Source organism: Paenibacillus sp. JT31N17, assembly GCF_056269255.1.
Genome location: NZ_JBWDNP010000008.1, coordinates 57,672 through 288,357 on the forward strand (window position 1 = coordinate 57,672; position 230,686 = coordinate 288,357).

A 230,686-nucleotide genomic window follows, 5' to 3' on the forward strand; every position below is an offset into this window, starting at 1 on the left:
TTTTTGATCTCCAGGCCGATGTCAAACGGGACGGAAACATGGTTGTAGATATTAAAGGCACATTGAAGGGCGACTATGCCGATTCGGCAGTTGCGGTCTTTCAATTGATGGATCAGGATGAGAAGGCCCTGATGTCCAGCGCTGTGCCTGTGGACACCGGAAGCTTCGAGCTTTCGAATATTTTCAATGTCAATGCAAGCAAATATCAGGTGAATGTCTACCTGGTAGATGCGTACGACGGCAACATCTACAATTCGCTATGGTTGGCGGAGCCGATTGAATCGAAGCCGGAGCCGGTGACCGATCCGGATCCGAAGCCGCCGGGCGAAGAAGAACCGCTTCCGGAGCCGATTCCGCTGCCGACGGATGAACCGGACGTACCGGATGAGCCCGAAGAGCCCGGTGAGGATGGACTGACGATTCAGTTCGAAGGCAGCACGGATCGGTCGTCGGAGCTGAATCAATTTAACCAGGGTCCGTTAAAAACCGAACAAAACAATGGAGGCACGACTGTCAGCAACACGTTCACCGGAGCATGGCTCGCTTATGACAATGTCGATTTTGGAACCGAAGGTGCCAATCACATTACCGTTGAGTATGATGCTCCTTCGACGAAAGTACCTGCAGGCAGCACGCTTGATATCCGATTGGGAGCTAAAGATGGCGAACTGGTCGGAACGGTCAATCTGCCGAATACGGGCAGCGGCTGGGGAACCTACAAAACGACAGATGCGCAATTGAACAAAACGTTAACCGGCAAGCAGAATCTGTATATTGTCATGAATGGAAATACGACCCAATCGCTTCCTTACATCGGCAACTTCGACCGTTTTACGTTTGATTACGTGAAGATTAGAAACGACTTTGCCAAGCTGGAGCTGGAGACTTATGATGAATGGTCGACGGAACTTAATCCGGCTAAGAACAGTCCGCTGAAAACAGAAGGCGGAAAAAGCGGACAGCAGGTTGCGAATACCTTCAATGGAGCATGGCTGGCCTATAAGAAGATGGACTTCGGCAGCGAGGGAGTCAATCAGCTGTCCATCGAGTATTCAAGCAACAGCTTGAACTGCGCGCCCGACTCAGCTGTTGAAGTTCGTTTGGGCAGCAAAGAGGGCACATTAGTCGGTACCATCGCCGTACCTCCGACAGCTAGCGGCTGGGGTACCTACAAAACGGCAACAGGCGACTTGACCCAGACGCTTACCGGTCTTCAAGACGTTTATCTCGTACTTACCGGCACGACCGATGGCACTTATACGTACCTGGGCAATTTCGATAATGCCAGTTTTACGTTAAGTGCCGATGAACCGGATGAGCCAGGAGATGAACCTATTAGAACCGACTTTGCCCAGCTGGAATTGGAAAGCTATGACGAGTGGACAACGGCAACCAATACGTTCAACAACAACACGCCGCTGAAAACGGAAAATGGTAAAGGCGGACTGGGAAAGCAGGTCGCCAATACGTTCAATGGCGCATGGCTGGCCTACAAGCGAATGGATTTCGGCAGCGAGGGCGTCAATCAGTTGTCCATCGAGTATTCGGGCAACAGCGCAAGCTGCCCGACCGACGCGGCCGTTGAAATTCGTTTGGGTGGGCCCAACGGTACGTTAGTGGGCAAGATCGCAACACCTCCGACAGCGAACGGATGGGGCACATATCAGACCGTAACAGGCAAGCTGACCCAAAAGCTGAGCGGACTTCAAAATGTCTACCTTGTACTTACCGGTACGGGAAGTTCGACCTTTAAGTACATCGGAAATTTCGACAACGCCAGCTTTTCGTTGAGTACGCGAGCGGACTTTGCCCAGCTGGAGTTGGAGAGCTATGACGAGTGGACAACGGCAACCAATACGTTCAACAACAACACGCCGCTGAAAACGGAAAATGGTAAAGGCGGACTGGGAAAGCAGGTCGCCAATACGTTCAATGGCGCATGGCTGGCCTACAAGCGAATGGATTTCGGCAGCGAGGGCGTCAATCAGTTGTCCATCGAGTATTCGGGCAACAGTGCGAGCTGCCCGGCTGACGCGGCAGTTGAAGTTCGCTTGGGTGGACCCAACGGTACGTTAGTGGGCAAGATCGCAACACCTCCGACAGCGAACGGATGGGGCACGTATCAGACCGTAACAGGCAAGCTGACCCAAACGCTGAGCGGACTTCAAAATGTCTATCTTGTACTTACCGGTACGGGAAGTTCGACCTTTAAATACATCGGAAATTTCGATAATGCCAGTTTCACATTGAGTGAATAATTTTTGCACAAGTAAGTCCAGCGGTGCCGCGGAGAGTAAATAGTTGAGACAGGTGCTGCCATTTAAGAGATTAATTGAAGAAGCTGCCCGTAAGTCATTCATGACTTATGAGCAGCTTCTATTTTTCTTTCTTAAGATGTTCATCAAACTTCCGTCGGGGCCAGCCAATCGAATAGAGGGATATTCCTTAATATACCAAAAGCCACAGTTGCCGTAAGCATAACAGTCATTATTGTCTTGCATATCCGGGGCTTTTGTTTCTTGTTTGCGACCAAATAAGCCGCATACAGAGGCATAATGAAATAAATCAAGGGATTATATCTGAAAGACTGATTAAAGTCCAATTGCAGCAAGGATAGAGCACTCCTCGTTATTCCGCATCCCGGACAATACTGCCCCGTCAGCTCGTGAAATACGCACGGGACCCCGAGATTTGTCGCAGGCAGCCATATCTTCAGGTAGATAAATCCTCCGGCGCCAAGCAAGGCACCCCACGCAAGTTTGGGATACCTTGTCGGATTAAGCCCGATATGCCATTTTATTAACATCGGATTGCACCAATGCATAGACTACGATTCCCAAGCCGACAAATGTGAGAATCAGATAAATAAGCGAATTATCCGAAACCATCAAGCCGCGCTGCCGCTGCGCTTCTCCGACCTGCTTGCCTACCTGATAGGCCCAGACGAAGCTCCAAATTCCGCAAGTCACCAGGCTAAGAAGAAAATGCTTGCCCCCTGTAAATGAGGAATCTCCGCTTAGTTCGCCAGCTTCATTTGTCAAAACAATAAACCAGTAGATTGCATAGATCCCGCATGTGATCAATGACAAAATAACTGCCAATCCGACACTTCTCTGAGTAACCATTACACACCATCCTGATTATTTATTTATATTCAGGCGAAAAATCATGCCATGAAATCTCCGAACAAATTTGATGGGTGAAATGGATGTAACCATCAACTGCGACAAAATATGTCAAAAAACGACATTCTGATTATATGAAATTATGAACATAAATACAAGTTAAAAATGGATATCTAATAGATTAGTTACCGCCTCCATGTTTGCCCAAGGATGGCGGGCGGCTCTTCGATTTGTCATATTTTAGCCTAATATCGTATTTGGTGTTAGTTTTTATTACGCAGTAATTCATTAGACTCACTGATCGATGTCATTAAACATAACAAACAAACGAAATTTCTGTTGACACTTTCCTTGATTTGACTTTATACTGATGTCACCAGTTAGTTTTGTCATCGAACAAACAAACGAACTAACAAATAAAAGGGGATGCATATGGTAAGAAAAGGAAATCTAGAAATGATTAAACAGGTAAATAGCTCGCTTGTGCTCAATCTTATTCGTGAGAAGCAGCCGATTACCCGGGCGAAAATAGCACAGGTATTGAGCTTGAGCCGTTCCACCGTATCTCTGATCGTGGAGGAGCTGATACATAAGAAATTTGTCACGGAGCTTGGCTTAAGCAGCTCGACCAGCGAAGGCGGACGGCGGGGCATGAAGCTTGGATTTAATCCTAAATCGGCGTATGGGGTCGGGGTTGAGATTGGCGGCTCCAAGTGTCTCCTTCGCATAACGGATCTGGATGGGGAGATCGTCTTCAAAGAAGATCATCCGGTTCCGAAGCAGCTTCCGGAGATCGTCGCTCTCATTCAGGCGTGCATTGACAGATCGCATATCAACCAGGATGAAATTATCGGCATGGGCGTGGGTCTGCCGGGTACGATTGACGCCGAGAACGGAATTCTTATCAATGACTCGCCTGCGCTCGGATATAAGAATGTCAATTTGAAGCAGGTATTCCAGCCGCATTTTTCCTTCCCGCTATATTTCAACAATGATGTCAATTGCGCAGCGTTCGGAGAAAGCGCGTCAGGCTCCGGGGCCAATGAAAGCAATATCGTCTTCATCTCCATTGGAGACGGGCTCGGCAGCGCGATTATTGCCAATGGCACGATTATTACCGGACACCGGTTCTCGGCAGGTGAAATTGGCTATTTCATTACACCTGACGAAGTGAGAAGCGGTGTGATAAACGAAGCGGAGAAGTTCGGAACTTTGGAGCATAAAGTTTCCGGAACCGCACTTGCCAAGAGCGGATATGGCGTAGAGGAGATCTTCAGCCTGTATGCTAATGGCGATACACGGATAATTCCGATCGTGGATGATTTCATGGTGCATTTGTCTGCGGTCATTTCCAATATTGTAAGCTTCATGAATCCTGAGAAAGTCATCATTGGGGGAGAAATTTCTGAATGGTTAAGTCCTTTTTTGCCCGGTATCAAGAAAAGAGTGAGCAGCTCCACACCGATTGAGACCACGATAGAACTGGCTCTCCTGGGTAAGGAAGCCTGTGCGATGGGTGCGATCGCTTACGCTTTTCAACAAATACAAGGAAATGAATAGAGGAGGAAGTCAGATGAAGAGGAAGCTTGGTATCGTTTTATCCGCAATCATGTTGGGTGTGGGGATTTTAAGCGGATGCTCCAGCAGCGGCAACAACAAAGCAGACAATACGGCCGCCACTGGAACCAACAACACCAGCACCAATGCAGGCAGCAATGAGGGGAGTTCAGACAAACCAGTCACACTGAAGGCCATTTTCATGAAGCAAGCCGGATACAGCGAGGAGGCGACTCAGGAAGCGACGGATGAGTTCATGAAATTGAATCCGACGATCAAGGTAGAGCCAACCTTCGTTGCCTATGAATCTCTTGAGCAGAAAATCATTACCGGCGGTAGCAGCTATGATGTCGTCCTGATTGACGCTCCATGGACTGCGAAATTCGCGGAAGCGGGAATCATCAAGAACGTTTCGGACAAGCTTCCGGCTGAAGAACGGTCAGATATTTTCCAAGGGGCGCTAGACTCCGTAACCTACAATAATGAATTGTACGGAATGCCGTGGCTGAATGATACCCGCTACCTGTTCTATAACAAAGAAATGCTTCAGAAAGCAGGCTTCGATGCACCTCCTGCAACATGGGATGAATTATTGGCCCAGGCCAAAGTTCTGAAAGAGAAAGGGATCGTGGATTATCCGCTCGTCGCAACCTGGAAGCAATCCGAAGCGCTAGTGTGCGACGTGACTTCGATTACGGAATCGTTCGGCGGACATCTGGTAAAAGACGGAAATATTACGATTAACGATTCGGCCAATGTGGATGCTATTAATTTTATGGCGCAATCGATTAAAGACGGTTTGACGAATCCGAATTCGCTCGAATATTTGGAGGATGACGTAACAGGCGTGTTCTCAAGCGGCAAAGCAGCCTTTGCCTTGAACTGGACCTATATGTTTAACGCAGCGAACAATGATACGGAAAAATCGCAGGTTGTCGGCAAGGTTGGCATTGCGCTCAGCCCGGGAACTTCCAAAGCGGTAAGCGCGACGGTAAATGGCGGCATGGGGCTTGCGGTAACCAAAGGCAGTAAAAATGCCGATGCGGCCTGGAAGTACATTCAATTCCTCGCGGATAAGGACTTCCAGAAGAAATATGCCAAGGATGCACTGCCGATCTGGAAATCGCTCTATGATGATCAAGATGTCGTTGCAACCAATCCCGAGCTCGTTAATTTGGCAAAAACGCAATATAACTATCTGGTCAACCGTGCAATCGTACCTTGGTACGGCGAATTCTCCACAGAAGCCCAGGTTGCGGTGAGCGAGGCCTTGAACGGGTCGAAAACGGCACAAAGCGCATTGGATGAATTGCAGAAAAAAGCCACTGATATTTCTGAAGAGAGTTAATATTCGTCAAGAAAGGGCAATGTCATGAGAAGAATGAGTGATACAACCTACGTCTGGCTTAATATCACTCCCGCTGTTCTGGCGGTATTCGGTATTATTCTCTTCCCATTGATTTATACGTTCATCCTAAGCTTTCATGATATGTCGTTAAATGTTGAATCGATGGGCGATTATGTAGGATTGAAAAACTACTACGTGATTCTTACAGATAAGAGTTTCTGGGAATCCGCAGGCAGAACATTCTATTTCTCTTTCGTTTCGATCAGCTTTGAGATGGTGTTTGGAATGCTGATTGCGCTGCTCCTGAACGAGCCGATCCGGGGAATTGCTTTCCTGCGCACCATCATCATCCTGCCCTGGGCCGTGCCGACGATTGTGAACGGGGCGATGTGGAAATGGATTTATCAGCCGGAATACGGGGCGTTGAATGCTTTTCTGACGCAGCTGCACCTTATTCCGCATTATCAATCCTGGCTCAGCAAGCCCTGGCTTGCGATGAACATGGTCATTCTGGCCGATGTCTGGAAGATGACGCCGCTTGTCGTAATCTTTCTATTGGCATCGCTGCAAATGAGCAACAAATCCGTGTATGAGGCGGCAAGCGTGGATGGAGCGGGGCGGCTGCAGCGGTTTTTCGTTCTGACGCTTCCCCATCTGAAGCCGACTATACTTGTCCTGATCGTCATGAGGACGATGGAATCGTTCAAGGTGTTCGACCTGATCTATGCCTTGACTATGGGAGGACCTTCGGACGGAACCAAGGTACTCACCTATCAAGCCTATATCAAAGCATTCAACAACATGCATTTTTCACAAGGCGCGACGATCTCGTTCCTCATTGCATTGATTATTGGCAGTATCACCTTTGTCTACGTCAAGGTGCTGAAGGCAGAGGAGGAGTCGGCATGAGGAGCAGCAAACGATTCAGGCTGGTGCAGTATCTTTTTGGGATACTGGTTACTTTCTGCACGCTGGCTCCCTTTCTCTGGCTGTTTATCTCCAGCATCTCATATCAGGTCGATCTGACAGCGGTGCCGCTGCGTTGGATTCCAAGCCATGTCACGTTTCAGCGATATATCGATATCTTCGTAAATTCGGACAATGATATGGCGTACACGTTCCGGCTTTCCATGGGCAACAGTCTGATTGTCGCCTTATGCACAACGCTGCTCGCCTTGATTATCGGAGGACTGGCTGCGCACAGCTTTGCGAGATACCGGTTCAGATTCAAGCAGAAAATGCTGTACCTGTTCCTGTTCTCTTACATGATACCGTCCGTCGTTATCGTGATTCCGCTGTTTTCGATGCTGAATAAGTTCGGCATGATGGATTCCAGATGGACCTTGATTCTATTGGATTTAACCTTTGTCATTCCTTATGTCATTTGGGTTATGCAGAGTTATTTGAAATTTCTGTCGAATGATTTCTATGAAGCTGCGTATATGGACGGTTGCAGCCGGTTCCAGACCATCAGACTTATTATTTTCCCGATTATTCGTCCCGGCGTCCTGTCCACCTGCATATTCGCGTTTCTGCTGGCATGGGATGAATTTTTCTTTGCGCTGTTGTTTACGTCCAGTCTCGATGCCAAAACCGTGCCCGTGGCCATTGCTGAATTCAGCGGAAAAAATGGAGTGGACTATGGAATGATCGCAACCGGTGGGGTGCTGGCTTGCCTGCCGCCAATTCTGATCTCATTCATTTTCCAGAAGCATATCGTAACCGGGATGACGGCGGGCGGAGTGAAGGAATAATCCCGTATGCAGGCTTGGCATTCTTGCACGAACCATAATGAGGAGGAAGCAGGAAATGGTAAAAAGCAAATCATTCAAGCAGGCTTACCATATTGTAATGGCTGTATTGCTTATATTTACCGGCTTTAACAATCCGCTCAGCACGAAGGTTAATGCAGCACCAGTGATCGATAATGGCCCTTTGCCAGGCTCTTCGAGCAAAGCCGTCACGTTAAGCAATGTCTATCCGCTCAAAGACAACTGGAAAATTCAATCAGCCACCGAGGCGACCTACGGCCAATCCGTTGTGCAGGCAGCATACGGCGCCAACATCTCAACACCGGGCTACGATACAACAGGCTGGTACGACACTCAGGTACCGAGCACCGTACTGGGCGCCCTGATTAATGACGGTGATATTTCCGATCCCTACATCGGAGACGGAATGTCCAAAATCGATGAAAGCCGCTTTACAGTACCCTGGTGGTACCGCACCGAATTTACATTGCCCCAGTCGGAGCTGGGTAAAAGAATCATCGTAAACTTCCAGGGAATTGCGTACAAAGGGAATATCTGGGTCAATGGCCATCAGATTGCCGACTCCTCCGACATTGTCGGCAGCTTCCGGACGTATGAGCTGGATATTACCGATTATGTCACTGCCGACGGCGTGACGAAGAATACCATTGCCGTATCTGTAGAGCGATCCGACTACGGAAAGGATTTTTCGATCTACTGGGTGGACTGGGTGCCAAGACCGGCCGACAATAATATGGGCCTTTGGCGGGATGTTTTCATTACCACGACCGATTCGGTTGAGGTGCGCAATCCATATGTCGGTTCCAAGGTGAATAATGAGCTGAACATGGCGAGCCTCAACGCTTATGTCGATCTGAGCAACAAGACAAGCTCCGAGATCGAAGGAACATTATCCGCAACCATTACGGATCCCGGCGGCGCAGTGGTAGCGGCTGTTTCGCAGCCTGTTACGCTGAGCGCAGGGGTGCAGGATCAGGAGTTCAATTTTGGCTCTGATAAGTATGCCGAATTGAACATCGCAAATCCTCAGCTTTGGTGGCCGAAGGATATGGGCGGTCAGCCGATGTATTCCATTGAATTCAAATTCACTGCCAACAATGTTGTCACTGATGTGATCAAACAAAAATTCGGGATTCGTGAAATTGATACAGAAATGAATGTTTCACCTTCTGATGAAGACAGTCTTAAGGATATGGTGCAATTTTATGTCAATCATAAGCCCATTCTGATTAAAGCGGGAGGTTATTCCCCTACGGATCTGTTCCTCCGCCGCAATCAGGATACGAACGTTGCCATCATGCAGTATATTGATGATATGGGGCTGAACGCGATCCGCGATGAAGGCATGTTCTTCGATGACCGGCTGCTCGACCTTCTGGATGAGAAGGGGATTCTCTACATGACCGGCTGGGTATGCTGCAGCAGATGGCAGCAGCCGGCAGCCTACAGCGATGCAGAGCTCGATATTGTAAAAGATTCCTTGCAGGCGCAAATTCAAAACGCCCGCGTTCATCCGAGCATGATTGCCTGGCTGAACGGAAGCGACAATCCTCCTTCTTATGGGGACGATCTGCCGAATGGTGGAACGATCGAACGGGGCAAGCAGGTCGAACAGGCATTCCTGGATCTGGAGCATAAAATCCATTGGGATGACTATGGGGCCATTATTTCCAGCGGCTCTGCCAAGAAGGCGGAATTGACAGGTACGTACAGCGGCATGCATATGGATGCCACGTATGATTACGCTCCTCCAGCGATGTATTTCGAGGATATGAATGATGGCGGCGCATTCGGCTTTACTTCGGAAGCGGGTCCGGGTCCGAGTATTCCGGTGACCGAGACGATGAAGAAGATTTTGCCGGCGAATACGCTGTGGCCTTACAATGTGGGCGGCGATAATTTCGCCCAATGGAATTACCATACGGCCAGAGGAAGCTTCAAGGATCTGGCGAATTTCAACAGAGCTTTGGACAATCACTACGGGGAGTCCAACAGTCTTGAAGAATTCAATATCAAAGCCCAGGTTCAGCAGTACGATGCATTCCGGGCGCAGTATGAAGCGCTCCAGGTGAACAAGTACACCAATGCGTCCGGCTGGGTGCAGTGGATGCTTAACAATGCATGGCCGAGCCTGTACTGGAATATGTTCGACTACTACCTGAACCCGAACAGCTCTTATTTCGGAACAAAGATCGCCAACGAGCCGCTTCATATTCTATTCGATTACGGCACCAAGCAGGTCAAGATCGTCAACAGCACGCAAACCGCCTATTCCGGATTGAATGCGAAAGTGCAAATCTACAATATTGACAGCAAGAAAGTATACGACAGAACCTTCAACCAATTGGCGGTTACACCAGACGGGGCAGCACCAGCCGAGGGCGGCGCTCCGAAAACGGTCGGCTATCAGGATATTGACTTCGGAGGGAAGATCAACGAGGCTTATGGCATTACAACGGTTGATCAGATCGACGAGGCCAATTTCACCCTGTCACCGACTTACTTTATCCGCTTGGAACTGAGAGACGAAGCAGGAAATCTTGTAAGTGTGAACTCCTATGCGGAATCGCTGAAGAAGGATGTGGTTAAATACTCAAGCCACAACTGGAACGCAACCCCGCAAAATCAGTATGCGGATTATACGGATCTTCAGAAGCTGGGACCGGCTGAGCTGTCGATTGCAGGCACACCCGCTGCTGTAACTAACGGCGCTGAGGAGACGCTCACCTATACCATCAAGAATAATGGCAGCAACATCGCTTATTCGGTATTCGCCAAAATCAGAAAAGGCGAAGGCGGGGATCTGGTCGCTCCGGTTCGGATGGATGATAACTACTTCATGCTGCTGCCTGGAGAAGAGAGAACCCTTACCGCCCAATACAAGGTGTCGGACCTGGGGAATGCTGCTCCTGTCGTAGAGATCAACAGCTACAACAATATCGTTGTACCGCAGAAAGGGCTTCCGACTTCTACGAATCTTGTATTCAAAAAGACGACCGCAACAGCGTCCACTACACAAGGTTCGAATAACGCGAATAATGCGCTGGACAGCAGCTCATTGACTACCAAATGGCAGAGCTCCACGAATGCGACAACCGGAGCCGACCCGCAGTGGTACAAGGTTGATCTGGGAGCGCCCACAACCTTCAGCCGGGCAGTCATGAGATGGGATTATGCAAATTATGCGCAGAATTTGACTGTTGAAGTATCTGATGACAATACGAACTGGAAAAAGGTTCTTATCGCAACAAACAGCAATGGTTCAGCCATGAACGATTTGCAGTTTGCTCCCGTCACCAAGCGGTATATCCGCGTTACGATGGAAGGTAAACGTCCGGGCAGCCCTCAGATCGGTTCCGGAGGGACGGGTCAAGGCGTAACCGGCCTTGCAGCAACGAACCCGGCAACGAGCTTCAATCTTGCCGCATTCGAGCTGTATGGACCGGCAGCAACACTGACCGGAGATGCATCTGCAACAACCGGCAGCACGTATTCATTGGATCTTGGACTGCAGAACGTGACAAGCTCCGTATTCGGGGAAGATGTCAATGTCAACTACGACAGCACGAAGTTTGACTTCGTATCTGCCGTCTCTGCAGAGAAAACAGTGTCCGTATCGAAAGTGGACAAAAGCGTTCCTGGCACAGTTAAGTTGAAACTGGCGGCTTCGGGCCCGAGAACGAGCTTGAGCGATACGATTGTGAAGCTTCAATTCAAAGCCAAGGATGTTGCTTCAATTGACAACGGGAATGCTGAATTCACGCTGACTGGCGCGTCATTAAGCTTCCCGTCTCCAAGCCTTGTCTCAGCCCCTGAAGTTAAAAATCAGGCTGTGAAGCTGGTGCTCCGTGATTCTGCCGAGGTTCAAAATGCCAAAGCGGAATATGACGGCGAAGGAAAGCAATTGAAGGTGACCTGGAAGGATCCGGATGACATTGTATTCAGCAGAGTCAAGATCACAGTAGATACCCCGGCGAATATTGAACCGGTTATTGTGGACAAAGGCGTGCAATCCTTCGTTCTCGGCGGATTGAACTCCGGCGACAGCTATAGTCTCCGAATATCGGCGTTAAACGGGAATGGCTCCGCTTCAGAAGGTATTGTTCTGTCGAACAAAGCGGCTAGCCCGGTAACAGGCATCGTCATTAAGGCGGATGGAGATGGCACCTCGATTACGAGCTACCAAGGCACACTTCAGTTAACTGCCGAGGTAACGCCGTCATATGCGAGCGATCCTTCAGTAACCTGGTCGGTCTCTGGAATGGGCGGTTCGGCATCAATCAGCGAGACAGGGCTGCTCACGGCAGCCGGCGATGGCGATGTACTCGTGAAAGCAGCAGCAAATGACGGTTCAGGCGTCGTGGGAGAACTGAAGATCGCGATTAGCGGGCAGAATACTTCAATCCCTTACTATCCTGCACCTCCAGTTTCGACTCCTGGTACAGACGGGAAAGAATCACAGCAATCATTCAGCAAGGAAGAGCTGGCCCATGTACAGGACGGCAAAGTGAAACTGGAATTGAAAGACGGCAAAACGGAAGCCGTGCTCCCGATTAACGCAGGAGAGCTTCTGGCTGGAAATGCGTTGGAGGTTCAGGCATCCGGCGTAACGCTGACGATTCCGGCAGCAGTCATTCAGAAATTGGCCGGTCAGCTGGAGGGTCAATCCGATAAGGCTCAGATTATCGTAAGAATGAATCCGGAAGAGAAGGGTCAGGTTGACTCAGGCTACAAGCTTGGCGGATCGTCCTACAACCTGGAGCTCGTTCTGGTGGATCAAGACGGCAAAGAAAGCAAGCTTGCATCATTGACGGAACAGGCAGAGATCGTATTGTCTTATCCATCCGATCTTGATGAAGCCTTGCTGGGAGTTTATTCGTTCAATGAAACAACCGGCAAATGGGATTACGTCGGCGGCGATATCGATATAACGAACGATACCGCAACCGTGAAAGTATCTCATCTTGGTACCTATGCAGTGATGCAGTATGATAAAACGTTCATAGATGTCCCATCCAAGCATTGGGTTTACAGGTCACTGCAGATCCTATCGGCCAAGCATCTGATTAACGGAGTGTCCGATACGCAGTTCAAGCCGTCCGCTCTGACGACGCGCGCTGAATTTGCCGCATTATTGGTAAGAGCGATTGGTCTTGACGCGACTGGCAGCAGCACCGCTTTCGCGGATGTGAAGGCATCGGACTGGTTTGCAGCCGATGTGGCAGCAGCGTTCGATGCAGGCTTGATTCAAGGCCTGTCGGAAACGGAATTTGCGCCTAATGCGCCAATTACGCGGGAACAAATGGCTGTATTGATCGTTCGTGCTTATGAGTATAAGAACGGTAAGAAACAGATGGATGCCAGCAGTCTTGCAGACTTCAAAGATCATAATCAGGTATCGTCATGGGCAGAAGCAGACATTAGCAAAGCGCTTGAACTTGAGCTAATGCGCGGTCAATCGCCTGCAAACTTTGCTCCGAAATCAAACACTACCCGTGCGGAAGCCGCACAAGCATTGTTGAATCTGATCGATATTATGGTCGCAGAGTAATTCCGGATTGAAAATTTAAAAAAATATGCACAGTGAGGCCCCGGAGACCCGATCACGGGGCTGTCACTGTGAAATAAGGGAGGATGAAGTGAAGTTGGGGGATATAGTTGCTGATGGAGTAGGGGGAAGCTGACGGTTGCCCGGATAGTTTGAAGATTTGTAAGATTCGGTATGGAGGTATGACCATGAGTAGAACACAAGAGAGCGGATATACGGCAGGAATTGACGTTGGGGGAACGAAGGTATTTGTTTGTGTAGCCGACCCTCAAGGCAATCCGGTTATTAAAAGTAAACTTCGCACCCCAACAGAATCTGATCCCGAGAGTTTTTTTCGCTGGCTGTTCGAAGAGCTTGCTCTTTTGTTGGTTGAACGGGGTTTGCAAGTATATGATCTTTCCGGCATCGGAGTTGGATTTCCGGGAGTTATTGGAGATAACGCGGGCATTCTGACGAATGCGCCTGCCTTCAGATGGCCTGCCATTGACGTGAGGCCGATTATCCGCAAATATTATACAGGCTCTGTTTATTTGGACAATGACGTCAACATGGCGGCCTGGGGCGAGAATTGGATGGGCGCTGCCCAGGGCAAGCGACATGTGATGATGATAACGATCGGCACCGGAATCGGCAGCGCGTTTATTTTCAACGGGGAGCTGTATAAAGGAGCAAATAATGCAGCCGGCGAAATCGGGAATTGGGTGGTCGATTCCTGCTTGATCAACAATGATCATGGAAAAGGGGAGAAATTCGGCCCCTTCGAAGAGGCCACCTCCGGTACGGGAATCGGCATTGCGGCGCGCGATTATCTCAGTCAAGGCGGCCGCAAATCGAAGATCCTCGAAATGGCAGGCGGAATACTGGAACGGATCGAGGCCAAGCATGTTGTGACTGCAGCAGCAGAGGGCGATGAGACTGCGAAGAAAATTATGGACAGACCGCTCAATTATATGGCTGTAGGAATCGCAAATGCCGTTTCTTTGCTCAATCCCGAGGTTGTCGTACTCGGGGGCGGGGTGGTAGATTCCGGGGATTATTATGTGAACGAAGTAAGAGACAGAGCCTCCAAGCTGACGCCGCTGCCGGTGAATATCGTGCTGGCGACACTTGGGAATGAGGCCGGCGCTTACGGCGCTATAGCAGCGGCCAGACTAAAAGCAGAACTTCATCAAAAAAAGGAAAAAATCAACTTTTAAGATTAATAGTGAATGGCTCGGCTTAAAGCATAAAGCTGATGGAAGATCCCTTATTGGTCATGGGGAACCAGCGATCGCTTTATTCGATCATGAACGCCAATGCAGTACTTTGGCGTTCATGATCGAACAAGCTAACGCGAGAAACCTTGGAACTTGCCGAGCGGTTCGGCGGGTTTGATGCCCTGTTAAACTTTTAAATAAGGAAAGGGGCCATTTCAAAAGATGGTTTTCAGCCCTTGCCCTGTCATCATTTTATGAAAACCAAGGCATCTTCAGCCCCACTCAGTAGTGGTTCTGAAGGTGCTTTGTTTGTCTTTCTATTATGTTCAACTATTATTCACTTCAGGGGCAGCTGCAGTTGCCTATTAGTCAACTATTAACACACTGCCGGGCATGCAAGCCGGAAAAAGCTCGCTGCAGCGCCAATCGGTGCCGAGTCTACCAGAATGAAAACTCCAGTAAGGAAAACCCGGCTTGCACTCGTCCCAGCCCTAGCTGCCCGCCATGCAAGCCGGAAAAAGCTCGCTGCAGCGCCCATCCGGTGCCGAGTGCACCAGAATGAACGCTCTAGTAAGGAAAAATCGGCTTGCACTCGTCCCAGCCCTAGCTGCCGGCATGCAAGCCGGAAAAAACTCGCTGCAGCGCCCATCCGGTGCCGAGTGCACCTGTATGAACGCTCCAGTAAGGCAGTTACGAACCGACAGGCCGGCTCAAACATTCACAGAAGATAATTCCAACTAGTAATATGAAACATGAGCCGGATTACAGGATCAGATTTTCTAAGCTTTCCCTGCGAATAATAGTAATATATTTCTATAAAATATAGAATTTAGATGAAAATGAAAAAATATAAGCTCACAGGTATTCTGACAATAATTGAATAAATGCGAAGGCTTGACCGCATCGCACGGTCCGCTTGATCAGCAAAAAATAAGGAAAGTCCGTGCTTTCCGACTCTTCTTGGCTTTATAGCAATGAAATAGCATTACCCCTGCGTTTCCAACCCCACCTCTTTGCAAAGCTCTACCAATTGATGAACCCCATAGATTTGCCGGCGGTTGCGCTCATGGATGCTTAACAGGGCATCCTCTGTGACTCTTTTGGCTTTCTCCATGCTATGATGCTCCACGGCCTGAACAATTTCCCTCATATTATCCAGAAAATAGACGGTCCGCCTCAAGGTGCGGATGAGCAGAATTTGTCTGATATGCGTGGACGTAAACACCCGGTAACCGTTCTCGGGATCGCGGTCCGGCGTCAGCAGCCCTTCCTTCTCCCAGTGCCGGATAGCCGAGGCCTGCACATCGGTTAGAGCGGCAGCCTCGCCGATGTTCATCCTGTTTTTCAGCTTCTTGCCTGCCAGGATGGCGAGCTCGGAATCCTGCAGCAGCGCAAGCGTCTGGTCGGCTACTTCTTTTTCATGATGCAGACTTGCCTGCTCCTTGTTGACCAGCCAGAAGGCGGAGTCCATATCCGATTTCTGAATATGGCGCAGCACGTCACAGGTGACGGCAACGCCAAAGCCGGCGAACATGGTGCGGAGACAGCGGAAATAAGCCAGATGCACCGCCGTATAGAGCCGATAACCATTCGCGGCTCGTTCGGGGATTGGCACCACTCCCCAGGATTCATAATGGCGCAAAGCGCTCGTACTGATGTGAAGCTCTCTGGCAATCTCATGGGGCTTATAGTAGCGCATATCCCGTCCTCCCCCGTGGTATAGGTAGATTTAAACTTACCAAAACGGTTTGTTTTAGGCAAACCTTTTGGAACAAAATCCTATAGTAAAAAGGATAGCATTCCCCGAAAAAACTCTGCAGCACCCAAAGCCAAATAGAGAGCTTTTTCCTCAGACAGCTGCCATATGCGATTTCCTTGCCTGCTTTTTTCTCCAATCAAAACGATGGAAATCCAATCGTTGTGATATGGAACTGCTTACATTCAAACCCTATAATGAGTGCAAAGGGGTGACATAATGTTTGCGAGACTGACAAAATACCGCTGGCAGTACACGATGATTGTACCGGCCGTTGTCCTGCTGTTCTTGTTCAGCTATGTTCCGATGGTCGGCATTCAAGTAGCGTTCAAAGATTTTCATATCGGCCTTACAATGTGGAACAGTCCATGGGTCGGATTTGAAAACTTTTCTTTTTTGCAGGATGACCAGTTCTGGGTTGTGGTGGGCAATACGCTTTATATCGCCGTCCTCAAATTTGTTTTCGGTTTCCCTGCACCCATTATTCTTGCGCTCCTCATTAATGAGTTGAGACATACCGGCTTCAAGCGATTCGTCCAGTCGGTCAGCTATCTGCCCCACTTTTTCTCCTGGATCGTCGTCGCCTATATGCTGCAATCCCTGCTTACTCTGGACGGGGGGATCGTCAACCAGCTGATTGTCAATATGGGCGGCGAGCCGGTCTTCTTCCTTGGATCGACGGAATGGTTTCGTCCGATGATCGTGGCGAGCGGCTTGTGGAAGGAAGTCGGCTGGAATACGATTCTGTACCTGGCGGCCATCACCACGATCGATCCGCAGCTCTATGAAGCGGCCAAGGTAGAGGGAGCCGGCAAGCTGGCGCAGATGCGCAGCATTACCTTGCCCGGCATTTTGCCCACGATCTCCATCGTACTGATCCTGAGTATGCCAAGTCTCATAGCCGTCGGGATGGATCAGATCTATCCGCTTATGAATCCGGCCAATCAGCCGGTAGCGGATGTGCTGGACACGTACATTCTGCGCAGCGGCCTGCAGCAAGGTTATTTCGGTATGGCAACGGCGGTCGGGCTGCTTTCCTCCATCGTCAGCTTGATCCTGGTGCTCTGTACGAATCAGCTGTCACGGAAATTCAACGGGGAGGGGCTTTGGTAAGCAATGAAACGTTCAGCAAGCGACAAGATCAGTCAGATTATTATAATTGCGCTGATGCTTCTATTGTGTGCATCGGTCATCTATCCGTTCATGTCCATGCTTTCCATTGCTCTGAATGTGGGGAGCGATGCGGCCAAAGGCGGCGTTTATCTGTGGCCGCGGAAATTTACGCTCTATAACTTCGAGGTGGTTCTCGGCAATTCCGTCATCCAGCATGCGTATCTGATCACGATTGCCCGTACCATTATTGGAACGATTATTGGACTGCTCGTAACGATTCTGGTCGCGTTCGGCTTGTCCTACCGGCAGCTGCCGTTTCGGCAGGTTATTCTCAGCTATATCCTGATCACGATGCTGTTTAGCGGCGGATTGATCCCTTTATATATCCAGCTCAACGATTTGTCCTTGCTTAACTCGTTCTGGGTGTACATCATTCCATCCGCGTTCTCGGCGTGGAATATGTTCGTCATGATGAAATTCATTCAGGGCATTCCCGAAGCGCTGACCGAATCGGCGGAAATTGACGGCGCGAATCCCTTCCGGATTCTGCTTATCATTATTTTACCGCTCTCCAAGCCCATGCTGGCGGCACTCGGATTGTTCACCGCTGTCTGGCACTGGAATGACTGGTTTGCCGGAGCCTTCTACGTTTCGGACCAGAATCTCATCCCCGTCCAGACGTTTCTGCAGCAGCTTTTGTCTGCGCAGGACATATCGGCGGTTCTTGGCTCGAATAATAATCAGGAGGCGCTGGCCAGAGGCTCGATGATTTCCAATGTCACCTTAATGTCCATCAAAATGGCAACCGTCATGGTCAGCGCGCTTCCGATTCTTTGTGTCTATCCGTTTTTGCAGAAGTATTTTGTCAAAGGAGTCCTGATCGGCTCTGTGAAAGGGTAAGAGAAAAGCGGCGGGTATAAGGAAACATCAAATACCAAACGAGAAAACGGGAAGGGGAAGCAATTCATGATTATACGTAAAAAGAGAGCAAGATGGCTGGGGGCCATGACCCTTGCGCTGCTTATGTTTCTGGTGGCGGCATGCTCGAACGGCAGCGGAGGTTCGAATGGCAATGCAGACTCCGGCAGCGGCCCAGCCGCTGACGGCGGAACGAATGCCGCTGAGGGAGCCGGCGGGTCCAAAGCCTTCAAGCTGTGGCTCGGCTGGACGGCAACGATCAACAATGACAGTAAGGTACAGACTTACTGGAGAGAGAATGAGCCGGGCATCGACGTGCAGCTGGAGGCTACGCAAGGCGATGCCATGACAGCGCTTAATCTGAAGCTGAACACCGGAGGCTTTGAGGACGCGGCAATTTTTGCCCGCGGCGATGTGGTTACGTCCGCTATGATCCGGTCGAACACGGTTCTTCCGCTTGAGCAATATTTTGATATGCCTGACAAATATCCCGGACTCGCGGCGATCCCCAAGCTGTATCTGGACGCGATGAAGGATAAGGACGGCCATATCTGGTCGATACCGACATGGTTCGACCAGAATCCCGAAGATCCGTGGCCAGGCTGGGCTTCTCTCGGCTGGTTCGTCCGCTCCGACGTATTGGAGAAAACCGGTCTGACCGTAGACGATCTCAAAACGATCGGCGGCGTGGAGAAATATCTGGAACTCGCGGCGAAGCAGACGGATGAATCGGGCAAGCCGCTCATTCCGCTGAGCTTCCTCTCGGATGCGAATGACGAGAACGTGATTCTGAGTACGTTCGGGGTGTCGACCGCCACTGCGGGGGGCGTCATTCCGGTTCAGAAAAAGGGTGACGGCTACGAATTTATTTATGATAATCCCCAATATAAAGCCGCCTACCAATGGATGAACAAGATGTACCGTGCGAATCTTCTGGATCACGAGGCGATCACGGACAAGAGCGAGCGCTACAAGGAGAAAAACAAAACCGGACGCATCGCGATGAACGCCGGCGGATTCTTCAATATGGACGCGCATTTGTGGGAGGTTCTGGATGGACCGACGGAGCCGGCATGGTACTATGAGGCCGTTCCATACCCGCAGGTCGACGGGGTGAGCGCCATCGGCGCCAATCAAATCGTCAATCCGTATCCGGCCGATGATGTATTTATTAATAAAGACACGAAGAACCTGGAAGCCATTCTGAAATTCTTCGATTATACGCTGACGCAAAATCCCGAGCAGCAGCAGGTTGCCGCCGAAGGACCGGCCGGCGTGTTCTGGAACTGGGTGGATAAGCCGCTCGGACTATGGGTTTTCACCGATAAAAACTACCAGGAGCTGCACGATTCCGGGGACGCGGCGAAGATCGCGAGCACGAATCCCGGTCTGTATATGGCCTCTTCCTACAGCAATGAATGGTATCCGTGGTGGAACTACGGCGTAACCGAGCCGAAGGGCCGCCAGAAAACGATCGACTTCTCTGAGCAAATCGGCAAGATGGGCGGAATCCGCATCGCCGAGCCGCAGGATATGGTGAAGGCGAAGGCGGGCGGCTTATGGGAGAAATACCTGCCTGAGCTGGAAAATGTGCGCAAGGAGTTTAAAGCCAAGCTGATTATGGCCAAAGACGACGCCGCATTCGAGTCGGCCTGGAAGGATTTCCAGGCTGCCATCGAGAAGCGCGCGCACTGGAGCGAGCTCAAGGAAGAATGGAACCAGACGCTGCAGGAAACAGCAAAAGCCTAGCGCAAAAGGTCCGATTGAAATAAGGGAAGCAGTCTTGAAGGCTGCTTCCGATGAAGCTCTGACATCATTTTAGCTCATCAGGAAACGGGAACCGTCCAACAAGGATGGCTCCCGTTTATGCGTGCTTCACCATGCATATGATATGATTTGTGCGTGTGAAAGGAGTGCAGTGCTTTGAGATTGCGGTTGGAAAGAATGATCATCGGGTTCACCCGCGGGATGAACCTGCGCAGCAAAATATTAATCCTTTATGGCTTGATCCTGCTGCTGCCCACACTTGTCCTTGGCGGCGGCGCTATTTATTTGGTGATCCGCAGCTTTCATCACAGCTACCTGGTTACGCTCGACGAGACGGTACGGCAAACCGCCCGCAATGTCGATTTCGCCAAGCAAAGCTATGATTTGCTTGCCGTCCGGACGGCCACCGACAGCGAGCTGATCGCCCGGCTCGAACGGGAATATACGGATATGCCCGAGATTGTGGATACGGTTAATTATGTGGACCGGACGTTCCTGATTACGAGCAAATATTTGCCCGGCATCGCCGACTTCCGCATTTACCATACCAATGAAACGCTGGTCCAGGACGGGCAGCTGCTGTGGCGGCCGGAGGAGAGAATGCTGGCAGGCAGAGACGAGCGTTCATGGTACAACGCGGCCATGAAATCGTCGAGTCCGCTTCAATGGAGCAACGCGCGCGATAATCCGAAGCAGATCGTCATTACGCGCAAAATCATCAGCGCCTCCGGGAATGTGCTCGGGATGGTCTATATTCTGCTTAATTATGATACCGTTTTCGGCGAACTGCTCGACCATCCCTTCAATGGCGACGGGAGCCTTTACATCGTGGATGAATCCCGGAAGATCCTCGCAGCGTCGGACAAGGCAAGGATCGGCAGCCTCATGATCTCGAAAGAATGGCCGGACGCCGGAGGGGATGGGGATGAAGCGGGTGTTTATGATTTGACGCAGGTCAAGGAGCTGCTGATTACCAAGCCGCTCTCCTCCCGCTGGAACGTGGTGGCATTGGTTCATATGAAATATATGGGCAGTCAGAACAGGACGGTGCTGTATCTGATTGTCGGCATCACGCTCTTTTTCCTGCTGCTGTCGATCTTCCTCATGATGACCATTGTCAAAAACATCGTCCGGCGCATCCGCAAGCTGGGCAGCCGGATGAGCGATCTTTCCCGGGGCGAATTTGAGGTGAACGTCCGCAATCACGAGAAAGATGAGGTAGGCGAATTGGAGAATATGTTCAATTCCATGTCGGAGCGGCTCGGGAAGCTGGTGGAGGGCATCACGCGGGCCGGGCTGAAGGAGAAGGAGCAGGCCTTTAAGGCGCTGCAGGCGCAGGTCAATCCCCACTTCATCTACAATTCGCTCAGCCTGATCCGCTGGCGGGCGCTCGATGTGCAGGATTCCGAGCAAATTGTGATCATCGACGCGCTGACGACCTTTTACCGGCTGGCCTTGAATAACAAGATCAGCGTCATCCGGATCCGCGAAGAGCTGGAGCATGTCAAGGCTTACCTGGATATTCAGCAGCTCCGGTACCCGGACCGGATTCAGATCGAATGGGATATCGACAGCTCTGTGCTTGACTTCTATACGATCAAGACGGTGCTGCAGCCGATTGTGGAGAACTGTTATCTGCACGGGGCCATTACACGCAGGAAGAATGCGGTCATTCGAATTTCCGTTGCAAGAGAAGGCGCGAATATCCGGATGTCCGTCTATGATAACGGCCAGGGCATTCCCGGGGATACCCTGAGCGCGATTGAAGAGGGGACGCATGTAGGGAAGGGCAACGGGTTCGGGACGTCCAACATCAAGGAAAGGCTTGCTCTCTATTTCGGGGAAAACGGAACGTTCACTATGGAAAGCGCGGCAGGCGAGTGGACCTTGGTTTCTATCGTATTTCCGGTTTGCCCGGAGCAGCCGACCATCAGGAGGGAACAGTAAAATGCTCAAAGTGCTGATTGTCGATGATGAGCCTTCTAATATTACAGGGCTTATCCGCTATATCAAATGGCAGGAGCTGGGCTATGACGATCCCGTTTCGGCGGAATCGGGGGAAGAAGCGCTGGAGCTGATGGGCGAATCGTCCTTCGATGTGCTTATTTCCGATGTGTCGATGCCCGGTATGAACGGCATTGAGCTGGTAGCGAAGGCCAAGACGCTTTATCCGCAAATTCAGGTTCTGATGATCAGCGGCTATAACGAATTCGAATTTGTCCAGGATGCCATTCATGTCGGCGCGCAGGCGTATGTGTTGAAGCCGCTCAAGCTGGATGAAGTGTCAAGCCGGCTGACTGCGCTTAAGGTCACATTGGATAAGATGCGGAGTGTCGTCGAGCAGACCAGCGATCTGGAGAAAAAGGTATCGGGAAGTCTCCGGCTTGTGAAAGAGCGCTTCGTCAGCGATTTGATTGCGGAGATCCCCCAGACCGAAGAAATGCTCTCATCCTGGAGCAGCCTTATGGAGCTGCCGGGAAGCATCCGTGGTCTATGGATCATGGTTATCGGACTTGATCATTTTCTGTCTTCAGGCAAGGATGCCAGAGACAGAGTGCTTCTTGGAAGCGGCTTCAGAAAAACCGTAGACGTTGGCTTGTCCGATCTGGAGCAGCTCTACATGGCGCAGATTGCCCCGGATGAAATAGCCGTTCTGCATCTGAACCCGACACCCGGGGAGCGGGTGAGGGTCGAGAGGCAGTTGCAGTTCATCCAGAAGATGATGCTGGAGCAGTACAGCGCCACGGTAACCGTCGGCTGCAGCCGGATGGGGAGCCAGTGGAACGAAGTTCCTCTGTTCTACAAGGAAGTCAAGTTTATGATGGCGCAGGCTCGTCTTATTGAAGATGGACAGATTATCCGGCATGAGAACAGGGATTCGACAGAATTCAAGGACTTCCGCCTGCGCGAGGAGTTTATGCCGAGCGTCGTAAAGCTCATGGAGTCGGGCGACGTGAAGGCGGTCGGCGATTATATGAATCAGATCTTCGATCTGCTGCAGGCCCAGGAGACGTTTTCCTTCTCTTATGTGCAGGCGTTTGGCATGAATTTTCTCAGCGAACTCGTTCGAACCCTTAAGCCAACCAACGGATCCGACGGGGAATTGAATATCCTGATGTGGCGCCGGCTGCTGGACTGCAGCAGCACAGGGCAGATTATCGAGCTTCTGATCGAGCATGTGGACCGATATATGTTGATCGACAAGAAGGAGCACAGCAACCAGCAGCACAACCTGATCCGGAAGGTAGCCAGCTTTATCGGGGAACGGGTACAGGAGAATTGGACCGTCAAGCAGCTTGCCGAGCAATTCAATCTGAACGCCAGCTATCTCAGCGTATTGTTCAAAAAGGAAATGGGCAAGACCATCTCCGATTTTGTCCAGGAAACCCGCATCCAGCTTGCCAAGGAGCTGCTGCAGGATCCCAATATTAAGGTGTATGAGGTCACGGAAAGGGTCGGCATTCAAACCTCCGCCTATTTCATCTACTTGTTTAAAAAATGGGTCGGCTGCACGCCTCAGGAATACAGAGACTATCATTATTCAACCCGCGACTAGCTGCAGGCATTCTCAACGAAAGGTCCGACCCGAACTGAGCTGATCCGATAATTGGCTCTATCGAACAAACTCCGAAGCAAAAAGAGGAAGGCGCGGGGCCATCCTCTTTTTCTGCTGTTCAATGAATCCGCTAACGGGTAATGCCGACAGGAGTCGTGCAGCCAAGCCGGCGGGATACATCATCCGCTGCATGCTTCACCTTGAGGATCAGGGCGGGCAATTGCTCCTCCCCGAATCGTACATTAAGCCCCGCGATACTGATCGCCGCTACGATTTGATCGGAATGGTCGAAGATAGGCGCGCTCAGCTCTGCCGTATAGTTCTCAAGCTCGGAGCGGCTGAAGCTGTAGCCTGTCTGTCTGGACAGCTCCAGCGCCTCGCGCAGCTTCTCCTTGCTCAGGATGGTTCCCGAGCCGATCGGTTTCAGCTCGACCTCTTCCAGATACGCCTCTCTCTCATTCTCCGGCATAAAAGCTAGAAAAATCCGCGAGGACGCCCCCGCATACAGGGGAGCCTTCCTGCCAATTTTTGTGAACAGTCTGACGGGATGATCCGTATCCAGCTTCTCGATATAAATGGATTCATGGCCATCCTTCAGGATGAGGTGGACCGCTTCTTCGACATCGTCGCGCAGCTTCTGCATGACCGGCAGGGCAATATGCCTGATGTCCAGCCGTTCCGCGACCAGATTCCCGAACTGCAGAAACATAAGGCCAAGTGAGTATTGTCCGTTCTTATCTTTATGCAGAAATCCCATTTCTTCAAGCGATCCGATCATCCGGTGGACGGATGTTTTGGGCACGCCGGAGTGCTGCGAGATTTCATTAATGGTCAGTCTCGTATGGGTCAAAAAAAGATTAAGCAGATCCATGGACCGGATGATGGTTTTGTTTTTATTTAACACTTTTTCCTCCTGTGCTGCGCGCTGCTTATTCATTTCCATATTCAAAATATCGCCTATCCAGTATACACCAAAATGGCTGGGAGAATGAATCATGCCTGGTTGACATAACATAAATCGACAAAAAATTAATTTCCTCTTGATTTTTGCTGATTACCTACTATAATGATCGTATATATCGGGTTTCAAAATTCGGATATAACATACCGAAATTCGGAATTTAATTATATAATATGGCTACCCGAATGACAAAAGGCGGTGAATTGGAAGAGCGTTACGCTTATCTTTTTGCTTTCAATCTTCAGGAGGTTGTTCATGACATACAATACGAATCGTTATGAATCATTGAGATTATCACCGATGCTGCCGGGCAGGGTATTATTCCCCACCGGCAAGGATGGGTTTAATATGCGAAGAGGTGTCGTTCCGGCATGATGAACAGCGGACTGACCCCTTCAGGGGAAGTAAAGATCGTTCCGCTCGGCGATTCCGGGCTGATTGTTAAATTAGGGGATGTCATAAGTCTGGAGACCCACAAACGGGTCAGACAGCTATCCGACTATCTGGAGCGCCATCCTTTTAACGGGCTGATCGAATACGTGCCGGCGTTCACGTCGGTTGCCATCTATTACGAAGGCTTGACGCTGATGACGGAATATGCGGATGAGGTGGGGCAGGAAGACAGGGATTTCCCCTTTCAAATCGCTGCCGCATTAATGAATAACATTATTTTGCAGCTGAAGGATATTTCCGACGGGCCGGAGAGGATTGTCAATATACCGGTATGCTACGGCGGCGATCTTGGACCGGATCTGGATGCGGTGGCAGATCATAATGGATTATTGCCCGAAGAGGTGATAAGCATTCATACATCTTCGGATTATCTGGTATACATGCTCGGTTTTGCCCCGGGCTTTGCTTATCTGGGCGGCATGTCGGAGCGGATCGCAACCCCGCGCAGGCCAACCCCGCGACTGTCGATACCGGTTGGAACCGTAGGAATCGCGGGAGACCAGACAGGGGTCTATCCCATAGAAACGCCGGGAGGCTGGCAGCTGATCGGCAGAACCCCTACACGATTGTTTCTTCCGGAGCTTATGCCGCCAACCTTGTTAAAAGCGGGTGACATCGTCCGCTTTTATCCGATTCCGCGCATGGAGTTCGATCAATGGGAGGAACATAAGTCATGAGTCTGTTGATAAACAAACCCGGGCTGTTGACAACGGTTCAGGATTCCGGCAGATTCGGCGTTCAAAAATACGGCGTTGTCGTAGGCGGGGCCATGGATTCCTTCGCCCTGCGGGTGGCCAACCTGCTGGTGGGCAACGAGGAGACGGACGCGGGTCTGGAGATTACTATAATCGGTCCGGAAATCCGATTTGAAGGTCCGGCTCTGATCTCCATATGCGGAGGCGATATGTCCCCAACGCTGAATGGTACGCCCCTTCCCTTGTGGAGAACGATATACGCGCCGGAGGGAAGCCTTCTGAAGTTCGGCAGGATGAGCCGGGGCTGCCGCTCCTATCTCGCGGTTGGCGGAGGACTGGATGTGCCGCTTGAGATGAACAGCCGTTCGACTTATCTGCGGGCGGGAATAGGCGGCTTCCAGGGCCGCGCGCTTCGCCTTGGGGACGAGCTTCCCATCGGCAGCATGTCCGCCCGCAGTTTGAGCATGCTCGACCTGCTGGCGGCCAAAGCGGACGAATCCGGCGCTGTCAGCCACTGGTCGGTGACGCCGGATATCCTTCCGCCTTATTCCCCGGATCCGACGGTGCAGGTTATCGTCGGGGAGGAATACCAGTTGTTCACAGGAGAGAGCTTGTCCAATTTCTTCAGCGAGCCCTATGCGGTTCAGCCGCAATCCGACCGGATGGGCTACCGTTTTGCAGGAAGCAAGCTGGAGCTTAAGAATAAGGCGGAGATGATATCCGCAGCCGTAACGTTCGGAACGGTTCAGGTGCCGCCGGATGGGAATCCGATTGTGCTAATGGCCGATCGCCAAACGACCGGAGGTTATCCGAAGATCGCGCAGGTCATCTCTACAGATCTGCCGCTGCTGGCCCAGGTCAATCCTGGCGGCAGGGTGCGTTTTCAGGCGATTTCGCTAAGAGAAGCGCAGAAACAATACAGGCTTCGCGAGCTTGCTATCCAGACGCTGCGCAGCGGACTGGATCAACTGCAGTCCCATCAGGGACCGGCAAGGGTAGAGAAATCAGTAGGGGAGAAGGTCATCACGCATGGAGAACAGCAATCGTCCGAAACTTGAGATTCGGGATTTAAAGGTAGAATATTATACAAAAACTCAAACCACAGTTGCTTTGGAGAAGGTGCAGCTGTCGGTGGCGGACGGGGAATTCGTCTCGGTGGTAGGACCCAGCGGCTGCGGCAAATCAACGCTGCTCAAGGTTGTATCCGGCCTGCTCCAGCCGGCTGTGGGAGCGGCCTACATTGACGGTCAGATGGTTCAGGGTGTTCCCGATCAAGTGGGGATGGTGTTTCAGAACGACGCCCTGCTGCCATGGAAGACGGCTTTTGACAATGTCCGGCTTCCGCTTGAAATCAAAGGATTGCCAAGGGACGAGCAGATCAGGGAAGCGGAGCGCCTGCTTAAGATGGTCGGACTGGAAGGATTCCGGGACTATCATCCCAAGCAGCTATCGGGCGGTATGAGGAAGCGGGTGGCGCTGGCCCGCACCTTTGCTTATGATCCGGATATTTATTTGATGGACGAGCCGTTCGGCCCTCTGGATGCGCAGACGCGCGTCAAGATCGGGGAAGAATTTCTGAAGATATGGGAGAAGGTCGGCAAAAGCGTATTGTTCATTACCCATGATATTGAGGAAGCCATCGCATTATCCGACCGGGTCATCGTCATGTCTGCCCGTCCCGGACGCATCAAGGCCGAGTTCAAAATCAATCTGAAGCGCCCCCGCCCTTTTTACGATATCCGCTTCGATCCCGTATTCAAGGAGCTGCAGAGGGAAATCTGGAATCAAATGTCCAACGAAATATAAGCCTCGCTACCGGGAATGCAAGTCAAGCTACGTAAAATTTTTAGGAGGCTTTGAACATGTCATCAAAATCCAAAGTCGTTACTCCCGGACCCCGCTCGTCAAGGCGCGGCGAGGCTGGCAATACAGCCATTTGGCTGGGGAGAATCGCAGTATTCATCGTGACTGTGGGTCTATGGGAGCTTCTGTCAGGCAGAGCCTTCAATTCCTTCTGGGTCAGCAAGCCTTCGCTTATAATCAAGCGGATATATGATATGACGGTCGACGGTGATTTATGGTTCCATATGAGCGTCACGCTGCAGGAATCGATTGTCGGACTTCTGATCGGGATGGTTGGAGGAACGCTGCTCGGTATTCTAATTTCCTTCAGCGGTATTTTTCAAAAATGGATTTATCCATATGTTATGGCCTTATACAGCCTGCCCCGGGTGTCGCTTGCCCCGCTCTTCATCGTATGGTTCGGCATCGGCATGTCCTCCAAAATCCTGATGGTTGTCGCCATGGTCATCTTCGTGGCTTTCTATAACGCCTATGAAGGGGTAAGGAATATTGACAAGGACCTTCTGGACATGATGAGTACATTCAAGGGCAGATGGAACCACAAGCTCAAATGGGTGGTGTTTCCCTCCATTACCGTCTGGATATTGACCAGTTTAAGGCTGAATATCGGAATGGCCCTGATTGGTTCCGTTATTGCCGAGCTGGTAGGGGCAAACAGAGGTCTGGGCTTCTATATCTCCTACTCGTCCAACATGCTGGATACGACGGGGATATTCACCGGACTCGTGCTCATTATGATCATCGCGGTAGTGCTCGAGCAGATTATTATCCAGCTTGAGCGGCGGTTGCTGAAATACCGTTAGGCATCACGATCCAATCAAATCCTAGAGGACAGATTGGGGATTCAAATATAACTTAACCGTAAAGGGGAGGAAACAGCTGTGAGAAGATCCAGATTTGCAATACCCGCATTGCTCGTGCTGATCATGATCGTATTGAGCGCATGCGGCGGCAATAATGCGCCAGAGAATAATGCTCCGGCCAATAACGCTCCGGCCAATAATGCCGGTTCTGGAACAAACAACACAGGAAGCGAAGCCGGGAATACCGGCGCCAACGCTCCGCAGGAGGATGTCACGATCCGTCTGGGCCTTGTAGGCGGCGGGATGACTCCGATTATTACGCAAATCGGCATCAGCGACGGCTCTTTCGAGAAAGCGGGCATCCACATTGAAGAGAAGGATTTCACAGCTGGCGCCGATATGGTCCAAGCCCTGGTTGGAGGAAGCCTGGATATTACCCTGGGATCCTACGAGCATATTTTGAGACAGCAAAAGAACGGTCTGGGTGTTAAAGCCTACGGCGAGATTTTCAATGGCGTCGGCTACACCCTGATTGTGAAGAAGGATTCCAAGTATCAATCGCTGGAAGATTTGAAAGGCACGACGCTTGCCGTCACCAAGGTAGGCAGCTTGTCGGACACCGGACTTCGCGAAGGTCTGAAACAGGCCAATATCGATGCGGATAAAGACGTTCAAATCATTAACGGAGGCAGCGGGGCAACGATGCTTGCGGCAATCCAGAGCGGCAAGGTCGCCGGGGGAATGGTGTCGGAGCCGACGATATCCCAAATGCTCGCTACAGGCGAATACCGGGTCCTGTATGATCCGCCGTTCGAATACGCTGGCATTATCATTACAGCCAAGACGGATTGGGTAGAGAAGAACACGGAAACCATGAAGCGTTTCCTGGCAGTCAACAATGAAATTAATGAACGCGTGCAAAAAGATCCATCCATTGCTGTAGCGGCCATGCTGAAAACATTTGATCAAATACCGGAGGATGTCATGCAGTCCGCGGTCAAAAATCAATTGGCGAAGGTTCCCGCAGGCTTGAAGGTCTCCGAGGCGGGTGCGGAAATCGTACAGCAAACCCAGCTTGATCAAGGCATTCTTACCGAGAAGATTCCATTCGAACAAGCGGTGGATATGTCTTTGCTTCCAGCAACAACTCCTTAAGTCGCAAGTTTAATAAGTCCGAGCAGAAAGAAGGTAATCGCAATGGCTAAAGATTTACGAACATATCTGGGGCAGCTATCGGAATACGATTCCCAAAGCATTCGCGTAGTGGACAAGGAAGTGGACCCGAAATTCGGGATAACCGCGTATGCTGCGGCGCTGGCGGAGAAAGGCGACTATTCGGCCCTGCTGTTCGACCAGGTCAAGGGCTCCGGTCTGTCCTGCGTATCGAACCTGCTGACCTCTTATGAGCGCATCGCGCTGTACCTGGGCTGCGAGGTGCAGGATATTCCGCGCGTTTACGGCGAGAAGCTGCAAAAGCCGATTGACCCCGTCGAGATTGACCGTTCCCGGGCGAAGGTCAAAGAAACCATCATTTCCGAGCAGGAAGTGGATCTCTCCAAGCTTCCGATCCCTGTCCACAACGAGATGGATGGCGGACCGTACTTATCAGCGGGTGTCATGATTATTCGCGACCCGGACACCGGACTTATCAATGCGGGAATTTACCGCCATCAAATCTTCAATGAACGCGATATGGGCGTATGGTTCCTCGGCGCTCATCACGGCGGATTGATTTACAAGAAGTACAAGAAGCAGGGCAAGCCTGCTCCGATCGCGATTGCGATTGGCCATCATCCCGGCTTCGTCATGGGCTCCGTTTCCCGCGTACAAGGGATCGGCGGCGAATATGAAGCGGCTGGCGCGCTTATGGGCGAGGCTCTGGAGCTGGTTCAGGCCGAAACCTCTGACCTGCTTGTGCCTGCGCATGCGGAAATCATACTGGAAGGCGTCATTCTTCCGGATGAGGATCACAAAGAAGGACCGTTCGGCGAGTGGCCGGGCCACTATCTGGGCGGCGGTTCGGTGCCGACGATCCGCATTACGCGCATTACGCACCGGAAAAATGCGATTTTCCAGGATATCGTCGCGTCAAGCCGCGAGCATCTTGTCGTGGGCGGAGTGCCCCGCTCCGGAAGTATTTATCAGACGGTCAAAGAGGTCGTACCCAGCCTGAAAACCGTCAACGTACCGTTCTACAGCCGGATGAACTGCTATATCTCTTTACATAAAGAGAGGGATGCGGACGTGAAAAAGGCGGCGTTCGCCGCCCTGAATACCGAGCCGGAGAATCTGCGGCATATTGTCGTCGTGGACGAGGATATTGACGTCTTCAACGGCGAGGAAGTGGCCTGGGCCATCGGAACCCGTTTTGACGCGGAGCGCGACCTGCTGGTCATTCCCAAATGGAACGGCCCGGGCGGCCTGCTGCCGACGAACTGGGATTATAACGCGGAGGGCAAGAATACCCCGCGGATGTCCAGCGCGGTCATCGTCGATGCAACCAAACCGGCCCCGCCGGTCATATTCCCCAAACGGGCGGTTGTGCCGCGGGAGCAGGTGGAGCTTGCCGATCTGCAGGCTCTGCGCGAGCTGAACAAGGAAGAGAAGGACAAGTGGCTGTAAGGCATTCAGCTGCAATATAAGCTTTATCAAGCCTCAAACGACGCGGCGGACCGGCTGTTATCCGGTTCTGCCGAATGCGTTTGAGGCTGCCCTGTTTCATGCGGGCGGAATGCAAGCTGACAAAAGAACGGGAGGAAGAAACAATGAAGGTTGTGGATTTGAACTGCGATATGGGTGAGAGCTTCGGCGCATACAAGCTGGGAAGAGACGCCGAGGTGCTCAAATTTGTAACCTCGGCGAATATCGCCTGCGGATTTCATGCCGGCGATGCGGCTACCATGCGCCGCACGGTCAAGCTGTGTCTGGAGCATGGCGTAGCCATCGGCGCTCATCCGGGACTTCAGGACCTGATCGGCTTCGGACGCAGGGACATGGATATTTCGCCGGAAGAAGCCTATGATATCGTCGTTTACCAAATTGGCGCATTATGGGGCTTCGTGCGGGCGGAAGGCGCAAAGCTTCAGCATGTGAAGGCGCATGGCTCTTTATATAATATGGCGGTCCGCAATGCCGCGCTGGCGGAGGCGATTGCCGAAGCGGTATACAAAGTCGATCCTGAGCTTATTCTGTTCGGGCTTGCAGGCAGCGAGCTGATCACAGCCGGCCGCAAGGCGGGGCTGCAGACGGCGAGCGAGGTATTCTCGGACCGCACCTACCAGGCTGACGGCTCGCTGACCTCCAGAAGGCTTCCTGATTCGGTCATCACCGACGACGAGCGGTCGCTCAATCAGGTGATCCGGATGGTATCCGAGGGGAAGGTGCTTTCCCAGCAAAAGACCGATGTTGCCATACAGGCGGATACGATCTGCGTTCATGGGGATGGCATCCATGCTGTAGAATTTGCCGAGAAAATCAACCGTTCATTAACGGCAGCGGGCATAACCGTCCAGCCGCCGGGAGCAACGCCGAGCCGGTGAGCTTAAGCAGACAGAGAGGAGCAAATCGCAAGTGGAAACATTGCATTTACAAACGGATGTGCTGATTATCGGGGCCGGCGCAGCCGGCATGATGGCGGCAAGAGCGGCGGCAGATGAAGGCGCCGACGTCATTCTGACGGATAAAAGCCTGATCGGCCGGGGCGGTGCCACCATATTGGCCCAGATGACCGTAGCTGTTGCTTTGGGGGAAGCCGAGGAAGACAATCCTGAAGTTCATTTCGAGGATACGATGAAGGGCAGCCGTGGAATGGCTGACCCGGCGATCGTCCGCGCGATTGTGGACAGGGGGCCGGAGGTCATCCTGGAAGCGGAGCGTTATGGCGTGAAATGGGCCAGAACGCCGGATGGCAAGCATTCGCAGGCATTCGCTCCGGGCCATTCCAAAGCCCGCTGCGTCTATGTGGATATTCTCAATACGGGCGGAGCAACTTCTGCCGGATTGAAGAAAGCGATCTGGAAGGACGCGAAGATCAAACGGCTGAAGAACATTATGATTACGAAGATCGTCGTTGAAGAGGGACGCGCGGTCGGGGCGGTCGGTTTTGAAATGGAGAATTACCGTCCGGTAAGCATCGCAGCTTCATCCGTCATTCTGGCCACCGGCGGTCTGACGGAAGTGTATGAACGCAACAGCGCCTCCACCAATATGACCGGAGACGGGTATATTCTCGCCGTAGAGGCGGGAGCCGAAGCGCGTGATATGGAGATGGTGCAGTTCTTCCCGATTGCGCATCTGTTCCCGCCGCTTGTCGGAATCGATCCTATCATGTGGGATCCATTCCGCTACAAGCTGGGGGGACGGCTCCTGAACGGGAACGGCGAAGAGTTCATGGACAAGTACAACGGCGAGGTTGCCGGAAAATATACCGCCGCGCGCGATCAGACGACACTGGCGATTTTCCGGGAGGTTGAAGCGGGAAGGGGAACTCCGCATGGCGGAGCCTATCTTGATTTCCGCATGGTGCCCGAGGAAAAGCTGAGGGAAGCCTTCGGGCCGGTCATCGGCATTTTGGCGGATCAGGGTGTGGACTTGACCAAGGATATGGTTGAGGTGGCGCCGATGGCGCATTTCATGCTGGGCGGGATTCAGGTCGACGACAGCATGAGAACCCGCGTCCCGGGTCTTCTTGCCTCAGGCGAGCTGATTTACGGCATGCATGGCGCGAACCGTCTCTCGGGCAATGCCATCACGGAAGCGCTCGTCACAGGGCGCATCGCGGGAGAAACGGCAGCCCGTGAACGGGGCGGCGCGAATCCGGCCGCTGTCAGTCAGGCGTTGAATACGGAGCTTGTGCGTCTGGCGCAATTCTGGCATCCGCATCCGGTGGAGCGGGACACCGCTTCGCTGCAGGCTTTCAAGCGCAAGCTGCAGCAGGTGATGTGGAAGGGGGCAGGTCCGCTGCGTACGGAAAGCGGCTTGCTTGAAGCACTGGAGCAGGTCCGCGGGCTGCGCGCCGAGCTGCAGGCGATTTCGCTGGCCAAGCAGCAGACGTATGCCCTGACGCTGGTCGAGAAGCTGGAGGCTGCCAATTTGCTGAAAATCGGCGAGTCGATCATTATGGGCGCATTGGACAGAAAAGAATCCCGCGGCGCTCACGTCCGCCTGGATTTTGAAGATATGCTGGACGTTCCCTTCAGCTCCACCTTCACTTTGGATGGGGACGGGGAATGGGTAATCGGGCAAATTGAACTGCCTGTTAAAGCTTGAATAACATGAGAGGAGAAATCACATGTCGATTGTCAGTTTGAACGTGGTCCGGGGCGATGCCGCAACAGGGGCTTCCCTGGAGCATTTCGAGGTCCCTTATCGGGAGGGAATGAGCCTGCTGGATGCGATTTTCTGGATAAGGGAGCATAAGGATCCTTCCCTCTCCGTAAGGTACTCCTGCCGGTCCGCCAATGCCTGCAAGGAATGCTCGGCGATCGTGGGCGGCAAGGCGGGCTATCTCTGCAGCATCCGCGCGGTGCCGGGCAGCGAGGTCACAATTGAGCCCTTGGCTGCACTCCCGTGGATCAAGGATTTGGCTACTTCGCTGGAATAGCCGGACTCTTGCCGGGGTTTCCGGCGAGGCTGCCGTCAACCGTGCATTCATCATACGTTGAGGAGGAAAACTATGGCCTGGCTTCAGCCCCGCAGCTTGACCGAAGCGTTGGAGCAGCTTCAGGAGCGCAAGCCCCGTATCGCATGCGGGGGAACAGATCTGTTTGTTAACGGACAGAGAAGAGAGTCCGAGAGGACGGGCATGGATTGGCTGGATTTGCGGAACGTGGCCGAGCTGAGAGAGGTCAGCCGCCATGAGGACGGTCTTGAGATCGGCGCAGCCGTTACAGCTGCCGAGATATGGGGCAGCGAAACGTTCAGCATCGTTCCGGCATTGCAGCAGGCCGCACAGATCGTCGGCGGCTGGCAGATCCAGAACCGGGCCTCGCTGGCCGGCAATGTGGCTAATGCTTCACCGGCGGCCGACATGGTGGTGCCGCTGGTTGCATACCGGGCCGAGGTAAGGCTGGCTGGAGCTGACGGCTCCCGCAGCGTGCCGGTTGAGGAATTTATAACCGGACCGAAGCAGACCGGATTGCGCGAGGGAGAGATCATCACTTCCCTGTTCATTCCGGAGAGGATGCTGGGTATTCCGCAGATTTTTCTGCGCTATGATCAGCGTGCGGCGACCGATATCTCAATCGTCTCCGTCGCGCTGGTGCTTCAGGGCAGCGCAGGACAGGTCGAGTGGGCCACTGCCGCCATTGGCGCAGCAGCGCCCAAGCCGTTCACATTGAATGCCGAAGAAGAGCATTTGTGGAACGGAGAGCTGAATGAGGACAAGCTGGAGCAGCTTGGCGATTTGTATGCGCGCCGCAGCTCGCCGATTACGGATATAAGAGCAAGCGCGGAATACCGCCGCTCTTTGGTTGGAACGCATATTAAACGGGCTGCCCGTTTGCTGGCAGGGAACCTGTAGATATAGGTGGGAGGAGAAAAAGGATGACAGAGAACAAATTAACGATAGCGATGTCCGAGAGCGACCGTACCCTTAAGCTGCTGACCGGAGCCAAGCGCATACCTGGTTTTGACCTGGAGGTCAAGCAGGAAAGCATCGAGGATATATTCGTCAATCAGATATCCCGGGCTGTATACGATGTGTCCGAGCTTTCGCTGGCATCTTATCTGATTGCCAAGGGCGGAGGTGACACCCGGCTGACAGCCATTCCCGTATTTCTGTCGCGTTCATTCCGGCACAATGCGATTTATGTCCGTTCGGACAGCCCGTACAAGCATCCATCCGAGCTGAAAGGCCGCCGCTTCGGCTTCCCCGAATTTCAAATGACCGCCGCAGTTTGGGTCAGAGGCATGTTCAGACATGAGTGGGGCATCGGCAATGAGGATATCCAGTGGTTCACCTTCCGTCCGGAGCGTGTTCCTGTCGACATCCCGGCTGTATTGACGGAAGGGGATATTTTCGAGGCGCTGGCGGAAGGAAAGGTCGATGCGATTATGTCGGCCCGCCGTCCTCCCGCGAAGCTGTTTGCCGCTTCCGGAGAAGGGGGAGTTCTTCGCCGCCTGATCCCTGACGTATGGGATGTGGAGCGGGAGTATTACGGGCGCACCGGGATTTTTCCGATTATGCACCTGGTCTCGATGAAGGAGGAAACAAGCACCCGTCACCCTGAGCTGCCCCGGCAGCTGTACGAGCTGATGCAGGAAATCAAGAACGAGGGGATTGGCGGACTCCTGGAGACGATCAAGAACAATACATCGAATCCGTTTGTCTGGGAATCTGTTGAGCAATCCATGGAGCTTATGAACGGAGATATCTGGCCCTACGGTACGGACAAGAACTGGGGACAGATCCGGCAATTCATTACTTATTTGCAGGAAGACGGTCTTCTGAAGCGGGATCTGTCATTGGAAGAGGTTTTCCATGCATCCGTACTGGACACATAAGGATGGGAAGAGGTGCGCGTCAGAATGAATGGTGGAACCGATAGCCCGATTAAGTTGACGATTAACGAACAAGATACCGTCTGGCACGGAGAGGCGACAGATTCGCTTGCGGATGTGATCCGCGAAGGCCAGGGACTCACCGGAACCAAGATAGGCTGCCGCACCGGTGAATGCGGAGCCTGCACCGTTCTGCTGGACGGCCAGCCGGTCGTATCCTGCCTGATTCCCGCCGCTTCCGCCCAGGGGCAGAAGATCGAAACGATCGAAGGCTTGTCGCAGAAGAGTGAATTCCAGTCATTGGTGCAGTCCATGCAGGACAACGGCGGCGTCCAGTGCGGCTTTTGCACCCCGGGTGTTATGGTGACCTTATGGGCCTGGATGCAGAATCCCGGGCTGTTTGGCGGAGATGTGGGAGCCGCGCTGAAGAACAATTTATGCCGCTGTACCGGCTATCTTGGCATCATCAACGCAGCGGAGCAGGTCGTAGCAGCGAGAGGAGCGGCGCGATGAATACTGTCAAGCCAGCCATGAAGAAGTCTCCCGCCGATTTGAAATTGAAGCTTGAAGGACATACGAAATATGTGCATGATATGAATTTTCCCGGCCAGCTGTTCGGGGCCATCTACCGCAGCCCTTACCCTCACGCCCGGATTACCCGGATCAATGTGGACCGGGCAAGGGAAGTTGAGGGAGTCGTAGCGGTAATCACGGCTGATGATGTTCCCCATCATCAATACGGTCCGACCAAATTCAAGGACTGGAATATTCTTGCGAAGGACCGTGTGCTGTTTATCGGCGACGAGATTGCCGCGGTAGCCGCTGAGAGCAGGGAAGCTGCGCAGCGGGCGCTGGCTGCGATCGAGGTGGAATTCGAGCAGCTGCCCGGCGTGTTCGATCCCGAGGAAGCGATGAAAGCGGAGGCTCTTCTGCTGCATGACGATGTGGAATTCAACCGTCCCATGCAGATCGCACTGGAACGCGGAGATATAGAGGACGGGAAGCGGCGGGCTGCGGTCGTCAAAGGCGGCCGTTATCTGTCGAACCGCATTTATCAGGGGCATCTGGAGCCGATTGGCGTCCTTGCCAGCTGGTCGGAGGAGGAAGGCATCACGATCTGGGCGCCTTCTCATATTCCGTACCGGGCCAGAGAGACTTACGCGGCCGGATTCGGACTGCCTGAGGACAAGGTGCGCATCATTGTGCCGCCGATTGGCGGATCGTTCGGCTCCAAATACGTGCTCAAGGTGCATGTTATCGCAGCGGCGCTGGCGATGGCGGCCAATCGGCCCGTCAAGATTATTCTCGACCGTTACGAGGATATGATTACTGCGCATCCCCGCGTCCCGTTGACCTTTGATATCGAAATCGGGGCGGATGAGGAAGGCCATTTTGTATACAAAGACCTGACTGTATATGCCGATGCCGGGGCGAGGGTATACTGGAGTCCCAATGTGATCTCGACGGCGTGCACGCGGGCGGATAACATCTATCATTTTCAAAATGTGAAGTCGGCAGGGTATCTGTGCTATACCAACAACAGCCCGACGACCTGCATGCGGGGATTCGGCAATGCGGAGATGCTGTTCGCGGTGGAAAGCGTCATCGATGAAATCGCGCTGGAGCTGGGCATGGACCCCGCCGAGCTTCGCCTGAAAAATATCGTTCACGAAGGCGATACGACGATCCACGGCTACCGCCTCGATACATGCAAATTGGAGCAGTGCATCGAGAAGGTGAAGGAGATATCCGGCTGGAGCCGGCGCAGCGAGCTGCCGCCTTACCGGGGATTGGGGCTGGGGGTGGCGAACCATGTGTCCGGATTCCGCGCCATAGATCCCCGATTTGACGGCTCAACAGCCGTTGCACGCCTGAAGTCCGACGGTCAGGTGGAGATCGAGACCGGCGAGATTGAGCTTGGCCAGGGAATGTCGCTGTCCTATGCCCGGATTGCGAGCCGTACGCTGGGCATACCCGAGACGGAAATCCTGATCAAATCGGGGGATACGGGACGTTATCCGTTCGGCATTGGAACGCTTGCCTCCCGGAGCACCGTTATCGGCGGCAATGCCGTGAACAAGGCGGCCGAGTCCTTATTGAAGCAGATTGCCGACTTGGCAAGGACGGTTCTTGGAGAAGGAGCGGTATTCGAAGGCGGCTCTGTAATCCATGACGGGCGCATTTACCCGCTGAGCGAAATATCGGCCTGGTACCGCGCCCGCCACGCCGGCGAGGAAATGGCCGTCAGAGAAACCTATATCCCGGATACGGAGATGCCGGACGCCACTTATTACGGACATCCATCACCGAACTACCCTTTCGCCGCGCATGTCGCGGAGGTGGAAGTGGACCCTGATACCGGCCGGACCAAGGTTGTGGGTTATTGGGCTGTTCATGACTCCGGGACGATTATCCACGAGGTTATGGCCAAGGGGCAGGTGCTTGGGGCAGTAGCCCAGGGCATCGGCTGGGTGACGATGGAGGATCTGATTGTGAAGGAAGGCCGCGTGATGAATCCGTCGATGATGGATTACCGGATGCCGGGGGCTAAGGACATTCCGCAGATCGAGGTTGCTTTTATCGAGGATGCAGACCCACATGGACCGCTGGGCGCCAAATCGCTGGGCGAAGTGGCTCTGGATCCTGTGCCCGGGGCGATTGCCAACGCCATTGCCCATGCAACGGGCAAACGCGGTTATGCGCTGCCGTTATCGGCGGAACGGGTCTGGAGATCGCTGCATTCTTAGGTCGCGCTATCCTCTCCAGCCCTCGCGCACGCCGGGCAGCCGAAGAAGACAAGACAAGGGGCGGAGGTGACAACGGACATGGAGGAGATCCACCGTACTCTCCTGGAATATCAGGCGGAGGGCAGATCGTGCGTAGTGGCGACTGTGATTGATGTGGAAGGCTCCGCGTACCGCCGGGAAGGCGCAAGATGCCTGATCCTGGAGGACGGGGAAGTGACGGGCATTCTCAGCGGCGGCTGTATCGAGGAGGACCTGCGCGGCTATGCCGGCGAAGTCATGCGAACCGGCGGGTCGCGCAAGGTCTATTACGATTTCCGCGCGGGGGAAGACGATGTCTGGGGAACCGGCATCGGCTGCAACGGGGCCATAACCGTTTGGCTCGAATCATTCGATCCCATCCGTTATCCGGATGCAGCCCTCCATCTGCTGGAGGACCTGCAGAAGCGCGCGGAGACGCGCCTGCCTTATGAAGCCGTAACGGTTGTAACATCATCCGATCCGCAGCTCTGCCCTCCGGGCACACGCTGGACCCGTCCCGATGGAACGGGCGACAGTCCGCTGGGCGAAGGACGCAAGGCAGGGGTTGTGCCCGTATCACTGAATGGCATTCGGCTGGAGCTGCTGGTTGAAGCCATTACGCCGCGTCCGGAGCTGATCATTGTCGGGGTTGGCGACGATGCCCGGCTCCTGTGCAGCATGGCGGCGATGCTTCAATGGCGCGTCAGCATTCTGTACCACTTGACCGACAAAGCAAGCAAGGAGAGATTCCCGGAAGCGGATGACATCCGGATCATTCCGCGGCTGGGCTTTGAACAGGCGGATATCACAGGGAAATATGTCGTGGTCATGAGCCATAATCTTGAACTGGACCGCGAGGCGGTAAGGAAGCTGCTGACTGGGGATGTGGCCTATTTGGGGCTTGTGGGCTCCAAATACCGGCTGGAGCATATACTTGCGCATATACGGGCGCAGGATCAGAATTTTGACAGCGGGCTGCTCGACAAGCTGTATTCGCCGGTGGGCCTTGATATCGGGGCGGAGACGCCGCAGGAGATCGCCATGAGCATCATGGCAGAGGTTACGGCCTGCCGCAAAGGCCGATCCGGCGGATTCCTGCGAAGCAGCAAGGGGTTGGGGCTGTCCGCCGCTGCCCGTCATTTCCCGCCCATTCTTCCGGTAAAGGAGTCCCATCATGTCTGAGCAGATATGGGCATTGATTCTTGCCGCCGGCGCTTCGAGACGGATGGGCGAACCCAAGCTTCTTCTTCCGGCCGCTGAGGGCAGTCTGCTCAAGCAGGCCGTTCTTCGGGCGCTTGCAGCGGGAAACTGCCGGACAGCCGTCATTGCGGCGAAGAATGGTCCGGTGAAACGGGAGCATGCGGGGGATCTGCCTGTGGAATGGCTGGAGACCGACCGCTCGCATCTGGGTCTGGGCGCATCGCTTGCCGCCGGACTGGGGATTCTGGCAGCGAAGCATGCACCCAAGGGCCTTATCGTCCTGCTTGCCGACCAGCCTGACATGAATAGCGATATGATCAGAAGGGTCGCCGAGGTTTACCGGGAAAACGGCGGGTTGATTGTCCAGGCCCGTTACGGGAACCGGCCCGCACATCCCGTTCTGTTCGATGCGTCACTGTTCCCGGAGCTGCTAGCCCTCTCCGAGGATATCGGAGCCAAATTCCTGCTCCGCAAATACAAGGAGCAGGTGGTATATGTCGATACGCCAGAGGATGCGCCAGGGGATATCGATACCCCTGAGGAATACCGGCATTATCTTCGGACTGCCGGTTTGCAGCCATAAATCCCTTTTGACTCCCTCCATCTAAATGATGCATCCAAACATGCTTTACAACTGAAGCGATAGGGAATAAACTAGGCAAACAGGGGTTGCCGGTTTTTTCATCGCCCATGCGCGGCCCTGTTACATTCAATTTGGAAGCTTACGCACTCATTATAGAGGGAGATATCATGAGCCAAATATTTCATAAACAGATCGACAGTCTAGTTAAAGACATTGTTGCCAGTCATAGAGAGCACCCCCAGACCATTTCGCTTGATTCGGCTGATCTACCCAATAGAGACAGCATTATTGAGATTATCCACCTGCTCAGAGGCTTGTTGTTCCCGGGCTATTTTGGCAAGCAGAAGCTTAGCGACGCTACGATTGAATACCATATTGGCGATATGCTGATTAATATTCACGAGAAGCTTCATGAACAGCTAAGCTGCGTCCTTAAGCTGCAGGAGAGCCAGGATGGCGATTTGTGCCCGGATATCGGGAAAAAATCAGATGAGATCATCTATGCGTTCCTGAGCAAAATCCCGGAGCTGCGGACCGTACTGGCCACGGATGTCCAGGCAGCCTTCGACGGCGACCCTTCCGCCAAGGATACCAACGAAATCATTTTTTCTTATCCGGGGATTCTGGCTGTAAGCATCTACCGTATGGCCCATGAGCTATATTTGCTTTCCGTTCCGCTTCTGCCAAGAATCATGACGGAGTATGCGCACAGCGTAACCGGAATTGATATTCATGCGGGCGCCACGATCGGCAGTTATTTCTTCATCGATCACGGGACTGGCGTGGTTATCGGGGAAACGACAACGATCGGCAATCACGTGAAGATATATCAGGGGGTTACCCTCGGCGCTCTGTCAACCAGAGGCGGGCAGACCCTTCGCGGCGTCAAACGGCACCCTACGCTCGAGGATGAGGTAACGGTTTACTCCGGCGCTTCGATCCTGGGCGGAGAGACCGTAATCGGCAAAGGCGTCCTTATCGGCAGTAATGTATTCATTACCACATCGGTTCCGGTGGGGACCCGGGTAAGCGTGAAGAATCCGGAGCTGGTCTTTAAAGGCCATACACCTCGGGAATTTATTCAGGAATTCATCGCCGATTGGGTTATTTAACGGTTTGTTTTCCAGTGTTGGATGAAGAAGGATAAAAGATCAGGGGAAATCCTTGGTCTTTTTGTCTTTATGGGCGGATTCGGATAATCCGAATGAGGAAGAGGGGTGGAAAGCTTGGGCTGTGCCGGTGCGGTCATTCTCGAAACAGAGCGTTTGGTTCTTAGATGTTATCAGGATGAGGATCTGCCTGCACTGCATGATATCTTCGCGGAGCCGGGCATGATGAGCTTTTATCCGGCTCCTTTCACAAGCAGTCAGACCAAGAGCTGGATTGAACGCAATCAGACCCGGTATCTTAAGGATGGTTACGGGCTATGGGCGGTCTGCCTGAAGGAGACCAACGCCTGCATTGGCGACTGCGGGCTGGTTGCCCAGCAAATCGAGGGCAAACCTGAAGTGGAGATCGGCTATCATATAAAGCGGGAATTATGGTCGCAAGGGTATGCGACGGAGGCAGCCCTGGCTTGCCGGGATTACGGCTTTGGGCATTTGGGGCTTCCGCGGCTGATCAGCATTATTCACCCCCGTAATACGGCTTCGATCCGGGTTGCGGAGAAGCTTGGATTTGTCTGGCAGAAGGATGTCTATATATTCAATAATCAGCATTCGATTTATTCGGCAGCACGGGAGCGCACCACTCATCCATGTATCGTGGAAGTTGATCAGTCTGGTACTCCAGACTATTCTTCCACTAAGTAAATAATACCTTATTCCACATTAAAGCTGTTATCTTTGATCGGATATGCTTGCATTGTAGAAATAACCATAAAATTCCAAACGATATGTTTACTATATGTTACCCGTAACAAATGCGTATGGATATACGTCTATTTACAACCTGCTAACAGGAGGACCGGCATGCTCAAATCACTGTTTGCTATTGAAAACTACCGCCAGGATAAGCTGAATGATCCGGAGTCATATCCGTGGCTGCATTATATCGTCTCGGCCGAAGAGCGCATCGTCAATATGGAACGGATTGATTCGCTGGAGGAGCTGACGCATGCCAATCCCGTGCTGGATTATGTGGAGAGAAGCCTTCGCCTGCTGGACGCATCGGGAGTTTCCTTCTGGATGAAGGATGTGCTGGAGGAAGTCCTGATCTGGTCCGAGGCGGCCAAAGGGGGAACGTCCCGCGAGCGTATCCGCTGGCAGTCCGAGGGGATCAACTGCTACGTCCACAACATAGGCAGCGCGCAGCTGTATCTGCGGCACCACTCCGATTCCGACCCGGCCAATCCGGCCGACAGCAGAACCATTGTCATTCACCGGCTTATTGAGGGGCATGGGCTGATCGGCCAGCAAATAAGAGGCGAAGTGCCGGATTCCGAAAGCGTGCTGCTGTCCAGCCTTGTGAACGGGGAATGGGTTACAGGCGAGGAGCTGCAAAGCCTGCTGGTCACTTTGAATGCCTGCGTTATTGGCGCTGTTTCCCTGCCGCTCTGGAGAGAGGTGGAGGATGAGGTGAAGCAGCGCATCCATCAGGTGGCATACGATTATATGAACGGGGAAGCCGTCTTTGCCGACCGGCTCAGACGGATGAGGTCCTTATCCATCGGGCGCGGGGAAGACTTTGACACGGAATATGACAAGCTTGCGGGCTTGTATGATCTTGATGCGCTGTTCTCTCCTCTCTCCGGTACAACCTTCTGGTATGCGGAGCCAGCGCTACAGGATTTCTCGCTGGAGCAGTTTCTGAAAGTAATGGCGCTCACCTTGCCTGCGGGCAAGCATGGGGATGTGAAGCATATCAGCTTCGAGAAGCTGATGAATGCGATGTATTACGACTATAAAGGCGCCAAGAAAATCAATATCTACAAGAAGCGGATTATTGAGAAATACCTGGGCGAGCTGGAGTGGGCAGAGCTCCAAAGCGGACACTGCACCCTGGATAATCCTCATCTGGCGCATCATGCGGGGAGGAAGAAGGGGATACCGGATACGGTATTCTTCGAGTTCGTGTTCTCTCCTGCAGCCGGGAAGCTGATTGAATTTTGCATGGAGGCGGAGAAGTCGGCCATTTACGAGCAGGCTGTGCTGCTGTTGTTTGATCTGTTCGGGCTGCGCCGCGATGCGTATGACCGTTTTCATAATGAGGATGTTTATCTGAGCGATATGAATCGGACAGCCGGTTACAAAAGCGTGATTCTGGAGTATATCGTCGGAGAGCGGGTGCTGGATATTGGACCGGGCGGGGGTGTGCTGCTGGATCTGATAGAAGAGCGACTGCCGGACGTGAAGCCGGTCGGCATCGATATTTCCACGAATGTCGTAGAAGCCCTGAGCCGCAAGAAACAGCTTGAGAGCCGCCGCTGGGAGGTTATGCAGGGAGATGCGCTGAATCTCAAGGAATATGTGGAGCCGGGCACCATCGATACGGTTATTTTCTCCTCAATCCTCCACGAGCTGTATTCCTATATTCCGATAGGCGGCCGCAAATTTAACCGGGATACGATCGCAGCGGCCCTGCGCAGCGCATTCGATGTGCTGTCAGAGGGCGGGCGCATCATTATCAGGGACGGCATCATGACGGAGCCAGCGGAGCAGAAGCGGATCATCCGTTTTCTGACGGAAGACGGGATGCAGTGGCTCGAGCGGTACAGCAAGGATTTTGCGGGACGCCTGATCCAGTTCGAGAAGCTTGCCGGGGATAAGGCGCTTCTGCCGGTTAACGATGCGATGGAGTTTCTGTATACCTACACATGGGGAGAAGAGGCATATGTACATGAGATTCAGGAACAATTCGGTTATTTCACGCTATCTGAGTATACCGGATTTATTGCAGCGGAGCTGGGAGAAGAGGCGGTCATTCTGAAAAGCCGCAGTTACCTGCAGGAGGGATATACGGAGGCATTGGCGGGCAAAGTCGAGATTTCGGATGAGCAGGGCAATGCGGTTCCGCTGCCGGATAGTACATGCTTGATTGTGATTGAGAAAGCGGAGCGGCAATAGTTTTACTAGAAAGGGGAGTGCCTGGATAACAGGCATTCCCCTTATTTGTGTATGCCTTCACCCATACGATGAGCGAGGTTTGCAGTGAAGGATTCATGAGCGCAAGCCGCCGAATGAGGAGCAGGAACAAGTCAATCAGGTTTGTTTACGCTTTGCATCGCGACTGAGATCGTCTTCAGAAATATTTTGGACCGCTTTACAGTGGCAAAACAAACCGATGTTATAGTAACCAGTACAGGCATATTTTTCTTTTTGTTCACATCAATTTGAACAAATGTCCATTTTTCAAAGCTGATTCCGTGCAAATGCGACATTTTTTTAAATAATGGATAGCCCAAGAGAAATTCATCAGTAAAGGTGGGGATCTATGAAATAGAAGACTACAAATTAAAAACCGTCTATTCTATGGCTTTTGGCGAGGCGCATGAATAGACGGCTTGTTGTGCGATAACCTTATGACTGGGTTTATTTCCCATTTCATGAGATGGTCATCAGTTAACTTTAACAATTTTTCTATGGAAGAGCAATGAGGAACGAGAAAGTCTTAAGAATTGTATTTATGGAGGTATACTGCGTGCAAAAATGGTATGGAAAATATAAGAAATGGGTCAGTCTGGCCGTGGCTGCCGTCATCCTCATTACGCTGGTTGTCCCATCCGGCTTGATTGACAAAGCATATGCGGCTTCGCAGACCGTTGCCGGATGGTCTTTTACAGCAGGAGGGAGTACTTTCCCTGCAACGAGCGGCACTGCGGACAATCTAAGCAGCGCTAGTTTCACAATAAGCGGTAATCGGACATTGAGCTACACGGATACGAGCCATACGATCTGGACCAATGGCTGGGAGACTTCACCAGGTTATTGGCAAGCAGAGATAAATACTATAGGGTTCACCAATCTGCTGCTTTCCTCTAAAAACTATGGAACAGGAACTGGGCCAAGAGATTTTAAAATTCAATACAGTCTGGATGGGCAGAACTTCACGGATGTGCCCAATGGGACATTCGCTCAGACGACCTCGAATGCAACTATGGTTAATGGTCTTTCTTTGACAAGTGCAGTCGATAATCAGTCCGTTGTATATATTAGATGGCAAAACTATACTACGACGGCCATCAATGGTGGAACAATTGGCTCTACCGGAAATAGTAGAATATCCGAAATCGTTGTTACGGGCGACCCTATCGACGGCTCCACCGATCCCGATCCATCGGAAGGCAAGACCGCCACTCCAAATACGTCCGCAATCACCTTCAGCGACGATTACACAACAGTAACCGGAGCGGCCGGAGCAGTATCTGTCAGTGCGGCGGTATATGCCTATTACACAGACGGCACTTCGGCTGGTACGGTTAATGCAAATGAATTGGGCGCGTTCGGATTGAGCATCGACAACCCGAATCACGACACCAGCGTTCGGATTTCGGCTAAGGATGGGGAGAAAGAGGAGAGCGATAAGGTCACGGTCTCGATTCCGAAGAGCACCAAGCCGGATGCATCTAGAATCTCGTTCACCGATTACACGAAGGTAACGGGACTGCCGGGAGCGGCTCCCGCCAATTCGGCGGTTTACGCCTATTACAATGACGGCTCTGCTGCAGGCGCTACCGCGGCCGGAGCTGATGGGGCTTTTGAGCTGACGATATCCAATGCCGGCCATGATTCTCAAATCAGCGTTACCGATAAGCAAATGGGCAAACTGGAGAGCGACAAGACGATCGTTAATATGGCTGACGGCACCGTATACAATCCGGGCGACGTCATTTTCAGCCAGATTTATGTGAATGGAACTGCCTCCGCCATTTACAAGCAGAAGTTTTTTGAGCTGTACAATACAACCGATCATGATATTAACTTCGGCGGACAGTGGAGCCTGGCTTACAGTGCTGCGACTGCAACATCTTTTGCCAGCAATACGACTCCGCTGACGGGCGTTATCAAGGCGCATGGATATTATTTGATTTCAGGATCAACCACGGCAGCTGCTCCGCTTGATCTGCCTGTGCCCGCAGATCAGTCTTCATCTCTTGGACCAAGCGCGACCGCCGGGGGGCATCTTATTCTGGCCCACAAGACGACGGCAGTTACAAGCGATACGGATCCTGATTTGATAGATCTTGCCGTATTCGGAAACGGTACTTCAACGTTCAAGCTGGATACATCGCATTGGGGAACCCCGTTCTTCACATCATTGATCGCCAGCGGTTCAATGCTGCGCAAGACGGAAATCGGATCTGATCCGCGCGGAGCTCTGGGATTGAGTGACACTTACTTCACGAAGGATAATTCCAAGAACTTTGTCATGAACATTCCAGGCAATTCCAAAGATCCGAAAGAGATTATTATTAGAAACTCGAAGTATATGGCGCAGCCAGATTCCGCCAAAATCTCATTTGCGAATGCGGGCGGAACAGCGACCACAGCAGGAGTGGCAGGGTCCGTACCTGGATCGTCAAACGTTAAAGCTTATGTTGTTGATGATGGTGCCATCACATCTGCCGGAACAACGACTGCGTCTGCAGACGGTTCTTTTGCTCTGACCTTCAACGATGCCGGCAATCATTCATATGTCTATTTGACGCATACGGATGCCATAAGGGAAAGTGCTTATACCCGCGTGGATACAGCGCCTGACGCTAACGCGGTGACCACAATCGGCCAGCTTCGTTTGAACGACCAGAATGGCCTTCCCCTGAATATTGGCTTCAATACAACTATTGAAGGTGTAGCGACGAGCGATAATCAGGCGCTGGGAAAAGAAAATACGAATTTCTATCTCCAGGACGCAACTGGAGCCATTAACGTGATCGGCGGATTAACCGCCGCTGTACTTAAAGGCGAGAAATACAAGGTTACCGGACGTTTGGTGTTTACTGCTGGCACTTCACAGTTTGTTCCTTCTTCCATTACGGATGAAGGCGCAGATACGGCACCGGCGGCCATTCCTGTCACGTTGGACCAATTGTCGAATTATTCGTCTGCCGAGACGCTTGAAGGAAAGCTTGTAACCTTTAAAGCCCAGGTGACGAACATTCCGGTCAATGTTACCGATTATAACGTGACGGTGACGGACGGAACGAACTCTGCCATCGTGAGCATTTTGGCGCTTACAGGTATTGATGTCGCAGGCGGAGCCGTCAACCTTGGCGAGACTTACACATTCACTGGGATTGTAAGCCAGTCGAAAATGACCTCTCCCTATACGGCAGGTTATGTTGTGCTCCCGCGCAATACGGCGGATATAAGAGGCGAGCTTCAATTAAGCCATACTCCGCTTGTGAAGGCCTACATTCATACAGATGTCACTTTCAAAGCGACAGCCCAATATGCCGATTCGGTTACCTTGTATTATAGAGCCGAGTCCGACAATACGTATACTGCGGTGCCTTTGTTATCCGGAGACGGCCACAGCTACAATGGAGTGATCCTGAGTGCCGACGTTCCGGCGGACAAGTTCTATTATTACATTGAAGCAGTGGCTTTGGGCGATATCAAATCGCAAGGAACTGCGGCAAATCCGATTGAGGTTCCTCTGGTCGAGGATACCGACGGTCCGGAGGTTTACAATCTTGTCCCGGGTCAAAATGAAGAAATCGAAACGCAGCATCCAGTCATATCTCTGAACTGGGAGGATCCAAACGCAATCAATACGACGGCTTCAGCCGGCTTTAGTATCCAAATTGACGGAACAGATTTTACCTCCAAGGCGGAAGCTTCGGACAGCGCACTTAGTCTGACGCTAACGGCTGCAGATGATCTGAGCTTCGGAGAGCACACTGTCACCGTCAAGGTCAAGGATCTTCTGGACAATGAGACTACCCAGTCCTGGACCTTCAAGATTGCTGAGCGCTTTACCGGCGGCAATCACTATTACGGCACAACCCACAACCACACGAATATCTCGCACGATGCTGCGGGTACGCCGGTTGAGGCCGTACAGGCCGCTTTGGCGCATGACTACGACTTCTTTGCTTTCTCCGACCACTCTCATGATATTGATTCGGATCTCACGGGAACGGATTCTGTCGACCACAACGGGATGCCTGAACGAACAGGCGGCGCCGACTGGCAGGAAACGAAGGATGTAGCCAGCGAGTACACCAAGGACGGCAGCTTCGTCGTTTTCCCGGCATTTGAGATGACGTCTACAACATGGGGACACTCAAACGTATTCGGGACTGATAACTTTATCGATCGTATGCAGGATAATGGCAAATATCAGGATCTTCAGAGCTACTATGCCTGGATTATGACTTATGACAATATCGTAGCGCAATTCAATCATCCGAACGCGCCGACAACCTCATTCAACAACTTCATTCCATACGACAAAAATGTGGATAAGCTGTTTACGATGCTGGAGGTCGGCAATGGTTCAGGGAACTATTCCTATGCCAATTCACAGGATAAATTCTTCAGCGCACTTGATTTGGGATGGCATATCGCTCCGACTTATGGAGAAGACAACCACGATGCCACCTGGGGTCAAACGAAGCAGCGCACAGTCATTGTTTCGAAGGACCTTACTCAGGATTCGCTGCTGGATGCCATGCGCAAGATGAGAGTTTACTTGACTGAAGACCCGAATGCCAGGCTTGACGCTCTGGCGAGCGGATGGTATATGGGGTCGACAGTCGATACCAAAACCTTGTCGTTTGATATTACGGGGAGCGATTCCGTATGGGAAGAGAAAAGCGATCCGAAATACAGCTATTTAAAGACCGTAACCAATGATAATGTTGCCAAAGTTGAGTTGGTTACCAATGGCGGAACGGTTATCGATACGTTTACTCCTACTTCTGAATCCACTTCATTTCATTGGACTCCAACCGTAAACGTCGTTGGCGGGCAGCAGTGGTTTGTGGTTCGTGCAACCCAGGCGGACGGAGACCGGCTGTATTCCGCACCGTTCTGGTCGCCCGAAGAGCCGGTATCTGTAAGAGTCAGTAATTTGACAGCTGCAGACGGTGCAATTGTTGGCAACACACCAGCAACTCTGAATGCCGGATTAGCCAATATGGGAAGCGTTGATGTCACAAATGTCAAGGCTGCTTTCTACTACGATGATCTGACGCACCCGATCGGAGAGGTTGAAGTCGGATCCATTGCCTCCGGTCAGAATGCCACGGCAAGTGTCGTTTGGACATCGCCGCCAACTGGCAGCCATTCTATACTTGTGGTGTTAACCGCCGATCAGGATCTGGGCGAGAATAAGTACGTGCAGCAGTTCACGATCAAGACGCCACTGGGCAAAACAATCTTGATTGATGCTTCGAAGCATAACGAGAACAGTACGCTCGATACAGGAACGTACAAGGACAACTTGAAGTTGTTCACTACCCAGATGAGGCAGCAGGGGTATACGGTGGCAGAAAATCCATCGACACTGACTGATGCTGTCCTGAGCAATGTATCTGTGCTGTATATCTCTCATCCCGCTTCAGCTTACAGCACGGATGAAATCGCAGCGATCAAGAAATTTACAGATAATGGCGGTTCGCTGTGGCTCGCCGACAAGAGCAATTATGGAGGCGCCAATCAAGCGCTGAATCCGATTCTGGATGCTGTTGGCTCGACCATACTGGTCAATAACGACGGTATTGCGGATGAGACGGCATACGGAAACTTTTGGAGCACTCCGCTTACGTCGAATTATTCGGTTCGTTTGCATCCGGGGCTCCTGAGCAACTACCTGACCGACTTCGTGTCGACAATCGAGTATTACAGCGGAGCAAGTCTGGCCAAAAACGATGGAAGCGGCAATAAAGCGGCTCTCACGGACAGCGATTCCGTTACCATTCTGGCAAGAGGCAACGAATCGACGTTCCAGATTTCTGGAGGGCAGGTTAAACCCGATACTCAGCAGTATCTGGTGGTGCCGTCTCCGGCACCCGCTGATCTGACGGGCGGCTCCGTAATCCCTGCCATCGCATCTGAAACATTGAGCGGCGGCGGAAGAATTATCGTATCCGGAATGAATATTTTTAATGACAAACAGATGGACGAGTCCTTCGATCCGAAGGGGAATAATGAATTTGCTCTCAACTCCATGAACTGGTTATCCCATCTGGAGCCGAAGCTCATCAGCATCAGCGATGCGCGTCAAGGACCAGAAGATACGCCATTTGTCGTACAAGGAAAAGTAACGACGGCTGCCGGAGTATTCTTCGATGCGGTATATGTTCAAGACGATACCGGAGGAATTATGGCATATAACGAAATTCCGGAGGGCAGTCTCGCTCTGGGCGATGTGGTCCGAATCTACGGCCACAAGAAAATTTTCGAGAACAACACCGAGCTGGAGTTTGACAGATTCGCTAACAGCATCGTCAAGGTGAGCAGTGGAACACCGGTCGAACCAAAGACCGTGTCTACCAAGGACTCCATTTCCGATAGTTATCAGGGGCAATTGGTAAAAGTATCGGGTACCGTCCAAACCATCCCGGATAACAATTCCTTCATCATCAATGATGGAAGCGGGCCAGTTCTCGTATTTGTGGATGGATACATTGTCAATCAGAGTGGTCCAATTCCGACCATAAAGGTAGGCGATACGCTGGAAACTGTGGCTCTTTCCGGCAAGTACGCAGAAGGAGACAGGCTGCGTGTCAGAAATACAACCGAAATGAAAGTGTCCGCTGTGGATCTCACCGCTGCAGAAGTAGCGGCGGAGCTGACCAGCATCGACGCGCCTGCGAAGGATGCAACATTATTGACGCTGCCAAGCGTCCCGGCTGGCTTCACGGTAGCGATTAAGAGCTCAAGCAATACGAACGTAATCCAAACCGACGGCACAATTGTGCCACCGGCAGCGGAAACGAAAGTGAACGTGGTGCTGACGGTCACAAAGACCGCGGACAGCACGTGCGCGGATACGGTCACGATTGAAGTGACGGTACCGGCGAAAACAGCCGCCCCAAGTCCAACCGCGGCAGAAGTAGCAGCAGAGCTGACCAGCATTGACGCACCTGCGAAGGATGCGACGACCTTGACACTGCCAAGTGTTCCAAGCGGCTTCACGGTATCGATTAAAAGCTCAAGCAATACGGGCGTCATCGGAACCGACGGCACGATTATTCCTCCGGCAGCGGAGACGAAAGTGAACGTGGTACTGACGGTCACGAAGACCGCGGACAGCACGAGCGCCGACACCGTTACGATTGAAGTGACGGTTCCGGCGAAAACGGCCGCCCCAAGTCCAACCGCGGCAGAAGTAGCGGCGGAGCTGACCAGCATTGACGCGCCGGTGAAGGATGCGACGACCTTGACGCTGCCAAGCGTCCCGGCTGGCTTCACTGTAGCGATTAAGAGCTCAAGCAATACGGGCGTCATCGGAACGGACGGCACGATTGTCCCTCCGGCGACGGAGACGAAAGTGGACGTGGTGCTGACGGTCACGAAGACCGCGGACAGCACGAGCGCGGATACGGTCACGATTGAAGTGACGGTACCGGCGAAAACGGCCGCCCCAAGTCCAACCGCGGCAGAAATAGCGGCGGAGCTGACCAGCATTGACGCACCTGCGAAGGATGCGACGACCTTGACACTGCCAAGTGTTCCAAGCGGCTTCACGGTAGCGATTAAAAGCTCAAGCAATACGGTCGTCATCGGAACCGACGGCACAATTGTGCCACCGGCAGCGGAAACGAAAGTGAACGTGGTGCTGACGGTCACGAAGACCGCGGACAGCACGAGCGCGGATACGGTCACGATTGAAGTGACGGTACCGGCGAAAACAGCCGCCCCAAGTCCAACCGCGGCAGAAATAGCGGCGGAGCTGACCAGCATTGACGCACCTGCGAAGGTTGCGACGACCTTGACACTGCCAAGTGTTCCAAGCGGCTTCACGGTAGCGATTAAAAGCTCAAGCAATACGGGCGTCATCGGAACCGACGGCACGATTATTCCTCCGGCAGCGGAGACGAAAGTGAACGTGGTACTGACGGTCACGAAGACCGCGGACAGCACGAGCGCCGACACCGTTACGATTGAAGTGACGGTTCCGGCGAAAACGGCCGCCCCAAGTCCAACCGCGGCAGAAATAGCAGCGGAGCTGACCAGCATTGACGCACCTGCGAAGGATGCGCCGACCTTGACGCTGCCAAGCGTCCCGGCTGGCTTCACTGTAGCGATTAAGAGCTCAAGCAATACGGGCGTCATCGGAACGGACGGCACGATTGTCCCTCCGGCGACGGAGACGAAAGTGGACGTGGTGCTGACGGTCACGAAGACCGCGGACAGCACGAGCGCGGATACGGTCACGATTGAAGTGACGGTACCGGCGAAAACGGCCGCCCCAAGTCCAACCGCGGCAGAAATAGCAGCGGAGCTGACCAGCATTGACGCACCTGCGAAGGATGCGACGACCTTGACACTGCCAAGTGTTCCAAGCGGCTTCACGGTATCGATTAAAAGCTCAAGCAATACGGGCGTCATCGGAACCGACGGCACAATTGTGCCTCCGGCAGCGGAAACGAAAGTGAACGTGGTGCTGACGGTCACGAAGACCGCGGACAGCACGAGCGCGGATACGGTCACGATTGAAGTGACGGTACCGGCGAAAACCGATATTCCGTATCAATATCCGGGTCCGGGTACTCAGCTGCCATCAAGTACTGAGCCTGTGACTGAGAATGGAACCACGAAGACGGTGTCAATCGCCGAGCTGAAGGACAGCGGGACCGTGTCGGTTGCTCCGACGATAACCGAAGTCAAGCTGCCGTCCAATTCGGCAGAATTGCTGGGAGACAAGCCGCTGGAAATAGCATCTGATGAGATTGTGCTCAGCATTCCATCGGCCGTTATCAAGCAGCTTGAGGGCAAGCTCACCGCTTCGGAATTGCAGGACGGTTCAATATCGCTGACATTAAAACCGCTAAGCAGCGAAGAGGCGTCAGCTGTTCTCAAGCAAGGCGGAAACTCCAGCAGCTCCGTCGTCAAGCTGTCGGGACAAATATATGAATTGAGCTTGTCTATCACTTCAGCTGGCGGGAACACGGTCAAGCTGTCTCAATTCGATCAGCCGATTACCATCCGGTTGAAGGCTGATGCAGGCATTAATCCGAAATTGGCGGGAATATATTACATCTCCGACAGCGGAGCATTGGAATATATCGGTGGACAATATGCGAATGGCGAGTTTGCAGCCCAAATCAGCCACTTCAGTAAATACGCCGTTCTTGAAATCAGCAAATCATTTGTGGATCTGCCGCTTTCTCATTGGTCCTACAGCGTTGTGCAGGAACTCATCGCCAAGCAAATCATTAACGGCACGAGCGCTGCAACCTTCGAGCCTGGCCGAACAGTTACCCGTGCAGAGTTTACAACGATGCTTGTGAAAGCATTGAAACTCACGGAGAAAACGGACATTAGATTCACGGATGTGGCATCGGACGCTTGGTATGCCGATGCAGTCAGTGAGGCTTATAAGGCAGGTATCATAAAAGGCAGGAGCGAAACGGTCTTTGACCCGAATGGATCGATCACCCGGGAAGAGATGGTCGTTATGATGATGAAGGCTTACGAGCTGCTCCATAATGCCAAGCCGGACGCCACTGCAGAAACTGCGTTCAAAGATATGGGCAAGGTTTCTCCTTGGGCGGCCGATTATGTCAAGGCTGCAGCCAATCTTAAACTGATCAAAGGCCGCACATCAGGCGAGTTTGCTCCGAAGGGCGAGTCAACGCGCGCGGAGGCAGCACAAGTCATTTATAACGTAATAAAGGAATAAAGGGCGACGTAGTTTCAAGGGGATGCCATTCGAAAGAATGGTATCCTCCTTTTCTATCAAATCTACCCTCAACCCTGGAGGAAAATCATGCAAGTACGCCCAACCAGAGCTTTTCGAATCACATTGATCTTCCTGGCTGCTCTTGCCTTATCCGTGCTTCCTTTTAAAGAAGTGGCAAATGCCCATGCTTACAGTGCGGCCTATAACACCCTTAACTTAACCAAAGAACAAACGGAAATGACCTTTTCTCTCGATGAATTGTCTGTTATTGAGCTGGCTGCCGGCGACATTGACGACAATAAGATGCTGGATGAAGGGGAGTTCGATGCTGTAAAAAACAAGATGCTGGATATCCTTCAAAAAAACATTATGCTCAAAATTGGAGGCGAGCCGCAAGCCTGGTCTGAGATTGAAAGCTTCGTGCTGATCCGTCAGGGAGATGCTTCCAAGATGGCTCTCACTGTCATATATCCGCCTGTCACTGCTTCCCAGTCGATATCCTTAACGGATAATTTGTACAAGGAGGACAGTAAAACCAACTATGTGGATTTGCTGACCGTCAACTATGGAACGCAGAAAAGCACATCGGCCTTGTCGGCCAACATCCGCACTTGGGTGCTGCAGCTGATGGATGCGGAATATTCCGGTTTGCCGCAGAATCTAAGCGAGCAAGCGGATGCTGCGCCAGCTGATCCTGCTGCTGCATCGGAACAACCCGAAAACGGCGGCGGCGCCATGTCCGGATGGTTTTCCTTCTTTACGCTTGGGATGCGCCATATTCTCGGCGGCTACGACCACCTGTTGTTTCTATTCTCACTGCTGATCGCGCGGCAAACCTTCAAGCAATATGCAACGATGATTACGGCTTTCACGCTTGCGCACAGCCTGACACTAACCTTAACCGTTCTCGGAATTCTTCATGTATCTCCGAAGCTGGTTGAGCTTTGCATCGCCCTGAGCATCTGTTATGTCGCGCTCGACAATATCATCCGCCAAAACGTATCGCACCGCTGGGTGCTGACCTTTTTGTTCGGGCTCATTCATGGTATGGGCTTCGCTGATATTCTCAAGGAAATGGACATTCCCAAAAAAGAAATGGCGGTTGATCTGATCAGTTTTAATCTGGGAATCGAGGCGGTTCAAATTACCATTGTCGCGGTGCTGATTCCGTTATTGGTTCTGCTTCACCGTTATAAATATGCCAGACAATATGTTCTTGCAGGTTCCGGAGTGGCGCTTGTTCTAGGTGGAGTATGGCTGTTTGAACGGGCGTTCACAGGATAAGGCAGGAAGCGGCCCAGGAGGGGATACGATTGCACCAAGCTGCTGCTCAGACACAACCGCGCAAATCGAACGCAGGGTTGTTTGCAGTCTTGTTTCTTTCCGTAATCTGCGTTCTCTATTACTTCTCGAGCCATACACCGGGAGAAGTCTTGAGAGAGCCCAGATTGCAAATATTTAAAACCTTGTTTGTCAGCGTAATATTGGAGGCGTTGCCCTTTATCCTGATCGGCGTGCTTGTTTCCGCTTTTCTTCAGGTTTATGTTTCGGACGCATTCATCCGCAGACTGATTCCAAGAAATCCGCTGCTGGGCATACTTGTGGCGGGATTCATCGGGATCATTTTCCCCATTTGCGAGTGCGGAATGGTTCCGGCTGTAAGGAATTTGATCCGGAAAGGGATGCCCCTTCATGCAGCGTCAGCTTTTATTCTGGTTGGGCCGATCCTGAATCCCATCGTCTTCTGGTCTACCTGGACGGCTTTTCGCAGCCGCCCGGAAATGGTTTGGGCCCGGATGGGACTTGCTCTAGCCGTGGCGCTTGTCGTCGGGTTGATCGTATACCGCTATGTGCGTACGGACGTGCTGAGAGGAAGCGGATCGCAGAATCATCATCAGGATAACGACGACCATAGCGTTCATACCCATAATCATAATCACGCCCATCACGATCACCGCGATCACCGCGATCACCATGATCACCGCGATCACCATGATCATGTTCATAATCACGCCCATCACCATGCTCATTCCCCGGGACGGAGCAAGCTGGCAGATTTAATGGGGCATTCGGTAAGCGAGTTTTTTGACATGGGCAAGTATCTGATGTTTGGCGCGATGCTGGTAGCATTGCTTCAAACTTTCGTTGCGCAGAACAGCCTGCTCGCTTTAGGGCATGGCCAGGGCAGTTCCAACCTGTTCATGATGGGCTTGGGTTTTATCCTTTCGTTATGCTCGACTTCAGACGCGTTCGTTGCGCAATCCTTCATGACGACGTTCTCCAAAGGGGCGCTTGTCGCATTTATGGTATTCGGACCCATGTTAAATCTTAAAAGCCTGCTGATGATGCTGGCGGTATTCAAAACGAAGTTCGTCCTGCTGCTGGCTTCCCTCGTACTCGTATTTGTCTATGCGGGTTCATGGGCGCTTGAAGCCTGGGTGCTGAAGTGAGGGGGATCAGATGAAATACCAATGGAATTTGTTGCATCACGGTTTAAAGGCACTCATTATGACAGGGTTCTCGGCGTTGATTTTATATCTGGTGTTTACCGGGAATATCCTGCTCTATATTGCGCCCCATCTCATCATTTACGTGGATATAGCTTCGGGAGGGCTGTTGATTATGGCGGGCTTCCAATGGTATTTGGCCGTCATGTCCATTCGTAACCCTGCAGCCGCTTGCGACTGCGGGCATGAACATGATCATGACGGGCATACCCATGAGCCTCCGCGTTCTCTGCTCAAAAATGTGATAATCTACGGACTGTTTGTGCTTCCGCTTGTATTCGGCGGACTGCTGCCCAATACAGCGCTTGCGGGCTCGCTTGCCAAAAACAAGGGAATGAATCTCGGCGGCGGCAGCGCGGCGGCGGGTGGAGCTCCGGCAGAGCTGGTGGAGCTGGACGGCGATGCCGATCCTGTTTTAAAGCTATTGTTCAAAACAGACGTGTACAATAAAGATTATGCGAAGCTTGGAATCCTGCTGTATCAGCAGGATGTTATTGAGATGAAGGACGAGTGGTTTATCGAGAAGCTTCAGGCGATGAATACCTTTGTCGATAACTTCCAGGACAGGACGATAACGATCTCGGGTTTTGTATACCGTCAGAAGGGACTGGCCGGGAACCAGTTTATTGTCGGGAGAATGGCGATGACGCACTGCATAGCGGATATTTCTCCATATGGAATCATTGCGGAGTCTGCCGATGCGGCCAAGTACAAGGACGACAGCTGGATTTCCATCACGGGAACGATTGGCCAGACGGTCTTCGACGGTCTGAAGGTCATCAAGATTAATATCGATTCCATCAAGCCGGCTGCGGTTCCGGAAGTGCCGTACGTATATCCGGATTGGGATTTCGCAGCGAAAATCTAAGCGCATACGCTCTGGCAACCAGAGGAGGACAAATACATGGTGCTCAGTATTAGCAGCCTGGCGATCATTTGGCTGGCAGCAGGTTATCTATTGTTATTAATCAGGCGGCGCAGAGAGAGCATGCCTCAAGCTTCGGCGAAGCTGATCGCTGCGGTCCTGAACATTCTGGCAAGCGCGTCTGTTGGCATGGTCTCCATACAGGTTTTTGAATACAATCTGGCAATATCGATGGCCTTCTCCGTATGCTGCGCCTGGGTGCTCGGATATTTAAGCGGCATACGTTACGGATTGCTGTTCTCCGCACAGACGGCTCTGCTCGGAAGCATCGGGACGCTTGCTTCCGTAACATTGGGATTGCTGTTCTTCTCATCCGGCAAAGTCGTGTTTGCCGTCGATGTCGTATACATTATTTTGCTTGTACTGCTGCAAAAAGCGATGGATTGGCAAGCCGCCAAACCGCCGCGAATGAAGCTGCCGACTACTGAAGGCAATCAGGCGCGGAAGCTGCCGGTATGGACGACAGGACTGCTGGGCGCTGTCGTTGTCGTAATGGCAGTACTTATCCTTGTTAATCAGGACCGGATTTCGGTCGGACAACTGGGCCTCAAGAAATCGCAGCAGGCCGCATATGATGAAGACAATAACCTTCAGGTGGCGCAAATTACAGTAAACACGACCGGATTCAATCCTCAAAATACCAATTTTGCAACGGGCTCTATGATTAAAGCGGTGCTCCATGTCGAGTCTGGCGCCGGCAATAACCTCCGATTGATCTCGCAGGATTTGAACATCGACGCACCTTTAAAACAGGGCGACAATCTGTTTGTGTTCAACAAGCCCCTGCCCGGAGTCTACAATTTCGCGCTGAGCGACGGACGGTTCAAAGGTACGTTCACCGTCAAATAAGAGCTATTTAAGACCTCCTTTATGACGGTGGAGCCTTCGCGAACTTGTCCGTTACCGTACCGAAAGCAGTGGAATGGCTTTCTTGGCTTTTCCCACTCATTTTATAATAAGGGGGCGCTGTTCGTAAGTCATCTTATTCACTCTCTCCTGTTTCTTATCGATTGCGGGCATTCGCAGGAAAAACCCCGGAATCCGAAGATTCCGGGGTTTGCGCAAGAAGACTTGGCTTCAGCCTCCAAAGGGCGGCGGAGCTGATTCCTCCAGCCTTATTTCAGCACAGGCGGGATGCGGTAATGGGTAGCCTGCTCGAATGAATAGGCTACCTTGATCAAAGTCGGCTCGCTGTAAGCCATGCCGGCAAAGGTAACGGCAACCGGTTTGCCTTCCTTCGTGTAGCCTGCCGGAACAGTGATCGATGGATATCCGGCTTTTGCCGAAATGCCCGCATTCCGGGTATTCGGGAAGAGCAGCGCATCAAGGTTGTGCTTGTTCATGGTAAAGTCAATGCCCTCGGTCCGGGACAAACGCAAGTCCTTGAGACGATCCCGGATATACTGCGATTCCGTCAAGGTTCCGCTCGTAGCGTCGGAATCCGTCAGCAGCGTATGGCCGTATTTCAGGTTATCCACGGAATTCTTATTGTCAAACTCAATAATGTCCGTCAATGTCTTCATCGGAGAGTCTGCCCCCAGGCTGCTCAGGTAAGCGTTCATATCCCCCTTGAACTCATACATGAAGACGGATGAGCTGAACTGGGCCAATTCATTGGCTGAAGGGATATTCGCATAATCGACGATAACGGCGCCTTGTGCCTTCAAGTCTGATACCACTTTGTCAAATATGGCTTTCTCTTCATCCGTAATTCCGGATGTGTAGTAATATTCTCTCGGAATCCCGATGCGTGCGCCCTCCAGCCCGTCAATATCCAAAAATTGCGTGTAGTCCGAATAGGATTTATTCACGCTGGCGGAGGTGATTGGGTCCTTGTCATCCACGCCTGTCAGCGCCCCCAGGAGAACAGCGGCATCCGCCACAGTGCGGGCGATCGGGCCGGCCGTATCCTGACTATGGGCAAGCGGGACGATCCCGTCCCTGCTGACAAGACCAACTGTCGGTTTGATGCCGACAACCGAATTATTATAGGCGGGACTCAGAATGGAACCCGAGGTTTCGGTTCCGATCGCGATCGCGGTCAAATTGGAGGATACAGAAACACCTGATCCGGAGCTGGAGCCGCCGGTGCCGAAGACGCCCGGTTTGTACGGATTGAGCACCTGGCCTCCGCGGGAGCTGTATCCGCCCGGCATGCCTCTTGTCTTATAATTGGCGAATTCGGTCATATTGGCCTTGCCCAGAATGACGGCTCCGGCTTCGCGCAGCTGCTTGGCTACGAAGGAATCGTCGGAGGCGAACGAATGGGCGAGGGCCAGGGAACCGGCGCTTGTGTGCAGCTTGTCACCGGTATCAATATTGTCTTTGAGCAGAATCGGGATGCCATGAAGCGGTCCGCGTTGTCCCTTCGTGGCCCGTTCAACATCAAGCGCTTCCGCTATGGCCAGGGCATCCGGATTGATTTCGAGAACAGAGTTCAGCTTCGGGCCTTCTTTATCGTAGGCTGCGATGCGTTCCAAATACATGGAAACAAGCTCGACAGAGGTCAACTTTCCCGATGCCATTGCAGACTGCATGTCAGCGACAGTCGCCTCTTCAATCTTGAATGTCATGGCGGGAGCGGCAAATGAAACCGAGGATAGAGGCACGAGGGCAATCAAAATAATGGCAGTGAGCGTGAAAAGTTTTTTTTTCAATTTCATTCCTCCATGATATGTAGTTTTTCTTACATCGAAACAAATAAACGGGACCGACAAGGCCGGAACTGAACTCTTCACCTCCATAATATGAAATTTTGTTTTTATTATGTCAGATTATATGTCATCGAGTGTTATTATTATAGGAATAGAATCATCGAATTGACAAACCGAATAAAACTCGATGTAAGCGGATACAATACCATCGATCATTGTTTTGCTTGCAATTGGTAGGCCATGCCTCTTTTATTACAGATAATTCCTGAATTGACGCCCTGAATAACGTAATGGCAGAAACAACTGCCATCCTCAGGTCAAGCAATCTTCTTTACAAAATAACAAGATTTATTATACGTGATAAGGATTGACAGGCTAATTGCTTTGGTATATTGTTATAACCAGTTAAAGAGGGTATGTTGTTATAACCACCTAACGAGAACTACTAGAGGATATATACCTTGCCTGAAATCAAAATTTTATGGAGGAATGGTTGTGTTAGATGAATCATTGCCGGTGACTTTGCAATATCAGTTGCGCAGCAAACTGCACGAAAAAATCGAAAACAGATTCTGGTCCCCGGGCTCCCAAATTCCAAGCGAGCGGGAGCTGTGCGATGAATATGGAGTCAGCCGAATTACAGTGCGGGAAGTGCTCAAGGAATTGGTGCAGGAAGGCTATCTGGTCCGAAAGCAGGGCAAAGGTACCTTTGTATCATTGCCCAAATTCGTGAACGAGCTCTCGAGCAATTACAGCTTATCTCACGAAATTGAGAAGGAAGGACTGTCTTCCGATTTCCAGCTTCTCAGTTTCAGGAAGTGCAGCCCCACAAGTGCCTTGAAACAAATATTCGGCATATCCGACACCGATAGTGTATATGAAATTACGCGCCTGCGGTTAATCGGCAGCGAGCTGTTTGCCTGGGAAAGGGCGTATACACCTTGCTCCCTCATGGAGGGGGCGGATGAGAAGCAGCTGGAGAAGGAGGGTTTGTACTTCACGATTTTCCGTTGTTCGGGACTGATGGCGGAGGAGGCTGAGGTGGAGTCCGAAGCCGTTAATTGCCCGGCCGATATCGCAAAATTGCTTCAGCTTAAGAAAAACACGGCCGTCCTGCATCTTACGCGGGTGACGACAGCCCAGAACCGGCCCGTCGAATACTGTGAAAGCTATATCCGCAGTGATACGTACAAATACAAGTATAAGCAAACATTGAGAAAAAAAGCGCACTACGACGGCGCATATTCGGAGCATACGGACGGACGGTAGATCGAAGAAGACCGGTTTTCGGGGATGATAAAATCCAGGTCGTTCATAGAACGGCCGGATTTTTCTGAATATAACTTTGGAGAAACAAAGTGGAAGGGGGAGTTCTTTGCAGAAATATCATAGAGAACATAGATTGCAGGGGCAGTCCAATCGCGATATTAATAGGCATTAATATCAGAATATTGTGAAAATTTGTATAATTCAGACTCTAAAGTTGATCCGAGGAGTGCAAACCAATCTACTAGGAGGTATTTGCTTGAAAAAAGCTTTATCCAGCGTCATGGTTATCCTATTTCTGATTGTAGTTGCTTCGCTGACCGCCTGCAGCGAGAATGGCTCGTCTACGTCCGACGAAACGAATACGAGTACGAGTACGAATACACCCGCTTCCGGTTCAGGAACGGTCAATGCTAGCCCGCTGAATGAAACGGGGCTTCCGATCGTGAACAAGCCGATTACGCTGTCCGCTATGGTCTTGTTAAGCCCGGCACAGCCGACGGAATGGAATGACATCATGGTCTGGCAGGAATACGAGAAGATGACCGGCATCCATATCGACTGGGATGAAAATACGAGTGCGGATATAACGGAAAAAAGAAATTTGGCGCTCGCCAGTGATCAGCTTCCGGATATTTTCTTCCGAACGAAAATGCCGGACAATGATATCGACAAATACGGCGCAGACGGCTCCTTCCTCAAATTAAACGATCTAATCGACAAATATGCGCCGAATTTCAAAACGGTCATGGAGAAGTATCCGGATGTAAAAAAAGGAATTGCTACTGCGGACGGCAGTATCTACGCATTGCCAAACCTCACCGATTCTCCGAGCATCGAGATTACGAAAAAGCTGTTTCTCAATGAGAGCTGGCTGAAGAAGATCGGCAAGAAGATGCCGACGACGACGGACGAGCTGTACGACGTATTGAAGGCATTCCGCGACGGAGATCCGAACGGCAATGGGAAACAGGATGAAGTTCCGCTCACGGCCGATTCTATCGACGATATTATGCTGGTACTGCAGGGCGCCTTCGGGCTTGGCGACAAGGGCACGGGGAACAGCAGCTGGGATGTCGATCCCGATTCGGGCGAGCTTCGCTACTTCCCCGCCAGCCAAAGCTACAAGGAATTGCTGGCTTACCTGCATAAGCTGTATTCGGAACAATTGATCGACAAGGAGATTTTCACAAACAGCGGCACGAACGTGCTGGCGAAAAATGAGCAAAATCAAGTGGGGAGTTTCTCGTTCAGCAATGTCATTGCCCGGGCCAATACGAACGCGGACGACTTTGCCGGTCTTGACAAAGCGCTTGCCGGTCCGAATGGAGACCAGCTTTATACAAGCGCCCGCGGACATATCGGTGCCAGAGGCGCCTTCATGATCAGCAAAACGAACAAATACCCCGAAGCGTCCATGCGCTGGATCGATTACTTCTACAGCGACGAAGGCATCAGAATGCTGTACCTGGGACTGGAAGGCAAGACTTATCAGAAAAATGCCGACGGCAAATATGATTTCCTGCCGGAAATCGTCGGGAATATCCCCGAGGGCTCATCCTTCGATCAGGTCGTCTCCAAGTATGTTCCATACGCAGGCGGTTCCTTGCCTACCCTCATTCTCGAAGATTATTTCAAAGGCGGGGAGACCGAGCCTTCGGCCAAAGCTGCAGCGGAAAAACTGAGACCTTATTTACCTGACGGGCTGTGGGCGCCATTCAGCTTTACGGCTGAAGAATCGGCTGACAAGCTTACGCTGGAGTCGGATATTTATGGTCTGGTCAGCCAGCGCACCGCGGAATTTGTGCAAGGCAAAACATCCCTCGACGAATTCGATAAATATGTGGGCCAATTGAAGAAAATGGGTCTTGATGACCTGCAGAACATTTATAAAGCTGCATTCGACCGTTATACGAATAGCTGATTGCTGAAGGGGTGCTCACATGACATCAGGTTCGGAGGGAGGAGCTTCCAAGGTTTTAGTGCCTCGCTCTATTCGCAAGAATTGGGATTTATATTTGCTTGTGCTGCCGGTAGTCGTTTATTTTCTGCTCATCAAATATTTGCCGATGTACGGCATTCTGATTGCATTCAAGGATTTCTCCGCTTCGAAGGGGATTTGGGGCAGCGACTGGGTCGGAATGAAGCATTTCATTCGTTTCTTCCATAACTACCAGTTCTGGACGTTGATCAAAAATACCGTCGAGATCAGCTTCTTCCAAATCCTCGTCGGCTTTCCGATGCCGATCATTTTCGCTCTGCTTGTCAACGAGGTCCGCGGCAAATGGTTCAAAAAAAGCGTGCAGTCCATTACCTTCATGCCGCATTTCCTATCCACCGTGGTGCTGGCAGGTATGGTTATCGCTTTTCTCTCGCCTTCGACGGGCCTGGTGAACAATGTGATCCGCTTGTTCGGCGGAGAGCCGATTTATTTTATGACGGAGCCAGGGATGTTCAAGCCGATTTATGTGTTATCGGATATATGGCAGAACATGGGCTTCAGCTCCGTCCTGTATATTGCGGTACTGGCCGGCATTGACAAGCATCTGTACGAGGCGGCGATGATCGACGGCGCGAACAAGCTTCGGCGTCTGATCCATATTGCGATTCCCTGCTTGATCCCGACGGCTGTCATCATGCTGATTTTTCAGTTCGGTACGATCATGGATATCGGCTTCGAGAAGATATACCTGCTGCAGAACGAGCTGAACCACACCTCGTCCAGCGTGATTTCGACCTATGTATACGAGATGGGCCTGCTCGGCTCGCAGTTCAGCTTTTCCGCTGCGGTGGGGCTGTTCAATTCGGTGATTAATTTCGGACTGATTATTATTGTGAATCAATTGGCCAAGAGGGTTGGCGGCACCAGTTTGTGGTGAAGGGAGGAATCGAGCGATGGAATACGCAAAAACAGCAGGCCGGGGAGACCGCCTGTATGATATTACGATATATGCGATCCTTACGGTCATTATGCTGGTTACGTTATACCCGCTGCTGTATATTCTAAGCGCATCCCTCAGCGACCCTCTTTTCATCGTAAAGGGGGAGCTGTGGCTGCTGCCGAAGCATGTAACGCTGAACGCTTATGAGAAAGTATTTCAAAATCCCGATATTTTGATGGGCTATCGAAATTCCCTGATTTACCTTGTTCTTGGGACAAGCATCAATATCGTGATGACGACGATGGGCGCGTACCCGCTGTCCCGCAAAGATTTCAAAGGCCGCTATGTGCTTGTATTGATTTTCACATTCACGCTGCTCTTTAACGGCGGTCTGATTCCGACTTATCTGGTCTACAAAAATATGCTCGGATTGTACAACAACCTGTGGGTGATGGTCATTCCGAGCGCCGTCAGCGTATGGAATTTGATCATTATGCGGACTTATTTTCAAACCTCCATACCCTACGAATTGCAGGAAGCCGCCTTTATCGACGGCTGCGGCAATATTAAGACCCTTACGAGCGTCATTCTCCCGTTGTCCATGCCGATTATTGCCGTCATGACGATGTATTACGGCGTCGCTCACTGGAATTCGTATTTTCCGGCGTTAATTTATTTGGACGATCACTGGAGGATGCCGCTGCAGATGGTCATCCGAAGCATACTGATCCAGGAGGATATGGCTTCCATGACCGGAGGCGATGGTGAAAGTCTCGTTGAGCAGCAGCTGTTGGTCGAAGGAATGAAATACGCGGTAATCGTCGTGTCGAGCATTCCCATGCTGCTGCTCTACCCATTGGTCCAGAAGCATTTTGTAAAAGGCGTCATGATGGGAGCCGTTAAAGGCTAAGACAAAACTGTTGAATGGGTGAATAGCGATGAGCGAGATCAATGATCAAGAAAATTTCAAGCAGGCCGTGCTGCTCAGTGAAGGCAAAGCCGCTACTGCGGAGCACGAGATCGAAGGCTTCGAAGCGGGCAATGCAATCGACGGCAGGGACGATTCATTCTGGGCGGGAGAGCCTTATTACAAGTGGTGGAAGCTCGATCTGGGCAATTGCTGCGACATCGAACGGATCGCAATTTGCACGGCTGCCGGTCCGGACGGCTATACGCATTATTTTGTCGAATGCAGCCAGGACAATCTGAACTGGCAAACCGTAATCGAGAAGGAAGACAGTACGGTGTCCGATGAAAGAGGCGAGCGGTACGACGTATCCATAACGGCCCGTTATGTCAGGGTCACCGTTACATATTGCTCGACAGGGGAGACCGCGAGGATCCGCCATTTTGAATTGTACGGCCACGAATCGGCTATACGGCAAGCTGCGCCGAATAAAGTCTCGCCCGGGAAGTTTTCCGCGCTTGCCTTCGACAATGCATACGGATTCGCCGAAACGGAGGTTGAGGATATCGAACCCGGGCAGCGGGACCGTGTGCTGGCTGGCGGGGAAACCGCCAGCTATCTGGTTTACCGCAGCGTGGACTTTACGGAAGCCGGAGTGGATCAGCTGCGCGGACAATTCGGCTTTACGGACCTGGACAAATCGAAGCAAATCACTCTGGAAGCAAGAGTGGACGATCTTAACGGCCCCAAAATAGGTGAAATCGTTCTGTTTAAGCAATGGAAACGATGGTCCATCCTGGCCGGCCGCCTGGAGCATGACAATCCGCTGCTGCTTACGGGCGTACACGACATTTATCTCGTCATTACAGATGCAGCGCCGGGTCAGCAATTGATGATCGATTGGCTGGCGTTCGTCAAGAGGTCGCCCTTGCCTGCGCCGAAGCCCTGTCCGGACGCTTTGCCAGCCCCGGCCGACGCTGAATATGAAATCTATTTTGGCAATTTGCACAGCCATACCGGATTTTCGGACGGGATTGGAGTTCCGGAGCAGGCTTACGATTATGCGCGGTATACGGCCGGTCTTGATTTTCTGGCTGTAACGGAGCACAGCAATCTCTACGATCATTATCTGGACTGGGAAAAAAGCCGCAAATGGGTGGATATTCAGCGGATGGCCGACAAGAAAACCGAAGACGGCGCTTTCCTCGCCCTGTTCGGCGCGGAAACGACCTGGTACAACCAGTTCGGCCATATGAACACATACAATATGGACTTTTTTATAAACGCCTATGAAACCGACTACAACGACATTCCGACCTATTACGAAACCGTGAAGCAATATCCCGATTCGATCCAGCAATGGAATCATCCCTGGTCCTGCGGCAACCGCCATCTGGACGGATTTGCCCCCTACGATCCGAAGCTGGATGAAGTGCTGCATTTGCTCGAAATCAACACGATCGAATCGAAAGAGCTTGGCGGACTCTATTATTATGTGATGGCGCTGGACAAGGGATGGCATGTGGCTCCGGCAGGCAATCAGGATAATCATCACGGGCAATGGGGAACGGAAAATACGCTGCGGACGGCGGTTCTGGTCGACCGGTTGACAAGAGAGCATTTCTACGACGCCGTCCGGCATCAACGCGTTTATTTTACGTCAGCTCTTCATTTGAAGGTGTGGTTCAAGGTGAACGGCGCTATTATGGGATCACGCATCCCGCGCAGCGAGACGATTGATATCGATATCAAGGCGCTATTCGGCGTCGATACGGGCAGCCGCATCGTCAGGGCAGAGATCATCGGCGAGCATGGACAGGTGCTCCATACGATCGAGCATAACGGCAAGTCGCTGGCGTGCAAGGTTTTGCTGCCATGCAAGGATCGTTACTATTTTGCGAAGATTTATCAGGAGGACGGCGAATTCGCGGCTACCTCACCGGTTTGGCTGGATAAGGATTGAACCGGGTTCATTAGAAGACCAGGAGGAGATAGGATGAAAGGTTCAAAGAGAATAGCTCATTTGCTCTTATCCTTTATTTTGATCATGTATACGATTTCAGTCCTTCAATTTCCGCAAGCAGCAACCGCGGATGCCGTCATCTCTATCGATAGCCAGGCAGATCTGGAGCAAATCCGCAGCAACCCTTCCGGCGATTTTCAGCTGACAGCCGACATCGATTTAACCGGGGAGTTCCTTCCGATCGCTTCGTTCAGCGGTACATTGGACGGCAGCGGCCATATCATTTCAGACCTGACCATAACGTCGAATGCCAGTCAGCCCAAGGCGGCCTTCATTGTCGACAATGAGGGGGTTGTCGAGAGGATAGGGTTCACGGATGTGGACATTACCGGTCTTGATACGAATTCCGCTTATTGGGCCAGCGGCATCGTCGGGACGAATAACGGAACGATCCAGGAAAGCTTCGTTACGGGCTCTATTATCGGCGGCTATCGCAGCGCGGGCATCGCAATCACAAACCATCATATCGTCAGGAATGTTTATTCCGCAGCCACCGTCAGCGCCAAGGTGGAAGGCGGAGCGCTGGTAGCGGTGTCGGAAAGCGGCTCGATGCTGGAATCCTCTTATGCGGTACCCGCTGTCCATTCCGATACGAACAACACGGGGGGCATTGCCGCCTATGCCTATACGGGCGCCGTCATCCGAAACAACGCGCTGCTGGCGGGAACGATTGACAATGGCAGCAATAGCAATATTGCGCGGATTGCCGGACGGCTGAACGGGACCCCCACCCTTCAAAACAATATCGCCTCGTCCAGCGCGCTTGTCCAAGGCGCGGCTGTGACAGGCGGTACCTTAAGCAATAATCAGGGAGCGTCCGTGACCGACGCTGCGCTTGGCTTGCAGAACACCTATGAAGCTACCTTGGGCTGGGATTTCTACTCCGTATGGGAAATGAGTTCCGTCCTTGACCGGCCCATATTAAGAGAGGTGCAGGAGAGCAGGGATGTCGGGATTGCGACGGCAGCTGACCTGAACCTTCTCCGCAGCAACCCGAATGGAGATTACAGGCTGACAGAAGATATAAAGCTGACTGGTAATTTCGTTCCGATCACTTCTTTCAGCGGGACGTTGGACGGCAATGGCCATATCATTTCCGGTCTGACTGTCGCGGCGGACGCAAGTCATCCGAAAGCGGCGTTTATTTTGGTCAATAACGGCATCATCGAAAGGCTTGGGCTTCTTGATGCGGCCGTCGTCGGCAGCAGTGAGGATGCCAGCCACTGGGCGGGCGGAATAGCCGCCGAGAACCATGGGACGATACGGGAAAGCTTCGTTACCGGCGTCGTTGCCGGCGGTTACCGGAGCGCGGGCATCACCGTACATAATTACGGTATCGTCAAGAACTGCTACACCGATATCATTGCAAAAGCGAAGGTGGAAAGCGGAGCTCTGGTGGCTGTGTCGGAAAGCGGCTCGACATTGGAATCGTCTTACGCGAAGCCCAGCGTTTACTCCGAAGTGAACAATACCGGAGGCATTTCGGCCTACGCATACACGGGCGCAGTCATCCGGAACAATGCGCTGCTGGCGGGTACGATCAACAATGGCAGCGGCAGCACAATTTCAAGAATTGCGGGGCGTGTGAACGGAAGCCCGGTATTCCAGAACAATATCGCCTCGTCCAATGCGCTCGTCCAGGGCGCGGTTGTGACCGGCGGAACCTCCAGCAACAACAAAGGATTATCCGTGACCGACGCGGCGCTTGGCTTGCAGGCTGCGTATGAAACGACGTTAGGCTGGAATTTTGAGCGGATATGGGAAATGGACCCGGTGTCGGAACGCCCTGTTTTGCAATTTTTCGGCGCACTTCCCTCGCCGGAACCAAACCCGATCATTTACAGGGTGCTGAAAGACGAAACGGTTGAGCTCTCAACTGGCGTAGAGCATAGACAGATGGACTTTGTCGATGTCAATGGAAACGTTCAGAAAGCGAATATTATCGATGTCGATATCAGCTTGCCGCAAAATCATATTATCGTCGGCGTGAAAAATAATCAGATTCCACCGACGGACGCCAGTGGCAACTACATTCGCACGGTGGACGCCGAAGGCCACGATATCATCAAAGCAAATGTTGCCGTACAAGCGTCAACAACCGTCATACCGGGGGCAGAGGTCGTTGCCGGCGTCAACGGTGAGTTCTATACAGAACAAGGACCGGAAGGCTATATGATCAAGGACGGTTCTTCCATAATCAACGGGATCCGCGTCCCCGGGGCCGACGGTAAAGATTATCCGTTCCACGGATTTTTCGGAATCAAGGATGACGGAGCCGCGATGATTGGAAACTACGGAGCTGATTGGGAGAACAACAAGGATGATTTGTACGAAGCGTCCGGAGGACAATACTGGATGGTGAAGAACGGCGTAGCTCAGGACTTTAACGGACTTGTCATTTCGGACCCGGGCGATCCGAATTATGACGAGCAGACGTACTACCGGCACTCCGACCGCCATCCGAGAACGGCAGCAGGCATCCGCAGCGACGGCAGCGTATTCTTCGCGGTGGTCGATGGCCGTGGCGCCAACGGCTCCACCGGATTTTACATCGAGGAGTTGGGGCTTTATATGAAGGAGCTGGGTGCCTATCAGGCTTTGAATATGGATGGGGGAGGCTCATCTACGGCAGTGACGTTGAATGAGGGCGAATACGAAATCAAGAATACGCCAATCAACAAGGTGGATGGAGTCAATACACCTGGAGTTGCAAGAGACGTGTTTTCTTCCCTGCTGGTAGTGGTGGATCAACCGTAACGAGAAGCCATCATTTCGGACGAGGGAGACGATGTGGTTGGACAATATATACCATGGGGCCGAAGAATATATAATTCTTCATTTTACTCAACAATACGAAACCTACATTCGAATCATTCTTAGCGCTTTTCTCGGATTCATTATCGGATGGGATCGGGAATCCAAAAGCAAGCCTGCCGGCTTGAAAACCAATATGTATGTATGTGTTGCAAGCGCATTGATTACAATGATTTCCATATACAGCGTAGGGAGGTTCAGCGCCTCGTTTGAGCGCACGATGATGGATCCGATGCGTCTGGCTGCTCAAATCGTGTCGGGGCTGGGCTTTTTAGGTGCGGGCGTTATCCTTAAAGACGGCTTGAAGGTCAAGGGACTTACCTCGGCCGCCATGATTCTATTCGTTGGCGGAGTGGGCATAGGCATTGGCGCCGGTTTTTATAGTCTTGTTATATTCGCAGTCACGTTCTGTATGATTATGGCCAGAATAGCTAATTCAATCGAAAAGCAGAGATATAAAAAATTTCAACCGTTAAACACCCTTAGAAATTCGGATGCGCAGGAATTGACGGAATAGCCCGAAAGAAGAGATAACCTCAACGCGAGCGCGTCGGGGTTATCTCTTCTTGTTTTTCGAATTATGAATGAGGGATCGATATTTTATAATAATTCCTTGACATCTCATTTAATTATGTCATAATGACATTATCGAATTAAAAATACAGAACGGCGGTGATGAGGGTCTCTATGGCAGAAAATGAATCCAATTACGAAGCAAGCCGCTATCGGACACCGGACGGTGCGCCCACGGACATTGTTATTTTCACTATTGTTTCCACCGAAAAGGGTACGCTCAAAAAATCATTGCCGAAGCGGGATTTGCAGGTGCTGCTGATCCAGCGCAAAATCTGGCCTTACGAGGGGGCCTGGGCCCTTCCGGGAGGCTTCACGCTGGATACGGAAACCGTGTACGACTGCGCGAGGCGCGAGCTCAAGGAAGAAACCGGCGTGGACGATGTACATATCGAATACTTCAATGTATACAGCGAGCCGGGCCGCGACCCGAGAGGCTGGATCATCTCGCATGCTTTTCTAGCGCTGGTCAATGAGCGGGTGCTGCAAAGGCGCAGGGCTTCGGTCGATGCCGCAGATGTCCAGCTGTTTCCGGTAGAGGAAGCGCTGAAGATGGATCTGGCTTTTGACCACCGGCAGATTCTGGAGGACGCCTTGGGCGAGATCCGCCAGCAGATGCTCACGACGACGATTGCCCGGGAGCTGCTGCCGGAGGAATTTACGATCAGCGAGCTTTACCAGGTCATCCAGACCGTCGTGCCGGACTTTCAGGAGCAGAACTTTATCCGCAAGATCACATCCACCCAGAGCCGCCAAGGCATTATTGAGGAAGTCCGGGATGGGAATGGCGGGCTGAAGCAGTCCAATCTGTATTCCCAGCGCGCCGCACAGCTGTACCGGTTCACAGGTCTTGAGCCGAGGCTGTCAATATATGGTTAATAGTTGAATTTGCAGGCGGCGCCGGCGATTATGAATCAAGGAGCGTGACCCGAGATGATTCAGTTAAACGGAGTGGAACTGGCGTTCAGAACCTTCCCCAACGGCGAAACGCTGGTGGATGGCGAATCGATCAGCGCCAATATTCAGGATCTTAACGCCATATCGTTCAAATACGAGAATGACACTGATCTGATCAAGCTGATGTTTGTAAAGAGTGTGCTGGATGAACGGGATAAGCCGGCTTCCCTGCTGATTTATTACATGCCCTACAGTCGTATGGACCGTGTGGAGGGCGCATCGGTTTTTACGTTGAAACATGCAGCCAATCTGATAAACTCGCTTCAATTTAAGGATGTTACCGTAATCGAGCCCCACTCGGATGTGACGCTGGCGCTGTTGAACCGGAGCAAGGCGATGTACCCGACGGTCGAGCTGCTGGAACAGGTGGCGGCTGAGGTGGGCTTCGACCGGGATACGGATTATCTGTTCTTCCCCGATGCAGGCGCGCAGAAACGCTACAGCAAGGTGAAGGGCTACAAGCAGCTGGTCGGCTTCAAGTCGCGCGATTTCCAGACGGGGGAAATTCAGAGCCTGGATATCGTCGGGACAGTCCCGGCAGAGCCGTTCAAGGTTATTATCGTGGACGATCTCTGCTCCTATGGCGGGACATTCATCAGAAGCGCGGAGAAGCTGAGGGAGATCGGCGCATCCCCTGTCTATCTGCTTGTCGGCCACTGCGAGAAGTCGATCCACCAGGGCAAAGTCCTGACAACCGATCTGATAGATAAAGTATTCACTACCAACACGATACTCGATCAAGCCGGTCATGACAAAATTCAGCTATTTGAAATCGGAGGCTTCTAACATGACACAGCCATTCGTCTATCCAGCTACCCTGCTCTGCGATTTCTACAAGGTCAGTCACAAGAATCAATATCCCAAAGGAACGGAGCTGGTCTACTCTACCTGGACCGCTCGCACCAGCCGCCTGGAGACGGTCGACCGGGTTGTGGCCTTTGGTTTCCAGGCCTTCATCAAGGAATATCTGATCCACTATTTCAATGAGCATTTCTTCGCCCGTACCAAAGAGGAAGTGACGAATGAATACAAAAGAGTCATTCAATATGCACTGGGCACAGCCGAGCCCGATGCGTCGCATATTGAAGAGCTGCACGATCTGGGCTATCTGCCGATCAGGATCAAAGCGGTCAAGGAAGGGACGCTTGTGCCGGTCAAGGTGCCGATGCTGACGATCGAGAACACGAAACCGGCATTTTTCTGGCTGACGAATTATTTGGAAACCCTGATGTCCTGCCAGCTGTGGATGCCGACGACAAGCGCGACGCTTGCCTTCGAGTACCGCAAAATTCTGGAGCAGTTCGCTAAGGAAACCAATGGCGACACGTCGGGTGTTCCCTTCCAGGGCCATGACTTCTCGATGCGGGGCATGGGCTCGCTGGAGGCGGCCAAGGGCAGCGGCGCAGGGCATCTGATTTCCTTCACGGGGACCGATACGATTCCGTCGATCCTGTTCCTGGAGGATTACTATAATGCCAATATGGAGAAAGAACTGGTCGGCACCTCGATTCCGGCGACCGAGCACAGCGTGATGTGCGCGCATGGCACGGACGAAATGGCTTCCTACCGCTACCTGATCAAAGAAGTATATCCAAGCGGGTTTGTTTCCATCGTATCGGATACCTGGGATTTGTGGAGCGTTCTGGATGTGGTCATTCGCGGCTTGAAGGAGGATATTCTGAGCCGGGACGGCCGTGTGGTCATCCGCCCGGACAGCGGGGATCCTGTTAAAATCATCTGCGGCGATCCCGATTCCACGCATGAGTTCGAGCGCAAGGGTGTGATCGAGATTCTCTGGGATATTTTCGGCGGTACGGTGACGGGAAAAGGCTACAAGCAGCTCGACAGCCACATCGGCGCCATCTATGGCGATGCCATCACGATCGCGCGCTGCCGTGAAATATGCGGGAAGCTTGCGGCCAAAGGCTTCGCTTCGACCAACATGGTATTCGGAATCGGATCATACACGTATCAGTACAATACGCGGGACACGTTCGGGTTCGCGCTGAAATCCACCTTCACCATTGTGAATGGCGAAGAACGGAAGATTTACAAGGATCCGAAGACCGACAGCGGAGTCAAGAAATCGCAAACAGGTCTGGTGCTGGTCGAAGAAAAGGACAGCAATCTGACGTTCACCGACAATCTGAGCGTGGCGGAATATGCGGCGAAGCAGGCGGATGATATTCTTGAAGTCGTCTTCGAGGACGGGAAGCTGCTTGTTGATCACACCATTGCCGGTATCCGGGCGAACCTGCTGGCTCATTTGTAAGAGCGGACGACGCATAACCGTAAAAAACCATCGCCAAGCATTGGCGATGGTTTTTTAGGCATTTTAACTCTTATTGATCTATACTATTCAGTCTGACACATATCGATCAATATAGTCGCGTAATTGTTTGTTTTCGACTGGCTCGAAACTTCTGCTCAGCGTCCCCCGCGTTCCTGTTCCTCCAAATGCTTGCGGAGGCGGATGAGATAATCCGGCGCATCCAGCTGGTCAGTGATAATCAGCTCAATGATGCACAGTTGATTTATTTGCGCTTGCTCTGCCGCAGCAATCACCTCGTCCAGTTCACGGTTGGTGCGCACTTGAGCAGTGAACGCCTTTCCGCCAAAGGCTTCTGCCAGCTGCGTATAATGCCAGGCGGGAATTTGGTTGTATTTCTGATTCGAAGTCTTAACGTTCAAATATTTTTCGATCGTGTAGCCGCTGTTGTTGAGGATAAATAGAACCGGCCGGCAGCCGTTGCTCAGCATCGTGCTGATTTCTTGAACCGTCAGCTGCAGAGAGCCGTCTCCCGTAAACAGCAGTACACGCCTGTCCGGTGCCGCGATACATGCTCCTAACGCGGCAGGGGTTGCATAGCCGATGCTTTGCCAGCCCTGTTGGCAAATATAATCGGCTCCCGCCGGAAGCCGCACCTGTGACATTCCATACGCAAAGGTTCCAGTCTCAACCACGACAATATCTTTGTCCTTCATCATACTCTGTAAGCGGGGATAATACGTTGCCGCCCGGATTAATTGATCAGGCTCGCCAATTATTTCATCATACGGGAAGGAGATCTGAGGCAAAGGTCCGCTTCGGGTCCAGCCGCATGCATTCAAGGCAGCGATGAGATCCGCCGCCATAACCTGCTCGTACATTGATTCTCCGACCCGTACAAACTCCGGCTGGATGTCGACGAGGCGAAGGCGATCGAGCTTCGCCGTATTATTCGCCGAATTGATGTCGGTCCAGATCATTCCGACCGCAATCATGCAGTCTGCGCTTTCAACGATATTTCTTACCTGTTCGCTGCCGAAAGCTCCGCCGTATACCCCGATATAATTGGGATGCCGTTCGTCAAAGCTGCTCTTGCCAAGCAGGAGAGATGCGACTGGCAAGTTTAAGCGCAGCGCCAACTGCTGAACGGCATCTCTGAATCCGTAGCGGAGCGTCAGCATGTCCGAAAGCAGCACCACGTTGTTTGTTCCGTTCAACAGCCCGCGAATATGCTGAATCGCTGCTTCAAGAGCAGGCTTGCTTGTCGCGCTTTGCATCTCCTCCGGAATAGTTCGACGGACGATGGGCTTTGTAACCAAATCGATCGCAACCATGAGATAGACCGGCTTGCGGGTTCGCTTGGCTATGCGTATGGCCGCCGGGATCTCCTGCTCGGCGTTCTCCGGTGTCAAAATCGCCGTATAGGCGCATAGGTGCGTGTATATTTGCCGGAATACGTCGAAATCGCCGTTCAGCAGCGTATGGTGCATCAGCTTATGCGCCTCTTGATCCATTGATTTCGGAGCTCCGACGATATGCACTAACGGCACGTATTCGCTGTTCGCTCCCGCTACCGTATTGCAGGCACTCATCTCCCCAACGCCGAAGGTTGTAATTAGCGCCGACAAGCCTCGGAGCCGTCCGTAGCCGTCAGACGCATATCCAGCCCCCAGCTCGTTGCGTCCATTGATGAATCGGATTCCTTCATAGCCCTCCAATGTATCCAGAAGGCTGAAATTATAATCGCCAGGAATGCCGAAAATTTCGGTTATGCCTTCCGCTTTCAGACAATCGAAAAGATACTGGCCCAGTGTGGGCGAAGAAGTCGGCATGGGCGTCTGCATTTTATCCGGTTTGTTTTTAAGCATTGTCAAGTTAGACGTTCCTCCTCAGAGATCTCCGATGGAAAGCTTGTTTCATATGCACGGAGAGACACAGTGCTACCGCTCTAAATTCCCCCAATTACCGCCTTATCATTCCTGGCTCTTCTGCGGGCATCGCGAAGTGCATACGTACCTTAGTGAAAGAAATAGTTATCAAACTGTTATTTTTTATGAAAAGGTAGGAGCAGGCAATTCATCAATTTTCAGACGGAGTAAACTATAAGGTTTCTGTCGCAGGTCTTTTCCATAGTGATAGCTTGCCTGCCGATGTAATTGGTTCACAATAACATATAAGTATTGATCCGGACCAATCGAGAAAGTATCCGGCCATAAAATTCCCGGTTGATGTGCGATCGTCTCCATTAGGCCATTCGGGAATATCTTTCGAATGCTGTTGTTTTCATAGTCTCCGGCATAAACGATTCCCTTTGCATCGGTGACCATTCCGTCTGACGCACCTTTTTCTCCCCAATATTTCACATGATAACGCAAATCCATATCCGATATCGTTCTGTCTCTTATACGTTCTGTCGAGATCGAGTACAGATGACGACTGGACAGCGGACAAAAAAATAATAGCTTACCGTCAGGGGAAATCGCTATCCCATCAGAGGCTACTCTAAAGGGAGAAGTCGAGCCGTCCTTGTTTCGGTTCATCAAAATTTGACCTTCCACTTTCGGTATAAAGTAGGGATCGGGTGAAGTTGAATTTGCGCCATTCAACCGTCTAAACGCATTTCCATTTGCTAAATCTACGACAATAATCGCTCCTGGTCCTTTGGAAGATGAATCCGTTATATAGGCAAAACCTGCTTGACCAACACGGAAATCAAATCGGACATCATTCAGATAAGTTGTTGGCAGGACAACATCTTCTGTAAATATATATACCTTTCTTATTGTGTTTGTTTTTAAATCTACAGCGACTAATTTTGCGCCGCCTTTAATAGGTTCAGTAGAATTTGGTGCTGCTGTATCTAATACCCAAAGCGTTCCCCTACCATCAGCAAACACACTTTGGACACTGATGAAAGACATTGTGATATTCCATTGGTTTGCCAAATTGGTTTCTATACTGGGATAAGGCTGCAATCTATCCTCAACAATTTCCGCCACCGTAAAGGTAACATCGTCTCCCCATCTCGGAAAGCAAATGAAAATACGCCCGGTTTCTGAAACGCTAACACCTGTCGGCATAGCCCCATAAAATGAATAAACAAGTTCTAATTTACCGAAATAATGTTCAACAGGTAACATCGGTTTCATGATATCCTCCCCCACCAGATTCGCGCAGATAACACCTATATATGCGGGTTGGGGCTTTTTTATGGATGGAATCGCAGTCTTATCAAGGGAGCTTGGCAGCCTATTTGGCGAACGCCATGGGGGGAGAATTTTTGCTGCCATACGGAAAAGTCAGCAGTCCAGCTCCGGAAGCGGAGCCAATTTCACACAAGGATAGGTTTAGGATACAAAGTCTTTTTGGTTTTTTTCCAACTCGGGTTATAATGGCAAAAGATGGACCAGCCCGGATCACCGCCGTATCCTGCAAGGATACTCAAGCGGGGGAGAACGGGATTTGGTTATATAAGGAGGCCTACCCATGGATTATAAAGCTTATTTCGAGCAGCGGAGAGAACAGCATCTGAACGAGCTCAAGGAATGGATCTCCATTCCCAGTATTTCGGCGCTGTCCGAGCATAAGGAAGATGTGAACAGGGCGGCCAGCTGGCTGTCGGACACCCTGAAGAGGGCAGGTCTGGACAACGTCGAGATTCATCAAACAAAAGGGCATCCGATCCTTTATGCGGATCATCTGCATGCTCCCGGAAGGCCTACGGTTCTCGTCTATGGACACTACGATGTGCAGCCGGTGGACCCTCTGCATTTATGGGAGACGCCTCCCTTCGAGCCCGACATCCGGGACAACAAGCTGTATGCTAGAGGAGCGACGGACGACAAAGGCCAGCTGTTCCTGCATATTAAGGCCATCGAAGCCTTGATCCAGTCGGAAGAGCCGCTCCCGGTCAATATCAAGCTGATTATTGAAGGCGAAGAGGAAGTAACGAGCATCAATCTCCATCCTTTCATCCATACATACAAGGACAAGCTTGCGGCGGATGTGGTGCTCATCTCCGATACCGAGCTGCTTGCTCCGGGCAAGCCGGCGATCAGCACGGGCCTTCGCGGTCTCTGCTCGCTTGATGTGTCCGTACGAACAGCCAAGACCGACCTGCACTCCGGAACCTTCGGAGGCGGCGTTCCCAATGCGCTCCATGCCCTGGTTTCCTTGCTCGCTTCGCTTCATGACGATAAGGGACGCATTGCAGTCGATGGATTTTATGACGATGTGCCTGACCTTACGCCGGAAATGAGAGCCGAGCTTGCTAGGAAAGAGTTCGACGATGAGCAGCAAAAGATCACCCTCGATCTTGATGCGCTATACGGCGAGGAAGGTTACTCCTACGTTGAGAGGACCGGAGCGCGGCCCACGCTGGAGATCAACGGCATGTACGGCGGCTTCCAGGGTGAAGGCACGAAGACGGTCATTCCTTGCGAGGCTCACGCGAAAATCACCTGCCGCCTGGTAGGCAAGCAGGATCCCCAGGATATTCTGGACAAAATCGAACGCCACATCCGCAGCCATACGCCTGCAGGAGCGAGAGTAACTGTCGTGCAGCGGGAGAAAGGCAATCCGTATACCATCGATCCGTCCGTTCCCGTGCTGCAAAAGGCGGCCGACGCCTACGAGCGTGTATACGGCGTACGTCCCGTATTCACCAAAGACGGCGGCTCCATTCCGATTGTCGAAGCACTGGCCCGGGAGTTGTCCGTGCCGGTCGTGCTCATGGGCTTCGGGCTTCCCGATGAGAATCTCCATGCGCCCAACGAGCATTTCCATCTGGAGAATTTCGATAAAGGATTGCTGACCATCGTAGAGTTTCTGAAAATGGTCTGATTCTCTGATTGTTGGAGCCAACAGCGGTCCCCTGTTCAAGCCTTATATCTATTCAAGAATGGAAGCCGCTGTCCAAGAGGCTTCCATTTTCTTATCGTCATCTATTCGTTTATTTCTGGAATGTTGTAAATAATGCTCCCTGTCTGACAATTTCCTCGATCGAATAAACATCCAGAGTACTTTGAAACTGCTGCTCTGCTTTATCAATCAGCAAAGAAATAAACTGTTCAGTTCCTGTGCTTGGCACAGACCAATAAGGCGTGCTTTGCGATTTCCCAAGCACCCGGTAGACTTCGCCAACTGTAATTTCCCGCGGTGATTTCGCCAATGCATAACCGCCTTCGCGACCTCCATGGGCGGATACGATTTCAGCTTTCGATAGGGCCGCCAGGATCTTTCGCACGTAGCTTGGCTCCGCACCTAATTCGTTGGCTATATTTTGACTCTTCAACAATTTATCCGTTCTAGAAAGAAGAACAAGGGCGCGTAGAGCGACATGAAACCATGTCGGGCCCAGTTCCCCGGACTGAATTAGTATTTGCATGTTCTCCTCCAGTATCGCGTTATTATATCTTACTATATCATTTTCTCTGAGTTGACATCTATTATCGGTTCATGATAATTTTTAATTGTGATTAATAATTCACAATTAAATTGCAGGCCGATTGAATGATCTTGAGGAGGTTTAAGTTGTATGGATTTCATTAGCAGAGTCGTACCGGAGTTAAGACCGATTTTATCGTTATTGCCGCCTATGCATCTGCCTGGGGATTTAGCCATGATAAGACAAGCCCCTATACCTCCTGCCCAGGAATCCGAAGATGTTATTACGATTTCCCGCCATATTTCCGGAGCAGCCGGCCAGGAAATGCTGGTAAAGATTTATGAGCCGAGGAATCGAAATCAAGCTGCGCTTCCTGCTTTGTTATGGATCCATGGAGGGGGTTATGTTATTGGACACCCTAACATGGATGACGGTTTATGCCAAACCTTCGCTATAACCGCTAATTGTATCGTCGTGTCGGTCGATTACCGGTTGGCACCGGAGCATCCATATCCGGCGGCGATTGAGGATTGTTACGAGGCATTAAAGTGGATGTCTGACAATTCTGAAGAGCTGAATATCGATGTGACCCGTATAGCCATTGCCGGTGCGAGCGCTGGCGGAGGCTTGACGGCTGCTTTGGCTTTAATGGCCCGTGATAAAGGCGGACCGTCGATCGTTTTTCAAATGCCGCTATATCCAATGATCGATGATCGTAATACGACTCCTTCAAGCTACGAAATAACAGACGAAAGAGCAACCTGGAATCGATCCAAAAATACAGCTGCATGGAGCATGTATTTAGGAGAACATGCAAACGGGGAGATATCCCAATATGCAGCTCCTGCCCGCGCGCATAATTTGGCAGGCTTGCCCCCCACATACACTTGTGTGGGTCAATTAGATCCGTTTCGTGATGAAACCATTGAATATGTTGCACGGCTTGCCCAATCGGGAGTTGACGTGGAGTTCCAGTTGTACCCGGGATGTTTCCATGGCTTTGAAAGTGTCGTTCCTAATGCGAAAGTAAGCCAGCATGCCAGAAATGAGTACGTTAATGCATTAGCCGCAGCATTAAATTGAAGAGTCCTGCTTTAAACCAGGAGCACCTCTTGGAAGTTGAACAGGAACCATTTGTATGATTCCCATTCAATTCTGAAGGTGTTTTTGTTTTTCTTTATAAGATGCGGTAGTCGCGTAAAACGCGGCTATTTTTGTTTTATGGGATCAAGTTCTTGTTTGTCCCCATCTTCTTCAGAAAATATTCAGAATTTCCCCCACTTTATCCGCAGAATTTTTGGATAGGATAATAACTGTTGGATAAAGGAGGGTGATAACATGCAGGTTAATATAAGAACACGCATTCAGGATAACTTTCTGTTTCTGTCGAGGTTTCTAAGCTCGCCCGGAATCATCGGGAGCGTGACCCCAAGCTCTAAATTTCTGGCCAAACAAATGATAAATGCTGTCCCTTGGAATCAGGTATACCATGTTGCGGAACTTGGAGCCGGGACCGGCGCGATCACCAAATATATTCAGGAGGCCCGGCGGAAGGATACGAAGGTCATGCTGTTCGAGCAGGACCCGCGTCTGCGCCATAAGCTGCAAGCCCAATACGCAGGCTGCTCCTGCTATGAAGACTGCCGCGAGCTAGAAGCTGCTTTGCGCAGTGAAAACATCAAGCAGCTCGACTGTATCCTCAGCGGTCTGCCCTTCTTCAACTTCCCCCAGGAGGTGCGGGACAGGCTGGTCGGTCAAATCGTGGCCTCCTTGAGGCCGGGCGGCCTGTTTATTGCTTTTCAATATTCACAGCAGATGAAAAAGCAGCTGAGCGAGCATTTTGAGATTGAGCAGATCAAATTCGTTCCGCTTAATATTCCTCCGGCATTCGTATATATATGCCGCAAAAAAGGGTGAGACTGCCATGATGATCGCGGGAGCAAAACGGTATCTGCCGCTGCTGTGGATGCTGTCCATACCGGTGTTGAATGTATTTTATGAGATATTGAACCGCGCGGGCGCCCATGTCAGCAGCTTGGCGACGGGACTGGATGAACGGACTCCTTTTCTGCCAGCCTTTATTATCCCCTATCTGATCTGGTATCCCTTCATCATGGTCATGCTGATCGTATTGTTCATGAAGAGCAGAACGGTCTATTACCGGACGCTGCTGGCCTTGAACCTCGGCTTGATTGGATGCTATCTGACGTATTATTTTTATCAAACGACAATATCCCGTCCGACGATTACGGAGCATGGGCTTTTCTATTCGCTCGTAAATATGATTTATCATTCGGATGGTCCGTATAACTGCTTTCCGAGCATTCATGTTCTGACCAGCTACCTGATGCTCAAAGGCGTATCGAGCTGCACGAATCTTTCCAGAGCGGCACGATGGTTTGTTGTTGTCATGGGCTGGTCAATCATCGTTTCGACCGTATTTGTGAAGCAGCATGTGTGGCTGGATATGGCCGGTGCCATTTTGCTGGCGGAGATGATGTATTATGCGGCAGGGACATGGCTTCTTCCGCGGACTGCGGTTCAGAGGAGGCAGGTTGAATGAACGCGGATACGATGCTGGGGCTGATTCAGCATTTTGGCTATGCTGCGATGTTTTTCGTCTTATGTCTGGGCCTTATCAGCATTCCGGTTCCCAATGAGGTCATTGTTATGACAGCCGGAGCGGTGACGGTGAGCGGGAGCCTGCTTCCTTTGCCGGCGTTTCTGTGTACGTATCTGGGCGTCCTGTCGGGGCTAACGTTCGGGTATACGATGGGACGAAGGTACGGCAGACCGATTCTGAACAGATGGGAGCGGAAGGCGCGGATCGGGAAAGCTATGAAATTTGCGGAGAAGCTCATATCCAAATACGGAAAATCAGCCTTGTGTGTGAGCTATTTCTTTCCCCTTGTTCGCCATATTATGCCCTATCTTGCAGGGCTGAATCGGATGAGCTTCAAGCTGTTTGCATTTTTTTCGTATGCTGCAGGCTTAGTGTGGACGCTGATTTATTTTTTCCTCGGCCGTCTTGTCGGGAACCACGTGCAGGAGGTGGGTTATGTGATTTATAATTATGGCATGAAACTGCTGTGGCTGCCGATCGTACTGCTCGTTGTTCTGGGCATTATCAAATGGTCTGCCCGCCTGCGCAATGAGAGGAAGGGAACGCTGGGCCGATGAGTACGATTCTTGTCGTTGACGATGATCCGGAAATCCGCGATGTTCTTCATATCTACCTGCGCAATGAAGGCTATCATGTGCTGGAAGCGGAAGACGGGGTGCAGGCTCTTGATATTCTGAAGAGCGGGCAGATCCATCTGATCATACTGGATATTATGATGCCTAATCTGGACGGGATCAAAGCCTGTCTCCAAATCCGCGAGGAATCGCAAATCCCCATCATTATGCTGTCGGCCAAAGAGGAATATCTCGATAAAATCATGGGCTTGTCGACCGGAGCGGATGATTATGTGACCAAGCCCTTCAATCCGCTGGAGCTTATGGCCCGCGTGAAAGCGCAGCTTAGAAGACAGGGCTACTCCTCTTCCGCAAACCAGGACGCCGATGAGGGGGAGATCCGCATCGATGAGCTTGTCATCAATAAGGATGAACACACCGTCACGGTTCGCGGCGCACCGGTATCTCTTACTCCCATCGAATTCTCCATTCTGGAATTATTGGCGGGGAGCCGCGGGCATGTGTTTAATGTCGATCATATCTATCAGCGGGTCTGGAAGGATCAGACCGGATTCTTCTCGGAAAACACGGTGATGGTCCACATCCGGAATCTCCGGGAGAAAATCGAGCTGAAGCCGCGGGAGCCGCAGTATATCAAGACCGTCTGGGGAGTGGGATATAAGATTGATAAATAAAATCTGGGCCATACTGGGCGGCCGCAACAGTATCCGCGGTCAAATGCTCTGGACATTTGTCTTAAGCCTGCTGCTCGCTGTGCTCGGTAATTTGCTGGCCAATTTTTTTACGCCGGAATCTGCTGGCACTCTTGCCCTTTTTCTGAATCCCGTCTCTTTTTTTCTCTGCTTTTTTTTCTTCTTTTTTCTGTTTACCCGCCGCATCGTGCGGACCTTCAGGGCCATTACGGATGGCCTGAAGCTGATCGCAAGCGGGAATTTGAGCTGCAGGGTGCCTGCGACCCGGGAGGATGAGCTGGGGCTTGTGGGCCGGAGCATCAATCAGATGGCGGAGCAGCTTCAGCAGCAGATGGAACGGGAACGGCAGCTGGAGAAATCCAAGATGGAGCTGATTACGTACGTATCCCATGATTTGAGAACGCCGCTCACCAGCATCATAGGCTATCTGGATCTGCTCAAGACGCGGAAGTATCAGAATGAGCAGGAGCAGGAACGTTTTATTGATAATGCCTATAACAAGACGCAGCAGCTCAAGAAGCTGATTGACGATTTGTTCGAATATACCCGGCTGACCGGCGGCGACGTCCGGTTAGCCCTGCAGGAGGTGGATCTGAACAGCCTGCTGGAACAAATCATCACCGAGTTCGAACCGGTTGCCAGGGAGCAGGGAATTGTGGTGGTCAAAGAACAAAATCCGGGACCTGTCCGGGTGCGGATGGATGTGGAGAAAATCGTGCGGGCCATCGATAACCTGCTGACGAACGCGCTGAAATTCTCGGAGAGGCCGGGAGAGATCCGGATCGAATTGCTGCAGCTGGGAGACCGGGCGGTTCTGTCTATCGCCAATCGCGGCAAACCGGTTACGCCGGAGCAGGAGGAGCGGTTGTTCGAACGGTTCTACAAGATGGAGCCTTCCCGCAGTGACGAGAACATGCCGGCAGGCTCCGGACTGGGACTGTCGATCGCCCGTCATATCGTGGAGCTGCATGGCGGACGGATATGGCTGGAGCACCACGAAGGCCATTATAAGTTCTGGATGGAGTTTAGGGTATAGAAGGGCCATCATCTGCCGCTAACGAGGATCCTTTTCACTCATCTCCCCATAGCGTTCAAGCGCTTTTCGGGATGTTTCCAGCATCCGCCGCTTCATATGCTCCCCCTCAACGATCCGCACTCGCTTGCCGAGAAAACGCAGCTTCGAAAGCATGTATTCGCGCTCGTCCCGGGCAAAGCTCAAGCAGATCCGATAAAGCTGATTGTCCGCGTCATAGGTCACGTCCTTCTCGAAGCAGGAGAAGGCATACAGGATACGGGAGAGCTCCCGGTTAAACGTCGGCACAACCTCCACGACGGCTGTTTCTTTGGGTAATGCGAGCATGCGCTCCACCTGCTTAAGGGCATGCTCCTTGTGTCCGGGCATTAGTTCATAGCCGGTTGCGGCAGTGATTTTTTCCAGCCTGGTGCTCATGAAGGTACGGTGCCGGAAATGGTACCAGAGCAAATACCACTCCCGCTTCACCATGGAATATTCCAATTTGTACGGAAACCCCGTTTGCTCCGGACATACGCGCCCGCCTTTGAGGCTGTAAACGATGCGAATCCCCTTTTTCTGCAAAATATAACGGCGCAGCGGGCGCAGCAGAGGATGAATGACCTGCCGCTGCAGGCTCTGGGCCTTCTCCAGAAAATGCTCCTGCAGATCCATCGCTTCATCCGGCTCCAGAATCGCTTGCAGCTTCGCGAATGTCTCCTCCCGGAAGGCATCCCTGGCTGAAGGATGCAGGAGCATGCTCTTCAGCCATGAGTGCTCATGCGAAGTGGCCATGAAGGTGCCCGAGTCCTCCAGCCGGGAGATAATCTGATAATTAAAGATCTTCTCGAACAGGTTCATAATAGGCCGCTATCTCCTTCCATTCCGCAATCATTTCACGCCGCAGCCGGTTCGGCGCAAGCACCTCGCAGTTGGAGCCGAAGCTGCGCAGCCATGGCTTGATCTCCGTTATTCCGTTCACGAGGATCTCATAGATGAAGGACTGCTCATCCTCATCCGTGATGCTGCCCCATTGCCCCTGGAGCCGTACGCGTTCCTTGATGAAATTCGGCTGCGATGCTTCGGGATTGTAAAACCGTACCCGGACGGCTGCGGGCGCTCCCGTATCGATGAGCCAGCTGTGCGCCGTTTTATGCTCGTGCTCCAGCTCCTCCCTTTTCCCCTGGAAGAAGTCTTCGGTGATCTGCTCATCCTCTTCGAATTGGGTGATGCCCTCCAGACGGAGGAATGCGGCATGACCGGATACCAGGCACAAATTATGGAACAGCTGAGGCTGATCGAGCAGGAAGAAGACGTGAGAATCCTCTATGCATGCGAATCAGGCAGCCGGGCATGGGGATTTGCATCCAAAGACAGCGATTATGAAATGTTAGGTTCATCTATGTTCGTCATATAGATGATTATTTGTCCATATTCGACAGAAGAGATGTGATTGAGTGTCCGATCAGCGGGATGCTGGATATTAACGGTTGGGATATGAAAAAGGCACTGAATCTTTTCCGCAAATCCAACCCGCCGCTGCTGGAATGGCTGCAATCGCCAATGGCTTATATGGAGAACGGAGCGGCTGCGGAGCAGATCCGCCGCTTGTCTCCGCGAGCGTATCGCTTATTATGAGGGATTGGCGTCAAGTACGCCTGTTTCGGAGGGGGCGACGAACGGTCAACTGGATGAGTTGTTTCGAGCCGCACTGAGGGAAGCTTGGGAGTAACCTTGGCACAGGGGAAGAAGCATGCGCGGCTCGCGGCATGCTTCTTTTGGTTTTCTCTTACGGCTATGTATACTGCGCATCCCGATTCCGAACCGTATAAGATGGGTTATTCAAATGCTTTTATTTAAGATCCGGATATGAAATTTAAAATTTTGTCGGCTAAGCGACTGTTTTCGACAGGCTTTATTCATTATAATGTACATAATACTCATCTGATAACTATGAATTAAAATGGATATAGCATATAAATGAGGTGAATACGGTTGGAAGACTTTCAATCCGCCGAGGCACAGCGGGAAAGTGCGCTGCTGGCGCAGCTGTTTGAGGAGCATGGGCAGCTCCGGAGCTGCAAGAAGAACGAGTATATTTTCCGGGAAGAAGACAACAGCGATGAAATTTATTATGTCCGCAGCGGGCTTGTGAAGATTTCCCAATCGGCGCAGGAAGGGCAAAGCATCACTTTGTTTCTGCGCCATGTCGGAGAGGTTTTTGGAGCTGCGGAGGTATTGATCGGGGAGAAACGGCAGCGGGATGCCAGATGCATCGTAAGCAGCGAGGTGCTGACAATTGCGGCGCCGGTATTCAAAAATCTGCTGCAAAGCCGCACCGATGTCCTGTACGCGCTGACCTTGTCGAACGCAAGGCGGCTGCTGCAAACGCAGCGGTACGTCGAGATGCTGATTTCACGTCCTGCCGCCTGGAGACTGGCGCATTTTCTGCTGCAGCTGGGCAGACGCAAAGGCAACACGCTTCAGATCGCGCTGCAGCTGAGCCATGAGGAAATATCCTTTATAGTCGGGTGCAGCCGGCAGACCGTTACGGAAACACTCAACAAATGGCGGGAGCAGGGACTGATAAGCTACGAGAAGAAGAGCGTGTTCATCCATGATTCCGCACAGTTTCTGTCCGGTGTCTAGTCGAGATTTGGAGGTAAGCCATGATCAAGGTTGAAGGTGTAGGCAAGACATTCAAGCAGAGGGACGCCGCTATTTTTACCGCGATCGAGAACGTGTCGTTCATGGTGGAGAAAGGCGAATTCGTATCGATCGTCGGCCCGTCGGGTTGCGGCAAAACGACGCTGCTTAATTTGGTGGCGGGGCTGGAAAAAGCGGAGACCGGCTCGATCGAGGCGATTGGCCGCATGGTAACCGCTCCGGGTCCCGACCGGATTGTCGTATTTCAGGAGCATGCCTTGTTTCCATGGCTGACGGTGCTGGACAATGTAGCCTTCGGGCTGAAGCAGCGTGGACTTTCGAAACAAGAGCGGTACGATCTGGCCATGGAGCAGATCCGCATGGTGCATCTCGGCAAATTTGCCGACCGTTACCCGCATGAGCTGTCGGGAGGCATGAAGCAGCGGGTAGCCATTGCCCGGGCACTCGTCATGGACCCGGAAATCCTGCTGATGGACGAACCATTCGCCGCATTGGACGAACAGACGAGGCTGCTGCTCCATCAGGAGCTGGAATCGATCTGGATGAAGACGCGCAAGACGGTTCTGTTCATTACCCATAATATCCGCGAAGCGGTGCTGCTATCCGATCGGGTGCTGGTCATGTCCACCAGGCCGGGCAAGATCAAGAAAGAATTTGCCGTACAGGCGGCAAGACCGCGCAATTCGGGAGATTCCGTGATCCATCATATTGAAAGCCGTATTCTGGACGCGCTGGCAGACGAACTGGAGAAGGTGGTGAAGGAGGAATACGGCGATGATTACGATTTTCAAAAAGGCAGGTTTTCTAATTCTTCTGATTCTTATCTGGGAGGCAGCCTATAGAATATTTGGCTGGGGCTGGCGGTTTCCTTCCGCGTTGCAAACCTTTCATACCTTTAATGACGGACTGGTCAACGGCCAGCTGCTCGAAGCGGTATACAGCAGTCTGCGCCGGATTATTATAGCTTTCGCATTATCCTGCGTGATCGGAGTATCCCTGGGCGTGCTGTTTGCCCGCAACCGGTTCGTGGACGAGACGTTCGGCTTTCTGGTCGTCGCCCTGCAGACGGTTCCAAGCATCGCCTGGCTTCCTTTTGCCATCATCTGGTTTGGATTAAATGATTTCTCGGTCGTATTCATCACGACCATCGGCGCGACCTGGACGATGGCGATTTCCAGCCGCAGCGGCTTCCGGAACATTCCCTCCCTGTATCTGAAGGCGGCGGAGATGTTCGGAACCGGACGGGGCGTCAAGCTTTTTTTTCAAATCATGGTGCCGGCCGCTGTTCCCCATCTCATCACCGGCATGCGGATGGCCTGGGCGTTCGCCTGGCGCGCGCTTGTCTCCGGCGAGCTGATCGCCCGAGGTGTAGGGCTTGGGCAGATGCTGGAGGAAGGGCGAAACATCGGCGATACGTCCATTATGCTGTGCGTCGTTCTGCTCATTGCAGTAATCGGAACGATCTCCGATCATCTCGTGTTCAAACGGATTGAGGACCGGATCATGGTGCGCTACGGCCTTCATTCCGCCAAATCCTAGTCCGCTGCAAGGATTGGGCTGCGCATACGTAAAACGGCCTTTTGAATCTTGCAGGTGTTACCAGCAAGTTAAGTGCTCATCATTTGTTTTTTTATAATAGAGAGGGGAAAGTTTGAATGAAAAAACAATGGTTGCTGTCCATGGTGCTTATCCTGGTGCTCGCGGGGCTGCTGAGCGCCTGCGGCTCCAATAATGAAGGCAGCGCCGGCTCGGGCGGCGAGGCGGCCAAGCCGTCCACCGTCAAGATCGGGCTGCTGAAGAACGTCACCCACGCGCCGGCGTTTATCGCCCTCAAGAACGGATATTTTCAAAAGGCTTTTGGCGACGATGTGAAAATCGAGGTGCAGGCTTTCGATAACGGCTCCGATTTCTCGACGGCGATGGCGACCGGGCAGATCGATATCGGCTATGTCGGACCGGGCCCGGTTACGAATCAATATGTGCGCAGCAAAAATATTACGATCGTCTCCGGCGCCAATAACGGCGGTGCTGTGCTGGTAACGCGGAAAGGCGCGAATATTGCCGGCGTGAAGGGCCTTGCAGGCAAGACCGCTGCTATTCCGACCACAGGCAGCACGAATGAAATTTCCTTGCGTCTGCTGCTGCAGCAGAATGGACTCAGTGTAACCAAGGACGCCTCCGGCGTGCAGCTGATCACGATGGCGCCGGCCGATACGCTTGTGGCCATGAAGCAGAATCAAGTCGATGCCGCGCTGCTGCCAGAGCCGTGGGGCACGCAAATCGTCGAGCAGGGCATCGGGGATATTTTGGTCGATTGGGACAAAATTCCGCCCAATGACGGGAACTATCCGCTTACGATCCTGGTCGCTAACAATGATTTTCTGAAAAAATACCGCGGTACGGTGAAAGAGGCCATCCAGGCCAATATAGAGGCGATCGACTATATCAAATCGAACCCCGATGACGCCTACTCGCTTGTCAGCGACGAATTAAAGGAGCTATCGGGCAAAGGACTTGAGCTTAACCTGATCAAGGCGGCGCTGCTGCATTTGACCTTGACGACGGACATCGATCTGGATGTGCTGGAGCAGATGGCCCAGGTTGCCGTCGACGCGGGCTATATCAAGGATGTGGAAGGCAAACCGGACTTGAGCGGCCTGCTGGATCTGTCGATATTGGAGGAAGTGAAATCATGACCTTTATTCAACCTCAGCTCAATGTGCTTCCCGATTATCACGAGCATCTGAAGGTGGTTCTGCTCGGGACAGGATCGCCCCGGGCTTTCTATGGCAGGGCCAAGGCCGGCGTAGTTGTGCTGGCGGGGAATAAGACTTTCCTGGTCGACTGCGGCGGTGCGGCGGTCGATCAGATGATCAAGGCGGGCGTAATGCCGCAGCGGGTGTCGGATGTGCTTTTCACCCATCATCACTACGATCATAATGGGGGATTCTTCGATGTGTTCATTACCAGCTGGAGAACGCATGTGACTCCGGAGCGGGTATTCCGGGGGCGCTCGGCGCCGATGCAGGTGTATGGTCCGGACACGACCCGTGAAATTATCGGCAATATGCGCGAGTCCTTCGAATTTGACGTCAAGCTGCGTGTCAGCTACAATCTGTCGGACGAAGCCGGCTCGCAAATTCAGTATATTGAATGCAATGAGGGCATTATCTATGACAGAAATGGCATCCGCATTACCGCTTTTGAAGTGGACCATCGACCCGTTTATCCTGCCGTGGCCTACAAATTCGAGTACAACGGGAAGTCGGTCGTCATCTCCGGAGATACGATTCCGGTGCCCAATATGGTCAAATACAGTGATGGCGTTGACCTGCTCGTCCATGAAGCCTACAACAAGGAATGGCTTGATGCGCTGATCGTGACCTATCCGGAGCAGGCCCGGGCGCTGTCCAATCCGGCCAAATACCATACGACAACGCTGGAAGCGGCGGAGATCGCCCGTCAGGCGGGAGCCAAGCATCTCGTGCTGACGCATCATATCCCGGCTCCAACGCCCGACGCGGCGGCGGAAGAAGCCTATATGGCGGGAATGAAAGAGATCTACAGCGGCCCGATTACCATGGGCAGGGATTTGATGGTGTTTGACTTGGCGGAAGCATAACAGGCATGCCGGTAAGAAGAATTTGAACGAATGAGGAAGAATGCAACCTGGGCGTTATCGGGGCATTCTTCTTTTTTCTTACGCAAGGATTTTACAAGAATTTTAGCTTGATATACTGTTAATGGGATTGAACTCATCTATAATAATAACAGCAGCAGATGTTCAGTTACTGACAACCGGGCTGCGGCAAGCCTGCATCCAGCGGTTGCGGTAATATCCCGCGAGGTCACGGGCAGCCAAGATCATTTGACACTCGAATCGCTGACTTTTGAACGGGCAATACTGGCAGCATGGTGGTTGTATCCAGACTTGGAGGTAGAGATCATGAAGCATAGAGTTTTATATGAAGGCGCATTCGCGCTTCTTCAGGTGGAGATGGAGCAGGGAGAAAGTGTGAAGGCGGAGATGGGCGCAATGGTTTCCATGTCGCCAACGATTGACTTGAAGGGAACCGTCGACGGTGGAATTATGAGGGGACTCGGGCGGATGCTCAGCGGGGAGAAATTCTTCTTCCAGGAACTCGTCGCAGCACGCGGGCGGGCAGAGGCGCTGCTGGCTCCTTCCTCCATGGGGGATATTCAATCGATCGAGCTGGACGGTACATATAAGCTGTTGGTCCAAAAGGACGGTTTTCTCGCCGGTACATCCGGCATTGAAGTCAACACCAAAATGCAAAATCTGGCGCGCGGCTTCCTGTCCGGCGAAGGCTTCTTCATCATTGAGATCAGCGGAAGAGGTACGGTTTTCCTGTCCTCCTTTGGGGCCATTCATGCCATTAACCTCGCTCCCGGCGAGGAAATGATCATCGATAACGGACATCTGGTCGCTTGGCCGGATTATATGGAGTACAAGATCGAGAAGGCCTCCAAGGGCTGGTTCTCCAGCTTTACGAGCGGGGAAGCCATTGTCTGCCGTTTTCGGGGCGAGGGCGTTGTACTCATCCAAAGCCGCAATGCGGCCGGCTTCGGCAGCTGGATCAAACGGTTTATTCCAACAAGCGGCTAGCGCCTGGTTTTTTGTGTGATGCTTCTCCTTGGGAAAAGGCTGCCGGTGCAGCCTTTTTTCTATGAAAAGACAATTTAAAAGAAATACCTTGCAGACCCCTGAGGTGATCAGAGGTCTTTTTTGTTTGTTCCCACCGAAAATCAGCCGCGGACTGTGACAACTGCCATGTTATTGTCCCGTCATGACGTTAGCCGTTACGGTTCATAGATAAATCCATATATTGTTTATGCAACTGATACTAACTTAAGGAGAGGATAAAAGATGTCAAGACTCAAGAAATCAAAACATTGTTGTTACGATCCTAAACCCTTTTGTAAAACGCAAAAAGTAATCTGGGTATACAAGGTGCGCTATGACCCTAAAATCATTAAAAAATACTGCAAGCCCGTTAAAAAGCATAAAAAATGGTAATTAATATAACCAATTGGTTTTAAAAATCCATATAACTATGGATGGCATGAAGTAGATCTCTGAATCTTTCAGAGATCTATTTGTGCTGTGTCAGCATTATTGATCAGGGCATGTCACTGGATGATTGCCATACGTTACAGCAGACTTATTTACCCATGGAATCGCTTACCTCTGAGGTACACTTGTAAGGGATTGCCCGGAATTGCACATAAGTGGAGGACATCTTTGCATATTGAACAGTAGAAGGGTGAGATGAAGCAGATGAAGATTACAGAGGTAACAAGCTATCTGTCCAGCGACGGCGTGTTTGTCAAGGTGGAGACGGACGAAGGCATTACCGGTTATGGAGAAGGCACGAACTTCACGCCGAGGGCGGTTATCGGCATGATCGAAGAATTGAAGCCCTATCTCATCGGAGAGGATCCGCAGCGGATCGAGCATTTGTGGCAGTCATGCTTTCGCCGCCTGTTTGCCCGGGGCGGGCCTGTAACGGGCTCTGCGATTGCTGCCATTGATATTGCCCTGTGGGATATTAAAGGAAAAGCGCTTGGCGTTCCCATATATCAGCTGCTGGGCGGGTTAGCCCGCGACAAGGTGAGGGTATACGGACCGGTTGCCGGCAAATCGGCTGAAGAAATTGCCCGCAAGGCCAAGCTGCTGGCAGACCGGGGCGTTACGGCGATCCGTTACCGCGCTTTCCACGATTGGGACGATCTCAATTTGCATGATCATAAACGCGCCGTCATGCAGCAGATTGAATATACAGAGGCTATCCGTGCGGCAGTAGGCGACGAGGTGGATCTGATTATCGAATGCCATGGCCGTTATGATCCCGATTATGCGGTGATGCTGGCGAAGAATGTGGAGAAATTCCGCCCGCTGTACATTGAGGATCCCATCCGCCACGAGAATCCGCAGGCTTACCGCCGGCTCAGACCGTATACCAGCATCCCGCTGGCTACCGGGGAACGGGGACACAATAAATGGGATTACCGCGAATTGATCGAAGGCGGTCTTGTCGATTATTTGCGTCCGGATATTTGCTGGTGCGGAGGCATTACCGAAATGCGCAAAATCGCAGCGATTGCCGAGATGTATTATGTCAACCTGGTGCCGCATAACAACTGGGGCCCGATTGGAACGGCGGCCAGCATGCATGTATCGCTGGCATTCTCCAATGTGGCGCTGCTGGAGCTTCCCGCATCGGCCAGCAGCGCCGGGGATTTGGATACGACTGTAGCCTCGCCCTATCCGGTCGTGGAGAACGGGTATGCTTTTCCGCTGGATGGTCCGGGACTTGGCGTGACCTTCTCGGAGGAAGCGGCGGAGGCCCGTCCTGCGAAGCGGCTCGGCGTTGTTCCCAAGCTGAATGCGCTTGACGGATCGGTCCGGGACTGGTAGACCGCAAAGCGGCAGAAATCAGGGCAAGCAGAAGCGGGCGGACGGACCGGCCAGCCCAAGGCCAGCTTGCTCAACAGATTGGATAAGGAGGCTGCAGATCATGGAAGCAGATCAGAGAACGGCTGATCTTAAGAAGGTGGTTCTGATTAGGGAGGACATGGAGCAGGGGGGCAGCGGGACGCCCATCGGGTGGGCAGTCGAACAGCTGTCTGCAGCCTTGAAGGGACGTTCCATAACGCTCATTCCGCAAAGCGACGCGAATTCATCCGGTGCGGAAGCAGCTATCAGACTTGTAAAAGCCAGTGATGCCGTCGGAGAAGCCGGAAATGTTCCCGCTGCAGCGGAAGCGTTCATCATCGATCGGCAGACGGAACCGGCCCGCACAACAATTGTGATCTATTCATCCGGTGACAGAGGCTTCATCTATGCGCTGCTGGAGCTTGCAGACCGGATTCAATACGCTTCCGATCCTATGGCGGAGCTGCATGATTGGAAGCGAACGGAAGAGAAGCCGGCGAACAAAGTCAGGAGCCTCAGCAGGATGTTTGTCAGCGAGGAGGAGGACAAGCCCTGGTATTACGATAAGGCTTTCTGGAATGAATATTTGAACGAAATCGCCCGGCATCGCTTCAACCGTTTCAATCTTGCCCTCGGGATGGGCTATGACTACGGTCATGATCCGGATATCCGGGACAATTATATGTATTTTGCTTATCCCTTTCTGCTGGACGTCCCCGGATACGACGTCAGGGTTGAGGGATTGCCCGGTGGAGAAGCGGCCCGCAACCTGGACATGCTCCGCTATATCGGGGAGCAGGTAAGCCGCCGCGGTCTCGATTTTCATGTCGGCATCTGGACCAACGCCTACGATTTGCCGGACAGTCCCCATCCCCATTACCGGATCACGGGACTGACGAAGGACAATCACGCCGCTTACTGCCGGGATGCGCTCACCCTGCTGCTGCAGTCCTGCACCTCTATTGCCGGCCTGACCCTGCGGGTTCATTACGAAAGCGGCATTCCGGAGCCGGCTCAGGAATTCTGGAGAGCGGCGTTGTCCGGGATTGCCGCCATCGACCGGCCTGTCAGCGTCGATATCCATTCCAAAGGGGTGGAGGCGTCCATGATAGAAATGGTGCGGGAGAGTACAGGGAGGCAGGTAACGGTCTCGCCCAAGTTCTGGGCGGAGCATATGGGACTGCCCTATCATCCCGCGCATAACCGGGAGAGGGAAATGCCGGAGGCTAATTTCAAGGGCTCCCAGTATGCGGCTGTTACTGCGGGATCCCGCAAGGTAACCCGCTATGGATATGCGGATTTTCTGACGCGCAGCCGCAATTACGATATCCTGTACCGGGTATGGCCGGGGACGCAGCGCGTTCTGCTGTGGGGCGATCCCGTCATGGCGGCGGGAAGCAGCCGGGCGGCGTCGTTCGGCGGGGCTGCCGGCCTGGAGCTGTTCGAGCCGCTGTCCTTCAAGGGCCGCAAGACATCGGGCATCCCGGGCGGCAGGGAGCTGTATGCCGATGAGCCGCTCCGTCTGGAAGGCAAAGACTGGATCAAGTACGGTTACACCTACCGGCTGTGGGGAAGGCTGCTGTATAATCCGGATACGGATCCTGACGTATGGAGAAGATATTTGCGCCATGAATACGGGTCATCCGCAGGGGCTGCCGAGAAGGCGCTGGCCTTTGCCAGCCGGATTCTTCCTTTGATTACCGTCGCGCATCATCCATCCTCCGCGAATGTGGATTATTGGCCGGAGATGTATACGAATCTGGCGATCATCAAGACCAAGCCGTCCCAATACGACTACGACCTGCCGGAGCCGAAGACGTTCGGAGCAGCAAGCCCCCTTGATCCCGAAATGTTTTATTCCATCAATGCCTTTGCGGACGCTGTAATAAGCGGAACCCGCAGCGGCAAGGCAACTCCCCAGGAGGTAAGCTTCCGTCTTGACGAATGGGCGGGAGGAGCCATGAGCAGCTTGATGGAAGCCGAAACCTTGGCGGACAAGCCTCAGAATGCGTCCTTCCGACGATTGGCGGTGGATGTGCGGATTCTGGCGGGCCTGGGCCGTTTCTTCGCACGGAAATTCCAGGCGGGAACCGCTTATGCCTTGTTCGAGCGATCCAACGATGTGCGGTTTTTGTATTATGCCTTGAAGGAGTACCATCTGGCGAAGGAAGCATGGGAGCAGATTATAGCGGCAGCGGATGGCGTTTACCGCAGCGATATCGCGTTTGGCCATAAGCCTTATATGCGTGGGCATTGGGCTGACCGCCTCCCGGCGATAACGGAGGACCTGGAAGAGATGCACCGGATATACAGGCAGTGGCCGGCCGGTGCCGGAGCCGAGGGACCGGATGAGACGGGAATGGGGGAATATGCAAGACCGCTGCGGGGACCGTCCCCGTCGTATGAGCATATTCAGCCTGAGTCCTACAGTCCGGGAATGCCGGTCCAAATTGCGGCAACTGCTCCATCGGCCCCGCAGGAGCTGCGGATTTACCTGCATTACCGCCATGTCAATCAGGCCGAACGGTTCGCGGTAGCGGAGATGGAGAGGGACGGCGACCTGTATCGCGCCGTGATACCATCGTCCTATACGGATTCGGCTTATTCCCTGATGTATTATCTGGAACTGGATAACGGGACCGATGCCTGGATCGCTCCGGGCTTTGACACGGAGATGGCGGGCCCTCCTTATTATGTCCTGCATTCCACATTTGTCCTTCAGGGTGGAATAACGTCTTCTAATTAGGGGATATTCGTCCGATATGGGAATATTTACTATGATAAAAAAGCAGTTTCAAGAGCAAACAGAAGACAAAAGTGTATCACGCGGGATTGTCAAAGGGGTTATAATAAAAACAATTCGGTCTAACTTGGAGGTATCCTATGAACGTTTTTCCATTGCAGCAGCGGAATATCACCAGCAGCAGAATCGTTTACGGCACGACTGGCCTTGGGGGAAGCAACAACCGTGATCCCCTTACCGATGCGGACCTGTTGAAGGCGGAGCGTGCGGTCGATGCTGCGCTTGAGGCCGGCATTACGATGTTTGACCACGCCGATATCTATTCGGGAGGCAAGGCCGAGGCTGTTTTTGGAAGCGTTCTCGGGAAGAGGCCGGGCCTGCGCGAATCCATTGTGATTCAGTCCAAATGCGGCACCCGGTTCGCGGACGAGCATTCCCCGCAGCGGTATGATTTTTCCCGGGAGCATATATTACGCGCCGTTGACGGCAGCTTGAAGCGGCTGGGTACAGATTATCTGGATATTCTGCTCCTGCACCGTCCTGATCCTCTGTTCCAGGCTCAGGAAGTCGCCGAAGCGTTTCAGACGCTCAAGCAGGCAGGCAAAGTCAGACACTTTGGCGTTTCCAATATGAACGCGGGACAGATCAAGCTTCTGCAGGCCCAGCTGCCCGATCCGCTGGTGGCCAACCAGCTGGAGATGAGCCTGCTGGATTCAAGCTGGGTCGACCGGGGCGTACTGGTCAATCAGCGCGAGTCCGTCCATGTTGTTTTTCCGGAAGGGCTCCTGGAGCACTGCATGCTGGAGAACATCCAAATTCAGGCATGGTCTTCGCTTGCGAAAGGCATCTATACAGGACGCAGCATGGATCATGCTCCGGAAGAGGTTGTCCGTACCCGCGAGCTGGTTGCCGAGATGGCCCGGCGCAAAGAAACGACGGGCGAGTCGATTGTTCTGGGCTGGCTGATGCGCCATCCGGCGCTGATCCAGCCGGTGATCGGGTCGGCCAATCCGGAGCGCATTCTGAACTGCCGGGATGCCGCGAGGCAGGCCGGGCTTATGACACGCGAGGAATGGTATGCTCTCTATACATCGTCCAGAGGCAAATCCGTCACCTGACACAGCTGCCAGCGGGAGGCTTGACCTAAGCGCATCTGCGCTTTTCGGGTCAGCCTCCTTTCGTGCTTTATGATTTCCCGCTGAGGCTCGAACGGAAAATGTCTCTACTACCCGGCAGGAAGGGGACACACATGTGAAATCGCTTCTACAGATGCTGAAAGGTCCTCGTTCACTCAAAAGAAAGCTGATTGCCGTGCTGCTGTCCAGCACGCTGATTCCGCTTGCCCTTATCGGCGCGATTTCCTACTACACGATCTATTCCATACTGGACCATAAAATTGAAGACGGGGTCCGGAGCACTTTAAGCCAGAAGAAGCAATCGCTCGAAACCTCGCTTCATCATCTCCAATATGTGTCCCAGCAGCTCTCGCTCGATGGCAGCGTCGGCCAGAATTTGTCGGTTTACCTGACGACCTCCGACCTGTATGAAAAAAAACTGATGCGGGACGAAGTCATTAATGAAATCAATCTGATCAGCTTTTCCAACCCGAATCTCAGCATGGTCTGTTATTATATGCCCGGCCCCAAAAAAATCCTGTTCTCCAATTATTGCCCGGCATCCAATCTGGATATCCATAGTCTTCCCATGTTTGAGGATTACAGTGCGGACAGGGGCTTCACCTATTACGGGCCTTATGATTCACAAAACTATCAGAACAGAAGAATGGTCGTTTCAGTCGCCCGCAGTGTGCTGATGGAAGGCGAACCGATTTACATTTATATCGAGACCGAAGTGGAGGATATTTTCGACGGGGGCGATCCCAAGAACGGGGCGAGTTTGCTGATCGTGGATCACAGCGGCCGCATCGCCTACAGCAGCTCCGCGTCGTTCCAGGCCGGCAGCAGCTACGCCGCCAACAGCGGGCAGCAGGACGCCTACCTGTTCCAGGCCGCAAGCCAGCAGGGCTGGATGATTGTAAGCGTTATCCCGAAGAAGGAGTACGACCGGGAGATTAACGGGTGGCTGCTGAGGTTCTTCGTGCTTGGCGTTTCATCGATCGGGCTCAGCCTGCTGTTTGCCTGGGCTGTCTGGCGGACGGTCTATCGTCCGCTGCGAAGTCTCAACCGGGAAATTATGCTGATATCCAAGAGCAATTTCAAGTCCGCCGTTACATTCACGGATGTGAAGGAGTTCGATTTTCTGCTCCTGCGCTTTCAGGATATGCGTATCCGGATAAGGGAGCTGCTGCATGAGGTGAAGGAGAAGGAGGAACGCAAAGCGGCGCTGGAGGTGGAGAAGCTGATGCATCAGATCAATCCGCATTTTACCCATAATACGCTGGATACGATCCGCTGGCTGGCCCGGCTGCAGGGTCATGACGAGATCGACCGTCTTGTGTCGACGCTGAACAAGCTGCTTTACTACAATCTCGGAAAGGGCAAGACGGCTACGATTGCCGACGAAATCGGCGCGCTCCGGCATTATGTGGCCCTGCAGCAGATCCGTTATAATTTTCAGTTCGACGTGCGGATCGATACGGATCCGGCGATTGAGGATACGCTGATTCCGCGCTTCATTCTTCAGCCTCTTGTGGAAAATGCGCTGTACCACGGCGGGATGGCGGATGACGGGATTATCCGCGTGATCATTGCCGAGGAAGAAGAAGAGAGGATCGGCATCCGGGTTATTGATAACGGCATCGGCATGGATGAGGAGGCGGTCCGCCGGCTGCTGGAGCAGGATCATGCCCCGGATTCGGCGAATGGCTCTAACCACAAGACGGGAATGGGCATCGGCGTCAATTATGTGCGGCGGATGATTGAATTTCAATTCGGCGACAGGGCCGAATTCGGAATTCAGAGCGCAGCAGAGCAGGGAACGACAATCCTTATTCGGATTCCCATGAATGCAAAGGAGCGGGATGACAATGAACGTGCTGATCGTGGATGACGACCATCTGGTGCGCAAGGGAATTGTTTCCCTCATGCCATGGAGCGAATTCGGGTTTCAGGTTGTAGGCGAAGCGGAGAACGGAAAGAAAGCGCTTCAATTTCTGGAAAGCCATCCCGTTGATCTGATGATCACCGACATCGCCATGCCGTCCATGTCGGGGCTTGACCTGCTTCGGGAGGTCCGGGAGCATTATCCCGGCATCTGGATCGTGATGCTGACCTTTTATCAGGAGTTCGAGCATGTTCAGGAGGCTCTCCGGCTCGGGGCCATCGATTATATCGCCAAGGTGGAGCTGGAGAAGGACAATATGCGCGACATTCTCACCCGGATTCTCCGGCGGACCCGTGAGCAGAAACTGCCTGAAGCTCCGTCAGTCGTCGTCCGCACAGTCGGCGGCACAGTCGGCGAAAGCGCGGAGAGGGTGCTGCTGCTCGCCGCACTCTCGTCGGAAAGGCCGGATTTTCTCGATGAGCTGCTGCCGACGGAGCAGCAGGGCGTAAGAGAGATCAACCGGGATGTGTGGCTGCTGCCGGAGCTCTCTCCGGCGCGCGAGGATGAGATCGTCGGGAGAATCAGGGAGTGTGAGGAACTGTCGGGCAAGTGGGCGGTGATTCGCACGGTTGGGATCCGGGACCATAACCGGAAGCAGATCTGCAAGCTTCTGGTCGATTATGCTTCGCATGATTTTTTCTATGAATATGAGCCGGGCCGCAGCGTTTATGATGTGGATCTGGACTCTATTGAAAGAGAGGACCGGCAGATTTCCGAGAAGGTGCTGTACCAGCTGCGCGAGGAATGGTCGTCGCTTGAACTGGTGTACGATGAGGAGCGCTATCTCGCGCTTGTATCGGAGCTGGAGAAGATCCGTCCTTCGGCCGACAAGCTGGAGAGCATGTTCTATTGGATATTGGTGCAGTGGGAGAGATACGTGCCCCTCGATCTGACATCTGTATTTGACAGGGCGGAGCTGCGATGCTGGGCGGATTGGCTGCTGTGGCTGGAGAAGATGCGCAAGGATATCCGCAGCTCCTTCGTGGAAACCCATTATTCCGATGACATGATGGCTAGTGTGATCAAGGCTGTCGATTATATCAACCGCAATATCAGCCTGGATCTGAAGCTGACGGAGGTAGCGGAGGAGGTTCACATCAGCCGCAGCTATTTCAGCGAATGCTTCAAGAACATTACGGGGAAAACCTTCAACGAGTATATAAGGGATGCGCGAGTCGACTATGCCAAGTCGCTGCTCAGCCAGACGAACGAGCCGATTTACCGGATTTCCGAGAAATGCGGGTATCCCGACGAGAAATATTTCAGCAAGGTGTTCCGCAAGAAAGTCGGCGCTCTGCCAAGCGAATTCCGCAAGCGCGGGCAAGGGGCCAGCGTGCAGGAAAGACCATAAAACAAGGAAAACATGGAGGGGTATGAAGTGAAAATGAAAATTGGATTTGTCGGACTGGGAACAATGGGCTTGCCAATGGCAGTCAACCTGTTGAAAGCAGGCTTTGAGGTTTACGGGAAGAACAGAAGCTCCGGCCGGGAGCAGCAGTTTGCCTCGCAAGGGGGCCGTACGGGATTGTCGCTTGCCGAGCTGGCAGCTCAGATGGATGTCATTATAACCTGCCTTCCGCTGCCATCGGATGTTGAAGAGGTATATTCGGGTGATAGCGGTCTGATTCAGCATGCCCGGGAAGGACTCGTTCTGATCGATTGCAGTACTGTATCGCCGGAACTGAACCGCAAGCTCTATGCGCAGTCCGAAGCAGCCGGCGTGGAATTCCTTGACGCTCCCGTAAGCGGCGGCGAGACCGGAGCCATCGCCGGAACGCTGAGCGTGATGGTCGGAGGACAAGAAGAGACTTATAACCGTGTGCACAGCCTGTTCGAAGCGGTCGGCAGCAGGATCAGCTATGTTGGCGCATCGGGGAGCGGCTCTACGGTGAAGCTGATCAATCAGCTGATGGTAGGCATTCATTCCCAGGCAGTCAGCGAAGCCTACGCGCTGGGCTGCAAGGCCGGTCTCGATCCGGATCTGCTGTTTGATATTCTGAATCACAGCTTCGCCCAAAGCAGGATCATGGAGCGCCACTATACCCAATTTATTGCCAAGTCTTCATTCCAGCCGGGCTTTGCGCTGAAGCTGCTGGCCAAGGATATGAATCTGGCGGCTGATATGGGCGAGCAGTCCGGCGTTCAATTGAATGCCGGCAAGCGGGTGCAGGCCATTATCAACCAGGCGGTTGGAGATGGCTTCGGGAGTCTTGATATGGCGGCGCTGTATTCCTACCAGATGGCTGGCGACGACAAGCAGCGGGAAGCCGGGAGCAGAAAGTATTTTGCCGTATTTCTGCCTATGCTGGATGCGGATAAAAGCGTACAGTACCGCCCGGATCATCTGCAATTTCTGGATGATTGCCGGGCAGCGGGGAAACTGCATGCCAACGGGCGGTTTGTCGATGGGGCAGGGGGACTTGTCATCTACCGCGCAGGGAATTTTGAAGAAGTGGAGCAGTGGGTGAAGCAGGATCCGTACATCGTGAACGGGGCGCGCAGCTATGAGATTCATGAATGGGATATCGTCCTGGCTCCATAAACCAGGAGAGATGAGGACAGGGAGTAATCCGGCACGGAAAAAGGGGGAACTTCCCCCTTGCTTCCTCCTGGCAGGCAGTCAAGCGGAAGATGTTTATCTCCCAAACGGACGATGGATGGTACTACTTGGGCTGCTGGTTTCCGCCGTATAATGTTCCTATCTTCACCAAATCATGAATCGATAACAGGGAGGTTTACCATGAGAAAGAAGTGGTTTGTCGGAACGGCGTTATTCTTTCTTCTTTTTGCAACCGCTTGCAGCAGCAATACAGGCGGCAATGATGCGAATTCGCCATCAAATGCGCCCGCAAACACAGGGAACGCTGTAAGCGAGGGAGAAGGCGCAGCCCCCGCAGCGGGAGAGGCTGCAGATCCGTACGGGCCGGAGAAAGAGCTTGTCACGCTTAATATCGCACAGGTGCTGCCTCCGGGCGACGCCGGGCTGCCGGCAGGGCAAACCGTCGATAACAATGTGCTGACGAAGTTTTATGAAGACACGCTCAACATGAAGATCCATCGCGAGTGGAGCGCCGTTGATGGCGATCCGTATGATCAAAAGGTTATGCTGGCCATTGCCAGCCGTGAAATTCCCGACGCGATGCAGGTCAATGAAGAGCAGCTCCGCATGATGGTGAAAGCCGGACTGCTTGAGGACTTGACGAACGTCTTCGATCAATATGCTTCACCGAAGGTCAAGGAGCTGCAGGTCGATCTTGCCAAGGGCCAGGCGCTGGAATCCGCGACTTTCGACGGCAAGCTGTATGCCATTCCCAGCATTCAGATCAAGGGTGACGCATACACGGTGCTGTGGGTGCGCAAGGACTGGCTGGATAAGCTGAAGCTGCCGGAGCCCAAGACGATCGCCGATATTGAAGCAACAGCCAAAGCGTTTATAGACAACAAGATGGGCGGCGACAAGACGGTCGGCCTCACAGGGCCCAACAAATCCGAGCTTTCCAGCGACAAGGGGAACCGGGCGCATGGCTTTGACGCCATCTTCAGCTCCTTCCACTCCTTCCCGCGCAACTGGATCAAGGATAAGGACGGCAATGTAACCTACGGCTCCATTACGCCGGAGACGAAAGAAGCGCTGGGCCAGCTCCGAGACTGGTATGCCAAGGGTCTGATCGACAAGGAGTTCTTCCTGCGTGAAAATCCCAATGAGCTGTTCCTGAGCGGACAAAACGGGTTGTTCTTCGGTCCGTGGTGGATGGGCTGGGGCGATCTGACCCAATCCTTCGAGAAAAATCCGGATGCCCAGTGGAAAGCTTATGCGGCGCCGACCGATAAAGACGGCAAGCTGCTGACGCATTTGCAGCCGGTTTCACTCGATTATCTCGTTGTCCGCAAAGGCTACGAGCATCCTGAGCTGGTAATGAAGGGCGTCAACATGAGGATCGGCATGAACCGTCAGGCGGCTGATGTTCCAAAAGATCTCTTCGACCGCTGGACGAAGGAAGTCGCCACGACAGAAATCAGCGATACGCTGGATGTGTTCCGCGTCAACGCGGATGATATCGGAGCTGTCTCGAACCGCAGACATGCGATCCTCGATGCGGTGGACGGCAAGATTGATCCATCCACGCTGGAGCCTGAAGTCAAGGATGCTTATGAGCTGGCCAAGAAATATATGGATGACCCGACCGTAGTGAAAAATTATCCGCAGGCGGTCAAGGATGGGCTGACGCTGACCCAAACGGGTAGCTTCCAGGCTTATGTGGTGGGCGGCGCCCCGCTTGACAGCGATTATGAGGAAGTAAGCAGCCTGCTCTATTCGCCAACGGAAACCATGAAGACGCGTTGGGCCAATCTCACGAAGCTGGAGGACGAAACCTTCCTGAAGATCATCATCGGCGGAGCTCCGCTGGATTCCTTCGATACCTTCGTGAAGCAGTGGAAAAGCCAGGGCGGCGACAAAATCATCAAGGAAGTAGAAGAAGCAATCAAAGAATAGCGGAATTGGCGAAGGCGGCGCCGGAGGCGGGCAAAAGCCTCCGGCACCAGGGGCCGATTTTACAGGATTGGAGTTGATCGATTATGCGCGCTCTGAAGCCGCAAACGCATTATCTGCTCATGCTGCTCCCCGGCATTGCGCTGCTGCTGATTTTCGAGACAACGCCGCTTCTGGGATCTGTTGTGGCGTTTATGAACTATTTTCCCGGCGTGCCCTTCAAGGATCAGGAATGGGTCGGACTGGAAAATTTCCGCTATATGTTCCAAATGAACGACAGTCTCATCATTTTCCGCAACACCATTATTCTTGCCAGTTTAAAAATTATTTTCAATCTTGTTGTGCCTCTTGTGTTTGCACTTTTGCTCAATGAAGTAAAAAATATTTTGTTCAAGCGTTGGGTGCAGACGATCGTCTACATGCCCCATTTTCTGTCCTGGGTTATCCTGGCAGGCATTCTGAGTGAAATTTTATCCTTGAACGGCAGCATTAACGTCGTTCTTCAGTGGTTTGGCATCGATCCGGTCCTGTTTCTGGGCAGCAACACCTGGTTTCCGGTCATTGTAGTCGGCAGCGACGTCTGGAAGGAGCTCGGCTTCAATCTGGTTATCTATCTGGCTGCGCTGACGGGCATTAATCCGGCGCTTTACGAAGCGGCCGAGGTGGACGGGGCAACCCGGATGCAGAAGATCTGGAATATTACGGTGCCGGGCGTTTCAACTACGGTCATTCTGCTGGCGACTCTGGGCATCGGCAATGTGCTGAATGCCGGATTCGACCAAGTATTCAATTTGTATAATCCGGCCGTCTATCAGACGGGCGATATCATCGATACCTATGTGTACAGGGCAGGACTTCTTGAGATGCAGTATTCGCTGGCAACGGCGATCGGGCTGCTCAAATCGGCGCTCAGCTTCATCCTGATCGTCATCGCCTACACATTGGCCAACAAATTCAGCGATTACCGGATTTTCTGACGGAGCGGAGGTGTAGATGTGTCAAATGAAAAAGCTTTGAGTTCCGCTCTGGTCCGTGAGGGAATGGTACGCGACCGGTCCTTCAGCGGACGGCTGGGCGACGGTATCATCATTGCGGTGCTGGCCGTTGTCTCGCTGCTGAGTATTGCGCCGATCTGGCATGCGCTTGCCCTGTCTTTCAGCAGCAGCGCCGCATCGAACGCCGGCCTGGTCGGATTATGGCCGGTTGATTTCAATCTGAGCTCCTATTCGACGGTTGTCGATGACAAAGCCTTTTTCCTCGCCTTCTGGGTATCCCTGAAGCGGGTGTTTCTCGGCGGAGCCGTAAATTTCATCATGACGATCCTGATCGCCTATCCCTTGTCGCGTCCAAAAGCGGAATTTAAGCTCCGCAATGTGTTCATGTGGTTTCTGGTATTTACGATGCTGTTCAAGAGCGGTCTGATTCCCATTTATCTGACGGTGCAGAGTCTGGGCCTTGTCAACTCCATCTGGTCGCTGGTGCTTCCGGTTGCCGTTCCTGTGTTCAACGTTATTCTGCTCATGAATTTCTTCCGGAGCATACCGAGGGAGCTGGATCAGGCGGCGAAGATGGATGGGGCGGGTCCCTGGTATACGTTGTACAGCATTTATATCCCGCTGTCGGTGCCGGCGCTGGCCACGATCACGCTGTTCAGTCTCGTGATGCATTGGAACAGCTTTCTGGACGGTCTGATCTTCATGAGCAAGACGGAGAATTACCCGCTCCAGACCTATATTCAGCAGCTTGTCGTGCAGGTGAATCTGGAGAACATGTCCGCCGAGGAAGCCGTCCGTATTGCGACTGTTTCCGACAAGACGCTGAATGCGGCGAAAATCATTATCTCCATGCTGCCGATTATTGCGGTTTATCCGTTCATCCAGCGTTATTTCATCCATGGCATCATGATCGGTTCCGTTAAGGAATAACCGGAACAATGTGGAAAATCATCCGTCATGCAGGATGCAGACCAGAGGCATGGCAGGATGATTGTCGCCTTCTATTGCGACAGAATTGCTCTTAACTATCTCTACTTACGCTATACAATATAGCTGTAAGCAAGCTGTAATCGAAATCCATCCAGTCGAAAGGGGAAATTCGAATGACCATCCGGCTATCGGACGAAGAAAGACAAGCACAATCCATCGGCGAAGACAAGCTCGAGCTTGCCGCCGCTCTTCTCCACATCCGGGGCTATGTCGTGTTGGACAATATGTTTCAACCCGACCGCCTTCAGACGCTGCAGGAAGCTGTCGGGCAGGCAAGGAAACAAACCGGCGGCAATGATGACGGCAATCCGCTTTCTCTGCCGGCGGCGGCGCCGTTCATTGATCCGGATATTGCGGAGAATCCATTGATGCTTGGTGTAATTGACCAGATAATCGGCGCAGACTGCGTGCTGCGCGTTATCGGAGCGGATATCCGCAAGCCCGGGGCGGCTGTATCTTCCGAGCTTGCTATCGAGTCAAAACCGCTGTTTCCCGAGACGGAGCATGTCCGCCTGCCGGCGCATAAGCTCCATGTCACGATTCCGCTCACGGATCTAAACGAAGGCAGCGGCGCTCCTGAGCTTTGGCCGGGAAGCCATGCGCAGCCGGAGCATATTGCGCGGCATTACTCGGAGGCTGTTATCCGGAAGCTGGCGGAGGGATCCCCGTCCGTGAAGGTCAATGTGCCTGCAGGCGCGGTTCTGATCTGCGACAGCAAGCTGTGGCACAGGGAATGCGCCAACGAAAGTGCGGAAGAGCAGGTCAGCCTGACTTTGACTTATCAGCGGTGGTGGGATATTACCAGTCCACGGCTTGTGATATCCGAAGCCCTCTACAGCGGCGCATCGGCAAGATTGAAACGCTTGTTCCGCTTTGAAGCATTGCCAGTCCGCAAGAAAGCCGAAATGGGCTCCTAAGGGCAGCCCCATCCCGCAACCGGAAGGAGATTCAAGATGAAAATCCAATTGTCTGAAGAGGAACGCAAGAATGGTCGGTTTGATCCCGACAAGCTGGAATTCGCGACAGCGCTGCTGCGGGCGAATGGCGCCATCATTGTCGAGGATGTGCTGGGACCCGAACGGACGGATGTGATCAACGAGAAATTCAGCCAGATTCTGGCGGAATTCGAGAAGAATTACAGCTACGGCGACGGCGAGTTCAACGCGCAGGGACAAACGAAAAACATGCGCATGGACCTGCCGTTTATGGCTCCTTTTATTGAGGAGGACGTGGTTGCCAATCCCTTCTTTCTGGACATTGCCGAGCAGATTCTGGGCGAGGATCTGACGCTTCGCTATCTGGCGTCGAACAATTCGATGCCTGGCGGCACGAAGAAGCAGCCGGTGCATTCCGATACGGGGCCGCTTTTCCCGGAGACGTATAATTTCACCACGCCGACGCACAGTCTGGTGCTTCACATTCCGATGTGCAATTTCACGGAGCTGAACGGAGCAACGGAATTTTATCCGGGAGGCACTCATCTGAATCCCGATCATATATTCAAGAATCCGAAGCTTATCCAGAAGCTCGGCGAAGTGATGCATTTCGAGCAGGCGATCATGCCCAAAGGCTCCTTCCTGATCCGGGACAAAAAAGTATGGCATCGCGGCTGCCCGAACCGGTCGGATCAACCGCGGGGCCTGTTCACCTTCATCTATCAGCGCGCCTGGGATTCCACCAGCGGAAGAATGCCGATTCCTAAGGATGTCTATGATTCCATGACTCCCCGCGTTCAGCAGTTGTTCCGCATGGAAGACATTGCGGAAGAATACACGCCGATGGACAATGTATACGGCTTGTACCACATCAAGGGGTAATAGCTGCCGATACCAGGGAGAACGATGCGAGGAGAGCGACGTACCATGAGCGATATCGTTCTCGGCCCGCCCGAAGAGTTCGTGGCGCTGCCGGCTAATATCGAGCTTGAGGGTTATCCTTACTACCTGATCTGGGAGCGGAGCCGTTACCGGCTTCTGCCCCGCACTTGTCCAAGGGCGCTGCTTGCGCGGCGCAGCGGTGCTGGAACGTCTTTTCAATGGCTTCATCCGGAGGCGGAACCATTCGCCGTCCTTGTAGCAGACGGTATGCTGAAGGCGCGTCGGATGGGATAATAAATCAAGAAAGCAGGCGGCCGGTTCGGATGGGCCGTCTGCTTTTTGACTTTAAGCATCTATATGCTTCACTCTATGCAAATCGGTTTATTGTATGTGGGATTCCAGGAATAGAAAGGACTTGCGCCGTGATGGATACCGACAGAAACAGACCAACCCCACCAACCGGCAAACTATCCGCAGATGCGCGGCTGACGCTGCTGCTGCAGGGCTTGTTCACCTTTGCCTACGTCATGTCAGGAACGTTCCTGAATCTATATCTGTGGCGGCTGACGGAAGATCTTTGGGTGAACGGCTTTTATAATTTTATCGTCTTCATCTCGACGGCGGTCAGCTTCCTGATCAGCGGCGGCTTCGCCAAGCGGTTCGGGAAAATGCCCGTGTTCCGAATCGGAATCGGTCTTTATACCGTATTCTACCTGTTCGTTGTTGCTGCCGGCACCCAGGTTGTCACCTATTACGAGTTGTTTGCGGTTTTTTTCGGAATCGCCAGCGGCCTGTATTGGATCGGCTTCTGGACGCTGACGTATGAAGTGTCGAACGACGGGAACAGGCTGCGTTTCATTGGCCTTAATTCCGTCGTTTCCACTGCCGCCAATCTGACTGCACCGCTTGTTTCTGCCGGAATCTTCCTTGTCATGCCCGGCTTGCATGGTTATCTGGTCATTTTTGCGCTGGCCTTTCTGTTCTATCTGGCTACGGCATTAATCAGCCACCGGATCCGCCATAAGGTGCCCAGCGCGAGGGAGAAACGGTATTACATCCGGCATATGACCATCGTATTCCGACGGAATAAAGCATGGCGCAAGGCCGTATTCGGCAATTTGCTGTTCGGAGCCCGCCAGGGCGTGCAGCTGCTGCTGCCTGTTCTGCTGCTTTATCAGACGTTCGGGGAGGAGGATCGGATCGGCCTGCTGAACGCGGTGCTGTCATTCTTCTCGATTCTCGCAAGCTATCTGTTCTCCCGGTTTGCCAAAGAAGCCCATATCCGCACCTGTCTGGCAGGCGGAGCTGTATTGACGACGGCGGGGGCCTGCCTGCTGATGACAGGCTTGTCTCCTGTTACGGTGGTCGGTTTTATGCTGGCGGGCGCAATCGGAAATCCGGTCATCCAGTCTTCTCTGGACGGCTATAATTACAAGCTGATCGGGGGGCTTCCCCTGCGGGGAGAGATGCGGATCGAAGCGCTGGTGCTGCGCGAGGTATGCTGGAATATCGGGCGTGCCTGCGCCATGATGCTGATGGTGCTGATCGCTGACGATCTGAGCGGCTTCCGTCTGTCGGCCGTCGTCGTGTTCATTATGGCGGCACAGCTGCTGCTCGCTGTTTTTGTGGAGAAGCCTGCACGCAGCACGAAGGAGCCAGCGGCATCGGCAGCGGGCTAGCCGGATTGTACACAACACAAGGGGAAGCATCGGCTGTAGCCTTCAACTAATAGCAGGACCGTCGATTTACCGCTCGAGGCAGTAGGGAAACCCGGAGAGATAACCGATGGATCGACGCTGAAGCAAGGATTTTCCGGCTTAGAGGGCCGAAACGGAGGCTGAATGGGGTGTAAGCCGATTTTTCCTTGTTGGGGCAGCTGATAGAGTGTGAGGATAGCCGGATCGACGCTGCAGCAAGGATTTTCCGGCTTAGAGGGCCGATACGGAGGCTGAATGGGGTGTAATCCGATTTTTCCTTGTTGGGGCAGCTGATAGAGTGTGAGGACAGCCGGATCGACGCTGCAGCAAGGATTTTCCGGCTTAGAGGGCCGATACGGAGGCTGAATGGGGTGTAAGCCGATTTTTCCTTGTTGGGGCAGCTGATAGAGTGTGAGGATAGCCGGATCGACGCTGCAGCAAGGATTTTCCGGCTTAGAGGGCCGATACGGAGGCTGAATGGGGTGTAATCCGATTTTTCCTTGTTGGGGCAGCTGATAGAGTGTGAGGACAGCCGGATCGACGCTGCAGCAAGGATTTTCCGGCTTAGAAGGCCGATACGGAGGCTGAATGGGGTGTAAGCCGGTTTTTCCTTGCTGGAGTCCCGGGGCAGCCGTTAGAGCATGGCGGAATCGGATAGGTGCAGCAGGAGCAGGGATTTTCGGTTCAAAAACCCTCCATTCCTCAATTTTGTCTCAACGGATTCCGGATGCCCAGCCTATCGTCTATCCGGATTCCGGGTATGGAATTCTTTTTCAATATGCAGTTGGTTTAACAAGCATGTCTCCTTATTTCTCAAATAAAAGGACATTCCTTAATTGGATGACGAGGCTCTTGAACTCGTATTCCTTCTCCAGATAAGCCAGCAGCGCTTGAATGAGCGGAGCGTTGGGAGTATGCTTTCCTATCTCCGCTCTGAACAAGCCCAGAATCTCCTGAAGCTCCTGCCGGTATGCGTTTCCGGATGGCAGCTCGTTGATCAGCAGGCTGATATCTTCACAAATTTTTGCAATCATCTGCTCCTTATCCTCGATTTGGCCATCCATCCCGCGGTTCATATATTTCACAATCATCGTTTCTTTTAGCACCGGCTTTGGCTGGGCAAGCACGATATGTTCGACCAAAGCATCCAATCGATCGATGATCAATGAGGCTGTTTCCTCGACGGAAATCGGTATCCCGCTCTGAATAATCCAGTTCAAATATTCCTTCAGAATGGCCTTGTACAAGGTGACCAGATCCCAAATATGAGATTCAATGAGCTGTCCGTACGTATTCAACATGCGTTCTTTATGCCAATTCAGCAATCTCACTCGTACACGAAGACGCAGCGGGACGAATTTGGCGTTTTGCTGGATGGGCAGCTCTTTAAAATCAACGAGCACAAACTTGTGCTTCATAAAATATTGGAGTTGAAAAATGGTCTGGCGCAGCATCAGTTCTTTCGGAGAATGTCCGTAAACAAGCTTGAGCTCCTCTACCTGTTCAAAAAAGACTTGCTGGCATTGATCGAAGACATCATTAAATAGATCCTCCTTGGAAGGGAAATACTTATAGACGGAGCCTTTGGCAATTTGGCAATCATCCGCAATGTCCTGAATGGAGGTCGAAGGAAACCCGCGCTCCGAGAAAAGCCTTGAAGCCGAGCTGATAATTTCATGCTTGGTTACAATCATAATTACCATGTCCCCTCACTTGACAACTGTATGACCAATAGTACAAAATAATGAACATCGAGTCAACACGGTCTATGGTTCATAATCATTATTCGTAAGGAGTGAGCGGCAATGGAACCATTATTCAATTGGGAATCAACCGCGCTGATCGTCATCGATCTGCAGAAGGGTGTTGTAAGCGGCAATTATGCCCCGTACTCCGGGGAGCAGGTAGCTGAAAAGGCCAAAGCGCTGGTCGACGTTTTTCGGGAAAAAGGATCGTTCGTCGGTCTGGTGCGGGTATCCAGCCGGGATGGGAAAGACATGCTGAGCCCTAAGGTGGATGCGGCGCCGCCTCAAAGAGTCCGTGCGGAGGATTGGGATGAAATCATCCCCGAGATTGGTGTAACCGATACTGACCATGTGATTTCGAAGAAACAGTGGGGCGCATTTTATGGCACGGATCTTGATTTGCAGCTGCGCCGCCGCAGGCTGGATACAATCGTATTATGCGGCATTGCCTCCGGCATCGGGGTGGATACGACTGCCCGGGAAGCATTTCAGCATGGCTACCAGCTTATTTTTGCCAGTGATGCCATATCCGGTCTTACCCGGAACGAGCATGATTATGTCATGAGTGCGATCTTTCCGCGCATCGGACGGATTCGGACAACGGAAGAAATTGTGCAATCCGCCAATAGATGAAAAGACGAATGCCCCGAAGGCGCCTGAACCTTCCGGGCTTTTTTGAAATATAAGAAAGTATAAAATACCTCCATACTTTGCTTATATTTCTGTGGGAAGAAACTTGGCTGCGCCGCCAAAGGGACGGCGACAGCCGTTTCTTCTTGAAATATAAGAAAGTATAAAATACCTCCATACTTTGCTTATATTTCTGTGGGAAGAAACTTGGCTGCGCCGCCAAAGGGATGGCGACAGCCGTTTCTTCTCGGCCTTTTTACGAAGGAGACAATGGTTAATGAAAATATTTGAGCGCTTTCGTTCCGATGACTATTATCCCTGGCTGGTGCTGACTGTAACCAGTCTTGGCGTATTTCTTGTCATTATCAACATCGGCACGCTTAACGTCGCGTTACCGGAAGTAAGCAGGCATTTTCATGCGGACGCCTTCACCTCCAGCTGGATTCTGCTGTCCTATATGCTGGTCAATACGATTTTGATCTTGATCTTCGGGCAAATATCGGATATTTTCGGGCGAACGAAGCTGTATCTGACCGGTATGACCATATTTACCATATCCAGCTTTGCGATAGGGTTCTCTCCCAACGCAGGCATATTAATTATGTTCAGAGTGATTCAAGCGGTAGGCGGAGCCATCGTGATTACCAACACGACAGCGCTGATTACAGATGTATTTCCCAAAGCCAAGCTTGGAACGGGTCTCAGTATCAATATTTTGATAGCCTCTTCGGCGCAGTTGTTAGGACCGGTGCTGGGTGGAGTGGTTGCCGCAACGTGGGGGTGGCAGTGGGTATTCTGGTTCAATGTGCCGATCGGGCTGGTGGCGCTGGTTTGGGGAGCTTTTGTTCTACGCCGCACCCCGGTGGCGCGGTCGCAGGAAAAGATTGATTTGTGGGGCGGAGCCCTGGTTTTTGTGGCGCTGGGCGGTCTGGTTATCGCTTTGTCGGAAAGCTCCGAATTAGGCTGGGGAAGCGGAATCGTACTCGGAGGCATCATTCTGTTTGTTATATTCACGCCCTTGTTCATCTGGCATGAGAGGCGTACTGCTTGGCCCGTCCTTGATCTGGGATTGTTTAAGAATCGCGGTTTCGCAATGGCGAATGTGGCGACATTCCTCAATTCCTTTTCCCGTTCGGCTGTTGTTCTGTTATTTGCGCTGTTCTTTCAATTCGCCTATAGGCTCAATGCTTTCGAAGCGGGCTTGAGAGTGCTGCCGGTAACGGTGGGGATGTTTCTCATTTCCCCGGTTGCCGGAATGCTGACCCGCAGAGTCAGCGTCCGTGTGCTGGCCTCGTCGGGCATCATTTTATCGCTGATCGGGCTGTTGCTGCTGTTTGGCGTTCTGGAGGCTGGGCAGTCTTACCCGGTGCTGGCATGCGGCATGCTGCTTATTGGAATGGGGACCGGTTTGTTCATGACGCCCAATACGACGGTGATCATGTCCTCTGTTCCCGACAACAGGCGGGGCGTCGCCAACGGGCTCCGCTCGATGCTCAATAATATGGGACAGGTGCTGAGCACGGCCGTATCCTTGATGATTGTTGGTCTGGCATTGCCGCCAAGACTGAAGGATGTGCTGTATGCCGGCTCCGATGCCGTTCTGAACCGGACGGATCTGCAGCTCATTATCCGCGGCTATCAATGGGCGCTCATAGCTTTGGCGGCCGCTACAATACTTGCGCTGGCCGCTTCGCTGTTAAGGGAAGGCAGAGTGCAGCAGATTAAAGCGAATTGAAGAAAAATAGACTTCCGAAAAGAACCTCCGCCCCCACCAAGCAGTGGGTTCGGAGGTTCTTTTTTGGGAGATTATTGGGACTGACTCATCCGTACGAACATTATTGGGACAGCCCTATTAAAATATTTCATCCCCGTCATTATATATGCATGCGATGGGCAGCATTCCGCCGCTGAGTTGTCAGTCCCGCCGGCTCATGGCCTGAAACGGATGGCGGGTGACGCATTGCTCCAGCCACTGCGCATCCAGGCCGTTTGCTGCCGCAAAGGGGATAAATTCCGTCAACAAGCGGTGATAAGGATTTAACGTCCCGCCGCCCTCCTCTCCCACCGTGTACCAGCCCGTATCCTGAGACAACAAAATCCGATCTCCGGCGCCATGTTCGATCAGCTGCCGCAGAAGCCCGGCATGCTTCTCATATGTGCCCGGCAGGATCGAGTCGATGGAGATCCACATGCCTGCTTCCGCAAGCTTCCGATGGATGGTCAAATCGGTGCAGGTTTGGGCATGCACCCAGATGAACCGTTCCCGCTCAAAATCGGCCTGCTTCATGATTTCGTCCGCATGGAGGGCGGTGTCTCCGCCAATGGTATGGCATTGAATGGGCAGGCCGGTCTCCTGCGAAGTGCGAATGGCTGCGCGCAGGATCTTCTCCTGCGTGTCATTGATGGCTGTTCCGTCATTGAGCGCAATCTTGATAAAGCCGGGATATACGCCGCTGTCTCCGATGCCGTCCTTGGCCTCCCGTATCCAGAGAGCGGCCAATTCCCCTTCGTCCGCTTCATAAGCGTAAGCCGGCAAATAGGGGCTTTTGTATAAACCGGTGTTCGTTATGATGTGCATTCCCGATTGTTCCGCGAGTGCCTTCAGTATGTAAGGATCCCGCCCCAGATATTGAGGAGCGCAGTCCACAAAAGTGGAGCAGCCGCTTTCTTTGAGCTTCAGGAGGAGGGGGAGGATGCTTGCAATGACCTCCTCATTATCATAATCGGACGGCTTGAGCTTCCCGTCCCCGACAAATCCGACCATTACATGCTCATGCACGAGAATGCGACCTGCAGCTTGTTCATCGATGGAACCGGTTACCGTTTGAAGCATCGACAACACTCCTCCGCATCATTTGATACCTATGATTATACCCGATTATATTAACCGGAATATAGTATAATTGTAGCATGCTTGATAATGATTTGAGCAGAAGTTATGCGAAGGAGGCTTATGAATTGAACAGATTTCCTGGGATAAGAATGCGGATGACAGGGATCATGATTTTATGTCTCATGATGGTGTTGTTGTCCGCATGCGCGGTCAATACGCCCGGGAGCAGGCAGCAGGCGGCGAAGCCGGATCCCGGGATGCAGATAGAGCAGAAGGCGGAAGTGCCGCCGCCCGATCAGAAGAATCCTGCAAAATCTGCCCTGCCGGTTCACGAGGCAGAACCGGAGAAGAGTCCCGCAAGCGGAGCAGCCATCCAACCTGTTGCCCAAGAGACGCAAGCTGCGGACAAAAAGGATGCGGACAAGCAGCAGCCACCGGCGATTGCGAAGAAACGGAATTTGCCCAAAGGTTTTGTCTATCTGGATGAGGCGATCCCCTCCGCACAATTCGATATCCGCTATTATGGAGATTATAATTTTATCGGGAAACGAATCGACGGCTATAATGCGCCGTTTGCGATCATGTCGGCAGAGGCGGCCAATGCGCTGAAGGCGGTCGGCAAGGATTTGGCTGCCCAGGGCTATTTGCTCAAAATCTTCGACGCCTACCGGCCGCAGAAGGCCGTGAATTATTTTGCGAGCTGGTCCAAAGACACCAAGGACGTCAAGATGAAGAAGATTTTCTACCCGGAAGTGGAGAAAAAGGATCTGTTCAAAGGCTATCTGGCAAAAAAATCGGGCCATTCCCGGGGCAGCACCGTTGATTTGACGATCGTCAACGCGAAGACGGGAAAGGAAATCGACATGGGGAGCGGGTTTGATTTCCTGGGACCTGTCTCCACGCATGGGACGAAGAAGATCACGGCTGCGCAGACCCACAACCGCAATGTGCTGAAGAATGCGATGATCAAGGGGGGCTTCGAGCCTTACAGCAAGGAGTGGTGGCATTACACGCTGAAGAAAGAGCCTTATCCGAAGAAGTATTTTGATTTTGATGTGGAATAACGCCATCATACCTTACCCGAAAGGAGTGAATGCCGATGCAGCTGAAGTGGCTGGAATGGGCCAAGCAGATCCAGGCCATAAGCCAGGCTGGACTTGCTTATTCCAAGGATATTTATGATCTGGACCGGTTTGAGCAGTTGCGGACATTAAGCATCGAAATTCTCAATTCGTATACCGGCGTGGAGACAGAGAAGATAAGAGAGCTGTTCGCAAGCGAGACGGGATACGCCACTCCGAAGGTGGATATACGCGGCGTGATTTTTCGTGATGACAAGCTGTTATTCGTAAAAGAGCGCATAGACGGGGCATGGGCATTGCCGGGCGGATGGGCGGATATCGGCTTGTCGCCGAAGGAAGTGGCTGTCAAAGAAGCGAAGGAAGAATCCGGCTATGACGTGCTGCCCGTGCGGCTGCTGGGAATCGTGGACAAGAAATTTCACGATCATCCGCCATCACCTTCGCATGTATATAAGATTTTTATACAGTGCGAGATTATTGGCGGCGAAGCGCAGGCAAGCATGGAGACTCTGGATGTTGGATTCTTTGGGGAGCATGAGCTGCCGGAGTTATCCACGGACCGCAATACGGAGAAGCAAATCCGCAGGCTGTTCGAATTGTGTCGTACGGGAAGCGGGGAAATCATGTTCGATTAGGGAACCTGTTCCAGTTAATAAAGCTTTAAGAAAAGCCTGTCGGCCCTGGCAGGCTTTTTTGCGTCACCTCGGACGGTCATTTGCGTCATATTCATGTGACATATATGAAAGCGTTGTACCTCAATAAACAAATGAGATTTTGGATTTAAGGATGAGTTGAATAATCTGTTCTTCCACCAAAATTCGGATAAACTCAAACAATTTTATGTCATCTATGTTGACACGATTAAGATATTCTTTTATATTATTAATATCACTGGAGAATATAAAAGATTGATAGAGTCAATTTTCTTGATAACATCATAAAATTTTCTTGTTATACCCAAATTACAGTAATTTTTCTTTCTATTTAATCCAATGGAGAAAATAAAGAGGGGATCCAGCCTTGAAGAAACATGATCAGGATTTCATGAAACGGCAGAATCGGCTGACGGTTTTTGAAATTATCAAAAACCAGGCTCCCCTCTCACGGGCTGCCATTGCCAAACAAACCGGAATGAGCGCAACAACGGTAAGCCGCATTGTCGGAGAACTGGCCGATCAGGGATATATTCTGGAATCCGATCAGGTGTCGGTTGGGCTGGGCCGCAAATCAACGCTTCTCGGCATCGCAGACACCTCCGTCCTGTCGGTCGGCGTTGAGCTGGACAGCCATCAGATGAATATCGGCATTGTCGATATTCAAGGGAATATCGTATGCAGCAGCAAATACGCCCGTACCAGCGACGAGAAGCCGGATGTTACCCTCATGCGGATCAGTGAGGCCATCCATGATCTTATGGAACAACACGGAATTGATAAAACCCGCGCAGTCGGAATCGGAATGGGACTTCCCGGCATTGTCAACAACCAGACAGGGATCGTTGTTTTCTCGGTTCAGCTCGGCTGGAAGAACGTGCAGCTGGCAGAGCGCTTGAAGGAGCTCACCGGCTACGAAGTTGCGGTGGATAACGAACTGAAGGTCAAGGCGCTGGCCGAGCATCTGAAAGGAGCCGCCATCGGCTCCAGACGCACGGCGCTGCTCGGTTTTGGCAATGGCGTTGGCTCTGCGCTTATTCTTGAGGGCGAGATATACCGCGGGGAAACAAACAGCGCGGGTGAAATCGGCCATACGACCATTGACCCGAGCGGCATGATGTGCGAGTGCGGCAAAGCGGGCTGCCTGCAAACCTACATTAATATCAGCTCGCTTCTATCCGAAGCCAACAAAATCAGACCGATTGCGACGATTGAGGAGCTGTTCGCAGCGAGGCAGGCGGGCGAGGGATGGGCGAAATATTTGATAGAGCGGGCTTTGCAGTACATCGCCATTACGGTTAACAACGTCGTATGCATGTATAACCCGGACAGCGTCATCCTGAGCGGCGAGCTGGTGGACAAGTTTCCCGCCATCTACGAAGAGGTGGAGGAGCTGTGCACGAAGGAGATCGTATGGGAACCGCTTCGGGGATCATTCCGCATCTTCCGCTCCGAGCTGAATGAACGGGGTGTCATGATTGGCTCCGGGTTGCTCTCGCAGATGAAGTTCTTCAAGCTTGATTAGCGAAATCCGTCATTTTTCCTGCTTCAATCAAGAATATTCTTCAGACCTGCCATTCCTTGGCGCTGCACGGTGTGAAGCGATTCTATAGATCAAATATTTCTTTGGGGAGTTGGATAAACATGAGGTTTAAAGGTAAAAGTTGGTCTTTGATCATGCTGCTTATTATCGTTGCAGTTGTCGTGTCGGCTTGCGGAGGCAATAACAGCAATAACGGCGGTACAGAGAATACAGGGAATGCCGCGAATACGGGAAACACGGCTGCGGATACAGCAGAACAGCCGGCGGCCACGAAAGACGGCAATGATATTGTCATAGCGGTTAACGCCAACTTTATTACACTCGATCCCCATAATACGAGCGATACGCTGTCCATCAGCGGCTCGAGATCGATTTATGAAGGCTTGATGGGCTTTGACGAAAATATGGCCCTGGTCCCGGCCTTGGCCGACAGCTACAAAATAAGCGATGACGGTCTTACTTACACCTTCACGCTGCATGAGAATGTGAAGTTCCAGGATGGAACGGACTTCAACGCGGATGCGGTCAAGATTAATATTGAACGCATTCTGGATGAGAAGAACAACTTGAGAATGCGCAAAAGCTTCACGAAGGTTTCCAAAATTGAAACGCCTGATGCAAAAACAGTGGTCATCACACTGAGCGAGCCGTACAATGCCTTCTTGAACAAAATGGCGATGGCGCTGATGATCAGCCCTGCCGCGCTGGAGAAGTCCGGCGATAAAATCGGCCAAAATCCGGTTGGCACAGGTCCCTTCAAAATGAAAGAATGGGTGCAGGGCGACCGCCTGGTCGTAGAAAAGAATGCCGACTACTGGCAGGAAGGACTTCCTAAGGTAGACAGCATTACATTCAAGCCGGTACCGGAGAACGGTTCGCGTATCGCGATGCTCAAAACGGGTGAGGCCGATTTCATCTACCCGATGCCGACGGAGCAGGTCGCCGAGGTTGAAGGCAAAGATGGCATCGTAGTGGATAAAGCCGATTCCACGATTGTCCGCTATATTACATTAAACACGTTGAAAGCTCCCTATGATGACGTGAAGATACGTCAAGCCATTAACTATGCGATCGATAAGGATGCTTATATTAAAGTCGTCAAATCGGGTCTTGCCACAAAGCTGGATTCCACCATGTCATCCAAAACGCAATATTATGCACAGCAAACGGGCTATGACTACGATATCGAAAAAGCGAAGTCGCTGCTTGCGGATGCGGGTTATCCGGACGGCTTCGAAGCGGAAATCTGGGGCGAGAATGATTCCGAATCCGTAAAAGGCATGCAGTTCATTCAACAGCAGCTGGCGCTGGCAGGAATCAAGCTGGAAGTGAAGTCGCTGGAAGGCGCGACATTGTCCGACCAAATCAACTCCGCTGCAACGCCTGAGGACGCCAAAATTCAAATGTGGTACGTAAGCTGGTCGCCATCCTCCGGCGATGCCGACGGCGCGACAAGAGGTTTGTTCAGCAGTGATATGTTCCCTCCTGCAGGCTCGAACACGGCTTACTACAAAAACGACAACGTAGATAAATGGATTGAGGAAGCCAATAAGGCGACAGATCCGGAGAAGGCGAAAGCCATCTACGGCGACATCCAAAAAACGATCTGGGAAGATGCGCCTTGGGCGTTCCTGGGCGTCGATCAAACGATTACCGGCAAGAAATCCTATGTAGACGGCGTTAAGGTATATCCGGACGGCTCCATTAACGTGAAAAATGCCGAAATCAAAAAGTAATGCAACTTGGCTTTAAAAGTCTGGTGAGTAACTGGCGGAGCAGGCGGAAATAGTCTGGAGAAGCGTAAGCTGAAAGCTTTCGTAAGAAAGCTGCCTCGGAAGGATCTGCTTACGACCTTTGTACCCCGAATTTAACCGATACAGGTGACAATGCTTCCCACGGTGTTTATTGTGGGTAGCATTGCACCACAGGTATCCACAATAAAAAAATTCAGGGGTACAACAGCGATCGGAAGACGAGTCCGCATGCGCAGCCAGATTTTTTCACCGGACTTTTAATTGATCGAAGAATGGCTCGGGGCTGCTTCTGAATCCATATTCAGATAGCGCCCCTTCCTATTTTGAAGGAGGCTCGCGATTTGGGAAGATATACATTGCAGAGAATTATCGGAGTCATTCCGCTGCTGTTTGTCGTATCCGTGCTGGTGTTTATGTTTATTCATCTCATCCCCGGAGACCCGGCGCGGCTCGTGGCGGGAAAAGACGCTACGCTTGAAGAGATCAACGCCATCCGCGCCACGCTTGGTCTGGATCTTCCCTTATGGCAGCAGTATATCCACTATATGGGCGATTTATTGCAAGGGAATCTCGGAACCTCGCTCAAGACAGGTCTCCCTGTGACGGAAACGCTGCAAAGCCGCTTCATGCCGACGATTTGGCTGACGCTTGTCAGTATGGGCTGGGCGCTGATCGCCGGCGTGCTGATCGGAATTGTTTCTGCCATAAACCGCAACAAATGGCCGGATTACAGCGGGATGCTGGCAGCGATCTCCGGTATCTCGGTTCCGGGCTTCTGGCTCGGTCTCGTTCTGATTCAATTATTTTCGGTGGAGCTGGGCTGGTTCCCTACAGGCGGTATTGATTCCTGGAAAAGCTATGTGCTGCCATCCATTACACTCGGAGCCGGCATTATGTCCATGCTCGCGCGTTTTTCCCGTTCTTCCATGCTGGAGACGATGCGGGAGGATTATATCCGGACAGGCCGGGCTAAAGGCTTGCACGAATTCATTGTCGTCGGGCGGCATGCGCTGCGCAACTCGCTGATTCAGGTCGTTACCGTAGCGGGCCTCCAGTTCGGCTTCCTGCTCGGCGGATCGGTTATGGTAGAGACGGTATTCAGCATTCCCGGCCTTGGGAGACTGCTCGTCGACTCCATTTCATTCCGCGATTATACGGTTATTCAGGCGGAGCTGCTGCTGTTCGCCACCGAATTTATTCTGATCAATCTGATTGTTGATTTGCTGTACGGCGTATTGAATCCGAAAATACGTTATTCGTCGAACTAAACCAGCATCTACTTTTGCAAATCCTTAAGGGGGTATTACAATGAATCATACTCCGACGGTTAATGGAGCCGGGTCTTCCGCGCCGGTACAAGTGCTTGCGCCGGAACCCTCCGCTAGCCGCATCGCGGAGTTTTTCCGCAAATTCAGCAAACAGCGTTTATCGCTGGCGGCCGGGATTTTTATTGTCCTGCTTGTGATGGTCGGCATCTTTGGCCCTTATTTGACGCCTTATAATCCCGATCTGCCGAACTACGATGAACTGCTGTCGGGGCCTTCAGCGAAGCATTGGGCAGGGACGGATGAATATGGCCGGGATATTATGAGCCGCCTTATCGATGGAACAAGGCTGTCGCTCGCGGTCAGTCTCAGCGCGGTGCTGATTGCGGCTGTTGCCGGGACGTTCCTCGGTCTGCTTAGCGGTTATTACGGCGGGTGGACGGATAAGCTCATCATGCGCGGCAGCGACGTCATGTTCTCATTCCCTGATTTATTGCTCGCCATCGGAATCGTTGCTATTCTGGGCCCGGGTTTATCCAATGTCGTAATTGCGGTAGCCGTATTCGGCATTCCATCCTTTGCCCGTATTATCCGCAGCGTTACGCTGTCTGCCAAGGAAACGCTGTTTGTGGAAGCGGCCCGCTCGATGGGGGCGAAGAACGGCCGTATCATTTGGCGGCATATTTTTCCCGAGACGCTGCCAAGCGTTATTGTGAATTTGACAATGAAGATCGGAACGGCCATTCTTGCGGCGTCTTCCCTGAGCTTTCTCGGTATGGGAGCGAAGGCGACCGAGCCGGATTGGGGCGCCATGCTCAGCATGGGGCGCGATTATTTGAGCATTGCTCCGCATGTCGTTTATTTTCCCGGCATTGCGATCTTTTTGACTGTGCTGGCTTTTAACCTGGTGGGGGACGGCCTGCGCGACGCTCTTGATCCCAAGACGAAAAACTAAGGGGGGATAAGCTGTGACGCAAAAATTGCTGGAAGTGCAAGGCTTGAAAACGGAATTTAAACGCGGCAGCGGAAGTGTAATGGCGGTGGCCGGCGTTGATTTTCATATTAATAAAGGGGAAGTGCTCGGACTCGTAGGCGAATCCGGCTGCGGCAAGAGCGTGACCTCGCTGTCGATCATGAGACTGCTCAAGGATACGTCCGGACGTATCGCCAGCGGGTCTGTCCGTTTCGAGGGGAGTGATCTGACCCAAATCAAGGAGGCGGAGATGCGCCGCATTCGCGGTCAGGATCTGGCTATGATTTTTCAGGAGCCGATGACGTCGTTGAATCCGGTCCTCAAAATCGGAAAGCAGCTGATGGAGCCGATTATGCTGCATATGGGCTATGGCCGGAAGCAGGCCCGCGAGCATGCGGTTCATACACTGAAGCTTGTCGGCATTCCCCGTGCGGAGGAAGTGATGAACGATTATCAGCATCAGCTCTCCGGCGGGATGCGGCAGCGGGTCATGATTGCGATGGCGATGTCCTGCAATCCAAAGCTGCTCATTGCAGACGAACCGACAACCGCGCTGGATGTGACCATTCAGGCGCAAATTCTTGATCTGATGAAGCGGCTGAAAGAAGAACAAAACATGGGCATGCTGCTCATTACGCATGATTTGGGCGTTGTTGCCGAGATGTGCGACCGGGTTGTTGTGATGTATGCCGGGCGTGTAGTTGAAGAGGCATCTGTGAAAGATTTGTTCGATAATCCGCAGCATCCCTATACGAAGGGGCTTATTCATTCGGTGCCGAAGCTTCGCCAGAAGGTGCGCCGGCTCGACTCGATCCCGGGCAATGTTCCGGATCTGTCGCATATGCCGGCAGGCTGCAAATTTGCGCCGCGCTGCCCGTATGTGATGGAGCGCTGCCTGACGCAGGAGCCGGATCTGCTGCCGGTCGAGGGACTACAAGGTCGTAAAAGCCGCTGCTGGCTGTCGCAGCAGACGGATCAGGAAGGAGGCGAGAGCGCATGAAGGAGACTCCGCTTATTGAAGTCAAAGGACTCCGGAAGTCGTTTGCGGTCCAGAAGGGGTGGCTGGGCGCCAAAAGATATTTGAATGCGGTCGACGGCATTTCCTTTGCGATCCGCAAAGGAGAGACGTTCAGCCTTGTCGGGGAGAGCGGCTGCGGCAAGTCGACGACAGGCCGGCTCGTGACGCGGCTGCTTAAGCCGGGAGGCGGCGAAGTATACTTCAACGGCCAGGATATTACGGATTTGAACGATAATCAGATGCGGCCGATCCGCAAGGAAATGCAGATGGTGTTCCAGGATCCGTATGCCTCGCTCAACCCGCGGATGAAAGTGAAGGATATTGTAGCCGAGCCGCTGCTCATTCATACGAAGCTCAGCCCGAAGGAACGGGACAAGCTGGCTCGCGAGCTGCTGGAAACGGTGGGTCTGAGCGGCCTGCATGCCGAGCGCTTCGCCCATGAATTCAGCGGCGGTCAGCGGCAGCGGATCGGAATTGCGCGCGCGCTGTCCGTCCGTCCAAGCCTGATTGTGGCGGATGAGCCGGTCTCCGCGCTGGATGTGTCGATCCAATCCCAGGTGCTTAATCTGCTGCAGGACCTCCAGGAGCAGTACGGGCTCACGTATTTATTTATTTCCCATGACCTGAGCGTAGTGGAGCATATCAGCGACCGGATCGGGGTCATGTATCTGGGTTGTCTGGTGGAAACGGCAGATAAGGACAGTCTGTATGATCGTCCTCTGCACCCGTATACGCAGGCGCTCCTGTCATCTGTGCCTGTTCCCGATCCGAGCGCGAAGAGAGAGAGGATCATTCTGAAGGGAGATATTCCAAGTCCCGTTGATCCTCCGTCAGGCTGCCGTTTCCACACACGCTGTCCTGCCTGTATGGAAGTTTGCAAGCAGACAGCGCCTGTTTTCCAGGAAATCGAGCCGGGACATCAGGTGGCCTGCCATTTGTATGACGAAGAAGTAATGAAGCCGGCGCATTGAGCAGGGCGGCAATAGCTTTTATGGACGGTTTTTGACTATTATAGTAGATAAGAGACCCCGAATATGAATGGAATAGAGGGAGCAGCCATGAAATTGACGATCGAACCCGCCCTGACGGCGGATGTCCGCATTCAGCCGGCATATGTGGAGGAGCCTTATCCCCTCAAGCTGCGCGAAGACCGCAAGCAGGCGGGGGTTGTGACCTGGCTGTACGGCAGGTCCGAAGACGAAACAGATATGCTTTCCATAGGCATGGGTGCACGCAAGAAGGTAACGCTGGAGCATATACGCCGCGCCGGTGGAACCAGCGCCCGCGCTGTGCTGCGCGAGGGCCGCGCTTCGGCGGCGCTTGTCCGGGGCCTTGCGCCCGCGGACAGCAGCGAAGCGGGCCCGGCAGCAGACGAATGGCTGCAGGCCTGGCTGGAAGGCTGGCTGCTGGGCTTGTACCGGTTCGATAAATATCGGAGCTCGACCCGAAAAGAAGGGACGGCTGCTTTAAACATAGACCCGAGCGAGTGGACGGAGCTGTCGGCATCCGATCTGGATGCGGTAGTGGCGAAGGCGCGCATCCGGGCAGAAGGTGCGATGGCGGCGCGGGATCTTGTCAATGAAACGCCGGAGACGTTGAACCCGGGCGGTTTTGTTGAAGCGGTACTGGCGCGTTTTGCCGGTACGCCCGTTCATATTCATGTTTATCGCGGGCAGGAGCTCATCGACCGTCAAATGAACGGACTGCTTGCGGTTGGAGCAGGCAGCAAGCATCCTCCCGCTTTGATCGAGCTGAAGTACGAAGGCAATGCCGGGCTTCCTATGCTTGCGCTGATCGGCAAGGGCATAACGTTTGATATGGGCGGCATGAACGTGAAGACGGGCCGCGATATCAGCGACGCCCGGATGGATATGGGAGGAGCTGCCGCCGTCATCGGAGCCTTGGATATACTGGTCCGGCAGCAAGCGGATGTCAATGTCACCGCCCTTATTGCGGTGGCGGACAACCTGCCGGACGCGAGGGCTATGCTGCCTTCGTCCGTCATCCGTTATCCGAACGGGCTGACCGTTCAGGTCGCCAATACAGACGGGGAAGGCCGGCTTGTGCTGGCGGATGCGCTGCTGCACGCGGCGAAGCTTGGCGCCGCGGAAGCGATCGACATTGCGACGCTGACGGGCAATGTAGGGGCTGCTCTTGGTCTTGAACTCGCAGGCATATGGGGCGATTCCGCAATGACCAGCCGCCTTGTCGGGATCGGCGAGCGCAATGGGGAGCGGCTGTGGCCGATGCCCTTGGTGGATGAGTATGAGGCCGAGCTGCGCAGCGATTACGCGGACTTGCGCAATGTCGGTACTTCAACGCTCGCCGGGGCCATTACGGCGGCGCTGTTCATCCGGCGTTTTGTTGACGAGTCTATGAGCTGGGTGCATATCGATATGGCTGGTACGGTTCAGTACAAGCAGGATGCCGGATATTCCGAAGCGGGGGCGACCGGTTACGGCGCCAGGCTGCTCGCGGATTATGCCGTGTTGCGTTCAAGTGAAAGAGAATAGAGAAAACAAGGAGGCATTGTTATGATTCTGGAGGTTATTGCTACATGTGTGCAGGACGCCATATTGGCCGAGCAAAGCGGGGCGGACCGGATTGAATTGATTACAGCCATTACCGAGGGCGGCTTAACGCCGGGGATCGGCATGATTGAGCAGGTGGCGGATACTGTGAGCATTCCGGTCAATGTCATGGTCCGGCCGCACAGCCGCTCCTTCAACTACGATACTTACGACATGGATGCCATCGTCGCAGAGATAAAAGCCATTGCCTCGACACGCGCTGCAGGCATTGTATTCGGAAGCCTTACCGGGGAAGGAAAGATTGACGAGCACGGACTGGAACGCGTTCTGGCCGCGGCAGGCAGACTGGACGTGACGTACCACCGCGCCTTCGACGAGCTGTCCGATCAATCAGCCGGATTGCGGACGCTGATGCGTTATCCGCAAATCTCGCGGGTATTAACTTCCGGCGGTTTTCCCACCGGAATGGACGCGGCGCACGTCATCCGCAGGCTGGTTGAGGAAGCAAGCGGCAGCAGCCTGCGGATTCTTGCCGGCGGCGGAATGGCGGCGGAAGGAATTGCGGATTTTGTCCGCCAAACCGAAGTGACGGAGGTGCATTTTGGCACGGCAGTCCGTCTTGGGCGGTCAACTCTTGCGCCGATCGATCCTGCCGCGCTCCGGGCGCTGGCGGATACTCTGCATGAGGAAGCAGCCAACTGATTTACTAAAAGAAGCTGAAAATAGGTGAATTTTATTTGCATAATATAGATAAATATGTAGTTGGAGTGGATCTGGGAGGGACGAAAATAGCAGCTGCGCTTTTCGACTCGAGCGGTAAAATGCTGAAGCGTGAACGTACGGAAACGGCGGGTGCAGCAACGGCTAGAGAGGTTGTCATGCGCATTACCGGCATAGTTCAATCCGTCGCTGAAGGGCGCACGCTCTCCGGTGTGGGGCTGGCATCGCCCGGTGCGGTCAACAGCCGGGACGGCATCGTGCTCCATGGCACGAATCTTCCGGAATGGACGAATATCCCCCTGAAGAAATGGATGGAGGCGGAGCTTGGAGCCCCTGTGCAGGTCGTCAACGATGCGAACGCCGCCGCTTGGGGCGAATATGCAAGAGGAGCCGGCCGGGGTTCTGCAAATATGGTGTATGTGACCTTCAGCACCGGTATTGGAGCCGGCATCGTGCTGGACGGCGAACTGCTTCTGGGCACGAACTCCTTCGCCGGAGAACTGGGACATAACATTATCGATCCGGGGGGTCCTGTCTGCAGCTGCGGGCGCAATGGCTGCTGGGAGACATTCGCTTCGGGCACGGCCATCCGGAATGCGGCTCTGGTCCTGATGCAGGAAAGACCGTCGCTGATTGCGGAGCTTGCGGCTGCAAAGGGGGAAGAGGTTTCGTCCAGGACGGTATTCGAAGCCCGTGAGCAGGGGGATGCTGTCGCTCTTGAAGTAATCGAGCGGGCCATTCACTATATGGCGCTCGGTCTCGCCAATGCGGTTCATACTTTCAATCCGGACCGGATTGTTATTGGCGGAGGCGTGAGCAAGGCGGCCGGCCAGCTGTTCCCGCTGCTGCGCGAGGAGACGGAGAAGCTCGTAATGAAGCCTTACCAAGGTTCATACGAAATCGTTCCTGCCGGCCTGCACGACGATGTCGGACTTATCGGGGCTGCCGCTATGTTCCGGTTCCAGCCTGCTTCAACCGCTGCTAACTCCCATTGACCCGCTATGCCTCGGAGAATTATGATGAGGATAACAATTCGTTTTGAAGGAGATGGGTCCATGGCAGCTATCGCAAGACCTCCCTGCTAAGCCTTAGACACCAGTCCTCCACGGGCACCTCCTGATTCCGATTGAGCTTTTTAACAGCCCAATCCGATATCATGAAGGGAGCTCCTGATGGACTATTCAACCAATCTGCGGATGCTGTACGCATTTCGCTTCTTTTCCAGCCTCATCCCTGCCTACGTCATCGAACGGCTGTATTGGGAGGAGCGGGGCATGACCATTCAGATGGTCGTGTATACGGAAATTATTTACGCCTTGACGATTGTTCTTCTGGAGATTCCTACAGGCGTGATGGCCGACAAATGGGGACGCAAAAGGATGCTGGTACTAAGTGCCGTGCTCGGCTGCAGCGAGTTTGTGATTCTGCTGCTTGCGGATGAATTCTGGCATTTTGCCCTGGTCGTCTTCCTGGCTGGCATCAGCCGTTCGGCCGGCAGCGGCACGGAGAATGCCCTGCTCTACGATTTGCTGGTGCTGCAGGGAAAGGCGGCTTCGTTCGAAAAACAACTGGGCTTCCTCAATGCCTGCGACTTCATTGGCGCCATCCTGGCCGCATTATGCGGAAGCTTTCTCGCCAGCCGGTTTGGCCTGGAGCTGAACTACTGGATTTCGCTCGTGAGCGCGCTGATTGCTCTGTTCATCTCGTTCCTCCTGGTGGAACCGGCAGCGGCAGCGGACGATGCTCCGGAAGAAGAAACGATACCTTTCAAACAGTATGTCGCAGTGTCTCTTCGCTTCTTCCGGTCAAACCCCGGGGTCAGCCTTGTCGTGGTTTCGGGAATGGTGACAGGAACAGCGGTAGGCTTCATCGATGAATTCTGGCAGCTGTATGCAGAACGACTGGAGATGCCGGTTGTCTATTTTGGCGTTCTATCTACCGCGCTCATGCTCCTGCGGCTTCCCGGCAACCTTCTGGCCCATCTGCTGATCGGGCGTTTCAGCTACAGGATTCTGCTTATAACCGTGACCGCTATATTCGCTGTAGGCTTTGCCTTTGCGGCTGCGAGCCGGGACTACGGCGGTCTTGCCGCTCTGCTGCTTGTCTGTCTGTTCTCCGGCGTGATGGAGCCTCTTGTCAGCGGCTGTCTGCATCATCGGATCGATTCCTCCACGAGGGCGACGATCGATTCATTCCAGTCACTGGGACTGAATCTGATTCACATCCTGGCAGGTCTTGGCTTCGGCTATTTCTCGTCCCGGTACGACGTATTCGGCGGTTATGGCTTCATCGGGCTACTATGCTTTGCTTTCCTCGTGTGGTTCATCACCGCTTCGCGATTGATCAAACATGAGGAGAAAAGCAGTGCCCGTGCGAAGGCTTAATCATCTCTGTGCCTCTGTGCTTGTAAAGCAGGCGGATAAAAAGGGACTGCCCGAGGGTTTTGAAAAACCTGAGGAGCAGTCCCTTTCTAAATGTAAAAGTATGGATCCATACGTTGTGAAGAAGCATGCTGCGCTTCCAGAGGACGGCAAGAGCCGAGCTGTTCTTCTTACGTACAGGAAGGCATGATGGAGGCTGCGTCCACCGGGCCGAGACCGGCTCAGCTCGTAATGAGGGCAAGCACAATCACGTCGAGGAAGATCTGAGTGACCTCGTGCTTGAGATATTTTTTCAGCAATCCTTCGACCTTGAACCCGCATTTTTTCAATAAACGGATAGAAGCTTCATTCTCTGGCCGCACATCGGCCTGAATCCGGTGCGCCCCGATATGATGGGCGCCGTAAGCCGTTACTTGCTCCAGCGCCTCGGTCATCAGCCCCTGATTCCAGTAAGGCCGTGCCAGCTCAAAACCGATCGTAATCGGGAACAGCGGTTCCGTCTCGAATGTTCCTCTAAGGGGCATGTACATAATCGTGCCGATCAGAGCATCATCCGTCTTTCTGGCAATCCCCCACGGCAGGAGCGACTTCATCTCATAATGCTCGTTCCAGGATTGAATCAGCTCCCGTGCTTCTTCTACCGAGCCGGGACCGTACCAATCCAGAAATCTCGTAACCTGCGCATCGGCGTATACGCTGTACAAATCATGATCGTCCGAGATTCTTATCTGTCTTAAATGCAAACGTTTGGTCTGCAGCAGCGGGAATGGCTGCGAGCCATTAATCATCAGACATACCGGCTTTCGCTAGGGAGTGGATAGAGTCATTATAGGCCTGGAAGATGAAGAGAAGATGAAGGCGGTGGAATATAGTGGAAATTGTACGGAAGGCAGGCGGATTGCGTCTATGCCAACAATCGAATCCGGAAACAAAAGTTGCCGGCCGGAAGGAATCATGCTATTCTTTTTCTTGGTACTACCAGAATACCAAGAAAAATGAAAGCAAAGGAGCTGCCGCCAAAATGTCCGAACAAACCAGACCCCATCATCATCTTCCCGTTTATAATACCGAGGATTGGATGTACGAGGAATTCGAGACCGGAAAGCAGGTAAGATCGATACGCAGAACGATTTCCGAAGGCGAGAGCATGCTGTTCAATTCGCTTGTTCTTGATATGCATCCTTATGTGGGGGACGAGATATTTGCCAGGGAAGAGGGGCTTTTCCAGAAAAGGCTGGTTGCGGGCGCGATGGTCTTCAGCTATGGCTTGGGGTTAATGGCACACAATAATATCCATACTTTCAGCTACGGCTACGACAAGCTTAGATTTATCAAGCCCGTCTTCATAGGCGATACCATCTATACAGTCAGAACTCATATGGACAAAAGACCGAAGTATAAGGAAATGGGACTTATCCGCGTGAGCTATGAAATCTATAAGAACGAGGGTGAGCTTGCGCTGTATTGCGAGCATCTGCAAACGGTCAAGTATCGCCATCCGGAGCAGTGGCAGGATCAGGTCGAGAAGAAGCAAGGCATTTCTGAATAAGTATGTCCGGACTTGGGGTTGTTCCAACAGCGGTCCTATGAATCAGTCATCTGAATTTTATACAAAAGAACCTCGGGGTCCACTGCTTAAGTGGGGTCGGAGGTTCTTTTGACTACCAAAATATCGTCAGGCAATTATGACCGTCATCATATCATGACACCGGATAAGAGTATCTGCGGCTTATTCGTTGAGGAACAGCTCCGCTTTGCTCTGAATGAGCTTTGCAACGTCAGCCGCCGATTTCTGGCCCTTAAAAAATGCCTCGCCTTCCTCCGTAATGATATCGGTTATCTTCGAATTTCCGCCGACGGCATGAACCGCTTCCGTCACGCTGCCTTCCAGCCCGTCAAGCAGAGCGGGGTCGAACTTGAACGCGTCGGTTTCCGCAGGGCCGTTCTTGTAGGCAGGCACCTCTCCTTTGGCGCGCAGCTCCTTGATCTGCTTGTCGAAGGCGATTCGGTTGATCGAAAAGCCGGTGTTGCCGAGTGAAAGATTCGGCTCGGCCTCGCCTTGCTCCGACAGAATAAACTTGACGAAATCCCAGGCCTGCTGCTTGACGGGCGAGGCGGCATTTATTCCGATCGTTCCATTGGGGGTGAAATAGCCGCCCGCTCCCAGTTCCTGCGCATGCGGTTTCGTATACAGCTCCCCCTCCCCGCCATAACTGCCCAGTGTCAACAAAAACTCCATAGGCGACTGGATTTGCATTTCCTGAAAATAAGTATGTGTTTTTGTCCGTTTGCCGCCGGCCACAGCGTCGAAAACAACTCCGTCGTCGAACATCTTTTTGACTTGTTCCATCAGGCTAGTAAAGGATGCCGAATCGAACTTTGCCTTGCGGCTGGCCTCGTCGACGAACAGGGCATAATTGTCGCTGACCATCTCGGTCAGCAGATAGGCAGGGTCGCTGACCAGCGCGTTCGGGTACTCGCCCTTCTGTGCCAGCTGCTTCGCCGTTTCGACAAAATCATTCCACGTCCAATTTGTGTCATCCACTTGGACGCCGGCCTTTGCTATGGCATCTTTGTCGCCGACCAAGCCGTCAAGGAAAAATGACAGCGGTAAACTGTAGAGTCCTCCGCCAATTTGCGTATTGTCCAAAATATTGGTGAAATAATCCTCCTTCCTGAAGGCCGCATCCTGCTTCATCAGATCGTTGAAATCGGCGAGCAGATGCCGGCTTGCATATTGGCCGGCCGGCAGCATATCCAATTCCATCAGGTCGGGTCCCTTGCCGGCCAGCATTGCCGTATTCGTGGTCGTGACAAATTTCTCGATATTGGCCAACTGCGTATCCAGATCCGTAAATTCGGCTTGCGCGGTCTGCAGCTCGATCTCAACATTGGGATGGGCCGCCTCATACTTCTTCTTGGCCGACTGCAGCTGCTCGCTTGGGGTGAACGTCGCAAACACAAGCTTGACAGGGCCGGCCGGCGCTTCGTCCCCGCCCTCTGCCTGACCGTTCGTTCCCGACGCAGAATTGCCGTCCGCATCCGCCTTTCCCTGGTTTTGAACGGACGCGGTCTCTTTGCTCCCCGCATTATTCCCGCCGCTGCCGCTGTTTCCGGTACAGGCGGAAAGACAGAGCAGTATCAGACAAACTACGATCGTAAATCCGGTTTTCTTCATGATAAGCCACCTTTTCTCATTTGTCTTCCTGCATTGAATCGCCGCCCTATAAGCGTTGACCCATTAAATGTAAAGCAAAGATATGTCCATTTTTTCATCAATTTGTTAATAAATTGTCTCTGAATCCGCCCATTGCCGCACATGGCATAAGAAAAAAAGACCGTCAGGGACAATACGCCCTAACGATCTTTTATCATAATGGATTATTTCTGGAATTCCTTTGGCGTACAGCCGGTGACCTGCTTGAAAATACGGCTGAAATAAAACTGATCGGGATAGCCGACCCGTTCTCCGACTTCCTTGATCGTCAGACTCCGATGATGGGTCAGCAGATATTTGGCCTCGTTAATGCGCAGAGACGTCAAATATTTGGAAGGCGGCTCCTCCGCGTATTTGGTGAATATTTTGCTTAAATAAGAGGCGTTGAAGTTGAAGCTCCGCGCGATCTGCTCCATGCTGAGATCCTGCTGGAAATTTTCCCGCATGAAGCTCTGCACCAGCTGAACAATTTCCTCCGGATTGCCGCCCGGGTTGGGAGAGCCCTTCATATTTTCCTTGAACGCGGAACGTTCATGATCGATCAGTGTTTTTATTCGCGTCAATACGCGCTTTAATTCCTCGGATGCAATCGGTTTCAGCAAATATTCGTCAACGTCGTAATGTATGGCCGAGCGGGCATATTCGAAGTCCGCATAACCGCTCGTAATGATTTTTCGTACGCGGGGATAGTACAGATGCATGGACTTGATCAGGCTCATGCCGTCCATCACAGGCATGCGGATATCCGTGACGAGCAGATCAGGCTGCTTCACGCGGGCCAGCTCCAGCGCTTCGCGGCCATCCTGGGCAGCGCCGACAACCTTCAGCGTATCGTCCATGCTCTCGATTTTGCGGACCAGACTATTCCTGATCAGATCCTCATCCTCAGCGACAATAATCCGGATTTGCACACGTTCTTCGATGCTGCTCGCCTCCTATGCTGCAACTTCCAAAAGTTCGATTTTAAGCACCGGAAACAACCTCTATAATGTTCCGCCTATGATGATGGTTGCCCCTGCCCGCGGCCGGTTATCAATCCGGAAAAGCATATCCCCGCCGTAAGTCAGCTTCATGCGGATATAAATATTCAGCAGACCCATTCCATCGAGCTGGAGCACGGGAATGACATGGGTCTCGTTGATCTCCCGGATTCTGCCGTTCAGGTTGTTCAGGCTGTCTTCCGTGAAGCCCGGGCCGTTGTCCGACACCTCGATTTGCCAACGATTATCCTGTATAATCCCTTTGACCTGAATCATCCACGGCGGCTCGTTCGTCGTACAGAACTTCAGGGAATTCTCCACAAGGGGCTGAATGATCAGCTTGGGAATTCTCAGCTTGAGGATGCTCTCCTCAATATCGATGCTGTACTCGAGCTTCCTTCCGTAGCGGATCTGGTTGATCTCCAGATATTTCTCGGTGTGCAGCACCTCTTCCCCAAGATCCACCAGAGATTCGTCCGACGAAAAATAACGCAGGAAATGCGACATGTTCTCCGTCATGGAGATGATCTGCTCGTTCATATTTTCCTCCGCCATCGCATGGATCGTGGCCAGCGTGTTGTAGAGAAAATGCGGATTCATCTGCGATTGCAGCGCCACCAGCTTGGCCTGCATCTCCTGAGACTGCGACATAAGCAGCTCGTCCATGGACTGTTTGAGCCGCGAGCTCATCTGCTGGAAGGAAAAGTGCAAATGATCCAGCTCGGTCAGGCCGCTGTTCAGCTCCAGCGCCGCTACTCTGCCGGTTCCCAGATCCTCCAGTCGCATGCTGCGGATCGTGCGGTGGATTTTCAGAATGGGGAAGGTGATCCGCTTGGCCGCAGCGAAGGACAGCAGAATGGCAAACAGCATGATGATGAAGGCAACCAGCACCGTCCGCTTGGTGAACACGAACAGGGGGGCAAGCAGCTTTTTCTCCGAAACAATGATCACGGTATTCCATCCCGTAAAGCTGGAATGATGGTAGGACAGCAGCTCTTTACCGCCGGTATCGGGATTCACGAATGGCAGATAATCGTTCTCCGCCTGCGCCGCCTTGCCGGTGGGCAGCTTCATGTAGGCAGAATATACGGATGTATCGGCTTGCAAGGGATAGACGATCTGCCCCGCATCGTTGTAGACCAGAACCTTGGCCTGGTACGGATTTTGCTTGGAAAATTCAATCATGCTCTCGAAGATCCGGTTGAAATACTGCTTGACCTCCACGATGCCCATCGGTTCGTTATAGCTGTCGTAGAAGAGCCGGAACAAGGAGATGGAGTACTGCTTCTCGCTGGATGAAATAAAACGGGTCATCTCCTCGTCGGGAACGGGAAGCGTGATGGTCTTGCCCCCGGTATTGTTGATGACCTGCTGATACCAAGGCTTCTTGGAGGAATCATAGGTGCGCTCACCATTGTCGAAGCCGTTGCCGTACACCTTGTTTTTGAAATCATAGAGGTACAGCTGCTCCACCGGCCTTGAGGGGCCGATTGCAGCGGTCAGAATCTCGGCCAGCTGCTTGGCATTCTCGACGGAGCTCATCACGGGATTGGTCAGGCCGGTCGGATCGGTCTCATCCTCTTCTCCGGAGATGAACTTCTGAAAATGGGTTTTGACCAGGTTGGAATACAGAACATTCAAGGAAACATCATTCATTTTCTGAATTTCCGAATCGTTATGCTCCTGCATGGATTGGCCCATGCTCTGAAGCGTGTCGGCCGCGTTCTGCCTCAGCAGATCGGATGCCCACATATAGAACCATATCACCAGAACAGTGAATACAATCACGATAATTAGAGAATAGGTAAAGAAAAGAACGCTCTGGATGTTTCTGAATTTATTCCACATAGCTGCCTCCAGGAGCCTCAGATTACCGATCATGCTTTATTTTCCGCTCTGCAGGGTCATTTGTCAAAAGGTATTTGAAAGCGCATTCGGTAAAAAAAGTACATAAAACGAGTCTATTTTCTCCATGGTGGAACCGCTGCCAAACATTTTATAATGGGAGCACATCGATGGTGAAAGCGGATTCAAGCATGTTGCAAAAACGAGTTATCAACCAAGGGGAGCGTGTCACATGAAAAGATCGTTAGGGATGGCAGCAGTCGTTGTTCTCATCATGGCCTTGATTGCCGGCTGCGGCGGCAACAACAATCAGGCATCGAATGAAGGCGGGACGAATGCGGCGGCAGGCAATAATACGGATGCCGGCAATACGGGCAATACATCCGGCAAGAAGGATATCACACTTACTTATATCGCCAGCCAAGGCTGGATCAAGGATGCGGAAATGACGCTTGCCAAGAAATTCGAAGAAGAGACCGGCATCCGCATTGATTATCAGATCGTGCCGGCCGACCAATATTTCAATGTGCTGAAAACCAAATTGAACGCCAAGGAAGCGACTGACCTGTTCGGCGGCCAAAGCGGCCAGAGCGAAATCAGCCTGAACTACAACGTGGAGAAGAATGCGGTCGACCTTAGCGGCGAAGAGTGGGTGCAGCGTGAAGATCCGCTCAGTATCGAGCAGCTGACGCTTAACGGCAAAGTGTATGCGCAAACAATCTGGGATACGGGAAGCAGCTTCGTTATCGTCTACAACAAACAAATCTTCGAGAAGTTGGGCCTGAGCATCCCCAAGACCTATGAAGAATTCAAGGCGGTCTGCAAAGCAATCAGCGATTCCGGCGTGACGCCGCTCTACGAGCCGATTGCCGACGGTTGGCACCATACCCTGTGGTTTGCCGAGCCGGGACCCCGCTATGATGAAGTCACGCCTAATCTGTACAACGATTTGAACGCGAACAAGAAGAAATTCGCCGATGATCCAACCATGCTTCTGGCGCTGAACCAACTGAAGGAGATCTATGATTTGGGTTATTTCGGCGACAATGCCTTCTCGGATACGGGAGCGGATTCGGCAGCGAAAATGGCAAGCGGACAATTCGCCATGACGCTTGCCGCACAAAGTCTAGTCAACGATATTGAGAAAGCGGATCCGAATGTGAAAGCGGACGGCTTCGGCTACTTCGTCATCCCGCTCGCAGACAACCAGATTTATTACATCAATCCGGGCGGACCAAGCAAATTCATCTATTCCGGCTCCGAGCATATTGAAGAAGCGAAGCAGTATCTGGCTTACCTGGCGAAGCCGGAGAACCTGCAGTACATGCTGGATAACGATCCGACGGTTTCCAACCTGAACTACTCGGGACTGAAGGACAAATACAATGCTGAACAAAAGAAAATGATGGCGACCTACACCAAGAAGGGCACCGATATCCAGGACTACGTCAACTATGTCAACCCGCAGTGGATGGACATGGGCAAGGATATCGTGGCAATGCTGAGCAATGCCATGAAGCCTGAAGAAGTGCTGACAAGCATTGATAAACGCAGAGCCGACATGGCTGCTGTAGCCAAAGATCCTGCCTGGACGAAGTAAGCAGCGCAGCGCTGAATATACGCAATTCCAGATAAAAAGACGGACGGATCATAACCCTGCCCGAGGGCTTCCTTAGCGGGGTTATGTCCTTTTTCGATAACGTCAAACCAGCGAGTGGGGATGAGATACTGTGAGAAATAAAATCTATCCGCTATATTTTACATTCGGCACATTAGCCCTTTATCTGATATTCTTTGTTGTTCCCGGCTTGATGGGATTTTATTACTCCTTGACCGACTGGAACAGCTATTCGGACACGATTAATTTCATTGGACTGGATAACTTCAAGGTGCTGTTTGCAGCTGATGAAAAATATGTGAGCTACATTCTCAATACACTGAATTTCACCGTTTCCACCGTTATTTTGAAGACTGCTCTTGGCCTGATCTTCGCATTGATCGTGAATGAAGGCATCAAGATGAAGGGATTTCATCGCGTCTTGATCTTTATGCCTTCCATCGTGCCCATGCTCGTTGTCGGCCTGATTTTCAAATCCATTCTGAATCCGGCCACAGGCCTGCTCAACACGGCACTCCGCTTCGTGGGACTCGACGTCCTGACGCAGAAATGGCTGGTGGATGCCAACTGGGCGTTCAAATCCATCATTGGCGTAGACACCTGGAAGGGCGTCGGCTACATCATGATCATCCTGCTGGCGGGTCTGCAGGCTATCTCGCGCTCCTATTACGAGGCCGCCGAAATTGACGGCGCCAACGCTTGGCATAAATTCCGTTTCGTGACCCTGCCGCTTCTCATGCCGGCGCTTGTTGTCACAACCGTGCTCAATCTGCTGCATGGGCTGAAGGTGTTCGAGATCGTTTATGTGCTCACCAATGGCGGACCCGGATATGCGACCGATGTGCTCTATACCGCAATCTTCAAGGAATTTTCCATGGGCCGCTACGGTGTAGGTACCGCGCTGTCGTCCATCCTGTTCCTGTTTATGACGATTGTCGGCTACTTTGTCGTGCGGCTGATGGCCAGAGAGGAGGCGCGTGACTAATGAAAATGACACCGCTGAAATCCTTTCTCCGCAACGGCTTCGCCTGGCTGCTGAGCGCCCTTACGTTTTTGCCGCTGCTCTTGATCATCTTCAACTCGCTCAAAAGCCAGGCAGAGGCCAATACCATGAGTCTGTCGCTGCCGACCAAGCTCCACTGGAGCAATTATTCCGTTGTCATCGAGCAGGGCAAGCTGATCCAGTCCTTTTTCAACAGCCTGCTCTATTCTTCCGCCTCGACCGTACTGGGCATTATTCTGTCGTCCATTGCTGCATATGTTTTTGCGAGGAATGCAACCAGGCTCAACCGTTTTCTCTATTTCTTCGTTATCCTTGGCATCGCGATGCCAATCAATTTCGTCACCCTGACCAAGGTCATGCAGGCGTCGCATCTGATCAACACGCAGCTGGGCATCATTATTTTGCTGGCGGTCATGTCCATTCCCTTCAGTGTATTTCTGATTTACGGCTTCGTCAGCTCTGTGCCCAGAGAACTGGACGAGGCCGGCATTGTGGATGGATGTCCGCCGCTGCGGCTGTTCTTCTCCATTGTGCTGCCGCTCCTGACCCCGGTTATCGTGACCGTGGCGATTCTGAATTTCATGGGGGCCTGGAATGACTTCGTCCTGCCGCTGTATTACCTGAACAGCTCGGAGAATTGGCCGATGACGCTGGCGGTCTACAACTTCTTCGGACGGTTCTCGGTCAACTGGAATCTGGTTTCGGCTGATATCGTGTTGACCACCCTGCCGGTTATTGTGATTTATTTGCTGGGCCAGCGGTATATCATCTCAGGCATGACCTCCGGCTCGGTGAAAGGCTGATTGCCGACGGGGGCGTGAGTGAGAGAATGGAAGGTTTATTGAATGGAGCACGGGTGATGTGCATGCGCAGACGGGACTTGTTCACCAGTTCTTTAAAAGGAGGTCAATGCGATGTTTTTCCATGATTTGAGGCTGGAGCAGGAGCTCAAGATCGAGATGAGAATCGATGGCGAAGTGGAGCATGAGCTGCACATGCATGATTTGCTGGAAATCAACGTCCTGCTGGAGAACAAGGCGCAGTTTCAATTATTGAACAAATCCTATACGGGCGATGCGGGGGACGTGTTTATTTTCCGCCCTTACGCGCCTCATTATAATCTGGCCGATGAGGCAGACAAGCCGATCAAGTGGATTATGGTCTTGTTCTCCCCTTCCATCGTCCGGCTGATTCCTTACGGCTACCGGCTGCTGTATCCTTTTTATACCGAGTCGGCTTCGCCGCATATTCCGGCTTCCTCGGCCTTTGCGCACTGCATCCAGACTGCAGCGGTCAAAGCGTATGAGGAGCAGGAGAAGCAGCTCCCGGGCTGGGAAGCGAATCAATTCATGTATTTCATTGATGTCCTGGTCAATGTCTTCCGCTATGCGATGGATGCTTCGGCACGAACCGGGGATGCGGAGGTTGAAATCGACTCCGGCGTCGTGTCCGCTGTGGAATATATTTTGCGTCATATCACCGAGGATATCGACGTTCATGATTTGATCGAGCTCTACGGCAAGGGGAAAACCTATTTTTATACAAATTTCAAACAGGCCGTCGGCGTAACGCCGAATCAGTTCATCCATCGTTTGCGGATGCAGATTGCCATGTATCTGCTCAAGACGACGAATAAATCGGTCACGGATATCGCTTTTGAATGCGGCTATAATTCCATTCATTATTTCAACAAGCATTTTAAGCAGTACCGCGACATATCGCCCAGAGAATTCCGCAATCAGACCAAGCAGGCGATGTGAATTCAGCGTTTTTCAGGAGGATTTCGCGCGACGAAGAATCATGGAAAAGCGTCGATATGCTCGTTCAGATGCTGATCGATACGGTCAGCAAGGGCGGCAATCTGCTGCTTAATGTCGGCCCAACCGGACGGGGCGAATTCGACGAGCGGGCGATTGACCGGCTGAAGGGCATCGGCGGCTGGATGAAGCGCCACAAGCGATCCATTTACGGCTGCAGCGCCGCTCCGGAATCGTTCCAGTGCCCTGTTGATTGCCGGTTTACGTACAATGAAGAAGCTGGGCGGCTTTATTTGCATATTTTCAACTGGCCGTTCAAGCATATTCATCTTCAGGGCTTCTCCGGCCAGGTGGAATATGCGCAGCTGTTGCATGATGCCTCCGAGATCCGGATGATTCAGGGCGAGCAGGAAATGACAATGGAGGCCGGAGCATTCAATGAAGGCCGCCAGGCCGGCACCTTGACGCTGGAGCTCCCGGTCAAGAAGCCGAATGTTACGGTTCCCGTTATCGAGCTTTTCTTGAAAAGCAAGTGAAGGGCAGGCTAGATCTCTAAATCAATTAACAGCATACAATCCATTAGGGAGAGTCAGTCCAGGCGAGATATCGCCTGGTTTTTTTCTTTGCGGTCGATTTTCCAACCCTGGAATACAAACAGCGAAGGTCAGCGAATTTGACGGACTTCAAAATCAAGCGTAAAACCTGCAGAATCGCGTTTGTACATCCGCACCTCCGAGCTCCCGAAGCGCTGCATCCAGCAGTCGCGCGCTCCCAGCAGGGGAGAAGCCTGCTCCTTCACGGCATCCGCGAGGAAATCCGTCGTCGGCAGCCATGCTCCGCCTCCGGAGAATTGCCTTGCTTCCTGCCACTGTGAAGGAAGCAGCCACTTCGCCGCAATGACGGTAGCGCCGCCGGATTCCGCTCTCCTGCGAACCGCAAGGAGCGTCTCGTCAGAGACAGACGAGCCCGCTACGACAATCAGCCCGGGATTCCCAAGCTGCGAATCTGTGACGAATTCATCATAGACCAGCACATTGCCCGACGGGTAGAACAGTGGATGCATATTGGCTGGAGCGTCGAGTGTTTGCCCCTCCCAGAGGGGGAACTTATCTGCAGGAACCAGCCGCTTCAGCTCATGGCGCGGGAAATCGAATCCGGCAATATGCATATTATTGCCATGGGCAGGAATTGAACCGCCGCTAAGCAGATGCCACACGTCGAATACCGAACGGGAAGAAGCCGGCACCGCCAGTTCACGAGATCCGAACAGCCGCTCGTTCTGGCCGTAATTGCTGTCGTCGGAATGAATAATGACAATATCGGGATCCGCATCCCGATGCGTCCAGCTCAGGGGATTAGCCGGAACAAATTCCCGGACAAATGCCTCCCATACCTCGCCGAAAGCCGTCTTGCGAAACACATCCTCCTTGAAGTGCAGGAGCACATCCACATTCTCCGTAAACATGCGGCTTGGTCCCATGTAATAACCCATCCGCAGCGCCGACCCGAATTCTTCGGGAGAATGACCGGGAAATCCCGGCGTACGGATCGGCCATGGCCCCACATCGGGCCCCCACAGATCCGCGCATATCCACATGTCGCGCCCGTATTGCCCTACCGCTCCCAGAGCGTTCGCCAGCTGCAGCGGCTGGAACGATTCCTTCATGATTTTCGGGCAAAGCGCCATTCCTCCGCGGGCTTGTGCATGAAACAGCACCGGAAATACCTGCTCGCTGAGGAGAGGGACCTTCGAAGCGTCGAAGCCCGCCCGGGTCAGAATTTCCCGTACATGGCGGACACGCCGCGCAACCGAATCCGTCATCAGGCGGCGCGCCTCATTCAGATCCTCTGCTTCACAGGAGCCCCATTGCGGAAACCAGCCATCCTTGCGGTATTGACCCGCATTAATCTGCAGATGCTCGGGCTCGTCATACAGCAGGCCGATAAGCTTCCCGCCGGCCGCGGCTTCCAGCAGAGCATCGTCAGGCATATCATAGCGGTTGGTGCCTTCCACCCAGGGGCCGTTAATGTTCCCGTATTCATTGCCCAGACATAATTCAATGCCATAAGACTTGACATCCTCGAGCAGTTCCTTCTGCCCTTCAAGTCCCGGAAACAAATGATGAACATAGAATTCCGCGCTTAGCTCCAGCAGCGCCTGCATGAAGGCATGCCTGCCCGGGGCTGCGTCCTGAGAAGGATAGATGCTGCCCGTTCCCGTTCGCATTACCCGGTCCGATGCTTCGCGTGCCCACGGGTCCTGCCAGCCGATTACGGTTCCTTGAATACCGAATTTCATAAATAAGCTCCCTTCAAGAGGTTGTTCATAAATTTGCTTACAAAAAAAGAAAAGCAAGCCGATGCACACGTTAGAAACGGGACATCGGCTTTGTCTTCAACTTTGAAGTTATGGTTCACATTAAATTGGGTATAAATGGTTATTTTTTGAAATTATGGTTATTATCTCACTTGATTGTATGAACGACCTTCAGCTTCGCCCGTTCTTCATCCGTATATTGCGCCTGCAGCTTTTCCCAGTAGCGGGGCGGAGTTGTCGTCTCGCCATGGAATTTGAAGCCGCGCTCGTTAAGCTTGATATCCCCGCTCAGATCGGTCGCGTCAAAACCCATTTCCACTCTTTTCTTCAGCATCGTCTGGATTGCCTCGCGGCGTTCTTCGCTCCAGCCCGGCAGATCCTTGGCCCAGGCTTCAGGCGCATAGCTGTCCTGATACACATCTTCATTCACATAATGCACATAGAAGATCCGTCTTTGCTTGTCGGAATGATTGAAGGACGAGCCATGCGGCGTGGACAGGCAGTGGAACAGCACATCGCCCGGTTCCATCTCCAGCGGAACGGCTCCGCAGTTATTGTACAGGTCTTCCTCGGACACCTGCTTCAAATCCACATGGCCCACCAGATGGCGCCCGTGAATAGCGAATACGCCTCCATTGTCCGCACCGGAATGATTCAAATAAATATCGGTGGTGAAGTTGGGAATGCCGAAGGTTTCAGTGCGCTTGGCGGCGCCATACGGCGGGTCCTGATGCCAATGAACGGGCGCGCCGGAATTGGCCAGCTTGACAACAAGCGAGTCATTCCACGGGTAGAAGGAATGTCCGATGATTTGACCGATATTCTCCAGAAGCTCCTGATTGACGGTAGCCGCCTGAAAAATATCGTCCCGCTGCCACATTTTCTCCGAACGCCAGTAGGTTTCACTGCCGTCTTTATTTTTATAATAGCGGTGCTCCTCGCCTTCCCGCGCTACGCCTTCCGCTTGTGTCGCGTCGGCTGCCTTTTGCAGCAGCTCCAGCTCTTTGCCTTTAAATAAACCTCTCATGATCAAATAGCCGTTCGCATGAAAGTAGTCGATTTGTTGTTGAGTCAACATGGGTTCATGTCTCCTTTATGTTCGTCGTTTTGCTTGCAGGAACATCGTAACATAGCGGGCAACCGCTTACTTTTCTTAACACGCCTCCAAATTTGCAATTTTGTTCAAAATGCTTTCCGTCTGCCAAATGCCGCATAAGTGGTGGGAAATAACAGTCCAGGCGATAGCGGGAAAAGAAATCTGAAGCTTGGATGAAATCGGGATACAGCGGTAACCAGCATCGGATTCCTTCAATAATGCGTCCGTGCGGCAAACGTCCCGGCAAATGAACCATCCGGATATTGAACAAAATCGCAAATGTAAGGCCATGTCCTGACAAGTTTGCCGGAGCGCATTCCGCTATACTTTTGGTAAGCACACGATAAGGACTGAAGAAGGAGAGATTAATCACTATGAATTATAGAACATTGGGAAAATCGGGCTTGCGTATATCGGAGGTTGGATTCGGCGCATGGGGAATCGGCAAGACCAGCTGGGTAGGCGCAGAGGATGACGAGTCGCTGCGGGCGCTGAATCTGGCCATTGACCGGGGCATTAATTTTATCGATACGGCAATGGGCTACGGCAATGGACACAGCGAGCGGCTGGTCGGCGAATTGCTCAAATCGCGCAGCGAAACGATCCATGTCGCGACCAAGGTATCGCCAATCAATCTCAAGTGGCCGGCGGTTGCCGGAACCCCTGTTGAAGAAGGCTTTACGGCTGAGCATATCATGAAATGCGCGGAGAACAGCCTGCGGAATCTTGGACTGGAGACGATTGATGTTCTCCAGACGCATGTGTGGCTGGATTCCTGGAGTGGCGAGGGCGACTGGCTGGATGCGGTGGTCAAGCTGAAGGAGCAGGGGAAAATCCGCGCTTTCGGGATCTCCATTAACGATCATGAGGCGGACAATGCGATAAAAGCACTGGAGAGCGGCGTAATCGATACGGTGCAGTTCATTTATAATATTTTCGATCAGACGCCGGAGGAAAAGCTGCTGCCGGTATGCATCAAGCACAATGTCGGCACGATCATCCGTGTACCGCTGGATGAAGGCGGTCTTACCGGCAGCGTAGGCCCGGATACAACATTCCCGGAGGGCGACTTCCGCAACGGGTATTTCCGGGATGACCGGAAGCAGGAAGTATACGACCGTGTGAAAGCGATTGCCGGCGATCTGGATGCCTCCGTGGAGCAGCTTCCCGAGATCGCGCTGCGTTTTATACTTTCGCATCCCGGCGTATCGACCGTTATTCCGGGCATGCTGAGGAGCCGCGAAGTGGAGATGAACTGTGCGCTTGGCGACGGCCGCGGGCTGCCGGAGGAGCAGGTGCAGAAGCTGAAGAAGCATGCATGGTTCCGCAATTTCTATAAATAGGGGGTGAGTGAATTGACGAAGGTGCTGTGGTCGGAGCTGTTCCCGGATGAATTCCGGCAGCGGCTGGAGGAATGTCCCTTGGTTTATTTGCCGCTTGGCATCTGCGAGCCGCATGGACAGATCAGCGCGTATGGCCTGGACACGATCAAGGCGGAGTATCTGTGCGCACAAGCGGCGCGGCGCGGCGGCGGAATTGTTGCCCCGTCGCTGGGCTACCACATTCATGAGGCAGGGTATCACGCGCCTTGGCTGAGGGATGAGGTAGGGGAGATCAATCCGCATATGACGGCAATGCCGCCGCATGTGATGCTGTATTTCTTCCTGTATCAGTTAAGAGCGTTCGTGAATGCGGGCTTCAAAGGAATTATCGTCGTATCCGGCCACAGCGGCGGGAATCAGGAGGATTTGCGGAGGGCTGCGGAGCTGTTTCAGAGCCGGATTCCAGTGGCAATGTGGGTCGGCAGCGACCCCGAGCTGGTAAGAGGGCTCCATGACGGCGACCATGCAGGCAAATATGAGATTTCGCAGCTGATGTATCTGCGTCCGGATTTGATCGATGAATCGCGGCGTGAGCTGGAGAGCCTGCCCGGAAGCGGCGGACGGCTTGCGCTGGGAGCAGATGCCGGGGAGGCGTCAAGCCTGCTTGGCGAGCGGATCATGGAGGATTCGCTGCTCCAGTTAGGAGAGATCACAGGTGGGCTCCTTGCCGAGATCAGGGAGCAGCCGGAAGTCTCTGCGGTTGTTGATTATGCGGCGATAGAATCGATTTATGCCGAATTGCTTACAAGTAAAAGCCAGTGGCGAACCGCCTCGCCATATCCTGCCCAGGAGCCGGTTCCGGAGGATTCCCGCTGGAAGCCTTATGAATTTATTAGATAGTCTGCCATAAAGGCTGATTATGGGCTTCATTGCAGGAAGAAAATCTTCATTTTGGCAAAAGCCGGAGCAGCATATAATTGCCGGGAAGCAGCCTTCTTGCCGGTTAGATATTACGGCAAGCCTGTCTTGATAGCGCTCTAGAGCAACTATATGAAGGCGAACGTGCCTTCATCATACCGGTCCAGAGCAAACTGTATTTTCGGCAAGCCTGCCTTAATAGTGCTCTAGAGCAAACTGCATGGTTTGCAAACCAACCTTTATTTGGCAGGTACCAGCCTGCCTTCAAATTTATCGCTGAGGAGTTTTATGGATGGAGATCATCAGCTATGAGCAATCAGCCGGCGGCCTGGTTCTGATAACCGGTAAAGGCCGGATCAAGGTGGAGCCTGTTTCCCCTTCGATTATCCATGTCGTTTATACCCTGGAGGAATCCTTCAGCACCAAGCCAAGCCTGGCTGTCCTCAAGGAGGCAAGCACCGGTGCAAAGTGGGAAATCCATGAATCCGATTTGACCGTGACTCTGCGCACAACCGAGCTGGTTCTAGAGATAAATAAGGCCACAGCCGCCTTCACCTGGCGCGACAAGCAGGGCGGGCTGCTCACGCGGGAGCCGCAGACCGGCGGCAAAACGCTTGTTCCGACGGAAGCGGCAACCCTCATTTATGACGATAGCTCTGAGGTTCAATCGAGCATGTCCGCCGATGGCGTGCGCGTCCAGGCCGAGGCCAGGGAAGCCCGGACTCGCCGTGCGTATCATACGAAGCTTGCTTTTGAATGGGAGACGGGGGAAGCCTTGTACGGCCTGGGCTCGCATGAGGAAGGGATTATGAACCTGCGGGGCACCAGCCAATATCTGTATCAGCAAAATATGAAAGCCGTCGTTCCCATGCTTGTCTCCACGAAAGGATATGGCGTACTGCTCGACAGCTACAGCCTGATGACGTTTCATGATGATGTCCATGGCTCTTATCTGTGGTCGGAAGTGGAAGACGAGCTGGATTACTATTTCATCTACGGTCCCGAGCTCGATGAAGTTGTGGCGGGATACCGCCAGCTTACCGGGGCAGCGCCGATGCTGCCGAAATGGGCCTTCGGCTACGCGCAGTCGAAGGAGCGCTATGAATCCCAGGCCGAGCTTCTTGCCGTCGTGGAAGAATATCGGGAGCGCAAAATCCCGCTGGATCTGATTATTCTCGATTGGCGGTCTTGGACCGGCGATCTGTGGGGTCAGAAATCGTTCGACCCCGACCGGTTCCCGGATCCCGATGAGATGATGCGCAAGCTTCATGAGAAGCATGCGAAGCTGATGGTCTCGATTTGGCCGATTATGAATAATGACGGGCCCAATCATCTGGAGATGAAGGAGCATAACACGCTGCTTGGAAACCGTGCCACCTACGATGCGTTCAGCGAGAAAGCGCGCAGCTTGTACTGGAAGCAGGCGAACGAGGGATTATTCGCTCACGGCATCGACGCCTGGTGGTGCGACTGCACCGAGCCGTTCGAGGCGGATTGGAACGGAGAAGTCCGGCTCGAGCCTGAGCAGCGCCTGCTGGTCAATACCGGACAATCCAAGAAATATCTCGATCCGGAATATATTAACGCCTACTCCCTCCAGCATTCCAAAGGCATCTACGAAGGGCAGCGCGCGACCACCGAAGAGAAGCGGGTCGTCAACCTGACACGCTCGGCATTTTCGGGGCAGCAGCGCTACGGAGCGATTACATGGTCCGGCGATACGGCGGCCAAATGGGACACGCTGCGCAAGCAGATTCCTGCCGGGCTGAACTTTGTTGCCACCGGCGTGCCGTACTGGACCTCGGATATCGGGGCATTCTTCACAGCGAAAAAAGAGCAGTGGTTCTGGAACGGGGATTATAATGACGGCTGCGAGGATCCGGCTTACCGGGAGCTTTATTTGCGCTGGTTCCAATATGGCGCCTTTCTGCCGATCTTCCGCTCACACGGGACGGACACGCCGCGGGAGGTATGGAGATTCGGCGAGCCGGGCACCGTCATTTATGACACGCTGGTAAAGTTTATCCGGCTGCGTTACCGGCTGCTTCCTTACTTGTATTCGCTTGCGGGCGCTGTTACCCATCAAGCCTACACGATGATGCGGCCGCTGGCCTTTGATTTCCGCCATGATCCGGCTGCATATAATATTGACGATCAATATATGTTCGGACCGGCACTGCTGGTGAACCCGGTGCTGGAGCAGGCCGCCGGAGACGGTAATGATCACAGCCGCAGCGTCTATCTGCCGGCAGGGACATCCTGGCATGACTTCTGGACCGGCGATTATTACGGGGGCGGGCAGACGATAGATGCTGACGCCGGACTTGCTACGATGCCATTATGCGTACGCGCCGGCTCCATCGTGCCGATTGGACCCGATGTGCAGCATTCCGGCGAGCAGCCGGATGCTCCATGGACCCTTCTGATTTACGGCGGAGCTGACGGCAGCTTTGTTCTCTACGAGGATGCGGGGGATGGTTACGGCTATGAGCAGGGAGAGCATGCAGCGGTGACTCTTCTTTACCATGATCAATCCCGAACGCTTGCCTTCGGCAGCCGTCAGGGATCGTACGGCGGGATGAACGCCAAGAGGAGCTTTCAGTTGAAAGTAATGACGGAAGGCATGGGCTATCTGCATGAAGCTGGCATACCTGCCCGGCAGACGATCGAATATGAAGGCTCGGCTTTGACTATTCAATTGTAAGTGAAGGAAGCGATGATCATGACACAGAAAAAATACAAGCTTGGCGTCATCGGACTTGGGGAAGGCCGCAGTATTATGTCCGCAGCCCTGAACAGCAAACGGTGGGATCTTCAGCTCGTCTGCGACAAAAATCCCGAAATCTGCGTAAGGCGCGCCGAAGAATTCGGCTTCTCCCGCTGGACAACGGAATACCAGGATTTGCTGGACCATCCCGATATCGAGGTCATTGCCATCTATACCCCGGATCAGCTGCATTTTACGCATGTTTGCCAGGCTCTTGAAGCCGGCAAGCATGTCATCTGCACGAAGCCGCTGCTGCCTTCCCTGGAAGGGGCGGGCGAGCTGCTGGAGGTGATCGGGCGGACGGGAAAGCAAGTATTTGTCGGCCAAAGCTCCCGGTTCTTCGAGCCGATGATCCGTCAGCGCGAGGATTATGATAAAGGGCGCCACGGCGACATTCAGATTGTGGAGTCCCATTATATTACGGATGGAAGATGGTTTCTGGAAAAGGACTGGAGCCGTCAGAAGGGCTTCAGCTGGATGTACGGCTTTATGATTCATGCGGTTGATCTGGTCCGCTGGTATTTGCCCGGCATTACCGAGGTAACCGGATTTGGCCGTACGAGCGATTCCAGCAGCAAGCCGGGCCTTGCCAGCTGGGATACCATGCGTTTCCTCCTTCGTGACGGGGAAGGACGCATGGCCCAGATTGCCGGGAGCTACACCCAGCCGTCGCTCGGGCAGGAGGTCGAGCCTTCAATCGGATGTGTTATCCGGGGAACGGAAGGAACCAGCCGGGCGGAATACTCCAATATGAGGTACCATACTCATTTTGCCGGTGAAGGAGCGGTCTCGCATTCCTTTGATTATAAGCACTTCTATTATTTCCGTTTTGAAGGAAACACGCATCATGCCGGGGAATATCAGAACTATATCGAATATTTTGCCGATTGTCTGGACGCGGGGATCACACCGCTGCCTGACGCGCAGGAGGCTGTTCATACCCTTGCGCTGATGGTCGCCATGGAACGAAGTATCAATGCGGGTGGCCAGCTTGTCAAGGTCAGCGATATCAAGAAAGAATTCGGGCTGGAGCAACGGTCTTGAAGGAGGCTGCAAATGATGAAATTGACCTATGACATCCCGGCCCGGCTGTGGACCGAGGCGCTGCCTGTAGGGAATGGCCGGCTTGGAGCCATGGTGTTCGGAGGCGTGGATACGGAGCGGATCGGACTCAACGAGGACACGCTCTGGTCGGGCGGCCCGCGGGACTGGAATAATCCGCTTGCCCGGGAGGCGCTGGACGAGATTCGCCGGCTGGTAGCAGACGGACGCTATGAGGAAGCCGAGGCCCTCAGCAAATCCACCATGATGGGGCCGTATACGCAGTCTTACATGCCCTTTGGAAATTTGCATCTCCACTTCTATCACGGCCAGCTGACGGAGGAATATGAGAGGGAGCTGAATCTGGCGGAAGGCATGGCAAAGGTCACCTACCGTATCGGACAGACCGTTTATACGAGAGAAATAATCGCATCCCATCCCGATCAGATTATAGCCGTTCGTTTAACGGCCAGCCGGCCCGGCATGCTGACGTTCAAAGCATCTCTAAGCAGTCCCCTGAAGTCGAGGCAGCTGCAAGATCGGGATGCGTTCGTTCTGCAGGGCTATTGTCCGGAGGATGTTCTGCCCAACTACTATGAGACGGATATGCCTCTGCGTTACGGACAGGAAGACACGACAACCGCCATGCGATTTGAAGGAAGGCTTGTTGTGCGTCTGGAGGACGGGGGGACATCGAAGACAGACCAGGATGGACTGCATGTTGAAGGCGCGACCAGCGCCATCCTGTATTTTGCAGCCGCCACAAGCTATAACGGCTTTGACCGCAGTCCGGGAACAGAAGGGCGCGATCCGCGGGAAGCTTCAAGAAATACGTTGGACGCGGCAGTCGGCAAACCGGCGGATGAGCTTTTCGAAGCCCATAAGAGGGATCACGGAGCCTTGTTCGGACGGGTGGATTTCAAGCTGGGGCCGTCTCCGGCTCCGGAAGTGCTCACGACAGACCGCCGTATCGCGGAATACGGAGCGGAGGATCCGCGTCTGGTTGAATTGCTGTTTCACTATGGGCGTTATCTGATGATTGCCAGCTCCCGTCCAGGCACGCAGCCGGCCAATCTGCAGGGCATCTGGAATCAGGATGCGCGGCCGGTATGGAGCAGCAACTATACGTTGAATATTAATGCGCAAATGAATTATTGGCCTGCCGAAGTGTGCAATCTGGGCGAATGCCACGAGCCGCTGCTGAGCTTCATCGGCGAGCTTGCCGAGAGCGGGAAGAAGACGGCGGAGGTTCATTATGGCGCACGAGGCTGGACGGCGCATCATAATTCTGATCTATGGCGGCAATCCGCACCGCCTGGCGATTACGGACACGGCAATCCGCTATGGGCCAATTGGCCGATGGGCGGCGTTTGGCTGTGCCAGCATCTGTGGGAGCATTACCGCTTTGGCGGGAATCTCGATTATTTGCGGGAGCAGGCTTATCCTGTCATGAAATCGGCCGCCTTGTTCTGCCTGGACTGGCTGATCGATGATGGCCGGGGAGGGCTGATTACCTCGCCGTCCACCTCGCCCGAGCACCGCTTCCGGCTGGAGGATGGGCGGACGCCAGCGCTCAGCCAAGCCACGACGATGGATATGAGCTTGATCCGCGAGCTGTTCGGCCACTGCATGCAGGCGGCAGATGAATTGGGCATCGATGACGAATTGAAGCTGACGCTGCAGGAGGCAAGCTCCCGATTGCTGCCGCCGCAGATCGGAAGTCTTGGCGGAATTCAGGAGTGGTCGCAGGATTACGGGGACGAGGACGTGCATCACCGGCATGTGTCGCATCTGTATGACATCTATCCGGGAAATGGCTGGACGCCGGAGGGTACGCCCGAGCTGTTCGCGGCTGCCCGTAATTCTCTGGAACGCCGAGGAGATGGCGGAACCGGCTGGAGTCTGGGGTGGAAGGTGAACCTGTGGGCCAGATTCAAAGACGGCAACCGGGCACTGGGACTGATCGGAAATCTGCTGAAGCTTGTCGAGGACGATGGACGAATCGATTTTCATCGCGGCGGCGTATATGCCAATCTGTTCGACGCCCATCCTCCTTTTCAGATCGACGGCAATTTTGGCGTGACTGCCGGAATCGCGGAGATGCTCTTGCAATCGCACGCAGGCGAACTGCATTTGCTCCCTGCGCTGCCGGATGCCTGGAAGGAAGGCAGCGTAAGGGGGCTGTGCGCCCGCGGAGGCTTCGAGATCAGTATGGGCTGGCGTGAAGGCGTTCTGGAATCGGCCCGGATCATCTCCCGTCTGGGCGGCCCCTGCCGGGTCCGGATCGGCAGCGGGCAGCCGTTTACGGTGAGCGGCAAGGAAAATGCTCCGACTGCTGGGGCTTCTGCCGCAGAATTTAACACGGAGCCGGGGGAAGTCTACACGCTCATAATTCGTCAATAGCCTTCAAGACCGCTAACCACAGTTCATAGCTACATTCCTATTAGGGGCATCCCGAAAGTCAATTCATGATTTTTAATCCCCCGCCTGGAACTGCATCTCATTTGCCAAAAGAACCTCCGACTCCACTTATGCCAGTGGATCCGGAGGTTCTTTTATGTGACTTTTGGAACGGACTTATTCATACGAGCAATTTTTGGACAGGTCCTTCACTAAACCGTAAATTGAATCGTACGATGCTGATCCGGCTCAAAAAAAGCCGCTTCCATCACTTATTTGTGAACAAGAATGGGAAACGGCAAAGACAATAGCGGCGCAGCAAGGATTTTCCGGCTTACAGGGCCGGTACCCGCGCCTAAAGAGAATGCAGGGCGGATTATCCTTGCTGGAGCCGCCGCTAGGGCTTGACGGGCGCTGAAACGGCGGCGCAGCAAGGATTTTCCGGCTTACAAGGCCGGTACCCGCGGCCTAAAGAGAATGCAGAGCGGATTATCCTTGCTGGAGCCGCCGCTGGGGCTTGACGGACGCTGAAACGGAGGCGCAGCAAGCCTCCGACAGCCAAATACCGTTAACCCTTACACAATAGAAGAGTGCCCATTGCGCACTGTCATATCATCACTGCTGCCGAACAAGCTTGCCGCAGGACTCTGCCGCTGCAGAGGCAAGTCTGAGCCAAGCCTTTGCGAGTCCAAGCACCTCGTTTCCGCACACAGTCTCCTTATACGCATCGAACTTGCACCGGGCCGGCACTTACGAATTCAAGATCATTTGCCAAAGCCGGCATTCAACATTAGAACGGATTGGAAATTAACTGCCCATTTCTAATTTTTACTGTCTGCCAGACCTGTGTTTACTTCTCCCAAACCTGCGTCTGGCCTTCCTCATCCGAATATTGTATCCGTGCTGCGTGAATGTCGAGAATCACATAATCAGGATCTTCGGGGCCATTGAACCACCGTTTCATCTCAGGATTCCACAGCTTGTGCCGAAGAGAATCATCCTTGGTGATCGAAGCAGTCCCCTCAATTTCTACAATTTCCGGCGACGATTTCCCGTCAAATCCAAGCAGCAGCGAGATATTGCTGTTATGCTGCAGCTCTTCCACCTTATGCGTTTTGCGGTCGGTCGCCAGATACACGTTCAAGCCATCGTGAAATATGGCCATGTAGCGTGATTTCGGTTTGTTATTCTCAACAGTGGCCAGAGAGCCGTATTTATGCTTGTCCAATGCAGCGGTAATGCGCTGCTCCAACTTCTGCTTCTCAATGACTGCCATGGTCCCATCGCTCCTCATCGGTTCTAAATTTTGGGGGAATGCCCAGAAGATATAATACCCTATTATCCATCCGGCGAACCGTCTAAGGCTGTCAGCCCTGGATTTTTTTCAGACCGGAGGGAATGAAAGTTTTGTCCCGCAGCGGGGACTTTGATACACTGTAGAGGGTAAATAAAGTAAACCAAATGTTGCACCCGGATGTGCAAATAATCGGAGCGGAGATGAATCGGTTGAGTTCGGTGCAGAAAAAGCTGAAAATATCACCTCCCCAGTTTCTGGCGATGGGGTTCACCATGATCATTGTCATCGGTACACTGCTGTTATCGCTACCTGTCGCGTCTATTCCCGGTCAGCGGCTGGGGCTTCTGGATGCGCTGTTTATGGCGGCCTCGGCTGCCTGCGTTACCGGGCTCTCGGTCGTGGATACAAGCACTCATTTTACCTTGTTCGGCCATATTGTGATTCTTGTTATGGTTCAGCTTGGGGGACTCGGCTTCATGACGATGGCGACCTGGTTCGCACTGGCATGGGGCAAAAGGGTTTCCTTGAAGGAGCGCCTTATTCTCAAGGAAGCGATGAATCAGAACTATATGGAGGGAATTGTCCGGCTCTCCCGGAGAGTCATCATCTATTCGCTTACGGTGGAAGCCGCTGCCGCCGTTCTGCTCGCACTGCGCTGGGCAAGCGAAATGCCGCTGGGCAAGGCCCTTTATTATGGTGTTTTTCATTCCATATCCATCTTTAACAATGCCGGTTTCGTATTGATCAACGGCAGCTTCATCGCCTATACCAATGATATTTATATCAATGTGATCACGATGATTCTGATCGTTCTTGGAGGGATCGGCTTTATTGTCCTGTCCGATTTGATTGAATACCGCAGGACACGCCGGCTTTCTTTACATAGCAAGGTGGTGCTGTCGGCTTCGGGAATCCTGATCGTCTTCGGAGGACTCGTTATTTTCATGATGGAATTCAGCAATTCGCTGACGCTTGGGCCTCTGAACGCCGGAGGGAAGGTGCTGGCCTCCATCTATCAGTCTGTCAGCCTGCGCTCCGCCGGGACAAGCACCATCGATATTACCGGACTTCGCGAGAGCACGCAGTTCTTTATGATCATTCTGATGTTCATCGGAGCGGCGCCGGGTTCCACGGGAGGCGGCATTAAAGTAACCACCTTCGTTATTCTGATCGGCTCCGTCATAACGATGATGCGCGGACGCGAGGATGTGGTCCTGTTCCGCAACCGGCTGTCCAAGGAGCATACCTACAAAGCCATCATGATTACGTTCATCGCTATCGCCCTGGTCGTATCCGGCGCGATGATCATGTCGACCACACAGTCGCATTCTTTCCTGAAGCTGCTGTTCGAGACCACCTCCGCTTTTGGTACGGTGGGGTTAAGCTTGGGGCTTACTCCGGAGCTTACCGCCAGCGGTAAAATAGTGATCATCATCATGATGTTTATCGGAAGGATGGGGGCTTTGACGCTCGCTTATGCCCTTCAACCGCGGATTCGCAAGGAGCTTTACCGCCATCCCGAGGGAAAAATTATTATCGGATAACAGAAATAGGTTAGAAATTCAGGGGAAATAGGAGTAGAATAAAACTATGATGTTTACCTTTTAAACATAATAGGTCGTAAAAAGATGGTGCAGCCGTCGTCTGGGAGGCATGACAGAAGAGATGGAGAAACAAAGCGTTCGAAGCGGAGAAGTGTTCATTCAGGAAGTCAATGAAACACAGGTGCCTTACGGCTGCCTGGCGGTCTGGTTCCTTGGTCAGGAAAGCGTCATCATCAAAGGCGATGGCATAACGGTCTATGTCGATCCTTATGTATCGGACTATCTGGCGGTACATTCAGGACTTGACCGCACGTATCCCGCCCCGATTGAACCGGCTCATATTACGAATGCGGATGTATGTCTTATCACCCACGAACATGGGGATCATCTGGACAAGGGGACCATTCCGCATCTGGCAGCGAATAATCCCAACGCCGTCATCGTCGCGCCAGAGGCTTGCAGGACGCAGCTTCTGGAGCTTGGGGCAGCCCCGGAACAGCTGCATGCCGCTCATCCGGCGAACTGGCAAACCATCCATTCCAAGCTGCGGATTCTGCCTGTTCCAGCCGCCCACGAGCAGCTTGAAGAGGATGCGCAGGGCAACCACCGCTATGTCGGCTATTTGATTGAGCTCAATGGCGTAACCCTCTACCATGCCGGCGATACGATTGTTTATCCGGGGCTGGTGGAGAAAATACGCAGCCATCAGGTTGACCTGGCCATGCTGCCTATTAACGGGCGGGATTACTTTCGGACCAGCAGGGGGATTATAGGCAATATGGATTACCGGGAGGCAGCCGAATTTGCAGCCCTCACCGGAGCCGATACGGTGATCCCGCTGCATTACGATATTTTCATAGGCAACGCGGAGAATCCGGGTTACTTCATCGACTACCTCTACAAGCATTTTCCAACTCAGAAAGCTCATGTTCTGGCAAGGGCGGAGCGATTCGTTTACGTCGCAAGCCATGCGTTCAAACAAACATAAAGCGAATGTTTTATAAGAAGGAAGCCAATCAGTGTCTCTTGTCATTTTAGGAGATGCCGGGTTGGCTTTTTGTTGCAATCTATCGTCGGACAGATTCCTGGGGCAGCACTTTATTCGTAATCTTTTTTCCCTGAAAGGACGTGTCGATCAATGAAATTCTCATGGGAACGCAATCTGATGGTACTGTGGATCGGGGTTTTCTTTTGCAGCACGGCTTACTCCATTTCCATTCCGTTTCTCCCGATATTCCTGAATACCGATCTTGGTGTGACGGAGCATCTGGAAATCTGGTCAGGGTTTGCTTTTGGCATTACCTTCCTGGCGAGCGCTCTGATCTCTCCCTTCTGGGGCTCGCTGGCTGACAAATACGGACGCAAGCCGATGCTGATCCGCTCAGGCTTCAGTCTGGCTGCGCTGTATCTGATTAATTATTTTATCTATGATCCGTACTGGTTTCTGGTTGTACGGATATTTCAGGGCTTGCTGGCGGGCTTCGTGCCCGCAGCGATCGCGCTTGTGGCAACGAATACGCCGGAGGAAAAAACAGGCTATGCGCTGGGCATCATGGCGACAGCCGGAGCTACCGGGAGTATTGTCGGTCCGCTTATCGGCGGCGTGGTCAGCCATTATTCCGGCAACCGCAGTGCGTTTCTGTTCTCCTGCGTGGTGGTGCTTCTATCTGCCATTATCGCATTGGTATTTGCAAAGGAACAAAATTTCAACCGCTCCGCCGCGCGTTCGCATGTTCTTGACGATCTGAAGATGGCATGGGCGAACCGCGCCTTCATGACGCTTCTGGGAATGGTAGCCATCAGCACCTTTTCCGTCATGATTCTGGAGCCGCTTATTACGGTGTATGTGCTGGAGATGGGGGTGTCGAAGACCAGCGCCTCGCTAAGCTCGGGCATCATCTTCTCGGCCGTCGGCATCGCGACTGTGCTGATGTCGCCAAGATGGGGCAAATGGGGCAGCCGCATGGGGTATGGGAAAATGCTGTTTATCGGCCTGCTGGGCGGCGGAATCGGCAATCTGCTGCAGTTTTTCGTGACCAACTATATCGGCTTTGGCATACTGCGGTTCGGCTACGGTCTGTTCTTCGCGGCGGTCTATCCGTCCATTAATGCGATGATCGTTCAGAATACGGACGCAGCCTTCCGCGGCAGAGCCTTCAGCCTGAACCAGTCGGCGTCGCAAATTGCAACCATGGCCGGACCTATTATCGGGGGCTTGCTGGGGACCTGGATGCCGATCCGCTGGGTGTTTATCATCAACGGCAGCGCTCTGATACTCTGTGCCCTGATCTATAAATTGAAAGGGCAGCAGCGCGCGGTTGCGATCCGCGAGAGCGGAGCCGCGCGCTGATTGACGCGGTATGGCGCTGTGCTTCATGACAGCTGACCCGACTATTCAAGACGGTGGACCCAACTGTCAGCCGGGGGCTTTGTGATCTGCATCAAGCGGCTCAAGCAGCTGCAGCTCCTCTGCAATGACCAGGGCTTGGGTTCGTGAAGAGACGCCGAGCTTGCCGTAGATCCGGGAGAGATAGACTTTGATCGTGCCCTCGGTCAATGACAGCTCTCTTGCGATGGATTTATTCGCTGACCCGTTCTTTATCAGCTGGATAATGACCAGCTCCTGCTGTGTCAGCGGCTCGATCAGCGATCCCTTGGCAAGTCCCGGCTCCCGGTTCTCGGGGAACAAACCAAGCAGCCTGGCTAAGTAAGCTTCCGATACGCCCTGGCTAATGTCAGCACAGCGGCTGCGTTCAGTCTGGCAGGCCCGCAGCAAAGCCGCCATGGCTTTGCCCTCGTCCACAAAGCTGCGGATATAGCCGTTTGCTTCTCCAATCATCAGCGCCTCGCGCAAATATTGCAGAGCAGCGGAGCGCTGTCCTCTTTGAGCCTCCAGAAGCGCCTGCCGGATGGAGATTTCCGTCAGGCTCATCAGGCATTTCTCCCGCTCGGCCTGCGGCTTCATGATTCCGAGAAGCCGGAGCGCCTCGGCTTCCTTGCGCCTGGCTCCCAGATAGCGGGCGAGCGCCAGAAACTCGAACAGCCGGTCAGGCGTCGGCCGGTCCAAAGCGGAGAGATGAAGCCCGCTCAGCTCCTGCTTGGCCTTGTTCAATTGTCCGTTCCGGACATACAAGCAGGCAAGAAAAACGCGCAGTGGACGAATCCACTGAAACTCCGACCGCGATGCCACATGCTCCACAGCATGATGGATCGTGTCGATCGCCTGCTCCATGCTGCCCCTTACCGCTTGCAGGCCAGCCAGCGTAATCTGCCCAGGGACATACAATCCGGCGATTTCCTCAAAACGCGGCGACTGTTCCCCTTTACGCAGGCAGGCCAGCGACTCGTCCAACCGGTTCCATTCATACAAGCCCTCGGCAAGCGACTGGTTCACATACAGATTAATCAGCGAATCCTTCCAGCCATGGGATTCAATCAAGCCCATGAACTGACAGGCGATCGTTTCCGTATCCGGAGACAATACCCCCTTCAGTCCCATTGCCGTGCGTCTGACGAGCGGTTCGGACATATTGTAATTAAAATTATAAAAGATCGGATTCTCGGGCAGAACTTCTCCGGTAATCTCCTCGGAAAACCGGTACCAGCCGGCAAAATCATAATTGTAGAAGACCAGATTCGATTTGACAAAAAGCAGTCCGCTCCGGATTTGACGGCGCTCGCCGGCATCGGCTTTCGGCAGATGGCGCTCTTCAATATGCGCCAGAGCTGCAGCCGCATGAACTAATTGCCCTGTTACAACAAGCATGAAGGAATGCAGAAGGGACAGGCCGGAGGGCAGCTCCACGCGCTGTTCTATCGCTTCAAACCAGCGCAGCAGGGTGGAGAATTCCCCGCGTTGAAACAGAACCGGAGCATGCTCGCCCAGCAGATGTATGGCATATTCATAATCCTCGCCCAGAATCGCGTGATTGATCGCTTCATCCGTCATCCCCTGCGCCATGAAGGATCTGCTGGCCGAGCGGTTTCCCTGGCTCCACAGCAGAGGGTGGTTCCGTTTGATCAGATTGCGCAGGAATTCGGAGAACAAATGATGGTAGCGAAACCACGTATCGGCTGGATCCAGCGGGATAAGAAATAAATTCATGGTCCTGAGCTTGGTCAGCATGTCCTGACCGTACGTCTTGCCCGTCACATCGTTGCATAAAGCTGCATTTATACGCTCCAGTACAGACGTTTGCAGCAGAAAGCTGTGGATGGCAGAAGGCAAATTAGCCATGACCTCATTGAATAAATAATCGGCGATATTGCGGTGAAAGCCGCTGAAGCTGTCGATATAGCGGTCATAGTCCATGGTGGAGCGCAGCGAGATGGATACCAGCTGGAGTCCGGCCACCCAGCCCTCGGTCCGTTCAAACAATCGCTTAATCTGCCCTGGCGAAAGCGGCAAATGAGATACCTCGCGGTAGAAGGCTTGCGTTTCCTCCAGAGTAAACTGAAGCTGCCCGATTGCCAGTTCGTCGAGCTGTTCCCGGACCCTCCACTTGGAGGTGGCAAAGGGAAGCTCTGCGCGGCTCGAAATAATCACATGAATGTGGTCGGGCAGATAATCTATGAAATAGGACAGGCCTTCATGAATCCGTTCATCGGCTATCCGATGATAATCATCCAGCACGATGACAAGGGGCCCGGGAATATCGATCAGTTCATTAATGAAAGCATCCATGAAGGTGTAAATCGTCATTCCCGGCAGCAGCTGCCCCAAGGGAGAGAGTCGTTCGGACAGCAGGGGAGAACCGGCAGCGATCACGGCCTGTAGGACATAACGCCAGAACCGTATGGAGTCGTTATCCCGGTCATCCAATGATACCCATGCTGCGGAAAGCTGATGATGGTGAATCGTCTGCGTGAGCAGCGTTGTTTTGCCGAAGCCGGCCGGGGCGATGACCGTCGTCAGTTTGCCGGCAAGATTATGTGTTATGGCATCCATGAGCCGGGTCCGAAGCAACTGCTTGTCCCGGGATGCGGGAAGGCTTGTCTTGGTTTTCAGTAAAATGGTTTCGGAAATCATCGTTCCTCCATGAGGCAAGTCAGTCATTGTGATGACTATATTATACTGTAATTTATTAGACTCAACAGGTGATAGTGTTAAATATGAAATAATCTTTATTACCAGAAATTTGCTATCGAATTATAATATATTATGCATATATTGGGAGGGTTTTTGTATGCTATACATTTTTCATGAATAATAAGCGAATTTTCTCATTGAAATGAACCACAAAAAAAAGTGGCTGAGCAGGCGATCGCCTTGTTCAACCACTTTCTTTTTCAATTCTTTTTTTGGAGCTGCCTTCTGCAGCGAGCCGGCGATAGCGCCAGCTTCTAATGCGTCGCGCTGGAGCCTTGCCCTTCGCTTGCGGGATCCATTTTGTCCCGGCCCATGGCAAAGGCAGCGAAGAAGGCGAGGGCGGCCGGAATGATTGCCCAGGCGAAAGTATGCGTGATCGAGGACGAGAGCGCAATCGATATTTTGTCCAGCACCTGCTCCGGGATATTGGCCCGCAGCTCCGGCGACAAGAGGGCATGAGGGTCGCTCAAGTCTATGCCTTCCGGTATCTGAGCCTCGCCGCTGCCGCTTCCCCCGGCAAAGGATTCACTCATCCTGTTCATGAACAAATGACTCTGAATTATGCCGAAGACCGTGATGCCGAGCGTCATGCCAAGCGAACGGAGGAAATTCAGCGTGGCGCTGGCGGAGCCGCGCTGCCGGGCACTCACGGAATGAATCGCCGCATTGCTCAGCACGGAGAAGGAAGCGCCGATGCCAAGACCTACAAGCACCATATATACACGGATTATGAGCTTGGAGGAATCGGGGCCGATCGTCGTGAGCAGCGCCACACCCGCTGCAAGCAGTGCCAGAGTCGGCAGCATAATGGAGCGGTAGCTGGTTTTGGTCAGCAGCGTACCGCCAAGGGTTGCCGTTACGACAGAACCTACCATCATAGGGAGAAGGACCAGACCGGAGTTGGTTGCTTTGCCTCCCAGAACGCCCTGGATGAAGATCGGAATATAGACGGAGGCTGTTATGAACGCCGCTCCGCTGAGCAGGGCCATCACATTGCTGGAAGCATACAGCTTGTCTTTGAACATGGCAAAGGAGATAATCGGCTCCTTGGCGCGCGTCTCGGCGAACAGAAACAGCAGGGCCAGCACGACGAAAACAGCGAACAAACCAAGTATCATTGCGGAATCCCAGGCGTATTGCTTGCCTCCGAGCTCGAGCGCGAACATCAGGCAGACGATGCCGCCGACAAGCGTAAATGCGCCAAGCCAGTCGATTTTTTGCTGTGAATGCTCATGGGATTCCTTGTAGAATAAAGCAACCATCAGGAAAGCGATAATGCCAAGCGGCAGATTAATATAGAACACCCATTCCCAGGCGATATAGTCCGTTATGTAAGCGCCCAGTAGCGGCCCGAAGATGCTGGAGAGGCCAAATACCGCCCCGAACAATCCGCCCAGCTTGCCCCGTTTCTCAAGAGGCACGGCATCGAACATGATGGTGAAAGCGATCGGGATAAGCGCGCCGCCGCCGATGCCCTGTATCGCACGGTAGATACTGAGCTCTACGATCGTTGTGGCTGTACCGCATAGAATAGAGCCCAGCATGAAGACCAGAATACCGAAGATAAAGAATTTCTTGCGTCCGTACATATCCGATAATTTACCGAATATCGGCATGCCCGCCATTTCGGCAACCATATAAGCCGATGTGACCCATACGAATTTGTCCAGGCCGCCCAGCTCCCCGACAATCGTTCCCATAGCCGTAGCGACAATCGTGTTGTCCATGGAAGCCATGAGAATACCGAGCAGCAGACCGGCAAGAACGATCCCCACCTTATTTCCTTGCGCTGTTGTTGTCATTTTCTTTGAACGCCTCACTCATCTTAAGATTTCTTTTTCCTTTTGCCATCTCTCACTTGTCTGCTTCATTATAGACGAAGACCCCTGACAACAGGGTGTCAGGGAACTTCCGCTATGAAAAATAATTTCAGCCGTTTCGGGTTATTCTTGCTGCTCGGATTCAGGCGAGGGGTTGTTTTCGCTCAGCATAATGCCGCCTTTGGTGGTGGATTCCTGAAGATCGTCAGGTGGATACAAGCCGGAGCGCAGCTGGATCCAGTGGAAGAGATGGGTGCAGATTACTTTGAGCACGGCATATCCGGGAACGGCAACGATAATGCCGAGGATGCCGAACAGATTGCCGGCTGTCAGAATGACGAAGATGATGGTGACCGGATGAATACGCAGCGTCTTCCCCATAATTTGCGGCGAAATGAATTTGCCTTCAACCAGCTGAACTATGGTCCAGACGACGACCATTTTGAGCAGCATGGCCGGCGATGTCACCGTCGCCACAATAAGCGCAGGGGTTATCGCGATTACGGGCCCCAGATAAGGAACGATGCTCGTACAGGCAGCCATAATCGCAAGCACCAGTGAATATTCCAGCCCGATGATCAGGTATCCGATGTACAGAAGACCGCCGATACAGAAGCTGACAATAATCTGTCCCCGAATATAAGAGGCGATCTGATCATTCATCTCCACCATGACACGCCGGGTTTCCTTGCGCAGTCCTGTAGGAATGAACTGCAGAATGAAACGGGGGAGATCGCGGCCGTTCTTGAGCAGGTAAAACAAGATGAAAGGAAGCGTCACAGCCGCAAGCACAACCTCGGTCACCACACCCAAAACCCCGCCGATCCGGGTCCAGGCGTTGGCAAAGAAATCGGAGGCCCGCGAAGTGATGGTCTTCGTCAAATCGGCAGTATGGAAGCCCAGTGTTGCCTGGACTTCGCTGAAGAAGTCGCTGCCGGTCCACTGTTTGATTTTTTGCTGGGCATCTTCGCTGTAGTCTGGTATATTTTCTATCAAGCTCGTAATTTGGTTGCGGATAAGCGGAATAACAGCCACAACCGCGATGACAATCAAACTGATAATCAGCAGGTAAAGAATCAGAATCCCGTAAATCCGTTTGATTCCTCTGCGCTCCATGTCGTCGACCAACGGATTAACAAGATAATAGACGACGCCGGAAAGAATCAGGGGCAGCACAACGGTCTTGATCAGCGCAATGAGCGGGTTGAAGATGTAGGAAACGTGATTAAAGATCATAATGTTGAGTCCAATTAACAATAGAACAAATAAAAACAGCACAAAGCGGTTATTCAAGAATAAATAGCGAAACCGCTCCGACCAAACACGCGAACGCTCCGGCATGCAACCAATTCCCCTCTTCTTCCGTTAATAACATCATGTTATTTCATCTCTATGATGTTTCTCCTATTATTGCACATTAGCCTATCGTCCAAACGCAAATTTATACCCGTATGATCAGTTTTGCAAACAATTAGCTGCTGGAGGGAGAAGTTTAACGTCCATAACACCAACAAACGGAGGTATCGATCATGTTAAAAGCAAAGACGATGATGTGCGGTGTCCTGTTGACGATGATGCTTACAGCTTGCGGGAATGAATCGAACCGCGCTACGAATCCGGCGGAGCCTATCGATGTGGATCGGCAGACGAGCCGGGCCGAAGGGGATGGGGAATCAGGCTATGAGGTGCTGGCGGAGGGTCTGCAGTCGCCGTGGGCAATTGATTTTAGCGGGGATCTCATCTATGTCAGCGAGCGCGATGGCGCTATCGTACAGATCAAGGACGGGCAGATGACAAGGCAGAAGCTGCAGCTGAGCAATCCCGTGAAGCAGGAGGGCGAGGGAGGACTGCTGGGCTTTGTACTGGCCGCTGATTTCGCATCCGCGAAGCAGGCCTACATTTATTATACCTATGAGCAAAATAGTGAATTATTCAACCGGGTAGCCGTAATCCGGGAGAATGGGGAGGCCGGCTGGCAGGAGGAGCGCATATTGCTTGACGGGATACCCGGCGCGTCGAATCATGACGGGGGCCGGCTGGCAATCGGGCCGGACAACCATCTGTACATCACGACAGGCGACGCGCAGCGTGAAGAGAATGCCCAGGATCTGAACAGTCTGGCAGGTAAAATATTGCGGATGAAGACGGACGGCACAGTGCCGGAGGATAACCCTTTTGAGAATTCCTATGTATACAGCTACGGTCACCGCAATCCGCAGGGGCTTGCCTGGAATGATCAAGGGGAGCTGTACAGCTCTGAGCATGGTCCGTCCGCGGTTCCGGGCGGCCATGATGAATTGAACCGGATTGAGCCCGGTCTTAATTACGGCTGGCCTGAGGTTATTGGCGATGAGACTAAGGAAGGAATGACATCACCCGTCTATCATACCGGAGACAGTACGCTTGCTCCCTCCGGGATGACGGCGAATCCTCAGGGTGAATGGCTGGTGACGGGACTTCGCGGCGAATCGCTGCTCAAATTCTCGCCTGATGCGTCCACGAACGAAGTGGTTGTGAGAAGCGAGGGCCGTCTGAGAGATGTCAAAATTCATGATGGGGCTGTCTACGTGATTACCAACAATACGGATGGCCGCGGAAATCCGGCCGGTCAGGATGACAGGCTGCTGCGTTTGACAAACGGATGAAGAAAGGCAGCCTGAAAGCGCTTAATATAAGGACTGTTTGCCTGTGATTCTCTTATTTTTCTCTATCAGAATCAGGAATTGTAAAGATTTAGTCTCCAAGAATCCGGAAAATGCTGGTATACTATTAATCCTACGGCTCTATTAATAACGAATACTAAAGGGGACCTCTATGAAAAAAATTGGATATCTGGCAATTTTGATCTGTGTGCTGTTTAGTATTTCATCCATCATCCCGGCTTCGGCGAAAGCTGATGAAAGCTACACGGCCAAGGTCGTCATTAATTTACTTAACGTACGCAGCGAGGCTTCTCTGAAAGGGAACATTGTAGGCGCCTTGAAGAACGGCCAGCTGGTGAGTGTCTCCAAGGAAGACGAGTATGGCTGGCTGCAGATCAATTCCGGCAAGGTATCGGGCTGGGTGGCAGGCTATTATTTGAAGAAGGTTGACGGCACGGTCCAAACTTCAGAAGCGTCCAAGACACAAGTGAAGACAGAACCGAAGAAAACTGCCAAGCAAACAGCAGCTACTGTTACTGCCGATTCATTACGAATCCGCTCGGGTGCAGGAACGAAGTACGAGGTTGTGGGCGGTCTCGCCAAAGGCCAGCAGGTTGCCATTACGGGCAGCCAGAGCGGATGGGTGAAGATCCAGACATCGAATGGCCAGGCAGGATGGGTATCTGACCGATATATCAGCGGAGGCTCCGGCAGTTCAGTCGTGTCCACGAGCCATTCCTCCAAGAGTTCAAACGGGCTTCACGGAAAAACGATAGTCGTGGATCCCGGTCATGGCGGTGATGATCCGGGAATGATCGGCACGACGCAGAAAACGATGGAGAAGGATCTGACGCTGAGCACCTCGTTCTATCTGGAGCAAGAGCTCCGCGCCCGCGGGGCAAGCGTCGTCATGACAAGAACGAAGGACAAGGAAAAGCCGAGTCTCGGAGAGAGGGTTCAAATTAGCGGATCCGCCCATGCAGACGCATTCATCAGCATTCATTATAATTCCTCCGAAACCAAGGCATCGGGAACGCTCAGCTTTTATTATTCGGAGTCCAAGGACAGGCCTCTGGCCAGAGCGATCGAAGCCCGACTTGCCGACGGGATGGAGCTGGACAGCAACGGGATTTCGTTTGGCGACTACCATGTGCTGCGCGAGAATGGTACTCCCTCCGCTCTGATTGAGCTGGGATTCCTGTCCAACAAGAAGGACGAGTCCCTTGTCCGCAAATCCGGCTATCAGCAGAAAGCGGCAGCCGCGATCGCCGAGGGAATTGAAGATTATTTCGATTGATTGTTGCTATAGCTGACCGATTGCATTTTAAGGGCCGTGACTTCCAAAATACACTTTTGGAAGTCACGGCCCTTTTCATGTTTATCCGCTCGCCTGTGCAACACTCTGCGATTCTCGACAAGTGACAAGCGTCAGACCTGCTTGTAACACTTGCGAGTCTCGATAAGTGACAAGCGGTAAACCTGCTTGTAACACTTGCGAGTCCCGACAAGAAGTTTCGCATGCGCAGCCTGTCTATTAGTTCACAGGCCTTTCTAGGCTTTGGCTTCCGAGAGAACCGCCGGCGCACTGCAGGACAGCCGCTCAATGAACCTTGTATCCACCGCCGTCTTGATTTTGACCCCGCGAACGCCGTCAATGGAATCAATAAGCAGATCTACGGCCATGCGGGCCAGCTGCTCCTTGTCGACATGAATGGTCGTCAGCTCCGGCGTGACGATAACGGACTCGCTAATATTGTCAAAGCCGATCACAGAGATATCCTCGGGAATACGGAAGCCAAGCTCGGTCAGCGTCTTCATTGCGCTGATCGCAATATAATCGCATTCGCAGAACAAGGCTGTCGGCAGCTTGCCGCCGTCCTGAACGTAGCCTTCCAGCTGCTTGCGCATTGCCTCTTGAGAAGAAAGTATCGTAGGCGCGACATAGAAGGTATGATCCTCCGCCACACTGAGCCCGCGCTCGGCCAGCGATGCCATAAACCCCCTCCTGCGCGCATCAAAATTATGAATGCGCACATCCGAAGCCACGTAACCGATTTCGCGGTGGCCGATGTCGCACAAGTAAGTTCCCGCCTGATAAGCGCCCATCACATTGTTGATTTCCAGAAAATGAACAGGCAGTGTCTCGAAGCAGGTATCAAGCACAACGAGATTCGGCCATTTGTCCGACAGACGTTCAACGCTGTGCCGGTCCAGATTCGTACCCAGCAGGATGACGCCGCTGGTCTGGTTCTCATCCGCAATCGACTGGACGTCGCTGTCGAAGGATTCCATATCCACAGAGGAAAATACCAGCGAATATCCCTTCTGCCGGCAGCGCTCTTCGATAAAATGAATCAATTCCCGAAAGAAAGGCTGCTGGTAATATTTCTCCAGGACGATTCCGGAATTGGAGAATACAAGGAACAGCAGGGATCGGCCGCTTCGATCCGCCGGCTGGGTTTTTGCTTTGAGGGTGTAGCCTTGGTCCCGGGCGATTTGAAGAATTCTCTCGCGGGTCTCCGGACCGATGCCGGGCTTGCCGCTCAGCGCGAGAGAAACGGCGGATTTGGATACCTGGGCCAGCTTGGCGATATCTTCCATTTTCACAACAGGTTACTCCATTCCTGATTAAGCTTTCGTTTATGAAGATTTAGTTGAGTTTAGTGTACAACGTTTTATGACTACTTTGCAAGATAGAACTAAACTAATTGCGTTTTGTTTAGTTTATATAGTTTAATAAATGATCAAATTTACTAAATAATCGTATTGACGGAGCTAAAAACGGGTGATAGGATGAGTTTGAGGGGAAATGAAAATGGTTTTGTTGAATCTGTGGAGTAAGAATTAAGAACTTGTTCAGTTAATTTATTTAGTTATTTTTCTTGATTTTCTAATTTTGTTTAGTGGGTCTAAGGTAGGGAAGTTATTGGATACCTCAGGAGCATTCCGTAACTTGCAATGTTCTGAAGTTTACTGGAGATGAATCTTTCTCCGCGCCAAGGTTACTGCATGGCATCATAAGCAGAAGGAGACCGCCATTAATGAAAAAATTAAAGCTGGGTTATGCGCCTACCCGCCGTTTCGTGTTTAGCGCCGAGGATGCCTTCAAGTATAAAGTGCTTATCCGCGAGAAAATACAATCCTTCGGCATGGATATCGAGATTGTCGATCTTGAGGGGCTGAATGAGGAAGGGCTTCTGTACAACGATAATATCGGGGCCGATCTGATAACCGACCGGTTCCGTCAGGAGAAGGTGGATGCGGTATTTTTCCCGCACTGCAATTTCGGGACTGAGGATACGGTTGCCCGTGTGGCCAAGGCGCTTGGCAAGCCGGCGCTGCTCTGGGGACCGCGTGACGAGGCTCCGCTGGAGGATGGCATGCGTCTGCGCGACACCCAGTGCGGGCTGTTCGCGACAGGCAAGATTTTGCGCCGCTTCAATGTTCCTTACACCTATGTGACCAACAGCCGGGTGGATGATCCGGTTTTTGAGCGGGGCTTCAAAAATTTCGTCGCCGCCTCCAACGTGGTCCGGCATTTCCGCTCGCTGCGGATTCTGCAGATTGCCCCGCGCCCCGCATCGTTCTGGACGATGATGGTCAATGAAGGCGAGCTGCTGGAGCGCTTCGGCATCGAGATCCATCCCATTACGCTGGTGGATATCACAAGAGCCGCGCAGCGTCAGGAGAAGAAGAACAGCAGCGAAATGCTGGAGGCTGTGGACTTCATCCGCTCCCGGATGGATATCACCGAGGTGACTGATGACGATGTGCGGCGCGTGGCTGCGCTGAAGGTGGCGATGAAGCAGTTTGCCCTCGAAACCGGCAGCAGCGCAATCGCGATCCAATGCTGGTCTTCTCTGCAGGAAGCGATCGGCATCATGCCGTGTCTGGCCAATGCGCTGCTCACCGATGAGCAGATCCCGGTTACCTGCGAAACGGATATTCACGGTGCGATTACCTCCATCATGGTGCAATCCGCAGCGATGAACGAGGCTCCTACCTTTTTCGCCGATCTGACGATCCGCCATCCGGAGAATGCCAACGGCGAGCTGCTGTTCCACTGCGGCAACTTCCCGGTCTCGCTGTCCGTAGAAGACAAACCGAAGCTGCGCAAGCATTTTCTGTTCGACGATCATTCTCCGGGGACCCATGAGGGCGAGATTCGCGGCGGCGATATGACGCTTGCCCGTTTCGACGGCGACCATGGCGAATATTCGCTGTTTCTGGGCAAGGCGCGCGGCATACAGGGACCTTTTACACGGGGCTCCTATGTCTGGGTGGAAGTCAACGATTGGCCTCTGTGGGAAGAGAAGCTGGTTACCGGTCCTTATGTTCATCATTCCGTAGGCATTCATGCGAACGTCATCCCGCCTCTGTATGAGGCATGCAATTATATTCCAGGTCTGACGCCGGATCCGGTGGATCCGACGGAAGCGCAAATCCGGGCGTGGCTGAGAGGAAGTGTCTAAAACATGACAGCAACAGTGGAGCTCAAGCGCAAATCGCTGCAGATCCGCATGGACCTGCTTCGCATCATCCATCGGGCCAAGATGGGGCACACAGGCGGCTCGCTCAGCAACACGGATGTGCTGACAACGCTTTATTACAGTGTCATGCGGCATGATCCGAAGAATCCGAAATGGCAAGGCCGCGACCGTTTTATTGCCAGCAAAGGCCACTCGGTGGAATCATTGTGGTGCATACTGGCCGATCTGGGCTATTTTCCAAAAGAAGAGCTTGAAACCTACTGCCAGTTCGGCACACGGCTGATCGGGCATCCCAACAATAAAGTGCCGGGTATCGAGATGAACACCGGCGCGCTGGGGCATGGCTTATCCGTCTCCGTCGGCATGGCGCTGGCAGGAAAGAAGGATCACCTTGATTACCGGGTGTTCTGTCTGATGGGCGACGGGGAGCAGGCGGAAGGCTCCGTGTGGGAGGCGGCTATGGCAGGCGCGCATTACGGGCTGGATAATTTGATCGGTATGGTGGACCGCAACCGTCTGCAAATTAGCGGCAGCACGGAGGATGTGATGGGGATGGATCCGCTGGACAGCAAGTGGGAAGCTTTCGGCTGGCGGGTGGAGCAAATCGACGGCCATGATTTCGGACAGCTGCAGCGTTCGCTTTCCCAAGCACCGCAGGAGAAGGGCAAGCCAACCATGCTGATTCTCAACACGGTCAAAGGCAAAGGAATCTCCTTCGCCGAGAACCGTCCGGAATGGCATCACCATGTGCCGAATGACGAGCAGCTGCGGCTGGCTATTGAAGAGCTGCAGGCGGCGCTTGGCGCGCTGGCACCGGAAACAGAAAGGAGCGGAGCCCATGCAAACCATTCCTAATCGTCAGATTATGTGCGAAACGCTGCTGGAGCTTGCCCAAGAGGATCGGGATATTATGGTGCTGGCCAGCGATTCGCGCGGATCGGCCGCTATGGCGCCGTTCGCCAAGGCCTTCCCCGAGCAGTTTGTGGAAACAGGCATCGCCGAGCAAAATATTGTCGGCATCGCGGCAGGTCTCGCGCACAGCGGCAAAAAGCCTTTCGTTACTTCGCCTGCCTGCTTCCTCAGCATGAGAAGCATCGAGCAGGTGAAGGTTGACGTGGCTTATTCGGCTACGAACGTCAAGCTTGTCGGCATCAGCGGCGGCGTCAGCTACGGAGCGCTTGGCATGTCCCATCATTCCCTGCAGGATTTCGCGGTCATGCGGGCGATACCGGGACTTACAGTTATGGTTCCGGCTGACCGTCACGAGACGAAAGCGATGACCAGGGCATTAGCCGGCCATGAAGGCGGAGCTTATGTGCGCATCGGGCGCAACCCCGTTGAGGATGTTTATGAATCGGACGATTATGAGTTCCAGCTCGGCAAAGCCGTGCAGATGAAGGCAGGCAGCGATATTACGCTGATTGCCGTAGGCGAAACCGTGCGCATTGCGCTGGATGCCGCTGCACTGCTGGAGAAGGACGGCATTCATGCACGCGTGCTCAACATGCACACGATCAAACCGCTCGATGAGGCGGCTATTGTGGCGGCAGCTTCAGAGACGGGTGCCATTATTACGCTGGAGGAGCACAGCATCTTCGGCGGACTCGGTGCCGCCGTTGCGGAAGTAACCGCGGGCAGCAGACCCGTTCCGGTCCGGATTCTGGGAATTCCCGATGAGCCGGCGATTGCGGGCAAGACGTCGGAAATTTTCGACCACTATGGCCTCAGTGCCGGTAATGTAAGGTCGCTCGCCCAGGAGATGGTTCAGGCCATGGTGAGCCAGGGATGACGGTTAGTCCGGCTGATAATGAACAACAGGCGGGAGAGCCCTTGTTTCTGCTGACCGTGGATCAGAGCACAACAGCGACCAAGGCGATCGTAACGGATCGCGGCGGAAGAATTGTCGGCCGCTGCTCGAAGATTCACAGGCAAATCTATCCGCGCGAAGGCTGGGTGGAGCATGATCCGCTGGAGCTGTATGAGAATGTGAAAGCGTCGATCCGGGGAGTGGTGGAGGAAGCGGAGGTCCCGCTTCACCTGATCGCCGGCGTCACCATCACCAACCAGCGGGAAACCGCGCTTATATGGGACCGTGTGAGCGGACTCCCGGTCGGCAATGCCATCGTCTGGCAGTGCCGGCGAACGGCCGATTACTGCGACCGCTTGAAGCGTGAAGGGCATGAAGCTCTTGTGCAGGCCAGGACGGGACTGCCGCTGGACCCGTATTTCTCCGCCAGCAAATGGCGGTGGCTGCTGGAGCATGCCGATCCTGCTGCTCCGAAGGAACGGCTGCTGGCCGGCACGGTGGACAGCTGGTTGATCTGGAAGCTGACTGGAGGGCGTGTCCACGCAACGGATTATACGAATGCGAGCCGTACGCAGCTGTTCAACATTCATACGCTGAGCTGGGATGAGGAGCTGGCTGCATTGTTTGGCATCCCGCTCGGTATGCTGCCCGAGGTGCGTATGAGCGACAGCGGGTATGGAGTCATTGCCGATCCGGACTTGCTTCCGGTTGAAGCGGAAATGCCTATTGCAGGTGTGATCGGTGACTCGCAGGCAGCGTTGTTCGGACAGCAGTGTACAAAACCGGGAATGGCGAAGGGAACCTATGGCACAGGAACATCTGTCCTGATGCATATCGGCAGGCAGCCGATTATGCCGGGCAGAGGCCTGGTATTGGCTGTTGCCTGGGGATTGAACGGCAGCATTGAATACGCGCTGGAAGCGGTGATTCATTCAACGGGCGACTGCCTGAACTGGGCCCGCGACCAGATGGGGCTTTATCAGACCTTTGAAGAGCTGGAGCAAGCCATCACTTCTGTAGAGGGGGCAGGAGGCGTGTACCTGGTGCCGGCTTTTGTCGGGCTTGGGGCGCCGCATTGGAATCCGCATGCCAGGGCCGCGATTATGGGGATGAACCGCTCGACAGACCGGCGGCATATTCTAAGAGCTGCTCTGGAAAGCATTGCGTATCAGGTTGCAGGCGCGGTCCGGCTGCTTGAGGAGGAGACGGGAATGCAGCTCAGCGAGCTGCGTGTGGATGGCGGCGCTACTGCCAACGGCCTCTTGATGCAGCTTCAGGCGGATCTGCTGGATGCCCCAGTCGCCCTTCCGGAGGCGGCGGAATTATCCGCTCTGGGCTCTGCCTATATGGGCGGCCTTGCTCTAGGGTTCTGGTCCGGTTCCGATGAGATAGCCGGCTTCTACCGGCAACATCAAGTCTTTGCTCCGCAGATGGAAGCCGATAAGCGCCGGGAGCTGATGGGCGGCTGGAACGCCGCAGTTACTGGAGTGCTGACGGCCGAAGAGGCAGGCCGTAGCGGTGCAGCACCGCAGTAACTGGAGTGCTGGCGGCCGAAGAGGCAGGCCGTAGCGGTGCAGCGCCGCAGTAACTGGAGTGCTGGCAGCCGAAGAGGCAGGCCGTAGCGTCGAACTGCAGCAGTAGGTGGTGTGCTGGCAGCCGAAGAAGCAGGCCGTAGCGGTGCAGCACCGCAGTAACTGGAGTGCTGGCAGCCGAAGAAGCAGGCCGTGGCGGTGCAGCGCCGCAGTAACTGGAGTGCTGGCGGCCGAAGAGGCAGGCCGTAGCGTCGAACTGCAGCAGTAGGTGGTGTGGCAGCCGCAAAAACTTGCTAGAACGTTGAAGCGCTCCCTGGCGGCTGAGTAAGTGGCCGGAAACGTGAAACGCCGCAGTAGTGGCGTGCTGACGGCCGAAGAAGCATGCCGAGGCGGCGCATCACACTGTGGCGGAGAAGAATTGCTTTGTCTTGATGATGTATTAACTTGTATTCTTGAACGCGATACGAAGCCAGCTGTTTGCCCGGTAAGTCGGGTACGCAGATTGGGATAGCTCTCAATCTGCTGAAGTATTCACTCAAGCGAGCAAGCTTGGATAATAGTGGGGAGTATTCGCCACAACACGGTTTTTACTTCTTGCGGTGAAGATTGCTGAGGTACAGTGGCTGCAGTGAGGATTTTCCTTGTTGGAGCAGCCTTTTGCATCTTTCAAGCACTATATGCCAGATGCAGAAAGGTTTTTTCTTCTTACACGGGATACCTGAGGGCTGAGGTGCACATAAGAAGGATATTCCTTATTAGAGCAGAAATTTGAGCTTTGCGACTACTGTCATTGCAGACAGTACCCCTCATCCAAGTTCTGAACGTCGATATTGTCCAACGTTTGATTTTGATGTTGATTTTTACAATGATTAAAATGCGGAGCGGGCGGAAGCATTCTGGAGAAACGAAGTGTTCGCCTTTGTTCGCGGGATTTCCACCATTAGAGGATTCATACATTCAAGGAAATCTGGGGACAACAGCGATCACCGACAAGTGACAAGCTATTCACCTGCTTGCAGCACATGCGGATTTTGGAAGAAGCTTCCGCATGCGAAGCAAGGTTTAATGGTTTCAAACGGATCAAGGAAATCTGGGGACAACAGCGATCACCGACAAGTGACAAGCTATTCACCTGCTTGCAGTACATGCGGATTTCGGAAGAAGCCTCCGCACGCGCACCAATGTTCCCTGGTTTTCCATAAGTATTGCTACTGTTAAGACATATGTTTGTTACAGCTGACCTTATGAATTTTCCAATTGAAGGCCAGAATTGTGAAGAGGGGAATGGATCATGATGAACTTTCCGTACGAGGTTCCGGAGTCCAAGAAAATCCGCCTGATCGTCAATACCGATGCTTGCAATGAAGCCGATGACCAATACGCGATAGCCCATGCGCTGCTGACGCCGAGATTCCGGATTGCCGGCCTGATTGGCGCGCATTTCGGAACCCGGAGCGCAACCTCCATGGAGGATTCCTATGGGGAGATTCAGAAGATGCTGAAGATCATGCAAATGGAGCAGCAAGTCGGCGTGTACAAAGGGGCGGAAGCCGCTCTCCCGGATGAAGTGACAGCGCTTCCCTCCGAAGGCTCCGAGCTGATCATACGGGAGGCCATGAAGGATGATCCCGCTCCGCTGTTTGTGATTTTTCTGGGCCCTCTGACCGATATGGCCTCTGCCTACCTCCAAGAACCGCAGATTGCCGGGCGACTGACTGCGGTGTGGATCGGAGGGGGCGTCTATCCCGAGGGATCGGATGAATTTAATTTGGGCAATGATATTGCGGCGGCCAATGTGGTTTTCCGATCGCCGATACCGCTGTGGCAGGTGCCAAAAAATGTATATTCCATGATCCGTGTCAGTCTGGCGGAGCTGGCCGTAAAGGTCATGCCGCATGGAGAATTGGGCGCTTATTTGTTTCAGCAGCTGGTAGAGTTTAATATGAAGTGGGGAGACAAACCCTCCTGGCCCAAAGGCGAGATGTGGATGCTGGGCGATTCCCCTGCTGTGTCGCTGCTGTTGGATGATCATGCCTTCGAATATGATCTGCGTGAAGCACCGCGTATCCTGCCGAATATGCGTTATGAATTCGGCCATGGCGGCAGGGACATTCGTGTCTACCGTTATGTGGATGCCCGCTTCACCCTTGAGGATCTGTATGCCAAGCTGGAATTGTTTCATCGGTACAACAAGCTGAACGCTTAAGGAGGACTTTCTATTATGCCCATTCGGGTTACAGTTTGCAAAACGGAATATGCCATCAACCCCCTTGGGCTTGATGTTCTGGAGCCGCGCCTGTTCTGGCGCGTAGCCGCCACTCAGAATGCCACGGTTCAAAGCGCTTATCAGGTGCTGGTCGCCGAATCGGAAGATAGCCTGAATCAGGATCAGGGTACGATGTGGGACAGCGGCAAGGTGGCCTCCAGCGAATCTATCCATATTGTCTACAAAGGCAAGCCGCTTCAGGAGGAAGGCCGTTATTACTGGAAGGTCCGCGTTTGGGACGGTAAGGATCAGCCTTCAGAGTGGAGTGTAATCTCCTTCTGGACGATGGGCCTGCTGTCGCGTGATGCCTGGAAAGCCAAATGGATCGGCCGCAAAGCGCAGCCTGATCTGGAGTTCCAGCCTTCGCCCTATTTGCGCAAAACCTTTGCGCTGCGGGGCAAGGTGCGCCGCGCATCCGCCTATGCGACAGCGCTTGGCGTATACGAGCTGTTCATCAACGGGGAACGCGTCAGCTCGCTGTTCGCGCCGGGCTGGACGGATTACGATACCCGCGTTCAGGTTCAGACCTATGACGTCACTCATCTGCTTGAGGAAGGCCCCAATGCCGCAGGCGTCATTCTCGGAGACGGCTGGTATGCCGGAACGGTTGGCTTTCTTGGCAAGCATGTTTACGGCGAGCGCCCTTTTGGCCTGCTGCAAATTAATATTGAATATGAAGACGGCACCCGGGAGAGCATCGTAACGGACGGCACCTGGAAAACCTCGGGTGGTCCCATTGCCTACTCCGATATGATCAAGGGTGAAACCTACGATGCCCGCCAGGAGCTGCAGGGCTGGAGCTATGCGGATTATAACGATGCGATTTGGGAGCAGCCGGATGTGCGCTCCGGCTACAATGGACTGCTCGTATCGGCTGTAGAACCTCCCATCCGGATCACCAAGACGATCAAGCCAATTGATATATGCAAAACGGCAGCCGGTACTTACATTTATGATATGGGTCAAAATATGGTCGGCTGGACAGAAGTGAAGGTGAAGGGCAAACGGGGCACGAAAATCACGCTCAGCCATGCCGAGATGCTGAATCCGGATGGAACCCTGTATCTCGATAACCTTCGCGTGGCGGTGCAGCAGGATCATTATATTCTCAAGGGAGAAGGCGAAGAGCGTTATGAGCCGCACTTTACTTTTCACGGCTTCCGTTATGTAGAGCTGATCGGTTATCCCGGAGAGCCTGGGGAAGATACGATTATCGGGAAAGTCATCCATTCCGATACGCCGGAAAATGGACGTCTGGAGACGTCAGACCCTATGATCAATAAATTATATTCCAATATTACCTGGGGCCAGCGCGGCAACTTCCTGTCGGTGCCGACGGATTGTCCGCAGCGCGACGAGCGGCTGGGCTGGACGGGCGATGCCCAGATTTTTGCCCGGACGGCTTCGTATAATATGGATGTCTCGCGCTTTTTCACCAAGTTTATCGGGGACATGATCGATTCCCAGCAGCCGTCGGGCGCATTTACGGATGTCGCTCCGGATGCGGGCTGGATCCGCCACAAAATGTGGAATACCCGTCTGAACTGGTTTGCGCCGGATAATGCCGGTTGGGGAGACGCCGGAGTCGTTATTCCATGGACGCTTTATCTGATGTACGGGGATGTCCGCATTCTGGAAACCCACTATGACGCCATGGTGCGCTGGGTGGAGTATTTGCGCCAGAGCACGGATAACCTGATCCGGCCGGATTATGCGAATTACGGCGATTGGCTCTCGATCAAGGCGGACACGCCGAACGAGGTGCTGGCTACGGCTTACTTCGCGTATAGTACCAGACTGCTTGCGAACATTGCGGGCGTGCTTGGCAAGCATGGGGACGAGAGACGCTACAGCTCGCTTTTCGCGGATATCGGCGAAGCCTTCCGCGGCGCATTCGTGGATGAGGAAGGCCGCATTCACGGCGAAACGCAGACGGTATACGTGCTGGCGCTGCAGTTTGGCCTGCTGACGGAGGAGCTGCGGCAGAAGGCGGTCCGTCATCTGGTCGATAATATCCGGATCAACGGCGACCGTCTGTCGACCGGTTTCCTCGGAGTCGGCTACCTGCTGCCGGCATTGACGGATAACGGACAGCTGGATACGGCCTATACGCTGCTGCAGCAGGAAGCTTTTCCATCCTGGATGTATTCCATCAAGCATGGCGCCACAACGATTTGGGAGCGCTGGGACGGATGGACGGAGGAGAATGGCTTCCAGACGCCGGGGATGAATTCGTTCAACCATTATTCGCTTGGCTCCGTCGGCGAGTGGATGTTCCGGTATATGGGAGGCATTGAAGCCGATCCCGGCAGGCCGGCCTTCCGCCATACGATCATACGTCCGCAGCCGGGCGGGAAGCTGACCCGGGTCAATGCCCAATACGAATCCCTGTACGGTACAGTTGCGACAGAATGGCATTTGAACGAGGAAGGGCATTTCCGCTTGTCTGTGCGGATACCGGCCAACACAACGGCTTCCGTTCATGTGCCGGGCCGCAATATCCGTCTGGTGGACGCTCCCGATGCCATTGGCGCTCCGGCGCTTGGCGGACAAGCGCTTGGACTGGCAACGGCAGACCGCGGACCGGATGCCGTAAGCAACAGTCTGGTTGGATGCGAGCTTGTAGCCGAATCCGAAACCGGCTCGGAATATCATATCGGCTCGGGACAATTTACTTTTTTAAGCGAGCTGAACAGCTTTAAGGCAGAATAGTCTGAAACAAGCCAGAGTCTTATAAAGAGGATCGCAAGCGTAAGCTGCGCCGCCTGTTTGGGCTCTGGCTGTTTTTTTCGGAATGTATAAGCTTCAGAGGACGGCTAAGCCGTTTCTTCCAGATCGTTGTGACAGCGGTTTCTTTTTTTGAAGGAGGCTTCCCCCCATGCTGAATCTAAAGCGTGAACGGTGGCTGTCGGGTCGAATCCGCCCCTTCTTTTCCCGGCTCCGCACGCGCCTGCTGCTTAGTTATTTTGTCATCATTTTATTATGTATTGCCCTGGTGGGCGCGGTGTCCTTCTATATCTCCTATCAAACGATGGCGGAGCGGGTGGAGTCGGCCAGTCTGCAGATTATTCGCCAAATCGAGAACAATATGGATAATGATTTTCACAGCAAACGCAATATATTGCTGGCTCCTTATTACACGCAGGAATACATCGACGGCATTAACGCCTACCGGGAAATGAGCGAGGAAAACAAGTTTCTTTTCCGCCAGGAGCTGGGCAATTTATTCCTCAAGAGCTTTAACATTACGCCGATCCGTGATTTCATCCGCTTCCAGATCTATTACAGCGGGGGCGAGCTGATGGGAGCCTCGGATGATTTCAAGCCGGAAAGCGCCGCACAGGTGCGGAATTCGGAATGGTATTTGCGCACCGTGTTGAAGGACGGAGAGGTGTTCTTCAGCGGAGAGGTCGGAGACAGCGCGCCGGGCGCCGCCAAGCAGACCGCATACTCTTCCTCCATTCTCATTCGCGACTTCTCCAATCCCGACCGGTTCATTGTGGTCCGTGTGGAGTATGCCGCTGATCTGTTCAGCAGTATCGGGCAGAATGACGGGCTTTCGCCGCATAGCAGCATTTTGATTCTGGATGAAAATAACAAGCTCGTGTACGCCTCGGCTGACAGCTCGCAATATGAGTCCGATACCGCTCTTCTCAGCCGGATGAATGATAATACGGGGAAGTTCTGGTATAAAAAAAACGGCAAGGACGACATGCTCGTCTCGTATACCCGTTCGGCCTACTCGGATTGGAAAGCCGTGCTGGTCATGCCGCGCAGTGACATTACCGGTCCGCTCAACCGGATCAAGACAACCGTGATCGCTACCGCCATTATCGCATTTGTCGTTACCTTTCTGATCTCGCTGCTGTTCGGGCGCAGCATAACAAGGCCGATCCTGAACGTCTACAAAACCGTAAACCGGATCAAGCGGGGGGACTTCTCCATCCGTCTGGAGGTGGGGCGCAATGACGAAATCGGCAGAATCGCCAGCAATTTCAACGCGATGCAGGATGAGCTGCAGCATCTGATTGAAACCAAATACATGAACCAGATCAAGCTTCAGGAGGTGGAGCTGGCGATGCTCTATTCGCAGATCAATCCCCACTTCCTGTATAACACGCTGGACAGCATTCGGGCCATGTCCGATTACTATAAAGTCAATGATATCGGCGAGATGGCCCAGGCGCTCGCGGATATGTTCCGCTACAACACGAAGACCGGCGACGAAATCGTCACGCTCCAGGAGGAGCTGGTGCAGATTGACGCCTATATGAAAATCCAGGGCATCCGCTTCGAGGACAAGATTGCTTATGAGCTGGATATCGAAGAGGATGCATACCGTTTCCCCCTGCTGAAAATGACCCTGCAGCCGCTGGTGGAAAACGCCGTCTTCCACGGCATCGAGCGCAAGCGGGGCAAAGGCACCATCCGCATCTGTGCAGCGGCTGCAGGGGAGCGGCTCCGCCTCACGGTCAGCGACGACGGAGTCGGCATATCCGAGAAGCGGCTGGGCGAGCTTCGCACAAGGCTGGGCCACCCGCTTCATCAGGAGCCGTTCACAGCCTCGGCGGCTGAAGGAGGAATCGGAATCGGCAATGTATATGCCAGATATGCGATCCGCTATGGCGCTCATTTCGAGTTCTCGATCGAGAGCAGGAAGGGGACAGGAACAACGATTACTCTGTTATTCCCCGAGGCTTGACGGAGGCATCGGGGAAATAAGCGGCGGCGGGAAGCCGGAAGCTCCAGGGCCCCCGGAATACGATCTGCGGATCATGGATCTTTATGGTCGTCATGGTGCGCTTAGGATCAATCTCGACATAAAAGTTCTCATAGGTACCATTTTGCATATTGATTTTGCTGCTGCCCGATCCGTCAATCTGGAAGCTGAGCAGAGAGCGGGCTGCATGCTCGTCATAATGGAAATCCACATCCAATCTGAGCTGGTTGTCTGCGATTCGTTCTACTCTGGTGATGGTGACGGGAGACCCGGCGATTTCAAAGGTTTGATTCAAATCCTCAACCGTTTCGGCGGGAATACGGATGGATGCTTCATCCTGATAGCGAACGTCGATTTCCGGCAGAGTCAGGGTATATTCACCTGACTGGCCCTCATCCGTCAAAGGGAAATAAAATTCTCTCGCAGGAGCGGAAATACCGGGAATAACTTCAATATCAAGCTTCATTCCGCTCCCGTCTGCAACATATAACTTTTGATTCTCGCGCCCATAGATGCCATGGATGCCGTAATCGTTGACGCTAAGCGCCTGCGACGACTGCGAGACCAAGAATATCTTCCCTTTGTCGCCCGCGCGGTTGGCAATGGCAGTTATGGATAAGCCGTTAACATTGGCCGTTTCTCCCATATCCGAGTAGCTTGCATAGGACTCGGCCTTGATCAGAGGGAGGGGGATTACGACCTGATCAGGCTCAGTTCCGGCTACAAGCTTCACTTGCCCTTGAAGCTCCAGCTTTCCTTTGTAATAGAAGGAGCTGTTCCATTCGTTAATGCCCCAAGAAGCAATGGAATCGGGAATCACGTAAGATTCTCCCTGGGCGTCTTCGATGGTTACAGTTTCAAGCCTGGGCGTCTTCGTTCCGTTCATGGTGATATAGGTCATTTCGGCATCTATCAATACGCCGGTGACGGTAATCTTGCCTTCACCCATAATTTCGGTTACAGGATCCTGGAGCACAAACCGCTCTGGCTGGACATCTTCTTCTGTCATCATGCCGATACCCGGCACATATTGAAGCGCTTTGTGAATGGCAGCCCATACATGTGTGTTGAATACAGAAACAGTGAGCACAATCAGTGCCAGTGCCGCGGCGGCAATCCATGCTCGGCTTGATGAATATCGTCTGCGCCTTGCACGGGGGAGTTCAGCCTCGGCTTGTTGAATGCCGAGCAGGACGCGCTCATGGATATCAGGAGGAACAGCCATATGATCCAGTTCATTTTTCCAATTGCTGCTCATAGCTCTCTTCCTCCTTTGCCAGCACGCGCAGTTTTTTTAAAGCCCTGTATAATATCGTTTTCACCGTACCGAGCGGGAGCTCGAGCAGCTCGGAGATCTGTTTGATGGTGAGATCCTGGTAGAACCGGGTGATGATAATCGTCTTCTCATCCTCATCGAGAGTATCGATGAAATCCTTCAAGGATAAGGCGAGCGGAACATTCTCCTCCTCCATTGATGCTGGGGATTGGGGATATTCATCCAGCAAGTGGACGGTTTTCTTTCGCTGCTGCAGCAAATTCAAGGAGCTCCTGATGGCGATGCGGAGAAGCCAGGTTTTGAAATAGCGCGGTTCCCTTAGGGCCGAAATCGATTTGTAAGAACGGTACGCCGTATCCTGCACAACGTCCAAGGCATCCTGCTCATGATTCAAATAAACGAACGCAATCCGGTAAATATCCTGCTCGTATTGCCTGAACAGCCTGATAAATGCTTGCTGATCGCCCTTTTGAGCTTTCCTGACTAGCTTGACGATGGACATCACCCGCTTTTTCCGCTCTATATTGTATTAGACCTACTTTTCCATGATTTGGCTCTTGGCGCAATTTATTTTTTTCAACAGCTGCCGGCCTCCGGCAAAAGTAAGAATATTCAACATTATGGGTCAAAATCGTGGATATGGCGGGGGTAAGCGCTTACTTATAATGAAGATGTAAGCGATCTCAACTATCGAGAGGGTGTCCAAATTGAGAAAAATGAAGATTGCAGCAGCATTATTGACGATCTGCCTTGTTGTCTTGTCGCTGGCCGCTTGCGGAAGCAGCAATAACAACCAGCAAAACAATGGCAATTCGGCAAGCGCTTCCAACGCTCCGGCAAACAATGCGGCAGGCGCGGATGAAGGAGAGAAGGCGAAGGATCCGGTTACGCTGTCCTTTGTAATCTCCAACACGGAGGATACGGTGCCGTATACGAAGATTTTCGAGGCTTACGAGCAGAAGACCGGCAACAAGGTGGAGCTGCAGGCCCTGCCCGGAGGCGATTATGACAACCTGATCAAGACGCGCTTCTCCACCGGCGACTTCCCCGATCTGTTTCTGATGCAGCCGGGAACGAAGCAGTATGTCAAGCTCAGAGCTGACGAGACCTTGAAGGACTGGTCGGGCGAAACGGGCGTATGGGATAACGTTATCGAGTCGATCAAGGAGTTCCAGACGGATACGAATGGCAAGGTTTACGGCGTGCCGTTCGGCAATACCGGCATGATGGGCGTATTTTACAATAAAGATGTTTTTGCCAAAGTGGGTGTTGCGCCGCCGAAGAACTACGCCGATCTGATTGAAATCGCCAAGAAAATCAAAGCGGCGGGCATTACGCCTTTCTATGAAGGGGTCAAAGACGGCTGGCCGTCGCAGGTCTTTTATTTTACAGGCTGGGTGTCGGATGTGGATCCGGCCGTTGGCGACGAGGGAGTCAACAAGCTGAACGCCAATGCGCTTAAGCTGAGTGAGATTCCCGAGCTGAAGACGCTGTTCGAGAAACAGAAGGAATTGAAGGATCTGGATCTGTTCCAGAAGAATGTCATGGCCGGCACTTACGATGAGCTGCAGAATGAAATGGGCGACGGCAAGGTTGCGATGGCGTTCATGCTTGACGGCATTGTGCCTCAAATGGAGAAGAAATTCGGCAAAGAGTTCGTTACCGACAAATTGGGCTTCTTCCCGTTCCCTTCGGATACGGATGAAGGAACTGCCATGATTACGCCTCCAAACCAGCTGATGGTTCCGACGAAGTCCAAGCATTACGATGCGGCTGTGGATCTGGTGAAGTTCATGATTGAGAAGGATAGCGTCAATATGTTCTATGCGAACCACCCGGGCATTCCGATTTTCAAGGATGCGACAAGCGTCTTGTACCCGGTGCAGGAAACGGTGCAAAAGTTCATCGATGACGGAAAATCGAAGGTGAATGTACAGAACCGTCTGACGGCCTCCTTCGGGGATTTCGCCAAAACGCTGCAAAATTTTTTCCTGAGCGGCGATGTAGACGCAGCGATCAATGAGTTCTCCGACAACTATCAGAAGGATGGCAAAGCCAAACGTCTGGCAGGCTTCGAATAAGCTTCACCCTAGAGCAAATTAACGTCCCCCAAACATAAAAGGAACAGAAGGCGACTTGGGCCGGAAGCTGTGCTAGCTTAAAGCCCAAGTTGGCCTCAGCCTAATGAAAGCAAAGGAGGGGGTGGCATGGAGAGACGCAAATACCCGCTTTATTTTGTTTATCCAGCGCTTGTCATCTTTCTGATTTTCTTTATCGTGCCTACTCTGTCAGGCGTGTATTACAGCTTTACCGATTGGAATATCAATGCGGATACGATCAAGTTCATCGGCTTTGACAACTACGCGGCGCTGTTTCATGAGCCCCGGCTGAAGACGGCGCTGCTCAACACGCTTATCTTTGCGGCTGCGGTGACGGTGCTGCAGAATGTGCTGGGCATTGCGCTCGCACTCGTCATGAACGAGAAGCTGGCTCTGCGCAATCTGCTGCGGATGGTATTTTTCATGCCGTATGTCATTGCGCCGCTTATTATCGGATATATTTTCCGCGCGATTTACCACCCGGAGCATGGGATCGTCAATCAGATACTGGATGCGGTTGGCCTGGATTTCCTCATGCAGGATTGGCTTAATGATCCCAAATATGCCTTGTTCTCCGTTGTAGCCACCGATCTGTGGCGAGTTGCCGGGTTCTCGATGGTGGTATATCTGGCCGGCTTGCAGTTTATTCCGAAGGATCTGACCGAATCGGCCTCGATTGACGGGGCCAACTACTGGAGCCGCTTCCGGCATATTGTATTTCCGCTGCTTGCTCCTGCGTTTACGGTGAATGTGCTCCTGTCGCTGATCGGTTCCATGAAGGTGTTCGAGATGGTGATGGTGCTCACGGACGGCGGTCCGGGCTACTCGACGGAGGTATTCAACACGTATATCCGCAGAATGTTCAGTCTCGGTGAATTGGGATCGGCAACGGCGGCTAATCTTCTGCTGTTCGTCCTCGTAACCGCGATCGGTGTTCCCGTACTGATGGCGATGAAGAAAAGGGAGGTTGAACTGTGATGCAAAGAAGCGGAAGGCTGATCGCGCTTGAGGTTGTGGCCATCCTGCTGGCGCTTGTTATTTTGCTTCCCTTTATTATGATTCTGATCAATTCGGTCAAGGATATCCGCGAGTCTGCGCTGTTTGGCTTCAACCTGCCGGGCAAATGGGTGTTTAAGAACTATGCGGATGTCTATGATCAGGCGAATATTCTGCGGGGCTTCAAGAACAGCGTGCTGATCTCCGGTCTCGTCATTGTTTGCGTGAACCTGTGTGCTTCGATGGCGGCGTTTGTGATTCAGCGGCGCAACAGCCGATTTCTGCAGGGCGTCTATTACGCTTTTATCATGGGCCTCATTGTCCCGGTATCGATCATCCCGACCATCAAGCTGATGGGCGATTTGCATATCAAAGGCACATATTTCAGCATCATTATGTATTATACGGCTGTCCTGCTGCCCTTCTCTGTGTTTCTCTTGGTCGGCTTCATGAAGTCGATTCCCCGGGAACTGGATGAGGCGGCGCTCCTGGAGGGCTGCGGATTTTTCCGGCTTTATTTCCGAATCATCCTGCCGCTGCTGGTGACGATTCTGGTCACGGTCACCATCGTGGTCATGGTCTCGGTGTGGAATGATTTCTTCGGGCCGTTCTATCTCGTAACGGACAGCACCAAGTGGACGATCGTCCTGCAAATATACAACTTTGTCTCCTTGTACAGCACGAACTGGGGCATTGTGTTTGCTTTTATGGTCATCGTCGTTGCGCCGGTGCTGATTATTTATTTGCTGCTGCAGCGTTTTATTATCGACGGACTGACAGCCGGGTCATTGAAAGGCTAGCCGCCAAGGGAGGAGCAGGACATGCGCAGTGTAATGGTTGTGGATGACGAACGCTGGATTCGCCGGGGCCTGATCCAGTCCATCCCTTGGGACCGGCTGGGTCTTGAACTGGCCGGAGAAGCGGGCGACGGGGAGGATGCCTATCAGATGGCGCTTGAGCTTGCGCCTGACCTCCTGTTTCTGGATATGCGGATGCCGGGATTGGACGGCAAAGAGCTGCTTGGCATGCTGAGCCGCGCCCTGCCCAGGCTGCTCACGATCGTGGTCAGCGGCTATTCGGATTTTGAATATACCAAAGAAGCGATCCGCCACAACGCCTTTGATTATTTGCTGAAGCCGGTGAAGAAGGATGAGCTTGCAGGCGTGCTGGAGAAGGCTCTGACGCAGCTGGAGCAGCTTGACCGGCAGGAGCAGATGCAGCGCAGGGCAACAGAGGGGCAGTTTGAAACCTGGCTGTCGCATGCGCTGTTCCATGAGGCTGCGGAGGCCGCGCAGGAGCAAGCCGGAGAGGAAGAGACGGATGAGGGGATTCCCGCCTGCTGGAGGGAAGGGGAATTTGCCGTTTGGGTGGGCAAGCCGGACCGCTATGCGGATGATAACACTGACCCGCAGCGTCTTCTTGTCTGTATGGAGGAAAAGCTTGCTCAATCGCGCGCTTTCTTCTTCGGCGGCCAGTGGGCCTTTGCCCTGACCCGGTCTGCGGGAGGAAGCGGGGAGCTCGTGGCCACAATAGCCGCCGGCCGGCTGTCTCAGCCGGAGCTGTCTGTGCTGCTTGCGGATGTGCAGAGCAGGCTGAAGCAAGCCTGCGGAATCAGCATAAGCTTCGGCGTCAGCGGGAAGGCCGACCGTCCGCGCCAGCTTCGGGATGCTTACCTGCAGGCGCGAAAAGCGCTGGCGGACAAAAGCCTTGGCGATTGCGGCGTTGTGCTCCCGGCGCGGGAGACCGCAGCTGCCCGGGCCTTCGTTTACCCGCATCACCTGGAGCAGAGCTTTCTCCTCGCGCTGCAGATCGGCAACGGAGAAGACGCCCGGCAGGAATTCGAGAAGCTTTTCGCCGCCTTGTCAGGACCGGAAATGACGGTCGGGCAGCTGCAGCGGGGAGCATCCATTCTGATTCATTCCATTGAGAAGCAGCTGCAAACGGCGGAGAAAAGTCTGGCTGAGCTGTGCGGCAGCTATTCGCTTGCGTTGTCCGAGATGTTCCAAAACCGCAATGACGCTGCATCGGTGAAAGCCGTGTTCACCCGGGAGATTATACCGGCGGTACTGCATTGTTATGAGCAGCAGGGCGACAACCAGGGGGAGAAGATTGTCCGCGAGGTGGAGAGGCTGATTCAGACCCATTATGACCAGACGCTTTCACTGCAGCAGATTGCCGAGAGCCGCTACCTGAACCCGGATTATTTGAGCAGGCTGTTCAAGAAAACGACAGGCAGCAATTTTGTCGACTATCTCACGGATACCCGTATCCGCAAATCGATCGAGCTGCTGCAAATCCCCGGCTACAAAAACTATGAAATCGCACAGCTGGTCGGCTACGAGGATTACCGCTATTTCAGCCAGATTTTCAAGAAGAAGACGGGCAAAACCATTGGCGATTACCGCCACTCGGGCTCCCATTAACGACAAGGAGGAAGCAATGATGAAAACACGCCAAATACCGGATACGCTGATGCTGGAGGAACGCGCCGGCCATGCCCTGAATGCCATTATGGGGATGGCGGACGAGGACTTTAACGGCATACCTTTTTTTGCCGCCAATCTAATGACCGATCCTGCCAACCTGACGCACGGGGATTGGGATTATGGATCCTCCCACGGCCGCATGATCGATGGATTTATTCTGGCCCGGCATATGTCCGGCGAGACGATCGGCGCAGAACAGGAGGCGCAGTACCGCGCTAATTTTCTCTCTTTTTTCCATGAGGACGGCCTCAGCTACAGGCAGATGAATCCCAATCGAAACTGGGAGCCCAATGCCAATCTTATCGATCAGCGCGCCGTCATTTTATCCCTCACCACCTGGTTCATGGAAACAGGCGATCCCAAGGTCAAGGAAGTGGCGGATAAGCATGTGGCGGCGCTGAAGCGCATCGCGATCAAGGAACGGGATGTGTGGTACTATCCGGCATCCGAGTACAAGGAAGATGGCTGGCCGTCCAAAAACGCCATGCTGCTGCGGCTTGCGCCCGATCCGGCGGCATTCTGCGGCAGGCTTGTCATGCCCCTGCTGAAATATCATGAGCTGACCGGCAACCAGGATGCCTTTGAGCTGTGCCAGTATTTTACCGCTCTTATTGTTCAGCGCAGCGGCGTGTTCAACGAGGACGGAAGCTTTAATGATGCGCTTGCCTATCGCAGCGGACATTTTCATACGCGTCTTGGCACGCTGGATGCCATCGCGCGATTTGGCGTGTTCACCGGCGATGCCGCGCTGATCAGCTGGGTCAACAAAAGCTATGAATGGGCATTGACCAAATGCACGGCTTTTGGATGGACCCCTGGGGACCTGAAAGAGCAGGCCTATGAGCATGAGACCTGCTCGCTGGTCGATCTGATCGCAACGGGCATCACGCTCGCCAAGAGCGGCTACACCAAATATTGGGGAACGGTTGAGCGTTTTATCCGCAACCACCTGACCGAGTCGCAGCTGCTGGAGATGGATTGGGTGAAGGAAGCCGACGATCGTTCCGGCGATGTTCCGGGATGGCTTACGCATCATAATATCGCCCAGCGTACGCGCGGCGCGTTCGCCGGCTATTCGGCGCCAAATGATTTCTGCTGCGATGTTAGCCATGGCCGGGGGCATACAAATGACTTGCAAATTTGCTGTCTCGGCTCCGGAACGCGCGGTTTGTTTATGGGATGGAGCAATACGATTACCGAGAAGAACGGTGCAGTCAGCGTCAATTTTCTCTTGAACCGCGGCTCGGTATGGCTGGATGTGGGCAGCTATTTGCCGCATGAGGGAAAGGTTGTACTGCATATTCACCGCGATCTTCCGCGGCTCCAGATACGGATTCCGGAATGGGCAGGTTATGCCAAGGTGGGCTATGTGCGCGAGCGTGAAGGCAGCGAGGCAGTCAGCGGCCGCGGCAGCGATTCCAGCATGTGGGTCAATGAGCATTTTCTAACGCTGGGGGCCGCGCAGGCCGGCGAGACGATTACGGTTACGTTCCCGCTGTCTTCGCGCACAACGATTGAGAACGCCATTGGCCAAACCTTCGAGACGCATTGGCGGGGCGACGATGTCGTGAATATTTCGCCGAAGGGAACCCAGCATCCCTTCTACAGCGGCCGCAAGGTATACGATGAGGCGCCGCTGAAGGAGGGCGATTACCGCCGACTGGAGCGGGAGTTTGTCTGGTAGGGGTGTTAGCCAAAGGATAATGGCGCTTTGACGGGGCGATGCGGCCCGACCGGGACGCCGCGGTATGGAGGAATCGTCCCGATGGTCCAGTGCGATGAGACTGGCGCGGATGGTCCAGTGCAATGAGGCTGTCACGGATAGTTCAATGCGATGAGACTGGCAGCAATGATCCACTACAATGGGACGGATTGCCCATGCAGCCCAGGTGTTCTGCCCTGATGCGACAGGCTTGGGGCGATTCGTCTGGGATAATGCCGACTGAATTCAGAATCTTTCTGACCGGATAATAACAAATATGAGCCGCAGAGGCCAGGACCCGGTTATGCCCGGAGGTCTGCCTCACGCGCGGACTCGGGCAGCAGGAAATCCGCTGCATCAGGAGAGGGGAACGACAGGGATGAGAACGGTTGTAGCTATTTATACAGGCCAGGGTCTGGCCGAGCCGCTGAAGGCGGTTTTCAAGGAAATGCTGCCGGATTGCCGGCTGGTTAACATTATCGACGACAGTCTGATCGGCGATGTGGTGAAGGCGGGACATGTCCCGCCCGGCGTCGCCCGGAGGCTGGTGCAGTATTATCATAACGGGGAAGAACTGGGCGCGGACGTGATTCTGAACACCTGCTCATCCGTCGGTGAAATTGCGGATGACGCCCGCAAGCTGATCGGAGTGCCAATTGTCAAAATCGACGAGTCGATGGCGGCAATTGCCGCCGCAGGTTATGACCGCATTGCGGTGCTGGCGACGCTGCCTTCCACCCTGGACCCGACGCTTCGCCTGATCGGCAAGCAGGCGGAGCTCGCAGGCCGATCCGTCACGCTTATCAGCGGACTGGCCGAGGGCGCTTTCGATGCTCTGGTAGGGGGACAGCCCGAGGAGCATGACCGCATTTTGCTTGAGACTGCCATTCGGGTTTGCAACGATGCCGATGTGCTGGTGCTGGCGCAGGGCTCGATGGCCAGAATGGAGAAGGCGCTCGCGGATGCTACGGGCAAGCCGGTGCTGTCCAGCCCGCGCCTGGGTGTCCAGCAGGTGAAAGAGGTGCTTGACCGGTTGGATGAGGAAGAGCGCCATGTCTGAGGGTATGAAGGAACCTCATGAAAGCAGCGACCGTGTCACGGCAGTCTATCTGGTCGAGACGCCTTATTCGCTGGAACGGGCAGCCGAAGTGATCGCAGGCGAGCAGTCGACAGGCACCTTCACGGCAGTGCCGGGAGAAACCGCGCGGCTCAAGGAGCTGCATGGAGCAAGAATCGAGCGTATAGAGCCGCAGGGCGAGAGCGCTCTGCCATCGCTGCCCGGGGCCAAGCTGCCTGCCGGACATGACGGCAGGTATAATCGCGGCCTCATCAGCGTATCCTTCCCGCTGCATAATTTCGGGCCTTCGATTCCCAACCTGATGTCGGCGGTTGCGGGCAATCTGTATGAGCTGCAGGAGCTGTCCGGCCTGCGGCTGATGGATCTGGAGCTGCCGCAGGCGTTCGCGGACCGCTATCCGGGGCCGAAATTCGGCATAGCCGGAACCCGCAGGCTTGCCGGCGTCTATGACAGGCCTATCCTCGGCACGATTGTGAAGCCGAGCATCGGCCTTGCCATGGAGGACCTGCAGCAGCTTGTCGGCGACATGGCCTTGGCAGGGATGGATTTTATCAAGGACGATGAGCTGAATGCCAATCCGCCCTATGCTCCGCTTGCAGCGAAGGTGAAGGCGGTCATGGAAGCGGTGGAACGCGCTGCCGACAAGACGGGCCGCAAATTGATGTATGCCTTTAACATCACCGGGGATATCGAGGAGATGCGCCGCCACCACGAGGTCGTGGTGGAAGCAGGCGGCAGCTGCGTCATGGTCAGCATCATGAGTGTCGGGCTTGCGGGCCTGGCGCATTTAAGCAGCTACAGTGAAGTGCCGATCCATGGCCACCGCAATCAGTGGGGGTTAATGACCCGCTCGCCGCTTCTGGGGATGGAATTTACAGCTTTCCAGAAGCTGTGCCGGTTGGCCGGGGCCGATCATCTTCACGTCAACGGATTGAACAGCAAGTTCTATGAAAGCAATGAGTCGGTTGTCCGTTCGATTCAAGCCTGCGCAGCCCCTCTTCTGGGCGGCTATGAGACGATGCCTGTCGTCTCCTCTGCCCAGTGGGCGGGCAGCGCTCCGGCAACCTATGAAGCGATCCGGTCCGTTGATGTTATGCATCTGGCCGGGGGAGGCATGCTGGCCCATCCCGATGGTCCGGCAGCCGGATTCCAGAGCATGAAGCTTGGCTGGGAAGCGGCTGTGCAGGGCATCGGACTGAATGAGTATGCGCTGAAGCATCCGGCGCTGAAGCGGGCAATCGAGAAATACGGAAGAAGCTGAAGCAGCCGTATGGTGCAGCGGCAGTAAGGAGGCGGCCTTGAGCGTATGAACGAAGAGATGGCCCATGATGGGCGTCAGAAACAACGTAGTGGTCAGGAGCGCACCAGGCAGCTGGAGGCGCAGGAATTACGGCGGGATACACAAGGGACAGGGGCTGCAGGCACTTCCGGGGAATCACAGATGACGGACACCTTTCTGGGAACGCGGACGACAGACAAGTTCGGAGATGTCCGGATGTTGGACGCGTCCGGGGAATCGCAGACGACGGATACCTTTCTGGAAATGCGGACGACAGGCAATCTCCGGGATGCACGAATTATGGACGCATCCCGGGACGCCCGGATTGCGGATGCATCCTCGAGAATGCAGACAACGGGCACACCTCATGAGGCATGGACAGCCGGTATGTCCATCGATGCCGGCGGGAAACAGCGCCGCCGGCTTCTCTGTTATTACGGCGATGATTTTACCGGATCGACGGATGTACTGGAATCGTTGTTCCGGGCGGGCCTCGAGGCGGTGCTGTTTCTGGAACCGCCCACGTCTGGGCAGCTGGAGGACGGGCGCTTTGCGAAGATGGATGCTTTTGGCGTTGCGGGGGTGGGAAGGTCGCTCACGCCGGATGAGATGGAGCGGGAACTGAACCCGATCTTCGAGACGCTGAAAGCTGCGGGAGCAGCCGTCGTGCATTACAAGGTCTGCTCCACCTTCGATTCCTCGCCGCATGCCGGGAGCATCGGCAAAGCGGCCGAAATCGGACGCGGGGTATTCGGCGGCCGTTATATTCCGCTGCTTGTGGGCGTTCCTTATTTGAAGCGGTATACCTTGTTCGGCCAGCATTATGCGGCGGGAGGCGGGACGGTCCATCGGCTGGACCGGCATCCCACGATGTCGCGGCATCCGGTAACACCGATGGATGAGGCCGATCTCCGTCTGCATTTGCGGCGGCAAACGGAGCTTCCTATGGCGCTGATGGACATAACTGAGCTTGAAGGTCCGCTGCCGCAAGTGCGTGAGAATATGGAGAGCAAGCTGGCAGACGGGCAGCCGGCCCTTCTTCTCTTCGATGTGCTGGATGAGCAGCGGCTGGAAACAGCCGGAAGGCTGATCTGGGAAGAGGCAGGCAGGCTGCCGGCCGATGAAAGTCTTTTTGTGATCGGTTCCTCCGGCGTGGAATACGCGCTTGGCGCATGCTGGAAGGCGGAGGGACTGCTTCCGGAGCAGGCATCCAGAGAGGACTGCGCGCAGCCGGTCGACAAGCTGCTCGTTGTATCGGGCAGCTGCTCGCCTGTAACGGAAACACAGATCAAGCACGCGCTGGGGGCAGGGTTTGCCGGAATCCGCGTACCCGTGCATGAACTGATCCACCCCGGACGGGCTGAAGCGGCGCGGGAACAGCTGATGGAGGAGGCCCGCAGCCTGCTTGCAGGCGGCGGCAGCGTCGTGCTTTATTCCGCTATGGGCCCAAGCGACGCTAGCATCGGCGAACTGCGGAAGACGCTGGCGGAGCTTGGGATCCGCTCCGAGGAGAGCAGCCGCCTGCTCGGCATGGAGCTGGGCGTGCTGGCCAAGCGGCTGATCGCCGAAACGGGATTGACCCGCCTGTTGATCGCCGGAGGCGACACCTCGGGCTATGTCATGCGCGAATTAAACATCTCCGCTCTTGAATGTATGGCCGCGCTGACGCCGGGCGGGCCGCTGTGCCGGGCTTACTCGGCGGATCCGGTCTATGACGGGCTAGAGCTGGTGCTTAAGGGCGGTCAGGTCGGCGGCGAGCGTTTTTTCGAGCAGGTTCTGCATGGTCGTTAAATGATGGTTTAATGAAGGGCCGACTAGACGCCTCCCGCACAGGAGGGGCTATCGGCCCTTTATCTGATCGTCCGGAAGAAACTCGCTTCGCCGGAAGAGGACGGCGATAGCCGATTGTCTGCTTGTCATCGTTGTGAAGAACATCTCTGCTATGAAAGGACGGATTTAGGATGGATATGACGAAGAGACCGCTGCCGGACTGGGCGAATCTGGCCGTGCAGCAGCGCGGCAGGGTGGAGCCGCATGCGGATTTGATTCCTTACGAGTCGCTTGATACGGCGCTTCAGGGGAAACGCGAGGCTTCCGCTTATTTTCAATTGTTGAACGGGAACTGGCGGTTTCATTATGCGGAGTCTCCTGAAATGGCGCCGGAGGATTTTATGGCCCGGACTTATTCCGATAACGGCTGGCCCGAAATTCCGGTGCCGGGTAACTGGCAAATGCATGGCTGGGGGATTCCGCATTACAGCAGCTGCCCTTACCCGTTCCCCGTAGATCCCCCGCATGTGCCGGCGAATAATCCGGTCGGCTGCTACCGCACGGCTTTCCGGGTGAAAGACAGTTGGGCGGACAGGAAGATCCGTCTTATGTTTGAAGGCGTGGATTCAGCCTTTCATTTGTGGATCAATGGAGAGCCGGCGGGATACAGCCAGGGAAGCCATTTTCACAGCGAGTTCGATATAACGCGCTTTCTCGTTCCCGGCGACAATATTATTGCCGTGCAGGTCTATCAATGGTGTGATGGAAGCTATCTCGAATCGCAGGATAAATGGCGGCTGAGCGGGATATTCCGCGACGTGTACCTGCTTGCTTTGCCTAATGTGACTGTTCGTGACGCCTTCGTCCAAACCCGGCTGGATGAATCTCTGGAGGAGGCGGAGCTGACCATAAGGCTGAATGTGGCCGAGCTTGCGGCTGGCAGCGGGTATAGCACAAGCGGCTGGACGCTGCAGCTTGCCCTGCTTGACGCCGAACATCATCCAGTCGTGTCACGCAGCGAGACCGTTCAGTTCCCGGACGGTGAGAAGGAGCTGATCATCCCGATCAGCGAACCGGTCGCCTTTCCCAGGACATGGACGGCCGAAACGCCGTATCTGTATACGCTGCTGCTATCCTTATTCGATGCGGGCGGACTGCTGCAGGAAGTGAAGCGGATTGCGGTCGGTTTTCGCGATATCCGGATTGAGGACGGCAGGCTGCTGGTGAATGGACAATCGGTAATCATCAAAGGCGTCAACCGCAATGAGTTTGATTCCCGCCGGGGTTATGTGACCTCGATGGAATCGATGATTCAGGATATTGCGTTGATGAAGCAGCATAATATGAACGCCGTCCGCCTCTCGCATTATCCCAACGACACAAGGTGGCTGGATCTATGCGATCAATATGGCCTTTATGCCATCGATGAGACGGATCTGGAGACGCACGGGTTTCATTTTACCGGCAATGAAAGCTTCCTGGCGCAGCAGCCGGAATGGAAGGAAGCCTTCATTAGCCGTGCCAAAAGGATGGTCGAGCGTGACAAAAATCATCCGTCCGTCATCATCTGGTCGCTCGGCAATGAATCCGGCTACGGGCCGAATCACGATGCGATGGCGGAATGGATCAGAGCCTGCGATCCCACCCGGCTGATTCATTATGAGCGCGCTTATGAAGCTCCTGTCGTCGACATTGTAAGCTCCATGTATCCGGCGGTCGGGACATTGATTGAAGAAGGGCGCAAGAGCGACAGCCGTCCTTTTCTCATGTGTGAATACGGTCACGCGATGGGCAATTCAACCGGCAATTTGAAGGAATACTGGGAGGCAGTCTACACCTATCCGCGGCTGATCGGCGGGCTGATCTGGGAGTGGGCGGATATGGCGGTCTTACGGAGCGGGGAGAATGGAGAGGAATGGTACGCTTACGGCGGCGATTTCGCGGATGAGCCGCACAGCGGTTCCTTCTGCCTGGACGGGCTGTTGTTTCCGGATCGGAGTTCGAAGGCTTCCATTCTGGAATACAAGAAGGTCATTGAGCCGGTCAAAATCAAAGCAGTGGACGCGGCGGCAGGCCTCATCCTGATTCATAACCGGTACGACTTCCTTACTCTGGAGCATTTGCAGGGCGAATGGATGCTGCTGCGCAGCGGCGTTGTCCTGGAACAAGGCGAGCTTCCCCGCCTGCATACGGCGGCGGGCGCGGAGGAGCAGGCTGTTCTCCCCCTGGCTTGCACCGACTTTGACCCCGCTTCTGAATATTGGCTCCATGTCCGTTTCACCCTGCGCAGCGATACTTCCTGGGCACCGGCGGGACATGAAATTGCCTGGTCGGACCTGACCATCGGGCCAAAAGCGGCCAGGCTCACAGCTTCTGCATCTGCCAAGGTAACCGCCGGCAGGCCGCAATCCGGCTCCGCACCTGTGCAGGCGGTCACCGCAAAGCCGCAATCCGCCTCATCAGCTGCCCCTGCGGCAAACAGGCTGCTCTCTGTCAGCGAAACTCCCCGGTCTGTGTCTGTGGAAGGGGAGAATTTCACTTGGAGCCTCAGCAAGCTGGATGGTTCCATCCAGTCATGGGATTACGGCGGGCATGCGCTGCTGCTGGCTGGTCCGAAGTTTAATTTCTGGCGTGCGCCGGTTGATAATGATGTGCACTTGGCAAAAGAATGGATCAAGGCGGGCTACGACAGGCTCATTACGTGGGGGCGCGGCACGGAGGTGCAAATCCGGGAAGACGGGACGGTCCGCATTCAAGTTGAGGGCGTGATTGGCGCAAGGGGAGAACCGCCTGCCTTTCACTCGATGCTTGTTTATACCCTCTTCAGCAGCGGGGAAGTTCATCTGGAGGGTACAGTTGTGCCGAAGAAGGAAGGTCTCCCGCCGCTTCCAAGGTTCGGGCTGGAGCTGAGAATGCCCGGCGGATATGATCAGCTTTCATGGCTTGGCAGAGGACCGCATGAATGCTATTCCGACCGCAAGGAGAGCGGCAAGCTTGGCCTATTTGCAGGCACGGTTGAGGAGCAGTTCGTCCCCTATATCAAACCGCAGGAGAATGGAAACAAGTCCGAGGTGCGCTGGGCGGTATTGACCAGTGCCGGGGGAAGCGGCCTGCAATTCAGCAGTCCGGGCTATTTTGATATGAGCGCGCATCATTATTCCACGGAGGACCTGACCCGGACCCGGCATGTTCATCTGCTGACAAGGCTGGATGAGACGGTCGTCAAGCTGGATATGGCGCAGAGCGGAATCGGCAACCACAGCTGCGGTTATGCGCCGACGCTGGACGCTTATCTGATTCAGCCGGGCAAGCAGAGCTTCGAGCTGCAGATCAGGCCTTTGCCTAATCAAAGCGGAGTCTGAATAATCCCCGTTAAATCGCGCCGCCGCGTTTATGCAGATACCGGTAAAGAAGCACGCTGATCAGCATGCACAGCAGCGCGCAGAGGGCGATGAACAGATATCCGGCCTGCAGGCCGCGCAGCAGTCCCATGCCGGAGCCGTCCTCCTGCGTGAACAGGTCCTTGGTCCATTCCGTGATTCCACCGATCAGCAGATTGCCAATGATGCTGGCAATGCCCATCATCGTGACGGTGAAGGTAATGGCGGTATCGCTGCTGCGGGAGTAGTACCGGGCCAGGTAGGCCATAACTGTCGGATAGATCGGGGCGATGCCGGCGCCGGCCAGCGCGAACAGGAACGCGCCGGGCTCGCCGGCCGCAATGGCTGCAATGGTGCAGATTCCGGAGCTGCCGGAGAAAATGATGAGCGATCGTATGAAGCCGATTTTGTCGGTTACAGGCCCAAGCACAAGCCGCGCCGCCGTAAAACAGATAAAGAAGGCGGACAGCATGCCGGCAGCGGCCGTAGGGGTCCAGTCATAGGCTTTCTCCAGGAAATTAACCAGCCAGCCGCCGACGGCAAGCTCCGAGATGACCCCGAACGAGAGAATGCCGACAATCAGCCAGGCTGCGGGATCTTTCATGTAGGAGGCGTAGGAGACTCTATCCTCCACCGCTACGGTGTCCCTGGGAAAGGCCGCGAACAAAGCGGGTATCATCGGGATGATGGACAAAGACATCATGACCAGATACATGCCGCCCCAGCTCAAGGTCATATCGAACAGATGCAATCCCATCAGCATGGATGCGAATAGTGGAGCCACCACCGAGCTGAGACCGTAGAAGAAATGCGAGAGATTCATCATCATGCCGGTATTTTTAATGAATATGCGCGCTGTTAAGAGAGCAAGTCCGATCTCCAGTATGCCGTTGCCGATATACATCAGAAAATAAGAGGCGGACAATGCCGCATAGCTGTGGGAGAGAAACATGAAGACGCCGGACACGGCCATGGAACCAAAGGCCAGAAGCATCGCAAAGCGCAGTCCGAGTTTATTCGTCAGCACAATCGTAAAGCTGCAGGCCAGCAAATAGCCGAGCGAGTTCAAGGAAAGCAGCAGCCCGATCTGCCATTCATCGAGAGCGAAATCCGCCTGCATTCCGGGGAGAGCGGGTCCCTTGCTGTTCTCCGAGAAACCGAAGACCAGGAAGCCGACAAAAACAACAAGCAGCAGCAACAGGCTGTTCCAGCGTTTGGCTGGCTGTGTTCTGGATTCTTCTGAGTTCACGAAGCAGCCTCCATCATCCATGATAGATAATTCCGGTGTACAAGCTTGCGATCCGAACAGGTTAGGTCAGTGACATGGAATCTATCGGCTATTGTAACATGAAAGGCCATATAGCTCTATGAATAAGATGCGACAAGGAGAGAAAATAAAAAAGCGATGATTGGGATCACAAATAGGAGACGTATTTAACTCTGCCGCCGCAAAAACAGCCTGTTTTCCCGCATATTCCGGTCCATATCGGGATGTAAGCCTTTTTCCAGGCCAAAATCACTTGGAGAAAGGAAATAAAAGCGCTTTCCGCTGTGATACAATATTAGGTATTGTTTACATTGGAGAGGGCGAATGTTGATGCAGCCGAGCACGCGGTTCAGATTGAATTTCTCAAGAGGTACAGGTATCGAGCCCCAGTACAGGCTGAATAGTGAGGCGATTACCGCTCTGTTCGTACACGGCTGCTTCCAGTTCGGGGCCTCGATGTCGGGGTTGTTCCTGAATCTTTACCTATGGCGCCTGACACAGGACCTGACGGTTAACGGCACATACAACATCGTGGTCTACCTGTTTACGCCGCTTGCGTTTGCAGCAGGCGGGTGGATTGCCAAGCGCAAGGACAGAATGGTCACTTACCGCCTCGGCATTGCGACGATCGCCGTATTCTATCTGCTTGTGGTTATCGCACAGGAGAAAGTCGCGGAATATTACATCCTGTTCGCGATCTTCAACGGTATTGCGGGAGGGTTTTATTGGACGGGGTATCTGGTGCTGATGTATGACGTGTCGAACGAGAGCAACCGACTGCGCTTTCTGGCCATCAACATGGTCGTGTTCAGCACTGCAGGACTGATCGGACCTGCGCTCGCAGGCTTTATTATACAAATGAACGAGGGGCTTCAAGGCTATATCCTGACGTTCCTCATCGCTTCCATCATGTTCGTTGTGGCTGCCGTTGTCAGCTTCCGCATCAAGGCTTCTCCCTCGCATCACAAGGCTTATCATTTGCGTCTGATGGGCCTCTTGATGCGCAAGGAAAGACTGTGGCTGCAGGGGCTGATCGCGTTTTTCGTCATGGGCCTATTCCAGGGGATCATGCTGTTTTTGCCGAATATATTGCTGCTGCAAACCGTAGGCAGGGAAGATTGGGTCGGCTATTTAGGGGTGTTTTTCTCATCGCTGACGGTCATTACCGGTTATATCATTTCGAAAAAGGCGAAGAAGGAGCAGGCCCGCAAATATGTGCTCATGACCTCGACAGGCGTGCTCATCGGCGCTTCCTTCCTGCTGTTTGAGGTGCATCTCTGGACCGTTATGCTGTTCATGATCATGTTCTCTATCTGCAATCCGCTGGTGGGCAATTCGCTGACGTCCTATTATTACCGGCTGATCGGCAAGCTGCCGCTCAAGGGCCAGCTGCGCGTTGAATCCGTGGTGATGAGGGAGGCTTTTTTGAACGCCGGGCGGGTGGTCTCGATTACGCTGCTGATTGTATTATCCAAGGATCTGGATTCCGTCTGGCTGCCGATTGTGCTCGTCAGCATGGCCGTCCTGCAGTATGCCATGTACTGGCTGATCCGCGAGGAGTCCGAGCCCAAGACCAAGCAGGTTCGCACACGAAGAAAGTCAATGTAAAAAAGGACGGGCTCAGAGGGAAAAGGATTCCGCTTTGAGCCCGTCCTCCGGGCCGGTCTATTGGCCAGCCATCCACTCAAGCAGCCGCGGCAGCTTGATCCACAGCTGGAAGTGGCTGTTTACATATAGTGCGGCTTCATATGAATCTCCCGGACTGTACAGATCGGGCATCGTCTCCGGCAAAGGCATCAAGCCAAGCAAATAATCCGGCACATGTATGTTCGCTTTCCGCGCATTCCGGTAGAGCATCTTCAGCCTGGCCGACTTGCCATGGCGCAGAAATTCCAGAATGACGCGGTCATAGGCGAAGGAAGCGTCCATATCGTCCTCATAGGTCTCCAACAGCCTCTCTGCATCATCCAGACGCTTCCTGTCCAGATAAACGGCCAGCAGCAGATATCTGGCTCCCACATTATCGTCCGGGGACAGCGACAGCAGATCTTCCAAATGATGGACCGCTTCTGTCTGATTCTCCAATTCCCAGCACAGCTCGGCATAGGCGAATTTGATCCGGATATAGGGGCGCGTCTCGTGAATAAGCCAGAAATCTCCCCGGTTCTCCGCGATAAATCCTTCACCCAGGTCAAGCTCCGCTGCTTGCAGGCCATGCCTCAAATAAAGATAAGCCTGCTCCGGATCGGAAGTGGCCCCCGCCAGCAGCAAATAAGCATCGGCACAATACGGGTTCAGTTCCAGCAGATGCTGAATAAGATCCAGACGCTGCCTGCGATCCGGCTGCAGTTCGGCCCTCTGGAGAAGCTCGTCCGCAAGCTTGATTGATTTCAGCGGCAATGCATCTCTGGATTTCTGCGAAAGCGGCGGAAGCCGGAATACCTCATGATCAAGGTCTTCATGGTCCCCATTCTCGTATTCATCCAGCATATCGCCATAATGGTTCTCGGCGAATTCATTGAGCTCCTGGAACCGCTTGGAGATCGTTGCAACCGATACCTCGTATTTCTTTGCGAGCTCCGCTTGGGTGATTATAATCCCGTGCGCCTCGCAGACCAGGTATTCCAGCGCAGCGCAGTAGGCTCCGAATTTGCGGAAAAGGGGCTTCTGCACATTGGAGAATTCGTTCCATAGACTGACCGCTTCAATAATGTGCTGCTCCTCAAAATACGGCTCCATCCCGTCTGTGAGATGATGGGCCAGCATAGGGTACAAGGCATTATGCCATACCATGTCTTCATCAATCAGCGAATGGATCTCGGCTACGGACAGGTGATAATCAAGATCCGGCTCCGGGAGGGCCGCCTCCAGACCCGCGCGCTCCGCGAGCTGGTCCTTCTCCAGGCAGCAGCGTTTATATTTTTGTCCGCTTCCGCAGTGGCAGGGATCATTTCTTCCCGGTTTTGACAAGAGGCTTCACTCCAAACGATTAAATTTAAACAGGCAGATATACGGCTATATGAGCAGGATGACAGCATGCGGCTACTTCGAAGTATATTTGCTGCGGTATTGACGCGGCGTCATTCCTGTTTTTTTCTTGAACAGGGTCTGAAAAAATTTAATATCATTATAGCCTACCTGTATGGAAACTTCACGGACAGACGCAGCAATTCTCAGCAGCTCACAGCTTTTGGCGATCCGCAGCGACTGCATATATTCCGTAAAAGACTGGCCGACGGACTGCTTGAACAACCGCTGAAGATGGCTGACGCTCACATGAATCAGGGCAGCAAGCTCCTCCAGCTTCACATTCCCGTGATAATGCGAATGGATATGCTTGAAAACGGGCTCCAGCTTGCTCACGGTGGACGAAGGGAGTCTTCCCTGCTGCTCGCAGCGGTACAGTACAGACAGCAGCTCAAGCACCTGTGCGCTCAAGATCATTTCACTGCCGCAGAGGCGCAGCGAGTATTCCATAAACAGCTTTTCCATCATGGAAAGAATCTCATCCTGATTGTCCTTGTAATGGTAATAGCGGTATGGATCGAGATGAAACATCCGCTCAAGCCCGATGGTGGAGGGAATGGAATCCTGAAACCGGCGGATAAAGGACCGCTCAAACAGGCAGTTATAGACAATCAGCCGCTGATCTTGCTCCTTGGACATAGGGCGGAATACATGGGGAGTGCCGATCGCAATAACAAAAATATCGCCGCGTTCAACATCAAGCCGCTCGTTTCCGATGTAATGGACCCCTCTGCCTTCGGCAATATACGCAATCTCTACAAAGTCATGGACGTGCAGGGGCAGCGTGAAGGATTCCCTTTCTCTGGCTATGAATAGAGGGAGCTGGTCTCTCCAATAAAAGGAGCCGTTCAGGATCGCCGGTGTGCCTGTCATGCCGCGCGCATCTCCTTAAGCAGGATGGAATCTACCCCTAATTGTAGCATAATCGCCGGTATGTCCGCTTCCTCCGCTGCTTTATAATGATAAGCAAAATCCAAACAGAACCCGTCAGGAGGATTACCCATTTATGCTGACTGTGCATCATTTGAGAGTGAATGGACATAAGGAGCCGCTTGGGATCGATAACGGCGCAATCCGGTTCTCATGGCGTCTGGGCAGCGATTCGAGAGGTGCGGGATCGGAATCCGTACGACTATATGTGGCAGCAAGCTATGAACGGCTGCTCAGCGGTTCGGGAGATATATGGGAAGAGGAAATCTCGGACAGCAACAGGCTGCAGATGGACTACAGCGGTCCTTCCCTCGAAGGACGCAGGCGGTACTGGTGGCGGGTGGCGGTAACCGACAGACAAGGCATTCCGGCACAATCCGAAATCGCCTTCTTCGATACCGGTCTCCGTCAGGAGCAGTGGAAGGCCAAATGGATTTGGCGTCCGGGCAAGCGGATGATCAATGATTTTGTCTACTTCCGCAAGGAAATCAATCTTCGCAAGCCGGTGGCCTACGCCAAAATATTCGCCTCCGCGCATAACGCGGCCCAGCTGTTTGTGAACGGAGAACGGATCGGCGGCAGCGGATCTCCGGCTCCGACCAATCCCGGCAAGCGCAAATATGTATTGGCCTATGATGCCTCCCATTTGCTGCACAAGGGATGGAATTGCCTGGGCGCCATTGCTCATTACCTCGGCGGAGACGGCCAGAATTACGTCAATGGGCTGCCTGGCTTCTGCCTGCAGCTGGAGGTGGATTATATCGACGGCACCTCGCAAACCTTCAAGACCGACGCTTCCTGGCTGGTTCTGGCAGATCCGCCGCACCGGGCGGGGACGAATTATCAGCAGAACCGCCGGATAAGCGCGATTGAGGATGTGGATGCCCGCAAGCTGCCGCCACGGTGGAGCACGGCGGGAGGGGGCGGCAGTGAGGCTTGGTTGAAAGCCAAGCCGGTTCCCGCTTCCGTGCAGCGGTGGGTCCGTCAATGGCAGGAAATCCCTGAAGGAGCGGTTGAGGAGCTGCTGGTTCCTGCGATTGTCCGGCCCTCTCATATCCGTGAGCAGGAGAAGGCGCAAGTATTCGACGTCGGGCGCATTATCTCCGGCTGGCCTCTTATCCGGCTCAGAGGCATTCCAGGGGTTACGCTTCGCATCCGGTATTCGGAGGATCTGGACGAACAGGGCTATGTCAAACACAATGTGTCCAATGAAAAATCAGCTTATTATTACGATCAGTATACGATGCGCGGAGACGAAGAGGAAAGCTGGCAGCCGGATTTCTCCTACAAGGCTTTCCGCTATCTGGAGGTGAGCGGATATCCCGGGGAGATTGCCGCAGGCGAGAATCTCTGGGCCGTGTCCGCCCATACGGATCTTCAATATGAAGGGAGCTTTGACAGCTCAAGCTCCCTGTTGAACGACATGTACGAGGCCTGCATCCGCACGCAGAAGAATAATGTGCTGGGCCAGGTCGTGGATTGCCCGCACCGGGAGCAGGCCCAATATCTCGCCGATTCGGACCTGCAGGCCGAGGCGCTGCTGTTCAATTTCGACGCCCGCCACATTCTTGAGAAGGTGGCAGGCGATTTTGCCGATTCACAGTTTGCCGACGGCACATTCCCGTTCGTGTATCCATCCAATAACGGGCATCCGGATTTTAATTTGCAAATACCGGAGTGGGATCTGCACTATAACACACTGCTGTGGAAGATCTATTTCATTTATGGGGACGAACGCGTACTGGCGAAGTATTATGGAACGGCCCAGCGGATGGCGGATTATTACCTGGGCATTCTGGACCGGGGGCTTGGTCTGGTTCCGGTTGACAAGGGCTGGCATATCAGCGACTGGCCTTATCCCACAGTCGATCATGAATCGGAGGTGCTGACCGTGCAGAATATGAAGCTGTACGCGGCCCTCAAAGTACTTGCGGACACAGCCCGCCTGATCGGCCGGGAAGAAGACGGCATCTATTATAGCGGACAGGCGGAGCGCCTGAAGCTTAATATCCTGGAGTACTTGTATGACCGCGGCAAGCGGCGGTTCAGGGATGCGTTGGGGTCGCAGAGTACGCATCAAGGCGTAAACGGTCTCGGGATATATCTGGAGCTTGTCCCGGAGGAAGACAAGGCTGCTCTGATTGAAGCGATTGCCGCGGAGAAGCGGGAATTCAGAACGGTGCTTGGTCTGCCGCTGCTGCGGGCCCTGTTCGAGAACGGCCGGCAGGAAGCCGCATACGGGATCATTGATAACCCGGAATATCCGGGCTGGGGCTATATGATCAGCCAGGGAGCCAGGACGATGTGGGAGGGCTGGGAGGATATCGAATCCCATTCGCATGCCTGGAACGGATATCCGGCGCGTCTGCTGCAGGAGTATGTAGCAGGCATTCAGCCCGCGGAGCCAGGGTTCGCGCGTGTTCGGATCAAGCCATATCTGGCGCCGGAGTTAACCTATGCTGAGGCCTCTGTTCCCACGATACGGGGAAATGTCAGGGTGCGGTGGGAGCGTCTGAATAAGGGAATCCGGCTTATTGCGGATATGCCGCCGGCCATGACAGCCGAGATTGAATGGGATGCTGCAGCAGATGGCGGGCCTGACAGCATTCGGGAGAGTGAAGGCATGGTATGGAAGGAAGGCAGGTTCAGCGCCGGGGTTCCCGGCATCCTCAGCTGCGACAAACGCGGTGAGCAGATGATGTTGAAGGTGGACTCGGGCCAATATGAGTTCATCTTCGAATAGGCGACTTTTACCCTGAAGCCATTGACATTGGCAGCCGATATCCTTATGATTATGATAATCATTCTCATAATCGGTTGTTAAGTTCATCCAGTATCAAGGGTGCTGTTAACACGCAGGAGGAGGCTCTTCTCATTGGAGCATGCAATGGACTTTTCACTGGCGAAAGCTTATTTCCAGATTTCACCCGAGGGTGCGGACCATCCGGAAGTTTCCATGGATGCCGCCGAGCTGCTCATACCGGAACGGATGCAAGAGATGATTGAGGTTGGCGGCAGGCTTGTTCGTGCGACCAAGCCTGCTCTGACCGCGTCATTCATCGGATTGAGTGTCTTTGGCCTTTGCTCGACAATTCAGCTGTTCCTGGCCCAGTATAATCGGCTGCTTGATTTGTCGCTGGATAATCTGACCTTCCAGATGTCCAATCAGGAGTATGCCTCCGTCTCCTATAAGATCAAGGAGCTTCGTTGGATTGCTGTCCCGGAGACGGGGCAGAAGCGCGAGGACTTCCTGATTCGTGAATTAACAGCCTATTATCAGCAAACCGTTAATCCCTTCATCAAGGCTATCGCCGCAGCCGCCGGAGTCAAGCCCGAGCTGATCTGGAATCAGTTCGGAGCCCGCAATGTCTATATGCAGGAATATATCCTGAAGATGGAGACGCGCCCGGAGGTGCTTGCCCGCTTCAACCATGATTACAAGCTTCAGACCGAGCTGCTGGGCGCTGAGGTATTCAACCTCCGGCGCAATCCGTTTTATCATATCCCCCGGTATATCGAAAGTCCTTACAAGCCCGGAGAACAGATAATGATGCGTTCTTCGTGCTGCATGTACTACTGTCAGGAAGATGGCCAAATGTGTTATACCTGCCCGCGTCTCACAAGCGGCGAGCGTAATGAAATGAAAGAAAAGATAATGGCAGCAGCCAAATAAGCCCGGAGTGAGCTTCACACCCGGCAGGTATTGCGATGCTTATCCATTATAGCCTTCCTGTCTGCCCCAGCGCCGTGCGCTCTTCCCCTGCCAAAAAGCAGGACGATGAGCTCACGGCGCTGTATTAATTTGGACGTGCTTCTAGTAAACTAGAGAAAAAGCCCAGGAAAGGAAGGAATCTTTTGCCCCAGTTATCCGTAAGAGGAATAGAGCCGCAGTCCATGGCGCTTGTCAGCGGGCGTTTGGTCGAGGAACTGGCTGCTATTTGCCAGTGCGATACCAATAATTTCACGATTGATTGCCTGCAGATCACCTCGGTGTGGAGCGGGGAGCTTGTGCCCACTTACCCGTTCATTGAGGTGGCCTGGTTCGATCGGGGTACGCAAGTGCGGGATCAGCTGGCCGGGGCCGTGACCCGCCATGTTCAATCTCTTGGTATCCCGGAGCTGGAAATCGCCTTTCGGGTATATCGGGAGAATGAGTACTATATCAATGGACTGCCCTGTGTGTAACCTGCCTGTTTTTGAACAAAAAGGGTGAGCCCTGAAGAAAAATGGGCCGTACGGTGCGAATACATCGCGTCTTACGGGTCTTTTTTTCGACCTCAGCAAAAGCGGGATCATTTTTTGAAAAAATAATTGATATTCAGGGGGGACAACATCGAAAATTGTCGAATCAATAGGTACATAGTAACTAAGCGAGGTGCAGGATGAAACCTATATTGAAACGGGTGCTTATTGCCTTGGTTCTTGTCACTTTCCTGATTCCGCTGATTTCTATTGTTACAGCGGCTGGGAAGGAGATGAAGAAGCAGCCGTTCACCATTATTACCTCATGGGATCAAAAATGGGGACGCGGCTTCGCATCAAGCGATCCGTCTAATACAATCAAGGCCGCAGACGCGAATACGGGGGGAGAATGGAGGCAGGTCCATCTGGCTGACAACAACCTGTCGGTCCACTCCAGGGATGATAGCAGTATTATGATGAACATCAAGCTGCCTGTGCTGGGAAAGCATGACGGCTTATACATAGATAAATTTTATGCCAATCGGATCCGGATCTACGAGGGCGGCCATCTCATCTATACAACGGATTATGATTTTGTATATGACGTCAATCGAATCCTGCTGCCCCTGAGCCCGCAGAGCTCAGACAAATTCATTCAGATCCGGGCGGAATCGGATTCCGAACGGGTAGGCGCCGCATCGAAAATTATTGTTGGCGATTATCAAAAACTCGAGGAAAGCTATGTACGGGAAAATTTATTCGATTTGTTTCTCGGCTGCGCATTTATCTTCGTCTCGCTGATCATGATGGTAACAGCTATCTTTCTGAGCCGGCAGCAGCGCAAAAACTGGCTTTCCTTGAGCATTATGATTCTGTCTATCGGTATTCTGATGATTTGCTACGAGCCGTTTCTGTACACCTTCTACGGACAATACGGCATGTTGTTCGTAAGCTCGTTTGATGTCGCCCTGCTGCTGTTTCTGCCTTCCTTGATCAGCTTTTTTGAAAATATGTTCGGCCCGGGCTACTACAGCATATTCAGCAAGCTGCGAAAATTTCAAATGGCTTACTCCCTGTTTGTGATGATTTGTCTGGCTATTGATCTTGCGACCGATTTGCGGTTTCATTCGATTTATTTTTTCTTTTCGGTCCAGGTGCTGGGTCTGATTATGGTTGTTCATTTCTTGGCCATTGTGATCTCGACCATCATTTATGCTGTGAAAGGCAGTAAAGAAGCTCTGATCCTTTCCGTTGGAATTGGAATATTTGCGGTAGTCGGCATCGGTGAGCTGCTGTGGTTCTATCTGATTACCGAATTTTACGATTTCAAGTTCTGGAGGTTTGGCGTTGTCGCTTTTGTATGCTCCCTGATTATTCTGCTTGGCCGTAAAATGGCCCATACCCACAATAAAACGGTGCAGTATTCCAAAGAACTGGAGATTTACAGCCAGAAGCTGCAGCTCTCGGAAAAGACAGAGGTCATCAGCCAGCTCGCGGCATCGGTCGCCCATGAGGTGCGCAATCCGCTTCAGGTTTCCCGTGGTTTTCTGCAGCTGCTGCAGGAGCGTTCGGACAATATCAGGGAGCAGGGCTATATGAACTTGGCCATTGAGGAGCTGGATCGCGCATCCGTCATCATTACCAATTATCTCTCCTTTGCCAAGCCTCAGCTGGATACGGTTGAAATCCTTAATTTATCCGAGCAATTGAAGCATGTGGAGGGAATGCTGTTTCCGCTGGCCGACTTGCAGGGGGGACGGCTGGAGATCGAGGTGGGACCGGAGCTGTATGTAACGGGAAATGCGGGAAAACTCATGCAGATTTTTGTGAATCTGATCAAGAACAGCATTGAAGCTACGGGTGAGGACGGTCTTATCAAGCTTTGGGCATACGAGAAAAAAGGAACGGTCTTCATTCATCTGGAGGATAACGGAGAAGGCATGGATGAGATGATGCTGGCGAGAATCGGCGAGCCCTACCTGACGAACAAGTCCAAAGGAACCGGGCTTGGGATGATGGTAACCTTCCAGCTGATCGACCATATGGGCGGGGAGCTGCACTTCAACAGCAAGAAAGGGCTGGGGACAGAAGCAATTATCAAGCTGCCAAGCGCATCCGCCAAATAAAAAAAAGCGTCATAGTGAATGCTATGACGCAGGGGTTCTTATCCGTAATAGAGCAGACTCTTTACTCTTTACCACATCGAGGCGGCATCGTCCTCTTCGCCTTCTACAGGAGCGGGAGGGATGACCAGATAGAATGATTTCGGTGTTTCTTCCACGACGCTGACTTGGATATCGTCAGGTACGTCAATGTTGAAGGATTCCTGAATGGCTGCTTTCGGATCTGCAAGCAATTTTTCCTTGAAAGCCGGATCCTTCCAGGCTTTCTCAATAATTTGGTTCAACAATTCTTGTTCAGCCGACATGTTCATCATCCTTTTCATTGGTATAAAAGACTCAGGAAAATTGTACCATACTTGTTCGACATATTCTACTAAATTATGAACATATTTGACTATTTTCCTTATATATCAACACTCTTTAGCAGGATAGCGAACATATGCACCTCGAACGTTTGATCCGGGCTCTTAAACCATTGTACAAGCTCATCTTCACGATCAGCAGGCAAGGGATGGCCATAATGGTATCCGGTCACGAGCTGCATATAACGGTACATCAAACGCTTGGTATCCAAAGCATCTGCAGCCGCACGGTAACGGAAGAGCTGCTGGCTGGCGAATCCATGAAACCTGGCCTCCAGCGCAAGCGAGTCCTTCAGCCGCAGCAGTCTCGTTCGGCGGAGCGGCCGGCGCATCTGACTGTAAAGAGAGCTGAACAGCGGCAGACTTTCCGACCAGCGGGTTTCTTCGGCATCCTCGATGTCGATGATGATGATCGTGGAATGCGGATGCGTCCGATCACGCAGCCACCGCATGAAGTGGCCCTGATCCTGCAGATGGGCGGCTACCAGTCTCACGAGCACCAGATCGTAGCGGTGATCGCTTTCATAGGTTTCATAAGAGCTGTGGACGAACGACAGGTTCGGTGTCTCCTTAAGCGCGGCATATTGGTAGATGCCTTCGTCCATTTCCAGGCCGGTGCATTGCCAGCCCGGATAATGCCGGCACAGACGGGACAAATATTCCCCATTGCCGCAGCCTACATCAAGCAGCCTGAGCGTTTCGGATCCGCCGAACTGATGCAGCAGAAGTTCCATTTCCAGATTGAAAAAAAGATCGGTCGTAGCCGTCAGCATTTGATCAAACCATTCTATCCTTGCCATTCTATCATGCTCCTGCCGTATTATTGCTGAATAGTCTGTTTCTTCCTTTATCGGCAGGATAAAACTGATTTTGAAGGCCGTTTCCTTGCAGCCGGAACGCAGAAACTAGCAGGACACAATAAAACTGCGCCTGGCGGTTCCTATTCCGCTGGCAGGCGCAGTCCTATGTGTTTTGTCACAAATTAGAAACGCTTCAAGTATTCTTCGAGCGTCACATCGGCTTTGGTGATTTCTGAAGCGATAAAAACACCCACATAGCGGATATGCCAAGGCTCATAGGAGTAGCCGGTAAGCTTTTCCTTGTCCTTCTGATAACGGATGATATAGCCGTATTCAGCAGCGTGAGCCTTAAGCCACTTGCCTTCCTTGGTGGTGCCGAAGCTTTCTTCAAGGCCGTAACCGACGCTGGCGCTGGATACATCCATGGCAAGACCGGTCTGATGCTCGCTCTGACCGGGATGGGCGCTTGTTTTATTGGCTTCCTTCTCGCCTTTGAGATCCGCATTTCGGTCGAAGATCGCTTTTTGGGTCGCATACGATCTGTAGCCGGAAACGGCTTTTAATGTAATGCCATCCTTCTTGGCGCCTGCGAACAGCTTCTCAAGCGCGGTGGCTGCGACCTTGCGCAATTGTTTCTTGGGATTGTTTCCGGAGAAGGAGAAAGCAACCTTGGGTACGACCAGATCAACAGGCACATAGGAGGATGGCAGGTTCCGGTACTTGTTTACCAGTTCCACGATGCTGCTTGAGTTGGTGATGACGTTTTGTCCGGAGGCATTCTTCTTGATCGTCAGACTGGGCGCGTTGGCATGCATATAACTGTTGAAGGTCGGGTAACCTCCGTAACCGCTTGCTGCGGAAGCCGTTTTGGCAGAGGCAGCATCTGAGCTTGCATAACTTTTAGACTGGCCAAGAGCGGAAAACACTAGCGCGCCACCCAGTGTACCAAGTAATATAAAGGATAATACCCTTTTATTCGTTTTCATTTCATTTCCTCCTACAATGTTCAGCTGATATCCATAGTAGACGGTTAATATATCGAGACAATGTGCGGACTGTTTCCGACTTGTAAACAAAACGCGAGAATGGAAGTCTATCAAGCAGGCTATTATGGAAATGCTGTCGAATACAAGCAAACAACGACTCGGAGACATGAGGTGCTTCCCCCATGAAGGCCATGCCTAAAGCGATGGTGATTGTTATTGTCCTCTTATCTTTGCTTTCACTTATACCCCCAAAAGCGTACGGTGAAGCGAAAGCAGATCGAATCACTATCCAGGTATGGGAAATGAAATGGGAGAGTGATGCAAGCCATTATTCACCGGAGACTGTGCTCGGAGAAGATGGCTGGCTGCCCATTCAGGCGGATGATCCTGTAACGGTCAAGCCCGATGAGGCTACAGGAGCCTGGATCAAGATCGATTTGCCGGAAATCGCTGATCGTTCCGGAATTTATATTAAGAAGATGTTCGGCCAGAATGTGCAGGTCTATCTGGACTCCAAGCTGATCTATGACAACAAACGCTCCTACAGATACGATGATTACCGGCTGCTGCTTCCGCTGAGCGCAGAGGACACGCGGAGGAGCCTGCTTATCCATACGGAGACGACGATGAAATCTCTGGGAATCTCCGAGGAGGTTGTCATTGGAGACTATCAGCAGCTGACCAGCCGTTTTTTTAAGGTGGATATTCTGGATGTTGTATTGGGCAGCTCATTCCTGTTTGTGTCCATTGTCATGCTGACCTGTTCCTTTTTTCTAAGCAGGCAGCTGCTGCCTGCATGGTATTCCCTCAGTACCGTGATCATTTCAATAGGATTGTTCATCATCATTTATTCACCGTTCATGTATACCTATTACGGCACCTACGGCACTGCATATATCTTTCTTTTCGATGTCGCGATGATTATCTTTATGCCGGCATTGACCTACTATTTTGAGTGCATGTTTGGCAGCGGACCGTACGGGATTATCCGCAAATTCCGGAGAGCCCAGGTCGTTTATTCGCTCGTAAGCCTGTTCTCTATCGCTTTGTACGATCTTTACCCCAACGTCTTCTACCCGTTCTATCATATCTTCACCGGGACTCTGCTAGGCATATCGCTCATCATCCAGTTCATTCTCATCGTCGGGATGACCGTCGTGTATGTGGTGAAAGGGAACAAAGATGCGATCATCATATCGACGGGATTTTCGCTGTTTGCGGCTTTGGCAGTCTCCGATCTTATATTCTATTACACCAGGGACAGCCAGTACACCTTATATTTATGGAAATGGGGAGTTGTCGCTTTCATCTTCTCGCTCATTGTCCTTCTGGGGAAAAGATTCACGCAGAATCATGAACAGATCGTCAGATATTCCAAAGAGCTGGAGATGTACAACTATCAGCTTCAGCGTTCGGAGAAAATGGAGGTCATCAGCCAGCTGGCCGCATCCGTGGCCCATGAGGTCCGCAATCCGCTGCAGGTAACGCGCGGCTTCCTGCAGCTGCTGAGCGGCTCCAACCAGAACGAGAAGGAACGGAGCTATTTGAAGCTGGCGATTGAAGAGCTGGATCGTGCCGCGACGATCATTACGAATTATTTGACCTTTGCCAAGCCGCAGCTGGAGCAAATTAAAGTGCTTAATTTGGCGGAAGAGCTCTCGCATGTAGAAGGAATACTGGTGCCTCTGGCCAATCTGCAGGGCGGCAAAATCGAGATCAACGTCCCCGCCAACTTGTATGTCTGCGGGAATTCATCGAAATTGAAGCAGGCGGTCATCAATCTGATCAAGAACAGCATTGAATCGCTGCGCGGCAATGGACGGATTCAACTTTGGGCTTATGAGAAAAAAGGGGAAATCATCATCCATATCCGCGATAACGGGGAAGGGATGGAGGAGAATATGCTCAAACGGCTTGGAGAGCCGTATTTCTCCAATAAGTCGAAGGGTACCGGGCTTGGTCTGATGGTCACCTTCCGGATCATTGAACTGATGGAGGGCAAACTGGAATTCAAAAGCGAAAAGGGCGTGGGGACCGAAGCGATCATCCGGTTTCCAGCGGCCTCCGAAAAAATGGAAAGCGCCATGTCCTAAAAGCAGGATATGGCGCTTTTGCTGTTACTGGTTAATGAATTTCTCGAATACGTAGCCGAAATCCTTTTCCTTGTAGTCCTTATGGGTCTCAACAAGCCACATGAAGGCAGCCTGGTTGATTTCCTTGAATTGCTCCACGAGATTGCCCTGCACATTGGCGATCCGGCTCAGCGTGCCTGAAGTCATATCCAGACTTCTGTTCGCGTAACCCGCAATGATGTCATTCTCGTAGGTGACTTCCTCGATTTTGATCAGTGCTTTGTACAGGTCCTTCAGCTCTTCAATATGCTTCTTGTTCACATCGATGGAGAAGTGTTGTGAGCCAAGCGTGAATTTGATCTCCACATCGAGATCCACCGTACCGGCGGTCTCCAGCAGCACATGAGTAAATTTATGAATGCTGTACGGGTAGCGGCGAAGCGTGCGCTTCTTGCTGATGGCGCTCGTTCCGTCCAGATGGATCAGCGCAAGATTGGTAAAACAATATTCATCTGTCTTTGATTTGATCAAAAAGTATATTTTCTCGTTTTCCTCATGCAGCACATAATCGTCGGAATCCACTTTGTCGTAATCCTCTGGCTTGATGACAGCTCCAATGTCGCTGATTCCCAGCAGATCGGCCGCAACTCGTTTAAACATAACCTCATCCCTCTCCCCGTGATGATCGTGTATTACCCTTCAGTATTATACAGGAAATTGGAAGAATGAGGTGCGGAAAATTCTCTTCCGAAGCAGCGATGCGGTTGGAAAATCCCGCTTTCACATCGCCCTGTCATCCTGTAAAAAAGGCCCGCATGCCGGATTCCATCCGGCATGCGGGCTTTTGAGAAACTGTTAGGTAAAGCAAATCAGAAATTAAGGGCCTGTCCTACCAAATTTCTTCGGTAAGAGGCTGCTGTTTGATGCTGTCCGCCGGATTCGGTGGGATGATAAGATAAAAATGGCTTTGGGTTTCTTCCAATGTCGTTAACTGAATGGCAGCCGGAACATCCAGATTGAAAGCTTCCTGAATCGCTGTACGGGGATCAGCGAGCAGCTTCCGCTTAAATTCTGCATCGTTCCAAGCTCTTTCGATAATTTGTTCCTGTAGAACTCCTTTTTCGACCATCGTAGTCATAGAATCACCCTTTTTTTTAAAATAGTTGATTACAACCCTTATATTACCATCAGAGATAGGAAAATACTACTACTGTTTAATAGGTTTAGAGAGCCAGTCGACAAAGCCCCCTCTTACCAATGAGCGTTTACGCGCTGAGAAGCCGTTGTCAGCCCGTATCAGCTGCTCCACAAGCGATTCATGGAAGGCAAGCAGAAAAGGTGCTTGAAAAGGACCCTGCTGAAGGTCCGTATGACGCTCTGATGCCATCTGGGCAAAGCGGCCTAGAGCGCCGTTCAGGCTGATCGCCTGTTTCACCTCAAGCGGGGTGATCGGGGAATCGGCTGCCAGCTGCTGCTCCCTGCGGATAAAGGATAGCAGGCTGTTGCCGCTGCCTTCGGCAAGATCGTTCTCCCAGTCGGCCCAGTCATCTACCATCTGGAGCGTTGTAAGCACCCTGTCGACTGTATCCGACACGGCGGGGATAAGCGACTCACGGCCTGTCAGAAGCAGTGCTCCGGTACTGGCCAGCTTGACGGGGCTCGCCTTCATTGCTAATGCCCGGTCGGAATAGGGAGCTTGTCCCTCGGTGGCCACGGCAACCGCCCAATCCTCAATATAACTGCGAAAATAGTGCCAGAATGGTGAAGCAGGCGGAAATGTTTCGCGATAAATGTCGAGGAAGGCTACATACAGCAGATTGCCAAGCGCGAGCTGTTCCTTCCAGTCGGCTGGAGAGGTGTCCATCAAATCATCCTGGACAAAGAAATAGAGCATAATATACACATTGGCCAAAGAGAGTTTGCGGCATATTTCCGTGTCCGCGCCGGTTGCTTCCTGCAGCCAGAAAGGCAGCAGATAGCAAATATAATTTTTGGTGCTTTCCGGCACCAGGGGGTTGTATTGGCCCAAATAATCCAGCCCTCGTGCCGCCAGCGGCTCCGGGAAAGCGGAGACAACTGCTTCGGCATTCCCGAATACAACGGCAAGTTCCCCATTAAACGACGTTTTCCAGTTCATCTTTGCGACCACAACCCTATGAATGATTTTTTGTACTTTCTGGTCCTTCTTAACTGAGTATAACCTAGTCCATAATACCTAACAATATCCTTTATTTAAAAATCATGGAAGGCTGGAGGGGCTTGCCGGCAGGTATATCACCATTGTGAAATCAAATTATACCCGGGCGCAGGAGTTGTTCTCCGGGTTTAGTTCGGGCTACAATAGAGGACAACTGACGGTATGGCGAATGAGAAAGGAGGGGACCGGATGGATGAGACTTTGTTAACGGAGCGCCTGGAGCAAGCGCAGCGGGAAATTGCGGCATTAACGGAGGACAAGCAGCGGCTCGAGCGTGAAGTCGCCAAACTGCGGGGCCTGCTTCGACTGAGGCAGCAGGATGCCATGTCCTCGAAACTGAAGGATGCATTGAGAGAATAATTCGCGGCTCCGTGGAGAAACTTGTAGACAAGCTATGCCCAAATCCATTAATAAACTGGAAAGAAAGCTGAAAAAGAGCTACAATATAACCAGTACACAACAGATGAGGTGATATCGTGTCAGAGGAACAAACAACACCGAATGCTGAAGAGAAGCAGGAGCCCAAGAAAGTATCGCTGGCTGATGCCGTGAAGCAGAAGCTGGCCCAGAAGAAGCTTGAACAGGCAAACGGCGGCAAACAGAAGTTTGGCCCAGGCGGAGACCAACAAGTAATGAGAAGCCAAAATACAAAAAAAGTGAACAACCAGCGCAAGAAAATGGGTGTGTAAGAAACACCGGAAGAAACCGGGGCAGTGGATGCCCCGGTTTCTTTTTGACCTTATAGCCTTTACGTGCTACATGCCTATAAATTTCTATAAGGTTTGAGGGAAGGAACCAACTCTGCCGACAAAGAATGGCGAAACCGCTTCCTCTTCATGATCGTCATGGATTCATGGGTGCTGAAAAACTTCATATGGTTGATAAAATCAACATCGTATATACTAAGAGCATCATCATCTTTTGATAGAGGAGTTGAAATTGGCGGCGGCAGAAGCAGTATCACAGATGAAGGAGGGAAATGGCGTAAAGTTTTCGAGCGATTGGCAGCGTTTACAACCCGCTTGCCTGTACCGGAGTCAGAGTCTTGTCTTGCCTGCGCATGGGGTTCTGGCATCAGCCGGCAGTCAGTGTATGTGTCGGACTTGAGCTTTAAGTACCACAGAAATAACCCGCTATAAACAACCCTCAGAACTTATAGAAATCTATCTTGATGTGAAAGGCTATAAATTCTATAAGTTTAAAAAGAGGGGCTGACGTTTGCGGACATCGCGTCAGTCCCTCTTCATTGAATGGCTTAAGTCCCGGCTGAGTTCGCACAGCGCCGGAATTGGACAGCAAGCGCTATTCTTTTCCCCCGGCTATCCATTTGCGGTATATCGTCAAGCTGTCCAGCAAATAATTGGATTCGTCCTCGGTCAGCGATTCTTTAAATACGCTGCCGGAGCCGCGGTCCTTGGCCATGGGGTAGGTCATCTCCCGGCCAACCAGATCATCGAGAGTCACCGCAAAAAAATCCGCGATCCGGATAAGCGTCCCGAGATCAGGTTCATTAATATTATTTTCATATTGGGAAATGGTCGATTTGGCGGTCTTCAAGAAGGAAGCGAGCTGTTCCTGCGTCATGGACTGGGCCTTACGCAGCTCGCGTAAACGCTTGCCGATCATTGTTATCAACTCTTTTAATTGAAATGGTCGTCATCATTATCTTTAATTGTACACGGATAACCCCATTTATTGGCGAAGGAAGGGATTTGTTCACGATACATGTTATTATGTCTTGAAAACGAGTGAAATAACCGCTAAAATAAGGAAATAGTTCATGTAATATGAATATAGGCTTGGGATTATTCAGGGGAGGAAAGCAATTTATGTATTGGACGGGAGGCGTTCATCCATTAACGGCGCTTGTCGCTGCCATTGTATTGTCGATTATGCTGTATATTATGCATCAAAATCAGCGAAAACGAGAAAAGCTTATGATATATTGGATTGAAGAATCACAATCCGAGCTGATCTGGCGGGAAGAATTCGACAAGCAGGGAGGGCGCGCTCCGACGATGGAAATGCTGACGGATTATTGTTTGGACAAACCGGGTGCGGTCAAGGAGTACCCGTTCGGTCCAGGGACCATGGTGGTCAAGGTGGGAGGCAAAATTTTCGCGTTTCTCTCGGGACAAGCGATTTCGCTCAAATGCGATCCGGTCATAGCGGAGAATCTGCGTGAACAGCATGAGGCGGTGACGCCGGGATATCATTTGAATAAGAAGCATTGGAATTCGATCCGCGTGGACGGATCGCTCACCGGTGAAGAGATCAAGTCCATGATCGATCATTCTTACGAGCTGGTATACAAGGGCCTGCCAAAAGCGGCGCGGGAGCAGATCGGTTCTGGAGGGAAATGAACTTTTTGGTTAGGGAATAGCGGATCGGGCAGAAAGTGGAAGCAGGTTGGTCCTGTTTCCACTTTTGCTGTCAAAGGGGGACTATCCGTTTATTTATTCTTCCTCGGCTGAGTCCGGCCCCATCCATTTTTTTACTTTAAACAAGCGCCATTGTCCGTCAAAGTCATGCACAAGCGTGGCCCAATTCATGCCTCCGTCATACAGGGTCGGAAATTCCGCATTCACGGCGCTGGTGGGGATATTCTCCTTCGGCCGGGGAATAAGAATATAGTCGATATCATTGCCCGGCGGGTCTTTCACGGCCTGCTTGAACAAGTAATCGCTGGTGATCAAATATTTGCGCGGATACCGGCTGCTCACGATGATATTGTAAGCGGAGTAGGAGTCCGCCAGAACCGTCGCATCCGGATAATGCTCATCCATATAATCGGCGATCTGACGTTCAAAGGTCTGCGCGGCATAATGCTCGTTGCCGGTTTTGATATGGAGGAAGGTGTTCTCGTCCGGTGCAATCGCGGGATCGGTCATGGCATAGGAAAGCAGCGCTGCCGTGCCGAGCATAGCGCCGGTCAGGACGGTGAACGCCAGACGCTGCCTTGCGCCCTTGCCAAAATGCTGGAGCTCATAGGGAATCCAGGCGACGGTGACGGGAAACACATACATGAAGTAACGGAACCAGCCAAATGATGATTCCCGCAGCAGCAGCAGGTATTGCAAAGCCGGGACAGCTGCGAACAGCAGCAGCAGAATAAGCATATCCCAGCGAAACAGCCGGCCGCTGAACAGCCGCAGCAGCATGATCGACAGCAGGGGAATGGCGAACCAGAGCGTCTTCTTCAGCACAAACCCCAGAGCAAGAAGAGGGCTGTGGAAGATTTCCTGGAAGGCGGCATCATTCTGGAGCGCTCCGGACTGCGCCACGTTGGAATACTCCGAATTCAGAAAATAAAGCGGGTTCCCCATAATAATATAGTTGAAGAAGATCCACAGCAGTCCTGAGAACAGGGCGGGGAGCAGCAGCAGAATCCAGGTCGCCTCGACCTTATAAAGCTTTTCTTTCAGCGGCCCGCGTTTCTCCACTGCGGATACCCGCATCCACAAGACAGCAATAACCACTCCAAGTGCAAGCGAGACCCCGAAGGGAACGGCTTCATAACGGGTCCAGAAGGCCAGAGAAAGCGCGAAACCGGCAACGATCAAGGCGCTGGTCTGACGGTTCTTGAGCCATAGGGAGAACTGGATCACGGTCATCATGAGGAAATAGACATAAGGCGCATCGCTGAGCCCGTTGGCGCCGAACAGAAAGATAAAGGGGTTCAGGCTGTACAGCAGCGCAAACATCATGCTCATGAGAGCGGACAGCCCGAAGCGCCGACCGGCGTTGTAGAGCAGCGTCGCCGTAAGGCCCGCGAACACCGAGGATTGAATCACAGCAGCAATGCCGACGGTGGCGAGCGCCGGAAATATAGGATATAGCGTCAGCATGCCGACCTCCAGCAGGCTGGGCAGCGGATTCCACACGAATCCGATCGCACCCAAATGGGGATCGCGGCTGTAGAGCACATAAAATGCATTGGCTACCCGGCTGATCGCATCGGAATGCATATAGCCTATTATGGCGGTTATATAATAGCCAAGCGCAAATTCAGCGCCGAAAATAAGAACGAACAGCAGCAGCGGCAGCGGCAGCGCGCGCTTGGAGCGGATCACAGGCGGCAGCCTCCCTTCGGTCAGGTTGTCAGGTGGTATTTCAATTTTGTTTTCTCGTCCGGTCTGCTGCCTTCTGCAGGCATATTCGGAACTAACGGAAGGTCCAGTTCCGGTTGAACAGATAATTTTGTACGGGTACGACAACCGTAACCAATACCTGACCAAGCAAATAGGGCAGGTGAAGCCACTCTACGGCGGCATACATAATAAGCGTATTCAGACACAGGCCGGAGCCGGAAACGATGCTGTAACGGATGAACTGCCGGTAACCGGCTTGTTTGCCGTTCTCCGTTTCCTGGAAGGTCCACTGCTTGTTCAGCACAAAGGAGACAGCCAGCACGACTGAGAAGCCCAGTACCGATCCCGCAACGGGATGGAAGCCGGCCCATTCCACCAGAGCTGCAAGCAGTGCGAAATGAAGCGCTGTTCCCAGCAGGCCCACAGCGGCGTATTTAACGATCGAGTGCTGCAGCAGCGAACGCATCGCCTGAGTCCCCCGTTTCGTCCCGCGTATAGGCCAGCGCGTTCTCGTGTTTATCAGCGATGAGGTAGCGGGGGCGGCCCTTCACCTCATGATAGATAGCGGCAATATATTCTCCGATAATGCCAAGGGAGATCATCAGAAAGCTGCCGATCAGCAGCAGCAGCAGAATAACGGTCGTAAAGCCTGTGACGGCTGTGCCCTGCAGCTTCTGGACAAGGGTGTTGATTCCAAGCGCGATGGACCCGACCAGAAACAGCGCCCCGATAATGCTGACCAAACGAAGCGGAATCGTGGAGAAGGATACAATCGCCTGAACGGCGAGCCTGATCAGGTTGAATAGATTCCAGCGGCTTGCCCCTTCTTCCCTAGCGGGGACCGAGAAGGAGACTGTTGTCCGTTTGTAGCCCAGCCAGGCGGTCATGCCTCGGAAGAAGGTTACCCGCTCCGGCATCTCACGCCAGGACTCCACCACTTTGGCGTCCAGCAGCTTGAAATCGGAAGCGCCCTGCAGCTTATAACCGGATAGATAACTCAGCATGCCATAGAAGACTTGCGCGCCTAGTTTTTTGCCTGCTGCTTCTTCGCCCCGGTTTTCCTTGACGCATTCGATGACTTCAAAGCCCTCCTCGCGCCACAAGCGCACCATCTGGGGGATGAGCTCAGGAGGATGCTGCAGATCGCCGTCCATCACAATGACCGCGGAGCCCCTGGCATGCTCCATTCCTGCACAGAGCGCCAGCTCCTTGCCAAAATTCCGGCTGAGGCGGATCGTCGTCAGCTGGGGCATATCCGCCGACAGTTTGACCAGCTGCTCCCAGGTCCGGTCCCTCGAACCGTCATCAACCACGATCAGTTCAAAGCTTGCGGCAACGGACTTTAGCGTATCAGCGATTATCCGGAGCGAACGGGCAATATGAGCGGCTTCATTATAGACGGGTACGATGACGGACAACTCGGGCAGGAATCGTTTCACGTCGGTTATGCTTCCTCTCTCGCCTTGCAATCAGGCGGCTGGTAGTTTTGCAAATCATAATGAATGGCATCTAGCCCGCCGAATCCAAAGACTTGCCTGTTTCGGAGGGAGCGGGGGACCCGGCCAGCCCGTGCTCTGTCTTTTCCCAGTAAAAAGGGTTGGTTACCAGCTGCCAGGCTGCCTTGAGGGCAGCGATACTCATGAGCACCCAGTAAACCGGTGTCAGCAGAGCGTACCGAACAAGCCTGTACGAGAAGATACGCTCTTCGTTGCTCTCCATCTCATGGATGACCCAGTACACGCCGGCCACATTGCTGAAGATAAACAGGAAGTTGCCGATATAAAATTCGATGCTGGCCAGATAATAGATGAAGCCTGGGAAAAAATCGCCAATGACCGAAAGCTCCCAGCCAAACCAGAGTATGAGCATTAGCCAGAATATCGGATTCAGGAGCGGCAGCAGCGGCGTAGCCAGTATCATCACCTGGAAGCCAATGAACCCTTTAAAGCCGATCTCACGAAAAAGCTTGACCGGATTGCGCATATGCACAAGCCAGGTCTGCATATAACCTTTGATCCATCGGGATCGTTGACGAATCCAGCCGCCTGTTCTGCTGTTTGCTTCCTCCCAGGTCCGTGAATCCACGATAGCGGTTTTGTAGCCATGCTTGTACAAGCGGATGCCAAGATCGGCATCCTCTGTTACGTTGAACGGGTCCCAGGCACCCAGTTCCTTCAGTACGGACATCTTGAAATGATTGGATGTTCCGCCGAGCGGAATCGGAACATCCAGCTGCATGATGCCGGGAAGCAACAGCTCGAACCACATGCTGTATTCCTGCGTGAACCAGCGTGTCAGCAGATTCTGGTCACTGTTGAAATAGTTCAGCTTGGCTTGAATGCAGGCATAATTGTCCGGGCATTGCTTGAAGGTCAGAAAAACCTTCTTCAGCTGATCGGGATCCGGCTGGTCCTCGGCATCGAAAATAACGACATATTCGCCGCGGGCGCGAATGAGTCCATAGTTGCACGCCTTCGGCTTGGTTTTGGGCAAGCCGTCAGGCACGACCAATACCGTATAATAGGCTGGCAGCTTCATCTCCTGCAGAATCGTGCGCATCCCATCATCATCTTCCTCGATCAGAAGGCGCACATCGAGCTTGGCTTTCGGATAATCAAGCTGCTCCAGATTATGCAGCAGATGCGGTAATACCCGGGCTTCCCTGTACATGGGAACCAGAATCGTATAGACCGGCAGATCCCGCTCATCGATGGCCGCAATATCCTCGGGCGTGAAGCGGAACTGGGAGCCGCGGCGGGAACCGTACATAATAACCGTGAATTTGAAGATGGACATCACAAAATAAAAGAGCTGGACGATCAGATTAAGCGTGAGCAGCGTTGCCCAGAAACGGACGATCAGACCGATGGCGGCAATCAGGCCAATGACAATAAAGCCGCCGATCTGGGTCCTTGTAAAGGTGGTAATCGCCGAATTATGCGGCTGCTCATCGGCAAGCTTCGAGGTACTCTCGTGAAGCATCTCGGAGCCGTAGACCTGCAGCCAGAAGCGTTCCATCTCGTCCTTGGTGGCCAGGACCTGCTCGATCGGCAGGCCAAGCAGCCGCTGTACCTCGGCACTCTGATCCGCTGTCAACGGCCCGCTGACCGCAACGAGGAACCGGTTCATATATTGGTGAATGACGATGACCTCATAGCTTCGGGCAAGCGCCTCCGATAAACGTACGGGCGTGTTGATGCTGAGCTCGCTGCCGATCCGGCCGATATTATTTTGCGTGGCGATCGCCCTGTAGAGCGTCTCCGGCTCGATCAGCTGAAGCGAAAGCAGAATATCACCCAGCAATCCTCCGCTTTTGATCTGGAAGGCCAGCGCTTTCTCGAGATTTTCAGGCGTAATAAGACCCGCCTCGATCAGCAGGTCCCCGAGCTTGCCTTTGCGCGGCTGCTCGTGGAAGGTCTGCTGAAGCTGCGCTTCAGCAATGAATCCCATATCAATGAGAATATCGCCAAGCCGTCCGCCATGACTTCTCTGCGAGGCCATGGCCGCCTGGAGCTGGGCGGCACTGATCAGCCCGTCGCGGACAAGCTGATCGCCCATGCGAAGCACTGCCGCCGGCTTGTCCGATGATGCCGCCTGCTGCGGGTAAGCATCCTCTGCTGCAGACGGACGGGACTGCCTGGCAGCTTGAACAGCTCTCAGATCCTCAATGCGGGCATGGGTCAGCTCCAGCCGTTTGGCCAGCTCATCGGCTTCCAGTTCAAGCCGCTTGACAGCCAATGCCTGTGCTTCGCGCTGACTGGACAGCAGCAGCTTCTTTTCATCCATGGCTGCCTTTTCCCGCGCAAGAATATGCTTGGCGAAGCTTCTGTTAACGCCTGTCCACTGAGTCCTCAGCCGTATCATAGCGGCTCATTCCCTTCGATCAGCTGACGTTCCAGGGCGAGTGCATCCGTCAGCCCGGCCCGCAGCCGTTCCGCCTCGACTTGTTTCGCTGCAAAAAGAATCTCGTAATCAATCCGCTCTTTTTCATACAGATCTTGCGTAATTTCCTGTTCAAGCCTATATAGTTCCAGCTGACGCTGGACATCTTCAGGACGATAGCCAAACAGGGACCGGCGGTATTTCATTTGAACCTCCTAAAGCTCTTCCTCGCATGAGGCATTACAGAGCATTGTATACACATCGTTTGATTCCCGGAAAGAACAACAGCGGCAAGTCCGGCTTCAGGCCGGGGTCACCCTGATTTCGAGCAGTTCACAGTTGGTGTCAGCCTGGAAGACGCCGCCCGGCAGCGGCTGGACATTCTGCCCTCCCGAAAGAGCCCGGTTTTCTCCGGAATAGAAATAAGAGCCATTGCCTGTCAGCAGCACCCATGTGATGGTTGCCGGCTCCGGCGCTGTACAGTCTATCTGTCCGCCTGCTATGACATGAAGGCGTTGTGTCCGCGCGGCGATGTGCCCATCGGCAACGATCATATCCACTGTCCGCGTCCAGCCATAGCTGGTATCTCCGCCGGTATCCCCGGCTTGTCCCTGCATAAGCTCGAGAAGCGGCTTGAGCCCGCCGGACGCTTGTTTGCCGGCCACAAGAATGCCATCATGGCCCGCAACCACAACAGCATCATTCACTCCGGTAACCAGCACCGGAACAGGCAGCTCGTTGATCACATTCGTATTCATGCAGTTGTTATCCAGCAAGCCTGCTCCATAAAACGCATTATCCATGGATTGGGACAGCGCATCCCAGGTCCCCATATCCGACCAGATGCCATCGTATACGAGAGCGGAGAGGCTCGTCTCGCGCTCCACAATTTCATAATCGAAGCTGATGGCGGGAAGAAGAGCATACTGCCCGCGCAGTTCGCCATAATCCGTTGGAAGGCCGCGTTTGCTGATTTCCTTGATCATGGAGGACAGCCTGAATGCAAATACGCCGCAGTTCCACAGGGCGCCCTGGTTGATCAATGCAAGGGCATGAGCCTCATCAGGCTTTTCGATGAATTCCCGGATGGCAACAGGTTCTCCCGGCTCCCCTGTCTGTTCCTCCGGCAAGATGTACCCGAACTTGCCGGAGGGAGTGGACGGACGAATGCCGATCAAGCCCAGCCGGGCAGATTCCGATTGAATCAGCTTATCCAGCTCAAACAGCTTTTGATAAAAAGTCAGTTCCGTATGATGATCAACGGGGAGGACGATAACCGTCTCATCCGGAGATGTTTTCATTTCTGTGGCCAGGTAAGCGCAGCTGAGCAAAACGGCAGGATATGTATCTTTTCTTTCCGGTTCAACAGCAGATTGAATATGTGTCCCGAGCTGTTTGTGCAGAAGCTCCACTTGCCGGGCGGATGCTGCGACAACGACCTCATGGTCGAGTCCAAGCTGCCTGAGGTGGTTCATCGTATGCTGGACCATGGAAATTTGCCGCCCATCCTGGTCCTGAAGGAACTGTAAAAATTGCTTGGATCTGCTCTCGGATGAAAGAGGCCATAGTCTTTTACCGGAGCCGCCGGAAAGTAAAATAATTTTCATGTTGCCTCCGTCGCATTGGAAATAAGAGTAATTATAAAAAATAAAAATATAGCATTATAAAAATATTAAATGGAATTAACAGGTGTAATATAGAATGAAATTATTGCATAATTCGCAAAATAAAATTATTTCAGCTGCAGGTATGGGAATAGAAAGGATGGAGGGGTACTATTATAAGTAGTTCTTATTTCCTAATTCTGGAGCTGGGAATAGATAAAATATGCTTTATTCTGACAGCAACAGGTTAATTGTATCTCATTTTTCTAATTAAAAAAAGAAGCGATTGAAATAATCAATAGTGTAATTTATTGTTAAAAATTTGAATTAGTGATTTGTCAGGAGCTTATTCAAATAAATACAGGACACAAGCCAGGAGGAGCGCTGCACAGGGCAGAGGCAAACACCGGATCCTCAACGGCCAGATTGGCAAAATAACTGCTTAAAATATGGTTGCCGCTCACGGAACCCTTACGGAAGCTGCGTCTGGACTCACCTTTCACATGAAGATAGTAATAGATATTATCTGATTTGGGAGGCTGGTAAATGAGCGGGGGGAGATGCGGGACAATATCAAATACATTTTGGACGCGGATGTTAATGGGGACGTGCTTGTTGTAGTAGACGGCGAATGAAGGCGAACCGACGCGCGGAGCTCCGAAGGTATATACAACCAGCTGATTATGGGAACGGTTGGTGACGATGTCCAGAGCTGCCAAGGTGGCGAGCGCTCCTCCAAGGCTGTGTCCCGTTATGAAAAGCGGTTTACTGTCCTGAAGGCGATCAAGCAGGCTGAAAATTTGATCTCTGGCGGACATATAAACGTCCGTAAATCCTTTGTGGGTGAGACACTGTTCATTGACGGGCTTGAACACCGTCTGCTGCGCAATCAAATCGGTTACCCAGTCCGTTGCGGAGCTGGTGCCGCGAAAAGCGAGCACGGCGGCATGATCGGATTCAATAAGAAACCCGAACGGCTCCCCGATATCGCTGAAAACAGCGGCATTGAAGGAGCCCACCACACGGTAGGTGGCGGGAACCAGAAAAAGCTCCTGATGATTCTCATACTGCATATAGGTCTGTCCGCAGACGGCTGCCAGAAAGATAGCGGTGTGAAGATTCATCTCTCCGTTATAGTCCATTGCCTTTCACTCTCCCTACCGTAGTGTATGCCCATACAGGCAGATAGGTTTATGCGGATGCAGATGAAAGCGGGCAGTGGAGGAAAACAGAGCCGGGAAGTTATCCTTTCTTATAATTGGACAAAAAGAAATCTCTCCTTGGGGTCATGGTTGATGGAGCTTCCATGAACAAAAGGAGAGATCTCTGTTGAACTATAAGATATTGGCCGATAATCATTCAGCGAATCAGACAGATGTGTTTCTTCTGCCCGTGATGAGGGAGATGACGAACAGGACGATGAAAATAAAGAACAGGACCTTAGCGATTCCAGCTGCGGATTCAACAATTCCCCCAAATCCGAAGATAGCCGCTATTATCGCAACAATGAAGAAGATGGCTGCATATCGCAACATATGAAACACCATTCCTTTCCTATTATGATCGCGCTCATTGAGCAGGTTCCATGGGAGCCAAGGGGCTGCTTGTCCATTCTGCTGCCGGCAGGAGCCCGGCTCGTCCATGTCTGATCGGACTTTAACCGCCTTGTGTGAGAGTTGAAACATAAGATTCAAATCGGATAGGCGGGGGTAAACGAATGTAACAAGCGGTTGCATGCTGCGCCGCAGATCCCCCCATAGCTAGAGATGCAGAAAACCGGATCGGCTTGCAAAAAGCACGGATGACTTTCGTAAACAATTAGGAGGAATAAGTGTATGAGCGGAACTGATATTGCGATGATTTTAATAGGGTTGTCTGTAGCTGTTTTGGCTATCTTTCTGGTCCAGACCCTCAAGAAGGTCCAGACCTCCCTCGATGCGGCAGGCAAAACGCTGCAGGAGGTCCAGCTGGCGGTTCATGGATGGAAGGATGACATCGGAGAGCTTGTCGGCAGCGCACGTAAGCTGACAGACCGCGTGGATGAGCAGATCGGCTCCATTGAGCCGCTGATGGCTACTGTCCGCGAGACGGGAGAGGCGCTTCATGAAGTGGCGGGCGTCGCCCACAACTTCTCTTCCCTCTGGTCTGCAAAGCTGCGCAGACGGGCGGAGGCCGCTGCTGTGAAGGATGCCGCCAAGGCGGCCCGGGATGCAGAGGCCAAACGCAATGCGGCGTATAGTGCCGTGAATACCGGCGCCGGGCTTACAGGCGGGGAGACAGCAGGCATGCAGACTGCCGTGACAGCAGAAGGAGCATCAACGAATTGGATGGAGGAGGCTCCTCTGGATAAGAGCGGTTATCTCCATACAACCGCAGAGCCGCAATCCACACCGGCCTGGCTGGCATGGATGGAAACGGGAGTTCATGTAGCCAAACTGATTGCCAGGCGTTAGTGGCGGAAGCAGGCTCCAGAGGTTATGATAAGACAAGGACGTAAGTAGGATAATGAACGGAACAAAGATGAACGTTCGGCTAGGAGATGGAAGATGCGAATTGTTGTCGTTGACGATAATCCGATGAATATTACGGTTGTACAGGAAATTCTCAAGCGTGCCGGCTACACCAATGTTTGGGCGGCGGCTTCCGGAACAGAGTTATTTGGCTTATTGGGATTGAACGCGCAGGGCCAGGAGCCGGAGGATTCCGCTGCCGACGATAACGGAATCGATCTGATTCTTCTGGATATGATGATGCCGGGGGTGGATGGAATCACCGCCTGCCATGCCATATCACAGTCGCCGCGGCTTCGGGATATTCCGATTATAATGGTAACGGCGATCGGCGATTCGAAGAAACTGGCGGAGGCGCTTGATGCCGGAGCCATTGATTATGTCACCAAACCGATCAACAGGATTGAACTGCTCGCCCGTATCCGGGTAGCGCTCAGGCTCAAGGAGCAAAAGGATTGGCATAAAGAGCGCGATCGCAGAGTCAGGGAAGAATTGCAGCTGGCGAGAGAGGTTCAAAGCGCTGCGCTGCCCCAGCGGGTAGAGGATGACCGCATTGCCATCAACGCCATTTTTCGGCCTTCCGAGGAGCTTTCCGGCGATTTGTATGCATGGAACCGGATTGATGACAAAAGGTATGGCATCGCTGTCATCGACGCCATGGGTCACGGCATTTCCTCATCCCTTGTATGCATGTTCATTGCTTCCGTCATGCAGGAGGCGATGACGAAGCTCGTAGAGCCGGAGCAGGTCATTCAGGAGCTGAACCGGCGCTCGCAGCAGCTGCAGTTTGCCGACCAGCTGATCCAGTATTATTTTACCGCGCTGTACGCGCTGGTCGATTTGGAGAAAGGAACCATTGAATATGTGAACGCCGGCCATCCGCCGGGTATGATCGTTCGCGGCGGCGGACAGGTCGAAGTATTCCGGCAGGGAGGTCTGGCAATCGGATTATTCGATGAAATCGAGGTTACGAAGCATGTTCTGGACATCACGGCGGGTGACCGGATGATTTTGTATACCGACGGCATGCTGGATCTGGTCGGAGAGGAAGATGACGACCAGATGGGACGTCTGAAGGAGGCTCTCCAACCCTTCGGAAGTACGGTGCCATTGGAAGAAGTGGAAGAGATTCTCTTCCAGCGGGATAATGACTCCAACCGGTCGGATGACCGCTGCCTTGTTCTGGTTGATATCAAATAAGAGGTTTCGCCAATCCTGTAATCATCAGCAGCGAACAAACAAACCCGGTTAGCGTAACCGGGTTTGTTTGTTTTGTCTATAGGATACACAAGGATCTTAATTCTTTGTCCTCTGGGAGGATCTGGAAGGTGTTGAGCTGCGCCGCAGCGTGTCTGTTCCTCCCTGGCTCCCGCTTCTCGTTTCCGTCAAGGTTCCGCCGGAGGATTTGATAATCTGCCTGGGCTTGCGGGCATACAGAAGGTCTCCGGTCCAGCCCTTATGCCACAGCCACCAATATACCAGCAGAGTCATAATGGCAATCAGGAGGCTGGCTCCAATGAATCCCCAGGTATGATGGGCGTAAGGTATGATATCGAAATTCATCCCCCAGATCGCCCCGATTACAGTGGCAGGGGCGAACAGCGTGGTAAAGATCGTCAAGGTTTTCATAATATCATTGCCGCGGAAGGTCGAGATGGAATCATCCATCATGAGCAGCGTGTCGATTTCAACGGCGTAATGCTCAAGCAGCTGGCGAATCCGCAGCACCTTGAATTCAAAACGCTTGAACTCTTCCTTCTCCATGACCTCATCGAGGAAAGCCTCTTTGGCAGCGCCATAAATTTCTTCAATCGGGATGAATAAATGGCTCCAGTGGAGGAGATCAAAGCGCCGCTCAAAAATTGAATTCATCAGTCCTGTCCGGTTGTTGTGGCGCATCGTCTGCTCGAGCTCCCCCAAACGGGTTTCGAAGGTATCGAGTCCCCTGTGAAGGATTTCGCCAATATATGTAAGCATCACGAAGAAGGCTTCGGGGGCGGATTGGCAGCGTTCAAGCTTCTCCGACCATGGCTCCAGCTGCATCCGGATGGCCAGGCGGTAATCGCCGTGCAGGGTAACCAGCTTCTGATTCGTCATCCAGAAGTGAAGAGGCTTAATATCCTCATAATCCTCTGTAATCTGAAACATCAAAGTCCCGCAGAGAATCGGCCTGCCATCCTCCAGTTCAGAAACCATCACATGGTTATGATCGGAACGCTGCAACGTCTCATTGACCCAATTCCCCATCTCGGGATGAGCCTGCTTGAATTCCCTAAGGATTTGTTCATCCTCCCGGGCATTTGAATTCTGATTGCTGAAAAAGGAATTTTCTATGGAAATGGAGCTGCTGCCATCTGCGTGCGGCTCGGAATTCGTTCTGTGATGGGAGGGGGACTTGCTGCCTCTTCGGCCGAGACCGGCCGCTCCGTCCGGTCGCTGTTTGTGAAGCACGTGCCATTCCCAATTGGCTGGAAACTGGAGCATCCGATGCATCATCATATACGAGCCTCCTGCTGATCCGTTCATGCATTTTATTGTTACCATCATAACGTGAACGCGCTGCATGCACAACTGCGGAAGGATAAGATAGTAACCGGACAATGCTGGAAAAAGGCTAAAAAGCCAATAAAATGCCGCCGCGCGGATTACCCGGTTGCGGCGGCATCATTGTTTTATCGTCGGAAGAAATCTATTCATCTGTTTGATCCGCGTCATTCTCGTTGAGATATTGTTTGAGCTTCTCGATAGCGCGCCGTTGAATACGCGAAATGCTCATCTGCGAAACCCCAAGCTTATCCGCGATGTTCCGCTGCGGCAGCCCTTCCTGATAGACAAGCAGCAGCACCTGCTGCTCCTGAGGCTTCAGCCGGGACATCGCGGACTGAAGATCCAGCTTCTTGTCAACGGAATCGAAGTCATCCGCAGGCGACCCGATCAGATCTCCCAACGTCGTTGTATTCTCTTCCTCCGAAATCGGAGTATCCAGCGAAACATAGTGATACAATTCCCGTCCGGCCAGAATTTCGGTCGTTTCCTCGACGGAAAGCTCCATATATTGGGCGATTTCCTCGATGCGGGGCGAGCGTTCCAGCGACACGGTGAGATTATCGACCGCCTGCTGAACCGCGATTCCTTTTTCCTTGATTCTGCGGGGGACCTGCACATACCAGGATTTATCACGCAAATAGTTCTTCATATGGCCGATGATGCTCTTCATCGCATAAGGCTCGAATTGAACGCCAAGTGACACATCAAATTGCTTGAATAAACGAAGCAAAGCGATTTGCCCTACTTGCATCAAATCTTCATACAAATCGGGCCGATTACGCGAAATTTTACCGGCCGCCATTCGAACCATCGGCTCATATTGGACAATAAGCGTCGTTGCCGTCTCATTGTCCGGGTTATCCTGGTAGCTCAGAATGAGTTCCGCATTGGATAACTGTGGCTGCTTGGCCGGTTGCAGATTCATACCATTTCACCACTTTTAACAAGTCGTTTGGTCAGAACCACTTCGGTTCCGGTTTCACTATTTACTTCTACCTGATCCATGAGGGCCTGCATCAGATAAAGCCCCAATCCTCCAGCCTGCAGCTCTTCAACCGATTTTCCGTGCATGGGCTCAGCCCGTCTAGCTGCGGAAGCGGCGTCAAAGCTGCGTCCGTCATCCTTGACAATGATGGAGAGAGCATCAGGCTTCTTTACAAAACGGACCTCTATATGAGGGCCTCCGTTTTGCGGCAGGGAAGTAGAGCCATGAGGCAAATCGCCGTAAGCATACAGCACGGCATTGTTGCAGGCTTCCGAAACGGCAACCTTCATATCTTCGATTTCCTCGTAGGAAAATCCGATCTTGACCGCAAGACCGTATAGAGTCAAACGGACCAGGTCAATATATTCCGCAGAAGCCGGCACTTGTAATGTTACAATCTCTTCATTCGCTTTCATGGCGTGTTCTCGTTCCTTTCCTAATAACAATCATGCTTGCCCGGTCTGTTTAAGGAGAAAAGGTGTTATTCCCGTCATATCAAACAATTTGCGAATATTTGGCGGTATGGCTTCCACCGCGAAGGGCGCATTGTTCGCGTGGCGCGCCTTCAGGACGGAGACCAGTATGCCGATTCCTGTACTGTCCACATAACGAAGCTCTCTGAGATTCAGGATAAGCTCGCGATCCGACAGTTCAACGAGCGGAGACATAGCTGCCCGCATCTGGGCAGCGGATTCGAGATCAAGCTCGCCTCCGACATAAACGATACATTTGCCTTCTTTATTTTCGGTACGTAAAAACAGCTTGTCGATTTGCTTCATATAACCTCTCCTGTACCCAAAATAGAACCTGCCGTCCTTTCATCATACCACAGGCCCAAACCCCTAAATAACTTCATTCATTATTAATTCTTCTCTATTTATACCCCTGCCCATTGCGCTTGAAACAAAAAAGCGGAGGAGGAAAAATCTGCTTGCCGCCGCCGATTGAATTTGGCCAAAAGAGGGTAAAACAAACCTGTAAAGACAGGTGATACAGGTGAAGGAAGAATCAACGGGAATTGACGAATTACATCATAATAGGAGGCGTTATTAATGGCCATAAAAATCGGAATCTTCAAAATGCAGCAGCAGGCGCTGGATGCGGTAAAAGGCTTGGAGCAGGAGGGTTTTTCCAAAACCGAGCTTAAGGTGATAGCCAAGGACCGGGAGCATTCCCGCAGGCTGGAGTCGGAGACGGATGTGCATACGGACGAAATACAGGAGCTTGCCGATACGCGCGAGCATATGGAGGATGGTCTTGGCATTCCCGCCATCGGCGTGATCGGGGCCGGAGTGGGGTCGGCAGGCGGCGTCGGAATCAATTCCGGCGGAGCAGCCGCTCCGTACGGGGCGGGTATTCTGGTCGGCGGCGGCTTTCTTGATAATGATACAGATATGGAGGATGCTCTGAATGCGCTCGGCATCGAGGGAAGCGACGCGGAAAAATGCCGCGATGCGATTGCCGAAGGCGCTATCGTCGTAACGGCCGAGACGGATGGAGACAAGCCTTCCGGCGGCGGGCCGGATCTCTCGCGCGGAGGAATTGCGGAAGCCGTGTTCCGCAGATCCGGTGCGGAAACAATTCTGTAAGCCCAATTAAATCCGGTTACTGGACGATGGGCTATAGGGATACAAATAAAAAGGACGGCGCCGAATTTCATCGGCGCCGTCCTTTTTACTTTCGGGCAGAGCCGATAAAGCTAAGGATCGGACGCAGGGATTGAGCAGGGACCCGATCAAGCAGATCCCCTTCCTGACGCAATCGGCTCTCAATATTCAGCAGGTTATAGTCAAGAATTGAAGCGTTGCGGCGCACTTCAGTCCAATGAAGCGGAGTAGAAACGGTTGCGCCCAATCTTGCGCGCGGGGAATAAGGTGCAATAATGGTCTTTCCCCTATAATGCTGCAGATAGTCGATATAGATAAGATCGCCGCGGTTTTTTTTCATCCGTTCAACCGTAAACAATCCTGGATGCTTATCGGATAGATAGCTGCCTACAAATTCTCCGATTTTGCGCAGCTCGTCAAAGGTCAAATCGGGAATAACGGGAGTAATGATTTGGACGCCTGTGGCTCCCGAAGTTTTGGGCGTGGATTGGATGCCAAGCGATTGCAGCAGATCCCCTGTTAATGCGGCGGCCTCCATAATCCTCGGTTCTTCCTCCAGGGATGGATCCAGATCAAGCACCCACTCTGTAGGCTGCAGGGGATTGCTGATCCGGTCGAAGGAAGCATGAAACTCCAGGCAGGCCAGATTGCCAAGCCACAGCAGCACGGGCAATGAATCCAGCACAACATATTGAATGTTCTCATGCTCGCGGGTCCGGACAAAGTCGGGAGCAGGCGTAGGGCTATTTTTCTGATAAAATGATTTTCCGCTTACTCCGTTAGGGAACCGGATCGTGGTCAAATGCCGGTCAGCGCAGTGCTTGATCAGCCATGGAGACAAAGCAGCCAGACGCTGCAAATAGACCGCCTTCGTAATACCCATGTCGGGCCAAAGCAGCTTGTCTGGATTGCTGACGGACAGCTCAACACCCTCTACGACAATCGTCCCTTTCACTGTACGGCTCATGCTGAAGGCTCCTTCGGCAGAAAAGTTACCAGCTTGGGATGGCGGAGCTGGCCGGCCGATGTGATTTCAAGACCGGTAACGCGGCATCGGAATGGATTCGGCAGCCACTGTACCTGCTCATGCCTGAGATCCTCCGGCATCGCGGGAAAAGGACATGACGATGCGGCAAAATGGGCGGGATCTCCGTGAAATGCAGCAGCCAAGGCACTTCTCAGAGCGTCATTCAAACCAAGCGATACGGAACCGAAGTAGGTGTTCTCCTGTGACATGATCAGACTGGCCAGGACTCCGCTGCGCCATTTCAGACCGACAATATCGACATCAAGCAGCAGGGAGGTTTTCTTCTTAAGCCAGTCCCTGTGTTTTTTGCCCTCCCCATAAACGCTCGACCAGCGTTTGCTTACAACGCCCTCCCAATGGTTCGTCTCCACCCAATTCCACAGCGCTTCCCCATCGGAAAACACATCGGCGACGAGAAGACCCGGATTAAGTCCATGACATAACCGCTGCAACCGAAGGTATCTCTCTTTGCAGGGCAAATGGCGAAGATCGCCGCTTTCGTCCGCAAGCAGGTCAAACAGCACGTAAATAAGCGCCCCGTCGCCG

At 52.9% G+C, this 230,686-nt stretch carries 176 protein-coding genes and 3 pseudogenes (2 of these 179 only partly in view); 130 read left to right on the forward strand and 49 right to left on the reverse strand.

The genetic code is table 11. The annotated features are described in order from the left end of the window. Window positions 1-2,258: the end of a GH92 family glycosyl hydrolase gene (locus tag AC0YOB_RS23385; RefSeq protein ID WP_475794803.1), read on the forward strand. It extends 3,544 nt beyond the left edge of the window; only the last 2,258 of its 5,802 coding nucleotides appear in the window; its start codon lies off the left edge, out of view; it ends in the stop codon at window positions 2,256-2,258. A 143-nt stretch (window positions 2,259-2,401) separates the two neighbouring features. On the opposite strand, the gene AC0YOB_RS23390 is transcribed toward AC0YOB_RS23385, so the two are convergent. Continuing rightward, window positions 2,402-2,824: a DUF2752 domain-containing protein gene (locus AC0YOB_RS23390; protein ID WP_475794804.1), complete on the reverse strand. Its 423-nt coding sequence runs from the start codon at window positions 2,822-2,824 to the stop codon at window positions 2,402-2,404. Further along, window positions 2,778-3,125, reverse strand: a complete 348-nt coding sequence (locus AC0YOB_RS23395; RefSeq protein ID WP_210046328.1) for a DUF4234 domain-containing protein — start codon at window positions 3,123-3,125, stop codon at window positions 2,778-2,780. Before AC0YOB_RS23395 ends, AC0YOB_RS23390 begins: the two co-directional genes overlap by 47 nt. A gap of 456 nt (window positions 3,126-3,581) precedes the next feature. On the opposite strand from AC0YOB_RS23395, the gene AC0YOB_RS23400 reads away from it, so the two are divergent. From AC0YOB_RS23400 to AC0YOB_RS23425, 6 genes are all read left to right on the forward strand, one after another. Continuing rightward, window positions 3,582-4,685, forward strand: a complete 1,104-nt coding sequence (locus AC0YOB_RS23400) for an ROK family transcriptional regulator (RefSeq protein ID WP_475794805.1) — start codon at window positions 3,582-3,584, stop codon at window positions 4,683-4,685. 13 nt (window positions 4,686-4,698) lie between these two features. Continuing rightward, window positions 4,699-6,030 (forward strand): extracellular solute-binding protein, encoded by a 1,332-nt coding sequence (locus AC0YOB_RS23405; protein WP_475794806.1) that lies wholly within the window; start codon window positions 4,699-4,701, stop codon window positions 6,028-6,030. 24 nt (window positions 6,031-6,054) lie between these two features. Next, the gene (locus tag AC0YOB_RS23410; RefSeq protein ID WP_475794807.1) at window positions 6,055-6,939 is read left to right on the forward strand and encodes a carbohydrate ABC transporter permease; all 885 of its coding nucleotides are present in this window, start codon (window positions 6,055-6,057) and stop codon (window positions 6,937-6,939) included. Next, window positions 6,936-7,784 (forward strand): carbohydrate ABC transporter permease, encoded by an 849-nt coding sequence (locus tag AC0YOB_RS23415; RefSeq protein ID WP_475794808.1) that lies wholly within the window; start codon window positions 6,936-6,938, stop codon window positions 7,782-7,784. Before AC0YOB_RS23410 ends, AC0YOB_RS23415 begins: the two co-directional genes overlap by 4 nt. A gap of 55 nt (window positions 7,785-7,839) precedes the next feature. Continuing rightward, window positions 7,840-13,353 (forward strand): S-layer homology domain-containing protein, encoded by a 5,514-nt coding sequence (locus AC0YOB_RS23420; RefSeq protein ID WP_475794809.1) that lies wholly within the window; start codon window positions 7,840-7,842, stop codon window positions 13,351-13,353. Window positions 13,354-13,538: 185 nt separating this feature from the next. Then, window positions 13,539-14,546 carry an ROK family protein gene (locus AC0YOB_RS23425; RefSeq protein ID WP_475794810.1) on the forward strand — a complete coding sequence of 336 codons (1,008 nt, stop codon included), beginning with the start codon at window positions 13,539-13,541 and terminating at the stop codon, window positions 14,544-14,546. Window positions 14,547-15,531: 985 nt separating this feature from the next. On the opposite strand, the gene AC0YOB_RS23430 is transcribed toward AC0YOB_RS23425, so the two are convergent. Then, the gene (locus AC0YOB_RS23430; protein WP_475794811.1) at window positions 15,532-16,245 is read right to left on the reverse strand and encodes a TioE family transcriptional regulator; all 714 of its coding nucleotides are present in this window, start codon (window positions 16,243-16,245) and stop codon (window positions 15,532-15,534) included. A gap of 276 nt (window positions 16,246-16,521) precedes the next feature. Here AC0YOB_RS23430 and AC0YOB_RS23435 point away from each other — a divergent pair, with 276 nt between their 5' ends. The 5 genes from AC0YOB_RS23435 to AC0YOB_RS23455 all read left to right on the forward strand — a co-directional run bounded on the left by AC0YOB_RS23435 (window position 16,522) and on the right by AC0YOB_RS23455 (window position 23,656). Continuing rightward, entirely contained in the window at window positions 16,522-17,415 is an 894-nt protein-coding gene (locus AC0YOB_RS23435; RefSeq protein ID WP_210046321.1) for an ABC transporter permease, read from the forward strand. A 3-nt stretch (window positions 17,416-17,418) separates the two neighbouring features. Next, a complete protein-coding gene (locus tag AC0YOB_RS23440; protein ID WP_475794812.1) occupies window positions 17,419-18,315 on the forward strand; it encodes a carbohydrate ABC transporter permease in 897 nt (298 codons plus the stop codon). 66 nt (window positions 18,316-18,381) lie between these two features. After that, window positions 18,382-20,082, forward strand: coding sequence for a type 2 periplasmic-binding domain-containing protein (locus tag AC0YOB_RS23445; RefSeq protein WP_475794813.1), 1,701 nt, complete (start codon window positions 18,382-18,384; stop codon window positions 20,080-20,082). 174 nt (window positions 20,083-20,256) lie between these two features. Beyond that, window positions 20,257-22,047 carry a cache domain-containing sensor histidine kinase gene (locus AC0YOB_RS23450; RefSeq protein ID WP_475794814.1) on the forward strand — a complete coding sequence of 597 codons (1,791 nt, stop codon included), beginning with the start codon at window positions 20,257-20,259 and terminating at the stop codon, window positions 22,045-22,047. A gap of 1 nt (window position 22,048) precedes the next feature. Then, on the forward strand, window positions 22,049-23,656 hold the full coding sequence (locus AC0YOB_RS23455; protein WP_475794815.1) for a response regulator transcription factor: 1,608 nt from the start codon (window positions 22,049-22,051) through the stop codon (window positions 23,654-23,656). 130 nt (window positions 23,657-23,786) lie between these two features. Here the strand turns inward: AC0YOB_RS23455 and AC0YOB_RS23460 are convergent, their stop codons facing one another. After that, complete coding sequence (locus AC0YOB_RS23460) at window positions 23,787-24,560, reverse strand: IclR family transcriptional regulator (protein ID WP_475794816.1); 774 nt, start codon at window positions 24,558-24,560, stop codon at window positions 23,787-23,789. Window positions 24,561-24,988: 428 nt separating this feature from the next. Here AC0YOB_RS23460 and pxpB point away from each other — a divergent pair, with 428 nt between their 5' ends. The 23 genes from pxpB to AC0YOB_RS23575 all read left to right on the forward strand — a co-directional run bounded on the left by pxpB (window position 24,989) and on the right by AC0YOB_RS23575 (window position 58,554). Beyond that, entirely contained in the window at window positions 24,989-25,747 is a 759-nt protein-coding gene (gene pxpB, locus AC0YOB_RS23465) for a 5-oxoprolinase subunit PxpB (protein ID WP_475794817.1), read from the forward strand. Then, window positions 25,744-26,823: a 5-oxoprolinase subunit C family protein gene (locus AC0YOB_RS23470; RefSeq protein ID WP_475794818.1), complete on the forward strand. Its 1,080-nt coding sequence runs from the start codon at window positions 25,744-25,746 to the stop codon at window positions 26,821-26,823. Before pxpB ends, AC0YOB_RS23470 begins: the two co-directional genes overlap by 4 nt. Continuing rightward, entirely contained in the window at window positions 26,795-27,571 is a 777-nt protein-coding gene (locus tag AC0YOB_RS23475; protein ID WP_475794819.1) for an ABC transporter ATP-binding protein, read from the forward strand. The genes AC0YOB_RS23470 and AC0YOB_RS23475 overlap by 29 nt, the downstream gene beginning before the upstream one ends. 56 nt (window positions 27,572-27,627) lie before the next feature. Beyond that, window positions 27,628-28,431 carry an ABC transporter permease gene (locus AC0YOB_RS23480; protein WP_210046314.1) on the forward strand — a complete coding sequence of 268 codons (804 nt, stop codon included), beginning with the start codon at window positions 27,628-27,630 and terminating at the stop codon, window positions 28,429-28,431. 78 nt (window positions 28,432-28,509) lie between these two features. Then, window positions 28,510-29,586: an ABC transporter substrate-binding protein gene (locus AC0YOB_RS23485; RefSeq protein WP_475794820.1), complete on the forward strand. Its 1,077-nt coding sequence runs from the start codon at window positions 28,510-28,512 to the stop codon at window positions 29,584-29,586. A 42-nt stretch (window positions 29,587-29,628) separates the two neighbouring features. Then, window positions 29,629-31,053 (forward strand): UbiD family decarboxylase, encoded by a 1,425-nt coding sequence (locus AC0YOB_RS23490; RefSeq protein ID WP_475794821.1) that lies wholly within the window; start codon window positions 29,629-29,631, stop codon window positions 31,051-31,053. A 143-nt stretch (window positions 31,054-31,196) separates the two neighbouring features. After that, a complete protein-coding gene (locus AC0YOB_RS23495; RefSeq protein ID WP_475794822.1) occupies window positions 31,197-31,970 on the forward strand; it encodes a LamB/YcsF family protein in 774 nt (257 codons plus the stop codon). Window positions 31,971-32,001: 31 nt separating this feature from the next. Then, window positions 32,002-33,699 (forward strand): FAD-binding protein, encoded by a 1,698-nt coding sequence (locus AC0YOB_RS23500; protein ID WP_475794823.1) that lies wholly within the window; start codon window positions 32,002-32,004, stop codon window positions 33,697-33,699. 22 nt (window positions 33,700-33,721) lie between these two features. Next, entirely contained in the window at window positions 33,722-34,033 is a 312-nt protein-coding gene (locus AC0YOB_RS23505) for a 2Fe-2S iron-sulfur cluster-binding protein (protein WP_210046309.1), read from the forward strand. Window positions 34,034-34,105: 72 nt separating this feature from the next. Continuing rightward, window positions 34,106-34,951 (forward strand): FAD binding domain-containing protein, encoded by an 846-nt coding sequence (locus tag AC0YOB_RS23510; protein ID WP_475794824.1) that lies wholly within the window; start codon window positions 34,106-34,108, stop codon window positions 34,949-34,951. Between the two features lie 23 nt (window positions 34,952-34,974). Beyond that, on the forward strand, window positions 34,975-35,934 hold the full coding sequence (locus AC0YOB_RS23515) for a substrate-binding domain-containing protein (protein ID WP_210046307.1): 960 nt from the start codon (window positions 34,975-34,977) through the stop codon (window positions 35,932-35,934). 24 nt (window positions 35,935-35,958) lie between these two features. After that, window positions 35,959-36,444: a (2Fe-2S)-binding protein gene (locus tag AC0YOB_RS23520; protein WP_475794825.1), complete on the forward strand. Its 486-nt coding sequence runs from the start codon at window positions 35,959-35,961 to the stop codon at window positions 36,442-36,444. Continuing rightward, window positions 36,441-38,678 carry a xanthine dehydrogenase family protein molybdopterin-binding subunit gene (locus AC0YOB_RS23525; protein WP_475794826.1) on the forward strand — a complete coding sequence of 746 codons (2,238 nt, stop codon included), beginning with the start codon at window positions 36,441-36,443 and terminating at the stop codon, window positions 38,676-38,678. Before AC0YOB_RS23520 ends, AC0YOB_RS23525 begins: the two co-directional genes overlap by 4 nt. A 78-nt stretch (window positions 38,679-38,756) precedes the next feature. Next, the gene (locus tag AC0YOB_RS23530; RefSeq protein WP_475794827.1) at window positions 38,757-39,878 is read left to right on the forward strand and encodes an XdhC family protein; all 1,122 of its coding nucleotides are present in this window, start codon (window positions 38,757-38,759) and stop codon (window positions 39,876-39,878) included. Then, window positions 39,871-40,479 (forward strand): nucleotidyltransferase family protein, encoded by a 609-nt coding sequence (locus AC0YOB_RS23535; protein ID WP_475794828.1) that lies wholly within the window; start codon window positions 39,871-39,873, stop codon window positions 40,477-40,479. The genes AC0YOB_RS23530 and AC0YOB_RS23535 overlap by 8 nt, the downstream gene beginning before the upstream one ends. Before the next feature lie 167 nt (window positions 40,480-40,646). Continuing rightward, on the forward strand, window positions 40,647-41,591 hold the full coding sequence (locus tag AC0YOB_RS23540) for a serine O-acetyltransferase (RefSeq protein WP_210046302.1): 945 nt from the start codon (window positions 40,647-40,649) through the stop codon (window positions 41,589-41,591). Between the two features lie 105 nt (window positions 41,592-41,696). Further along, entirely contained in the window at window positions 41,697-42,290 is a 594-nt protein-coding gene (locus tag AC0YOB_RS23545; protein ID WP_475794829.1) for a GNAT family N-acetyltransferase, read from the forward strand. Window positions 42,291-42,449: 159 nt separating this feature from the next. Continuing rightward, window positions 42,450-44,543, forward strand: coding sequence for a class I SAM-dependent methyltransferase (locus AC0YOB_RS23550; protein ID WP_475794830.1), 2,094 nt, complete (start codon window positions 42,450-42,452; stop codon window positions 44,541-44,543). A gap of 574 nt (window positions 44,544-45,117) precedes the next feature. Next, a complete protein-coding gene (locus AC0YOB_RS23555; RefSeq protein ID WP_475794831.1) occupies window positions 45,118-54,273 on the forward strand; it encodes an S-layer homology domain-containing protein in 9,156 nt (3,051 codons plus the stop codon). Between the two features lie 87 nt (window positions 54,274-54,360). Further along, window positions 54,361-55,557 carry a HupE/UreJ family protein gene (locus AC0YOB_RS23560; RefSeq protein ID WP_475794832.1) on the forward strand — a complete coding sequence of 399 codons (1,197 nt, stop codon included), beginning with the start codon at window positions 54,361-54,363 and terminating at the stop codon, window positions 55,555-55,557. Between the two features lie 164 nt (window positions 55,558-55,721). Further along, window positions 55,722-56,723 carry a permease gene (locus tag AC0YOB_RS23565; protein ID WP_475794833.1) on the forward strand — a complete coding sequence of 334 codons (1,002 nt, stop codon included), beginning with the start codon at window positions 55,722-55,724 and terminating at the stop codon, window positions 56,721-56,723. Between the two features lie 10 nt (window positions 56,724-56,733). After that, entirely contained in the window at window positions 56,734-57,648 is a 915-nt protein-coding gene (locus tag AC0YOB_RS23570; protein ID WP_475794834.1) for a TIGR03943 family putative permease subunit, read from the forward strand. Window positions 57,649-57,684: 36 nt separating this feature from the next. Next, on the forward strand, window positions 57,685-58,554 hold the full coding sequence (locus tag AC0YOB_RS23575; RefSeq protein WP_475794835.1) for a hypothetical protein: 870 nt from the start codon (window positions 57,685-57,687) through the stop codon (window positions 58,552-58,554). Between the two features lie 266 nt (window positions 58,555-58,820). Here AC0YOB_RS23575 and AC0YOB_RS23580 read toward each other — a convergent pair whose 3' ends face one another. Beyond that, entirely contained in the window at window positions 58,821-60,278 is a 1,458-nt protein-coding gene (locus AC0YOB_RS23580; protein ID WP_475794955.1) for an amidase family protein, read from the reverse strand. Between the two features lie 576 nt (window positions 60,279-60,854). Here AC0YOB_RS23580 and AC0YOB_RS23585 point away from each other — a divergent pair. From AC0YOB_RS23585 to AC0YOB_RS23630, 10 genes are all read left to right on the forward strand, one after another. Then, window positions 60,855-61,628: a GntR family transcriptional regulator gene (locus tag AC0YOB_RS23585; protein WP_475794836.1), complete on the forward strand. Its 774-nt coding sequence runs from the start codon at window positions 60,855-60,857 to the stop codon at window positions 61,626-61,628. A 256-nt stretch (window positions 61,629-61,884) separates the two neighbouring features. Then, complete coding sequence (locus tag AC0YOB_RS23590) at window positions 61,885-63,549, forward strand: extracellular solute-binding protein (protein WP_475794837.1); 1,665 nt, start codon at window positions 61,885-61,887, stop codon at window positions 63,547-63,549. A 19-nt stretch (window positions 63,550-63,568) separates the two neighbouring features. After that, the gene (locus AC0YOB_RS23595) at window positions 63,569-64,504 is read left to right on the forward strand and encodes an ABC transporter permease (RefSeq protein ID WP_475794838.1); all 936 of its coding nucleotides are present in this window, start codon (window positions 63,569-63,571) and stop codon (window positions 64,502-64,504) included. A gap of 16 nt (window positions 64,505-64,520) precedes the next feature. Further along, the gene (locus AC0YOB_RS23600) at window positions 64,521-65,417 is read left to right on the forward strand and encodes a carbohydrate ABC transporter permease (protein WP_475794839.1); all 897 of its coding nucleotides are present in this window, start codon (window positions 64,521-64,523) and stop codon (window positions 65,415-65,417) included. A 28-nt stretch (window positions 65,418-65,445) separates the two neighbouring features. Then, window positions 65,446-67,377, forward strand: a complete 1,932-nt coding sequence (locus AC0YOB_RS23605) for a CehA/McbA family metallohydrolase (RefSeq protein WP_475794840.1) — start codon at window positions 65,446-65,448, stop codon at window positions 67,375-67,377. 33 nt (window positions 67,378-67,410) lie between these two features. Beyond that, window positions 67,411-70,194, forward strand: a complete 2,784-nt coding sequence (locus AC0YOB_RS23610) for a phosphodiester glycosidase family protein (protein WP_475794841.1) — start codon at window positions 67,411-67,413, stop codon at window positions 70,192-70,194. A gap of 37 nt (window positions 70,195-70,231) precedes the next feature. After that, window positions 70,232-70,768 (forward strand): MgtC/SapB family protein, encoded by a 537-nt coding sequence (locus AC0YOB_RS23615; protein WP_475794842.1) that lies wholly within the window; start codon window positions 70,232-70,234, stop codon window positions 70,766-70,768. A 170-nt stretch (window positions 70,769-70,938) separates the two neighbouring features. Then, window positions 70,939-71,703: an NUDIX domain-containing protein gene (locus AC0YOB_RS23620; protein ID WP_475794843.1), complete on the forward strand. Its 765-nt coding sequence runs from the start codon at window positions 70,939-70,941 to the stop codon at window positions 71,701-71,703. Between the two features lie 54 nt (window positions 71,704-71,757). Continuing rightward, window positions 71,758-72,567 (forward strand): ribose-phosphate pyrophosphokinase, encoded by an 810-nt coding sequence (locus AC0YOB_RS23625; protein WP_475794844.1) that lies wholly within the window; start codon window positions 71,758-71,760, stop codon window positions 72,565-72,567. Between the two features lies 1 nt (window position 72,568). Then, window positions 72,569-74,053 carry a nicotinate phosphoribosyltransferase gene (locus tag AC0YOB_RS23630; protein ID WP_475794845.1) on the forward strand — a complete coding sequence of 495 codons (1,485 nt, stop codon included), beginning with the start codon at window positions 72,569-72,571 and terminating at the stop codon, window positions 74,051-74,053. A gap of 155 nt (window positions 74,054-74,208) precedes the next feature. Here AC0YOB_RS23630 and AC0YOB_RS23635 read toward each other — a convergent pair whose 3' ends face one another. Next, window positions 74,209-75,918 (reverse strand): alpha-keto acid decarboxylase family protein, encoded by a 1,710-nt coding sequence (locus tag AC0YOB_RS23635; protein WP_475794956.1) that lies wholly within the window; start codon window positions 75,916-75,918, stop codon window positions 74,209-74,211. 183 nt (window positions 75,919-76,101) lie between these two features. After that, entirely contained in the window at window positions 76,102-77,199 is a 1,098-nt protein-coding gene (locus AC0YOB_RS23640; protein WP_475794846.1) for an L-dopachrome tautomerase-related protein, read from the reverse strand. A gap of 337 nt (window positions 77,200-77,536) precedes the next feature. On the opposite strand from AC0YOB_RS23640, the gene AC0YOB_RS23645 reads away from it, so the two are divergent. Next, window positions 77,537-78,892: a dipeptidase gene (locus tag AC0YOB_RS23645; RefSeq protein WP_475794847.1), complete on the forward strand. Its 1,356-nt coding sequence runs from the start codon at window positions 77,537-77,539 to the stop codon at window positions 78,890-78,892. A gap of 109 nt (window positions 78,893-79,001) precedes the next feature. Here AC0YOB_RS23645 and AC0YOB_RS23650 read toward each other — a convergent pair whose 3' ends face one another. After that, the gene (locus AC0YOB_RS23650; RefSeq protein WP_475794848.1) at window positions 79,002-79,436 is read right to left on the reverse strand and encodes an RrF2 family transcriptional regulator; all 435 of its coding nucleotides are present in this window, start codon (window positions 79,434-79,436) and stop codon (window positions 79,002-79,004) included. A 150-nt stretch (window positions 79,437-79,586) separates the two neighbouring features. On the opposite strand from AC0YOB_RS23650, the gene AC0YOB_RS23655 reads away from it, so the two are divergent. The 6 genes from AC0YOB_RS23655 (at window position 79,587) to AC0YOB_RS23680 (ending at window position 84,362) form a co-directional block, all read left to right on the forward strand. Beyond that, window positions 79,587-80,519 carry an alpha/beta hydrolase gene (locus AC0YOB_RS23655; protein ID WP_475794849.1) on the forward strand — a complete coding sequence of 311 codons (933 nt, stop codon included), beginning with the start codon at window positions 79,587-79,589 and terminating at the stop codon, window positions 80,517-80,519. Window positions 80,520-80,774: 255 nt separating this feature from the next. Then, window positions 80,775-81,353, forward strand: a complete 579-nt coding sequence (locus tag AC0YOB_RS23660; RefSeq protein WP_475794850.1) for a class I SAM-dependent methyltransferase — start codon at window positions 80,775-80,777, stop codon at window positions 81,351-81,353. Window positions 81,354-81,360: 7 nt separating this feature from the next. Further along, window positions 81,361-81,999 carry a phosphatase PAP2 family protein gene (locus AC0YOB_RS23665; RefSeq protein ID WP_475794851.1) on the forward strand — a complete coding sequence of 213 codons (639 nt, stop codon included), beginning with the start codon at window positions 81,361-81,363 and terminating at the stop codon, window positions 81,997-81,999. Beyond that, window positions 81,996-82,616 carry a DedA family protein gene (locus AC0YOB_RS23670; RefSeq protein ID WP_475787931.1) on the forward strand — a complete coding sequence of 207 codons (621 nt, stop codon included), beginning with the start codon at window positions 81,996-81,998 and terminating at the stop codon, window positions 82,614-82,616. Before AC0YOB_RS23665 ends, AC0YOB_RS23670 begins: the two co-directional genes overlap by 4 nt. Next, window positions 82,613-83,308: a response regulator transcription factor gene (locus tag AC0YOB_RS23675; protein WP_475794852.1), complete on the forward strand. Its 696-nt coding sequence runs from the start codon at window positions 82,613-82,615 to the stop codon at window positions 83,306-83,308. Before AC0YOB_RS23670 ends, AC0YOB_RS23675 begins: the two co-directional genes overlap by 4 nt. Further along, a complete protein-coding gene (locus AC0YOB_RS23680) occupies window positions 83,298-84,362 on the forward strand; it encodes a HAMP domain-containing sensor histidine kinase (RefSeq protein ID WP_475794853.1) in 1,065 nt (354 codons plus the stop codon). Before AC0YOB_RS23675 ends, AC0YOB_RS23680 begins: the two co-directional genes overlap by 11 nt. A gap of 18 nt (window positions 84,363-84,380) precedes the next feature. Here the strand turns inward: AC0YOB_RS23680 and AC0YOB_RS23685 are convergent, their stop codons facing one another. Together AC0YOB_RS23685 and AC0YOB_RS23690 are read right to left on the reverse strand one after the other, a co-directional pair. Beyond that, window positions 84,381-85,199, reverse strand: coding sequence for a WYL domain-containing protein (locus AC0YOB_RS23685; protein ID WP_475794854.1), 819 nt, complete (start codon window positions 85,197-85,199; stop codon window positions 84,381-84,383). Beyond that, window positions 85,174-85,581 (reverse strand): annotated as a pseudogene (locus tag AC0YOB_RS23690) (WYL domain-containing protein); the annotation flags it as partial. The gene AC0YOB_RS23685 and the pseudogene AC0YOB_RS23690, both read right to left, overlap by 26 nt. 12 nt (window positions 85,582-85,593) lie before the next feature. Here AC0YOB_RS23690 and AC0YOB_RS23695 point away from each other — a divergent pair. From AC0YOB_RS23695 to AC0YOB_RS23790, 20 genes and pseudogenes are all read left to right on the forward strand, one after another. Further along, window positions 85,594-85,964 (forward strand): annotated as a pseudogene (locus AC0YOB_RS23695) (DNA polymerase beta superfamily protein); the annotation flags it as partial. Window positions 85,965-86,333: 369 nt separating this feature from the next. Then, on the forward strand, window positions 86,334-86,987 hold the full coding sequence (locus AC0YOB_RS23700; protein ID WP_475794855.1) for a Crp/Fnr family transcriptional regulator: 654 nt from the start codon (window positions 86,334-86,336) through the stop codon (window positions 86,985-86,987). Window positions 86,988-87,007: 20 nt separating this feature from the next. Beyond that, entirely contained in the window at window positions 87,008-87,847 is an 840-nt protein-coding gene (locus AC0YOB_RS23705; RefSeq protein WP_475794856.1) for an ABC transporter ATP-binding protein, read from the forward strand. Beyond that, on the forward strand, window positions 87,780-88,544 hold the full coding sequence (locus AC0YOB_RS23710) for an ABC transporter permease (RefSeq protein ID WP_475794857.1): 765 nt from the start codon (window positions 87,780-87,782) through the stop codon (window positions 88,542-88,544). Before AC0YOB_RS23705 ends, AC0YOB_RS23710 begins: the two co-directional genes overlap by 68 nt. Before the next feature lie 116 nt (window positions 88,545-88,660). Beyond that, window positions 88,661-89,701 (forward strand): ABC transporter substrate-binding protein, encoded by a 1,041-nt coding sequence (locus AC0YOB_RS23715; RefSeq protein ID WP_475794858.1) that lies wholly within the window; start codon window positions 88,661-88,663, stop codon window positions 89,699-89,701. Continuing rightward, complete coding sequence (locus tag AC0YOB_RS23720; protein WP_475794859.1) at window positions 89,698-90,627, forward strand: MBL fold metallo-hydrolase; 930 nt, start codon at window positions 89,698-89,700, stop codon at window positions 90,625-90,627. Before AC0YOB_RS23715 ends, AC0YOB_RS23720 begins: the two co-directional genes overlap by 4 nt. A 324-nt stretch (window positions 90,628-90,951) precedes the next feature. Next, window positions 90,952-91,632, forward strand: coding sequence for a TIGR00266 family protein (locus tag AC0YOB_RS23725; RefSeq protein WP_210046277.1), 681 nt, complete (start codon window positions 90,952-90,954; stop codon window positions 91,630-91,632). Window positions 91,633-92,295: 663 nt separating this feature from the next. Further along, window positions 92,296-93,444, forward strand: coding sequence for a galactonate dehydratase (gene dgoD / locus AC0YOB_RS23730; RefSeq protein WP_475794860.1), 1,149 nt, complete (start codon window positions 92,296-92,298; stop codon window positions 93,442-93,444). Window positions 93,445-93,544: 100 nt separating this feature from the next. Next, a complete protein-coding gene (locus AC0YOB_RS23735; protein WP_475794861.1) occupies window positions 93,545-96,208 on the forward strand; it encodes a hypothetical protein in 2,664 nt (887 codons plus the stop codon). Window positions 96,209-96,345: 137 nt separating this feature from the next. Next, entirely contained in the window at window positions 96,346-97,323 is a 978-nt protein-coding gene (locus tag AC0YOB_RS23740) for an aldo/keto reductase (protein ID WP_475794862.1), read from the forward strand. A 133-nt stretch (window positions 97,324-97,456) separates the two neighbouring features. Further along, window positions 97,457-99,214 carry a cache domain-containing sensor histidine kinase gene (locus AC0YOB_RS23745; RefSeq protein ID WP_475794863.1) on the forward strand — a complete coding sequence of 586 codons (1,758 nt, stop codon included), beginning with the start codon at window positions 97,457-97,459 and terminating at the stop codon, window positions 99,212-99,214. Continuing rightward, entirely contained in the window at window positions 99,192-100,619 is a 1,428-nt protein-coding gene (locus AC0YOB_RS23750) for a response regulator (protein WP_475794864.1), read from the forward strand. Before AC0YOB_RS23745 ends, AC0YOB_RS23750 begins: the two co-directional genes overlap by 23 nt. A gap of 33 nt (window positions 100,620-100,652) precedes the next feature. Beyond that, entirely contained in the window at window positions 100,653-101,810 is a 1,158-nt protein-coding gene (locus AC0YOB_RS23755; protein WP_475794957.1) for an NAD(P)-binding domain-containing protein, read from the forward strand. 198 nt (window positions 101,811-102,008) lie between these two features. After that, a complete protein-coding gene (locus tag AC0YOB_RS23760; protein ID WP_475794865.1) occupies window positions 102,009-103,763 on the forward strand; it encodes an extracellular solute-binding protein in 1,755 nt (584 codons plus the stop codon). Between the two features lie 83 nt (window positions 103,764-103,846). Beyond that, window positions 103,847-104,737, forward strand: coding sequence for an ABC transporter permease (locus AC0YOB_RS23765; protein WP_210045271.1), 891 nt, complete (start codon window positions 103,847-103,849; stop codon window positions 104,735-104,737). Window positions 104,738-104,800: 63 nt separating this feature from the next. Next, the gene (locus tag AC0YOB_RS23770; RefSeq protein ID WP_210045297.1) at window positions 104,801-105,685 is read left to right on the forward strand and encodes a carbohydrate ABC transporter permease; all 885 of its coding nucleotides are present in this window, start codon (window positions 104,801-104,803) and stop codon (window positions 105,683-105,685) included. Between the two features lie 284 nt (window positions 105,686-105,969). Next, window positions 105,970-106,485, forward strand: a pseudogene (locus AC0YOB_RS23775) (phytanoyl-CoA dioxygenase family protein); the annotation flags it as partial. Window positions 106,486-106,698: 213 nt separating this feature from the next. Further along, window positions 106,699-107,562 carry a phytanoyl-CoA dioxygenase family protein gene (locus tag AC0YOB_RS23780; protein ID WP_475794866.1) on the forward strand — a complete coding sequence of 288 codons (864 nt, stop codon included), beginning with the start codon at window positions 106,699-106,701 and terminating at the stop codon, window positions 107,560-107,562. Window positions 107,563-107,607: 45 nt separating this feature from the next. Continuing rightward, a complete protein-coding gene (locus AC0YOB_RS23785; RefSeq protein ID WP_475794867.1) occupies window positions 107,608-107,856 on the forward strand; it encodes a hypothetical protein in 249 nt (82 codons plus the stop codon). 131 nt (window positions 107,857-107,987) lie between these two features. Next, window positions 107,988-109,241: an MFS transporter gene (locus AC0YOB_RS23790; RefSeq protein ID WP_475794868.1), complete on the forward strand. Its 1,254-nt coding sequence runs from the start codon at window positions 107,988-107,990 to the stop codon at window positions 109,239-109,241. An 824-nt stretch (window positions 109,242-110,065) separates the two neighbouring features. Here the strand turns inward: AC0YOB_RS23790 and AC0YOB_RS23795 are convergent. After that, window positions 110,066-110,953, reverse strand: coding sequence for a TetR/AcrR family transcriptional regulator (locus AC0YOB_RS23795; protein ID WP_475794869.1), 888 nt, complete (start codon window positions 110,951-110,953; stop codon window positions 110,066-110,068). Between the two features lie 111 nt (window positions 110,954-111,064). Between AC0YOB_RS23795 and AC0YOB_RS23800 the strand changes: the two genes are divergently transcribed. Then, entirely contained in the window at window positions 111,065-111,637 is a 573-nt protein-coding gene (locus AC0YOB_RS23800) for a hydrolase (protein WP_475794870.1), read from the forward strand. A 274-nt stretch (window positions 111,638-111,911) separates the two neighbouring features. Beyond that, window positions 111,912-113,369 carry a DHA2 family efflux MFS transporter permease subunit gene (locus tag AC0YOB_RS23805; protein ID WP_475794871.1) on the forward strand — a complete coding sequence of 486 codons (1,458 nt, stop codon included), beginning with the start codon at window positions 111,912-111,914 and terminating at the stop codon, window positions 113,367-113,369. 180 nt (window positions 113,370-113,549) lie between these two features. Here the strand turns inward: AC0YOB_RS23805 and AC0YOB_RS23810 are convergent, their stop codons facing one another. Then, a complete protein-coding gene (locus AC0YOB_RS23810) occupies window positions 113,550-114,467 on the reverse strand; it encodes a phosphotriesterase family protein (RefSeq protein WP_475794872.1) in 918 nt (305 codons plus the stop codon). A gap of 125 nt (window positions 114,468-114,592) precedes the next feature. On the opposite strand from AC0YOB_RS23810, the gene AC0YOB_RS23815 reads away from it, so the two are divergent. The 12 genes from AC0YOB_RS23815 (at window position 114,593) to AC0YOB_RS23870 (ending at window position 128,390) form a co-directional block, all read left to right on the forward strand. After that, window positions 114,593-115,531 (forward strand): M15 family metallopeptidase, encoded by a 939-nt coding sequence (locus tag AC0YOB_RS23815; protein ID WP_475794873.1) that lies wholly within the window; start codon window positions 114,593-114,595, stop codon window positions 115,529-115,531. Between the two features lie 35 nt (window positions 115,532-115,566). Beyond that, window positions 115,567-116,184, forward strand: coding sequence for an NUDIX hydrolase (locus tag AC0YOB_RS23820; RefSeq protein ID WP_475794874.1), 618 nt, complete (start codon window positions 115,567-115,569; stop codon window positions 116,182-116,184). Window positions 116,185-116,569: 385 nt separating this feature from the next. Beyond that, the gene (locus AC0YOB_RS23825) at window positions 116,570-117,727 is read left to right on the forward strand and encodes an ROK family transcriptional regulator (protein ID WP_475794875.1); all 1,158 of its coding nucleotides are present in this window, start codon (window positions 116,570-116,572) and stop codon (window positions 117,725-117,727) included. A 119-nt stretch (window positions 117,728-117,846) separates the two neighbouring features. Beyond that, entirely contained in the window at window positions 117,847-119,481 is a 1,635-nt protein-coding gene (locus tag AC0YOB_RS23830; RefSeq protein WP_475794876.1) for a glutathione ABC transporter substrate-binding protein, read from the forward strand. A gap of 359 nt (window positions 119,482-119,840) precedes the next feature. Beyond that, window positions 119,841-120,767 (forward strand): ABC transporter permease subunit, encoded by a 927-nt coding sequence (locus AC0YOB_RS23835; RefSeq protein ID WP_210045258.1) that lies wholly within the window; start codon window positions 119,841-119,843, stop codon window positions 120,765-120,767. Between the two features lie 40 nt (window positions 120,768-120,807). Next, window positions 120,808-121,719: an ABC transporter permease gene (locus tag AC0YOB_RS23840; RefSeq protein WP_475794877.1), complete on the forward strand. Its 912-nt coding sequence runs from the start codon at window positions 120,808-120,810 to the stop codon at window positions 121,717-121,719. 13 nt (window positions 121,720-121,732) lie between these two features. Then, window positions 121,733-122,737, forward strand: a complete 1,005-nt coding sequence (locus AC0YOB_RS23845) for an ABC transporter ATP-binding protein (RefSeq protein ID WP_475794878.1) — start codon at window positions 121,733-121,735, stop codon at window positions 122,735-122,737. After that, a complete protein-coding gene (locus AC0YOB_RS23850) occupies window positions 122,734-123,726 on the forward strand; it encodes an ABC transporter ATP-binding protein (protein ID WP_475794879.1) in 993 nt (330 codons plus the stop codon). The genes AC0YOB_RS23845 and AC0YOB_RS23850 overlap by 4 nt, the downstream gene beginning before the upstream one ends. Window positions 123,727-123,813: 87 nt before the next feature. After that, window positions 123,814-125,268 (forward strand): M17 family metallopeptidase, encoded by a 1,455-nt coding sequence (locus tag AC0YOB_RS23855; protein WP_475794958.1) that lies wholly within the window; start codon window positions 123,814-123,816, stop codon window positions 125,266-125,268. A 21-nt stretch (window positions 125,269-125,289) separates the two neighbouring features. Beyond that, on the forward strand, window positions 125,290-125,988 hold the full coding sequence (locus tag AC0YOB_RS23860) for a copper homeostasis protein CutC (RefSeq protein ID WP_475794880.1): 699 nt from the start codon (window positions 125,290-125,292) through the stop codon (window positions 125,986-125,988). 35 nt (window positions 125,989-126,023) lie between these two features. Further along, window positions 126,024-127,001, forward strand: a complete 978-nt coding sequence (locus AC0YOB_RS23865; protein WP_475794881.1) for an ROK family protein — start codon at window positions 126,024-126,026, stop codon at window positions 126,999-127,001. A gap of 177 nt (window positions 127,002-127,178) precedes the next feature. Further along, window positions 127,179-128,390 (forward strand): MFS transporter, encoded by a 1,212-nt coding sequence (locus AC0YOB_RS23870; protein ID WP_475794882.1) that lies wholly within the window; start codon window positions 127,179-127,181, stop codon window positions 128,388-128,390. A gap of 218 nt (window positions 128,391-128,608) precedes the next feature. Here AC0YOB_RS23870 and AC0YOB_RS23875 read toward each other — a convergent pair whose 3' ends face one another. Beyond that, the gene (locus AC0YOB_RS23875) at window positions 128,609-129,175 is read right to left on the reverse strand and encodes a GNAT family N-acetyltransferase (protein WP_475787963.1); all 567 of its coding nucleotides are present in this window, start codon (window positions 129,173-129,175) and stop codon (window positions 128,609-128,611) included. Window positions 129,176-129,408: 233 nt separating this feature from the next. Here AC0YOB_RS23875 and AC0YOB_RS23880 point away from each other — a divergent pair, with 233 nt between their 5' ends. Continuing rightward, complete coding sequence (locus AC0YOB_RS23880; RefSeq protein WP_475794883.1) at window positions 129,409-129,936, forward strand: MaoC family dehydratase; 528 nt, start codon at window positions 129,409-129,411, stop codon at window positions 129,934-129,936. Between the two features lie 180 nt (window positions 129,937-130,116). On the opposite strand, the gene AC0YOB_RS23885 is transcribed toward AC0YOB_RS23880, so the two are convergent. From AC0YOB_RS23885 to AC0YOB_RS23895, 3 genes are all read right to left on the reverse strand, one after another. After that, window positions 130,117-131,565, reverse strand: coding sequence for an ABC transporter substrate-binding protein (locus tag AC0YOB_RS23885; protein WP_475794884.1), 1,449 nt, complete (start codon window positions 131,563-131,565; stop codon window positions 130,117-130,119). Between the two features lie 203 nt (window positions 131,566-131,768). Next, the gene (locus tag AC0YOB_RS23890) at window positions 131,769-132,515 is read right to left on the reverse strand and encodes a response regulator transcription factor (protein WP_475794885.1); all 747 of its coding nucleotides are present in this window, start codon (window positions 132,513-132,515) and stop codon (window positions 131,769-131,771) included. A 72-nt stretch (window positions 132,516-132,587) separates the two neighbouring features. Continuing rightward, a complete protein-coding gene (locus AC0YOB_RS23895) occupies window positions 132,588-134,432 on the reverse strand; it encodes a cache domain-containing sensor histidine kinase (protein WP_475794886.1) in 1,845 nt (614 codons plus the stop codon). A 229-nt stretch (window positions 134,433-134,661) separates the two neighbouring features. Between AC0YOB_RS23895 and AC0YOB_RS23900 the strand changes: the two genes are divergently transcribed. From AC0YOB_RS23900 to AC0YOB_RS23920, 5 genes are all read left to right on the forward strand, one after another. After that, window positions 134,662-136,029: an ABC transporter substrate-binding protein gene (locus AC0YOB_RS23900; protein WP_475770956.1), complete on the forward strand. Its 1,368-nt coding sequence runs from the start codon at window positions 134,662-134,664 to the stop codon at window positions 136,027-136,029. Window positions 136,030-136,159: 130 nt separating this feature from the next. Further along, window positions 136,160-137,032, forward strand: coding sequence for a carbohydrate ABC transporter permease (locus AC0YOB_RS23905; protein ID WP_475794887.1), 873 nt, complete (start codon window positions 136,160-136,162; stop codon window positions 137,030-137,032). Next, a complete protein-coding gene (locus AC0YOB_RS23910; RefSeq protein WP_475794888.1) occupies window positions 137,032-137,853 on the forward strand; it encodes a carbohydrate ABC transporter permease in 822 nt (273 codons plus the stop codon). Before AC0YOB_RS23905 ends, AC0YOB_RS23910 begins: the two co-directional genes overlap by 1 nt. Before the next feature lie 111 nt (window positions 137,854-137,964). Then, window positions 137,965-138,810, forward strand: coding sequence for a helix-turn-helix transcriptional regulator (locus AC0YOB_RS23915; RefSeq protein ID WP_475794889.1), 846 nt, complete (start codon window positions 137,965-137,967; stop codon window positions 138,808-138,810). Further along, window positions 138,807-139,343 (forward strand): alpha-L-fucosidase, encoded by a 537-nt coding sequence (locus tag AC0YOB_RS23920; RefSeq protein ID WP_475794890.1) that lies wholly within the window; start codon window positions 138,807-138,809, stop codon window positions 139,341-139,343. Before AC0YOB_RS23915 ends, AC0YOB_RS23920 begins: the two co-directional genes overlap by 4 nt. Window positions 139,344-139,471: 128 nt before the next feature. Here AC0YOB_RS23920 and AC0YOB_RS23925 read toward each other — a convergent pair whose 3' ends face one another. Together AC0YOB_RS23925 and AC0YOB_RS23930 are read right to left on the reverse strand one after the other, a co-directional pair. Beyond that, window positions 139,472-141,106, reverse strand: coding sequence for a hypothetical protein (locus AC0YOB_RS23925; protein WP_475794891.1), 1,635 nt, complete (start codon window positions 141,104-141,106; stop codon window positions 139,472-139,474). A 166-nt stretch (window positions 141,107-141,272) separates the two neighbouring features. After that, window positions 141,273-142,202 carry a phytanoyl-CoA dioxygenase family protein gene (locus AC0YOB_RS23930; RefSeq protein ID WP_475794892.1) on the reverse strand — a complete coding sequence of 310 codons (930 nt, stop codon included), beginning with the start codon at window positions 142,200-142,202 and terminating at the stop codon, window positions 141,273-141,275. A 392-nt stretch (window positions 142,203-142,594) separates the two neighbouring features. On the opposite strand from AC0YOB_RS23930, the gene AC0YOB_RS23935 reads away from it, so the two are divergent. The 5 genes from AC0YOB_RS23935 to AC0YOB_RS23955 all read left to right on the forward strand — a co-directional run bounded on the left by AC0YOB_RS23935 (window position 142,595) and on the right by AC0YOB_RS23955 (window position 150,671). Next, window positions 142,595-143,563, forward strand: coding sequence for an aldo/keto reductase (locus AC0YOB_RS23935; RefSeq protein WP_475794893.1), 969 nt, complete (start codon window positions 142,595-142,597; stop codon window positions 143,561-143,563). 21 nt (window positions 143,564-143,584) lie between these two features. Further along, on the forward strand, window positions 143,585-144,442 hold the full coding sequence (locus AC0YOB_RS23940; protein ID WP_475794959.1) for a creatininase family protein: 858 nt from the start codon (window positions 143,585-143,587) through the stop codon (window positions 144,440-144,442). A 310-nt stretch (window positions 144,443-144,752) separates the two neighbouring features. Next, window positions 144,753-147,164 (forward strand): glycoside hydrolase family 31 protein, encoded by a 2,412-nt coding sequence (locus AC0YOB_RS23945; RefSeq protein ID WP_475794894.1) that lies wholly within the window; start codon window positions 144,753-144,755, stop codon window positions 147,162-147,164. Window positions 147,165-147,182: 18 nt separating this feature from the next. Next, the gene (locus tag AC0YOB_RS23950) at window positions 147,183-148,271 is read left to right on the forward strand and encodes a Gfo/Idh/MocA family protein (protein WP_475794895.1); all 1,089 of its coding nucleotides are present in this window, start codon (window positions 147,183-147,185) and stop codon (window positions 148,269-148,271) included. Window positions 148,272-148,286: 15 nt separating this feature from the next. After that, on the forward strand, window positions 148,287-150,671 hold the full coding sequence (locus AC0YOB_RS23955; protein ID WP_475794960.1) for a glycoside hydrolase family 95 protein: 2,385 nt from the start codon (window positions 148,287-148,289) through the stop codon (window positions 150,669-150,671). 847 nt (window positions 150,672-151,518) lie between these two features. Here AC0YOB_RS23955 and AC0YOB_RS23960 read toward each other — a convergent pair. Then, window positions 151,519-151,944: a pyridoxamine 5'-phosphate oxidase family protein gene (locus AC0YOB_RS23960; protein ID WP_475794896.1), complete on the reverse strand. Its 426-nt coding sequence runs from the start codon at window positions 151,942-151,944 to the stop codon at window positions 151,519-151,521. Between the two features lie 221 nt (window positions 151,945-152,165). Between AC0YOB_RS23960 and AC0YOB_RS23965 the strand changes: the two genes are divergently transcribed. The 3 genes from AC0YOB_RS23965 (at window position 152,166) to AC0YOB_RS23975 (ending at window position 155,859) form a co-directional block, all read left to right on the forward strand. Further along, complete coding sequence (locus AC0YOB_RS23965) at window positions 152,166-153,509, forward strand: TrkH family potassium uptake protein (protein ID WP_210045232.1); 1,344 nt, start codon at window positions 152,166-152,168, stop codon at window positions 153,507-153,509. 121 nt (window positions 153,510-153,630) lie between these two features. Beyond that, window positions 153,631-154,497, forward strand: coding sequence for an MBL fold metallo-hydrolase (locus AC0YOB_RS23970; protein ID WP_475794897.1), 867 nt, complete (start codon window positions 153,631-153,633; stop codon window positions 154,495-154,497). A gap of 150 nt (window positions 154,498-154,647) precedes the next feature. After that, entirely contained in the window at window positions 154,648-155,859 is a 1,212-nt protein-coding gene (locus tag AC0YOB_RS23975; RefSeq protein ID WP_475794898.1) for an MFS transporter, read from the forward strand. Between the two features lie 66 nt (window positions 155,860-155,925). On the opposite strand, the gene AC0YOB_RS23980 is transcribed toward AC0YOB_RS23975, so the two are convergent. The 3 genes from AC0YOB_RS23980 to AC0YOB_RS23990 form a co-directional block, all read right to left on the reverse strand. After that, window positions 155,926-158,538, reverse strand: a complete 2,613-nt coding sequence (locus tag AC0YOB_RS23980; protein WP_475794899.1) for a winged helix-turn-helix domain-containing protein — start codon at window positions 158,536-158,538, stop codon at window positions 155,926-155,928. Window positions 158,539-158,852: 314 nt separating this feature from the next. Further along, a complete protein-coding gene (locus tag AC0YOB_RS23985; RefSeq protein WP_210045228.1) occupies window positions 158,853-160,400 on the reverse strand; it encodes an MDR family MFS transporter in 1,548 nt (515 codons plus the stop codon). A gap of 141 nt (window positions 160,401-160,541) precedes the next feature. Continuing rightward, complete coding sequence (locus AC0YOB_RS23990) at window positions 160,542-161,759, reverse strand: AI-2E family transporter (RefSeq protein WP_475794900.1); 1,218 nt, start codon at window positions 161,757-161,759, stop codon at window positions 160,542-160,544. Between the two features lie 188 nt (window positions 161,760-161,947). Here AC0YOB_RS23990 and AC0YOB_RS23995 point away from each other — a divergent pair, with 188 nt between their 5' ends. Then, window positions 161,948-163,063, forward strand: a complete 1,116-nt coding sequence (locus AC0YOB_RS23995) for a PQQ-dependent sugar dehydrogenase (RefSeq protein ID WP_475794901.1) — start codon at window positions 161,948-161,950, stop codon at window positions 163,061-163,063. A 169-nt stretch (window positions 163,064-163,232) separates the two neighbouring features. Continuing rightward, window positions 163,233-164,357 carry an N-acetylmuramoyl-L-alanine amidase gene (locus AC0YOB_RS24000; protein WP_475794902.1) on the forward strand — a complete coding sequence of 375 codons (1,125 nt, stop codon included), beginning with the start codon at window positions 163,233-163,235 and terminating at the stop codon, window positions 164,355-164,357. Between the two features lie 254 nt (window positions 164,358-164,611). Here the strand turns inward: AC0YOB_RS24000 and AC0YOB_RS24005 are convergent, their stop codons facing one another. Beyond that, entirely contained in the window at window positions 164,612-165,667 is a 1,056-nt protein-coding gene (locus tag AC0YOB_RS24005; protein ID WP_475794903.1) for a LacI family DNA-binding transcriptional regulator, read from the reverse strand. Window positions 165,668-166,101: 434 nt separating this feature from the next. On the opposite strand from AC0YOB_RS24005, the gene AC0YOB_RS24010 reads away from it, so the two are divergent. The 7 genes from AC0YOB_RS24010 to AC0YOB_RS24040 all read left to right on the forward strand — a co-directional run bounded on the left by AC0YOB_RS24010 (window position 166,102) and on the right by AC0YOB_RS24040 (window position 177,857). Further along, the gene (locus AC0YOB_RS24010) at window positions 166,102-167,532 is read left to right on the forward strand and encodes an L-fucose/L-arabinose isomerase family protein (protein WP_475794904.1); all 1,431 of its coding nucleotides are present in this window, start codon (window positions 166,102-166,104) and stop codon (window positions 167,530-167,532) included. A 3-nt stretch (window positions 167,533-167,535) separates the two neighbouring features. Beyond that, window positions 167,536-168,405: a transketolase gene (locus AC0YOB_RS24015; RefSeq protein WP_475794905.1), complete on the forward strand. Its 870-nt coding sequence runs from the start codon at window positions 167,536-167,538 to the stop codon at window positions 168,403-168,405. Then, entirely contained in the window at window positions 168,389-169,339 is a 951-nt protein-coding gene (locus AC0YOB_RS24020; RefSeq protein WP_475794906.1) for a transketolase family protein, read from the forward strand. Before AC0YOB_RS24015 ends, AC0YOB_RS24020 begins: the two co-directional genes overlap by 17 nt. Next, window positions 169,336-170,892 carry an FGGY family carbohydrate kinase gene (locus tag AC0YOB_RS24025; protein ID WP_475794907.1) on the forward strand — a complete coding sequence of 519 codons (1,557 nt, stop codon included), beginning with the start codon at window positions 169,336-169,338 and terminating at the stop codon, window positions 170,890-170,892. Before AC0YOB_RS24020 ends, AC0YOB_RS24025 begins: the two co-directional genes overlap by 4 nt. Before the next feature lie 1,288 nt (window positions 170,893-172,180). Beyond that, window positions 172,181-173,095 (forward strand): nucleoside hydrolase, encoded by a 915-nt coding sequence (locus tag AC0YOB_RS24030; protein ID WP_475794908.1) that lies wholly within the window; start codon window positions 172,181-172,183, stop codon window positions 173,093-173,095. Between the two features lie 15 nt (window positions 173,096-173,110). After that, window positions 173,111-175,867 (forward strand): family 78 glycoside hydrolase catalytic domain, encoded by a 2,757-nt coding sequence (locus AC0YOB_RS24035; RefSeq protein WP_475794909.1) that lies wholly within the window; start codon window positions 173,111-173,113, stop codon window positions 175,865-175,867. Between the two features lie 166 nt (window positions 175,868-176,033). Further along, window positions 176,034-177,857, forward strand: a complete 1,824-nt coding sequence (locus tag AC0YOB_RS24040) for a sensor histidine kinase (protein WP_475794910.1) — start codon at window positions 176,034-176,036, stop codon at window positions 177,855-177,857. Here the strand turns inward: AC0YOB_RS24040 and AC0YOB_RS24045 are convergent. Together AC0YOB_RS24045 and AC0YOB_RS24050 are read right to left on the reverse strand one after the other, a co-directional pair. Next, entirely contained in the window at window positions 177,832-179,133 is a 1,302-nt protein-coding gene (locus tag AC0YOB_RS24045) for a hypothetical protein (RefSeq protein ID WP_475794911.1), read from the reverse strand. The genes AC0YOB_RS24040 and AC0YOB_RS24045 overlap by 26 nt on opposite strands. Further along, the gene (locus AC0YOB_RS24050) at window positions 179,111-179,653 is read right to left on the reverse strand and encodes a sigma-70 family RNA polymerase sigma factor (protein ID WP_475794912.1); all 543 of its coding nucleotides are present in this window, start codon (window positions 179,651-179,653) and stop codon (window positions 179,111-179,113) included. Before AC0YOB_RS24050 ends, AC0YOB_RS24045 begins: the two co-directional genes overlap by 23 nt. Window positions 179,654-179,867: 214 nt before the next feature. Here AC0YOB_RS24050 and AC0YOB_RS24055 point away from each other — a divergent pair, with 214 nt between their 5' ends. The 9 genes from AC0YOB_RS24055 (at window position 179,868) to AC0YOB_RS24095 (ending at window position 193,923) form a co-directional block, all read left to right on the forward strand. Further along, window positions 179,868-181,232, forward strand: coding sequence for an ABC transporter substrate-binding protein (locus tag AC0YOB_RS24055; protein ID WP_475794961.1), 1,365 nt, complete (start codon window positions 179,868-179,870; stop codon window positions 181,230-181,232). A 126-nt stretch (window positions 181,233-181,358) separates the two neighbouring features. After that, window positions 181,359-182,228 (forward strand): carbohydrate ABC transporter permease, encoded by an 870-nt coding sequence (locus tag AC0YOB_RS24060; protein WP_210045216.1) that lies wholly within the window; start codon window positions 181,359-181,361, stop codon window positions 182,226-182,228. After that, the gene (locus AC0YOB_RS24065) at window positions 182,228-183,046 is read left to right on the forward strand and encodes a carbohydrate ABC transporter permease (protein ID WP_475794913.1); all 819 of its coding nucleotides are present in this window, start codon (window positions 182,228-182,230) and stop codon (window positions 183,044-183,046) included. The genes AC0YOB_RS24060 and AC0YOB_RS24065 overlap by 1 nt, the downstream gene beginning before the upstream one ends. A 21-nt stretch (window positions 183,047-183,067) precedes the next feature. Further along, window positions 183,068-184,669 (forward strand): response regulator, encoded by a 1,602-nt coding sequence (locus AC0YOB_RS24070; protein ID WP_475794914.1) that lies wholly within the window; start codon window positions 183,068-183,070, stop codon window positions 184,667-184,669. A gap of 16 nt (window positions 184,670-184,685) precedes the next feature. Beyond that, the gene (locus tag AC0YOB_RS24075; RefSeq protein WP_475794915.1) at window positions 184,686-186,416 is read left to right on the forward strand and encodes a glycoside hydrolase family protein; all 1,731 of its coding nucleotides are present in this window, start codon (window positions 184,686-184,688) and stop codon (window positions 186,414-186,416) included. Between the two features lie 397 nt (window positions 186,417-186,813). After that, window positions 186,814-187,494 carry an aspartate/glutamate racemase family protein gene (locus AC0YOB_RS24080; protein ID WP_475794916.1) on the forward strand — a complete coding sequence of 227 codons (681 nt, stop codon included), beginning with the start codon at window positions 186,814-186,816 and terminating at the stop codon, window positions 187,492-187,494. Beyond that, window positions 187,487-188,773 (forward strand): ribulose-bisphosphate carboxylase large subunit family protein, encoded by a 1,287-nt coding sequence (locus AC0YOB_RS24085; RefSeq protein ID WP_475794917.1) that lies wholly within the window; start codon window positions 187,487-187,489, stop codon window positions 188,771-188,773. The genes AC0YOB_RS24080 and AC0YOB_RS24085 overlap by 8 nt, the downstream gene beginning before the upstream one ends. Before the next feature lie 45 nt (window positions 188,774-188,818). Further along, complete coding sequence (locus AC0YOB_RS24090) at window positions 188,819-190,582, forward strand: four-carbon acid sugar kinase family protein (protein WP_475794918.1); 1,764 nt, start codon at window positions 188,819-188,821, stop codon at window positions 190,580-190,582. Window positions 190,583-190,752: 170 nt separating this feature from the next. Beyond that, on the forward strand, window positions 190,753-193,923 hold the full coding sequence (locus AC0YOB_RS24095) for a glycoside hydrolase family 2 TIM barrel-domain containing protein (RefSeq protein ID WP_475794919.1): 3,171 nt from the start codon (window positions 190,753-190,755) through the stop codon (window positions 193,921-193,923). Window positions 193,924-193,933: 10 nt separating this feature from the next. On the opposite strand, the gene AC0YOB_RS24100 is transcribed toward AC0YOB_RS24095, so the two are convergent. After that, a complete protein-coding gene (locus tag AC0YOB_RS24100) occupies window positions 193,934-195,190 on the reverse strand; it encodes an MFS transporter (RefSeq protein ID WP_475794920.1) in 1,257 nt (418 codons plus the stop codon). A 342-nt stretch (window positions 195,191-195,532) separates the two neighbouring features. Here AC0YOB_RS24100 and AC0YOB_RS24105 point away from each other — a divergent pair, with 342 nt between their 5' ends. Next, window positions 195,533-196,816, forward strand: a complete 1,284-nt coding sequence (locus AC0YOB_RS24105) for an MFS transporter (RefSeq protein ID WP_475794921.1) — start codon at window positions 195,533-195,535, stop codon at window positions 196,814-196,816. Between the two features lie 57 nt (window positions 196,817-196,873). Here AC0YOB_RS24105 and AC0YOB_RS24110 read toward each other — a convergent pair whose 3' ends face one another. Beyond that, window positions 196,874-198,178, reverse strand: a complete 1,305-nt coding sequence (locus tag AC0YOB_RS24110) for an SEC-C metal-binding domain-containing protein (RefSeq protein ID WP_475794922.1) — start codon at window positions 198,176-198,178, stop codon at window positions 196,874-196,876. Between the two features lie 72 nt (window positions 198,179-198,250). Continuing rightward, the gene (locus AC0YOB_RS24115) at window positions 198,251-199,108 is read right to left on the reverse strand and encodes a helix-turn-helix domain-containing protein (RefSeq protein ID WP_475794923.1); all 858 of its coding nucleotides are present in this window, start codon (window positions 199,106-199,108) and stop codon (window positions 198,251-198,253) included. Window positions 199,109-199,241: 133 nt separating this feature from the next. Here AC0YOB_RS24115 and AC0YOB_RS24120 point away from each other — a divergent pair, with 133 nt between their 5' ends. The 4 genes from AC0YOB_RS24120 to AC0YOB_RS24135 all read left to right on the forward strand — a co-directional run bounded on the left by AC0YOB_RS24120 (window position 199,242) and on the right by AC0YOB_RS24135 (window position 205,473). Further along, window positions 199,242-201,908 carry a family 78 glycoside hydrolase catalytic domain gene (locus AC0YOB_RS24120; protein WP_475794924.1) on the forward strand — a complete coding sequence of 889 codons (2,667 nt, stop codon included), beginning with the start codon at window positions 199,242-199,244 and terminating at the stop codon, window positions 201,906-201,908. Window positions 201,909-202,040: 132 nt separating this feature from the next. Further along, entirely contained in the window at window positions 202,041-202,838 is a 798-nt protein-coding gene (locus AC0YOB_RS24125) for a hypothetical protein (RefSeq protein WP_475794925.1), read from the forward strand. Window positions 202,839-203,020: 182 nt separating this feature from the next. After that, the gene (locus tag AC0YOB_RS24130; protein WP_475794926.1) at window positions 203,021-203,350 is read left to right on the forward strand and encodes a DUF1904 family protein; all 330 of its coding nucleotides are present in this window, start codon (window positions 203,021-203,023) and stop codon (window positions 203,348-203,350) included. A gap of 197 nt (window positions 203,351-203,547) precedes the next feature. Further along, on the forward strand, window positions 203,548-205,473 hold the full coding sequence (locus AC0YOB_RS24135; protein ID WP_475794927.1) for an ATP-binding protein: 1,926 nt from the start codon (window positions 203,548-203,550) through the stop codon (window positions 205,471-205,473). 68 nt (window positions 205,474-205,541) lie between these two features. On the opposite strand, the gene AC0YOB_RS24140 is transcribed toward AC0YOB_RS24135, so the two are convergent. The 3 genes from AC0YOB_RS24140 to AC0YOB_RS24150 all read right to left on the reverse strand — a co-directional run bounded on the left by AC0YOB_RS24140 (window position 205,542) and on the right by AC0YOB_RS24150 (window position 207,618). Further along, window positions 205,542-205,775, reverse strand: coding sequence for an NHLP leader peptide family RiPP precursor (locus AC0YOB_RS24140; RefSeq protein ID WP_475794928.1), 234 nt, complete (start codon window positions 205,773-205,775; stop codon window positions 205,542-205,544). Window positions 205,776-205,873: 98 nt separating this feature from the next. Continuing rightward, on the reverse strand, window positions 205,874-206,632 hold the full coding sequence (locus AC0YOB_RS24145; RefSeq protein WP_475794929.1) for a class I SAM-dependent methyltransferase: 759 nt from the start codon (window positions 206,630-206,632) through the stop codon (window positions 205,874-205,876). A gap of 182 nt (window positions 206,633-206,814) precedes the next feature. Continuing rightward, window positions 206,815-207,618, reverse strand: a complete 804-nt coding sequence (locus tag AC0YOB_RS24150; protein WP_475794930.1) for a M15 family metallopeptidase — start codon at window positions 207,616-207,618, stop codon at window positions 206,815-206,817. 182 nt (window positions 207,619-207,800) lie between these two features. On the opposite strand from AC0YOB_RS24150, the gene AC0YOB_RS24155 reads away from it, so the two are divergent. After that, window positions 207,801-209,711 (forward strand): ATP-binding protein, encoded by a 1,911-nt coding sequence (locus AC0YOB_RS24155; protein ID WP_475794931.1) that lies wholly within the window; start codon window positions 207,801-207,803, stop codon window positions 209,709-209,711. A 24-nt stretch (window positions 209,712-209,735) separates the two neighbouring features. Here the strand turns inward: AC0YOB_RS24155 and AC0YOB_RS24160 are convergent, their stop codons facing one another. From AC0YOB_RS24160 to AC0YOB_RS24170, 3 genes are all read right to left on the reverse strand, one after another. Continuing rightward, complete coding sequence (locus AC0YOB_RS24160; RefSeq protein WP_210045201.1) at window positions 209,736-210,350, reverse strand: PH domain-containing protein; 615 nt, start codon at window positions 210,348-210,350, stop codon at window positions 209,736-209,738. 229 nt (window positions 210,351-210,579) lie between these two features. After that, window positions 210,580-210,828: an NHLP leader peptide family RiPP precursor gene (locus AC0YOB_RS24165; RefSeq protein ID WP_210045200.1), complete on the reverse strand. Its 249-nt coding sequence runs from the start codon at window positions 210,826-210,828 to the stop codon at window positions 210,580-210,582. Between the two features lie 69 nt (window positions 210,829-210,897). Then, entirely contained in the window at window positions 210,898-211,827 is a 930-nt protein-coding gene (locus AC0YOB_RS24170; protein ID WP_475794932.1) for a class 1 isoprenoid biosynthesis enzyme, read from the reverse strand. 249 nt (window positions 211,828-212,076) lie between these two features. Here AC0YOB_RS24170 and AC0YOB_RS24175 point away from each other — a divergent pair, with 249 nt between their 5' ends. Together AC0YOB_RS24175 and AC0YOB_RS24180 are read left to right on the forward strand one after the other, a co-directional pair. After that, window positions 212,077-212,247 (forward strand): hypothetical protein, encoded by a 171-nt coding sequence (locus AC0YOB_RS24175; protein WP_210045198.1) that lies wholly within the window; start codon window positions 212,077-212,079, stop codon window positions 212,245-212,247. 116 nt (window positions 212,248-212,363) lie between these two features. Further along, complete coding sequence (locus tag AC0YOB_RS24180) at window positions 212,364-212,576, forward strand: hypothetical protein (protein ID WP_210045197.1); 213 nt, start codon at window positions 212,364-212,366, stop codon at window positions 212,574-212,576. A 613-nt stretch (window positions 212,577-213,189) separates the two neighbouring features. Here AC0YOB_RS24180 and AC0YOB_RS24185 read toward each other — a convergent pair. After that, a complete protein-coding gene (locus AC0YOB_RS24185) occupies window positions 213,190-213,513 on the reverse strand; it encodes a helix-turn-helix domain-containing protein (protein ID WP_475771007.1) in 324 nt (107 codons plus the stop codon). A 392-nt stretch (window positions 213,514-213,905) separates the two neighbouring features. Between AC0YOB_RS24185 and AC0YOB_RS24190 the strand changes: the two genes are divergently transcribed. After that, entirely contained in the window at window positions 213,906-214,250 is a 345-nt protein-coding gene (locus AC0YOB_RS24190) for an MmcQ/YjbR family DNA-binding protein (protein ID WP_475794962.1), read from the forward strand. 93 nt (window positions 214,251-214,343) lie between these two features. On the opposite strand, the gene AC0YOB_RS24195 is transcribed toward AC0YOB_RS24190, so the two are convergent. The 8 genes from AC0YOB_RS24195 to AC0YOB_RS24230 form a co-directional block, all read right to left on the reverse strand. Then, window positions 214,344-215,960: a glycosyltransferase family 39 protein gene (locus AC0YOB_RS24195; RefSeq protein ID WP_475794933.1), complete on the reverse strand. Its 1,617-nt coding sequence runs from the start codon at window positions 215,958-215,960 to the stop codon at window positions 214,344-214,346. A gap of 91 nt (window positions 215,961-216,051) precedes the next feature. Beyond that, window positions 216,052-216,444 (reverse strand): GtrA family protein, encoded by a 393-nt coding sequence (locus tag AC0YOB_RS24200; RefSeq protein WP_475794934.1) that lies wholly within the window; start codon window positions 216,442-216,444, stop codon window positions 216,052-216,054. Beyond that, on the reverse strand, window positions 216,413-217,417 hold the full coding sequence (locus AC0YOB_RS24205; RefSeq protein WP_475794935.1) for a glycosyltransferase family 2 protein: 1,005 nt from the start codon (window positions 217,415-217,417) through the stop codon (window positions 216,413-216,415). The genes AC0YOB_RS24200 and AC0YOB_RS24205 overlap by 32 nt, the downstream gene beginning before the upstream one ends. Before the next feature lie 70 nt (window positions 217,418-217,487). Next, window positions 217,488-219,842: a glycosyltransferase family 2 protein gene (locus AC0YOB_RS24210; RefSeq protein WP_475794936.1), complete on the reverse strand. Its 2,355-nt coding sequence runs from the start codon at window positions 219,840-219,842 to the stop codon at window positions 217,488-217,490. Then, window positions 219,839-220,066: a hypothetical protein gene (locus AC0YOB_RS24215; protein WP_475794937.1), complete on the reverse strand. Its 228-nt coding sequence runs from the start codon at window positions 220,064-220,066 to the stop codon at window positions 219,839-219,841. Before AC0YOB_RS24215 ends, AC0YOB_RS24210 begins: the two co-directional genes overlap by 4 nt. A gap of 96 nt (window positions 220,067-220,162) precedes the next feature. Then, window positions 220,163-221,467: a sugar phosphate nucleotidyltransferase gene (locus AC0YOB_RS24220; protein ID WP_475794938.1), complete on the reverse strand. Its 1,305-nt coding sequence runs from the start codon at window positions 221,465-221,467 to the stop codon at window positions 220,163-220,165. Window positions 221,468-221,814: 347 nt separating this feature from the next. Further along, complete coding sequence (locus tag AC0YOB_RS24225; protein ID WP_475794939.1) at window positions 221,815-222,606, reverse strand: lipase family protein; 792 nt, start codon at window positions 222,604-222,606, stop codon at window positions 221,815-221,817. A 225-nt stretch (window positions 222,607-222,831) separates the two neighbouring features. After that, entirely contained in the window at window positions 222,832-222,999 is a 168-nt protein-coding gene (locus tag AC0YOB_RS24230; RefSeq protein WP_210045190.1) for a DUF1328 domain-containing protein, read from the reverse strand. A gap of 300 nt (window positions 223,000-223,299) precedes the next feature. Between AC0YOB_RS24230 and AC0YOB_RS24235 the strand changes: the two genes are divergently transcribed. Together AC0YOB_RS24235 and AC0YOB_RS24240 are read left to right on the forward strand one after the other, a co-directional pair. Beyond that, complete coding sequence (locus AC0YOB_RS24235; RefSeq protein ID WP_210045189.1) at window positions 223,300-223,917, forward strand: DUF948 domain-containing protein; 618 nt, start codon at window positions 223,300-223,302, stop codon at window positions 223,915-223,917. 93 nt (window positions 223,918-224,010) lie between these two features. Then, complete coding sequence (locus AC0YOB_RS24240; RefSeq protein ID WP_475794940.1) at window positions 224,011-225,174, forward strand: PP2C family protein-serine/threonine phosphatase; 1,164 nt, start codon at window positions 224,011-224,013, stop codon at window positions 225,172-225,174. Between the two features lie 96 nt (window positions 225,175-225,270). Here the strand turns inward: AC0YOB_RS24240 and AC0YOB_RS24245 are convergent, their stop codons facing one another. The 4 genes from AC0YOB_RS24245 to AC0YOB_RS24260 form a co-directional block, all read right to left on the reverse strand. Continuing rightward, a complete protein-coding gene (locus AC0YOB_RS24245; RefSeq protein ID WP_475794941.1) occupies window positions 225,271-226,473 on the reverse strand; it encodes a magnesium transporter CorA family protein in 1,203 nt (400 codons plus the stop codon). A gap of 190 nt (window positions 226,474-226,663) precedes the next feature. Further along, window positions 226,664-227,446 (reverse strand): sigma-70 family RNA polymerase sigma factor, encoded by a 783-nt coding sequence (locus AC0YOB_RS24250; RefSeq protein WP_475790474.1) that lies wholly within the window; start codon window positions 227,444-227,446, stop codon window positions 226,664-226,666. Continuing rightward, window positions 227,443-227,922, reverse strand: a complete 480-nt coding sequence (gene rsbW / locus AC0YOB_RS24255; protein ID WP_210045185.1) for an anti-sigma B factor RsbW — start codon at window positions 227,920-227,922, stop codon at window positions 227,443-227,445. Before rsbW ends, AC0YOB_RS24250 begins: the two co-directional genes overlap by 4 nt. Before the next feature lie 30 nt (window positions 227,923-227,952). After that, window positions 227,953-228,285, reverse strand: a complete 333-nt coding sequence (locus AC0YOB_RS24260) for an STAS domain-containing protein (protein WP_210045184.1) — start codon at window positions 228,283-228,285, stop codon at window positions 227,953-227,955. A 273-nt stretch (window positions 228,286-228,558) separates the two neighbouring features. On the opposite strand from AC0YOB_RS24260, the gene AC0YOB_RS24265 reads away from it, so the two are divergent. Next, window positions 228,559-229,095, forward strand: coding sequence for a hypothetical protein (locus AC0YOB_RS24265; protein WP_475794942.1), 537 nt, complete (start codon window positions 228,559-228,561; stop codon window positions 229,093-229,095). A gap of 85 nt (window positions 229,096-229,180) precedes the next feature. Here the strand turns inward: AC0YOB_RS24265 and ligD are convergent, their stop codons facing one another. Beyond that, the gene (gene ligD / locus AC0YOB_RS24270; protein ID WP_475794943.1) at window positions 229,181-230,080 is read right to left on the reverse strand and encodes a non-homologous end-joining DNA ligase; all 900 of its coding nucleotides are present in this window, start codon (window positions 230,078-230,080) and stop codon (window positions 229,181-229,183) included. Then, window positions 230,077-230,686, reverse strand: partial view of an ATP-dependent DNA ligase gene (locus AC0YOB_RS24275; RefSeq protein WP_475794944.1) — the 3' portion only. The gene runs 449 nt beyond the window's last position; the window shows 610 of its 1,059 coding nt (coding positions 450-1,059); the start codon falls outside the window, past its right edge; it ends in the stop codon at window positions 230,077-230,079. The genes ligD and AC0YOB_RS24275 overlap by 4 nt, the downstream gene beginning before the upstream one ends.

What these genes read in the sequence shown, in the direction of transcription:
- AC0YOB_RS23390 (WP_475794804.1), bottom strand. Translation starts at nt 2,824, where the DNA reads ATGCATTGGTGCAATCCGATGTTAATAAAATGGCATATCGGGCTTAAT.
- AC0YOB_RS23395 (WP_210046328.1), bottom strand. Translation starts at nt 3,125, where the DNA reads ATGGTTACTCAGAGAAGTGTCGGATTGGCAGTTATTTTGTCATTGATC.
- AC0YOB_RS23400 (WP_475794805.1), top strand. Translation starts at nt 3,582, where the DNA reads ATGATTAAACAGGTAAATAGCTCGCTTGTGCTCAATCTTATTCGTGAG.
- AC0YOB_RS23405 (WP_475794806.1), top strand. Translation starts at nt 4,699, where the DNA reads ATGAAGAGGAAGCTTGGTATCGTTTTATCCGCAATCATGTTGGGTGTG.
- AC0YOB_RS23410 (WP_475794807.1), top strand. Translation starts at nt 6,055, where the DNA reads ATGAGAAGAATGAGTGATACAACCTACGTCTGGCTTAATATCACTCCC.
- AC0YOB_RS23415 (WP_475794808.1), top strand. Translation starts at nt 6,936, where the DNA reads ATGAGGAGCAGCAAACGATTCAGGCTGGTGCAGTATCTTTTTGGGATA.
- AC0YOB_RS23420 (WP_475794809.1), top strand. Translation starts at nt 7,840, where the DNA reads ATGGTAAAAAGCAAATCATTCAAGCAGGCTTACCATATTGTAATGGCT.
- AC0YOB_RS23425 (WP_475794810.1), top strand. Translation starts at nt 13,539, where the DNA reads ATGAGTAGAACACAAGAGAGCGGATATACGGCAGGAATTGACGTTGGG.
- AC0YOB_RS23430 (WP_475794811.1), bottom strand. Translation starts at nt 16,245, where the DNA reads ATGCGCTACTATAAGCCCCATGAGATTGCCAGAGAGCTTCACATCAGT.
- AC0YOB_RS23435 (WP_210046321.1), top strand. Translation starts at nt 16,522, where the DNA reads ATGTTTGCGAGACTGACAAAATACCGCTGGCAGTACACGATGATTGTA.
- AC0YOB_RS23440 (WP_475794812.1), top strand. Translation starts at nt 17,419, where the DNA reads ATGAAACGTTCAGCAAGCGACAAGATCAGTCAGATTATTATAATTGCG.
- AC0YOB_RS23445 (WP_475794813.1), top strand. Translation starts at nt 18,382, where the DNA reads ATGATTATACGTAAAAAGAGAGCAAGATGGCTGGGGGCCATGACCCTT.
- AC0YOB_RS23455 (WP_475794815.1), top strand. Translation starts at nt 22,049, where the DNA reads ATGCTCAAAGTGCTGATTGTCGATGATGAGCCTTCTAATATTACAGGG.
- pxpB (WP_475794817.1), top strand. Translation starts at nt 24,989, where the DNA reads ATGATGAACAGCGGACTGACCCCTTCAGGGGAAGTAAAGATCGTTCCG.
- AC0YOB_RS23470 (WP_475794818.1), top strand. Translation starts at nt 25,744, where the DNA reads ATGAGTCTGTTGATAAACAAACCCGGGCTGTTGACAACGGTTCAGGAT.
- AC0YOB_RS23475 (WP_475794819.1), top strand. Translation starts at nt 26,795, where the DNA reads ATGGAGAACAGCAATCGTCCGAAACTTGAGATTCGGGATTTAAAGGTA.
- AC0YOB_RS23480 (WP_210046314.1), top strand. Translation starts at nt 27,628, where the DNA reads ATGTCATCAAAATCCAAAGTCGTTACTCCCGGACCCCGCTCGTCAAGG.
- AC0YOB_RS23490 (WP_475794821.1), top strand. Translation starts at nt 29,629, where the DNA reads ATGGCTAAAGATTTACGAACATATCTGGGGCAGCTATCGGAATACGAT.
- AC0YOB_RS23495 (WP_475794822.1), top strand. Translation starts at nt 31,197, where the DNA reads ATGAAGGTTGTGGATTTGAACTGCGATATGGGTGAGAGCTTCGGCGCA.
- AC0YOB_RS23505 (WP_210046309.1), top strand. Translation starts at nt 33,722, where the DNA reads ATGTCGATTGTCAGTTTGAACGTGGTCCGGGGCGATGCCGCAACAGGG.
- AC0YOB_RS23510 (WP_475794824.1), top strand. Translation starts at nt 34,106, where the DNA reads ATGGCCTGGCTTCAGCCCCGCAGCTTGACCGAAGCGTTGGAGCAGCTT.
- AC0YOB_RS23515 (WP_210046307.1), top strand. Translation starts at nt 34,975, where the DNA reads ATGACAGAGAACAAATTAACGATAGCGATGTCCGAGAGCGACCGTACC.
- AC0YOB_RS23520 (WP_475794825.1), top strand. Translation starts at nt 35,959, where the DNA reads ATGAATGGTGGAACCGATAGCCCGATTAAGTTGACGATTAACGAACAA.
- AC0YOB_RS23525 (WP_475794826.1), top strand. Translation starts at nt 36,441, where the DNA reads ATGAATACTGTCAAGCCAGCCATGAAGAAGTCTCCCGCCGATTTGAAA.
- AC0YOB_RS23530 (WP_475794827.1), top strand. Translation starts at nt 38,757, where the DNA reads ATGGAGGAGATCCACCGTACTCTCCTGGAATATCAGGCGGAGGGCAGA.
- AC0YOB_RS23535 (WP_475794828.1), top strand. Translation starts at nt 39,871, where the DNA reads ATGTCTGAGCAGATATGGGCATTGATTCTTGCCGCCGGCGCTTCGAGA.
- AC0YOB_RS23540 (WP_210046302.1), top strand. Translation starts at nt 40,647, where the DNA reads ATGAGCCAAATATTTCATAAACAGATCGACAGTCTAGTTAAAGACATT.
- AC0YOB_RS23550 (WP_475794830.1), top strand. Translation starts at nt 42,450, where the DNA reads ATGCTCAAATCACTGTTTGCTATTGAAAACTACCGCCAGGATAAGCTG.
- AC0YOB_RS23560 (WP_475794832.1), top strand. Translation starts at nt 54,361, where the DNA reads ATGCAAGTACGCCCAACCAGAGCTTTTCGAATCACATTGATCTTCCTG.
- AC0YOB_RS23570 (WP_475794834.1), top strand. Translation starts at nt 56,734, where the DNA reads ATGAAATACCAATGGAATTTGTTGCATCACGGTTTAAAGGCACTCATT.
- AC0YOB_RS23575 (WP_475794835.1), top strand. Translation starts at nt 57,685, where the DNA reads ATGGTGCTCAGTATTAGCAGCCTGGCGATCATTTGGCTGGCAGCAGGT.
- AC0YOB_RS23580 (WP_475794955.1), bottom strand. Translation starts at nt 60,278, where the DNA reads ATGACATTCAAGATTGAAGAGGCGACTGTCGCTGACATGCAGTCTGCA.
- AC0YOB_RS23595 (WP_475794838.1), top strand. Translation starts at nt 63,569, where the DNA reads ATGACATCAGGTTCGGAGGGAGGAGCTTCCAAGGTTTTAGTGCCTCGC.
- AC0YOB_RS23600 (WP_475794839.1), top strand. Translation starts at nt 64,521, where the DNA reads ATGGAATACGCAAAAACAGCAGGCCGGGGAGACCGCCTGTATGATATT.
- AC0YOB_RS23605 (WP_475794840.1), top strand. Translation starts at nt 65,446, where the DNA reads ATGAGCGAGATCAATGATCAAGAAAATTTCAAGCAGGCCGTGCTGCTC.
- AC0YOB_RS23610 (WP_475794841.1), top strand. Translation starts at nt 67,411, where the DNA reads ATGAAAGGTTCAAAGAGAATAGCTCATTTGCTCTTATCCTTTATTTTG.
- AC0YOB_RS23620 (WP_475794843.1), top strand. Translation starts at nt 70,939, where the DNA reads ATGGCAGAAAATGAATCCAATTACGAAGCAAGCCGCTATCGGACACCG.
- AC0YOB_RS23625 (WP_475794844.1), top strand. Translation starts at nt 71,758, where the DNA reads ATGATTCAGTTAAACGGAGTGGAACTGGCGTTCAGAACCTTCCCCAAC.
- AC0YOB_RS23630 (WP_475794845.1), top strand. Translation starts at nt 72,569, where the DNA reads ATGACACAGCCATTCGTCTATCCAGCTACCCTGCTCTGCGATTTCTAC.
- AC0YOB_RS23635 (WP_475794956.1), bottom strand. Translation starts at nt 75,918, where the DNA reads ATGCTTAAAAACAAACCGGATAAAATGCAGACGCCCATGCCGACTTCT.
- AC0YOB_RS23640 (WP_475794846.1), bottom strand. Translation starts at nt 77,199, where the DNA reads ATGAAACCGATGTTACCTGTTGAACATTATTTCGGTAAATTAGAACTT.
- AC0YOB_RS23645 (WP_475794847.1), top strand. Translation starts at nt 77,537, where the DNA reads ATGGATTATAAAGCTTATTTCGAGCAGCGGAGAGAACAGCATCTGAAC.
- AC0YOB_RS23650 (WP_475794848.1), bottom strand. Translation starts at nt 79,436, where the DNA reads ATGCAAATACTAATTCAGTCCGGGGAACTGGGCCCGACATGGTTTCAT.
- AC0YOB_RS23655 (WP_475794849.1), top strand. Translation starts at nt 79,587, where the DNA reads ATGGATTTCATTAGCAGAGTCGTACCGGAGTTAAGACCGATTTTATCG.
- AC0YOB_RS23660 (WP_475794850.1), top strand. Translation starts at nt 80,775, where the DNA reads ATGCAGGTTAATATAAGAACACGCATTCAGGATAACTTTCTGTTTCTG.
- AC0YOB_RS23665 (WP_475794851.1), top strand. Translation starts at nt 81,361, where the DNA reads ATGATGATCGCGGGAGCAAAACGGTATCTGCCGCTGCTGTGGATGCTG.
- AC0YOB_RS23670 (WP_475787931.1), top strand. Translation starts at nt 81,996, where the DNA reads ATGAACGCGGATACGATGCTGGGGCTGATTCAGCATTTTGGCTATGCT.
- AC0YOB_RS23675 (WP_475794852.1), top strand. Translation starts at nt 82,613, where the DNA reads ATGAGTACGATTCTTGTCGTTGACGATGATCCGGAAATCCGCGATGTT.
- AC0YOB_RS23685 (WP_475794854.1), bottom strand. Translation starts at nt 85,199, where the DNA reads ATGAACCTGTTCGAGAAGATCTTTAATTATCAGATTATCTCCCGGCTG.
- AC0YOB_RS23705 (WP_475794856.1), top strand. Translation starts at nt 87,008, where the DNA reads ATGATCAAGGTTGAAGGTGTAGGCAAGACATTCAAGCAGAGGGACGCC.
- AC0YOB_RS23710 (WP_475794857.1), top strand. Translation starts at nt 87,780, where the DNA reads ATGATTACGATTTTCAAAAAGGCAGGTTTTCTAATTCTTCTGATTCTT.
- AC0YOB_RS23715 (WP_475794858.1), top strand. Translation starts at nt 88,661, where the DNA reads ATGAAAAAACAATGGTTGCTGTCCATGGTGCTTATCCTGGTGCTCGCG.
- AC0YOB_RS23720 (WP_475794859.1), top strand. Translation starts at nt 89,698, where the DNA reads ATGACCTTTATTCAACCTCAGCTCAATGTGCTTCCCGATTATCACGAG.
- AC0YOB_RS23725 (WP_210046277.1), top strand. Translation starts at nt 90,952, where the DNA reads ATGAAGCATAGAGTTTTATATGAAGGCGCATTCGCGCTTCTTCAGGTG.
- dgoD (WP_475794860.1), top strand. Translation starts at nt 92,296, where the DNA reads ATGAAGCAGATGAAGATTACAGAGGTAACAAGCTATCTGTCCAGCGAC.
- AC0YOB_RS23735 (WP_475794861.1), top strand. Translation starts at nt 93,545, where the DNA reads ATGGAAGCAGATCAGAGAACGGCTGATCTTAAGAAGGTGGTTCTGATT.
- AC0YOB_RS23740 (WP_475794862.1), top strand. Translation starts at nt 96,346, where the DNA reads ATGAACGTTTTTCCATTGCAGCAGCGGAATATCACCAGCAGCAGAATC.
- AC0YOB_RS23750 (WP_475794864.1), top strand. Translation starts at nt 99,192, where the DNA reads ATGAACGTGCTGATCGTGGATGACGACCATCTGGTGCGCAAGGGAATT.
- AC0YOB_RS23755 (WP_475794957.1), top strand. Translation starts at nt 100,653, where the DNA reads ATGAAAATTGGATTTGTCGGACTGGGAACAATGGGCTTGCCAATGGCA.
- AC0YOB_RS23760 (WP_475794865.1), top strand. Translation starts at nt 102,009, where the DNA reads ATGAGAAAGAAGTGGTTTGTCGGAACGGCGTTATTCTTTCTTCTTTTT.
- AC0YOB_RS23765 (WP_210045271.1), top strand. Translation starts at nt 103,847, where the DNA reads ATGCGCGCTCTGAAGCCGCAAACGCATTATCTGCTCATGCTGCTCCCC.
- AC0YOB_RS23770 (WP_210045297.1), top strand. Translation starts at nt 104,801, where the DNA reads ATGGTACGCGACCGGTCCTTCAGCGGACGGCTGGGCGACGGTATCATC.
- AC0YOB_RS23780 (WP_475794866.1), top strand. Translation starts at nt 106,699, where the DNA reads ATGAAAATCCAATTGTCTGAAGAGGAACGCAAGAATGGTCGGTTTGAT.
- AC0YOB_RS23785 (WP_475794867.1), top strand. Translation starts at nt 107,608, where the DNA reads ATGAGCGATATCGTTCTCGGCCCGCCCGAAGAGTTCGTGGCGCTGCCG.
- AC0YOB_RS23790 (WP_475794868.1), top strand. Translation starts at nt 107,988, where the DNA reads ATGGATACCGACAGAAACAGACCAACCCCACCAACCGGCAAACTATCC.
- AC0YOB_RS23795 (WP_475794869.1), bottom strand. Translation starts at nt 110,953, where the DNA reads ATGATTGTAACCAAGCATGAAATTATCAGCTCGGCTTCAAGGCTTTTC.
- AC0YOB_RS23800 (WP_475794870.1), top strand. Translation starts at nt 111,065, where the DNA reads ATGGAACCATTATTCAATTGGGAATCAACCGCGCTGATCGTCATCGAT.
- AC0YOB_RS23805 (WP_475794871.1), top strand. Translation starts at nt 111,912, where the DNA reads ATGAAAATATTTGAGCGCTTTCGTTCCGATGACTATTATCCCTGGCTG.
- AC0YOB_RS23810 (WP_475794872.1), bottom strand. Translation starts at nt 114,467, where the DNA reads ATGCTTCAAACGGTAACCGGTTCCATCGATGAACAAGCTGCAGGTCGC.
- AC0YOB_RS23820 (WP_475794874.1), top strand. Translation starts at nt 115,567, where the DNA reads ATGCAGCTGAAGTGGCTGGAATGGGCCAAGCAGATCCAGGCCATAAGC.
- AC0YOB_RS23830 (WP_475794876.1), top strand. Translation starts at nt 117,847, where the DNA reads ATGAGGTTTAAAGGTAAAAGTTGGTCTTTGATCATGCTGCTTATTATC.
- AC0YOB_RS23840 (WP_475794877.1), top strand. Translation starts at nt 120,808, where the DNA reads ATGAATCATACTCCGACGGTTAATGGAGCCGGGTCTTCCGCGCCGGTA.
- AC0YOB_RS23850 (WP_475794879.1), top strand. Translation starts at nt 122,734, where the DNA reads ATGAAGGAGACTCCGCTTATTGAAGTCAAAGGACTCCGGAAGTCGTTT.
- AC0YOB_RS23855 (WP_475794958.1), top strand. Translation starts at nt 123,814, where the DNA reads ATGAAATTGACGATCGAACCCGCCCTGACGGCGGATGTCCGCATTCAG.
- AC0YOB_RS23860 (WP_475794880.1), top strand. Translation starts at nt 125,290, where the DNA reads ATGATTCTGGAGGTTATTGCTACATGTGTGCAGGACGCCATATTGGCC.
- AC0YOB_RS23870 (WP_475794882.1), top strand. Translation starts at nt 127,179, where the DNA reads ATGGACTATTCAACCAATCTGCGGATGCTGTACGCATTTCGCTTCTTT.
- AC0YOB_RS23875 (WP_475787963.1), bottom strand. Translation starts at nt 129,175, where the DNA reads ATGATTAATGGCTCGCAGCCATTCCCGCTGCTGCAGACCAAACGTTTG.
- AC0YOB_RS23880 (WP_475794883.1), top strand. Translation starts at nt 129,409, where the DNA reads ATGTCCGAACAAACCAGACCCCATCATCATCTTCCCGTTTATAATACC.
- AC0YOB_RS23885 (WP_475794884.1), bottom strand. Translation starts at nt 131,565, where the DNA reads ATGAAGAAAACCGGATTTACGATCGTAGTTTGTCTGATACTGCTCTGT.
- AC0YOB_RS23895 (WP_475794886.1), bottom strand. Translation starts at nt 134,432, where the DNA reads ATGTGGAATAAATTCAGAAACATCCAGAGCGTTCTTTTCTTTACCTAT.
- AC0YOB_RS23900 (WP_475770956.1), top strand. Translation starts at nt 134,662, where the DNA reads ATGAAAAGATCGTTAGGGATGGCAGCAGTCGTTGTTCTCATCATGGCC.
- AC0YOB_RS23910 (WP_475794888.1), top strand. Translation starts at nt 137,032, where the DNA reads ATGAAAATGACACCGCTGAAATCCTTTCTCCGCAACGGCTTCGCCTGG.
- AC0YOB_RS23915 (WP_475794889.1), top strand. Translation starts at nt 137,965, where the DNA reads ATGTTTTTCCATGATTTGAGGCTGGAGCAGGAGCTCAAGATCGAGATG.
- AC0YOB_RS23925 (WP_475794891.1), bottom strand. Translation starts at nt 141,106, where the DNA reads ATGAAATTCGGTATTCAAGGAACCGTAATCGGCTGGCAGGACCCGTGG.
- AC0YOB_RS23930 (WP_475794892.1), bottom strand. Translation starts at nt 142,202, where the DNA reads ATGTTGACTCAACAACAAATCGACTACTTTCATGCGAACGGCTATTTG.
- AC0YOB_RS23935 (WP_475794893.1), top strand. Translation starts at nt 142,595, where the DNA reads ATGAATTATAGAACATTGGGAAAATCGGGCTTGCGTATATCGGAGGTT.
- AC0YOB_RS23945 (WP_475794894.1), top strand. Translation starts at nt 144,753, where the DNA reads ATGGAGATCATCAGCTATGAGCAATCAGCCGGCGGCCTGGTTCTGATA.
- AC0YOB_RS23950 (WP_475794895.1), top strand. Translation starts at nt 147,183, where the DNA reads ATGACACAGAAAAAATACAAGCTTGGCGTCATCGGACTTGGGGAAGGC.
- AC0YOB_RS23955 (WP_475794960.1), top strand. Translation starts at nt 148,287, where the DNA reads ATGAAATTGACCTATGACATCCCGGCCCGGCTGTGGACCGAGGCGCTG.
- AC0YOB_RS23960 (WP_475794896.1), bottom strand. Translation starts at nt 151,944, where the DNA reads ATGGCAGTCATTGAGAAGCAGAAGTTGGAGCAGCGCATTACCGCTGCA.
- AC0YOB_RS23965 (WP_210045232.1), top strand. Translation starts at nt 152,166, where the DNA reads ATGAATCGGTTGAGTTCGGTGCAGAAAAAGCTGAAAATATCACCTCCC.
- AC0YOB_RS23970 (WP_475794897.1), top strand. Translation starts at nt 153,631, where the DNA reads ATGGAGAAACAAAGCGTTCGAAGCGGAGAAGTGTTCATTCAGGAAGTC.
- AC0YOB_RS23975 (WP_475794898.1), top strand. Translation starts at nt 154,648, where the DNA reads ATGAAATTCTCATGGGAACGCAATCTGATGGTACTGTGGATCGGGGTT.
- AC0YOB_RS23980 (WP_475794899.1), bottom strand. Translation starts at nt 158,538, where the DNA reads ATGATTTCCGAAACCATTTTACTGAAAACCAAGACAAGCCTTCCCGCA.
- AC0YOB_RS23985 (WP_210045228.1), bottom strand. Translation starts at nt 160,400, where the DNA reads ATGACAACAACAGCGCAAGGAAATAAGGTGGGGATCGTTCTTGCCGGT.
- AC0YOB_RS23990 (WP_475794900.1), bottom strand. Translation starts at nt 161,759, where the DNA reads ATGCCGGAGCGTTCGCGTGTTTGGTCGGAGCGGTTTCGCTATTTATTC.
- AC0YOB_RS23995 (WP_475794901.1), top strand. Translation starts at nt 161,948, where the DNA reads ATGTTAAAAGCAAAGACGATGATGTGCGGTGTCCTGTTGACGATGATG.
- AC0YOB_RS24000 (WP_475794902.1), top strand. Translation starts at nt 163,233, where the DNA reads ATGAAAAAAATTGGATATCTGGCAATTTTGATCTGTGTGCTGTTTAGT.
- AC0YOB_RS24010 (WP_475794904.1), top strand. Translation starts at nt 166,102, where the DNA reads ATGAAAAAATTAAAGCTGGGTTATGCGCCTACCCGCCGTTTCGTGTTT.
- AC0YOB_RS24015 (WP_475794905.1), top strand. Translation starts at nt 167,536, where the DNA reads ATGACAGCAACAGTGGAGCTCAAGCGCAAATCGCTGCAGATCCGCATG.
- AC0YOB_RS24020 (WP_475794906.1), top strand. Translation starts at nt 168,389, where the DNA reads ATGCAAACCATTCCTAATCGTCAGATTATGTGCGAAACGCTGCTGGAG.
- AC0YOB_RS24025 (WP_475794907.1), top strand. Translation starts at nt 169,336, where the DNA reads ATGACGGTTAGTCCGGCTGATAATGAACAACAGGCGGGAGAGCCCTTG.
- AC0YOB_RS24030 (WP_475794908.1), top strand. Translation starts at nt 172,181, where the DNA reads ATGATGAACTTTCCGTACGAGGTTCCGGAGTCCAAGAAAATCCGCCTG.
- AC0YOB_RS24035 (WP_475794909.1), top strand. Translation starts at nt 173,111, where the DNA reads ATGCCCATTCGGGTTACAGTTTGCAAAACGGAATATGCCATCAACCCC.
- AC0YOB_RS24040 (WP_475794910.1), top strand. Translation starts at nt 176,034, where the DNA reads ATGCTGAATCTAAAGCGTGAACGGTGGCTGTCGGGTCGAATCCGCCCC.
- AC0YOB_RS24045 (WP_475794911.1), bottom strand. Translation starts at nt 179,133, where the DNA reads ATGAGCAGCAATTGGAAAAATGAACTGGATCATATGGCTGTTCCTCCT.
- AC0YOB_RS24050 (WP_475794912.1), bottom strand. Translation starts at nt 179,653, where the DNA reads ATGTCCATCGTCAAGCTAGTCAGGAAAGCTCAAAAGGGCGATCAGCAA.
- AC0YOB_RS24055 (WP_475794961.1), top strand. Translation starts at nt 179,868, where the DNA reads ATGAAGATTGCAGCAGCATTATTGACGATCTGCCTTGTTGTCTTGTCG.
- AC0YOB_RS24060 (WP_210045216.1), top strand. Translation starts at nt 181,359, where the DNA reads ATGGAGAGACGCAAATACCCGCTTTATTTTGTTTATCCAGCGCTTGTC.
- AC0YOB_RS24065 (WP_475794913.1), top strand. Translation starts at nt 182,228, where the DNA reads ATGCAAAGAAGCGGAAGGCTGATCGCGCTTGAGGTTGTGGCCATCCTG.
- AC0YOB_RS24070 (WP_475794914.1), top strand. Translation starts at nt 183,068, where the DNA reads ATGCGCAGTGTAATGGTTGTGGATGACGAACGCTGGATTCGCCGGGGC.
- AC0YOB_RS24075 (WP_475794915.1), top strand. Translation starts at nt 184,686, where the DNA reads ATGATGAAAACACGCCAAATACCGGATACGCTGATGCTGGAGGAACGC.
- AC0YOB_RS24080 (WP_475794916.1), top strand. Translation starts at nt 186,814, where the DNA reads ATGAGAACGGTTGTAGCTATTTATACAGGCCAGGGTCTGGCCGAGCCG.
- AC0YOB_RS24085 (WP_475794917.1), top strand. Translation starts at nt 187,487, where the DNA reads ATGTCTGAGGGTATGAAGGAACCTCATGAAAGCAGCGACCGTGTCACG.
- AC0YOB_RS24090 (WP_475794918.1), top strand. Translation starts at nt 188,819, where the DNA reads ATGAACGAAGAGATGGCCCATGATGGGCGTCAGAAACAACGTAGTGGT.
- AC0YOB_RS24095 (WP_475794919.1), top strand. Translation starts at nt 190,753, where the DNA reads ATGGATATGACGAAGAGACCGCTGCCGGACTGGGCGAATCTGGCCGTG.
- AC0YOB_RS24105 (WP_475794921.1), top strand. Translation starts at nt 195,533, where the DNA reads ATGTTGATGCAGCCGAGCACGCGGTTCAGATTGAATTTCTCAAGAGGT.
- AC0YOB_RS24115 (WP_475794923.1), bottom strand. Translation starts at nt 199,108, where the DNA reads ATGACAGGCACACCGGCGATCCTGAACGGCTCCTTTTATTGGAGAGAC.
- AC0YOB_RS24120 (WP_475794924.1), top strand. Translation starts at nt 199,242, where the DNA reads ATGCTGACTGTGCATCATTTGAGAGTGAATGGACATAAGGAGCCGCTT.
- AC0YOB_RS24135 (WP_475794927.1), top strand. Translation starts at nt 203,548, where the DNA reads ATGAAACCTATATTGAAACGGGTGCTTATTGCCTTGGTTCTTGTCACT.
- AC0YOB_RS24140 (WP_475794928.1), bottom strand. Translation starts at nt 205,775, where the DNA reads ATGTCGGCTGAACAAGAATTGTTGAACCAAATTATTGAGAAAGCCTGG.
- AC0YOB_RS24145 (WP_475794929.1), bottom strand. Translation starts at nt 206,632, where the DNA reads ATGGCAAGGATAGAATGGTTTGATCAAATGCTGACGGCTACGACCGAT.
- AC0YOB_RS24150 (WP_475794930.1), bottom strand. Translation starts at nt 207,618, where the DNA reads ATGAAAACGAATAAAAGGGTATTATCCTTTATATTACTTGGTACACTG.
- AC0YOB_RS24155 (WP_475794931.1), top strand. Translation starts at nt 207,801, where the DNA reads ATGAAGGCCATGCCTAAAGCGATGGTGATTGTTATTGTCCTCTTATCT.
- AC0YOB_RS24160 (WP_210045201.1), bottom strand. Translation starts at nt 210,350, where the DNA reads ATGTTTAAACGAGTTGCGGCCGATCTGCTGGGAATCAGCGACATTGGA.
- AC0YOB_RS24165 (WP_210045200.1), bottom strand. Translation starts at nt 210,828, where the DNA reads ATGACTACGATGGTCGAAAAAGGAGTTCTACAGGAACAAATTATCGAA.
- AC0YOB_RS24170 (WP_475794932.1), bottom strand. Translation starts at nt 211,827, where the DNA reads ATGAACTGGAAAACGTCGTTTAATGGGGAACTTGCCGTTGTATTCGGG.
- AC0YOB_RS24175 (WP_210045198.1), top strand. Translation starts at nt 212,077, where the DNA reads ATGGATGAGACTTTGTTAACGGAGCGCCTGGAGCAAGCGCAGCGGGAA.
- AC0YOB_RS24185 (WP_475771007.1), bottom strand. Translation starts at nt 213,513, where the DNA reads ATGATCGGCAAGCGTTTACGCGAGCTGCGTAAGGCCCAGTCCATGACG.
- AC0YOB_RS24190 (WP_475794962.1), top strand. Translation starts at nt 213,906, where the DNA reads ATGGAAATGCTGACGGATTATTGTTTGGACAAACCGGGTGCGGTCAAG.
- AC0YOB_RS24200 (WP_475794934.1), bottom strand. Translation starts at nt 216,444, where the DNA reads ATGCGTTCGCTGCTGCAGCACTCGATCGTTAAATACGCCGCTGTGGGC.
- AC0YOB_RS24210 (WP_475794936.1), bottom strand. Translation starts at nt 219,842, where the DNA reads ATGATACGGCTGAGGACTCAGTGGACAGGCGTTAACAGAAGCTTCGCC.
- AC0YOB_RS24215 (WP_475794937.1), bottom strand. Translation starts at nt 220,066, where the DNA reads ATGAAATACCGCCGGTCCCTGTTTGGCTATCGTCCTGAAGATGTCCAG.
- AC0YOB_RS24220 (WP_475794938.1), bottom strand. Translation starts at nt 221,467, where the DNA reads ATGAAAATTATTTTACTTTCCGGCGGCTCCGGTAAAAGACTATGGCCT.
- AC0YOB_RS24225 (WP_475794939.1), bottom strand. Translation starts at nt 222,606, where the DNA reads ATGGACTATAACGGAGAGATGAATCTTCACACCGCTATCTTTCTGGCA.
- AC0YOB_RS24230 (WP_210045190.1), bottom strand. Translation starts at nt 222,999, where the DNA reads ATGTTGCGATATGCAGCCATCTTCTTCATTGTTGCGATAATAGCGGCT.
- AC0YOB_RS24235 (WP_210045189.1), top strand. Translation starts at nt 223,300, where the DNA reads ATGAGCGGAACTGATATTGCGATGATTTTAATAGGGTTGTCTGTAGCT.
- AC0YOB_RS24240 (WP_475794940.1), top strand. Translation starts at nt 224,011, where the DNA reads ATGCGAATTGTTGTCGTTGACGATAATCCGATGAATATTACGGTTGTA.
- AC0YOB_RS24245 (WP_475794941.1), bottom strand. Translation starts at nt 226,473, where the DNA reads ATGATGATGCATCGGATGCTCCAGTTTCCAGCCAATTGGGAATGGCAC.
- AC0YOB_RS24250 (WP_475790474.1), bottom strand. Translation starts at nt 227,446, where the DNA reads ATGAATCTGCAACCGGCCAAGCAGCCACAGTTATCCAATGCGGAACTC.
- rsbW (WP_210045185.1), bottom strand. Translation starts at nt 227,922, where the DNA reads ATGAAAGCGAATGAAGAGATTGTAACATTACAAGTGCCGGCTTCTGCG.
- AC0YOB_RS24260 (WP_210045184.1), bottom strand. Translation starts at nt 228,285, where the DNA reads ATGAAGCAAATCGACAAGCTGTTTTTACGTACCGAAAATAAAGAAGGC.
- AC0YOB_RS24265 (WP_475794942.1), top strand. Translation starts at nt 228,559, where the DNA reads ATGGCCATAAAAATCGGAATCTTCAAAATGCAGCAGCAGGCGCTGGAT.
- ligD (WP_475794943.1), bottom strand. Translation starts at nt 230,080, where the DNA reads ATGAGCCGTACAGTGAAAGGGACGATTGTCGTAGAGGGTGTTGAGCTG.